Raw genomic sequence first — 230,196 nt, 5'->3', positions numbered from 1 at the left:
CGTCGCGACGGTGGCATGACCGCAGAAGGGCACTTCCGCCTTGGGACTGAAGTAGCGGATGGTGTACGCGCGCCCGGCGTCCGACGCGCCGGAGCCCGCTCCCTCGGACGGCACCGTCAGGAACGCGCTCTCGCTGTAGCCGACTTCGGCGGCGATCGCCAGCATCTCCTCGCCGCTGAGGCCCGTGGCGTCGAGAACGATTCCGGCGGGATTGCCTCCCTCGGGATCGTCGGAGAAGGCGGTGTAACGCAGGACGTCGGGAGTTTCCCGTGTTGAGTTCATGCCGGGGCAACGGCGGGGATCCCCGGGTTGGTTCCCCAGACGGTGACCGCCTCGGAGCTCCGCTCCGCGGTCACGACCTCGGCAAATCTCGGCTTCTGCGCTCATGGCAGACGACCCCTCGTGTCGATCTGCTCCCGCCCTCGACGATGCTCACATCGCGCGAGCGGACAAGGCACATGGCCCTCCCCGGGATCCGCCGCGCGCATGAAGAGGGAGATGGACAGGTCCTAGCGGTGCGGTGTGCGTCTCGACGAACGGTGAGGTTCGGCATGGTGAAACCAGACCAGTAGACCTCTACCGCGCGCGAACCCCGCGCGGAGACGCGCCGAGTTCGCGTCGGCACGCCTTGTTGAAGGCCTGCAGATCGTCGATCCCGACGGCCGCCGCGACGGCGGGGATCGACAGGGTCGACTCGCGCAGCAGGTGCCGTGCGCGCTCCATGCGCCGGCGTCGGATGTACGCCACGACGGTGGTACCGGTCTCCGCGCGGAAGAGCCGCAGCAGGTGGTTGTGCGACACCCCCGCGGCACGCGCCACCTCGGGGACGAGGAGCCGCTCCGCGAGGTGCGACTCGATGTACGCGACGGCGACGGCGAGCGAGGCGTGCGGGCCCTTCTCGCGCCCCTCCGGCTCGGTGAGTTCGGCCAGCTCCCACAGGACGGACCAGACCGCGGCGTCCGCCCGGCGCGGACTGCGCGGGGCGACCGCGATGGCCCGCAGAAGCAGTTCCGAGAGGCCGGGGGTCCGCGCGCCGGCGTCCTGGACGACGGGCAGGTCGACCGTCTCTCCCGTACCAGGCAGGCGTAGATGCGCGTACAGGTGCTCGGACCGCCCGCGGTAGCGGTACCGCACCTCCGTCCCCGGCGGCACCAGACTCACATGGCCCGGCCGGACGACGTGGAGAACGCCGTCGACGACGAGTTCGGCGGTGTACCGGTAGAGGTGCAGCTGCCACAGGTCCGGAAGGCGGAACACGTCGACCGGACTCGTCGTGCCGTGGACCCCGACACCGAGGCTCAGTACCCGGGGCGGTTCGTCCAGCGGTACCGCGACCGTCCGCCCTGGCCGGACCCAGAATCTCTCAGGCACGCGGAAAATCTACCAGCGACAGCCAGATATACCGCCTGGCCCGAACAGACCGCTCAGCCGAGCGTCACCTCGACCCGGTGCGTCGCGCCGTCCTTCGCGCCGGTGTCGACGGCGAAGGTCATGCCCTCCCCCGTGGCCAGGACGGTCACCGTCGCGTCGTGGGAGCGGACGCGCAGCACAGCTCGGCGCCAGGTGACGACCAGTCGGCCCGCCGTCCTGGTCGGGTCCGAGACGTGGACGGTGGCGGTGCCCGTACCGTCCTCCCGTACCAGGACCGAGGCCGGCGCGTCGGAGCCGACGGGGCCGGCGGTCCCCTCGGTCCAGAGGTTCACGGCCGTGAGCCCGAGCGAGGGGACGCTCACCCCTTGCGCGCCCGGCCCGTTGACGAGGATCCTCAGCCAGTCGCGGTCCCGGGCCCGTGCCTCGGTGGCCCGCGCGTCGGCGCCCGGCAGCAGGACGTACGCGTACGAAGCGGCACGGGGGTCGGTGCCGTGGTCGAGCCAGAGGGTGAGGTAGCGTCGGCGGATCTCCTCGCCCGAGCCGACGAGGCGGTTGATGTCGCTCCAGCGTCCGGTCCGCTCCTCGCGCAGCGCGCGCAGGGTCGCCCCGCGCGGGAACACGTACCCGCCGTGGCCGTCGAGCGCGGCCCAGCGGACGGCGGGGAACGTCTCGTGCCACGGCGGGGTGACCGGCTGCGGCGCGCCGTCGACCGTCAGCGTCGAGACCTCGCCGGACCTGAGCCGGCGGTTGTCGACCACGGTCTCCACCGGGACACCGTCCCCGGCCTCGATCCCGGCGCCCAGGCAGATCACCGCGTCGTCGGTGAAGAACCATGACTTCTTGGCCCGCAGGCTGCTCGACAGACCACGCGTGTCCTGTCCGACCGCCGCGAACCGGCCGTCGGTGGCGCCGCCGGCCCATACCGCGTCCGGTAGCCGGGCTCCCCACTCACCGCCCTCGTTGTCGGAGAGGGCGCGGGTGGACACGGTCGTGCCTGGCAGCCGGTAGGGGTCGACGGTGGGCCAGTAGGCGTCGGCGTACTGGCCGCTGTCCCCGGCGTACCAGGTGAGCATGGACGAACCGGTGTGCCAGCCCCGGGTGTTCTCCTGGTTCCCGCACTCGTAGAAGGTGATGGTCGACGAGGACATGCTGAGGAACGCGGCCCAGCCCGGCCCCCGGTGCGCGGCGCGGGCCATCATCGGGAAGAGCCGGTGGCCGGCGGGTTCGGGCAGCGGGTCGACGGCCGGGTCGTCGAGGAGGGACGCGAAGCGCGTGTGATCGGCGACCCCCAACCGGGGGTTGTCGGCCACGGGGAGGAAGGTGTCACGCCGAAGCCAGCCCTTGACGATGCCGCGCCACCGCGCCCGCTCGGCCGGGCTCGCGCACTCCCCCAGCACCAGCACGGCCGCCATCAGCGACTGGGCCGGGGCGTGGTCCCTTACGGGCATCAAGTGGACGTCCCGACCGGTGAGGCCCCGGCTGATGCCCCGGCCGCAGACGCTCGCGTCGACCACGCCGTCGTGGACGAACGGGGCGAAGGCGTGCTCGACGCTGTCCAGGGCGAGCTGCCGCCCTGGGCCGGTCACCTCCCAGGGGGTGCCGTCGAGCAGGGTGAAGAGCGTGGCCAGGCCTTCGAGGAGCACGGCGCCGTACGCGCCCGTGTAGGCGACGGTCCGATGCTGGACGAAGGAGCCGTCGGCGTAGAACCCGTCCCCTTCCGTGACGTACGGGAAGACCGGGTCGAGGCCGTCACGGGCGAGCGTGAGTGCGGCCGGGCTGTCGCCGAGCACGCCCCGCTGGGCCAGCGTGCGGCAGAAGTCGACCCGGTTCGCGCCGGTGCTCTGGTCCTCGTAGTGGTCCAGGCGGGCGGGCGGCAGAGCCCGGTCGACCGCCGCGCAGAGGCGGGCGATCCGCTCGTCCCCGAGCCGGTCGTACAGCAGGACAGAGGTGTCGAGCATGGCCTGCGGGGCGCCGACCTGGGCCCACCACCACCAGCTCGCGGGCTTCTCGTGGACGCTGCCGTAGACGTGGTCGTGGGCGTGGTCGAGGCCGCGGAGGATGCCGGCCGCCAGCTCCTCGTCCCCCGTGACCCCGGTGCCTGGATGGGCATGGGCGAGGGCCATGGTCCGCAGGCGAAGGTAGCCGACGCCGAGGTGGATGCCGTGGCCCTCGTGGTACGGCAGCCCTGGCCAGAGGTGGCCCTCGGCCGGGTCCATCGTCGCGAGGTGCCCGGCCGCGGCCGAGCCGAGTTCGGCCAGTCGGCGGGCGAAGCGGGGCTCCGTCGCGTCGAGGCCGGGTCCGAGCAGCAGGTCCCGCCAGCGGGCACGCTGCGCGGCGAAGGGCGGGACCGGCCTGGGGGAGGTCAAGGATGCTCCGTCGGTACAGGGAACAGAGAACGGGGAACGGGGAACAACGTGGGGCGTCGTACGGAAGTGCTCCGCCCGAGCACCGTCCCGGCCGTGGCCACGGTGGTGCTCGGGCGGAGCCCCGGCCGGGGTCAGCTGCCGGCGGCCGCGTACTCCTTGGCGAGGGACTCCGCGGCCTTCGCGCCGCCCTTCGCCTTGAACTCCTTCACCACGGCGTCCCACTCGGAGAGGCTGCGCTTTCCGGTGACGACGGCGTTGATCGCGTCCTCGCGCTGCTTGACCAGGCCGCGCTCGCTGTTGGCCCAGGCGTTGGAGCGCAGCCCGTAGTGGGCGCTGGGCACGCCGAGCGGGATCATCTCCTGCTGGTAGGTGTGGTAACGCTTGGTCGCCTCGGGCTGGCCGGGCAGGTAGAGCACCAGCGGCGGCCCCGCGATGAAGGTCAGCGGGAGGTTGGACGGGCCGTCGCCGCCGTCCGCGGCCAGCTGGGTGACCACCGGACCGCCGTCCTTGCCCCGGGTGAAGTGGGTGCCCTCCACTCCGTGGTTGATGAGTTCGTACTCCTTCGTGCCGAACGGGGCGGCCAGGTAGTTCATCACCCGCAGCAGCAGCTCGATGCGCTCCTTGGGCGCCTTCTTGAGCACGGTGTAACCGTAGATGCCGGGGCCAAGCCAGTGCTTGGGGGACGCCCCGTTCGCCGGCTTGAAGGGGCGGGCCATGTCGACGGTGAATCCGTCCTTGACGGCGAGCACGGCCCCCTTGTAGCCGCCGAAGGCGTTGGACTGCGAGTAGGTGGTGCCGTTGTAGAACTCCAGGCTGTAGGCGCCGCCGTCCACGCTCAGGGCGTCACGCCGGAAGACGCCCTCCTTCTGCCACTTGACCATCTGCTCGAGACCGGCCTTGAACTCGTCGGTCTCCATGTAGTTGACGAAGGCGCCGTCCTTGACCGACCAGATGTTGGGCGAACCGTGGTTGGCGATGTAGGAGTTGAAGCCGAAGGCGCCGATCTGGGAGGCGCCCAGACCGTACTTGCCCTTGACGCTGAGCTGCTTCAGGCCCTTGGTGAAGGCGTCGACGTCGAGGCCGCCGACCTCGGGCACCCAGATGCCCGCCGACTTGAACTTCTCCTGGTTGGCGATCAGTCCCTGCCCGATCAGGGGGCGCTCCACCGGGACGCCGTAGAGCCTGCCGCCGAACCGGCCGGCGGCCTTCCAGGCGTACGGCGGGATGTTGGCGAGGTTCGGGTACTCCTTGACGGCGTCGCCCGAGAGGTGCTCGGTGAGGTCGGCGCACTTGTTGAGGACGAACTGGGCCTCGTTGGGCGCGGCGACGACCTGCAGGATGTCCGGCATCTCGCCGCTGGCCATCAGGGTGGCGAGCTTGGTCTCGTACTCCATGGCGGGGACGACCGTGAGGTCCAGCTCGACGCCGAGCGCCGCCTCGGCCGCCAGCCAGAACCTGTTCTTCTCCCGGGGCACGGGGGTCGAGCTCCAGGACAGGAACCATGCGGTGATCTTCTTGCCGTCGCCGGGCCTCTCCTCGACCGATTGCGTCAGCTCCGACGGGTAGGTGAGGTAGGCGGCCTGGACGCCCTGCTCGGTGCCGGGGAGGTCGGGCTTCGGGCCGGCGAACGGTACGTACGTCGGGAAGGGCGCCAGGTCCTTGCCGCTGTTGCCGGCGTCGTTGCCACCGCCACCGGACGTGGAACAGGCCGACAGGGACACGCCGGTGGCGGCGAGCGCGGTGCCGATGCCGATGGTCTGCAGAACTCTTCTGCGGGATACGCCAGTGCTCATGGGAACGTCCCTTGCTGAAGGCCCCGGGAGACGGGGAGAGAGGTTTCTGATGGTGCGGAGCCGGAGCCGCGGGATGGTCAGCTCTTGATGGCGCCGGTGAGGACGCCCTTCGCGAAGTAGCGCTGGATGAAGGGGTAGACGCAGAGGATCGGCACGGTGGCCACCATCACGATGGCCATCTTGATCGTCTGGGGCGCCTGGACGAGCGTCTCGTCCACCGCCTGGGAGTCGGCCAGTCCGTGTCCCTGGGTGACGTATCCGCGCATCACCGTCTGCAGCGGCCACATCGAGCTGTCGTCGAGATAGATCACGCCTCGGAAGAAGTCGTTCCAGTACCCGACGGCGTAGAAGAGACCGACGACGGCGATGACCGCTTTGGAGAGCGGCAGAACGATCTGGAAGAGCGTGCGGATCTCGCCGGCTCCGTCGAGCCGGGCGGCCTCGTACAGCTCCTCGGGGATGCCCTGGAAGAAACCGCGGACGACCACGAGGTTGAAGGCGTTGATGAGGACGGGCAGGAAGAGCGCCCAGTAGGTGTTGCGCAGCCCAAGTGTGTGGACGACCAGGAAGCTCGGAATGATGCCGGGCGGGAAGAGGAACGTGAAGAGGACGAACAGCATGATCGGCTTGCCGCCGACGACACCGGGCCGGGCGAGCGCGTAGGCGAGGAACACGGTGCAGGCCAGGCTGAGCGCCGTGCCGACGACCGCGACGCCCGCCGAGACGAGCATGGCGTGGGTGGTGTTCTCGTTGGCGAAGACCTTGCCGTACGCCTTCAGGGTCCACTCGTCGGGCCAGAACGCCCAGCCGCCGTTCGCGACGATCTGCCGGTCCGGGGCGAAGCTGGTGGCCAGGACCGTCCAGAAGGGGAGCAGGACCATGGCCACGGTCAGCACCAGGGCCAGGGCCTTGGCGACTTGGGTGACGGGCCGGGGCTTCTCCATCCAGGCCGGCCGGTGGGAAGACCGGCTCGGGCGGACGGACCGGCGGTCGGACCGCGGATCGGACTGTGGATCGGACGGCCGATCGGACTGTGGATCGGACGGCCGGTCTTCGAGGTCCGGGTTCATCGGTACACCCCCTGCTCGCCCATGCGGTGGGCGACCTTGTTCGCGGCGAAGACCAGGGCGGCGGCGATCACGCCCTTGAAGAGGGCCGCCGCCGCGGCGACGCCCCACATGCCGTCGGTGACCGCGTGGTAGTAGACGAACGTGTCGATGACCTCGGCCGTCTCGGGGCCGAAGACGTCGCGCTGCAGCAGGAACTGCTCGAAGCCGACGTTCAGGATCTCGCCGAGGCGCAGGATCAGCAGCAGGATGACGATCGGTCGGATGGCCGGCAGCGTCACGTGCCAGAAGCGGCGCCAGGGTCCGGCCCCGTCGATGGCCGCGGCCTCGTAGAGCGACTCGTCCACGTTGTGCAGCGCGGCGAGGAAGATGATCGTGCCCCAGCCGCAGTCCTTCCAGATCAACTCGACGACCATGAGCGGCTGGAAGGCCGTGGGGTTGCCGAAGACGTCGATCAGGTGGTCGCCGTCGTCGTCGCCGAGCAGCCCGTTGAGGAGCCCGTCCCCGCCGAGGACCTGGGTGAACAGCGCGACCACGATGACCCAGGAGATGAAGTGGGGCAGGTAGACGACGCTCTGGACGAACTTGCGGACGCCGCCGCGGCTGACGCTGTGCAGCAGCATGGCGAGGGCGAGCGGCAGCGGGAAGAAGAAGACGATCTGGAGGAAGGACAGCGACAGGGTGTTGAAGGCGGCGGCCCAGAAGGCCCCGTCGCTGAACAGGGTCTCGAAGTTCGCGAAACCGACCCAGGGGCTGCCGTCGATGCCGAGGAACGGGACGTAGTCCTTGAACGCGATGACGTTGCCGAACATCGCCCCGTAGTGGAAGACCAGGAAGTACAGCACGCCCGGAACCATGAGCATCAGGAGGGCGCGGTCCCGGCGCAACCGGTCCCGTAGACCCCGGTGCCGGGGCGCCGCTCCCTTGGGAGGGCCGGGAGCGCGCGCCTGCCGGCGTGCCTCCCGGTCCTTGAGTGTCACGGACATGCAGCTCCCCTCTCCATGCCTCCGGCCGCCGTGCGCCGGGCCGATGCGCACACCTCTCCCCTACGGGAGGAGTGGCCAGGGGTACGGACGCGGTCGAGCGGCGCGCGGCGCGCTCGTGTTCGGCTCCGGTGGGACGCGTAACCCGCCTGTCCCGGGCGGCTTGTGACGACGGCGCCCGGGGACCTCATCCATGGCCCGGTGCGGTGAATCGAATTTTGGCCATCGATGCGATCGCAGTCAAGAGGTATCGATCTATCGATCACTTTGATCGATCTTGACGATCGTAGAATCGCTCAATATGGTCGCGCCATGACCGCCATGCTCCCGCACAGCCGTCCGGCGCACGAGCGGGCGGCGACTCCTCGCCGTCCCCGGCTCCTCATCGCGATGGCCCCCGAACTGGCTCCCTCCTTGCTCGACGCCCCCACCTTGAGCCGGCTCGCCGAGGTCGTCGAGGTCGACACCGGGCTGGTCACCGACGACTTCAGCCGTGCCGACGTACTCAGCGCGCTGCGCGACACCGAGGTGCTCCTCACCTCCTGGGGCTGCCCCGAGCTCGACACGTGGGTCCTCGCCTCCGCCCCGCGGCTCAAGGCCGTGGTCCACGCGGCCGGTTCGGTCCGCCGGCACGTGAGCGACGCCTGCTGGGACCGCGGCATCGAGGTGTCCTCGGCCGCATCGGCCAACGCCCTGCCGGTGGCCGAGTACACGGTGGCCGCGATCCTCTTCTCCAACAAGCGCGTTCTGGAGGTCAGGGACGAGTACCGCCGCGTCCGCAGGGAGCAGGACTGGCGCGCCCTCTTCCCCGACGTGGGCAACTACCGGCGCACGGTCGGGATCGTCGGGGCCTCTCGGATCGGGCGCCGGGTCGCCGAGCTGCTCGCCCCGTACTCCTTCGACCTCCTCGTCCACGACCCGTACCTGACCGCCGAGGATGCGGAGGGGCTCGGAGTGCGCCCGGTCCCGCTCGACGAACTGTGCGCCCTCTCCGACGTCGTCACGCTCCACGCGCCGGAGAGCCCCGAGACGCGGCACATGATCGACCGGCGCCGGCTCGCCCTGATGCGCGACGGCGCCACGTTCGTCAACACCTCGCGCGGCTCGCTCGTCGACCAGGAGGCGCTCACCGAGGAGCTGGCCGCCGGCCGCATCAGGGCCGTGCTCGACACCACCGAGCCCGAGCACCTGCCCGCCGACTCCCCTCTCTACGACCTGTCGAACGTCCTGCTCACCCCGCACTTCGCGGGCTCGTTCGGGACGGAGCTGCGCAGGATGGCAGATCTGGCCCTGGAGGAGGTGGCTCGGTACGCGGCCGGGCTGCCGTTCGCCCATCCCGTACGCCGCGAGGACCTGGAGCGTTCGGCGTGACCATGCAGCCCTGGTTCGCCGAGGCCAAGCTCGGCATCTTCGTCCACTGGGGGATCTACGCCGTCGACGGCGTCCCCGAGTCCTGGTCCTTCTTCGGCGGGGACCTCTCCCGCGAGACGTACATGAAGCAGCTCAAGGGCTTCACCGCCTCCCGGTACCGCCCCGAGGACTGGGCGCGCCTCTTCGTGCGCGCCGGGGCGAAGTACGCGGTGCTCACCACCAAGCACCACGACGGCGTCGCGCTCTGGGACACCGCGCGGACGGACCTGTCCGTCGCCGGCCACAGCCCCGCGGCGCGCGATCTCGTCGGCCCGTTCACCGAGGCGCTGCGACGTCACGGGCTGCGGGTCGGCCTGTACTTCTCCCACTCCGACTGGAGCCACCCGGACTACCCGACGATCCGGCCTTCCGTCCTTCAGCGCCCCTGGGTGGACAACCGCTTCGCCATGCCCGCGCCCGGGCAGGAGGAGCCCGAGCGCTGGGAGCGCTTCCTCGAACAGGTGCACAGGGGGCAGATCCGGGAGCTCCTCTCGCGCTACCGGCCCGATCTGCTGTGGTTCGACGGCGCCTGGGAGCGCGACGAGCGCCAGTGGCGGATGAAGGAGCTGCGCGCGGAGATCCTCAAGCTCCGGCCGCGTACCGTGCTCAACGGCCGGATGCTCGGGTACGGCGACTACGCGACCCCGGAGCTCGGCGTGCCGATCCTCCCGCCGGAAGGGCCGTGGGAGCTCTGCTACACGATCGGCGACGCCTGGGGCCACCAGCCCGGGGACACGGCGCACAAGTCCGTACCCGAACTGGTCCGGGTGTTCGCCGAGACCATCGGCCACGGCGGCAATCTGCTCCTCAACACCGGGCCCCGGGAGGACGGCACGATCCAGCCCGATCACGCCGAGCGGCTCGAGGGCCTGGGGCAGTGGATCCGCCGCAATCACGAGGCGGTGTACGCGACGGACCGCGGGATGCCGTACGGGCACCATTACGGCCCCTCGATGCTCGCCCGCGACCGCCGCACCCTCTTCCTCGTCTGCTTCGACCCGCCGCGCGGCTTCGTCGAGGTGCGCGGCCTGCGGAACAACGTCCGGAAGATCTCCGTGCTCGGTACGGGGGAAGAGTTGAGCCACCGTGTCGTGGGCGGCTTCCCCTCCCACCGCATCCCGGGCGTCGTACGGATCGAGGCCCCGACGCTCTGCGACCCGCAGGCCACGGTCCTCGCGCTCGAACTGGACGGCGAGATCGAGCTCTACCGCGGCCAGGGCGCCGGCTGACCCTGCTGACCTCCAGCTCGCACGGCGGCCGCGGTCAGCCGAGGGTGACCGTGATCCGCTGGGTGGCGCCCGCCTTCGCCGTGGTGTCCACGCGCAGCCTCAGTGAGGGGCCGGTGGAGAGGACGGTGACGGAGGGGTCCTGGGAGACCACCCCGGACACCGCGCGGTTCCAGGTGATGTCGAGGCTGCTGAGCGTCTGCGTCGGATTGGCGACGCAGACCGTGGCGGTCGTACCGCTCGCGCGGACCATGACGGAGGCGGCGCCGGTGGAGGTGAGGGTGCCGACAGTGCCGCTGCCGTAGAAGTTGACGCCCGTGAAGCCGAGCGAGGGGACGTGGATTCCCTGCTGGTTGCCGGTGTTGGCGAGCACGCTCATCCAGCCGGAGTCGGCGGCCCGGGCGGCCGTGGCGGCGCTGTCGGCGCCGGGCATCAGGAGGTAGGAGTAACCGGCGCCCGTCGGATTGGTGCCGTGGTCGAACCAGAGCGTCAGATAGCGGCGGGTGAACGGCGTCGTCGACCCGGAGAGCCCGTTGATGTCGCTCCACGCTCCGGTGCGTTCCTGGCGGAGCGCCTTGACCGTGGCGCCGCCGGGGAAGACGTACCCGCCCATGCCCGCGAGGGAGGCCCAGCGGGCGCCCGTGAGGGTGGCCGACCAGCCCTGCGTGGCCGGCGTGGCGACTCCGTCGACGGTGAGGGCGTGCGTGCCGGTCGCGCCGAGATTCCGGTTCTCCACGATCGATTCGACGCCCGTGCCGTCGGTACAGCCGATGCCGGCGCCCAGGCAGACGACGGCGTCGTCGAGGAAGAACCAGGACTTGCGGCCGCCCAGGGTGGACTGCAGGCCGCGGATGTCCATGCCGAGCGCGGCGTACGTTCCGTCGCTCGCGCCGCCCGCCCAGGTGGAGGTCGGCCGCGGTGCGCCGAAGTCCCCGCCGGCGCCGTCGGCCAGGGCCTTCTTGGAGACGGTGGTGCCGGGCAGCCGGTAGGAGTCGACCGTGGGCCAGAAGGTGTCGGTGAACTGGCCGAGGGTGGTGTCCTTCCACCAGGAGAGCATGCCGGAGCCGGTGTGCCAGCCACGCTTGTTCTCCAGGTTCCCGAAGGCGTAGAAGGCGACGCGGCTGGAGGACATGGACAGGGCGGCGGCCCAGTTCGGGCGGCGGTGGGTGGCGCGGTCCATGGAGCCGAAGACGCGGTGCCCGACCGGTTCGGCGACGGCGGCCAGCGCCGCGTCGTCCCTGGCCGCCTTCAGGCGGGAGAGCGAGGCGACGTCGAGCGACGGGTTGGTCTCCAAGGTCAGGAAGTAGTCGCGCTGGAGCCAGCCCTTGACGATGCCCCGCCAGCGGGTCCGTTCGGTGGCGGTCGCCCCCATGGCGAGCATCAGGACGGCGGCCATGACGCCCTGCGCGCGGCCGTGGTCCCCGCCGACGAAGCCGTTGGTGCTGCCGGCCGAGAGCCCCCGGCTGACGGCCCGTCCACAGACGGCGTCCATGAGGAGGCCGTTGTAGACGAACGGGGCGAAGGAGCGCTCGACGGAGTCGAGCATCAGCTGCTTGCCGGGGTCGGTGATGTCCCAGGCGGAACCGCCGAGCAGGGCGAAGAGCCACGCGAGGCCGCTGAGGAGGACGGCACCGTACGAACCGGTGTAGGGGGTGTAGCTGTGCTGGATGAACGATCCGTCACGGTAGAAGCCGTCGCCCGAGGTGACGTACGGGAAGACCGGGGAGAGCCCGTCGCGGGCGCGGGTGATCTTCGCGGAGCTCTTGCCGACGACTCCGCGCAGGGCGACGACCTTGCAGAAGTCGACCCGGTTGGCGCTCTCGCCGTGCGGGGCGCCCACGTCGAGCTGGCTGTCGGGCACGAAGTGGTCGACCGCCGCGCAGTAGGCCGCCGTCTGCGCGGCGGAGAGGTGGTCGTACATCAGGACGCAGGTGTCGAGGAGCGCGGTCGGGGCGCCTATCTGGGCGTTCCACCACCAGTTGGCGCTGGGCAGGGTGAACGAGGCGTTGTAGACGCCGTCGTGGACGTGCTGCAGACCGGCGACTATGTCGGCGGCGAGCGAAGCGTCGCCTGTGAGTCCGGTGCCGGGCTGGGCGTGGGCGAGCGCCATGGTCTTCAGCCGGTTGTAGGTGGAGCTGACCGGGTCGCCGGAGAAGGAGGCGTAGGGCAGGTCCGGCCAGAGGGAGGAGCCCGAGGGCGCCATCGAGGAACGGTACGAGGCGGCCTTGGCGCCCAGCTCGCTCAGCCGGCCGGCGTAGAGCGGGTCGCTCGCGGTGAAGCCGGTGCCGAGCAGGAGTTCACGCCACTTCAGACGGAGCGCGTCGTAGGAGTCCGCCGCGAGGGCGGCGGGTGCGTCGACGACGCCGACGGCGAAGGCAGCGGCCATCGCGGCGGACAGGAAGGAACGGCGGGACCACGACGGCGTTGTCATGGGGGCCTCCAGGGGTGTGCGAGGGACAGGAGGGGGTTTCGGCGCCTCGAGCTCAGACCGCACGGAGCCAGATGGTGGTGTCCGGAGGCAGCAGGCCGTCGGCGAGGGGGCCGCTGGCGAGGAGCTGCTCCGTGTGCGCGGGCAGCTCGACGGGTTCGGAGGTGAGGTTGACCAGGCAGGTGAGGCCGGGCCCTCGGGTGAAGGCGAGGACTCCGTCGGCGGACGGGAGCCAGGCGAACGGGCCGTCGCCGAGGGCGGGTTCGGCGCGGCGGACGCGCAAGGCGGCGCGGTGGAGTTCCAGCGTGGATCCGGGGTCGCCGGTCTCCGCGGCGACGGTGTGGTCCTTCCAGGCCGGCGGCTGCGGCAGCCAGGGCTCCGTATCGGTATCGGACGGGCTGAAGCCGAAGGGGGCCTCGTCGCCCTCCCAGGGCAGGGGTACGCGGCAGCCGTCGCGGCCGGGATCCGTACCGCCGGACTGCTGGACGGCCGGGTCCTGGCGCAGAGCGAGGGGGATGTCCTCGACCTCCCACAGTCCGAGCTCGTCGCCCTGGTAGACGTAGACGCTGCCGGGCAGGGCGAAGCTGAGGAGGGCGGCGGCGCGGGCCCGTCGCGTTCCGAGGTCCAGGTCGACGGGGACGGGCTGGTGGCGCTCGGTGAAGGAGGTGTCCGCGCGGCCGTAGCGGGTGACGACGCGGGTCGCGTCGTGGCTGCCCAAGACCCAGGTGGCCGGGGCGCCGACGGGAGCGTGCAGCGTGAGTGTCTCGTCGATGACGGACCGCAGCGCTCCGTGCTCCCAAGGAGCCTGCAGGAACGGGAAGTTGAACGCGGTGTGCAGTTCGTCCTCGCGCAGGTAGCGCGGCAGGGCCTCGGGTGACACCCACAGTTCGCCGACGAAGACGCGCTCGCCCGGGTAGGAGTCGGCGAGCCGCCGCCACGAGCGGTAGATGTCGTGCACCTCGGGCCGGTCGCGGTGGGGTGCGGGCGTCCCGGGCGGAAGGGTTCCCTCGTCGGGGAGGCCGTCCTGCTTGACCAGGAGCGAGGCGACGTCGATACGGAAGCCGTCGACGCCCCGGTCGAGCCAGAACCGGAGGATGGACTCGAACTCCGCCCGCACCTGCGGCTGGTCCCAGTTCCAGTCGGGCTGCTGAGGAGCGAACATGTGCAGATACCACTCGCCCGGCGTGCCGTCGCCTTCGCTCGTACGGGTCCAGGCGGGGCCGCCGAAGGCCGACTGCCAGTCGTTGGGCGGCAGTTCGCCGTTCTCCCCCGCGCCGGGGCGGAAGTGGAAGAGCTGACGGGCCCGTGACCCGGGACCGTCGGCCAGCGCCGTGCGGAACCAGGGGTGCTGGTCGGAGCAGTGGTTGGGGACCAGGTCGACGATGATCCGCAGCCCGAGTTCATGGGCCTCGGTGATCAGCGCCTCGGCGTCCGCCAGGGTGCCGAAGAGCGGGTCGATGTCGCGGTAGTCGGCCACGTCGTAGCCCGCGTCGGCCATCGGGGAGACGTACCAGGGTGAGATCCACACCGCGTCGACGCCGAGGTCGCGCAGGTGCGGGAGCCGGGCCCGGATGCCGGTGATGTCACCGATGCCGTCGCCGTTCCCGTCGGCGTAGCTGCGCGGATAGATCTGGTAGATGGCGGCGCTGCGCCACCAGGGGGCGGACTGCTGGTCGTCGGACATGCGGGTCCTCCTACGGGGGCGGTACGGGGTCGAACGGGGGGCGGTACGGGGTGGTGCTGCTGCCAGACGCGGATGCCGCCCCGGAACGTAAATCGATTGCACGGGTCGGTCAAGAGATTGGTCGGGCCTCTTGAGGGAGAACGCCGGACGAACTCGCGCTGAATCAGGGAGAAGTGAACTCATCGATCGCAAATCATCAGACCTCTTACCGTCGGCCATCTTGACCTGGTTCAAGCCACACCCCTAGCCTCGCCGCCACGTAATCGATTGCACGCGATTCGGAGCAGCGATGTCCAGAGCCCTACCGTCCCGTCTCGGCCGAGCCACCGTCGCGGGGGCGGCCGTCGCAGGGGCCCTCGCGGTGTCGGTCCCCGTGCCTGCCCACGCCGAGGCCACCACCAACCTGGTCGTCAACGGCGACTTCGAGCAGGCCGCCGCCGACGGGACGATCGTCGGCTGGCCGCAGAACGAGACCCGGGCCAGTGGCCGCGCGCAGATCCTCGACGGCGCCGGCCCGGACGGCAGCCGGGCGCTCGCCCTGGACCTCGGGAACGCGGACGACAAGGCGGCGATCGGGCAGGACGTCCCCATCCCGGACACCGGCACGTTCCGCGCGTACCGCATCACCTTCGACGAGCGCGCGGTGGGCCTCTCCGGCTACGGCGGCGACCTGTGGGCCCGCAACTTCGGCCACGACGCCCTCATCGGACGGATCACCGGCGACACGCCCTGGCGCAAAGCCAGTGCCGTGGTACTCGCCCGTCCGAGCGCCCCGACCGTCAATCTGCTGCTCGCCCTGGAGCGAAGCACCGGCCGCCTACTCGTCGACAACGTGCGCGTGGAGCGCGTCGAGGGCGATGTGGTGGGCGCCAACGTCCAGCCGACCGGCGCCGTCCAGCTCACCTGGAACTTCGGCACCCTCGCGCAGCCCCCGGCCTCGTACGAGGTGCACCGCTCGGCCGACCGGAACTTCACGCCGCGGCGGAAGACGCTGATCCGCGCGGTGCCGGCCGCGTGGACCGCCGAGGACGGCTCGGCCCGTCCCGGCAAGCGCTACACGTACAAGGTCGTCGCCCTGGCCGCCGACGGCACGCACCTTGCGACGACCGGCGCGGAGACCGTGACCACGCCCTCCCGCTTCCTCGACGAGCAGCAGACGGACGTGTTGACGGCGACGTCGACGGCTGCTGCGCATGCGAACGCGACGGCGACCGGGACCGGGCAAGGGGCGCGCCTGGCGTGGCGGTTGAAGGCAGGCAGCAGGACTCCGGTGACCCTTCACGCGGGCGGCCCTGAGGTCGCTCAGGGCAAGCTCGGCAAGGCCCGCAAGGTCCGCACGTGCGGCGCCGACGACACGACCGGCGCGGTCACCCTGTCGGCCAAGGAGCTCAAGGGCGCGACCGGGTTCGCGCTCACCGGGCGGCACGGCGAGGTCCTCGCGACCGCGTCCCTCGGCGGCCTCGCCCACCCGAGGATGGGCGTCACGGACGAGCGGCTGAGCGCGATCCGCGCCGCGATCCAGCAGAGCGGTACGCCCAAGTCGACGTTCGACAGCCTGGTGAACCGGGTCGCCAAGGGACTCCCGGCCTACAACTACCGTCCGGGCGAGGCGCAGGCGGCCCTGGCCCATGACGCGGCACTCCTCTACCAGGTCACACAGGACCCGGCGTACGCGACGATCGCCTACGAGGCCGTCGTCGAGTCCGGCCGGACCATGCCGTTCGTCAACGGCACCGCGCACGCCGGACCCACTCCCCTGGAGACCGCCAACGCCGCCACTCCCCTGGCCACCGCCTACGACTGGGCGTACCAGGCGTGGACGGAGGAGCAGCGGGCCGAGGCGCAGAAGGTGCTCCAGCGCGTCGCCGCCCACCTGGAGGTCGCGTACCAGCCGAACTTCGCCCTGCCCACCAAGCAGAGCAACTGGACCGCGGTCGTACGGGGCGCCGAGCTGACGCTCCGTCTGGCCGTGCGTGGCGACGGACCGTTCAACCTGCAGGAGGGGCGGATACCCCAGCTGATCGACGACCTCGGCCGGCACCTGGACACCGCGTACTCGGAGGACGGCTGGGACCAGGAGGGACTCGACTACTTCGGCTACGGGCTCGGGGTCGGGGCGCCGGGAATCACCGGCTCCCTCGACGCCGGCATTGGCGCGCTGAAGGAGAAGTGGGAGCGCCCGCGGTTCGCGAACCTCCTGCTGCACGGGGTGTCCGCGCAGGCGGACAAGGCGCGTCTCCAGTGGGGTGTCGGTACGGCCACCGGCGGGGTGCCGATCCCCGGCCTGATCTTCACCCAGGTGCCGGCCGATCAGCGGGCGGCCTGGCTCTGGCAGTACGAGAGAACGGTCGGCGGCGGGGGCGGCACCTACGGGCTGCTCCACTACCCGTACGGGGTCGCCCCGCAGGACCCTGACGAGGCGCCCGAGAGCGTGCGCGCGGCGCTGCTCGACGACCACGTCGGCTCGTACCTCTTCCGGAGCCGGTACCAGGACAAGGACGACGTCCTGGTCGGCGTGCAGAACCGCAACGAGCACCACATCGGCTGGGGTGGTTCGGACACCTTCGCGCTGTCGCTGCTCGGCCAGGACGTGACCTGGGCGCAGCAGCCCGCGAAGAACACCTCGAAGCCGGAGCTGTTCTCCAAGCCGCTCGTCGACGGGAAGCCCGAGCAGCTCGCGGGCCGGGGCCGCACGCTGGAATCGAGGGCGTACGCGGGTCAGGGCGGCGGCTTCGTCGCCCTGGACGGCAGCGGGAACTACCGACTCGGCACGGCCCGGCGGGACATCGCGGTGGATCTGCGCCCGACGGGTGGGGCGGACTCCGTCGTCGCCGTCCACGACACCTTCGCCGACGCGGCCGCGCACACCTACGCCTGGCAGCTGTCCCCGGAGGCGGGTACGGCGATCAGCTTCGGTGAGAGCGAGTCCGGGGCCACGACCTTCCTCTTCAGGAAGGGCGACGGCTGGCTCAAGGGGTGGGTTCTCAACGCCGAGGGCGCGGAACTCTCCGTCGAGAAGGGCGCGTTCAGGGTGGTCAGGAGCGGGACGGAGGCGGACTTCCGTATCGTCCTGGCGGTCGGCAAGGGCGCCACGGTGCCGACGGCGGTCACCGAGGGCAGCACGCTGGTGCTCGGCGACACGTCCTTCGACCTGGACGACCTGAAGGGGCACCTCTCGGCCGCGGGCTGAGGGGTTGAGGGGCCGGTCGGTCAAGCAGGGCTGACTCGGCGCCGATGAGTCAGGCGCGGCGGATCCGAGGGCGATGGGTCAAGCGCGGCGTACCCGGGGTCGTACCGAATCACGGACCACGACATGCGTGCCGAGCACGACCTGCTGGTCGTGGCGGTGCTCCGGGTCGTCGCGCAGCACGGCCAGCCTCACGGCGGTGCGGCCGAGTTCCAGGAACGGGATCTGCACGGTGGTGAGGGCGGGGAACAGGTGCTCGGCGTGGGGCAGGGAGTTGTTGAACCCCACGACCGAGATCTCTTCCGGCACGGAGATCCCGCCCGCCCGCAGTTGGGCCATCGCGCAGCCGGCCACGTCGTCGTCCCAGGCGAACACGGCGGTGACATCGGCCGGCATCCCGCGCAGGATCTCGCGGATGCCGGCCGGTCCCATGTCGTTGTGGTTGCCGTGGTTGGCGATCAGCGCGGGGTCGGGGCGCAGACCGTGGCTCTCCAGGGCGCGGACATGGCCGGCGACGCGCCCCGCGGTGGTGGAGTTGTCGGGGCCGCCGAGGAAGAGGATCCGTTCGTGGCCCGCGGAGAGCAGATGGCTCGTGATCGCGAAGGCCCCGCCCTCGTTGTCGTAGTCGACCACGGTGAGGGGCAGTTCCGCTCCCGGGGAGGGTCGTCCGACGAGGACGAGGCGGGAGCCGGCCGCGTCGAGCTCGCGCGCGAGCGCGGCCACGCGGGTCCGATAGCGAGGGGTGTCCCGGACGCCCCCGATCAGGATCACGATGTCGGCGTTCTGCTCGGCCATCGTGGCCGCGAGGGAGAGCTCGCGGTCGTGGTCGGCCTGGGAGGAGGCGACCGTGCAGCGCATGCCCTCGACGGCCGCCTGCAGCTCGATCCCCCGGGCGATCTCGTTGTAGGGTCCGCCGCTGAGGGTGACGAGGACGATGCCGACCGTGTTGCTGCGCCCGCTCTTCAGCGCCCTGGCATGGGTGTTGACGACGTAGTGCAGCTCCTTCGCCGCGAGAAGTACCTTGGCGCGGGTGGAGTCCGTGAGCGGTTTGCCGGCCAGTACGCGCGAGACGGTGGCCGTCGACACCCCGGCTCGCCGTGCCACGTCGCGCATCGTGGCCTGTCGCCGCGAGGGCTGCGGCGCGGCATGCGCTTCGGTGGCCACCCAAACCTCCCCAGGACTCCTGTAATCGTTTGCATCCTGGCAGGAGGGCTGGTGAGGGTCAACGCGGCTGCGGCACACCTTGTCCCTTGTCCCAGGAGTCCAAGGATCACTACCGTGGACCGAAGAAAGCGCTTTCTGTTGTTCTATTGAGCGTCGAGTGCGTGTCGAGTAGCGAGCTATCGCGTAGGGAGAGACCCCGATGCCCCCTGTCACCCTTGCCGTCGTCGGTGCCGGAGACCGTGGGACCGGCCATGCGGCCTGGGCCCTGGCACACCCCGAGCGGGCGAAGGTCGTCGCGGTGGCCGAGCCGCGCCGCACGCGGCGGGAGCGGTTCGCGGCCGCCCACGGCCTGGAGCCCGCGGCGGCGGTGGACGACTGGAAGGCCCTGGCCGCGCGCGGGCGGGTCGCGGACGCGGTGCTGATCTGCACCCTCGACCGCGACCATCTGGAGCCGGTCCTCGCCTTCGCCGCGCTCGGCCACCACATCATGCTGGAGAAGCCGATGGCGCTGACGGAGGACGAGTGCCGCAGGATCGTCGACGCGGTGGAGAGCGCCGGAGTCACCCTGTCGGTGGGCCATGTGCTGCGGTACACGCCGTACACCCAGGCCCTGAAAGGCCTTGTCGACTCCGGCAGGATCGGCGACATCGTCAGCGTCCAGCACCTGGAGCCCGTCGGCTTCTGGCACCAGGCGCACTCGTTCGTCCGGGGCAACTGGCGTCGCGAGGACGAGGCGACGTCCATGCTGATGGCCAAGTCCTGCCACGATCTGGACTGGCTCCAGTACGTGCTCGGCGAACCGCCGGCGCGCGTCTCCAGCTTCGGCCGACTCTCCCACTTCCGCGCCGAGAACAGGCCCGCGGGCGCAGCCGACCGCTGTACGGACTGCGCGGTGGAGGTGGAGGCCGCCTGCCCGTACTCGGCCAAGCGCGACTACGGCGACCGCCTCGCCCGGGGAGGCCAGGGCGGCCACGGCTGGCCGTTGAGCGTGGTGGTCGACGATTTCACTCCCGAAGCCCTGGACTCGGCCCTGCGGGAGGGACCGTACGGGCGGTGCGTCTACGCCTGCGACAACGACGTGGTCGACCACCAGGTCGTGGCCATGGAGTTCGCCTCCGGTGCGACGGCCACGTTCACCATGACGGCCTTCACCGAGCAGGCCGACCGGCAGACCCGGATCTTCGGCACACGGGGTGAACTCCATGGCGACGGAAGGACGTTGCGGGTGTACGACTTCCTGACCCGCACCGAGGAGACCATCGACGTGTTCGGTGAGGGGTCGATGGACGCCGGAGGCGGTCACGGTGGCGGTGACGCGGGCCTGATGGACGCCTTCGTCGCGGCTGTGGCCACCGGTGACCCCGGTCTGGTGAAGTCCGGCCCGCGGGAGTCCCTCACCAGCCATCTCACCGTCCTTGCCGCCGAGCGGGCGCGCCTCGGCAGCACGGTCGAGACCGTGCACCGCCCCGCACCCGCCGCTGCCGCAGGTCCAGCGGCACGATGAGGGGGCCGGGGCCCGTCGCGGTTGTCGCGACGGGCCCCGGCTGCGACGCTCTCCGGCCGCGACGCTCCCTGTCGGCGTCGCGCGCCGTCGCGGATCAGGGTTGGGTGCAGTTGACGCGGGCGAACACGGTCAGCGGCTGGGTGCCCCTGTTCGTGGCCCGCACGGTCCACCCGGTGGGCGTCGGGTAGGACTCGTTGAAGAACACGGACGGGTTGCCGAGTCCGCCGCCCCCGGTCGGCACCTCACCTGCGGGGCATTCGGCGTGGGAGGTTCCGGTGACGCCCACGCCAAGCTGCGTGCCGTTGCTGGAGCGCGAGCTGTGGGGCGTGTTCGAGCAGACGACCTGGGTGGCGATCCGCTGCTGGAACGGGGAGGCGTTGAAGGCCCGTACGGTCCATTCGTCGCCGATGTCGGACGACTGGCTCACATACATCCTGTCGTTGCCCTGGGCCCCGCCGATGTTGCCGCCGCCCGTGACCTCCGTGCCTGCGGGGCAGGCCGCGCGGGCGATGCCCGACTCCCCCATCGGCACTTGCGTGGTGGGGATGCTCGATCGGCGGGTGTGCCCCTGCGGGGTGCAGATGCTCACGGCCCAGACGGTCTGCGGGGTGTCGGTCTCGTTGTAGACCTCTGCTTCCCAGCCCGCCGAGGACCACGAGGCGGTGATGAAGACTCCGTTACCAGTGGTCCGCACACCTCCCCCCGAGCTCTGCTCGGGCGACTGGCAGGGGACGTTGACGTTGACCCCCGAATGGGGGGCCACGGTCGAGGTGCGTCCCTCCGTGATGGTGTGCGGGGCCAGCTTCGGAGCGCCGCGCGGATCGGGGACGGCGGTGGCGGCCCCGGTGCACAGGGCGGCCGCGCAGAGCGTTCCGGCCATACCGAGGGCGGCCAGACTGAGCCGTTTCATGGTTACTCCAGGTGATCGAGCGAGGGAGAACTTCCACGTCAGGATCCCCGGAATGCAGCAAATGAATACACAGAGTCACCAGAACAGGTGATCGTGGCGGATGGCCCGCCCCTTCGGCACTGAGGCGGCACTCAGGCGGTACTCAAAGGCGGACGGCCGGGCCGCCGGAATTCGGCTGGCCTGGCTGTCGCGGTGGCCCGTAGCATCCGCGCATGGTCGAGGACGTGGCAGAAGCCGTACCGGTGCGCGTGGCCGGGGAGAATCCCGAGCAAGGGGACGCAGGGTCGCCCCGTCAGGTGTCCTGGCGCGGTCAGGGCGTCGCCTTCGCGCCGCTCGACATCGACGACGCGGAGTTGATCCACGCCTGGCGTGCCGACCCCGTGGCCGCCCACGAGATCGGCATGTGGCCGCGCACCCTCTCCGCCGTGCGCGAGCGCATCGAGCGCGACCGCGACGAGAACGACCGCGACGACTTCCTCGTCCTCCTCCCCGACGGCACGCCGATCGGCCACATCGCCCTGTTCGACCAGGACTTGGTCGACGGCACCGCCGAGATCCTGCTGATGCTGGACCCCGACCACCGGGGCAGGGGCCACGGCGTGGACGCAGTGGACGCGCTGGTCGACCTCGCCTTCGGCGAACTGCCCATGCACCGCGTTCAGGCCATCACCCACTCCACCAACACCGCGGCCCTCGACGTCCTGGCGAAGGCCGGGTTCGTACAGGAGGGGGTACGCCGCTCCGCCTGTCTGCACCGGGGCCGACGCTACGACGTGGCGGTCCTGGCCCTGCTGCGGGACGAGTGGCAGGCGCTCACGCGCCCCCGCTCATGGGACGTACCGGCAGCAGGCCACTGACCTCGCGGTCCGGCGCCCCTGACGGCCGTACCGCCGACCGATGTGCCGGTGCCCGCAGGCGACAGACCAGGGCGCCGCACTTCCGCGCGACCGATCAGGCCTCATCGATCAGGCCTCGGTGCGCAGTCCCGCCAGCAGCCGGTCGAGCGCCTGCTCCCCGGCCTGCGCGTCCCCGCCGCGCGCGATCCAGAGCGCGGCCTCGTTCATCGCCCCGGAGAGGAGCCGGGCCAGGGGCTCCACCGGCTGATCGGCGATGATCCCGGCTGCGGCGAGCGCCTCCAGGGCCTCGGTGAGGTGGCGGGCGGAGGACTCTTCGTCGAGGGCCCTCCACTCGTCCCAGCCCAGTACGGTCGGCGCGTCGACCAGCAGGATCTGGCGTACGGCCGGGTCGGTCCCCGCAGCCAGGAAGGCCCGGCAGCCGGCCCGGAGTTGCTCCCAGAGGCCCTCGTGCCGCTCGGCGGCGGTCGCCACCCGCTCGCCCAGTTCGTGCTGGACCTCGGCGACGACGGCCCGGAAGAGCCCCGCCTTGCTGTCGAAGTGGTGGTAGGCGGCCCCCTTGGTGACCCCGGCGGCCTGCGCCACCTCGGCCAGCACCACGTGGTGGTACCCGTCGGCCGCGAACCGCCGCCGACCTTCGGCCAGTAGCGCCTGCCGCGTTGCCGCCCGTTGCTCCGCCCGGTTGACCGCCATGGTGCGCACCGCCCTTTCCATTTCGCATACCGGGGGTATGCTAACCCCATGGTTCGCATACCCTGGGTATGCGAAATGGATCTGAAGGGGCCCTGCCATGACGAACGAGCACACGACCACCCCTACCCCCACCCCCACGGCAAAGCTCGGCGGGTTCTACCCGGTGCTCGCCACCCGGGACGTGGAAACTTCCCGCGACTTCTACACCCGTCACCTCGGGTTCGAGGTGACCTTCGAAGCGGACTGGTACGTCAGCCTGCGCCGCCCGGACGCGCCGCAGTACGAACTGGCGCTGCTGGACCACGCCCACCCGACCGTCCCCGAGGGCCACCGGGGCGCGCTCCAGGGCGGCTTGATCCTGAACTTCGAGGTGGACGACGTGGACTCCGAGCACCAGCGGCTCGTGGCGGAGGCCGGCCTTCCCGAGGTCCTGTCGCTGCGTACGGAGGAGTTCGGCCAGCGCCACTTCATCGTCGCGGCCCCTGATGGTGTGCTGATCGACGTCATCACTGTCGTACCGCCCAGCGAGGAGTACGCCGCCCTCTACACCGACGCCGACACCGACGCCTGACTTCTCGTGGGTCAGCTGCCGGCCGTTGCGACGAGGCGTCGCAGGGTGGCGTGTGCGGGTGGGCCCCAGGTGGGCTTGCCGCCGGGGCGGCCGTGGGCGCCGGCGTCACCGATGAGGATGCAGGCGAGGGCGCGCAGCACCGCCCAGCCGCGGGCGCGCCGCAGGGTCGCGGCGTCCGGGGTCGGCCGGTAGGCCTCATGGAAGCGGTCGGTGGCGCCGTCCGGCAGGAGCACCCAACAGGCGGCGAGGTCGCAGGCCGGATCGCCCGCGAAGAGGTCGCCGAAGTCGATCACGCCACAGAAGGTGCCGGCCGCGGTGAGGACGTTGGCCGGATGCAGGTCGCCGTGGAGCCAAAGCGCCGGACCGTCCCAGTCGGGCGCGGTGGCTGCGTCCTCCCAGACCGCGCGGACTGCGTCCGGGTCGGGGATCAGGCCCAGCTCGGTGACCGCGGCGAGCTGCCGGGCGAACCCTGCTGCATACTGCGCCAGCGGTCCCCCGCGGTCACGGCCGATGGGAGCCCCGGTGGGAGCGGGTCGGTGAAGTGCCGTCAGGAAGCCGGCCAGGGTGTCGGCCGCCTCCGCGCCGCGCGTGGCGGGGGCGCGGTCGGCGGGCTCGCCCGGCACCCAGGTGGTGACGATCCAGGGCCGGGGGAACCGCTCGGAGGGCTCGCCGAGGCGCTGTGGGACGGGGATCGGCAGCGGAAGGTGCGGGGCGAGGGCGGGTAGCCAGGCGTACTCCTTGCGGAGCAGCGCGTCCGCGGACCGGGTCGCCCAGGGCAACCGTACGGCGAGGTCGTCGCCGAGCCGCCACAACTGGTTGTCCCAACCACGCGCGCCGAGCTTCACGGGGAGATCCGCCAGGTCGGGGTGCTGGTCGCGGAGCAAATCCCGGACCAACTCCGCCGTGATGTCGATGTCGATCTCGATCTCGGTGTGGGTCATGCGGAGCAACGGTAATCGGGGCGGTCCTGGTCCACCTGGCGGGAGTGGAGGTGCGGGTGGTGATCGAGGAAGCTGCTCCAGTGGCCACAGGCCTCGTCCAAGTGCCCGACTCTCAGCAGAGATTCGGGCAGCCTGGCATGGGTGAGGGCGACCCCGCGTTCAGGAGCACCTCCACGTCCACTTACCGCGCGTGGTGAAGACGGCCGCCTCATGACCGATCGCTGATGGCCGACCGGCGGCGTCAGGTGTTCACCGTCGCAGGGCATGCCGGCCGGGGTGGGCAGGTCGTTGAACGTGTTGAACGCTCGGTGCCGCCGCTTTCGCGTGGTGGCCGCCGAGGACAGAATGCCGCCATGCCGATGATCTCGATCGCCGCCGAACAGGTTGCCGTCGCCGTCGACGCCCGAAGCCGCGGCGGAGTCGTTCTTGTCGCGGTCGACGGGATGGGTGGATCAGGTAAGTCGACTTTGGCGACAGCCCTGGTGGACTTGTGCGGTGCCGTGGTGGTCCATGGTGACGACTTCTACCGGCCCATGGACGCGGAGGAGCGTGCCGGACTGGACCCGGTGGAGGGGTACCACCGGTACTTCGACTGGCAGCGGCTCCGCGCGGAAGTGCTCGCCCCGCTCGCGGCCGGCCGCGATGCCGCGTACCGGCGCTACGACTGGGCGACCGGAGCGCTGGCCCCCGACGAGATCCATGGCGTTTCCGCCTCCGGCGTCGTCATCGTGGAGGGCGTGTACACCGCCCGGCCCGAACTCGCGGACTACTACGACCTGTTGGTGTACGTCGACACTCCCCGTGAGGTGTCACTGCGGCGCCTGCGTGAGCGCGGTGACGATCACGGAGCGATCGACTGGGAGTCACGCTGGCGGCTGGCCGAGGAGCACTATCTGGCCACGGCCCGTCCCCGGGAGCGAGCCCATCTGGTGGTTCCCGGCTTCAGTCCGAGCCGTGGTCATGGTGGAGCGTGATCCCGCCGTCAGGTTCGGTGCGGGTCGGCCGTCGGTCGTGCCGCTCGCATGTCGTGGGTGAGGGGGAAGGAGCCGGCGTGGGTGAGTGCGATCTCCTGCCACGCGCCCGGGAAGGTGACGTCCGTGATGGCGAGGAGTCGGCCGCGATGGTCGTACAGGTGGCGGCGGATGGCCAGTTCGGGTGGGGCAGGGGTGTCGCGTCGTGGATCCTCCCGGGTGACGGTGACCGTTTCCTTGACGGTCGGTCGGATCCCGGAGCGGGTGAGCCAGTGGTGCAGCAGCCGCAGATCGGGGTCGATCACCGGTAACCGCGTGACGTACCGGGAGAGTTCGGGGATCTCCAGGGTGGCTGTGGGGGCGAAGTGGGTGAGGGCTTCGTGTGTCGGCTCTCCCGAGGCGTTGACGAAGCGTTGGTGGTGCGTCAGCGCCGGGCGGGTGCGCAGGATGCCCAGGGCGTCGGCCATGGCCGGTGAGACCGGTGCGCTGAAGAGGCGGCCCTCGTGCGCGCTGCCGGCGGCGCCCACCGGGAACAGGTGCCCGGTTCCCTCCGGGTTGGTGGTCGCGGGGCGGTCGACGGGTGGTGCGGACTGCCGGGCGGCGCCGTTCACGTAGGTGCCCCGGCGGTCGGTCACCACGAGTCCCCGCTGTCGAAGCCACTGGAGTGCGGCCCTGACGGTCTGCCTGTTGACGGCGAACGTCTCGGCGAGAGCACGTTCGGCGGGGAGTTTGGTGTGTTCGGGCATGTGGCCCTGCGCTATCTCCCGCTCCAGGTGCGTGGCGATGCGCAGATAGGCGGGGGCTGGGGTGGGCCGGTGGTGCAGGGGGCGAGACACGTCAACGTCACCTCACGGAATGTGATGGTCCGGGCGCGGTGCGGCATCAAGCTAGCATTGGTCTACACCTTTCCGTCAAACGGCGCGGGCCCGCTTCCGTCGCACCAAGTGACGTGCACCGACAGGGCGTTCCATCGCCCGGCAGCGAACCCCGCGCCATAACTTGTCCGGACTACTTTAGCGGCCCCCCCTGTCGGAGCTTGCGCGAACCTGATAGAAACTGCGCGTTCCTGAGTGTTCGTGAGTTCAACTGGTTCCGTACGCGTCCCATCGCCCGGAGGCACGGATGAAGCCCAACCGCCGCGACCTCAACCTCACCCGCCCAGTACCGGAGGGACGCATGAACCACGAACCTCGACCGCTCGTTCTCGCCGCGGGAGGCATCGGCCTGGTCCTGGACCTCGCCGGGCCCTCGCTTCCGCGGGTGCTGCACTGGGGCGCCGCCCTGGACCCGTCCGTCGACGGGGACGCGGCCTTCGCCGCGAGCGGCGCGGGTACGGCGGACGACGCCCGGACGGCGGGCAGCGGGGTGACATACGGGGTTCCGCTCGTCCCGCTGCAGTCCGAGGGGTGGCCGGGGCGGCCCGGCATCCGCGGTGACCGGGCCGGGCGGTGGCCGCACCTGCGGCCGCTGCTGACCGAGCCCGTCACGCACACGGCCGACGACAGCGGCGGCTCCGTCGTGACCGCGCGCCGCTGACGCCGAGGCCGGTGTCGCCCTCACCTGCGAACTGCGGCTCACCGCCGAGGGCGTGGTCGGCATCAGGCACACCGTGGCCAACACCGCAGTCAACACCGGCGACGACCACTGGACCGTGGCCGCGGCCCGGCCGTCCCTCCCGGTCCCCGAGGACGCCGCCGAACTGCTCGACTTCTCCGGCCGCTGGGGCTTCGAACGCGCTCCTCAGCGCTCCCCGTTCGTCCACGGCCTGCATCTGCGCGAGACGCGGCAGGGCCGGCCCGGGCACGACTCCGCCACCCTGCTCGTCGCGGGAACTCCCGGGTTCGGCTTCCGCCACGGCCAGGTGTGGGCCGTGCACGTGGCCTGGAGCGGCGAGAGCGAGTACGGCGCCGAGCGATCCGCCGACCATAGCGGTGCTCTCTCCGGCGGCGAACTGCTCGCCTCCGGAGAGGTGCGGCTGGCGCCCGGTGAGTCCTACGCCTCCCCATGGGTGTACTTCGTCCACTCCGGCCACGGTCTGGACGGAATCGGCGACCGGCTGCACCGCATGCTGCGCGCCCGCCCCCACCACCCGCGAACGCCGCGGCCGGTCGTCCTCAACACCTGGGAGGCGGTCTATTTCGACCACGACCTCGACCGGCTCAAGGCACTCGCCGACCGGGCCCATCAGGTCGGTGTCGAGCGGTTCGTGCTCGACGACGGCTGGTTCCGGGGCCGCCGCGGCGACAGCGCCGGGCTCGGCGACTGGTATGTCGACGAGAAGATCTGGCCGAACGGACTGCGTCCGCTGACCGACCACGTCCGCTCGCTCGGCATGGACTTCGGGCTGTGGTTCGAGCCCGAGATGGTCAACCCCGACTCCGACCTGGCCCGTGAGCATCCCGACTGGCTCCTCGCCGCGCCCGGCCGGCTACCCGAGGCCCATCGCAACCAGCACGTCCTGGACCTCGCCCGCCCCGAGGTGTTCGCCCACCTCGCCGAGCGGATCGACGCGCTGCTCACCGAGTACCCCATCGCGTACGTCAAGTGGGACCACAACCGTCCCCTCGTCGAGGCCGTCCACGACGGCGCGGCCGGCGTGCACCGCCACACCCGGGCCGTGTACGCGCTCATCGACCGCATCCGGGGGCTCCACCCCGGGGTGGAGATCGAGTCCTGCGCCTCCGGCGGCGGGCGCGTCGACCTCGGCATCATCGAGCGCACCGACCGTGTCTGGGCCTCGGACACCAACGACCCCGTCGATCGCCAGCACATCCAGCGCTGGACCGGGCTCCTGCTCCCGCCCGAGCTCGTCGGCAGCCACGTCGGCCCGGCCACCGCGCACGTCACCGGCCGCACCACCCGGCTCGGTTTCCGCTGCGCCACGGCCCTGTTCGGCCATGCCGGGATCGAATGGGACCTCACCGGGTGCACGGAGGAGGAGCTGGGCGAACTCGCGTCCTGGGTCGCCCTCTACAAGCGCCGGCGCGAACTGATCCACACCGGTACCACCGTACGGGCTGACCACCCCGACCCCGCCGCCCTGCTCCACGGCGTCGTCGCCGCCGACCGTGGCCGCGCCCTGTACTGCTACGCCCAGACCGGCGCATCCGTCGCGGACGCTCCCGTACGACTGCGCCTGCCGGGCCTCGCGGACGACGCCTCGTACCGGGTCACGCTCACCCCGGAGGTGGCCCCGCATGCCCAGGTACCCGGCCCCCTCGCGACGACCGGCGTCACGACCACCGGACGAGTCCTGGCCGTACTCGGCCTCTCCGTACCGCGGCTCGCCCCCGGCGACGCGCTGCTGCTGGAAGTGGAGCGACTGGAAGCGTGAGTGCCATGAGCGACATGAGTGAAACGTCGGGTGAGCTCCTGGGGTATCCGCGCGATGCCCGGCTGCTGATCGTCAACTGCGACGACTTCGGGATGTATCCGGCGATCAACGCGGCGGTGATCGAGTCGATCGAAGAGGGCATCGCGGCGTCGTGCAGCCTGATGGTCCCGTGTCCGGCGGCGGCGCCGACGCCGGGCTCGCGCCGACCCATCTGGACTTCCACTGTCTGGCCGACGGCGGCCGCGACGACGTCCTGGACCTGACCGTGGCCCTGGCCGCCGAGTACGGACTCGCGGTCCGGGTGTGGCTCGACCCCGCGCGCCGGGTGCTGCGGGGTCGCGGGCTGCCGGTCACCGACAACGACTTCCTGGACAGCTACTCGCTCGCCATCGAGGGCAAGGCGGCCCGCTACGTCCAGCTGCTGCGCGACCTGCCCGCAGGCCTGAACGAGTGGGCGGTCCACCCCGGTCTCGGTACGCCGGATTCGCGGACCCCGGGTTCTCCCGGCGCGCACCCACCCTTCACATTTCCCGCACTCCGCATTCTGATCGATTCGATCACAATCGATCGATACGCTGGGAGGCAGAGGCGTACGGTAGCGCCTCCCGAGGGATTCAAGGGATTCAGGGGGAGCCATGCGGCATCACGTCGATCATCGTCACGACCGGGTACTCGAACTCGTGCGGGCGCGCGGAAGTATCCGGGTCACCGAGCTCGCGTCCGAGCTGGGGGTCTCCCCCGTGACCCTGCGGCGGGACGTGGAGGCGTTGGCCGCGCTGGGCAAGGTGCAGCGGATGCACGGTGCGGTCGTCTGGCCGGGTGAGGCGGCCGGGCGGGCGGAGGAGCCGGAGGCCGGGGGCGTGGTGATCGGGATGATCGTGCCGACCACGACGTACATCTTCGGGGACGTCGTCCTCGGGGCCCGCAAGGCCGTCGAGGCGCAGGGCGGCCGGCTGGTGCTCGGTGTGTCCGGGTATGTCGACAGCGAGGACCCCGTGCAGGCGGAGCATCTGCTGGCCAGCGGGGCCGAGGGGCTGCTCGTGGCGCCCAGCTGGTTCGGCGGGGTGCCCGCCGACGGTCAGGAGGAGTGGCTCCTCGCCTGCGGGGCGCCGACGGTGCTCGTGGAGCGTACGGCGCCTGCCGTCAATCCGGCGGCCACGCTCGACCGGGTGCGTACCGACCGTGCGCACGGCGCCGCGCTCGCGGTGAACCATCTCGCGTCCCTCGGTCACCGTTCGGTCGCCGCCGTGCTGCAGGAGGGCCCGCACGCGACGGGCATCACCGCCGGGTACCTCAACTCGGTGCGGTCGCTGGGCCTCGAGACCGTGCCGGGCTCACCGTTCACCCGCGGGTCGGGCGCGGAGTACGACGACGTGGCGGAGTACCTCGTCGAGGCCGTCGAGCGGCACGGGGTCACGGCGGCCCTGGTGCACAGCGACGAGGACGCCATCGTGCTGGTCCCCCGGCTTCAGGCCCGCGGCATCAGCGTTCCGGAGGACCTCGCGCTGGTCGCGTACGAGGACGAGGTGGCCGCGCTGGCCGACGTACCGCTGACGGCGATCGCCCCGCCCAAGCAGGCGGTCGGCGAGCTGGCGGCGAAGCTGCTGCTCGAGCGGCTGGCCGAGCGGAGCTCGGGGAGCGAGCCGGGGCCGCGTCAACACCTGGATCTGCTGCCGAAGTTGAGGATCCGTGCCTCGTGCGGGGCCCTCCAGGGGGCACCGGACGCGGGATGAACTTCTTGATCGTAACTCGATCGTTTTGATTGTCTTGTGCGTTTACTCTTGACGGTGATCGAGTTGGCGAAAAAGATGTGCCTCGTTCGCCTCTTTCTCCCCGTCGAGGTTTCTGTAGGAGCCGTGCCATGTCGCGCAGTTCACGCTCGTTCCGTATAGCCGCCACCGCCACCGTCGCCGCCCTCGGCCTGCTCGCCACCGCCTGCGGTGGCGGCGAGGACGGCTCGTCCGACGCCTCCGCCGACGGCAAGCCGGTCATCCTCACCTACTGGACCTGGACGGGTGGCGCGAAGGCCACCGTCGACGAGTTCAACCGGACCCACAAGGACATCCAGGTCAAGTTCACCGAGATCACCGGTGGCGCGGAGGGCTACGGCAAGCTCTCCAACGGTGTGAAGGCGGGCAACGCGCCCGACGTGGCGACCATCGAGTACCAGATGGTCCCCGAGTTCGCGAGCCAGGGGCACCTCGTCGACCTCACCGAACACGCCGGTGACACCGTCAAGGAGAAGTTCCCCAAGGCCATCCAGGACCTGGTGACCTTCGGCGGCAAGACCTGGACCGTGCCGTTCGACGCCGCGCCGCAGGTCTTCTACTACCGCACGGACCTGTTCAAGAAGTACGGCATCGAGGTCCCCAAGACCTGGGACGAGTTCCGGGTCGCCGCCGAGAAGGTCAAGAAGGCCGACAAGAACGTCCGACTGGCCAACATGACCAAGTCCGACCCCGCCCTGCTCGCCGCGCTCTCCTGGCAGGCCGGCGGCAAGTGGTTCGGCACCCAGGGCGACGCGTGGAAGGCCGGCGTCGACGACGCCGCGTCCAAGAAGGTCGCCGCCTACTGGGACGACCTGGTCAAGAACGACCTCGTGCAGAGCTACACCGGCTGGAGCCCGGAGGAGACCAAGGCCCGGGTCGAGGGCAAGACCCTCGCCATCCTCGGCGCCTCCTGGTCCGCGGCCGGCATGAAGACCAACCTGCCGGACCAGTCGGGCAAGTGGGCCGCCGCGCCCATGCCGAACTGGGGCACCCCGGCCAGCGGCAACTACGGTGGCAGCTCCTACGGCGTGCTGAAGGGCAGCAAGAACGCCGCGGCCGCCGCCGAGTTCATCAAGTGGATCACCACCAACGGCGACGCGGTCAAGGCCCGGCTCAGCGACCCGAAGAAGCCCAGCAGCGCCCTGCCGGCCAACCCCGAGATGCGGGCGGTGGCCGCCGCGCAGTTCGACACCGCGTACTTCAACGGCCAGGACCTCTACAAGCTGGCCTCCGAGCAGGTCGACACGATCGTTCCCGGCTGGACCTGGGGCCCGAACCAGATGGACGTCTACACCGCCATCCAGGACGAGACGGCCAAGACCGGCTTCGCCGGCGGTGTCACCGCCGGCCAGGCGAAGGCCAAGTCGGGCATCCAGGAGCGCGGGCTGAAGCTCGCCGAGTGACCCGGTGGGGCCCGGCCGGTCCCTGACCCCGGCCGGGCCCCGCCGTCCCACACCCCCGGACCCGCAGCGCCCACCCGCCAAGGAGCACCCGTGGCAGCACCACTCGCGAAGGCCGCGCCGCCGCCCGCGGCCGGCGGCACCCGTGCCGGCAGCCCGCGCACCAGCCGTACCCGTAACGGCAGTTCACAGCTCAAGCGCAACCAGCGCGCCGTGGCCGCCCTGTTCATCGTCCCGTTCTTCGTCCTTTTCGCGGCCATGACCGCGGCGCCCATCATCTACGCCGTGTGGATGAGCCTGTTCAGCGAGAAGTCCTCGGGACTCGGCTTCGGCGGCACCGAGCGCACGTTCTCCGGCATCGAGAACTTCGTCTCGGCGTTCTCGGACGCGGGCTTCCGCGAGTCGTTCCTGCACATCGCCACGTACTGCACGCTGTACATCCCGGTCATGATCGGCGGGGCGCTCGCCCTCGCGCTGCTGATCGACTCGGCCGTGGCCCGCGCCCGGCGCTTCTTCCAGCTCGCGCTCTTCCTGCCGCACGCCATCCCCGGGCTCATCGCGTCGATCCTCTGGATCTACCTCTACACCCCGGGACTCAGCCCGGTGCTCGACTGGATCGAGGCCGCGGGCGGCTCGTGGGACTTCTTCAGCTCCGACCACGTGTTCTCGTCCATCGTGAACCTCACCGCCTGGCAGTGGATGGGGTACAACATGATCATCTTCTATGCCGCCCTGCAGGCCATCCCCCGCGAACTCATCGAGGCCGCGGACATCGACGGGGCCGGGCCGATCCGGACCGCGCTGCAGATCAAGGTGCCCATGATCGCCTCGGCGGTCGTGATGGCCGTCCTGTTCACCTGTGTCGGCGCCATCCAGCTGTTCACCGAGCCCAAGCTCCTCGGCCAGCGCGGTACCGCCGCCGTCGACACCGAGTGGTCGCCCACCATGTACATCTGGAAGGCGGCCTTCCTCCAGCACGACTACGGGCTCGCCGCCGCCGCGTCCCTGATGCTCGCCGCGCTCGGCGTCGTGCTCTCGTACATCGTCACCAAGATCGGAAACCGGTGGAAGGCGGCATGAGTACTCACACGGTCACCCAGGAACCCGCGGCCGCCGAAGCACGCGCCGGCGGTGCCGCCGCCGCGCGGAAGCTCCGCTCCCCCCGCCGCGACCCGCGCCGCAAGCGCCCGGGCAGTCTGCTCTCCAAGGGCGTCGTCAACGGCGTGCTGCTCCTCGTCTCGTTCTACATGCTGATGCCCGTCAGCTGGCTGCTCTTCGCCGCCACCAAGAACCACGGCGACCTCTTCTCCAGCAGCGGTTTCTCCTTCGCGGACTTCAACCTCTTCTCCAACCTCGCCGACGTCTTCACCTTCAACGACGGCATCTACCTGCGCTGGCTCGGCAACAGCGTGCTCTACTCCGTGGTCGGTTCGGCCGCCTCGACGCTGCTGTGCGTCGCCACCGGCTACGCCTTCGACAAGTACGAGTTCCGCGGCAAGGAGAAGCTGTTCGGGATCGTCCTCGGCGGGCTCCTCGTCCCCGCCACGGTGATCCAGCTGCCGCTGTACCTGCTGGCCTCCGAGGTCGGCCTGGTCAACACGTACTGGGCGCTGCTGCTGCCCGCGATGGTCAACCCGTTCGGCGTCTACCTGGCCCGGGTCTTCTCCGAGGGGTACGTGCCCAACGAGGTCCTGGAGGCCGCCCGCGTGGACGGCGCCGGTGAGGTGAGCATGTTCGCGCGGATCGCGCTGCCGATGCTCTCGCCCGGCTTCATGACCATCTTCCTCTTCTCGTTCACCGGAAGCTGGAACAACTTCTTCGGCGCGCTGGTCATGCTCAACGACGACGAGCTGTACCCGGTCAACCTCGGCCTGTTCATGTGGAACAGCACCACTCAGCTGCAGCCCGAGTTCTACACGCTGGTGATCACCGGTTCGCTCGTCGCCGTCGTCCCGCTCATCATCGCCTTCATCTGCCTGCAGCGCTTCTGGCGCTCGGGCCTCACCGCAGGCGCGGTGAAGTGACCGTGCCCGTACCGGAAGGCTCCGTTCTGAACGACGACCACACCGCCGGGGCGGAAGCCGCGCAGCGGCCCCGCACCCTGCTGGCCATGGACGCCGGCATTCACGCCCAGCTCCTCGCCGAGGGCGCCCTCGACCGGCTGGCGCGCGTCGCGGCGGTGGACACCGACCGGTTCGTCAGGGACTTCGCCGACGTCGAACCGGCCGCGCTCGCCGAGACCGAGGTGCTCTTCACGCACTGGGGTGCCCCGCTGCTCACCGCGGACGCGCTGCGCGCGATGCCCCGGCTGCGGGCCGTCATCCATGCCGCCGGGTCCGTCAAGCACCACGTCACCGACGCGGTGTGGGAGCGCGGCATCGCCGTCTCCACCGCCGCAGAAGCCAACGCGCTGCCGGTGGCCGAGTTCACGCTCGCCACGATCCTCTTCACCGGCAAGCGGATGCTCGACAGCGCCCGGGCCTACCGGGAGGCCCGCGACCAGGTGCCCCTCCTCGAGTACTTCGCCGGCCACGGCAACCACCGCCGTACCGTCGGCATCGTCGGCGCGTCGCGGATCGGCCGCCGCGTCCTCGAGCTGCTGCGCCCGTTCGACTTCGAGGTCCTGCTCTACGACCCGTACGTGGAGGCGGCGGAGGCCGAGAGGCTCGGCGCGCGGTCGGTGGACCTCGACGAACTCGTCCGGCGCAGCAGCGTGGTCTCCATCCACGCTCCCCAACTCCCGGAGACGCGGAACATGTTCGACCGGCGGCGGCTGGCGCTGCTGCGGGACGGGGCCACGCTCGTCAACACCGCACGCGGCTCCCTCGTCGACACCGAGGCGCTCACCGAGGAGCTGTCGACCGGCCGGATCCAGGCCGTGCTCGACGTCACCGAGCCCGAGGTGCTGCCTCCCGGTTCGCCGCTCTACACGCTGCCCAACGTGCTGCTCACCCCGCACATCGCCGGTTCCCTCGGCAACGAGCTCGTCCGCATGACCCATTGGGCGACCGACGAGGTGGAGCGCCTCGCCCGGGGCCTGCCCCTCGCCCATGGCGTCGGCCCGGACGAGCTCGCCCACTCCGCCTGACCACCGCCTCCCGCTGTCCCGCCCGCTGTCCCTCCCGCCGTCCGGCCCGAAGACCACTCAGGACACAGCCATGCACCAGTCACCGGAGACCCGTTACGTCGAGGACCGCAGCCCGGGCAGCGGCCGGCTGACCCCTCGGGCCGCCTTCCGCTCGGACGCGCCGAGCATCGATCTGGACGGCGAGTGGCGCTTCCGGGCCGCCGCCGGGCTCGGGGACCTCACCGCCGGCTTCGAGGACCCCGCGTTCGACGACGGCGCCTGGGACCGGCTGCCGGTACCGTCCTGCTGGCAGCTCCAGGGCGTCGGCTCCCCCGCGTACACCAACGTCACCTACCCCTTCCCCGTCGACCCGCCGCGGGTGCCCGACGAGAACCCGACGGGCGAGTACCGCCGGGAGTTCACGCTCCCCGACGACTGGCCGACGGGGCGTGGCGTGCTGCGCTTCGACGGCGTCGACTCCTGCTTCGCGGTCTGGCTCAACGGCGTCCGGCTCGGCGACGGCAAGGGCAGCCGGGTCCCCACCGAGTTCGACGCGACGGACGCCCTGCGGCCGGGCCGGAACGTCGTCGCCGTACGGGTCCACCAGTGGTCGGCCGGCAGCTATCTGGAGGACCAGGACATGTGGTGGCTGTCCGGGATCTTCCGTCCCGTACGGCTGCTGTCCCGGCCCGAGGGCTGCGTCGAGGACTTCTTCGTCCACGCCGACTACGACCACACCACCGGGACCGGCACCCTGTCCGTCGACACCTCGGGTCCTGCCCGGCTCACCGTCCCCGAGCTCGGTCTCGTTGACGCCGACCCCGCGGGCCCGCATGCCTTCGCGGACGTCGAGCCGTGGAACGCCGAGCAGCCGCGCCTGTACGAGGGCGAGCTGACCGCGGCCGGCGAGCGGATCCCGCTGCGCATCGGCTTCCGGCGGGTCGCCGTCGAGGACGGCCTCCTGAAGGCCAACGGCCGTGCCCTGCTGCTGCGCGGCGTCAACCGGCACGAGTGGGACCCGGAGACCGGCCGGACACTGTCGTACGAGACGATGCTGCGCGACGTGCTGCTCATGAAGCGGCACAACATCAACGCGGTGCGCACCAGCCACTACCCGCCGAGCAGCGAGTTCCTCGACCTGTGCGACGAGTTCGGGCTGTGGGTGGTCGACGAGTGCGACCTGGAGACCCACGGTTTCGAGCAGGTCGGCTGGCGCGGCAACCCGAGCGACGACGAGCGGTGGCGGGGCGCCCTGCTCGACCGGATGCGCCGGGTCGTCGAGCGCGACAAGAACCACCCGAGCATCCTCATGTGGTCGCTCGGCAACGAGAGCGGCACCGGCGAGAACCTGGCCGCGATGGCGGAGTGGGCCCGTACCCGCGACCCGTCGCGCCCGGTCCACTACGAGGGCGACTGGGACAGCGGGTACGTCGACGTCTACAGCCGGATGTACGCCGACCACGCCGAGACCGAGCTGATCGGCCGGGGCGAGGAACCGCCGACGAACGACCCGGCGCTCGACGCGCACCGGCGCGGGCTGCCGTTCATCCTGTGCGAGTACGCGCACGCCATGGGCAACGGACCGGGCGGACTGAGCGAGTACCAGCGCCTGTTCGAGACGTATCCGCGGCTCCAGGGCGGCTTCGTCTGGGAGTGGATCGACCACGGCATCGCGCGGCGCGCGGCGGACGGGCGGGTGTTCCACGCGTACGGAGGCGACTTCGGCGAACCCGTGCACGACGGGAACTTCGTCGCCGACGGCCTGGTCTTCCCCGACCGCACGCCCTCTCCGGGGCTCCTGGAGTACAAGAAGGTGATCGAGCCGGTCACGATCGGCTTCGGCGCCGGCGGGCGGAGCATCACCGTCCGCAACGGCCACGACTTCCGGGACACGGCTCATCTGCGCTTCCGCTGGCGGGCCGAGGACGACGGCGAACCCGTCGCCGACGGCGTGCTCGACGTCCCCGTTCTCGCGCCCGGCGACCGCGTCAGCCTTCCCGCGCCGGTCCTGCCGCCGGGCAAGGGCGCCGAACGCGTCCTGACGGTCGTCGCCGAACTCGCCGCCCCCGAGCCCTGGGCGCCGGCGGGCCATGAGATCGCCTGGGGTCAGACCGTCCTCGCGCGCGGGGCACCGGCCCAGGCCCCGGACCGCGTCCTTCCGGTGGCCGCGGGGCGGGGAGGCAGGCTCACCCTCGGGCCCGCCGCCTTCGACGCGTTCAGCGGGCGGCTGCTCGCCGTCGGAGCACTCGATGTCGGTGCGCTCCGACTCGACCTGTGGCGGGCGCCGACCGACAACGACCTGCTCGGTGACCGGATCGCCGACCGCTGGCGCGCCGCCGGCCTGCACCGGCTCACGACGAAGACGCTCGGTGTCGAGCCGACGGCCGAAGGGCTCACGGTCCGCACGCGGACGGCGCCCGCCGGGGGCGACCACGCGGTGCACGCCACGTACCACTGGCGTACGGACGGCCGGTCGCTGTGGCTGGACGTCGACGCCGTGCCCGAGGGCGAGTGGCCGTGCCCGCTGCCCCGGATCGGTCTCGGGTTCTCCCTGCCCGGCTGGATCGACACGGTCGACTGGTACGGCCTCGGCCCCGGCGAGGCGTACCGGGACACCACCGCGGCGGCCCGGCTCGGCCGGTACCGGCACACGGTCGACGCGCTCCAGACCCCGTACGTCCGCCCGCAGGAGAACGGCAACCGGCGGGCCGTCCGCACGGCCCAGCTCACCGGCGCGCGCGGCGGACTGCTGATCGGCGGCCTGCCGTCGTACGACCTCACGGTCCGCCGCTGGACCAGCGGGGACCTGGACGCCGCACGGCACACCACCGACCTCGTGCCCGGCGACCGGGTGCACGTCAACCTCGACGTGGCGCACCACGGCATCGGCACCGCGTCCTGCGGTCCCGGCACGCTGCCGCAACACGCGCTCGACGCGGGACCGGCCACGCTGCGGCTGGTCCTGCGCGCGCTCTGAACCACGAACGCCGGGTGGTCCCGCAGGTCACCGGGCCGCCGGGCCCCCATCTCGCATCACGCTGTCCGAACCGGAGGAACCCATGCCCGTCGCCATCCGCCGCCGCGCCCTCGTGGTCGGCATCGACGGGGTGCGCCTCGACACGCTGAGGCGCCTCGACACCCCCCACCTCGACGCCCTGGCGGCCTCCGGGTTCCTCGCCCCGGTCGTCGTCGAGCCCGGTACGCCGACCATGTCGGGGCCGTGCTGGGCGACGATCGTGACCGGTGTGACCGTGGACAAGCACGCCGTCTGGAGCAACGACTTCAGCGGCCACCGCCTCGCGGTCTTCCCGGACTTCACCACCCGGCTGTGGGACGCCGGCCGGCGCACCTACGTGGCGGCCGGCTGGGAGCCGCTGGTGACGGTGGCGAGCGGCGGCCCGCTGTTCCGCGGCCCCGGCCGGGTGAGCCACGTCGCCCCGGCCTCCGACGACTGCGAGGGCTGGGAGGAGGCCGACGAGCTGGTCACCGCAGAGGCGGCGCGGGTGCTCACGGAGCACGACCCGGAGGCGTCCTTCGTCTATCTGGGCGCGGTCGACGAGACGGCCCACATCCTCGGCTGCGGCCCGGAGTACGAGCACGCGATCGTCCGCGCCGACGAGCGGCTCGGCCGCCTCCTCGCGGCCGTGCGCGGTCGGGCTACCTTCGCCGAGGAGGCCTGGACGTTCCTCGTCGTCACGGACCACGGCCACCGCGACGAGGGGGGCCACGGCGGCCGTTCGGAGTTCGAGCGCACCGCCTGGATCGCATGCGCGGGACCCGACGTCCCGGCGGGCGCGCGGGTCGGGGAGCTCCGCCAGCAGGACGTCGCCGCCCAGGTGTTCGCGTCGCTGGACTGTCCTCCGGACTCGCACTGGACCCTGGACGGGCGGCCGTTCGCCGTCGAACCGCGCGCGGTCCTGCTGGACATGGACGGCACGCTCGTCGACACCGAGGCCCTGTGGTGGCGCACGGCGCGGGAGGTGGCGGACGAGCTCGGACACCCGTTGACCGACGCGGACACCGCCGAGGTCGTGGGCCGCTGTGTGGAGGACACCGCGGTCCATCTGTGGCGGTCCTCGGGCACCGAGCGTCCGCTGGGCGCCGTCGTGGCCGAGCTCGACGCCCGGTTCCTCGCGGCGGTCCAGACGGAGGCGGACGCGCTCCCAGGCGCCCTTGAACTCCTCGGCACGCTACGGGACATGGGCATCCCGACGGCGCTCGTCACCGCCTCGCCCCGGCCCGTCGTCGAGTCCGTGCTCAAGCTGCTCGGCGCCGAGTCGTTCCAGGTGACGGTGACCGCGGACGACACGGACCGTACGAAGCCGCACCCCGAGCCGTATCTGGCCGCGGCCCGGGCCCTGGGCGTCGATCCGGCGGGCTGCCTCGCGGTGGAGGACAGCCCGGTGGGCATCGAGGCGGCGGAGGCCGCGGGCTGCAGGGTCGTCGCCGTCCCCTCACTCGTACCGGTCGAAGCGGTCCCCGGCCGACGGGTCCTGACCGGCCTGCAGGAGCTCGTGGAGCTGCTGCAGGCCGGGCGGGAGCGCCGCGGATAACAGTCGGTCGGACTGCTATCCGCCGGTGGTCATCGTCACCTGGCCACCGCTGATGGAGTAGCTCGCGTCGGCCTTGCAGGGGCCGTAGGTGTACGCGCTGGTGTTGCTGCCCGTACCCGGCTCCGGGGTGACGAACGGGTTGCCCCAGACCGCCTGGCCGTAGGGGATCGAGGCGCAGTCGGCGACGGACTTGTAGTACTCGACGAAGCCGACGCCGCTCGGCTTCAGATAGCCCGCCGAGGCCGAGACGTTCCAGCTGCCGATCGTGGTCCACACGCCGGTGGCGGTGTCGACGACGTACCCGGTCCAGTTGTTCGTGCCGGTCCTGATGATCTCCAGCTGGTACCAGCGCCCCTTGACGTACGGGTAGGTGACGCTGCAGCTGGTGCCGGAGCCGCCGTCGCCCCCCAGGACACCGATCCGCCGGCCCCGCGGGCTCCTGTGGGGGGGGACGTGCGGGTGGGGGTCATGTGGGGATGTCCCTTCCGTTCTCAGCCGAGCCTGACAGTGACTTTCTGGGTGGCGCCGAAGGTGCCGCTGAGGTCGCCGAACGTGAGGCTCAGCGAGGAGCCGGTGGCCGTTCCGGTGACGGTGGGGGGCTTGGAGATCACGGAGGCCACGGCCCGGTTCCAGGTGAGGGTGAGGGCGGTCTGCATGCGCATCGGGTCGCTGACGCAGATCACCGCCGTACCGTCGCTCTTCTCGGTGATCATCACGGAGCAGGGCGCGCTCGCGGTGAGCGTCCCGACAGTGCCGCCGAACCAGAAGTTGACCCCGGTGAAGCCCAGCGAAGGCACCCGGATGCCCTGCTGGTTGTCGGTGTTGGCGAGGATCTGCACCCAGCCGGTGTCGGCGGAGCGGGCGGCGGTCTGCGTGGTGGTCGCACCGGGCATGAGGACGTAGGCGTACGTGCCGTTGGTCGGGTTGGTGCCGTGGTCGGCCCAGAGGGTGAGGTAGCGGCGGGTGATCGGGGTGGTGGCCATGGACCGGTTGATGTCGCTCCAGCGACCGGTGCGCTCCTCGCGCAGGGCCTTGACCGTCGCGCCGCCGGGGAAGACGTAGCCCGCGAAGCCGCCGATGTGCGCCCAGCCGGCGCCGGTCAGCGTCTCCGACCAGGGGTGGCCGACCGGCTTCACCGTGCCGTCGACGGTGAGGGCGTGAGTGCCGCCAGGACCGAGGTTGCGGTTCTCGACGACGGACTCGACGGGGGTGCCGTCGGTGCATTTGATGCCCGCGCCGAGGCAGACGACGGAGTCGTCCAGGCAGAACCAGGACTTCTTCGCCAGCAGGGTGCTCTGGAGGCCCTTGAGGTACTGGCCGATCGCGGCTCGCGTGCCGTCGGTGGCGCCGCCCACCCAGTTCACGTCCGGCTTGGAGGCGCCCCAGTCACCGCCTGCGGCGTCCGCGAGGACCTTGCGCGAGGTGGTGGTCCCGGGCAGGCGGTACGGGTCGACTGTGGGCCAGAAGGCGTCGCTGTACTGCCCGTTGCCGTAGGTGTCGCCCCACCAGGAGAGCATTCCGGAGCCGGTGTGCCAGCCGCGCAGGTTCTCGCCGTTGCCGGTCTCGTAGTACGTGATGCGTTTGTCGGCCATGCTGATCGACGCGGCCCAGCCGGGGCGGCGGTGGGTGGCCCGGGCCATGGAGGGGAAGAGCCGGTGTCCGGTGGGTTCGGCGAGGGCGGTGACGGAGGTGTCGTCGGCCACGGACTTCAGTCGCGCGAGGCTCACCAGGCCGAGTGAGGGGTTGCTCATCGGCGGGCTGTAGTAGTCGCGCTGGACCCAGCCCTTGACCAGTCCGCGCCACCGGGCGTTCTCGGCGGCGCCGGCGCCCTGCCCGAGCAGCACGATGGAGGCGAGGATGCCGTGGCCGCGCAGATGGTCGTCGGCCTGGATCTGCTTCGGGTCGGTGGTGGAGATGCCGCGGCTCATGCCGCGCCCGGAGACGTTGTCCATGACGAGCCCGTTGTAGAGGAACGGCGCCCAGGCGTTCTCGACCGCGTCGAGGACGATCTGCCGGTTGGGGTCGGTGACCGCCCAGGTGGAGCCCGCGAGGAGGGCGAAGAGCATGCCGAGTCCGCCGAGCATCACGGCGCCGTACGTGCCGGTGTAGGGCACGGAGCTGTGCTGGACGAAGGAGCCGTCGGCGTAGAGGCCGTCGCCCGAGGTGACGTACGGGAAGACCGGCGAGAGCGCGTTCCGGGCGAGGGTGATCTTGGCGGAGTTGTCGCCGACGACTCCGCGCAGCGCGACGACCCGGCAGAGGTCGACCCGGTTGGCGCCGGTGCTGGTGCCGGTGTAACTGCCGATCGCCGAGTCGGGGACGAAGTGGTCGACGGCGCGGCAGTAGGCGGCCAGCTGGGTGGTCGTCAGCCGGTCGTGCATGAGTACGCAGGTGTCGAGGAGCGCCTGTGGGGCGCCTATCTGCCAGTTCCACCAGTTGCCGTAGCGGGTCTGGCCCTCGTTGTAGATCCGGGCGTACATGTGGTCGAGGCCGGTGACGATGGCGGCCGCCAGGGCGGCGTCGCCGGTCAGGCCGGTGCCCGGCTGGCTGTAGGCCTGGGCCATGGTGAGGAGCCGGGAGTAGTTCTCGTTCATCTTCGCCGAGTAGCCGAAGGACTCCTGGTCGGTGTCGGGCTCCGGGTCGGTCCACACCGCGTCCGGCCACAGGGATCCGGTCGCCGGAGCCATCGTCGCCCGGAGTTCGGCGGCGCGGCTGCCGAGCTCGGCGAGCTTGGTCCTGAAGGGTTCGGCGGTGGGGCTGAAGCCCTCACCGAGGAGCAGCGTGCGCCATTTGGCGCGCAGGGCGGTGAACTCGTCGGCGGCCAGGGCCACTCCCGTGAGCGGCGGGCTCGCGGTGAGGCCGAGGGCGAGGGCGGCACCGGTGGCGGCGAGGAAGCCGCGGCGGGACCAGACATGCGTCATGGGGAGCTCCAGGGGGCGCTGGAAACGAGTCATGGCTGGCCGGTTTTAGCATGCACGCGCTCAATCGATCCATAGTGACGACGAAGTTGAGCGTTTCGATCGCTCTCTTTTCGTCATGTCACGCCTCTTGAAGATCCACCCACTCCCCTGTTTTCTCTAGTTGTACAGCCAAGTTTCAGGCAAGGATCTCCGTGCGGTCCCCGGGGGCCGCTGTCCTTGGGGCGCTCTTCGCTTCGCCCCCGCACCCGCTTCCCCTCGCACCCCCGCCTCACCCACTTCACCCACCTCACCCGCAGAGGTCATCACTCCATGACTGAACTCAACCGCCGCAGGTTCCTGCAGATCGCCGGCGGCACCGCCGCGGCGACCATGCTGAACGAGAGCATCGCGCGAGCCGCCGCCATCCAGGCACAGGTCACCACGGGCACGATCCAGGACATCGAGCACGTCGTCGTCCTCATGCAGGAGAACCGGTCCTTCGACCAGTACTTCGGCGCGATGAAGGGCGTACGCGGCTTCGGTGACCCTCGGCCGGTCCTCCAGGACAACGGCAAGTCGGTCTTCTTCCAGTCCAACGGGTCGAAGGACATCCTGCCCTTCAACCCGCAGGTCGCCGACCTGGGCATGCGGTTCGTCGCGGGCCTCAACCACGACTGGGCCGGCGGCCAGGCGGCGTACAACAAGGGCAAGTACGACAAGTGGGTGCCGGCGAAGTCCGCCACCACCATGGCGTACATGACCCGGAACAACATCCCGTTCCACTACGCCCTCGCCGACGCGTTCACCGTGTGCGACGCGTACCACTGCTCGTTCATCGGCGCGACGGACCCGAACCGGTACTACCTGTGGTCCGGCCACACCGGCAACGACGGCACGGGCGGCGGACCGGTCCTGGACAACGCGGAGGCCGGGTACGGGTGGAAGACGTACCCCGAGCGCCTGGAGGCCGCCGGGGTGTCGTGGAAGGTCTACCAGGACATCGGCGACGGCCTGAACGCCGCGGGCCACTGGGGCTGGATCAACGACGCCTTCCGCGGCAACTACGGTGACAACTCGCTGCTGTACTTCAACAACTACCGCAACGCGCAGCCCGGCAGCCCCCTGTACGAGAAGGCGCGTACCGGCACCGACGTGAAGGCGGGCGGCGGCTACTTCGACCGCCTGCGGGCCGACGTGGCGAACGGCACGCTGCCGCAGGTGTCGTGGATCGCGGCGCCCGAGGCCTTCAGCGAGCACCCGAACTGGCCGGTGAACTTCGGTGCCTGGTACATCTCCCAGGTCCTCGACGCCCTGACGTCCAACCCGGCGGTGTGGGCGAAGACCGCGCTGTTCATCACGTACGACGAGAACGACGGCTTCTTCGACCACGTGGTCCCGCCGTACCCGCCCGCCTCCTCCGCGTGGGGCCTGTCCACGGCGGACGTCTCGAAGGACCTGTTCCCCGGCAGCGGCGGCTTCACCGCAGGCCCGTACGGCCTCGGCCCGCGGGTCCCGATGATCGTGGTCTCGCCCTGGAGCAAGGGTGGCTACGTCTGCTCCGAGACCTTCGACCACACCTCGGTGATCCGCTTCATGGAGAAGCGTTTCGGCGTGCTGGAGCCCAACATCTCGGCGTGGCGCCGGGCGGTCTGCGGCGACCTCACCTCGGCCTTCGACTTCAGCCGGACGGACGCGTCTCCCGCCTCGCTCCCGTCGACGGCCGGCTACGTACCGCCGGACAAGAACCGCCACCCGGACTACCTGCCGGCGGTTCCGGCCACGGGCGCTCTGCCGAAGCAGGAGGCCGGCTCCAAGCCGACCCGCCCGCTCGGCTACAGCCCGTACGTGGACGGTCTGCGCACCCTCGCCACGGGGAAGTTCACACTGACGTTCTCCAGCGGCCCGACGCTCGGGGCCCACTTCCACAGCACCTCGGGCAACCGCACGGACGGCCCCTGGCCCTACACGGTCGAGGCGGGCAAGACCCTCGCCGACACGTGGAGCACCAGCGCCTCGACGGGCAACCAGATCAACCTCACGGTGTGGGGCCCGAACGGCTTCCTGCGCACCTGGAAGGGACCCACGAAGCAGGCGGGCCCCGAGGTCACGGCCCGCCACGTCCCCTCCACGGGCAACCTGGCCCTCACCCTGACCAACTCCGGCACGGCGGCGGTCAACCTCAGCGTCACCAACGCCTACGGCAACACCACCCAGACCGTCACGGTCAACGCCGGGGCCACCGTCTCCCGCACCATCGCCCTGGGTACGACGGGCCGCTGGTACGACGTCACGGTCACCTCCTCCGCGGACGCGACCTTCCTGCGCCGCTTCGCCGGCCACGTCGAAACGGGAGCGGCGGGCGTCTCCGACCCGGCGATCAAGACCGTCTGACGGGTCCTCCTCAGCGACCCCGTGATGCGGGGGAGGCCCCTCGGACGGGCCTCCCCCGCGTCACGGCAACGCACTCCGCCCCATGGGAACCAACGGTCGCCGGTCGGCAGTCTGCTCGGGCATGACGTTCGAAACGATCGCCCACGGTTGCGCGCAGTTCTGGCGCTTCGGGCTCAGCCAGGTGCGGGCCGTCGCCTTCGCCGTCGCCCTGGTCGGCGGCATCGGCGCCTCGCGGCTGCTGCCCGGCGACCTGCCAGTCGCTCGCTACGACCTGCTCCTGGTGTTCGGCGTGGCCCTGACGGTCCTGGCCCGCAAGGTCGGCTGGGACGGGCCGCGGGACACCGCCGTGATCCTGGGGTGCCACCTCGTGGGCCTGCTCTTCGAGCTGGTCAAGGTGCGCATGGGCTCGTGGAGCTACCCGGAGGACGCCGTCTTCAAGGTCGCGGGAGTCCCGCTCTACGGCGGATTCCTCTACAGCGCGGTGGGCAGTTACTGCTGTCGGTCGTGGAAGATCATGGAGCTGTCGCTGTCCGGATATCGACCCCGGTTGATGGCCGTCCTCGCTGCCGCCGTGTACCTGAACTTCTTCACCCATCACTGGCTGCCGGACGCCCGGCTCCCGCTGGCCCTGCTGCTCCTCGGCGCGATGTTCGGCACCTGGGTCCACTTCACGGTGGGCCCCTCCCGCTACCGGATGCCCTTGGCCCTGGCCTTCGCACTGATCGGGTTCTTCCTCTGGGTCGCGGAGAACGCGGCCACGTACGTCGGCGCCTGGGCCTATCCCCATCAGCTCGACGGCTGGCAGCCCGTACCCCTCACCAAGTTCGGCGCCTGGGCCCTTCTGATCAGTGTCACCTTCGTCCTGGTCGCGCGTACCCGAGGTACGAAGGAGCGGAGTGACCGTCGGAGTGACCGGCCGGCGTATCGAGGGAGTAAATCCGGCCACCCTTCCTGTATGGACGGCATATGGGATACCGGAAGGGCTCATCCGGAAGCCTAGATTCCCGTGCGGTGAACACCACTGTCCCCAAGAACCTTCTTCTCGGCCGCCCGCTGCGCACCGCCCAGATGGCGGAGACCGAGCTCCCCAAGCGGCTCGCCCTCCCGGTCTTCTGCAGCGACCCCCTCTCCTCCGTCGCCTACGCGACGCAGGAGATCCTGCTGGTCCTGGCTCTCGGCGGCGTCGCCCTGCTCCACACCACCTGGTACATCGGTCTCGCGATCGTCGTGCTGCTCGTGGTGGTCGTCGCCTCCTACCGCCAGACCTGCCACGCCTACCCCAACGGCGGCGGCGCGTACGTCGTCAGCGCCCACAACCTGGGCCGGGGCGCCGCGCTCACCGCGGCCGCCGCGCTCCTGGTCGACTACGTGCTGACCGTGGCCGTGTCCGTCGTGGCGGGCGTGGCCGCCATCACCTCCGCGGTGCCGTCCCTCTCGGCGTACGCCGTCGAGCTCTGCCTCGGTTTCGTCGCCCTGCTGACCCTGGTCAACCTGCGCGGCGTCAAGGAGTCCGGGCGGGCGTTCGCCATCCCCACGTACGCCTTCATCATCTCCATCTACGTGATGTTCGCGGTCGCCGCGGTGCGGATGGCGACCGGCGAGACGATCCGTGCCGAGTCCGCCGAGCTGTCCTTCCAGTCCCCCGAGACCTTCACGGGTCTCGCCCTCGTGCTGCTGGCGCTGCGCGCGTTCGCGTCCGGCTGCACGGCGCTCACGGGCGTGGAGGCGATCAGCAACGGCGTACCGTCCTTCCGCTCCCCCAAGCCCAAGAACGCCGCCGCCTCGCTCGCGGTGATGGCCTTCTTCTCGATCACCATGTTCGCCGGCATCACGGTGCTCGCGCTGGTCTACCGGGTCCATGTCGCCCACAGCCCGACCGACCTCGGTCTGCCGGCCGACGCCTCGCAGGCCACCGCGCTCGCCCAGATAGCGAAGGCCACTTTCGGCGACTGGGACTTCCTGTTCTACTTCGTCCAGGCGGCGACCGCGGGCATCCTCATCCTGGCCGCGAACACCGCGTACAACGGCTTCCCGACGCTCTCCTCGATCCTGTCGAAGGACCGCTTCCTGCCGCGCCAGCTCCACAACCGCGGCGGCCGGCTGGTCTTCTCCAACGGTATCGCCGTGCTCGCCGCCGCCTCGGCCGCGCTCATCGTCGTCTTCGACGCCGACCTCTCCGCCATCATCCAGCTGTACATCATCGGTGTCTTCGCCTCCTTCACCCTCTCCCAGGCGGGCATGGTCCGGCACTGGAACCGTGAGCTCGCGGGCGCGACCACGGCGGCGGAGCGCGGCCGGATGCGCCGCTCCCAACTGCTCAACGGCACCGGCGCGCTGGTCACCGGCCTGGTCCTGGTGATCGTCCTGGTCACCAAGTTCACGCACGGCGCGTGGATCGTCTGCGTCGCCATGCCGCTGCTCATCCTCGGCATGCGGGCGGTCCGCCGGCACTACGACCGGGCCTCCGAGCAGCTCGCGGTGGCCGCCGACGCCCGCCCGGTGGTACCGGCCAAGCACCACGCGATGGTGCTGGTCTCGCGCCTGCACGCGCCCACCCTCCAAGCGGTCGGCTACGCGCAGGCGATCAAGGCGGACGGCATCGAGGCGGTCAGCGTCGCGATCGACGAGGAGGAGACCGAGGCGCTGCGCACCGCATGGGCCAACCACGCGATGGGCGTCGAACTGACCGTGCTCGACTCGCCGTACCGGGAGCTGACCCGACCGGTGCTCGACCATGTCCGCGCGCACCGGCAGGCCAACCCCGATGACGTACTGACCGTCTTCATCCCGGAGTTCCTGCCCGGCCGCTGGTGGCAGCAGATGCTGCACAACCAGCGGGCGCTCCGGCTCAAGGCACGCCTGCTCTTCACCCCGGGGGTGATGGTCACCAACGTGCCGTACGTGCTCCCGCGCGACCGGGACTGACCCTCACCCGCATCGCCGACCGGCGCCGCCTCCTCCTCCTGCACACGGAGGGGGCGGTGTCAGTCCGCGATGCGAGACTCGGTCCATGAAGCCCAATGATCCAAAAGACGACCTGCACCGCTACCTCAAGGCGGCCCGTGAAGCCGTCGTCTGGAAGCTGGACGGACTGTCCGAGTACGACATCCGCCGCCCCCTGACGCGGACCGGGACCAACCTCCTCGGCCTCGTCAAGCACCTCGCCAGTGTCGAGTTCGGGTACTTCGGCCCGACGTTCGACCGCCCGCACGACGAATCCCTGCCCTGGCACGCGGAGGGCGCCGAGCCCAACGCGGACATGTGGGCACCGGCCGACGAGTCACGCGAGGACATCCTCGGCCTCTACCACCGTGCCTGGGCGCACGCGGACGCGACGATCGAGGCGCTGCCGCTCGACGCGATGGGTCAGGTCGCCTGGTGGGGCGACAACGGGCAGGTGACGCTGCAGCGGATCATGCTGCACATGACGGCCGAGACGAACCGGCACGCCGGCCACGCCGACATCGTCCGCGAGCTGATCGACGGCAGGACCGGCATGCGGGAGACCAGCAGCAACATGGACGGCGGCGACGAGGCCTGGTACCGGGAGTACTGGAACAGGCTTGAGGCCTCCGCCAAGGAGGCCCAAGGGCCTGCCGCTTAGACGGCCGTGGATGGGTTACCTCAGGCCCGGGCGCTGGTGGGCGCCGATGTCGGTCGTGCCGTACAGGCGGTTGCCGAAGTAGTCGCGAGCGCCTGGGTTCTCGATCGGCTTGCCCGCGCCGAGTGCCGGGGAGCCGGAGCGCAGGCGCAGGTCGCCCGGGCTGTCCGGGGTGGCGTCGAGGAACTTCGGGTCCGCCGTGACCGCGTTGGCGTCGCCCGCCGGAACGGTGCCCACGCCTACGTAGAGGTTGTGGTCGTACGTGTTCAGCGCGTCGACGATCGGAGAGCCGCCCTCGGCCGTGCTGACGAAGATGTTGTTGCGGAAGGTGACCCCGCCCTTTCCGTTGTCGCTCACCATGGCCGTGCCCGTCTGGTCGGTCACGACGGTGTTGTTGTAGACCTGGGTGTTCGTGGTGGGGGCCGGGCAGACCACGGAGATCACACCGTAAGGCGGGCTCCAGGTGTTGCGGTCGTTGATGCTCACGTTGTAGCGGAAGACGTTGTCGGACGTCTTCATGCCGGTCGCGTTGCAGACCAGCAGGAAGCCGCCCTCGTTGTCGTGGCTGTAGTTGTACTGGTAGACGTTGCGGTTGTTCCCGCCGTCGAAGTCGAAGGCCTGCGAGTCGAGCGTCCCGTGACCGCCGGTGACCTCGTTGTACTGGTACACGGCGTCGTCGAAGTTCCACGCCCAGATGCCGACGTTGTAGCCCGCCGAACGCATGTTGAACCCGTCGACGTAGTTGCGCTCGACGAGCGCGTGGTGCCCGTGCTGGAGCACGATGCCGTCGCCGCCGACGTCGATCACCTTGTTGCCGCGGATCGTGAGATCGGTGTTGGGCGCCCAGCCGAGTGCGCCGCTGAGGGGGTGCTCCGGCCGCTTGCCCCAGCTGGAGGCCGTGGCGATGCCCGTGCGGTCCACGTGACTGACGGTCGAGTCCGTGACCGTGATGCCGTCGAAGCGGGTCGGGGTCGCCGTGCCACGGACGACGAAGAGGATGCCGCCCGACGGGTCAGGGTCCTTGTGGTCGGAGCCGTTGACGTCGTGCACGTCCACGTCGTCGACGACGTAGTGCTCACCCGTGCCGAAGTCCGTGAGCCGGAACAGGATTCCCGCGCGGCGCTCCTCCGGGCCCGGCGCGGCGCCCTTGTTGGAGACGTCGAGATTGCGCAGCTCCCACTGCTCGACGTTCTCCAGCAGGACGGCCGCACGGGCGCCGCCGCCCTCGATGCGCGGCTTCTCGCCCTGCCCGTACGCGTCGACCCGGACGGGAGCGCCCTTCGCGCCCGAACCACTGGGCTGGAACACGCCGGCACAGCTGGAGCCGCGCTTGAACAGGATCCGGTCACCGGGTCCGTACGAGACGGAACTCGCCTTCTCCAACGAGTCCCAGGCGGCGCCCGGGGACCTGCCGGAGGCGGTGTCGGTACCTGAGCCGCAGTCGATGAAGTACGTCGTCCCCGCGTGCCGCCCGCCGTCGCCCACCTGCGTGCCCGCACGGGCGGGCACCGCGCCCGCCGTGGCCGCCACCGCCACGGCGAGCAGCGCCCTCGTCCCCCAACCAGTCATCCGCATAAGGCTGTTCTCCCGAGTCCGGTACAGAGGCCGTCGACGAGCTGTCGACAGAGCCATCGACTGAGCCATCGGTGGCAGGAGGGAGACTTCCACGCCCTCCTTGGTCCGGCCCATGCACTGAACGAGCGGGTGCTTGTGTTTCTGTCGCGTTCGAGGAGGTGGGACCGGCAGGGGGCGATGGGGCTAGGCTCCGGGGATGCAGCGAGCTGAGGTCCTGAAGCGTGTGATCGGCATCCTGACGGAGGCCGAGGAGATCCGTCGTGCCGCGGAGGCCGGCGAGGACGAGGACAACTCCGAGCTCGGATCCAGCGTGGTGACGCAGATGTTGAACGAAATGCTGCCCTCCATCAGCGTGCCGGCCGATGCCACGCCCCAGGAGGTGGCGCGGGTCGTCGCCCGTGCTCTCGGTCCGGCTCTGCAGACCATGATCGCCGGCTTCACGCTGGCCTATTCGAGCCTCGCCATGGCGCACGACAGCGGGCAGACCGACATCTCCTCCGCCGAGGTGTTGCAGACGCTGGCCTTCCAGGTGGAGGCCGGGCTGTTCGACGAGGGCCACTGACCTTCCCGCCGGCGCGGCGGTTCAGTGGTCTCCACGACCTCCGCCACCTCCTCCGCCTCCGCCGAAGTGCCAGGAGTCGACGTCGCGGTAGTGGATCGGGCCCGGGCCCCGGGCCGTGTTGCTGGCGACCAGGTGGAGGCGTGGGGTCGACCAGGGGTGGCCGGTGAAGGAGTCGAGTCCGGAGGCCGCGTCCACCACGGACGTGGGATCGTTGCGGCGGGCACGGGCCAGCGTGAGGTGCGGGTTCAGCGGGCGGTCCGCGAGCGGAATCCCGCATCCCTTGACCACGGCGCGTACCTCCGAGGCCAGCAGGTGCAGGCCTTCGAGGTCGCCGTCGGTACCGGTCCACAGCACCCGTCCGTCGAAGTGTCCGCCGCCGCGCAGCGCCAGTTCCAGGGGGCCGCGTGTCGCCGCCAACTCCGCGAGCGGCTGCTGGAGGAGCCGTACGGTCGCGACCGGGAGTTCGCCGAGGAACGCCAGGGTGATGTGCCAGTCCTCGATGCGGTTCCACCGCATGTCCGGGTACGCCTCGTAGGCGGGCCCCAGCGCCCGGGCCAGCTCGGCCTTGACTTCGTCGGGCGGTGCGAGCGCTATGAAGGCCCGGACGGTCGAGGTCTGGTTCTGATCGTTCACGGGAGCCTTCGTATCGCACCGCGCCGGTCGGGTCACGCAGGGGGTCCGAACTCCTGCTCCGCCCAGATCGTCTTGCCGCTCCGGCTGTAGCGGCTGCCCCAGCGGGCGGTGAGCTGAGCCACCAGGTAGAGGCCGCGGCCGCCCTCGTCGGTCAGCCGGGCCCGGCGCATCCGTGGGTGGGTGGCGCTGGGGTCGGACACCTCGCAGATCAGCCGGCCCGCGCGGATCAGCCGTACCCTGACCGGCCCGCCGGCGTACCGGATGGCGTTGGTGACCAGTTCGCTCAGCACGAGTTCGGTGGTGAAGGCCAGCTCCTCCAGTCCCCACGCGCGCAGTTGTGTCTCCGCCGCCGCCCGAATCGTGCCCACCGACGCCGGGTCGGCCTCGACCTCCCAGGCGACCACGTCCTCCGCCGGTACGGCTCGGGTACGGGCGAGCAGCACGGTGACGTCGTCCCCGAGTCCGGCGGCGGGACGGCCCGCGACGATCTCCTTGCCGAGGTCGCGCAGCGGCCCGCTGAGGGAGTCCGGGCGGGCCAGGTGACCTGCCAGCTCGGCCATCCCCTTCTCCAGGTCGCCGTCCCGGTTCTCGATCAGGCCGTTGGTGTAGAGGGCGATGACGCTGCCGGGGGCCACCTCGGCCTCCGTCGTCTCGAACGGCAGACCGCCGACGCCGAGCGGCGGGCCCGGGTCGACCGGCAGGTACGTGACGTTGCCCTGCGGATCCGCCACCGCCGGCGGTGGATGTCCGGCAGATGCCACCACGCAGGTCCGGGACACCGGGTCGTAGATCGCGTACGCGCAGGTCGCGCCCGTGGAGGAGGAAGGGTGACGGTCGTGCCATCCGTCGCCGTCGTCGGCGCCGGCGTCCCTGCCGTCGTGCTCCGAGCCCTCGAAGTCCTGGAAGTCCTCGGAGTCCTCTTCCTCCGGGTCCTCGGGTTCGGCGACCAGTTGGGCGACCAGGTCGTCCAGGTGGGTGAGCAGTTCGTCGGGTTCGAGGTCGAGGTCGGCGAGAGTGCGGACGGCCGTGCGGAGTCGGCCCATCGTGGCGGTGGCCGCGAGTCCGTGTCCGACGACGTCCCCCACGACCAGCGCGACCCGCGCGGAGGACAACGGGATGACGTCGAACCAGTCTCCTCCGACGCCGGTCGCGGTGTTGGCGGGGAGGTACGTCCCCGAAGTGGTCGCCGCCACGGTCTCGCTCTGCGTGGGCGGCAGCATGCTGCGCTGCAGGCCGACGGCTGCCCGGTGCTCGCGCGCGAAACGGCGGGCGTTGTCCAGGGCGAGGGCCGCGCGGTCGGCGATCTCGCGCAGGAGGTCGTGGTCGGCCTTCCCGTACGGGCCGCGGGCGGTCCGCCGGCCCAATGACACCCTGCCGAGGATCATGCCTCGCGCCCGCAGGAGAGCGGTCATGGTCATCCGGTAGCCCCCGACGGCGACCCCGGTGACGGTGAGGCTGGGGGTACCGGTGTCCGCGATCGGGGCGGCGACGCGCACCACGGTCGAGGTCGGCGGGTCGCCGCCCGCCGACGGCCGCCCCGCGACGGCCGTACGGCGCAGCAGCAGCCGGCCTTCCTCGTCGGGTACCGGTTCCTCACCCAGCGACACGGTGTCCGCGATCTCCACGACGGCCAGGTCGCCGAGACCGGGTACGAGCGCCGCGGCCAGTTCCGTACAGGTGTCCTTGACCGAGAGCGAACTGCCGACCGAGGCCGTGGCCTGGTGCAGCAGTGCCAGGCGCTCGCCCGAGCGGCGCAGCTCGGTGACGTCGGTGAAGAGGGCGGTGAGCCCCAGGACCCGGCCGTCGGGAGCCTGCAACCGGAACGCCGAGATCGTGATGAACACCCCGCCGGCGGGATCCTCGACCGTCCGCAGGATCTGTTCGACCCCCACCAGCGGTCGGCCCGTGCGCAGGACCCCGCGCAGCTGCTCCTCGACCGCCTCCGCGTCCCCGGGCCACAGGAAGTCCGACAGGCGGCGTCCTCGCAGGTCGGGCGGTACGCCGGTGTAGGGCAGGAGGTGGGTGTTGGTCCGGAGGAGCCGGAGCCCCGGGTCGAAGACGGCGAGCCCGACCCGGTCCTGGAGGAAGAGCTCGTTGACGAACGCCCGGTCCTGGTTCCAGCGGGTGGCCAGTGCCGCCGGGGCGGCGAGGACGAGGCACCAGGTCTCGTCTCCGGCCTGGTGCTCCGCAGCCCGGTGCTCCCTCGCCCGCTGCTCCGTCGCAAGCTGCTCCCTCGTGGCGCCGTGTCGTTCGCCGTCGGTGAGGCCGAACGTCTTGAAGACGACGGGCAGGTCCTCACCCCCGCCGGTCCGCAGCACGGCCTCGCCGCGCCGTTCCCCGCGGGCGTACGCCTCCACGAGCGCCGACCAGGAGAAGGGGTCCGCGAGGAGGCCGCGCGCGGGCCGGCCGACGACGTCCGCGGCGGACCTGCCGAGCAGCGCCCGGGCCTCCGGTGTCCAGCCGCTCACACGTCCCCGGCTGTCGAGCAGGGCGGCGGCGGTCTCCTCGGAGAGGGGCGGGAGGCCGTCATCGGGGAGACGGGGGAGGCCGGGGACGCCGGGGACCGAGGTGCCGTTCACGGTGCCGCCTCCTTCCCGCCGTGCTCGTGGTCCCGGGCTCGGGCGATCAGCAGAGCGACGTCGTCGTGGTCGTCAGGGCGTCTCAGCGCGCCGAGGAGCAGGTCACAGGTTTCTTCCAGGGGAAGGGAGGACGACTGCGCGAGCAGGTCGGTGAGGACCGCGAGCCGGACGTCGATGTCCTGGTCCCGGGTCTCGACCAGGCCGTCCGTGTACAGGACCAGGAGGTCACCGGCGGTGAACGGGATCTCCACGGTCTCGAAGGGGACACCGCCCACCCCGAGGGGCGCGCCCGTGGGCAGGTCGAGCAGGCGCGGGGCCAGTCCGGCCGGCACGTGCACGGGTGGTGGATGCCCGGCGCAGGCGAGGCGGCAGCTCCCCCTGTGGGGGTCGTACACGGCGTACACGCAGGTGGCCATCGCGTCGTCCAGGTCGGCGGCGGTACGGTCCAGCTGGTTCAGGATCACGGCCGGGGAGAGACCGAGTCCGGCGAGCGTGTGCGCGGCGGTGCGCAGCTGCCCCATCGTCGCGGCGGCGTTGATGCCGCTGCCCATCACGTCGCCCACGACCAGGGCCGTCTTGTCATCGGGCAGCGGGATGGCGTCGAACCAGTCCCCTCCGACCTCCACGGCCGCCGAGGCGGGCTGGTAGCGGGCCGCGACATCGAGCCGCTTCAGGCGCGGGGGGCCGTGCGGCAGCAGATGGCGCTGGAGGACGAGTGCGGCCTGGCTCTGGTGCCGGTACCAGCGGGCGTTGTCGATCGCGACCGCCGCGCGGGCCGCCAGCTCCCCCGCCAGCAGGACGTCGTCCTGGTCGAACGCCGCCGAGTTGCGGGCGCGCTTCAGGTCGAGCACGCCGAGGACGACACCCCGGGCACGCAGGGGGACGGCGAGGTAGGAGTGGATGCCCGCCTGCCGCAGGAGTTCCGCGGCGGGGCCGTCCCGGGCGATCCGGGTGAGGTCGTCCTCCGTGACGTGTTCGACGAGGACAGGCCTGCCGGTCCGGGCACACTGGGTGACGAGACGCTCCGTATCGTAGCGGGCCGGTTCGCCGACCGGGTCGGCGGCGGCCTCGGCCGGGCTGAGGTACGCGGCCTTCACGGCGAGCGCGCGGAAAACCGCCGTCCCCGGGGTCGCTCTGGTGCCCGGGAGGTGCGGCCCGGCCAGGATGGACTCCAGGACGTCGACGGCCGCGATGTCGGCGAATTCCGGCACGACCAGGTCGGCGAGTTCGTGAGCGGTGAGGTCCAGGTCGAGTGTGGTGCCGACGCGCTCGGAGGCGTCCGCGACGACCGCGAGACGGCGTCGTGCCTGTGCGGCGGCCTTGGCCGCGTGGTGCTGGTCGGTGATGTCCACGACCGACGCGGCCACGCCGATGACGAGTCGCCCCGGGGTCTGCAGGCGGTAGAGGGACATCGACCACACCCGCTCCTTTCCGTCGGGGCCGGCGGGTCCCTGGATGGTCCGTGCGAGGACGGGAGTCCCGGTTCGCAGCACCTCTCGGAGCGTCGATTCCAGCGCGGCGACGTCGGGCGACGCCACCGTCTCACGGAACGAACGGCCCAGGTGGCTGGCGGCCGGCCGGCCGTCGATGCGCTCCAGCGCCGGGTTGACCAGCACGAACCGGAGGTCGGGGTCCAGGACGGCCAGACCGATCGGCGAGTGGGCGACCAGCCGGGAGGAGAGGGAGCGGTCCTGCTCCACGCGCCGCACGGTGCTCCCGTCGGAGGCCAGACCGAGGGCGTGGAACCGTCCCTGATCGTCTTGGAGCCGGGTGCAGCGGATCTCGACCGGGATCGTGCGGCCGTCCTTGTGCCGTGCCGGGAAGACGCCGACCGAAGGCCCGCCGCCCGCGATCACGCTCTCGAACAGGGACAGCGCCACGTCCCGGTGCCGGTCCTCGACCAGGAGCCGGGCGGCGGACCGGCCCAGGGCTTCGTCCGCCGGGTATCCGAAGACCGTCTCCGCCTGCGGGCTCCAGAGCTCGATGTGCCCGCTCGCGGTCAGTACGACCGCGGCCACTCCGAGTACGTCGAGGAGACCGCCCGCTTCCCAGGCAAGGTCGGTGCCCGCCGCGTCCGGGCCGGCAGGAAAGGCCGCCGCGCTCATCCAGACCGCATCCTCCTCAACGCCCCGCGTCCACGGAGGAGCGGACGCACGGGGTCCCCTCCATCATCCCGCCGCGGGGAAGGACCGCCAGTCGTCGTGCCGGGACCCGGGCCCCGGGGGCACCTGGCTCCAGGGCCCCGGGGGCACGTGGCTCCAGGGCCCGGGGGCCACGTGGTCGAGCGCCCTGGGTGCTTCGGCCCGACGAAAGGTCCCGCGGCCCAGGCTCCCGCGGGAGCCCCTGGGAATCCCCACAGCCTTGATCTCGATCGATCGAACGGTTGGGTCCGTGCCGTCGTAGACCCCCATGGGGCAGGCACACACATCCATCCCAACGCCCGCCCTGTCACGGCTTGTCGGCTGCGCGGGACGACCTGGTGAGGGGTGAGTGAGTGATGCCGTCACCACCCGCCTGCCCGCGGCCACGACACACCACCGGAATCCAACACACGGGAGAACGATGTGAACGCACGCAGGCACAGGGGAACGTGGGCTGCCGGTCTGCTCGGCACGGTGTCGCTGGCGCTCCTGGGGACGGGGCCCGCGACCGCGGCCGAGCCCGCCGACGGACCACGCCCGTCCAAGATGACCTGGTACGACCTCGTCGGCAACGGCGCGTGCGGTACGCCGGTCGACGCGACCGCCGAGGACCTCGTGGCCGTCTCGTACGCCTGGTGGACGGCGGCCAACCCGAACAACGACGACCTGTGCAAGGGCGTCTCCGTCGAGGTCTCGTACAACGGCCGGACGATCACGCTTCCGGTCCGGGACAAGTGCCCGGAATGCCCTCCCGGGCACATCGACCTGAGCAAGACCGCGTTCGAGAAGCTCGCGCCGCTCGACATGGGCGTCACCGAGAGCATCTCGTGGAAGTTCGTCTACGGCGAGAGCGGCGCGGGGACGTCCACCGCGGTCGAAGCCGCGACCGTCGACGCCGGCGCTGACACCCCCGCCCCTGAGGCCCTTGAAGCCCTTGAAGTCCTTGAAGCCCCTGACACGCTTGAGGCTGTCGAGACGTTCGAGGCTCCCGTGGCGCCCGAGCCGGCCCCCGCCGCCGAGCCCGTGCAGGCGTCTTCGGCGTGGATCGTCGAGCCGGACAACACCGGCTGCGCCGTCAGGCCCGGCTGGGACGCGGGGCGGTCGTACGAACCCGGCGAGACGGTCTCGCACGCCGGCAACCAGTACACCGCCCTCTTCTACTCCACCGGCGCCACCCCCGGCGACCCCATCTCCTGGGCCGTCTGGCAGCTCGACGGCCCCTGCTGAACGTCAGGTCGCGTGACCTGACCTGACCCGTTCCGAGCCCATCCGCTCCACCCGCGGCCCGATGCCCGTTCGCATCCGGCCGCGGGTGGCCGCGCCTCGTCCCTGCCGCAAGGAGTCACAGCGTGCTCTCCCGTAGAAAGTTGCTCGGCGCGTCTGCCCTGACGCTCGCCGCCGCCGCGTTCACCGCCCGCCCGGCCTACGTCGCCGCGGCGGCCACCGGCCTGACGCTCGACATCGACCTGGTCAACAACACCGGCTCCGACACCGTCTTCGCGTACGTCAGCGGCCTGGCCCTGGACCGCGGCAACGCCTGGATGCTGCTGGGTTCGGACGGCCGTACGCCGTACTACCCCGAATCCCCAGGGTCGCCCGGCGCACAGCTCGGCGCGGACTGCGCCATCCCGCTCGGCCCTTCGGGCTCCGGGCCCCGGCGGATCACCGTGCCCCGGCTGGCGGGCGCCCGGATCTGGTTCTCCGTCGACGCCCCGCTCGACTTCCGGCTGAATCCCGGGCCCACGCTCGTCGAGCCCGCGGTGAGCAACCCCTCGGATCCGAACATCGCCACGCAGTGGTCGTTCGCCGAGTTCACGTTCAACGACGCGGTGGTGTACGCGAACGTCTCGGCCGTGGACTTCGTGTCCCTCCCCGTGGAGCTCCACCTGACCACCACCTCCGGGGCCCTCCAGCGCGTGCCCGGCCTTCGCCCCGGCTCCGTGGACTCCATCGCACAGGGCCTGCGCGCCCAGAGCGCCGCCGACGGCCTGCCCTGGGACCGGCTCGTGGTGTCCTCCGGCGGCCGGAACCTGCGCGTCCTGCACCCGAGCCAGCGCATCGCGGCCGACCCGGGCTTCCTGACCGGCTACTACGACAGCTATGTGGACCAGGTCTGGTCGAAGTACGGGCAGACCGATCTGATCGTCAACACCCAGGCCCAGTGGGGCGAGTTGCGCGGCCGGGTGACGGGCGAACGGCTCGACTTCCCGGGCCACGGCTCCTTCGGGCGCCCGTCGACGGCCGACATCTTCAGCTGTTCCACGGGCCCCTTCGCCGTGACCACGCCCGCCATGGGCGCGCTGGCCGCCAGGATCAGCGCCGCGTTCAACCGCAGCACCCTGCTCGCCATCGACCGCCTGCCGGAGGGCGAGAACCCGGCCGGCTACTACACCACGTCCCCCACCAACCACTACGCGCGCCTGGTGCACGCGCACACCGGAGAGGGCCGCGGCTACGCCTTCCCGTACGACGACGTCACCCCAACCGACGGCGCCGACCAGTCCGGCTTCGTCACCGCGGGCGACCCGACGCTGCTCACCGTCTCCCTGGGCCCCCTGGGCGGAGGCGAGGGCGCCTCGGCCGGCCTGCCGACCGGCCAATGGCTGTCCCTGCGGGTGACGAACCGCGGACTCACCGACCGTTACGTGTGCCACTCGGGCGGCCTGGGCTTCGCCGAGGTCGTCGACGCCGGCAGCGAGGCTCCCCTCCGGGAGGACGCGACGTGGCGGATCGTGCCCGGGCTCGCGGGCACGGGCGGCTACTCCTTCGAGTCCCGCAACCACCCCGGCGAGTTCCTGCGGCACTGGAACTCCCGGGTCCACCGCGACCCGAACGACGGCAGCGGGCTCTTCCAGCTCGACGCGACCTGGTTCGCCACCGAGGCCCCCGGCGGCTTCCGCCTGACCTCCGCGAACTACCCCGACCGCTACCTCCGCCACCGCTCCGCCGAACTCTGGCTCGCGGACCCCGGCGGCCCGAACGAGTGGGACGGCGGCGACACCTTCGAAGCCGACACCACGTGGGCAGTCGCCCGGCCCTGGGCCGACTGAGGAACGTCCACGAGCGGCGGGGTACGTGAACCCTGCTGCGCTCGCTCTCGTAGACAGGAACGGGAGGGCGAGACCGTGTTCGTGGGGGACGCGTCTCGCCACTGCGGCACCGTTCCGGCCGTGGCCCCGGTCCGCAGCACGGGTTCCCCGCCGTCCTGCGGACCGCCCTCACGGGCGACAGAGTTCCGGGCCCGGGCCCTGTCAGCGAGCCTGTTCACTCTTCGGCCCGATGCCTTTGATCCTGATCGGAGTTCCGTCCGGGGCGAATGAGTGGCGGAAGGTGAAGGCGTGCGGCCCGGAGCCGTGGTCGGGGAGGCGTTCCAGCCTGGAAACCCCGTCCTGCCAGGTGGGTATCACGCCGTCGGAGACCCACCAGCACACGTAATTCGGGTGTCCTGTCCTCTCGAACCAGTCGTAACGCCTGTTCAGCGCCTCACGGTGCAGACCGGTGTAGATGGCGTCGAAGGCGGGGCGCAGGTCGGTCCAGAGTGAGAGCGTCGCGGCCAGCGCAGTGGTTTCCACCGTACGGCCCTTGCCGTACCAGCTCGGTACGGCGAACTCTCCCCATGCACCCCAGTCCGCCTCGAAGAGCATGCCCCGGTCACCGTCTGCCGTTTCAGCACGCGCGAGGTATCCGGGGTGCTGACAGATGTTCCGGTAGACGGCCTCGCCACTGTCGTAGAACTCGCGCGTGAGAGGTCCGGGATCGGCGAGAGGTGACTTCAGGACGCCGAATGTGTACAGAGCAAGATGGGGCATGCGTCTCTCCCTGGTGGGGGTTGCCTGGTGTGGACCCGGTTCCGTGGCTTCGGCATGGGGGTGAGGGTTCGTGGGGGCATGACCAGCTCATCCCGTCGCGGGTGGGTGGCTCGCCTGATGGAACTCCCGTGCGACCTTGGGTGATCGCCGAAGACCAGGTGAAGGTAGCTGCCTCAGCGGGCCATGTCGAAGTTGCGTTTTCCCTGTTCAAGTGGCCTCTTGCACCGGTCATTGCGGGGGCTGGGCAGCACCGAACGCGTGCGGGGCGCATCGAGCGTGGTCACTTGATTCCCCTCACCTCGCCGCTGTGAGGCCGAGCGAGCACCTGAGGGGAAAAGGCCGCGGGTCAGGCTGCGGAGGTGCCGGGGGTGGTGATCTCGCGGTACAGAAGGCTGATCTCTACGGCCTTGAGGAGGTGGTTTTCCTCGTTCTCCTCGTCCGGGAGCAGCACCTCAAGCTGTCGTCCCGCTACCTCGCACACCATCATCGACCGCTCCGCCACGATCTCGACGCTGGTGGCAGGTACGCCGAGCTGCAGGTCTGAGACAGTGCCGTCAAGGGTGGTCAGGAAGGCGCCTTCAGCCTTCACTGTCAGGGTCGCGCGGTGCCGACGTCCGCCTGTGTTGCGGAATCGTGCGGCACACCTGATGTGGACGGTTTCCCCACGGTTCAGAGCCGCGACCGTCTGGGAACGGCGCATCCGGCGCCACAGCCGACGTATCCGGTGGAGGAGTGAATCGGCCACGATCGCGCAGATCATGATGAGGAGGAAGCTGTCCCACATGCGCATCTCCTGCGGCTCAGCAGTCCGTGATCACGGTTGCCCTCAGACTGAGAGGCCACAGGACCCTCACCCAGGGATCATCTCACGGCGCCTCTGGCCCCTCCGCTCGGCTGTGAGTGGTGATGCGGTGGTGGAGTGTGCGGCGGCGGGAGTCCGCGTTCGCTGCGCGTTCCGCTACTGCTGCTACCGCCCTCCTCAGGACCGGGTCCGTGATGGTGGGGAACTCGGTATTGATGGCCGCGTTCAGGGATTCTTGGGATTCCAGGGCTGCGGACAGAAGGGTGTCGGCGGTTTGGTGGGGTGTCGCGCGTAGGGCTTGGGAGGCCGTGCTGTCCCGGGTTTGGAGGAGGTACCAGAACGCCGGCGGGAGGGCCACTCCGCCGGAGACCGTGACGTGTCGGGTGGGGGGTACTCGGGGGTGGCGGGGTGAGTGGTGGCCGTCCTGTTCCCACAGGAGGGTGCCGTCGGGGGTGTAGGCGCGTACCCCCGTTGGGGTTTGAGCCTCCGCCAGGACTACCGTCTCGTCCGCCAGGGCTTCCGGGGGTGTCCACAGGGCCCACGGTTGCTGGCCCTTGCGGTCGATCGTGAAGCGGGCCGTGCGGCCGTCCACGCTCTCGAGGAGGTAGTGGTCGGGGGCGTGGTCGCGGTGGTCCGTGCGGAAGGAGATCCTCGTTCCCGTCAAGCCGTCGCGGGTGCCCATGGGGGAAGCCGGTAGGGCCTTGGGGAGTGGGGCCAGTTGGAGGGCTTCCGTGGCCAGGGTCATCGTTGAGTCGGTTGGGGCGCTCAGGAAGTCCGGGAGCGGGGTCACGGCCTCGCGTTCGCCCGTGAGTGGGTGGACCGGCTGCCACGGGTGTTTGGCGAAGACCGCGTTGGTCCAGATCGTCGAACCGTCGCTGAGTTGGAGTTCGTCGCTGTCGATGCCCTGCTTGCCGCCGGGGCGCAGGATTCCCGTGCCGCTGTGCCGGCCGCCGTCGTCGGCGGTTTCGAACTGGAAGCCGTACGCGCCGTTCAGGCTGCCACCGTACGGGACCAGGCCGCCGACCTCGTCGGGGGTGAAGGGGTCGTCGGGGTGGTCGGACCAGATCGCGGTGTCGCAGCGGTACGGGTTCGGCTTCGCCGTCCAGCTCACCAGGAACGAACCGCCCACGTAGTGCACGGCGAACATCGTCGCGTCGTCCGGGATCGTGTAGCGGCAGGAGGCCCGTACGCGGTCCGGGGCCACGGCCACGGCGCGGTGGCGGCCGAAGACCGTCAGGACCGGCCATGTCGACGTTACGCCCGACACGCCTGGCAAGGGGCCATCGCCTGCCTCGGCCTCTGTCGCTTCCTTCGCGAAGTCCTCGTAGATCTTCTCCAGTGCCGGCCACGCCAGTTCCTCCGGCAGGCCGGCCGTGAGGGAGCGGCGCAGTGTGCCGGCCGTGTCCGTTCCGGCGAGGGCGTCGGCGATGCCGTCCAGGGCCTCCACCGTCGGGCCGTCAAGGAGGAGTTCCAGTTCCGTCAGGGCTTCCTCCGCGCCCGCCATCCCGCCGGCCGCGACGGTGGCGACGAGCTTGTCCACTCTGGCGGCTACCTGGCGGGCGATGCCCTTGTTGCCCGGCAGCAGCGTCACCGCCGTACCCGGCCGTCGCCGGCGGTCCATGAACCCCTCGGGGAGCAGAGTCGCGTGGACCGTCTCCTCCAGTCTCGGGCCGAACACCGGGTCGGCCGCCAGCGCTTGGAGGTCGCGTCGGGAACGGTCGCCCCAGAAGCGCATCCTGACCTGCGGTCCGGGGTCGACCACCTCGACCCCGGCGGCCAGGCACGCGTCCAGCACGTCCGCGTCGAAGCCCTGGTAGTGGTGGCGGGTGGTGTGGACGGTCAGTGGGTCCCCGCCCTCCGCCCGCAGACGGGGGCCCAGTCGCTCCACCAGGTCGCAGAGTTCGGCCGGCAGCGGCTGCCGGGCCACGCCACCGCCGCTCTGGGCCGCGTACTGGTACATGCGCACGAAGTTCCCGACCCAGTGGCGCAGGCCGCCCTGCGGCACCACCCGCCCTGACTCCATCGCCTCCGTCGCTCCCGAGGCGATCAGCATCCGCAGCCACGCCCCGCCGTCCGTTGCACCGTCGGGGAAGATGGCGAGCAGGCCGGTCGCCACCGTGTCCGTCGGCCGGTTGGTACGGAGGAGGGACGCCGCGGCGTTCAGTAGCGCGTCCGGGACCGACTTGTTCCGGGTGGTGGCGAGGAGTTCGCCCACCAGCCTCGCGGCCTCGACGTCCCCTTGTCCGGCCGCCTTGGCCGAGGCCTTGACTCGGCGCACCAGGTCGGCGGGAAGGTCGGCCGGTGAAGCCGTCCAGGCGGTCAGGAAGGTGTCCAGGGCCGCGTGTGCGGCAGCGGGCTCGGACGTCTCGGCGAGGAAGCGCTGGTGCGCCGCGAATTCCTTCGCGGGCATGGCGCCGCCCCGGGCGAACAGCAGGGCGTTGGCCCGGCGGTAGCCGGGGTCCACCGCCAGCTCGTGCTCGGCTTCAGCCGCCCGCGCGGCCGCGTAGGCCCGTCCGCCCGGCCGGCCGCCGTGGCCGATGAGACGGTGGCCGACGGTGTCCCAGAACCACGGCAGGTGCGCCGACGGCAGGCGGCGGGCACGAACCGCCATCGTGTCCACGAACCGGCCCGGCTTGCTCCGGAACCGGCTGAGTTCCGTGCCCATCTCCGCGACCAGGTCCCGCGCCGCACCGGCCATGTCGGGGTCATGGGCGTCGGCCCAGTCGGCGTACGTGGTCGACACGTGCGCCCCTGTGGCGGTGGGCAGCAGGGCATCCAGCGAGGCGGTCATGATCCCGATCGTCCCACGGCCCACTGACATCGAGCCTTCCCCCTCGCTGGCTGCAGCCCCTGCTGCCGCGAACACGCCGAGCCCCCAGCGCGCGGGGCCGACCGTGTGGGGCGATGGCAGAGTGGGTGGTGCCAAAAGTGGCGCCAACAGGGCTCCGTCTGTGCTCGGTCGGCCCGTTTTCCACCGGTTCTGAGGAGGACCCTTCCGTCATGCGGCTCCACCGTCCCCGGCTCCCGCTCCTCGCCGCCCTGGGTGCGCTTCTGCTCCTGCCGCTCGCCGGATGCGCCGACAAGGACCCCGCCTCGCCCCCGCCCACAGCCCCGGTCAGTGCCCCAACCGCGGCGCCGCCCGACGTACGGGAACAGCTACGGTCGTTGGAGGGCTCCTACGACGCGCGGTTGGGGGTGTACGCCGTCGACACCGGCAGCGGGCGGGAGATCGCGTACAACGACACGACGCGCTTTCCCTACGCCTCCACCTTCAAGGCGCTGGCCGCCGGGGCGGTCCTGCGCGGCCGTAGCGACGCGGACATGAACCGGGTCGTGACGTACTCCCGGAGTGATCTGGTCGCCCCCTCCCCCGTCACCGAACGCCACATCGACACCGGGATGACCCTGAAGGCGCTGTGTGACGCCGCCGTACGGTACGGGGACAACACCGCCGCCAATCTCCTCCTCGACGCACTCGGCGGGCCCGCCGCACTCGACGCCGTACTGGAGGAACTCGGCGACACCGTCACGCGCGTGGAGCGGCGCGAGCCGGAGCTCAACCAGTGGGCTCCCGGGGACACGCAGGACACCAGCACCCCACGGGCCCTCGCCGCCGACCTGCGGGCCTTCGTGCTCGGCGACGCGCTCCCGCCGCCGCAGCGTGAGCAGTTGGCGGTGTGGCTGCGCACCAGCACCACCGGCGCGGAACTCGTCCGCGCCGGGGCGCCCTCCAGGTGGGTCGTGGGCAACAAGTCGGGAGCGGGCAGTACGTACGGTGCCCGTAACGACATCGCCGTCCTGTGGCCGCCGGGAAGGGCGCCGATCGTGCTGGCCGTGCTGTCGCACCGGCATCGTGCCGACGCCGACTACGACAACAAGCTGATCGCCGACGCCGCCAGGGCCGTCACGCAGGCCCTGTCCTGATCAGAGTGGACGGGCGTCCTGATCAGATCGCTGCGGCGCGGTGGGTGATTCGGCCCTCGAGGACCGTCAGCAGGACGGGCAGGTCCGCCAGGGCCGTGGCCTCGGTCGTGAGCGGGTTGTCGGCCAGGACCGTCAGATCGGCCCGGTAGCCGACGGCGAGGCGGCCCTCCTCGTGTTCCTGGCCCGCCGCGAACGCCGGGCCCGTCGTCATGCCCTGGAGCGCGTCCAGTGCGTCGAGGGCCTGCTCCGGGCCGTGCGGGGGCTGGGTCAGGTCGCGGGTCGGGCGGCGGTGACGGGCGCCCGCCATCACGCCCAGGGGCGGGAAGGAGGCGATCGGCCAGTCCGAGCCGAGGACGACCGTGGCACCCGACTCGCGCAAGTCCCGGCAGCGCCACGCGCGCGAGGCGCGTTCCTCGCCCAGACGACGGGACCAGTTGTCGGTGTGGTCGGCGCGGGTGAAGTCACAGCAGTGGGTGGGCTGCATCGAGGCCACCACGCCCAGTCCGGCGAAGCGGCGCAGCGTGTCGTCCGGAACGCTCTCGATGTGCTCGACGCGGTGCCGTACCGCGTGTCGTACCCCCTGGCGTACGGCTTCCCGTGCCGCGTGCCCGCCCACGTCCCGTGCCGTGTTCCCGCCCGCCGCCCGTGCCGTGTTCCCGCCCTCCGCCTGAGCCTTCTCCACCGCGTCCAGGACGTGGCGTACCGCCGCGTCCCCGATCGCGTGCGTCGCCGTCGGCACCCCCGCAGCGTGCAACTGGGCCACCACGCGCGTGTAGGCGTCGGGTTCGGGCCAGAACGCCTGGACGGACTCGCCCAGCCGGTCCGGGTGTTCCAGCCAGGCCGTGCCGTTGTCGATCGTGCCGTCCATGAACAGTTTCACGCCCCGCACACGCCACAGGTCCCCGCCCGTGCCCTGCTGCTCGATGAGGGCGGCCACCCCGGCCTCGTCCGTGCCGGGCTGGCACCACGGCGCCACGCGCAGCCGCAGGGGCAGGTCGCCGGCCGCTTCGAGCTCCGCGTACAGCGCGAGGCTGTCGCCGTTGGCGTCCATGGCGTGGCCGCCCGTCAGGCCCGCGGCCGCCATGTCCCGCAGCACCGCGGCCAGCCGGTCACGGCGCTCCGCGCGCGAGGGCTGCGGCGCCACGCGTTCGACCAACTCGCAGGCCGCGTCCTCCAGGAGCAGACCCGTCGGCCTGCCCCTCTCGTCGCACACGATCTCGGCGGACTGCTCGAAGACCCGCGGGCCGTCGATCCCGGCGAGTTCCAGCGCACGGGCGCTGACCAGTGACGAATGCGCGTCGAAGAGCTGGAGCAGGGCCGGTACGCCGTCCAGGACCGGGGCGAGCGCCGCCGCCTCGACGGGTCGGTCACCGAACACGTTCGGGTCCAGGCCCCAGCCGAAGAGCCATTCGCCCCGGTCCAGGTTCCCGACCGCCCGCGCCAGCACCTCGCGCAGGGACTCCAGGTCCGTACAGGTCGAGAGGTCCAGGCCCTGCGTCAGCTCGGCACCCGACACGGGGTGGAGGTGGCCGTCGACCAGGCCCGGGATCACCACCCCGCCCCTGACGTCCACGACCGTGGTGGAACGGTCGGCCAGCGCACGGATCTCGCGGTCACCGCCCAGCGCGACGATCCGGCCGGCGGACACCGCCACGGCGGTCTCCGGCAGGACCGCGCCCGTACCCGGGTCCAGCAGCCGCGCCGACACGATGATCAGGGAACAACCCACAACAACTCCAGGAAGATAAGGATGAGGTACGGCAAGGGACCAGGGAGCCCTTGCGTCTGCCCGGTTACGTCAGTCAGTCCGCTTACGTCAGTCAGCCCGCTCGTGCTAGCCAGTCCGCTTGCGTCGAAGTCAAGGCGCTTGTGTCACAGTCAAAGCGCCGTCAGCCAGGCCCAGTTCGCGTTCCGCCGTCGTCAGCGCCATGCGCGTCACCGCCTCCGGGCGGTTGCTCCGGTCGGTGTTCGCGTGGGCGCCGAGGCCGTCGAGGACCACCAGGATCTGGATGGCCGCCGTCCGCGGGGCGTCCGTACGGAACTCCCCCGCCGCCACGCCGTCACGGATCAGGCCCTCCAGACGGTCGTCGGAGGCCCGTTCCATCTCCGCCACCCGCTCCCGCAGCAGTGGGCGGTAGCGGCTCAGGTGGCGCGCGTTGATCCACAGGCGGCTGATGTCGTCGTACGCCTCGCCCGTCGACAGGGCGAAGTAGCGCGCGAGGTGCTCCGTGGGCGTGCCGTCGGGGCGGTCGGCGGGCAGCAGCGCGTCCAGTTCGCCCGTGGCGGCGGTCGCGAAGGCCTCGGCGACGAGTTCCTCGGCCGAGGGGAAGTAGTGGCTGATCAGGCCGGGGCGGACGTCGAGTTCCTCGGCGATCCGCCGGAGGGTGACGCATTCGAGACCCTCGCGCAGGGCAACCCGGGCCGCGGCCTCGACGATCTCCGCGCGGCGGGCCTCGGGAGTCTTGCGGATTCGTTTGCGCTGGACGCTTGACGGCATACGAGCGATGCTATTGAGTGTGCGACCAATAAGCAAGCAGGTCGGCACGACACGCATCCGGAGGGCCTCATGGCGTCCACCATCCCCGACCCCCGCCCAGGCGCCCACGGCGCGCACGCCGCGCCGCCGGACACCGAGCGGGCGGGCCGGGTCGAGGTCCACGGCATCGACCACATCCCCGACGCGGAACGGCACGGGCGGCCCCGCGAGCTGTTCTCCGTCTGGGCCGCGGCCAACGTCAACTACCTGAGCCTGGTCATCGGCGGCGCCCTCGTCCTCATGGGCCTCAGCCTCTGGCAGGCCCTCGCCGTGATCGTCGTGGGCAACCTGTTCTGGCTGCTCACGGGCGTGCTCGCGATGTCGGGACCGGCGGCGGGCGCGCCGAGCGAAGTGATCACCCGGGCCATGTACGGGGTCCGGGGCAACCGCGTGAACAACGCGGTCACCGGCTGGACCATCTCGGTCTGCTACTTCGCCCTCAACCTGGCCGCCGCCGCGTCCGCCGCCTTCGCCCTCGTCGCCAAGACCGGCCTGCCGACGAACACCGTCGTCAAGACCGCCGTCGTCCTGGTCATCGCGGCCGTCACCCTCACCATCAGCGTCTACGGGCACGCCCTGATCGTGAAGCTGTACCTGCCGATCACCCTCGCCCTCGCCGCCGCCTTCGGCGTGGTCGCCTACGCGGTGCTCCTGCACGCCGACTTCGGCTACGCGCCGGAGGGCCGGCTCGCCGGGACGGACCTCTGGGCGACGCTCCTGGCCGGCGTCACGCTCATCGCCGCGGGCCCCCTGTCGTACACGACCAGCGCCGACTTCTCCCGCTATCTGCCGCGTACGACGTCGTCCCGGGCGGTCATGGGCTGGACCGCGCTGGGCGGGTTCCTGCCGAGCGTCCTCGTCTGTTCGCTGGGAGCGCTTGCGGCCACCGCCGTCGACATGACCGATCCGCAGAGCGCGCTGGAGGAGATCCTGCCCGGCTGGTTCACCCCGGTGTTCCTGCTCGCCCTCGTCCTCGGCACGATCGCGATCAACGCCCTGACCGCGTACAGCGCCGGTCTCGCCCTCCAGGCCGTCGGCATCCGCATCCGCCGGTCCCTCAGCGTCATCGTCGACGGCGCCGTCGCCTCGGGCCTGACCCTGTACGCGCTGCTCGTGTCCAACTTCCTCGACACCGTCAGCAACGTCCTCCAGCTGACCGTCGTACTCCTCGGGCCGGCCACCGCCCTCTACGCCACCGACATGGCGCTCCGCCGCAACCGCTACGACGGGCCCGCGCTGATGGACGAGAGCCCGACCAGCCCCTTCTGGTACTCCGCCGGGGTCGGGCTGCCGGGCGCGCTCGCGCTCGGGGCTGGGGTCGCGTCGGCGGCGCTGTGCGTCAACACGCTGTACACCGGGCCCATCGCCGCGGCCCTCGGCGGAATCGACCTCGCGCTGCCCGTCGGCATCGTCGTCACCTCCGCCTGCTACGCGCTCCTGCGACTGGGCAGCGGTCGCCCGTCCGGGCAGTAGGCGCGGGGCACTTGCCCTTCTCGGTAACATGCACGAAGCTTCTGGGGTCCTTACAGCCGCTGCCTCGGAGGCGGAGCCCTTTCATGCGCCTGCTCGTCCCGGACACGCGCCCTCAGCGCGTCATCGCCGCGTCGAACTTCGTCAACACCGTGGGAAGCGGGCTGTACTTGACCGCCGGGGTGCTGTACTTCACCCAGGCGGAAGGCCTTTCGGCGGGCCAGGTGGGGCTGGGGCTCGGCATCGCCGGGGCCGTCTCGCTCGCCGCGGGGATCGCCGTCGGACGGCTCGCCGACACCCACGGTGCGCGCGGGGTGTACGCGGTCACCCTCGCCGTCCGGGCGGCTGCCACGGCCGGCTTCCTGCTGGCCGACACGTTCTGGCTGTTCGTCCTCGCGGTCAGCACCGCGACGGCGGCACAGGCGGCGGGACTTGCCGCGCGGAGCCCGATCATCCGGTGCCACGGAGGGGACCGGCCGCAGGAGTTCCGCGCGTACCTGCGGTCCGTGACCAACATCGGTATCTCCCTGGGCGCCCTGGCTGCGGGCTGGGTCGTCCAGGTCGGTACCCACACGGCGTACGAGCTGCTCGTCGTCGGCAACACGGTCGCCTTCGCCGCGTCGGCCGCTCTCCTGGTCCTGCTGCCGCCCGTCGCGCCGCTGCCGGCCGCCGCCGCCGGGGGATCGCGGTGGGGTGCGCTGCGGGACCGGCCCTATCTGGTGCTCACGGCGCTGGACGGCATCATGGCGATCCAGTTCAGGGTCCTCACTGTGGCCATCCCCTTGTGGCTGGTCGAGGTCGTCGACGGGCCGCGCTGGCTGATCTCCGCCACCATGCTCGTCAACACCGTCATCGTCATCGCGTGCCAGGTGCCGGCCAGCCGCAGCATCGACTCCCCCAGGGCCGGCGGGGCCGCGTACCGGCGCTCGGGCGCGGCGTTCCTCATCTCCTGCGCGCTGATCTCGCTCTGCGCCGGGGCACCGGGATGGGCCGTCGCCGTCCTGCTCCTGACCGCCGTGGTGGTCCACACGATCGGTGAACTGTGGCATTCCGCAGCCGGGTTCGAGGTGTCCTTCGCCCTCGCGCCGCCGCACGCCACCGGCCAGTACCTCGGCGTCTTCGGACTCGGTGCCGGTCTCGCCGAGGCCGTCGGGCCGAGTCTGCTCATCGCGCTCTGCATCACGTGGGGGCAGCCCGGCTGGTACGTCGTGGGAGCACTGTTCGCGCTCACGGGTCTGGCCGCGCCCCTGGCCGTCCGGTGGGCAGGGCAGCGGGCGGCGGACCGCAGTTCGACAGAACCCCCTCGGGGCGCGAACAGCAACACGGCGAAGGTTCCGGTCGGCGGGTCCTGACCTCGCGGTGTGCCAGGTCGGCGGCGAGGTCCATGGCCGTCCAGGCCATGGCGAGTCCGCCGTCCAGGACCGCGCGGTCGGCCTGTCGGGTCGTGCCGTAGCGGGTGAACTCCGGGTTGTGCATGATCGTGTCGCCGTAGTCGTAACCGATCATCGGGTGGATGGTCGGTACGACATGGGAGACGTTGCCCATGTCCGTCGAGCCGGCCCGAAGGTTCGGGTCGACGTCGGGGACGGTGCGGCCGAGGGCGCGGGCGGCGGCCAGGTAGCTGCGGCCCATCGCGAGGTCCTCGCGGAGGTCGGCGTAGTCGTTCCCGACGGCCTCCAGGGCGAGTTCGGCTCCGGTGGCGAGGGCGCCTGCCTCGAAGCACGCGCGGATCCGCGCCTGGAGTTCGGGCGCTGACCGCCCCGCCGCCCACCGGATCAGCTTCTGCGGCTCGGCGGGTGGGGCTGGACGCCGGTCATCAGGACGTCGAGGCCCCGGCGGGTCGTGGCGAGGACGACGCGGTCGCCCGCCCGGAGGATCCGGCCGTGCGGCGGGCGCCAGTCGAGGCCCTGGACGGTCGGGGTGAAGCCCGCGAGGGTGTCCGTGGAGCGGCCGGTGGGGCGGGCGCCCGCCTCCCCGACGGCGAGGACGCGCCATTCGTTCTCCCGGAACGCCTGGTGGACGGAGCGGCCCTCCAGTTCGGGGTGGCCGGCGACCTCGACGACGGTGAAGAGGAGCGAGCCGCGTTCGACGGGCATCACGCCGAGTACGTGGCGGCCCATCATCGCGGCCGCGAAGGCGGGGGCGGCGAGCGCGGAGACGCTGCGGCTGCGGGTGAGGGCGTCGGGGTACGAGGCGCGCATGGTGGCCGAGACGGTGGCGGCGAAGTCGTCGTCGTAGAGCCGCATGACGACCCGGATGCCGGGGTTGATCTCCCGGGCGGCCATCACGATGTCGAGGTTCTCGCTGTCGTCGCGGGTGAGGACGAGCAGGGACTTGCTCTGCCGTATGCGGGCCAGTTCGAGGACGCCGGGGGCGGTGGCGTCCTCCAGCAGGAGGGGAATGCCGAGCTCGCGGGCGAGCGCGACGCCGCGGGCGTGCGGGTCGCGTTCGACCACGACGACCTGGTGGTCGGTGGTGCGCAGCTGGGCGAGGACCCGGGTGCCGATCTTGCCCAGGCCGGTCAGCACGATGTGGTCGCCGAGGTCATCGGCCGGCGGGTGGTTGGCGGAGGCCGTTCGGAAGGCCTCGCTGGCGTTCATCGTGGCGGCGACGACGAGCGGCAGGACGGCGAGCCCGACGAAGCCGGCGACGAGCTGGAGGACGCGGCGGGCGGCGGACTCCTCCTCGCCGATGGCCGGGTCGCCCATGGTGAAGATGTCCAGGAGCGGCAGGTACACGGCGCGCCAGAGCGGGCCGTCCTCCACGAGGGCGGTCGCGACGGAGAGCAGGAGCACGATCGCGGCCAGTACGCCGAAGACGGCGGTGACCTCGCGGGAGAGGAAGACCCGCCAGGGCAGGTGGCGGAGGTGGCCCCGGAGCCGTTCGCCGTAGCCGCGGGAGGTCTTGGGCGCCTCGGGGGCGTGGTGGTGGGTGACCTCTTCCAGCATGAGGCGGCCGTGGGTGAACTGGCGGTGGTACGCGGTGTGGGTGTCGGGCAGCAGTTGCGTACCGCCCTCCCCCGGAGTCTCGGCGCTGTCCTCCCCGGCCGGGTCGTCCTGGTGCGTCCCGGAGAGGACGGCGAGCGTCGCCAGGTCGGTCGACTGAGTGGGGGCGCCCGCGCGCCGTACGACGCCCCGGAAGACCTTGCCGTCGATCTGCAGGGTGTGGCCGTGGCCGAGGGCGGCCGCGGAGACGAGCTCCGGGACGGCCGTGTCGGTGTCCGAGAGGACGGTCGTGGAGGTGTCGGCGGTGGCGTCGGCGTTCGCGTCGCCGGTCGCGTCGTCGCCGGGTGTACGGACCTCGGCGGCCCGGTCCAGGAGGCGCTCCAGGTGCCGGCCGCGTTCGCGGTGGTACATGCGGATGACCAGGCGTATGGAGGGGTTGAGGCCGCGCGCGATGAGCGCGGCCGTCATGTTGGTCTGGTCGTCGCGGTAGGTGAGCGCGAGGGCCGCCGCGCGTTCGATTCCGGCGGCCCTGAGGGTCTGCTCGTCGGGGCGGGCGGCGACGAGGAGTTCGACCGGAGAGCGCGGGTCGCGATGGAGAGCGGCGATCTCGGAGCCGTGTTCGTCGCGCCGTGAGGGCAGGACGACGGTGATCGCTTCGCCGCACACCGCGTCGAGTTCGACGGCGAGGCGGCGGGCGAGACCGTCGTCGCCGCAGATCACCATGTGCTGCGAGCGCTGCCCGACGGGCATACGGAGGTGGATGGTTGACGTCACGTCATTCAAGATTGCCGATCGGGGCGTCCCGGGTTGCCTTTCGTACGGGAGTTCGGCGTCAGGGTTTCGTCAGGGAGTGTCCGCGCAGGGCAGTGACACCACCATGGTCAGGCCTCCCCCGGGTGTGTCCTCCGAGGTGAGGGTGCCGTCCATGGCCTCGGTGAGGCCTCGGGAGAGGGCGAGGCCGAGGCCGACGCCGGTGGTGTTGTCGGTGTCGCCGAGCCGCTGGAACGGCTCGAAGATCCGTTCCCGGTCGGCCGGCGGCAGGCCCGGGCCCCGGTCGACGACGCGTACCTCGATCCGTCCGCCGAGGGCGCTCGCGGTGACGAGCACCGGTTTGCCGGGCGGGGCGTGGCGTACCGCGTTGGCGAGCAGGTTGGCGAGGACGCGTTCGAACAGCGGCGGGTCGGCCAGGACGGGCGGGAGGTCCTCCGAGGTGTGGATGACGGGCGTCGGGCCGTCCGGGGGCAGGGAGTCCAGGGCGGCGGGCAGCACCTCCTCCAGGGTGGTGGCGCGCAGATGGAGCGTGAGCGCGCCGGCCTGGAGCCGGCTCATGTCGAGCAGGTTGTCGACCAGGCGGCTGAGGCGGGCCATGGACTCGTCGGCGGTGGCGAGGAGTTCGTCCTGTTCCTCGGGGGTGAACTCCACGTCCGGGCTGCGCAGGGAGCCCACGGCGGCCCAGCCGGCGGCGAGCGGGGTGCGCAGGTCGTGGCTGACGGCGGCGAGCAGGGCGGTACGCATCCGGTCGGCGGCCTTGACCGGCTCTATCTCGGCGGCGGCCTCGGCGAGGCGGGAGCGCTCGACGGCGACGGCCACGTGGGCGGCGAAGGCGGACAGGACCCGGCGTTCGGAGGACGGCAGGGTACGGCCCCGAAGCAGCAGGAAGAGGTCGGGCCCCACGGGCACGTGAACGGCGTCGGGGTCGTCCACCGGCTGCTCGACGAGTTCGGCCGAGTCCATCGCGAAGGTCTCGCGGGTGCGGGCGAGCAGGGCCGGTATCGCCTGGTCGCCGCGGACGATGTCGCCGGCGAGCGAGGACAGGGTCTCGGCCTCGGCCGTGGCCCGGGCGGCGCGTCTGGACAGCCTCAGGGACCGGTCGGCGGCGGCGGCCACCGTACCGGCGACGACGGCGAAGACGGCGAGGGCGAGCACGTTGTCGCCGCCGAGACTGAACGCGCCGATGGGTGGCACGAACCAATAGTTCAGCAGCAGGGACGCGGTCAGCGCGGCGATCAGCGCGGAGGCGACCCCGCCGATGCAGGCCACGCCGACGACGGTCAGCAGGAAGAGGAGAGCCTCGCTGGTCAGGTCGAGGTGGCCGCGCACACTGTCCAGAAGGAAGGTGAGCAGGACGGGCAGGAGCAGTCCGGCCACCGGTCCCGCGACACGGCGCGAGGTGGGCAGCGTACGGCGCCGGTAGGGCAGCAGGCGGCCGTGTCCTGCGCGCTCGTGCGTGACCATGTGGACGTCGATGTCGGAGGAGAGCGCGACGGTCGTCTCGCCGATGCCCCGGCCGGTCAGGAAACGTTCGAGGCGGCGGCGCCGGCTGGTGCCGAGGACGAGCTGGGTGGCGTTCTCCGCGCTGGCGAACTCCACCAGGGCGGTGGGCACGTCGTCGCCGACGACCGAGTGGTAGCTGCCGCCGACGCTCTCGACGAGGCGCCGCTGCCGGGCGAGCGCGGCGTGCGAGGCGCCCGCCGCGAGGCCGTCGCTGCGGACGACGTGCACGGCGAGCAGGGCTCCGCCGCGGACGGAGCGGGCGGCGATGCGGGCGGCGCGCCGGATCAGGGTCTCCCCCTCCGGGCCACCGGTGAGCGCGACGACGATCCGCTCGCGGGTCTCCCACACGCCGTCTATGCCCTGTTCGGAGCGGTACTTCCGGAGGGCTTCGTCGACCCGGTCGGCGGTCCAGAAGAGGGCGAGCTCGCGGAGCGCGGTGAGGTTGCCGGGGCGGAAGTAGTTGGCGAGGGCCGCGTCGATCTTCTCGGGCGGGTAGATGTTGCCGTGGGCCATGCGCCGGCGCAGCGACTCCGGCGGTACGTCCACGAGCTCGATCTGCCCGGCGCGGCGGACGACGTCGTCGGGCACCGTGTCGTGCTGCGGCACGCCGGTGATCTTCACGACGACGTCGGTGAGGGACTCCAGGTGCTGGATGTTCAGGGTGGCGACGACGTCGATGCCCGCGGCCAGCAGCTCCTGGACGTCCTGCCAGCGCTGGGCGTGGCGGGAGCCGGGCGGGTTGGCGTGGGCGAGCTCGTCGACGAGGACGACCTCGGGGCGGCGGCGGAGAACGGCGTCGAGGTCGAGTCCGGCGTCCAGGGCGTGGCCGGGACGGACCCCGGCGGCCGAAGCGGGACCGAATCCGGCGGCGGCAGCGGGTCCGTATCCGGCGTCGGAGCCGGGACGGAGACCGGAGTCGGCCACGGGGCGGAAGCCGGAGTCGGCCACGGGGGCGGAGCCGGGACCGAATCCGGCGTCGGCAGCGGGCCCCGGGCGGAAGCCCGTGTCGGGGCGGGTGCGGTCCGGGGTTCTCAGGGTCTCCAGGCCGTCCAGCATCGCCTCGGTGTGCGTGCGGCCGTGGCACTCCACGGCGCCGACGACGACATCGGTGCCGCGCGCGGCCCGGCGCCGGCCTTCGTCGAGCATCCGGTACGTCTTGCCGACACCGGGGGCAGCGCCCAGGAAGACCTTGAGGGTTCCGGGGCGGGGGCCCGTCGGGGCCGGGGCCGGGCTCTGGCTCGGGGCCCGACCCGGAGCGGAGTCGGGGTTGGACCCCTGGCGCGGTTCCGGGTCGGGACGCGGGGCCGGATCCGGGCCAGGGGGCGTAGCGACGGCGGCGGGGCCGTGGCGGGGGGCGACGGCGGCCGGGCCGGAGGCCTTGGCCGCGAGCGGGGTGTCGTGCTTCAGAACTTCTCCGGCTTGATCAGGGCGGCCACCAGGTAACCGACCAGGCTGACGGCCACCAGCAGGCCGACGATGTTCTCCACACCCATGCGTGACCGACTCCCTTGGTCCGGAAGATCTTTGACGTTTCGCACATCCAGACATACGGAACCGCGTCGACGTCGGAGCGCACAGACCGCTTGACGCCTCCCTGCCGCGTGCGCCTTGGATCCTGACGCGATCCTGACGCGACGGTGTCCGCTAACGTACCGGCCGGTAGGGAACTCGGAACGACGACAGGGAGGGCCGATGGGGCGCCAGTGGAGTCTTGAGGAGTCCGTCGTGGTGGACGCCGCGCCGGAGGCGGTCTACCGCCTGGTGGCGAACCTGCCCGACATGGGCCGATGGAGCCCCGAGTGCCGCCGGGTCTGGGTGCGGCGGCCTCCCGTGCGGACCGGGAGCCGCTTCGTCGGCCTCAACCGGCGCGGGCCGTTCGTCTGGTTCACGACGGGGCGCGTGACGGCGGCGCGCGAGGGCGAGGAGTTCACGTTCGACGTCGGTGTGTTCGGGCTGCCGATCGCCCGCTGGGGGTACCGCTTCGCCGCCGAGGGCACGGGCACGCGCGTGACGGAGAGCTGGCAGGACCTGCGCACCGGCCGGGGCGCGCGCCTCGCCGAACTCCTCGGCACCGTCTTCGCGGGGACGAGCCCGGAGCGCCGCATCGCCGTGAACCGCAGCGGCATGCGCACGACCCTCACCCGGATCGCGACGGCGGCGGCAAGCTCGTCGCTGTGAGCGCCGCGTGAGGTGACAGCAAGGGGCCCCGCGCCGTCGCCCGGGGCCCCTCCGAACCAACAGTTACGTCAGGCCTTCAGGCCCGCCGCCCCGAAGGAGACGTCGAAGCGGTCGCACCAGATGGTGACGCTCGTGAAGTCGGACGGGTCGGTCCCGGCCGGCAGCGGGTAGTTCTGGTCGCCCTTGTTGCCCTTCAGCTTCCCCAGGCTGAGGTACTTGCCGTCGTCGAAGACGCGCCAGCCGGCGATGCCCTCCTTGACGGGCGCGTCGGTCAGCCAGACGCGCAGGTCGGGGCCGTTGCTGGTGTCGAGGTCCTCCAGGCGCAGCGTGAGACTGCCGTCCGCGAGCTTGATGAGCTTCACCGTGCCGGTGGTGGCGTGCTCGTGGCTGATGAGGGAGCCCTGCGCGACGGTCTGCGGCCCGGCGGCCGGGTCCGCTGCCGGGTCCCCGTTGCCGGCGGAGGACGAGGCTCCGGGCACCGCCGTCGGGAGCGCCTCGTCGATCGTCTCGTTCTGCCACAGCTTCCAGGGCTGGAACCAGTAGAGCCCCACGGCCCCCAGCGCCACCGCGACCACCATCGCGCCCCACAGCAGCGACTTCCTGCCCCCACGTGCCACGATCTTGCCTTCCTAGGTGCCTTCGATCTTCCTTCCCCCGCATTCCACCCCAGGTGGGGCGGGGTACGCCACATCCGGACCGATGACGAAAGTCTTACGCCGCATGACGGCGCCCGCCAGGACGGCAACGGCGGCGATCGCGTACGCGACCGTGCCCACCGCGTTCGCGTCGGAGAACGCCAGGCCGGTCACGTACTTCGCCGCCCCCGCCACGGCGACGAGCAGCCACTCCCAGCGCCCGTCCAGGGCGACGAGGGCCACCAGGAGCAGGGCGTACCAGGAGTACCCCGGCGTCAGCAGCAGGAAGGCCGTCCCGGTGACCAACAGCGCGCCGCTCCACGGGCGTTCGGGATCGCCGCGCCGGACGACGTGGGCGCAGACGACGAGCAGGACCACCGCCAGGGCGGGCAGGGCCCAGGAGGGCGGCAGGACGAGTCGCAGCAGGGCGTAGCGGTTGCGGGAGTCGGCGTCGTCGTAGCCCTCCTCCTCGACGTACCCGCCCAGGTAGCCGAGGACCGAGCCGTCGGAGAGGAGCACGTACGGGACGTAGGACAGGGCGGTCACGGCCGCCGCCGGTACCAGGACCGCCGCCGCGTCCCTCGCTCGCCGTACGCCGGCCAGCGCTCCGGGCAGCACGATCGCCGGCATCAGCTTCACGGCGACGGCGGCGCCCAGGAGTGTCCCTCCCGCCCCGTGCCTGCCGCGCGCCACGAGGCCGAGTCCGGCGACGGCCAACAGGACGCCGAGGGCGTCGACATGGGCGTTGTTCACGGCTTCGACGGGGACGGCGGGGCACCAGGCCCAGTAGGCGGCGGTACGGGGGTCGCCGCGTCGGCGGCGCAGGATCAGCAGCAGGGCCGCGGTGACCGCGACGGAGAGCAGCGCGCCGCCGGTCTGGAGCGGCTTCAGGCGGCTGCCGTCGGGGGCTAGGAGGTGGACGCCGAGGAAGTACGACTCGGCGATCGGGGGGTAAATCGTGTGCACGGTGGGGCGGTTGAGGCGTGTACAGCCTGCGCCGTCAGGGGCCGGTGGCGGCGGGAGCGGGGACACGGCCGGGTCCTGGCAGGCGGCCCCCGCCGGGAAGAGCCAGTCGTCGCGGAGCGGTGCGAGTGCGGGGTCGGCGGGGGCGTGGTCGTACGGCGCGATGCCCGCCGCCTGGACCCGGCCGTCCCACGCGTAGCGGTACGCGTCCGTGCTCGTGCGCGCCGGGGCGGCCAGGCCGGTGGCGGCGACCAGCGCCGAGCCCACCAGGACGAGGACGACGGCCCGACGGGGCGGCACCTTCCGCAGCGCGAGGACGGCGGCGGCGAACAGCGCCCAGGAGGCGGCGTACCACCAGGAGAGCCCGCCGGGGTCGGAGTAGTAGCCGTCGTACCGGACGGTGGCCACCAGGACCGTGGTGAGCGCGGTCAGGAGCCCGCCGGCCAGGGCGGTACGGAAGTCGATCACACCCGGCAGCGTGGCAGCCGGTGGAGCGGCGAGGGCGCCGCCGCCCCGGCCGTCCGTCTTTCGTAAGGAGTCGATCCCCCCTCTCGCCGCCCGGTGGACGGTGAGATGGAACGCATGACACCGCGCATCGCGCCTCCCCCACTGCCCACGTTCCGCGCCCGTCTCCATGACGCGAGGACGGCCACCCTGCTCGGCCGCCGGCTCGGGCTCGCCCTCACGGTCTGCTTCTTCACGGGCGTCACGAGCCACTATCTGCAGCGGCCGCCGGACTGGCTCGCCGACGTCCTGCCGAGCCGGCCGACGTGGGGGTACCGCTTCAGCCAGGGGCTGCACGTGGCGAGCGGGATCGCCGCGATCCCGCTGCTGATGGCGAAGTTGTGGGCCGTGTATCCGAGGCTGTTCGTCCGGCCGCCGGTCCGGTCCGTGCGGCACGCGCTGGAGCGACTCTCGGTGGCCGTCCTGGTCGCGGCGGGGGTGTTCGAGCTGTTCACCGGCTTGCTGAACATCGTCGAGTGGTACCCGTGGCCCTTCTCCTTCGTTCCCGTGCACTTCGCCGTGGCCTGGCTCCTCGCGGGCGCCCTGCTGCTGCACGTCGCCGTCAAGTGGCCGGACATCCGGGCTCATTGGGGGCGCCGTTCGGAGGGGACCCTCAAGCTCCCCGCCGAGGACGAGGTCGACCGGCGGTCGCTCCTGACGGGCGTCGCGGCGGGTGTCGCGGCGGTGACGCTGACGACGGTGGGCCAGTCGTTCACCCCGCTGAAGCGCCTCGACCTGCTGGCGCCTCGTCACCCGGACCACGGGACGCAGGGGCTGCCGGTGAACCGTACGGCCGTCGCGGCCGGGGTGAGCGCGGCGACGGCGCGCGACTGGCGGCTGACGGTGGCCGGCCCCCGGCCCTACGCGCTGAGCCTGGCCGAGTTGCGGGCCCTGCCCCAGACCGAGGTGCGGCTGCCGATCGCCTGCGTGGAGGGGTGGAGTGTGGAGGCCGAATGGACCGGCGTACGGATCCGGGACCTGCTGGAGCGGGCGGGTGCGCCGCCGCGTTCCCGGGTACGGGTGGTGTCCCTGGAACTCCGGGGCGCGTACCGGGTGATGGAGATGGGCGCGTCGTACGCGGAGGATCCGCTGACCCTGCTGGCGCTGCGGCTGAACGGGCAGGTGCTCTCGCTCGACCACGGCTTCCCGGCCCGGATCATCGCGCCGAACCGGCCGGGTGTGCTGCAGACCAAGTGGGTCGCCGGACTGGAGGTGCTGTGATGGGAGTCCGGTACGCGCTGGGCGCCCTGGGCGTCGCGATGATGGGGCTCGGCGGGGTCCTGACGCTACGCACGGGGACGGCCGGTGAGGTGGTTCTCTGGCTGGCGGGGGCGATCGTGCTGCACGACGGGCTGATCGCGCCGCTCGTCCTCGGTGCCGGGCCGCTGCTCGCCGCCCTGCCCGCGCGCGGCACCGTGCGCGGTGGTCTGATCGTCGCGGGGGCGCTGACACTGGTCGCGCTGCCCTTGATGCTACGGCCGGGCAGCGCGCCCAACCCGACGGTCCTTCCCCTGGACTACGTCCGCAACTGGCTGGTCCTGATAGGGGTGGTGGCCGTCGGAACGGGCGCGCTGCTCGGCGTACGGCGACTGGCTCGGCGCCGGCCGTCTCAGCGACGGCTGTCTCAGCGACGGCGGAGCTGAAGGAAGCTGCGTCCCTCGGCCCGCCAGCGGCGTTCGACCCGCCACCCGGAGGCGTCGGCGTACGCGGGCAGGGCCCGGGCGCCGACGCGCGCCCAGGGGAAGTCGGCGCCGCGCGCGCCGCGTCCGTCGACGACCCGGACCTCGACCCGCTCGTCGACCTCGGGCCCCGCGGCCTCCACGAGGGCCTGTCCGCCGGGCGCCACGAGGGCGGCGGCGCGGGCGAGGAGGCCGCCGGGGTCGCCGCCGATGCCGATGTTGCCGTCCATCAACAGGACGGTGCCCCAGCGGCCCTCGCCCGGCAGCGGGTCGAAGACGGACCGGCACAGGGCGGTGCCGCCGCCGGAGACCGTGCGGTCCACGGCCGCCTGGCACACGTCGATGCCGAGCACGGGCCGGCCGGCGGCGGCCAGCGCGTGCACCAGGCGCCCCGGTCCGCAGCCGACGTCGAGGACGGCGCCCTCGCAGCGGGCGAGCACGGTGGCGTCGGCCGGGTCGGCCTCCGCGCACCACCGTTCGACCTCCAGGGGCAGGAGCCAGCCGTCCGCCCGCCGGAGGAACAGCGGCCCCCGGCCGGATCGGAGGGCGTCGCCCCAGGGATCGGCGCGCCAGGCGCGGCGGGGGGCCGGCGGGCGTGCGGCTGTCGTCTCCGACTCCATCGCGCTCATGCGGTCCCGGTCCAGGCGCCGTCCCGAACGTTGGTGGCGGTCGCGGTCAACTCCTCGTGGCAGGCGGCGAACCGGCTGCGCGGGGCCTGCGCGGCGACCGTGCGCGCGTCGGCGGCCGTGTCGACGTCCCGGAGCCGCGGCAGGTCTCGTACCCGCAGGCCTGCGGCGGTGAGGCGGCCGCGCTGGACCGCTCCGGTCTCCGGTACGGACATGGGCACCCCACGCAACAGGGCGGGGTCGGGGACGGCGAGGCCCAGCGCCCAGAAGCCGCCGTCCTCGGCCGGTCCGAGCCACGCGTCGCAGGCGCCGAAGTCGAGCCCGGAGCCCAGGAGTTCGGGGGTGACCTGAGGGGTGTCCATGCCGATCAGCAGGGTGGGACCCGTACAGCGGGCGAAGGCGGCGGCGAGGCGTTCGTCCAGGTCGCCCGGGCTCTGGGCGACGACCTCGAAGCCGTGCGGGAGCCAGTCGCCGGGTGCCCCGTCGAGGGCGAGGACGCGGCGGTCGGCGGGCGTGTCGCGCACGGTCGCCAGGGTGTCGGCGAGAGCGGCCTCGGCGAGGCGGGCTGCCTGGTGGGGCGTGAAGGGCGGGGTGAGCCGGGTCTTGACCCGGCCCGGTACGGGTTCCTTGGCGATGACGAGGAGCGTGCTCACCGGTGCGCCTCCGACGCGACCGCCCGCGCGGGCCGTGGTGCCTCACGGAGCACCTCGCGCATGTCCTGAACGGCCTGCCAGGTGCCCCGCCAGGTTCCGGTGACCTTGGACTTTCCCGTACGGGACAGGTACGGGACGTCCCGCTCGCTCACCCGCCACCCGGCGTCGGCGGCTCGGACGACCATCTGGAGGGGGTAGCCGCTGCGTCGGTCGGTGAGGTCGAGGGCGAGCAGCGCCTCGCGGCGTGCGGCGCGCATCGGGCCGAGGTCGTGGAGGCGGAGTCCGGTGCGGCGGTGCAGCATCCGGGCGAGGGCGAGGTTACCGGCCCGGGCGTGGAGCGGCCAGGCGTCGCGCGACCGGGGCCGTCGGCGACCCAGGACCAGGTCGGCCTCCCCCGCCGCGACCTCGGCGGCGAACGGCACGAGGAGCGCGGGGTCGAGGGAGCCGTCGCAGTCGCAGAAGCAGACGATGTCCGCGTCGGCGGCCAGCAGGCCCGCGTGGCAGGCCGCTCCGAAACCGCGGCGGGGTTCCGTGACGACGGTCGCGCCGAGGGCGCGGGCGAGGGCCGGGGAACCGTCGGTCGACCCGTTGTCGACGACGATCGCGCGCCAGCCGGGCGGCACCCTCTCCAGGACCCAGGGCAGTGCCCCGGCCTCGTCGAGGCAGGGCAGGACAACGTTCACCGCGTACGTGGTCGCGGAAGGCGAGTCGTTCACGGGCTTCACCGTACGAATCCCGCACGGACAAAAGGGCTGTGCGAACCTTACGAAACACGGACATCGCTCCCCTTGCTCCGACCCGGGCGCGACCCGCGCCGCACTCCGGTGCGAGGCTGACTCCCATGCAGCAGCGTGAACAGCCCTCGCGGACAGCACCGCGCGTCCTGGTCGTGGACGACGATCCGACCGTCGCCGAAGTGGTCACCGGCTATCTGGAGCGGGGCGGCTTCGTCGTCGACCGGGCGGCCGACGGGCCGTCCGCGCTGGCTGCCGCCGGGGCACGGTGGCCGGACCTGGTGGTCCTCGACCTGATGCTGCCGGGCATGGACGGCCTGGAGGTCTGCCGGGAGTTGCGCAGGCGCGGGCCATTGCCGGTGATCATGCTGACGGCGCGCACCGAGGAGGAGGACCGGATCCTCGGCCTGGAGATCGGGGCGGACGACTACGTCACCAAGCCCTTCAGCCCGCGTGAGCTGGTGCTGCGGGTGGAGGCGGTGCTGCGCCGTCACACCGAGGTCCGGCGGCCGGGCGCGTTGCTGCGCGCGGGTGACCTGGAGGTAGACCCGGCGGCGCGCCGTGCGGTGAAGGGCGGGCACCAACTGGCTCTGACTCTGCGGGAGTTCGACCTGCTGACCTACTTCATGCGGCATCCGGGCGAGGTGTGCGACCGCGAGCGGCTGATGCGGGAGGTGTGGGGCTGGGACTTCGGTGATCTGTCGACGGTCACGGTCCACATCCGGCGGCTGCGCGGGAAGGTAGAGGAGGACGCGGCCAACCCGCTGCTGATCCGGACGGTGTGGGGTGTCGGGTACCGCTTCGACGCGACGGGACGACCCGACGTGGTGCCCGGCCAGGCGCCCGGTCTCGCTTCCGACTCCCCCACGACGACGGAGGGCTGAGCCGTGGGCGACATCATCCTCATCGCCGTCTACGCCTTCGTGGGCGCGGCGGCGGCCGGTCTGATCGGGGCCGGTCTGCTGCGGTTGTGCCGGCGCCGTTCGGTGGCGGTGTCACTGGCCGTCGTGGCGTCCGTCGCCGTGACGGCGATGCTCTCCGGGACGCTCGCGGTGGCCTGGGCGATGTTCCTTTCGCCGCACGACCTGTGGGTGGTGACCACGGTCGTCGCGATGGCGGCCGTCGTCTCGCTCGGTACGTCGCTGCTCCTCGGCCGTCGCGTGGTCGTGAGCGCCAGGGAACTCGCCGTGGCCGCGCGGGACTTCGGCGAGGGCGGGGTGTTCACCGCGCCCGGTGTGCCCGCTCCGGCCGAATTCGCCACGCTCAGCCGCGAGTTGTCGGCGACCAGTGAGCGGCTCACCGCGTCCCGGGAGCGCGAGCGCAACCTGGAGGCGTCCCGCCGGGAGCTGGTGGCCTGGATCTCGCACGACCTGCGGACCCCGCTGGCCGGACTGCGGGCCATGTCCGAGGCGCTGGAGGACGGTGTGGTCGCCGATCCGGTGCGCTACCACCGGCAGATCCGGACCGAGGTGGACCGGCTCAACAGCATGGTGGGCGATCTGTTCGAGCTCTCCCGCATCCACGCGGGCGCGTTGACGCTGAGCCCGGCGCGGATGTCGGTGCACGACCTGGTGGGCGACGCGCTGGCGGGCGCGGTGCCGCTCGCGCGGGAACAGGGGGTACGGCTCGTGGGCGACCGGGTCGCCGAGGTGCCGGTGGAGGTCGACGGCCGGGAGATGACGCGGGTGCTCGCGAACCTGCTGGTGAACGCCATCCGTCACACGCCGGCCGACGGCACGGTCGCCGTCGCGGCCGAGCGCCGCGCCGAGTCCGTGGTCCTGTCGGTCACGGACGGCTGCGGCGGCATCCCCGAGGACGCGCTGCCCCGCGTCTTCGACACGGGGTGGCGCGGTACGGAGGCCCGTACGCCTCCGGGCGGCGCCGGGCTCGGTCTGGCAATCGTCCAGGGCATCGTGGAGGCGCACATGGGCCGTGCCGACGTGCGGAACGTGGACGGCGGTTGCCGGTTCGAGGTCACGCTCCCCGCAGCCCGCTCGTAGCGAACTCGGTCATGCCGTCGGCGAAGCCGACCTCGGGTCGCCACCCCAGGTCGGCGCGGAGGCGGGCGGAGTCGGCGGTGATGTGGCGTACGTCGCCGAGCCGGTACTCCCCCGTGACCACCGGCGCCGGCCCGCCGTGCGCGGCGGCTAGCGCGGCCGCCATCCCGCCGACCGTACGGGGGTCGCCGCTGCCGGTGTTGTACGAGGTCAGGCCCGCGGGCGCCCGGTCGTCGAGGGCTTCCAGGGCGAGGACGTTCGCGGCGGCCACGTCGCGCACGTGGACGAAGTCCCGGCGCTGGCCGCCGTCCTCGAAGACGCGGGGTGCCTCGCCGCGGGCGAGGGCGGAGCGGAAGAGGGAGGCGACGCCGGCGTACGGGGTGTCGCGGGGCATGCGGGGCCCGTAGACGTTGTGGTAGCGCAGAGAGACGGCGCGGCCGCCGGTGGCGCGGGCCCAGGAGGCGGCGAGGTGTTCCTGGGTGAGCTTGGTGGTGGCGTACACGTTGCGCGGGTCGGCGGGGGCGTCCTCGGCGACCAGGCCGGGCGCGAGGTCGGCGCCGCAGGTGGGGCAGCGGGGCTCGAAGCGGCCCGCCGCGAGGTCGCGTTCGGCGCGGGGTCCTGGGCGGACGGGGCCGTGGGCGGGGCAGTCGTAGCGGCCCTCGCCGTAGACGACCATGGAGCCCGCGAGCACGAGTCGGTCGACGGCGGCCTCGGCCATGGCGGCGAGGAGGACGGCGGTGCCGAGGTCGTTGCAGGAGACGTAGTCGGGGGCGTCGGCGAAGTCCTTGCCGAGGCCGACCATGGCGGCCTGATGGCACACCGCCCGCACACCCATGAGGGCGCGCGCGACGGCCTCCCGGTCCCGCACGTCGCCGTGCACCCACTCACCGACGGCGGGCGGGGACGGGGCGGGCCCATGGTGGGCGGTCGGGAGGAGGCCATCGAGCACGACGGGCTGATGGCCGCGGGCGGCGAGGGCCTCGACGACATGGGAGCCGATGAAGCCCGCGCCGCCGGTCACGAGTACACGCATGCGGATCACGGTACGGAGGAGGCGGGGGTCTTCCGGGGGCGTGCGCGCCGATGTCCCGGTTCCGTAAGGAGAGGTGTCCGCCCGCCGGCGGCTCAGCGGGGCGACAGGACGCGGAACTCCTGGCCGTCGGGGTCGGCGAGGACGACCCACCCGTTGTCGCCGGGAGTCTCCACGCGGGTGGCGCCCAGGGCGAGCAGGCGGTCGACCTCCGCCTGCTGGTCTCCGCCGGCGGGGAGGGCGAGATCGAAGCGCAGCCGGTCCCTGGCCGCCCGCTCCATCAGGGGCGGGCCGCCCCAGGTGACCTTCGGGCCGCCGTGGGGCGAGCGGACGGCGGTCTCCTGGTCCTGGTCCCAGACCAGCGGCCAGCCGAGCGCCCGGCTCCAGAAGTACCCGACCGCCTGTGAGCCGTCGCACGCGAGCGCCCCGATGAAGCCGCATTCGGCGAGGAAGGCGTTGCCCGGCTCGATCACACAGAACTCGTTGCCCTCGGGGTCGGCGAGCACGAAGTGGCCGTCGTCGGGCGTCTGGCCGATGTCGATGTGGCGGGCGCCGAGGTCCAGCGCCTTGGCGACGACGGCCTGCTGGTCGTCGAGCGAGGTGCTCGTCAGGTCGAAGTGCATCGGGTTCTGGACCGACTTGGGCTCGTCGGTCGGGAGGAACCGGAGCCGGAAGCCGGTGTCGTCGCCCGGCAGGAGGACGATGCCGTCGTCGGGGTCGTCGACCTGCTCCCAGCCGAGGAAGCCCTCCCAGAAACCGGAGAGACCGACCGGGTCGTGCGCGTCGATGCAGAGGGCGTGGAGGTGGGACGTCATCCCTCGGTGTCCGTTCCGCCGGTGCGTCGCCCCGGCAAGCAGCTGGTCGTACGGTTCCTGGTGCGTGCGTGCCGAGCCTCGCCGTTCGGCGCCCGAACGGTCAACCGATATACGGCCGCCGGGAAGGGCCCCCAGGGCCCTCACAGGCTCCCGAACAGCTCGTCCAGCGGGGCCGGTACCCGCTCGGGGGCGAGGGCTTCGACGAGGAGGCGGCCGTAGCGGATCTTGCGGCCCTTCTTCGTGCCGAGGAAGCGCCGCAACTGCCGGTGCCGGGGGCTGCCGTGGTGGGCGGGCTGGTGCAGGAAGGTCTGCCAGGGGCGGAGGTCGCCCTCGGCGGCGACGATCTCCTCGACGGTCGCCGTGCCGAGTGCGCGGATGAGTTCGTCCTCCAGGTCGGCCGCGCACACGAAGACGTCCCGGCGTGGCGTCCCGGCGCGATCGAGGGCGCGGTCGAAGAAGGGCCGTTCGCGCTCGTCGCACAGGCCGGTCAGGCGCAGGCCGAGGCCGCAGGGCCCGAGGAGGTCGGCGTAGCGGCCCACGCTCATCGCCCCGCCCATCGCCACCACGCACACGCCCTCGGCGGCCAGGTCCCGGCCCCGGCGTTCGGCCAGGGCCTCGACGGCCGCGAGGTCGCTCAGCCCTTCGAGCAGCACCGCCGTACGCACGGCAAGCCGGCCCGCCAGTTCCTCCGCCGCACCGCCGGGACCGCCGCTCGCCCACACGCCGACCGCGTCCTGGAACGCCCGCATCTCCACCATGGGGCCGAGTCTGCCCGCCGACAGCCGGCACGGCACCGGAATATTCGTACCGGCTAGGCCGTCGCGTGCAGGTGGACCGGGAGGCTCTGGTGGCCGTTGCTGATCAGGGACGGCAGGGTCTTGAGGTCCTCCGGGTCGACCGCCAGGGCGAGGCCGGGGAAGCGGGTGAAGAGGTGCTCCAGGGCGGTCGCCACCTCCAGGCGGGCGAGCGGGGCGCCCAGACAGAAGTGGATGCCGTGGCCGAAGGCCAGGTGGTCCTTGGTGGCGCGGGTGACGTCGAAGGTGTCGGCCGTCGGGCCGTGCCAGTCGGGGTGGCGGTTGGCGGCCGCGTAGGAGGCGAGGATCGCGTCGCCGCGGGCGATGGTCCGGCCGTCGGGGAGCGGGATGTCGGTGACCGCGTAGCGGAGCGGGAGGTGCTTGACGGCCGGTTCGAGGCGGAGGGTCTCCTCCACGACGTCGCCCCAGCCGGAGCGGCCGGCGCGCAGGTGGGCGAGCTGGTCGGGGTGGGTGAGGAGGGAGGTGACCGCCTGATCGATGACGTTCACGGTCGTCTCGTACCCGGCGCTGATGACCAGCAGGAGGGTGTCGCGCAGTTCGGCCTCGGTCAGGGTGGAGCCGTCCTCGTCGCGGGCGGTGATGAGGAGCGAGGTCATGTCGTCGCCGGGATCGGCGCGTTTGGCGGCGATGAGGTCGTCGAGGAGGCCGTAGAGGCGCCCGGCGTTGGCCGTGGCCTCCTCGGTGGTGAGGGTGGTGTCGAAGACGCCGTCCACGAGCGCGCGGAAGCCCTCGCGGCGCGCCTCCGGGACGCCCATCATGTGGCCGATGAGGGCGATAGGCAGCGGGTACGCGAGGCGTTCGCGCAGGTCGACGACCGCGCCGCGAGGTTCGGCCGCCAGGTCGTCGAGGAGCCCGGTGACCAGGGCTTCGACGACGGGGCGCAGCGTGGCGACGCGGCGGGCGGTGAACGCGGGGGCGACCAGGCGGCGGAGCCGGGCGTGGTCGGAGCCGTAGGCGGTGAACATGTTGGAGACCGCGACCCACAGCGCGAGCGGCCACTCGGGGACGGCCTTGTCGAACTCGGGCCAGTGGCGACGCCCGTCCTTGGACACGTCCGGGCCTGTCAGGAGCTTCCTGAGCAGCAGCGGGTCGGAGACCGACCACGCCCGCACGCCGAGGACGTCCACGAGGGCGGCGGCGCCGTGGGCGCGCAGCAGCCGGTGCTCGGCGTGGTGGTCGGCGCCGGTGGGGTCGAGCACGATCGGGGGGTTCGGCCTGATCACAGTGGTTCCTCTCGCGGGCGTACGGGGGCGGGAGCCCTCGTCAAGACTGGCGGGCCGCACGTTCTGACGGAAGATCAGAATGCGGCCGGGGTGGCCTGTTCGCGTACGCGCCCCGGCCTTCAGGTCATTTGTCCCGGACTCTTGACTCCGCTCGCGGCAGTCGGGATCCTCGACCCACCTTTCGCACGGAACATGACAATCTCGCGCTCCGCCGCACGCACACCGCCCCCTCGACCGAAGACGTGAGTGATGCCCATGAGACCCCCCACGCGCAGCCGTACGTCCGGCAGGCGCGGGCCGCTGGCCGTGCTGGCGCTGCTGCTCGCCACCGTGACCATGCTGCTCGCCCCCGCCTCCGGTTCCGCCGCCGATCCCTCCTGGTGGAACCCCTCCGCCCGTCCCGCGCCCGACTCCCAGATCAACGTCACCGGTGAGCCGTTCAAGGGCACGAACGACAAGGGCGAGGTGCGCGGGTTCGTCGACGCGCACAACCACCTGATGTCCAACGAGGCCTTCGGCGGGCGCCTCATCTGCGGTCAGACCTTCTCCGTGAAGGGCGTGGCCGACGCGCTCAAGGACTGCCCCGAGCACTACCCCGACGGTTCGCTCGCGATCTTCGACTTCATCACCAAGGGCGGCGACGGCAAGCACGACCCTGACGGCTGGCCGACGTTCAAGGACTGGCCGGCCCACGACTCGCTCACCCACCAGCAGAACTACTACGCCTGGGTGGAGCGGGCCTGGCGCGGCGGCCAGCGGGTCCTCGTCAACGACCTCGTCACCAACGGGGTCATCTGCTCGGTCTACTTCTTCAAGGACCGCAGCTGCGACGAGATGACCTCGATCCGCCTGCAGGCCCGCAAGACGTACGAGATGCAGGAGTACATCGACACGATGTTCGGCGGCCCGGGCAAGGGCTGGTTCCGGATCGTCACCGACTCCGAGCAGGCCCGTCAGGTCATCGAGCAGGGCAAGCTGGCGGTCGTCCTCGGCGTCGAGACCTCCGAACCCTTCGGCTGCAAGCAGATCCTGGACATCTCGCAGTGCAGCAAGGCGGACATCGACCGCGGCCTGGACGAGCTGCACGGGCTCGGCGTGCGCAGCATGTTCCTGTGCCACAAGTTCGACAACGCGCTCTGCGGGGTCCGCTTCGACTCCGGGGCGCTCGGCACGGCGATCAACGTGGGCCAGTTCCTGTCCACCGGGACCTTCTGGAAGACCGAGCAGTGCGCGGGCCCGCAGCAGGACAACCCGATCGGGCTCGCCGCGGCGCCGAACGCGCAGAAGGAGCTGCCGGCCGGCGTGAGCGTGCCCGCGTACAGCCAGGACGCCCGGTGCAACACCCGCGGGCTCACCGATCTCGGCGAGTACGCGGTGCGCGGGATGATGAAACGCAAGATGATGCTGGAACTGGACCACATGAGCGTGAAGGCCGCCGGCCGGGCCTTCGACATCATGGAGTCGGTGTCCTACCCCGGCGCGATCTCCTCGCACAGCTGGATGGACAGCAGCTGGACCGAACGGCTGTACAAGCTCGGCGGGTTCGCCGCCCAGTACATGAACGGGTCCGAGGCGTTCAGCGCGGAGGCCAAGGCCAAGGACGCCCTGCGCGACAAGTACGACGTTGGCTACGGCTACGGCACCGACATGAACGGCGTCGGCGGCTGGCCCGGCCCGCGCGGCGCCGACGCGCCGAACAAGGTCACGTACCCCTTCCGCAGCACCGACGGCGGCTCCGTCATCGACCGGCAGACCACCGGGCAGCGGACCTGGGACCTCAACACCGACGGAGCCTCGCACAACGGCCTGGTGCCGGACTGGATCGAGGACATCCGGCAGGTCGGCGGCCAGGACGTGGTGAACGACCTGTTCCGGGGCGCCGAGTCCTACCTCGACACCTGGGGCGCCTCCGAGCGGCACCGGGCCGGCGTGAACCTGGCCGCGCGCGCACCCGCCTCGGCGTCCACCACGGAGTGGTGGAACCCGTTCACCACCTTCTCGGCGGACCGGACCGTCGACGGTGACCCGGGGACGCGGTGGGCGAGCGAGTGGAAGGACGACCAGTGGCTCCGCATCGACCTCGGAGAGCCGCAGCTGGTCAAGCGCGTCACGCTCGACTGGGAGCGGGCGTACGGGAAGGCGTACCGCGTCGAGCTCTCCGACGACGGCACGAACTGGCGCACGGCCTGGTCCACCACTACCGGTGACGGCGGCCTGGACACCGTCCAGTTCGCGGGCACGACCGCCAGGTACCTCCGGGTGTACGGGGTGTCCCGCGGCACCCAGTGGGGGTACTCGCTCCGGGAGGTCGGCGTCTACAGCGGCTGACGGAGAGCCGCGATCCTTGGGTGGGACGGGGTGGGGTGACCGGACGGTCGCCCCACCCCGTCCCGTACGAGCACAAGCACAAGCACGAGCACGAGCACGAGCACGAGAAGGGAACCAGCGCATGTCGCGTATGCCGCTCGCCGAACGGCGCCGCCAGTTGACGGAGGCCGCGATCCGGGCGATGACGCGGGACGGCGTGCCGAGGACGACGACCCGGTCCATCGCCGCCGAGGCGGGCGTGTCGCTGAGCGTCTTCCACTACTGCTTCGACTCCAAGCAGGCCCTGCTCGAGTCCGTGATCACGGCGATCACGGACCACTACGTGGGGACGGTGAAGAAGGCGCTGCGGCCGCGCGACACGTTCCGGGAGACGCTCCGGGCCGGGTTCGAGGCGTACTGGGAGCACGTACGGGCCCGTCCGGGCGAGCACATGCTGACGTACGAACTCACCCAGTACGCGCTGCGCACCCCCGGGTTCGAGCCACTGGCCCGCCGTCAGCACGAGCGGTACGCCGAGATCTACCGCGAGCTCATCGAGGAGCTCGACGCGAGCATGATGCTCGAGCTGCGGGTGCCCGTGCCGGTGCTCGCCCGCTATCTGGCGGCGGTCACGGACGGCCTGACCCTGAACCTCCTCGTCGTGGGCCACGACGACGAGTCCACGGCCGCGCTCCTCGACCTGGTCACCGATCAGGTCGCCGTGCTCGTCGTGGACGCGCGCGCGGCCGAATGACCGGTTTCGGCATCAGGTGTCGGTATAAACAGGCGCATGCACCGTGCCGAACGTTATGAGCTGACCTTTCCGGTGTCGGGTGACTCCATCGTGGTCACCCGGACGGACCGCAAGGGGGCCGGTGGGCATCCCGTGTACTCCGACGAGACGGGCATCGTGCAGGCCGAGATCGACGAGCACGGGAACGTACGCATGCTCGCGAGCGGCGGACACCAGAGCCACGACGTGCCCGCACGCGCCGAGCCGGTGGACTGACCCGGCGGTCCGGGCGCCCCGGCTCACGGCGCGGCGGGCGACGTGCGCCGGGGCGCCCGGCGAGGCTCAGGCGTACGGGTCGAAGGGGATGCCGGCCGGCTTCGCCTTCGCGAGGTGGGGGGCGAAGCTGCCGTCCTTCAGCCCGAAGTGGGCGCTGCCGAAGTTCGCCTGGCTGAGCTTGTCGCGCAGCCCGGCGGGGTAGCCGTTCCAGCCGACCAGGGCCGGGAACTGCCACTGGCCCTTGTGGTTCTCCGGCGGCTCGTCGTTGGAGTTGGCGGGACGGAAGCAGTGAGTGCTCACGCCGTCCTTGTGATAGACGACCTTGGGGTGCGTGCCGTCCCAGCGGATCTGGTCGCGGCCGTAGGTGTTGAAGTTGCCGTGCGCCGAGGTGGAGACGTACTTCGCCTCGTTGTTCTGGATCCAGACCACGACGTGCTCCCAGTCGTGGCGGTGGCCGCCGAGGCTGATCCCGGGTATCGCCTGGTCCTTCTCGAAGTACAGGCCGTAGAGCACGGCACACCAGCCGTTGTTGCACTTGGCACGGGAGTACCCGTTGGTGTTGTCGAGGTCCCAGGCGTCCCGGCACGAGCCGTTGAGGGCGCCGGAGGGGTTGAGGCCCGGGTTGATGGTGCCGTCGGGGCCGATGGCCGACGTGGAGTAACAGCCGTCCGTGTCGTAGTCGTAGGCGGGCTGGAACGTCTGCTCGAGCCCGTCGGCGTTGGCGGGCAGCGGCGGGGGCGGCGCCGCGAACGCGCTGCCCGAGACGGCGACGACCAGCACGATGCTGCTGCCGAGGGTGACGGAGACCCGGCGGATCCACGAACTCGTCTTCAACTGCGTCCTCCTGACGGACCGCGACGCGGGGTGCGAGGCGGGTGTGATGCGGGATGCCGTGCGCGCGTGATGCCGTGCGCGCGTGCGCGATTGGCATGCCCAGATCAGTTGTCTCGAACCCCGCTGTCGCGTGGAGAACCGGCCGATGACGGCGCGATGAAGGGAGGCGGTCGCCGGTCCCGTCAGACCTTCGCCCCGGAGGGCACGTTCGGCGCCGCGGCACCCTCACCGGTCCGGCCGGTCTCGGCCTCCGGTCCGACCGGGATGAGGAAGGCGACGGCGGCCGCCGCGAGCCCCACCCCGCTGCCGATGAGCAGGGCGACCCTGAAAGCGCCCTCGGAGGGCAGGAGATGACCGGCGAAGTCCGTGGTCATCTGGGCGAGGACCACGCCCATCACCGCGGCGGAGACGGAGCTGCCGATCGAACGCATCAGGGTGTTGAAGCTGTTGGCCGACGCGGTCTCGGAGCGGGGCACGGCGCCCATGATGAGGGCGGGCATCGCGCCGTACGCGAGGCCCACGCCGGTGTTGCAGACGAGGGTCACGACGAGCAGGCCGACGGTCGAGCCCATGAGCGGCAGGGCGCACGCGTAGCCGACGGCGATGATCAGGCTGCCGACGCCGAGGGTGATCTTGGGGCCGCGCGCGGCCGTGAGCTTGGCGCCGAGCGGGGCGAGGATCATCATCATGAGCCCGGCCGGGGCCATCCAGAGCCCCATCGCGAGCATCGACTGGCCCAGGCCGTAGCCGGTGGCCTCGGGAAGCTGGAGGAGCTGGGGCACGACGAGCGACTGGGCGTACATCGCGAAACCGACCAGGACCGACGCCAGGTTGGTCATCAGCACCAGCGGGCGGGCGGTGAGGCGGAGGTCCACCAGCGGCTCGGCGGTACGCAGTTCCCACCAGCCCCAGACGAGGAGAGCGACGACCGACGTGGCGAGCAGACCGAGCGTCGTCCCGCTGGTCCAGCCCCAGTCGGAGCCCTTGGAGACACCGAGCAGCAGGCAGATCAGCGCGCCGCCGAGACCGATCGCGCCGGGCACGTCGAAGCGGCCGGCGTCGGACGCAGTACGGCCCGCGGGCACGAGCAGCCGTACGAGCACGCCGACCACCGTGGCCAGGGCGGCGACGACCCAGAACAGCACGCGCCAGCTGGCGTTCTCGGCGACGGCGGCGGAGAAGGGGAGGCCGAGCGCGCCGCCCACGCCCATGGAGGCGCTGATCAGGGCGATGGACGCGCCAAGGCGCTCCGGCGGCAGGACGTCGCGCAACAGGCTGATGCCGAGCGGGACCACGCCCATGCCCAGGCCCTGGAGGCCTCGGCCGACGATCATCGGGACGACGGTCGAGGAGAGCGCGCAGACGACCGAGCCCACGACGAGGGGCGCAACGGAGACGAGCAGCATGCGCCGCTTGCCGTACATGTCACCCAGTCGCCCGGCGACGGGCGTGGCCACCGCCGCCGACAGGAGGGTGGCGGTGACCACCCAGGACGCGTTGGAGGCGGTGGTGCCGAAGAGTCTGGGCAGGTCGCCGAGGAGGGGCACCACCAGGGTCTGGGTGAGCGCGGCCACGATGCCCGCGAAGGCGAGGACGCCGACGACGCCGCGGGGGCGGGCGTCGGTCTTGGAGCTGGTCACGGGGTTCTCCCTAGGGGCAACGCGCCTACGACACGACAGGGGGGCGGGTAGGGCGGCAAGAGGGCGGGGCAGAGTGACATGCATGATGCACATCGAGTGCAGGATACACATCATCTGTACCATGCATAGGACCGGTGAAGCCGCACGGGCGGGGAGGATGGGGCCATGGAAAAGCCCACGCACCTGATCGAGTTCGAGAGCATGCTCGTCGGGCGGCACTCGCATCTGTTTGACCCCCGTGCGCGCGGCGCGCGCGGGCGGCTCGACCGGAGCGCCTATGTGCTGCTCAGCCGCATCGAGATCGACGGGCCGCTCTCCATCGGGCAACTGAGCGACGCCTTCGGCCTGGACGCGTCCACGCTCAACCGGCAGACCGCGGCGATGCTGAAGGCCGGGGTGGTCGAACGGATCCCGGACCCCGACGGCGGGATCGCCCGGAAGTTCAGCATCACGGCGGAGGGGCGGCAGCGGCTGGACGCGGACCGGGCCGCCAACGTCCACGGTCTGGAGCGGGTCCTGGAGAAGTGGACGCCCGAGGAGGTGGCCGACTTCGCCTCGTACCTGCGGCGCTTCAACAGCGACATCGAGCGCCTGGAGGGCCGCCCCTGGCCCCGCCCCAAGGCCCGTGAGGACACGCCCTAGACTCCGGCGCATGACGACCGCCACCGCCGACCTCGCCCGGGATCTCGCGCCGACCGGCGTCCTGCGGGCATCGATCAACCTGGGCAACCCGGTCCTCGCGCAGGGCACGCCCGACTCCCCCGGTGGGGTCACGGTCGACCTCGCCCGGGAGATCGGCGCGCGCCTCGGCCTGCCGGTCGAGTTCGTCTGCTTCGACGCGGCGCGCAAGTCCTACGAGGCGATGGCCACGGGCCGCGCGGACCTCTGTTTCCTCGCCGTGGAGCCGGCGCGCGAGGCCGAGGTCGCCTTCACGGCGCCGTACGTCGTGATCGAGGGGGTCTACGCGGTGCCCACCGCCTCGGAGTTCACCGCCCCCGCCGAGGTGGACCGGGACGGTCTACGGATCGGCGTCAAGCGCGGTTCCGCGTACGACCTCTACCTCACGCGCACGCTGCGGCACGCCACCCTGGTACGAGGCGAGGAGGGCGCGGACGTCTTCCTCGCCGAGGGCCTGGAGGTCGCGGCGGGCATCAGGCAGCCGATGACCGCGTTCGTCGCGGCGCACCCGGAACTCCGGCTGATCGAGGACCGGTTCATGGAGATCCGGCAGGCCGTCGGCACGACGAAGGAACGGCGGCCGGAGACCGTACGGTTCCTGACCGACCTCGTGGAGGAGTTGAAGGCCGGCGGATTCGTGGCCGAGTCGCTGCGGCGCTCGCACCAGTCCCCCGGCCTGGTGGCGCCGCCCCGGCCCGACGCGACCCGATCGTGTTGATCACTGGCCCTCACCGCGCTTTCGGGCACCCGACCCGGCCGGGACAGTGGAGTGAACCCCGAATCACGGTGAGGAAGAACGATGGCTCTGGAGATGCGTGAGACCTGCGAGCGCTGCGAGACGGCGACGCTGCCGCAGGACGCGCCCGCACTCATCTGTACGTACGAGTGCACCTTCTGCGTGCCCTGCGGCGACGCCATGGCCGGCGTCTGCCCCAACTGCGGCGGCGAGCTGGTCCCCCGCCCGCGGCGAGCCCTCACCGCCTGACGTGTCAGTGCGGGACCGGGTCGGTGTAGCCGCTGCGGCGGGCCGCTCCCGGGCGGCAGCGCAGGAGCCGCGCCGCCGTCAGCAGGGTGCCGCGCAGCGCGCCGTGGCGGTGCAGGGCCTTGACGGCGTACGTCGAACAGGTGGGGGTGTACGGGCAGCACGGCGGCCGGGTCGGGCTGATCGTGTCCCGGTAGAACCCCACGGCCCCGTGCAGCGCCCCGGCCACCCGCCCCGACGGCCGACCGGCGGACGGGCGCGCGCCGGACGAGGGGCGCGGCCTCCCCAGGAGGAGGGCGGTGAGCGCCACCAACGCCATTTGAGGGCAGTACATACCGCAGGCCGAGCACTGGTCGGCCGCCCCCGCGCAGCAGCCTTCCTCGCCGTCCTCGCGCCGCTTCCGCCGCCGCGCACGCGCGGACTCCCTCGATGACGTCACTTCGCCCCCCCTCAACGATCCGCCCGATCATACGTTTGGGACGGGCCCGCCCTCGTGTCGGGCGGGCCCGTCCCCTGCCGTCACCGGGCCGTCGTGCCGACCGCGGCAGCGGCCGGCGCCGGGGCGTAGCCCGTCGGCCGGGCGGTGAACGTGCCCCGGCCCTGGGTGCGGCCGCGCAGCCGGGACGCGTAGCCGAACAGCTCGGCCAGCGGAACGGTCGCGGTCAGGACCGCCGTTCCGGCGCGAGCCGTCGAGCCGGTGACCCGGCCGCGTCGGGCCGCCAGGTCACCGAGCACACCGCCCACGGCGCTGTCCGGCACCGTGACGGTGACCTCGACGACGGGCTCCAGGAGCGTCATCGCGCACGCTCGCAGCGCCTCGCGGAGCGCGAAGCGGCCCGCCGTGCGGAACGCCATCTCCGAGGAGTCCTTGGAGTGGGTCGCCCCGTCGGTGAGCGTCACCCGCACGCCCGTGACCGGGTGGCCGCCGAGCGGGCCCTCCGCGAGCGCGTCGCGGCAGCCGGCCTCGACCGCGCGGACGTACTCCTGCGGTACGCGGCCGCCCGTGACGGTGGAGGAGAAGACGAACTCCCCTTCTTCCGCCGCGCCGACCGGCTCGACGTCCAGGACGACGTGCGCGAACTGGCCCGCGCCACCGTCCTGTTTGACGTGCCGGTACACCAGGCCCGACACCCCGCGCGCCACCGTCTCCCGGTAGGCGACCTGCGGCCTGCCGACCGCGATCTCCAGGCCCTGGGCCCGGCGGATCTTCTCCACGGCCACCTCAAGGTGCAGTTCGCCCAGGCCCGAGAGCACGGTCTGACCGGTCTCGGGGTCGGTCCGGACCGTCAACGAGGGGTCCTCCTCGACGAGTCGGGCCAGCGCGGACGCCAGCCGGTCGGTGTCCAGGCTCCGGCGCGCCTCGACCGCCACGGAGACGACCGGGTCGGCCGGCGTGGGTGGTTCGAGGAGCAGCGGGGCGGAGGGCGTGCAGAGCGTCGCACCGGCGCGGGCCTCCTTCACGCCGACGACCGCGACGATGTCGCCGGCCCGAGCGAAGTCCACCTCGGTGTTCCGGTCGGCCTGCACGCGCAGGATCCGGCCGACGCGCTCGGTGCGCCGGGCGGCGACGTCGAGCACCGTGTCCCCCTTTCCGATGGTCCCCGCGTACACGCGGAGGTAGGTGAGCCGCCCGGTGGCGGTCGAGTTGACCTTGAAGACGAGCGCGGCGAAAGGTTCCGCCGGGTCGGCCGCCCGTTCCCGTTCCGCGCCGTCCAGGGTGCCGCGCACGGGCGGCACGTCCAGGGGCGAGGGCAGGTAGGAGACGACGGCGTCGAGCAGCGGTTCCGTACCCCGGTTGCGGTAGGCGGAGCCGCAGAGCACGACGACGCCCTCGCCGGTCCGGGTCAGGTCGCGCAGCGCCGCGGTGAGGGTGTCCGCGCCGAGCGCGGACGTGGCGCAGAACTCCTCCAGGGCGTCCGGATGGAGCTCGGCGACCGCCTCTTCCAGGGCGCGGCGCCTGAGCCGTGCCTCCGCCACGAGCTCCTCGGGGACGGGCCCTTCGGTGTACGTGTCGGCGCCCGTCTCCCAGACCAGGGCGCGCAGGCGCACCAGGTCCACGACGCCGGTGAAGGCGTCCTCGCGGCCGATGGGCAGCTGGACGACGAGCGGAACGGTGTGCAGGCGGTCCCGGATCGACGCGACGGCCGTGTCCAGATCGGCGCCCGCGCGGTCCAGCTTGTTGACGAACGCGATCCGGGGGACGCCGTGCCGGTCGGCCTGGCGCCACACGGTCTCGCTCTGCGGCTCGACCCCGGCGACGGCGTCGAACACGGCGATCGCGCCGTCGAGGACGCGCAGCGAGCGCTCCACCTCGTCGGAGAAGTCGACGTGTCCTGGCGTGTCGATGAGGTTGATCCGGTGGTCGTCCCAGACGCAGCTGACGGCCGCGGCGAAGATGGTGATGCCGCGGTCGCGTTCCTGGGTGTCGAAGTCGGTGACGGTGGTGCCCTCGTGGACCTCGCCGCGTTTGTGGACGGCGCCGGTGAGGTAGAGCATCCGCTCGGTCACGGTGGTCTTGCCGGCGTCGACGTGGGCGAGGATGCCCAGGTTGCGGACGCGGTTCAGGGGGCTGGTGGGGAGCTGACGGGAAAGCGGGGTACGCACGGCCCGGACCTTTCGGTGGGTACGAGAAAGGGTCGGCGCGATTCCCGGACGAAGCGGCCCGGAGGCGGGCGGAGGAGAAGACCTCGCGGCGGACGGCGCGCGCTTCTCGCGGCGCACACGGGCATGCGGGGTCGTCAGGTGTTCGTCACGGGGTCCGGTGGCGGCCGCGCAGCCGGCACCGGAGGGACCGGGACGTCAGGATCACGTCGTACCGGGACCGGGGAACGACGACGGTGGTGTGGCAACACACGGTCGGGCTCCCCTCGTTCGGTCGTCGGCGCGCGCGCCGTGATCTCGGCGGTGCGTGCTGCGAGTGTAGGGAGGGGAGCCCGGCCGGGTCACCGGGTTTTCGGGAGGTCCCGTTCGGCGAAGTACGCCGCCACGTCGGCGTCCGTGACCTCGGCGAGCGTGGCCGGGGTCCAGCGCGGGGCGCGGTCCTTGTCGATCACCTGGGCACGGATGCCCTCGACGAGGTCGGCGGAGGTGAGGGCGGCGTGGGAGAGCCGGAACTCCATGGCCAGGACAGCCTCCAGGGAGTCCAGGCTCCGGGCCCGGCGGAGCGCCGCGAGCGTGACCTTGAGGGCCGTGGGCGACCTGCTCAGAAGGGTGGTGGCGGTCTCCTTGGCCTCGGTGATCCCGGAGTCGAGGAGCCGGTCGATGATCTCCTCGACGGTGGGTGCGGCGTACGCCGTGTCGATCCAGTCGCGTGCGGCGGCGAGGCGCCCGGGCGGGGCGGTCGCGGCGAACCGCGGCAGCACCTCGTGCGCGGGGGCGCGCGTGAGCTCCTCGGCAAGGCGGGGAAGGTCCTCGGACGGTACGAAGTGGTCGGCGAGGCCGGTCAGGAGGGCGTCGGCGGCGTCCGCCTGAGCGCCGGTCAGGGCGAGATGGGTGCCCAGTTCGCCGGGCGCCCGGCTCAGCAGATACGTACCGCCGACGTCGGGGACGAAGCCGATGCCCGTCTCCGGCATCGCCACGCGCGAGCGTTCCGTGACGACGCGGACCGAGCCGTGGGCCGAGACGCCGACTCCGCCGCCCATCACGATGCCGTCCATGAGGGCGACGTAGGGCTTGGGGTAGCGGGCGATGCGGGCGTTGAGCCGGTACTCGTCCCGCCAGAAGCCGAGGGTCGCCGTGCCGCCCGCGCGGGCGTCCTCGTAGATGGCCCGGATGTCGCCTCCGGCGCACAGTCCGCGTTCGCCCGCGCCCTGGATGACGACGGTCTCGACCGCCTGGTCGTCCTCCCAGGCGGTCAGCGCCTCGTCGACGCCGAGCACCATGGCGTGGGTGAGCGCGTTGAGGGCGCGGGGCCGGTTCAGGGTGAGGAGACCGGCCCGTCCTTCGGTCCGGGCGAGGACGTGCGGGCCGTCCGCGTCCGGCGGGGTGTCCTGGTTGAGTCGCATGGTCGCGTCGCCTTCCTCCGAACGATCTTCCGGCCACCGTATCGGCACGGTCCGCGGCCCTCCGGCACCGGGATTCCCCCAGGACCGGGGGCTTTCCCCCAGGCCGGATGAGTACGGGCACTCAGGCGGCGGCCCCCGCGGCGTTCGTAGCCTCGGTCGTATGAACAGTCATCAGGCCGTCGCCGACGGCCCCCTCCGTGTCGGGATCACCGGGGTCGGCGCCTGCCTGCCCGAGCAGGTCGTGGATTCGGAGGAGCTGCGCCGGCGGGTCGTCGCCGGCAGCGGGATGGCGCTGCCCGCCGGGGTGTTCGAGCGGGCGACCGGGATCGTGACGCGCAGGGCCGTGCGGCCGGGCGAGTACGCCTCCACCCTGGCGGTCGGGGCCGCCCGGCAGGCGCTCGGGCGGGCCGGGGTCGAGCCGGCGGACGTCGACCTGCTGGTGTTCGCCTCCGCCACGCGCGACATGGTGGAACCGGCCACCGCGCACATCGTGCAGGCCGAACTGGGCTCCCGGGCCCATGCGTTGGACGTCACCAACGCCTGCAACAGCTTCGTCAACGGCATCGACCTGGCCCGTACGATGATCCTGGCCGGGCGCGCCCGGCGGGCCCTCGTCGTCACCGGGGAGACCCCGAGCAGGGCCGTCCGGCACGACCCCGCCGACCTGGCCCAGTTCCGCGACGGGTTCGCCGGCTACACCTTCGGCGACGCGGGCGCCGCGGTGGTCCTGGAGACGGTGGAGCGGGGTGGGATCCTCGACGTGGACAGCGAGACGCACTCCGAACACTGGCCGGTCGGCGGGATATTCGGCGGCGGTTCACGCCATCCGCGCGGCGACGAGCACACGTACTTCCAGGGTGACGGCAGCGAGCTGCGCGAGGTGTTCGAGAAGGTGGGCACGTCGGTGATCGACCGGATGCGCCACCGTACGGGCCTCGACTGGCGCCACTTCCGGCACGTCCTGGTCCATCAGGTGACCGTGCCGTATCTGCGGCGGTTCGTGGAGATCACCGGCGTCCCCGAGGACCGTCTCGTCGTCACCGTCCCCGAGCTCGGCAACATCGCGAGCGCGACGCTCGGCGTTCAACTGGACCGGGTTCAAGGGGACTTGAAGCCTGGGGACCGGGTGCTGTTCGTGGGGCTCGGCGGTGGCGTGAGCATCATGACGATGGTGTGGGAGAAGGCATGAGCGACGCGCTGTGGGTGGTGGTGCCCGCGCATCAGGAGGCCGCGCGCATCGGCGCCACGCTGGAGGCGCTGGCCGCCCAGGCGGACCGGGACTTCGAGCTGGTCGTCGTCGACAACGCCTCCGAGGACGACACCGCCGCGATCGCCCGGGACTTCGCCCGGCGGGCGCCGTTCCCCGTCCATGTGCTCGACGAGCGTGACAAGGGCGTGGGGTGCGCCGTGGACACCGGCTTCCGGTACGCGATCGGGCGCGGGGCCGGGCTCCTGGCCCGGACGGACGCCGACTGCCTGCCGCGCCCCGGCTGGACGGCCGCCGCGCGGACCGCGCTGGGCGAGGGCGCGGGCCTGGTGTGCGGCCGGATCGACGCCCGCCGCGACGAGCACGGGCCGGTCGGGCGGGCCCTGTTCCGTACGCTCGTCCGCGTCGCCGCGTTCTTCGGGCGGGTGCGCCCGGCGCATCGGCGGCGGCACGGCTATCTCGCGCCGTACCGGATGCACGCGGGCAACAACATGGCCATCACGGCGCACTTGTACGAGGCCGTCGGCGGGATGCCCCGCCGTCCCTCCCCCACCGACCGGCTCTTCCTGAACCGGGTGCGCCGCTCCACCACGGCGATCGTGCACGCCCGCGACATGGTCGTGGAGAACTCCACGCGGCGGCTGCGCGCGTACGGGGTCGTCGGCACCGCCCGCTGGTACCTGGACCGGGGACCGGGGCGGCACGGAGAGGACCCGCGCTGATGCTGGACGCTCTCGCCCACACCCTGCGGTCGCGTCCCGACCGTCCGGCCGTGCTCGGCACGACCCGCTCCGGTTCCGTCCGGACGAAGGCCACGTGCGGGGAGCTGGCCGACCTCGCCGACGGGTACGCCGGCGCGCTGCACGCGCGCGGGCTGCGGCGCGGCGACACCGTCGGGGTCGCGGTGCGGCCCGGTCCGCGCGCGCTCGCCGTGCTGCTCGCCGTGCACCGGCTCGGCCTGCGGGCGGCCGTGCTCGACCCCGGTGCAGGACCGGACGTGCTGCGGGCCCGCCTGGCCCTTGCCCGCCCCGACCTCGTGCTCGCCGACGCGACCGCCCAGGCGGTGGCCGGCTGGGCGCGGCCGCTCGTCCGGCGGGCCCGGCTCGCGCTGCCGGACCTCGCGGACCTTGGCGGCCCCGTCGTCACTGTCGGCCGGCGGCTGCCGGGGTGTGCCCCCGCGTTGTCGTCCCGGCCGGCGGGTACGCGTGCGTCGGTGCTGCCGCGCGCGGTGGACGAGGACGGGGACGCGGTGATCGTCTTCACCTCGGGCACGACCTCGCGGCCGCGCGCTGTCGTCCACACCCGTTCCTCACTGGCCGCGGGCATGGCCACGGTGACCGAACTCGTGTGCCCGGAGCCGGAGTTGCCCGTGCTCGGCGGCACGTTCTTCGTCCTCGTTCCGTCACTCGCGAACGGCGCGCCGGTCGCACTCCCGGCCCGCTCGCCGCGAGCACTGGCGCGGCAGTTGCACCGACTGGCCCCGCAGGCCACCTATCTGACGCCACCTCAACTGCGGGCCGCGCTTGCGGTGGACGCGCGGTTCGGCGGGCGGGTGTGGACCGGTTCGGCGCCGGCGAGCGCGGAACTGCTCACGCGGGTGCGGCGAGCGGGGGCGGAGGAGGCGTGGGGGGTGTACGCGCTGACCGAGCTGTTCCCGGCCGCAGCGGTCGAACAGGCGGAGAAGGCGGCGTTCACGGGCGACGGCGACCTCGTGGGCGCGCCGCTGCCGGGGGTTGCGGCCCGGCCGGGACCGGGCGGCGAGCTGCTGCTCTCCGGCCACGCCGCCCGGCACCGCTACCTCGGGGAGGAGCCCGAGCCGTGGGTACGCACCGGTGACCAGGGGCGGCTCGACGCGGCCGGCCGGATCGTGCTCGCGGGCCGCAGCAAGGACATGGTCCTGCGGCGGGCGGAGAACATCTACCCCGGTCTCTACGAACCCGCGCTGCACGTGCCGGGTGTCGAACTGGCCCTCCTGGTGGGCGTCCCGGCAGGGGACGGCGACGAACGCCTCGTCGCCGTCGTCCAGCCCCACCACGAGGCCGACCCCGCCCGGGTCCGGGCCGCCCTGGCCGCCCCCCTGCGCCGCATGGGCACGGCCCGCCCGGACACCCTCCTCCTCGCCGACATCCCGCTGTCCGGCCGCTCCCGGAAGCCGGACCGCGCGGCGACGGCGAGACTCGCGGCGGCGCGGACGACGGGGGCGGGGCGATGAGGGTGAACCAGGTAGGGGTGAGCAGAGTGGCCGCGCTGCGGGGCGCCCGACGGCGGGACCGGCGGGTGTACACGCGGTCGCATCCGCTGCTGTTCGCGCTGCTCGCGGCCGTCCGGCGGCGCCCGGTCGCGCGGCTCGGGCGTGCGGTCCTCGTGAACGGCACCGAGCCGTACCGCGAGGCCCTCACCCGCATCCCGCTGGACCGTGCGGCGGCCGGTACCACGGGCGGCGCGGCACGTGAACTCTCCGGCGGGGGAACGCTGTTCGACCAAGAGGGCGCCGACCACCGCGGCACCCGGCGGGCCGTAGCGGACGAGCTGGGCGCCGCCGGGGTGGAGCGGCTGCGGCCGGTCTGGCGGGCCGTGCTCGACCGCGAGCTCGCGCCGCTCGCGGCCGGACACACCGTCGACCTCGTCCCGCTGGCCCGCGAACTCGCCGGTGCGACCGTCCGCGCCCTGCTGGACTGCCCGGCCGACGCCTCGGCCCTCGCGGTGGCGGCGGCGGACGCCGCGTCGGCGGCCGTACGCGACCACCTCCCGGGCCCGCGACCGCCGGGCACCGCCCGCGCGGCGGCCAGGGCGACCGCGCGCCTGGAGGCGCTGCTCGGGCCTGCGGCGCCCTCGTGCCCGCACCGCGCCGCGCGGCCACCCGCGACGGCCGCGTCAGCCGGCTCCGGCCCACGTAAGGGCGCCGCAGGCGAACCCGCGCGTTGTCCGCACGACGACGCGGACGCGCATGCGGACTCGACCGCGGCTGCACCCGCAATCGCGTCCGCCGGTGCCCCTAACCCTGACATCGCGCTGCGCGCCATGATCGCCGTCGCCGCCGTCAACACCACCGTCGCCGCCCTCCCGCGTGCCGTCGCCTGGTGCGCCGACGGCGGGTTGTGGGAAGAGGCGGCCGACGACCGGCTGCGGGGTGCGCTCGTCGGGGAGCTGTTGCGGGTCACCGCGCCGTCCCCGTTGCTGCCGCGCGTGGCGGCGGCCGACGCCGTGCTCGGCGGGTGTCCGGTGAAGGCCGGGGACCGGCTTGTGCTCGTGGCGCGGCACGCCGTGGGCGCGGACATCGACCCGCCGGACGCGCACCGCCCCGCCCCGCCCGCCGTCGCCCGGCTCGTCTTCGGGGCCGGTCCACACGCCTGCCCGGGTGCGCGGCTCGCCCTCGCGCAGCTGGACGACGTCCTGGCCGCACTCGCCCCGTACCGCCCGGCCGTCGCCACCGCGCGCGTGGACCGGCGGGCCGCGCTGCCCGGCTGGCGCCGCCTCACCGTCCGCGCGACCACCGCCGTCCACGCGACCACCACCGCCCTCGCAACCACCGCCCCACGCCCCCGTCCGGAGAACCCCTCATGAGCACGATCGCCGTCACCGGAGCGAGCGGCTTCTGCGGCTCGCACGTCGCCGCCCTCGCCGCCGCGCGCGGCGCCGACGTCCTGTGCGTGGGGCGGCGGCCCGGGCCGGTCGGCCGGCACATCCCCTGGGACGCCGAGAGCGGTCCGCCCGACCTCGCCGGGGCGGACCTCGTCGTGCACTGCGCGGCGGCCGTCGGCGACCCCGTGCCCGGGTCGCCGGCCGAGGCGACGATGCGCGCCGTGAACGTCGACGGCACCGCCCGCCTCCTGGCGGCCGCAGGGGACCGCCCGGTCGTCTGGGTGAGCAGCTCCAGCGTGTACGCCCCCGGCCCCGGACGGGACCTGATCGCCGAGGACCATCCCGTCGACGGGCAGCTCAACGCGTACGGGCGTACGAAGGCGGCCGGCGAGGCCCTCGCCCTCGCGGCCGGAGCGGTGGTCCTGCGCCCGCGCGCGGTGTACGGCCCCGGCGACCCGCACCTGGTGCACCGGCTCCTCGCCCGGATCAGGGCGGGCAGGCTGCTACTGCCGGGCCCCGATGTCGTGCTGAGCCTGACGGCCGTCGAGAACCTCGCGGACGCGTGCCTCGGAGCGGCCGACTGGGGCCCGGGCGCGTACAACATCGCCGACCCCGTCCCGTACCGCCGTGACGAAGCGGTACGGACCGTCCTGCGGGCCCACGGCGTGCGCGCCCGGATCCATCACCTCCCCCTCCCCCTGGCGTGGGGAGCGGCCGCGGCGGCCGAGGTCCTGGGGCGCCTGCGGCCGGGCGCCGAGCCGCCGCTGACGCGGTACGCCGTCGATCAGCTGGCCCACCGGGTCGTCCTGGACGTGTCCAAGGCCCAGGCCAGGGGCTGGCGCGCCGACCGCACGCTCGCCGACTACGTCCCCGGTCCGAGCGCCGCACACGGAGCGTCGCCCGCTGAGACGCGCCGCGCCGGGGAGCGCGGCAACAGGACACGCCCCATGAGCTGATGTATGCCTTTCACATGGATGCCCGTCGGCGCGACCCCGCATCCCGCCTCTCGCGGCGCGGCGGGCGGCTGCTGCTCGGCGCGTCGTTCGCGCTGATCGCGGCGGTCACCGTGGTGGACATCCTGGCCCCGCCCGAGGTCCACCTGGGGCCGTTCCTGATCGCCGCGCCCGCCGTGACGGCCTCCTTCGCGGGGCCGCGCATGACGGCGTTCGTGGGCGCGGTCGCGGTCCTCGCGCAGTCGGTGGTGGCGATCGCGCGGACGAGCCTGACGGATCTCAACCACACGTACCAGATCATCGCGCTGATCCTGATCTCGGTCATCGTCACCTTCTTCGCCTATCTGCGCGAGCAGCACGAGAACAAGGTGACTCAGCTCCGTTCGATCGCCCAGGCCGCCCAGAGCGTCGTCCTGCGCCCGCTCCCCCACCGGGCGGGCCCGCTGCACATCGCGTCGGTCTATCTGGCGGCCGAGGAGGAGGCACAGATGGGCGGCGACCTCTACGCCGCGGCGCGTACGGCATCGGGGACCCGGCTTCTGATCGGGGACGCCCGGGGCAAGGGGCTCGACGCGATCAGCGAGGCGTCGCTCGTCCTCGGCGCCTTCCGGGTCACGGCCCGCCGGGAGTCCGAGCTGCCCGCGCTCGTCGGGCACCTGGAGGCGGGCGTCGGCTCCGCGGAGGAGCCGGAGGACCTCTCGGCGCCCGGTCCCGGCACGGGCGAGGCGGCCGACGACGCCGCCGAGGCCTTCGTCACCGCGCTGGTCCTCGACATCCCCGACCGTGAGCCGGTCGTACGGCTCGTGAACTGCGGGCACCCGCCGCCGCTGCTGCTCCGCCGGGGCCAGATCGTGCCCCTGGACACGGCCGAGGCGAGCCCTCCGCTGGGCCTCGCCGACGTGCTCTCCCCCGCCGTGACCGTGGAGACCTTCCCCTTCGAAGTCGGCGACGTCCTGCTGCTGTACACGGACGGGGTCGTCGAGGCCCGCGACCGCTCGCGGGCCTTCTATCCGCTGACGGAGCGGCTCGCCGCGTGGATCGGGGAGGACCCGCCGACCTTGCTCGGCCACCTCAGGGACGACCTGCGGGCGTACGCGGGCGGCCATCTCGGCGACGACGCGGCGCTCGTCGCCGTAGAACGCCTCGCCCCGCAGCCATAGAGGTCCGCCTCTGGACAGCGCAGGACGACGTCGCGCATCTCCACGGCCTGATCTACGTTCGAAAGGAGGGACTCACCCGGCAGCCCCGGACCGAAGGAGCGCGCCATGGCGGCGGACGCGGGTTTCGGCACGTCGTACTGGTTGCGTGACACCCCCTCCCCCGAGCGGCCCGCGCTCGCCGAGGACCTCAAGGCGGACGTCGTCGTCATCGGCGGCGGCATCGCGGGCCTGTGCACCGCGTACGAGCTGGTCCGCGCGGGGCGCGAGGTGGTGGTCCTGGAGGCCGACCGGATCGGGCTCGGGGTCAGCGGGCACACCACCGGGAAGCTGACCGCGCTGCACGGCCTCACCTACGCGCGGCTCCGCGACACCCACGGCGCACTCGCCGCCTCGCGGTACGCCCTCGCCCAGCGGGACGCGATGGACCACGTGGTCCGGCTGTGCGAGGAGACCGGCATCGACGCCGAACTGGAGCGGGCCCCCGCCTACACGTACGTCACGGACCCGGACCGGGCCGACGAGATCCGCTCCGAGGCCGCGGCCGCCCTGGAGGCGGGTCTGGACGTCGCGTACGTGGCCGAGACCGACCTGCCCTTCCCGGTCGCGGCGGCCGTACGCCTCGACGACCAGCTGCTCTTCCACCCCCGCAGGTTCCTCCTCGGCCTGGCGGAGGACCTCGTCGCACGCGGCGGCACGATCCACGAGCACACCCGGGTCACGGAGCTGCGGGAGCACGCGGACTGCCGGCTGACCACGGAGACGGGTCACACGGTCCACGCGCGGGACGTGGTCGTCGCCACGCACTTCCCGCTGACCGTGCACAGCTCGCTGCTCGCCCGGCTCTCCGTCCGGCGCGAGCTGGTGGTGGCGGCCCCCGTGCCGGCCGACCGGGCGCCACAGGGCATGTACGTCACCCCGGAGGACCGTACGCGCTCGGTGCGTTCGGCCCCGTACGACGAGGGTCGCCGGTTGCTCCTGGTCACCGGCGAGGCCTGCGAGCCGGGCACCGATCACGCCGGGGAACGCCTTGAGCGGCTCACCGGGTGGGCGCGGCGGGTCTTCCCGGAGTTCGGGGAGGCCGCGACGGCGTACCGGTGGGCGGCGCAGGACGTGATGTCGGCGGACCACCTCCCGTACGTGGGCCATGAGCACCCGGACACACAGCACGTCTTCGTGACCACCGGCTTCGGAGGCTGGGGCATGAGCAACGGGGTGATGGCGGGGCGGCTCCTCGCGGCGCATGTGACGGGGGCGCCGCGCCCGGACTGGACCGAGCTGTTCGACCCGCGCCGCACCCTGCCCCTGCGGGAGTACCCCGACGTGGCCAGGGCGCAGGCGTCGGTGGCCCGCCACTACCTCGTCGCCCGTCCGCCGCGCTGCACCCACATGGGGTGCGAGCTGGGTTTCAACGAGCTGGAGGACACCTGGGAGTGCCCCTGCCACGGCTCGCGGTTCGCGGCGGCGGACGGACGGGTGCTGCAGGGGCCGGCGTCCCGGCCCCTGCGGCCTCCGGAGTGAGCGGGATCAGCGGCGCAGCGGGCCCTCGCAGGTGAAGTCGGAGGTGCCGGCCCGGCGGTCGGACCAGATGTCGACCGGCCCGAAGGAGCAGTTCATGTCGTTGAAGTTGTTGCCTCCGGTGAGGCTGCGGTCGAGGACGAAGTAGTCGACCGTCTCCGACATGTCCTTGAAGACCTGGTCCGGGTCGGAGGCCGCGCCGAGGTTGGCGGTGATCCGGCCGGTGCAGACGAAGCGCGGCAGCATCGGGTCGCCGCTGGCCGTGCAGGTCGGGGTGTTGCTCGTGGCGGCCGCGAACGCGGTCCGGATCTCGGCCGGGGTGGCGTGCCGTAGGCCGGCGGTCGGCTCGTGGCGGGTGTCGGGCACGAACAGGTCGTCGACGTCCGCTATCTGGCGGTCGAGGAAGGCGTCGTAGTCCCGCTGGGTGCCCGCGTCCTTGCCGACGAGGTTCCGCCAGGTGTCGTAGCCCTGGACGTCGCCCGCCCGGAGGTAGCCGTACATGGCGCGCAGCTGGGCGGGCCGTTCGGTCCACAGGTACTCGAAGAAGGTGCCGGCGTAGTTGTAGAACCGGAAGCCGTCGCCGTCGTAGGTGGCGTGCAGGATCTGGTCGACGGTCATGCGCGGGCCGCCGCCGGCGGTGTCCCGGATGATGCCCTGCACGAGGGACTTGCGGACGGCGATGCCGTCGTCGCGGGTCGCGCCGTCGAAGAACTCGGCCGTGCCCTCGTCCATGGCGGTGGTGCGGTCGTTCTCGTACCAGGGGCCCTCGCCGAAGAAGCCGGGGACGGCGTACCGGCCGTTGAGGTAGTGGACGTACTCGTGGCGGAACAGCTCTTCGAGGGTGAGGCTGGAGTCCTGCGGCACGCGGCGCTGGTAAGTGTAGAAGGTCGCGCCGCGCTCGATGTAGATGCCGCCGTTCTCGGTGCCCATGCCGGTGAGGATCGGGTGGTACGTCTCGTAGTCCTGCCGGGAGGCGTAGAGCACCACGGTGAGAACGGTGTTGGGGTCGCCCGCGAGCGGCTGCTCGGTGCCGAGGACGCGGTGGAACTGGGACTTGACCTGCTTGCTCGCGTAGTAGAGCTGGTCGACGGTGGCCCGGTCGAGCCCGGTGCGGACCTTGATGGCGCCGTTGTCGTAGCTGTACGTGTACGGGAAGATCTTCGCCTCGATGTCGGCCTTGCAGACCTTGTACGGGGCGCAGGCCTCGTAGAAGTTGAGCCAGCCGACCAAGGAGGCCCACGGGGCGCTGCCGTAGCCGAAGTTGGTCTCCACGGGGCCGAGGAGTCCGCCGAGGTCGGCGACGATCCTGCTCTTGAGGCTGTCGATCTGGCCGAACCGTCCGTACTCGCCCAGGGCGTCACGGACGACCCAGGCGTTGGCGGTGTTCTTGAGGTGCGTGTAGGTGGAGAAGTCCTTGAACGCGACGCGGTAGCCGGCGTTCTGCGCGGCGGCGGTACGGAAGGCGGTGTCCTGGTTGCCGGGGTAGACGCCGAGGTAGTTGACGGAGAGCGCGGCGAGGGCGGCGCCGCCCCAGGTCGGGTCGCTCGCGGTCTGCGGGTGTGCGGCGCCCATGCGGGCGAGGACCTGGGCGATCAGGCCGAGTTGGTGCTGTCGCAGGCCGGGTGCGCTTCCGGTGTAGAGGGCCTCGCGGAGCGTCTGGGCGTTCTCCGGGGTGACGTCGAAGGTGCGTGCGGCATAGGCGTAGGCGGCGGTGGCCGCGCGCATGGTCTCGACGGTGGGGGCGTCGGTGATGTCGATCTCGGACCGGCTGAAGTCGTGGTACGCGACGGCGTGGAGATAGGTGAACATCTCCAGGAGGTGGCTGGAGTTGGTGCCGTCGTGGTCGGCGGCGAGGCCCTTGACGCGCTGGGCGACGGCCTGGACGTGGGCGTCCGACATCACCGGGGCGAGGCGTGCGTCCCAGGTCCAGATGAGGTCGCGCAGACAGCCGTCGGCCTGGACGGCGGGGTCGGCGAGGAAGTCGGCGAACTGGGTGGGGGTCAGCCCCGTGATGCCGTCGAGGGTGCAGGGGACGCCTGCGGCGGTGGTGGCGGCCTGGGAGGCGGCCGCCGTCCGTGCGGTGGTGCGCGGGGCGGTCTGGGGGCCGGGGACGCGGCCCTCGGTGACGCCACGGGGTGCGGCGGCGGGTCCGGTCTTCATGGCGGGGGCCGTCGCGAGGCGCTCCACCTCGTCGTGCGGGTTCGGGGCGTACGTCACCGGTGCGGTCGGGCCGGTGGCGCGGGGCCCGAAGGTGCCGGGCTGCGCGGCGGGGGTCGTGGTGGGGGCCACGGCCTGGGCGGAGGCGGCGAGCGGTGCGGTGAGTCCGGCGGTGAGCACCACGGCGAGCAGGGTCGTGCGCACGGTTCTGTGCTGGGACACGAGGTCTCCTGTGAGGGGTGAACGTCGTTGGGGAGCAGGGCGGTTGACATGAATCGACATCGCTTGACATGGCCCTGCCCTTGGCATGCCGGGTAACATAGCAATGTGAAATTGCACTGAGAAGCCTTGCGTCGCGGCAGATTTCCACGCCCTCACCCGCTGACGCCTCGATATCGCGGCCGTCGAAGGCAGCGAATCCCCGTTCAACCAGGGCCTGTTGGGTGTCTTGGCAAGCCGAGTGGCATGTGAAATATTACTGACGTGCCCACGAGACACCCTTCCACGGCGGCCGACGTCATCGTCGTCGGCGCCGGAATGATCGGCGCGGCCTGCGCGTACTACGCCGCACGCGCGGGCCTCTCCGTCACCGTCGTCGACCGCGGCCCCGTCGCGGGCGGCACGACGGGAGCGGGCGAGGGCAACCTGCTGGTCTCCGACAAGGAGCCCGGTCCCGAGCTGGACCTCGCCCTGCTCTCCCTCCGGCTGTGGCGCGAACTCACCCACGCCCTGCGGCAGGAAGCCGAGTTCGAGGCCAAGGGCGGCCTCGTGGTCGCCTCCGACCCGGCCGGTCTCGACGCGCTGCGCCGGTTCGCCAAGGACCAGGGCACCGCCGGCGTCGAAACGTACGAGATCCCCGGCGACCGGCTCCACGACCTGGAGCCACACCTCGCCGACGGCCTCGCCGGGGCGTTCCACTACCCGCAGGACGCCCAGGTGCAACCGGCGCTCGCAGCAGCGGGGTTGCTACGCGCGTCGGGCGCCACGCTGCGCCTCGGCGAGGAGGTCACCACCCTGCTCACCGGGGCTGACGGCACCGTCCGCGGGGTCCGCACATCGACCGGGGCGGACGTACGCGCGCCGTACGTCGTGAACGCCGCCGGGAGTTGGGGCGGCGAGCTGGCCCGGCTCGCGGGCGCCGACCTGCCCATGCTGCCGCGGCGCGGCTTCGTCCTGGTCACCGAGCCGTTGCCGCGCCTCGTGCGCCACAAGGTGTACGCGGCCGACTACGTCGCCGACGTCGCGAGCGACTCGGCCGCGCTCCAGACGTCCCCAGTCGTCGAGGGAACGCCAGCCGGGCCGGTCCTGATCGGCGCGAGCCGGGAGCGGGTCGGCTTCGACCGCACGCTGTCACCGCGGGCCGTGAGCCGGCTCGCGGCGGGCGCCGCACGACTGTTCCCGGTCCTCGCCGGCGTACGGGTGATGCGGGCGTACGCGGGCTTCCGCCCGTACCTGCCCGACCACCTGCCGGCGATCGGCCCCGACCCGCGCGCCCCGGGCCTGCTGCACGCCTGCGGCCACGAGGGCGCGGGCATCGGACTCGCCCCGGCCACGGGGTTGTTGATCGCCCGCTTCCTGACGGGCACGGCGCCCGACCTGGACGCGCGGCCCTTCCGCCCGGAGCGGTTCGCCGACGAGACTCCGGGGGAAGGCGCGTGACCCGGATCAACCGGACCGACCCGGCTGACTCGACTGACCGGGCTGACCTGACCGAGGCCATCGAAGCGATCCGCCCGGCAGGCACGAGTGACGCGATCGGCCCTACTACCGACCCGACCTCCGTCCCCCTTCGGCTGGGAGTGAGCATGCTCCGTCGTTTCAGGCGCCGCGCCGATCGTATGCGCGGCCCGCGCGAACTCGTCGACGCGAGGCCGTCCGGTCCGCCCGTCCCGTTCACGTTCGACGGGCGGCCGATGACCGCACTGCCGGGGCAGTCGCTGGCCGCAGCACTGTGGGCGGCGGGGATCCTCAGCTGGCGCACGACCCGGGTCGGGGGCAGCCCGCGTGGGGTGTTCTGCGGGATCGGCCAGTGCTTCGACTGCCTGGCCACCGTCAACGGCCGTCCCGGCCGCCGCGCCTGTCTCGTCCCCGCCGCGCCCGGGGACGTCGTCACCACCCAGGAGGGACACGGCCGTGCCGACCTCGACACCCCGTAGCGACCCGCACGCCCCCTACGACCTGGTGGTCGTCGGCGCGGGACCCGCCGGGCTCGCGGGCGCCGTCACCGCCGCCGAGCGCGGGCTCTCGGTGGCGCTGCTCGACGGCGACGCCCGGCTCGGCGGCCAGTTCTACCGGCATCCCGCACCCGGTCTCGGGGCCGCGCGGCCGGAGGCGCTGCACCACGACTGGGCGGCGTTCGACGGGCTGCGCAGGCGCTGGGAGGCGAGCGAGGGCGTCCACCTCCCCGAGCACCACGTGTGGACGGTGACGCCCGAGGGGGCCCCGGGCGTCCGGGGCACGGGGGCGGACGGCGCCTGCTGGGCGGTGCACGCCGTGACCGGGCCCGACGGGGACGGGACGCGTCCCGCGCTCGTCCGGGGCCGGGCCGTCCTCCTGGCCACGGGGGCGGCCGAGCGCCAACTCCCCTTCCCCGGCTGGACCCTGCCCGGGGTGGTCGGCGCGGGCGGCGCGCAGGCGATGCTCAAGTCGGGGCTCGTACTGCCCGGCGGGCGGCCCGGCGGCCGACCCGATCCGCGGGTCGTCGTCGCGGGCAGCGGGCCGCTGCTGCTGGCCGTGGCCTCCTCGCTGGTCGCGGCCGGGGCGCGGGTTCCGGCGGTGGTGGAGGCCGCCGGGTTCCTCGGGTACGCGCGGCGGCCCGGCGTCCTCGCGAAGGTCCCCGGAAAGTGGGCGGAGGCCCTGACGCACGGGGTGCCGCTGGCGGCGCACGGGGTGCGGCCGTACACGCGGCACGCCGTGGTCCGGGCGCACGGCACGGAGCGGGTCGAGGCGGTGACCGTGGCCCGGCTCGACCGCGAGTGGCGGCCCGTCCCGGGCGCGGAGCGGCGGATCGCCTGCGACGCGCTGGCCGTGGGGCACGGCCTCGTGCCCCGGATCGACCTGGGCACTTCGCTGGGCTGCTCCACGCGCACGACGGAGGACGGCGCGGTGGCCCTGGTCGTGGACGCGAGTCAGCGCACGTCGGTGCCCGGACTGTGGTCTGCGGGCGAGACGGCCGGCGTGGGCGGAGCCCGACTGGCCATGATCGAGGGCGAGTTGGCGGGCGCTGCGGTCGCGGTACGGCTCCGTGGGTGCGCGGCGGAGGGCTCGCCCGCGCGGACCCGGTCCCTGCTGCGCACCCGGTCGCGGCTGCGCGCCTTCGCCTCTCTCATGGCCGCCACGCACGCGCCGGGGGACGGCTGGGCCGACTGGCTGGACGACGGTACGGAGGTGTGCCGGTGCGAGGAGGTCGACGCGGGGCACGTCCGGGAGGCCGTCGAGAGCCTGGGCGCCCGCGACGCCCGGACGGTGAAGCTGCTGACGCGGGCGGGCATGGGCTGGTGCCAGGGCCGGATCTGCGGCCCGGCGGTCGCCTGCCTGGCACGCGGCGGCGCGGCCCGGACGAGCGGCGGCCCAGGCCCGCTGCCCGGCTCCCCCGAACGGCGGCCGCTGGCCGTGCCCGTCACCCTGGGCGCGCTGGCGGCGCTGGAGGAGACCCTCGACCCCGCGGCGGACGGGGACCGACCCCGTACGACCGACCGGGCATGACGATCCAGCATGAGGAATCCGGCCCGAGGCTCCACGGCCATCCACCGGCACCGGCACCGGCAGCAAGGCAGCGCCCGGCTCCCACCCCCTGACTATCCATCAGTGCAATGTCACATCACATCACACAACCGAAGGGGTCCCCGTGACCGTCACTCCCGCCCCCGCCGACTGGACGACCGCCCGCCCCTGGCGCGGCATCATGGTCGCCACCGCGCTCCCCTTCCGCCCCGACGGCCGCTCCGTCGACCACGACGCCTACGCAGCTCATGTCCGGTGGCTGCTGGACAACGGCTGCGACGGGGTGGTGCCCAACGGTTCGCTGGGCGAGTACCAGACGCTGAGCGACGAGGAACGCGCCCGTGTCGTCCGTACCGCCGTCGAGGCGGCGGGCGACGGCGCCCGTGTCATGCCCGGGGTCGCGGCCTACGGGAGCGCGGAGTCGCGCCGCTGGACCGAGCAGGCCGCCGAGGCCGGCTGCGGATCGGTCCTGCTGCTCCCGCCGAACACCTACCGCGCCGACGCTTCCGCCGTCCGCGCGCACTACGCGGAGGTGTCCTCGGCCGGCGTGCCGGTCGTCGCGTACAACAACCCGCACGACACCAGAGTGGACCTCACCCCCGCCACGCTCGCGGGGCTGCACGCGGACGGGCACATCGTGGCCGTTAAGGAGTTCAGCGGCGATGTCCGCCGGGCGTACGAGATCGCCGAACTCGCCCCCGAACTCGACCTGTTGATCGGCGCCGACGACGTCCTGCTCGAACTGGCCCTCGCGGGCGCGGTGGGCTGGGTGGCCGGCTACCCGAACGCCTTCCCGGCGTCCTGCGCCGAGCTGTACCGGGCGGCCGTCGCCGGTGATCTGGGCACCGCGCTGCCGCTGTACAAGGCGCTGCACCCGCTCCTGCGCTGGGACTCCAAGACGGAGTTCGTCCAGGCGATCAAGCTGTCCATGGACATCGTCGGCCGCCCCGGCGGTTCCTGCCGCCCGCCGCGCTCGCCCCTGACGGGTGTGGTGGAGGCCGAGGTCAGGGCCGCCACCGAGAAGGCCGTCGCCGACGGCCGGAACTGAGAGGAGCCCGTCGTGCGCACCCGTCACGTCTTCCACGCCGTCGACTCGCACACCGAGGGCATGCCCACCCGCGTCGTCACGGGCGGGGTCGGGGTGATCCCGGGCTCCACTATGGCCGAACGCAGGCTGCACTTCATCGAGCACATGGACCACGTCCGGACGCTGCTGATGTACGAGCCCCGGGGTCACGCCGCGATGTCCGGGGCGATCCTGCAGCCGCCGACGCGCCCGGACGCAGACTTCGGCGTCCTGTTCATCGAGGTCTCAGGTCTCCTGCCGATGTGCGGTCACGGGACGATCGGGGTGGCGACCGTGCTCGTGGAGACCGGCATGGTGCCGGTCTCCGAGCCGGTGACCACCGTCCGGCTCGACACCCCCGCCGGTCTGGTGCGGGCGGAGGTCCGGGTCGAGGACGGGGTCGCGAAGGCGGTGAGCCTCACCAACGTCCCGGCCTACTGCGCCGCCCTGGACCGGGAGGTGAAGGTGCCGGGGTTCGGTGTCGTCCCGTACGACCTGGCCTTCGGCGGCAACTTCTACGCCTTCGTCGAACTGGACGCGCTGGGCCTGCCGTTCGACCGGGAGCGCAAGGACGACCTGCTCAAGGCAGGCCTGGCGATCATGGAGGCGATCAACTCCACCGACCGCCCCACGCACCCCCTGCACCCCGAGATAGCCGGCGTGAAGCACGTCCATCTCACCGCCCCCGGCTCGGACGCCCGGCACTCCCGGCACGCGATGGCGATCCACCCCGGCTGGTTCGACCGCTCCCCCTGTGGCACGGGAACCTCGGCGCGCATGGCGCAATTGCACGCGCGGGGGCAGCTGCCGCTGCACCAGGACTTCGTCAACGAGTCCTTCATCGGCACCCGGTTCACCGGCCGGCTGATCGAGGAGACCGAGGTCGGCGGCGTACCGGCCGTGGTTCCGGTGATCACCGGGCGGGCCTGGATCACGGGTACCGCGCAGTACTTCCTGGACCCCGACGACCCGTTCCCGGGAGGGTTCCTGATGTGAAATTGTACGCTGGTGCGGCGCCGCGCCCCGGCAGCCGGGCGGCGCGACAAGCGGAAGTCGGAGAGCGGCACATGGGCCATCTGAAGCAGAGCCAACTGATCACCACCCGGGAACGCCTGCGGGACCAGGTGGCCCACGCTCTGCGCGCCGCGCTGATCTCCGGCGAACTCAAGCCCGGCGAGGTGTACTCGGCGCCGGGCCTGGCCGAGGACTTCGGCATCTCCGCGACGCCGGTACGCGAGGCCATGCTCGACCTCGCCCGCGAGGGCCTGGTCGAGCCGGTCCGCAACAAGGGCTTCCGGGTGACGGAGGTCAACGAGCGGGACCTCGACCAGTACACGGACATCCGGCTGCTGATCGAGGTGCCGACGGTCGGCCGGGTGACGCTCACGGCGGACCGCGAGGACCTGCGGGCGCTCCGCCCGATCGCCGAGGAGATCGTGGCGGCGGCCCGCGCCCACGACCTGATCGGCTACCTGGAGTCGGACCGCCGCTTCCATCTCACCCTGCTCGGCCTGTCCGGCAACGAACGCCTGGTCGAGACGGTCGGCGACCTGCGCAAGCGCTCACGCCTGTACGGCCTGACCGCCCTGGACGAGCGCGGCGAACTCCTCCCGTCCGCCGAGGAGCACCTGGAACTCCTCGACTTCATGCTGGCCGGGGACGCCATGGGCGCCGAGGCCTGCATGGTCCGCCACCTGAGCCACGTACGGTCCCTGTGGGCCCGTGACGGCGCGGGCGCACGACCGTCGGCCGCGTCGACCCCGGCCGTCGGCAGGCCGCGCGCCGGAAGCTGACCGCCGGGCGGCCCGGCGGCGGGCGCGCCCGGCTTCCGGTGGCCGGCGGGCTCACTCGCTGTACGAGATCTCCGTCCAGACCGTCTTGCCCTCGCCCAGCCAGCGCACGCCCCAACGGTCCGACAGTTCACCCGAGATGAAGAGGCCGCGTCCGCCCTCGTCGGCGGCTCGGGCGCGGCGCAGTTGCGGGGCGGCGGCTCCGTTGTCGGAGATCTCGCAGGTCACGGTCGAGTCCGCGGGGTTGCGGATGAGTCGGAGGCGGATCGGTGGGGTCCCGTGGCGGATCGCGTTGGTCACCAGTTCGCTGACGATGAGTTCCACGGAGAAGGCCGTCTCCTCCGTCAGTCCCCAGTCGTCCAGTTGGCGCATCGTCCGGCGGCGGGCCTCGGCCACCGAGGACAGTTCGGGGGTGATGTCCCAGTCGGCGACGTCGGCCGGGTCGAGGGGCAGGGTGCGGGCGACGAGGACGGCGGCCTGGTCGGCCGGGAGGGCGTCCAGGACGGTGGCGGCCAGAGGGCCGGGCGCTCCGGTGAGGTGCCTTCGGAGGTCGGCCAGGGGCGGGGCGGCGGGTGTCGCGTGGCCGGAGAGGAGGACGAGGGTGCTGCCGGCCGGCAGCGGGATCTCCTCGGCGGCGAACGGCGGACCCTCCTCACCCAGCGCCGTGGTCTCCTCCAGGGGGTGGGTCCGCCAGCTTCCGTCCGGGTGGCCGACGAGGACGGTCTGGCGGCCGGCGCGGGCGATCGCGCAGGTCTCGGTGACGGGGTCGTGGACGGCGTACACGCACTGGGCGGTGAGGGGTTCCTCCGTACCGGCGGCGGAGCGTTCCTCGTCGAGTCGGCGGGTGACGTCGTCCAGCCGGGCGAGCAGGTCGTGCGGGTCGAGGTCGAGCGCGGCCAACGCCTGGACGGCCGACCGGAGTTGGACCATCGCGGCGGTGGCGTCCGGGCCGAAGCCCGCGATGTGACCGACCGTCAGGGCGACGCGGCTGCCGGACAGCGGGATGACGTCGAACCAGGCGCCGGTGCCGAGTCCGGTGGGGAGGTAGCGGTGCGCGGTCTCCAGCGTGCTGCTGCCGGTACGGCCACCTCGCAGCAGGTTGCCCTGGAGCGCGAGGGCCACGGCGTGGGAGTGCTCGTAGCGGCGGGCGTTGTCCACACAGACGGCGGTGTGGGCGACGAGGTCCGCCGCGAGCCGCAGGTCGTCGTCCTCGAAGGGGTCGGGCCGGTTCGGCCGCGAGAAGCGGGCGATGCCGTGAAGGACGCCGCGCAGGACGATCGGCGCCACGAGGGTGGGCCCGCCGGTGGCCTCCTGGTCGATGTACGGCACGCCCCGGCCCGGGTCCTCCGGGCAGACCTCGGCGCCCACCTCCGGTGCCTCGTCGGCGTCCGGCGGCCACACGGCCACGCAGCGCAGGGGTTCGTCGGGCGGAGGGGGCAGGCCGGCGTCCGGACCGTAAAGCGGAGGGGCGGTGAGGGCGACCGTGGCGGTGTCGGCCAGGAGCGGCACCACCGCTCGGGCTAGCTCCCGGGCGCACCGCACGGGGTCGAGGAGGAGGCCCATCCGCTCGTGCACGAGGTGCAGGACCGCGAGCCGGTCGCGGGCGCGTTCACGGGCGGTGACGTCGACGGCGGAGGCGACGAGGCCGAGGGGGCGGCCCGCGTCGTCCTCCAGCCGGAAGATGGAGACGGCGAAGATGTGTTCACGGAGGGGATCCGCGCGCGGATAGCCCGCGACCCGCCGGTCGAAGACCGGGACGCCCGTGGCCAGGACCTGGCGCAGGGTGCTTTCGATCGGCTGGGGGGTCCAGCGTTCGTAGACCTCGATGAAGGGCCGGCCGACGATCTCCCGCTCGGGGATCCCGCGCATGCCGACGGCCGCCGAGTTGACCCGGAGCACCCGCAGGTCGGCGTCGACCACGTGCAGGCCGACCGGGGACTGGGTGAAGACGGCCTCCAGGACGCCGGAGCGGATGCCTCCGGGGAGCGGTCCGGCGGGCCACAGGCCCCAGCGCCCGGGCTTGACCTTGCCCCCGTCGTACACCGGGCCGACCGTCACACCCTCGGACAGCGCCTCGGCATCGACCAGGGTGAGCAGGTCGGTCACGGGGCGGCCCAGGATCCGCGAGCGGTCTACCCCGAGGAGCCGCTCGGCGGCCCGGCTCCAGTCCACGACGACACCGCGCTCGTCGAGAACGGCGACGGCTCCACGCCCCTCGCGGGCGTCGGGGCCTTCCGTGCCGTCCGAGCCGTTCGGGCCTTCCGGGCCGTCGCGGCCCTCCCGGTCGTCCCGACCGTCCTGGTCCGGGGGACCCTCACGCTCTGCCATCGTGCCTCGCACTCGGCGTCGGCGGACATCTGCCGTCGTCCCCGGAGCCTAGTTCCTGGCGGGCGGCGGGGCATCCGGGAGGAGCGCCCCGCTCGGCGATCAGCACACTCGCCATAAACGTCTGATAATGGACACTATGGCCCGTAAGCAATCTGCCCCGCACTCTCCCCCGACCGTCACCGTCAAGGGTCGGGACATGCGGCTGCGCACGATCGGTTTCCTGGTCCTCGCCGCGCTGGCGATCTGGTTCATCGCCGCGAACACGGGGTCCGTGACGATCAGGCTGTGGATCCCCACGGTCACCCTGCCGCTCTGGAGCGTCCTCACGGTCACCCTGCTCGTCGGGATGGCCCTAGGCATGTACCTCGCCCGTCGGCGCGCCCGGCGCTGACCGGCACCCGGATGGGCGACAGGGAGCCCCGGCTGGAGCCGGGCGAGGCACTCGCGGCGACCCGGGTGGGCTGTTTCGCCTGGGATCCGTCCAGTGGGCGGCTGACCCTGGACCCCGTCGCCAGGACGGTCTTCGGGCTGCTCCCGGCCGAGTTCACCGGCCTCTCGAGCGATCTGCGCCCCAAGATCCGGGCGGAGGACTGGGACCTGCTGTCGGGGCTCTCGGCGGATCTCCTGGCCGGCCGCCGGAACGCGTACAGCGCCTATTTCCGCGTGCACCTCCACGACGGCCGCAGCCGCTGGACGCACGCCCGGGGCACCCTGGTGCGCGAGCGCCCGGGCGGTGAGACGCGGGTGGTGGGGGTGGTCCGGGACGCCACGCTGGACCTGGCGCACACCGCGCTGCGGCTGCCTGTCGAGGAGGAGCAGGATCCGCTGCGCGCCCTGGGCGAGGGGGCGCTCGCGCTGGCCCGGGCGATGAGTGTCGACGAGGTCGCCGAGGTGCTCGGGAGCGAGACGAGTCTGCGGCCGCTCGGGGCGAAGGCGATCTCCCTGGGCGTGCTGGAACAGGGGCGGCTGCAGATGGTCCGTACCGTGGTCTCCCCGGGCTCCAGCGACTTCCCCTCGAAGTCCCGGCTCGCGGACTCCCTGCCCTTGAACGACGTCGTCCGCACGAACAGCCCGCTCTTCTTCACCTCCGTCCACTCCTTCCTGGACCGCTACCCGGGCCTCGCGCGCTACCGGGTCGGTTTCGGAGCCACGGCCGCCGCGTTCCTGCCCCTGATGGACGAAGGACAGCCGATCGGCGCGCTGGGCGTGTTCTACGACGACCGGTCGGTCTTCTCCTTCGCGGACCACACCCTGATGACCGGCTGGGCGAAGGCCGTCGCCCGGGCGGTGCACCGGGTGGTGCCGCTCGACCGGTCGCGGGAGATCGCCGCCGCCCTGCAGAACGCGATGCTGCCGCGCCGGATCCCCCGGACGCCCGGGGGCCTGATCGCGGTGCGGTACCGGACGGCCCGGAAGGGGGTACGGGTCGGTGGTGACTGGTACGACGCGGTGGTGCTGCCCGACGGCGGGCTCGGGCTCGCGATCGGTGACGTACAGGGGCACGACACCGAGGCGGCGGCGCTCATGGGGCAGTTGCGGGTGGCGATGGCGGCGTACGCGGCGGAGGGCCACGGCTGCGACACCGTCCTGGGGAAGGCGTCGGCGTTCCTGGCCCAGCTGGACTCCGACCGGTTCGCGACCTGCCAGTACCTGCGGGTGGCGCTCGGCACGGGTGAGCTCCAGGTGGCGAACGCGGGCCATCCGCCGCCGCTGCTGCGCCACGCCGACGGTACGGTCGACGTCGTCCGGCTCGCGGGCGGGCCACCGCTGGGCCTGCCCGCCGAGTGGGGCAGGACCGCGTACCCGTACACGACGGCCCGCCTCGCGCCGGGCGAGACGCTGCTGCTCTACTCCGACGGGCTCGTCGAGAAGCCGGGCGAGGACTTCGACATCGGTCTGTCACGGCTGGCCGCCGCCTTCTCGGGCGGACCGCCCGATCTGGAGGAGCTGGCCGACCACCTCTTGGACACCCTCACGGGCGGCCCGCACGCGGAGGACGACGCGGCGCTGCTGATGGTGCGCCGGGACCGCACGGGGACGGCCGCCTTCTAGCCAAACAGCGCGAGAGCGCGTATTGGTTCATGTCCGAACCAATCATCTCCCAACTACCTCCCGCCCTTCGGAAGTTCATCCAAGACTTACCGCACGGATGTATACCTTTAAGGTCGGCTCCCTCATCCTGTCCACCGTGTGCCAGTGGGGCATGCGGTGACACGAGAGGCGGGGCATTGACTCCCATCAGCCGCAGGGGATTCGTCGGCATCGGGGCAGGGCTCGCGGCGGGCGCGGCGCTGCCCACGGGCACGGCGTCGGCCGCCGCAGCGGGCGCGACCGGGACCATCACGGACGTCAAGCACGTCGTGGTGCTCATGCAGGAGAACCGCAGCTTCGACCACTACTTCGGCCGGCTGCGCGGCGTGCGCGGCTTCGGCGACCGGGCCGCGGGCAACATCCCGGGCGGCTGGGGCACGTTCAACCAGCCCAACTGGGGCGGCCGCCAGCACCCGTGGAAGCTGAGCTCCACCCCGCCGGCGGGCGGCGTGGACGGGGAGACCCTCGCCCAGTGCAACGGCGACCTTCCGCACAGCTGGACCTCGCAGCACGCTGCGTGGAACAAGGGCCGGATGGACAACTGGGTCACGGGCGTCGGCAACACCCGCACCCTCGGCTACCTCGACCGCGGCGACATACCGTTCCACTACGCGCTCGCCGACAACTACACGATCTGCGACGCCTACTTCTGCTCGGCGCTCAGCGCCACGGGCCCCAACCGCACGTTCCTGTGGAGCGGGAAGATCGACGCATCCAGCAAGGACGGCGGCGACGAGTCCGGGCTGACCTGGGAGTCGTACGCCGAGGCGCTCCAGCGCGCCGGGGTGAGCTGGAAGGTCTACCAGAACGCCCAGGACAACTACGGCGACAACGGCCTCGCCTACTTCAAGAAGTTCACCGACGCCCGTCCCGGCGACCCGCTGTACGACCGCGGCATGGGGTCGGTCCCGAAGGTCACCGGCTCCACCCCGGACGACATCGCCGCCGCGATCCGCGCCGACGTGGTCGCCGGGACGCTTCCGCAGGTCTCCTGGGTGGTGGCGAACGAGGCGTTCTCCGAGCACCCGTACGCCCCGCCCGGCGACGGCGCGCACTTCGTCGACCTGGTCTACCGCGCGCTGGCCGCGAACCCCGAGGTCTTCGACTCGACCGTGCTGTTCCTCAACTACGACGAGAACGACGGCTTCTTCGACCACGTGCCGCCGCCGGTCGCCCCGCCCGGCACCCCCGGCGAGTACATCGACGGCGTGCCGATCGGTCTGGGCTTCCGGGTCCCGATGCTCGTCATGTCGCCCTGGACGCGCGGCGGCTGGGTCAGCTCCGAGGTCTTCGACCACACCTCCGTCCTGCGCTTCATGGAGACCTGGACGGCCGCCCTCGGCAGCCCCGCCGCCTGCCCGAACATCAGCGCCTGGCGGCGGAAGGTCACCGGCGACCTGACGGGCGTCTTCGACTTCGCGCGCCCGGTGTACGGCGTCCCCTCGGGCCTGCCCTCCACGGCAAAGGTCATCGGCCAGGACACCTGCGGTCCGCTGCCCAACCCGGTGCCGCAGGACAACGCCCTGCCGGCGCAGGAGTCCGGTACGCGCCCGGCGCGCGCGCTGCCGTACCAGGTCAACGGGAACCTCGACCGGTTCGAGTTCGGGGCGGCGGGCAAGATCCTCGCCTGGTTCTCGATGACGAACCAGGGCGCGCAGGCGAAGCGGCCCGCGCACTTCACGATCCACCCGCACCAGCACCGGGACACGGCGGCCTGGCAGTACACGGTCGACCCGGGCGCGACGTCCACGGACTACTTCAACATCGGGCTCGGGTCCGGTTCGGGCAAGTACGACATCTCAATGATGGGGCCCAACCGCTTCCTGCGGCGGTTCATCGGTGACGCCTCCAAGGCGGGGAAGGCGATCGAGGTGGCGGCGCGGTTCGCGACCGAGCCGGGCACCGGGAAGACGGCGATCTACTTCAAGCTGACGAACACCTCGGCCGGTCCGGTGACCTTCACCATCCGCTCGAACGCCTACCGCACGGACGGCCCGTGGACGTACACGGTGGCGGCGAACTCCTCGCGCGAGGACTACTTCAACGCCGTGGCGTACAGCAACGGCTGGTACGACTTCACGGTCCTGGCCGACGTCGACGGCACCTGGTCGCGCCGCTACACCGGCCACATCGAGACGGGCGCCCCGAGCATCAGCGGCTGACCCACCGGCATCCACGTACATCCACGTACACCCCCGTACAGCCACAGTTCCGACCAAATGGGGCACAAGGGATTTCACATCCCCTTGTGCCCCATTTCTCAACTCAGCCGAATTTCCCTGCATGTCCGTTATGGCATGGCGCGTGAGGCGAATCACCCCAAGCATTTCGACGATCTTTGGAACCGCCCCGTCCCCTTGTCCGGCAAGGAAGTTCGGAGCGCCGGGCGCGGCGCGGAAGTCCCCGAAGAAATACCCGCGCATTCGGCGTCTTGTTTCTGTCGACATTTCTCGCCTACGGTCACCTCGACCCGGACGGATCGCCGAATCCTGCCACCGTCCGTAAAAGACCGCTCATTCACCCGATGGCAGGAGCGGGGGACCCACTTTCCGCCGGTCCGGATTTTCCGGCACGGCTCGGGGTTAAGTCGCGCACGCGCGGCCGGGCATCTCCAGCCCGAACCCGACAGCTCACCCCGCAGGCGCCGGAGAGGACTGCATCATGCCCGCACACGGTAAGCACCGGCGCCCCAAGAGAAGGCCCCTGACCCGCGGCCTCGCCCTCGCGAGCACGGGCGGCGCCGCCCTGGCCCTGCCCCTGGTCGGCACGGCCACCGCGCACGCCGCGCCCCAGTCGGCCCCCGAGATCGCCCCCACGGGGAAGACCGTTCTCAGCGCCCCGGCGAAGATCGCGGAATCCATTCCGGCCGCGCAGAATTCCGCCGCCAAGACCTATACCGTCACCCGCGGTGATTCCCTTTCGGTGATCGCCCACGAGCAGAGCGTGCAGGGCGGCTGGAAGGCCCTGTACCGCGCCAATCAGGCAGCCGTGGGTGACAATCCGTCACTCATCCACCCCGGTCTGGAACTGAAGCTGCACGGAAAGGCCGCCGCCTCCCCGAAGAAGCCGAAGTCGCAGGCCCGTACGACGAGTACGGACCGGGCCGACCGCTCCCAGCAGCGCAGCGCCGCCCCGGCCGCCGCCCCGGCGAAGGCAGCTCCCGCGAAGTCGACCCAGACGACGCAGGCGGCCGCGAAGTCCTACACCAACGACCTCGACGGCTGGATCCGCGAGTCGCTGGACGTCATGCAGAAGTACGGCATCCCCGGTTCGTACGAGGGGATCCAGCGCAACATCATGCGTGAGTCCTCCGGCAACCCGCTGGCGATCAACAACTGGGACTCCAACGCCGCCAAGGGCACCCCGTCCAAGGGCCTGCTCCAGGTGATCGAGCCGACGTTCCTCGCCTACCACGTGCCCGGCACCTCGATGGACCTCTACGACCCGGTCGCCAACATCACCGCCGCCTGCAACTACGCGGCGGACCGGTACGGCTCCATCGACAACGTCAACGGGCCGTACTAGCAAGCAGGTTGAGCACGGGCTGCCTTGAGCACGGGCGGCGACCGCGCTAGAAGTGGTCGCCGAACCAGCTCGCGGCGAGTTCGCCGACCTGTTCCAGGGTGCCGGGCTCCTCGAAGAGGTGTCCGGCACCGGGGACGACGACGAGGTGGTTCTCGCACGTCAGGCGGGATCGGGCCTCCTCGTTGAGGTCCTGGACCAGCGGGTCGTGGCCGCCCACGATCAGCAGGGTGGGGGCGCGCACCTGGGCGAGCCGTGGGCCGGCGAGGTCCGGGCGGCCGCCCCGGGAGACGACGGCGGCGACCTCGGACAGCGGGTCGGCGGCGGCCCAGAGGGCGGCCGCCGCGCCGGTGCTCGCGCCGAAGTAGCCGGTCCGCAACCCGTCGAGGCCGGGGCGGCCGGCCAGCCAGTGGGTCGCGCGGGCCAGCCGTCCGGCGAGGAGTTCGGTGTCGAAGACGTTGGCGCGGTCGGCTGCCTCGTCCTCGGTGAGCAGGTCGAACAGGAGCGTCCCGAGCCCCGCCCGGTTCAGGGACTCGGCGACGGCCCGGTTGCGTGGGCTGTGCCGACTGCTGCCGCTCCCGTGGGCGAACACCACGATCCCCGGAGCGCCGTCCGGCACCACGAGGTGACCCCCGACCTCGGCGTCCCCGGCCGGGATGAGCACCTCCGGGTCCCCGTCGTCCTGGTCCCGCCCGGCGTGGTGGCGCTCCAGACAGGCGACGACCTCCTCGTCCGGGGTCTGCGAGAAGTCCTGGTAGAACTGGCCGATCGCGTAGAAGAAGGCCGGCTCGTGGACGCAGACGGTCTCGTCCGCCTCCCGGCCGATCCGCTCCCGCCAGTCGGCCGGCGCGACCGGCACCGCGAGGACGATCCGCGCGGCCCCCTGGGCCCGTACGACCCGGCAGGCGGCGACCGCCGTGGCGCCCGTCGCCAGGCCGTCGTCGACGACCACGACGGTCCGGCCGTCGAGCCGGGCCGCCGGCCGGGCGCCCCGGTAGCGGCGGGAGCGCTGCCCGAGCACGACCCGCTCGCGCGCCTCCACGGTGGCGAGGTCCCCGGCGGAGACGCGGCTGTCGGCGAGGACGTGGTCGTTGAGGACCCGTACGGCTCCCTCGCCGATGGCGCCCATGGCCAGCTCCGGCTGGAAGGGCACTCCGAGCTTGCGGACGAGGCAGACGTCCAGCGGGGCCCCGAGGGCGTCGGCGACCTGTTCGGCGACCGGTACCCCGCCGCGCGGAAGCCCCAGGACCACGACGTCGCGGCCCTTGAGGTGCTCCAGGCTTGCGGCGAGCTGCCGTCCGGCGTCGGTGCGATCGGTGAAGTACATGACCCGCTCGTCTCCCTGGTCCTGAGCGTGCGCGCGGGCGGGCGGGTGCGGGCCGCCGCCCGTCAGGCGGGGCGTGCGACGAGGGTTCCGTCCTCGTCGAGGTCGACCCGCGCGCCGAGGGGCCGGCTGGTCCGGCCCAGTACGTCGTGGAGCCAGCGCGCGTCGCGGCCTGGGGCGTGCTCCAGCCGCATGCGCCGGGCCCGAAGGGGGATGATCCGTACCTCCTGGAGTCGGCCGTCGTCGGGCCGCACCGAGACGAGGTACAGCAGCCGCAGGTCGTCGCGGTACTGCTCGTAGCCGGTGATGCCCTCGTAGTCGTTGATCAGGTCGCCGCAGCCGTGCAGCACGAGCTTGCCCCGGTGGACCTCCAGCGGCCGGGGGTGGTGCGAGGAGTGGCCGTGCACCACGTCGGCACCGGCGTCGATCAGCGCGCGCCCGTACGCGACGTCGCCGCCGGAGAGCGCGTACCCCCAGTTGGAGCCCCAGTGGAGGGACACCAGGACGAGGTCGCCGGGGCGCTTGGCCTCCCGGATCCGGGCGAGGAGGCGGCCGGCGGCGGTCGCGGTGGGCCCGGCGGCGTAGTGGACCCCGCTGTGGCCCGCGGTGGCGGCCCAGTCGCGCGGGATGCCGCTGGAGGCCATGCCCAGGGCGTACGCGACGAGCCGGCCGCCGCCGGGCAGGTCGACGATCGCGGGGCGGGCGGCGGTCTCGGCGTCCTCGCCCGCGCCCACCGTGCGTACTCCGTGCTTCGCCAGGGTGTCGAGGGTGTCGGCGAGGCCGCCGCGGCCGTGGTCCAGGACGTGGTTGTTGGCCAGGACGCAGACGTCGGGGCGCACGGCGGTGAGGCACGGCACGTTGTCCGGGTGCATCCGGTAGTGGACCGCCTTGCCGGGGGCGTTCTCGTCGCTCGTGGTGACGGCCGTCTCCAGATTCGTGACGCGGACGTCGGGCGCGGCCACGTCGAGGGCGTCGAGCGCGACGCCCCAGGGGTAGGTGAAGTCCGCGCGGTGCGGAATCGGGCCGTTCACCGCCTCGGCGAGCGCCACATAGGACCGTGCATCGTGCACGTACCGCTCGCGCAGGGCCGGGTCGCCGGGGTGGGGGAGGATCTGGTCGACCCCGCGGCCGAGCATCACGTCGCCGCAGAGGAACAGTCCGACCCGGTCACCGTCCATGGACCCAGGGTAGACGCGGCGCGCCCGGCGGGCCTGAGCGGATCATGTCTTGGGGGTCGGGGACACCGGCAGGTTGTACACGTGGTCGGGGCTCACGATCTGGGTGATCGCCTTGCCGAAGAGCGTGCTGGGCTCCACCCCGTCGTGCAGGATGTCCGTGTTCAGCATGACGATCATGGTGGCCCGCGCCTCGGGCATGTACACCACCAGTGACTCGTAGCCGGGCAGCGAGCCGTTGTGGCCGATCCAGCCCTGGACGTTGAAGATGCCGAGCCCGTATCCGGCGCCGGGAATGGTCGTCGGCGGGGTGATGAGACGTTGGGCCTGGGTCTCGGGGGTGAGCAGGGTTCCGGTGGCGAGGATCCGCGCCCATCTGTGCAGGTCGTCGAGCTGCGAGATCATGGCGCCCGCCGCCCAGCCCCAGGAGGGGTTCCAGTCGGTGGAGTCCTCGACCTTCCCGGACGCCGTCTGGTTGGTGTAGCCGTGGGCGTGCGGGCTGGGGAACTCGGCGCCGACCGGGAAGAGCGTGTGCCGCAGTCCGGCCGGCTCGATGACGTTCTGCTGGATGTACTCGTTCAGCGGCAGTCCACCCTCCTGCTCCACCACGAGCCCGAGCAGGATCAGGTTGGTGTTGCAGTACTCGAACTCCGCCCCCGGCTGGAAGTTCACCGGGTGCTTGAAGGAGTAGTCGAGCAACTCCTGTGGCGTGAAGGGCCGGTCCGGGTCGGACGTGAAGGCCTTGTAGAAGCCCTCGTCCGCCGAGTAGTTGAACAATCCGCTGCGCATACCGGCGAGTTGACGGAGGGTGATCTCGTCGCCGTTGGGGACTCCGTCGACGTACTTGTCGATCGTGTCGTCCAGGCCGACCTTGCCCTGGTCGACCAGTTCGAGCAGGGCGGTCACGGTGAACGTCTTGGTGACGCTGCCGATCCTCATGTAGAGGTCCGGGTTCATGGGCGCGCCGGTGGCCTTGTCGGCGACCCCGAAGGAACGGACGTAGGTGCCCTTGCCGGGGGCGGACAGCGAGACCATCACCCCGGGCACGTCGGCCTCGCGCATGACCTGCTGGATCGCGGTGTCCAGGCGGGCCGCCACCTCGGGGGTGAGCTCAACGAAGGCGCCGTTCGAGGCGGACGGAGGGAGCGCGGAAGGGGCGAGAACGGACGGAGCGAGTGCGGTCGGGGCGAGTTCCGCGGCGCTGTACGCGGCCACGGGGGATTCGACGGAGAAGGCCGCGCCCGCCGAGACGGGAACGGCCAGCATGCCGGTCGCGGCCAGCACCACACAGACCCGGCGCCACCTCGCCTGCGACGGCGAGCGCTGTTGCGAAGGCGAACGCTGTTGCGAGTACCTCACGGCAGGCCTCCTGCCAGACGAGGACGACTCCCCTCCCTCAGGCTAGGCCGGTGCGACGGACCGTGCACGGCGAGCCTTTCGGCCCACCGCGCACACCCCCGCCACGGCTCAGAAGTTGCCGTAGTTGACCTGCCAGGTCGGCAGGCCCATGTGGCGCCAGAGCGCGACGACCCGGTCGCGGTCGTCCAGCGAGACCCGTACCGCGTACCGGTGCCGGATGTGCGCGTCGAACAGCTCGGCCTTGACGATGTCGTCGCCCCGGCCGTCGTCCGACGCCCGCATCCACAGCTCGTCGTACGGCACTTCGTGGCGCGCGAGCCACGCCTCGGTGAGCGCGCGGTGGTCCTCGCTGCGCCCGGACAGCAGCACGATCGTGTCGTTGTCGGCGCTGCGGAAGGCGCGCAGCGCGCGGGCCACGGAGTCGTTCAGCAGGTCGAGGGCGCAGCGCGTGAAGTCGTACGGGCCCCGGTCGCCGCGCAGCGCGAGCGTGCCGTCGATGTCGCACAGGACCGCCGACGGCAGCGCGGGGTCGGGGACGTACGGCGCGGCGACGGGCCGCGCGTCGAGCCACTCGGCCGTCAGCCGCCAGCCGCCGCGGGTCGCCTTGGCGTGCTTGTCGGCGAGGATGCGGATGATCTCCTCGCCGACGGACCGCTCGCGCGCGGCGTCGCGCCGTACGCACTCCTCGACCGGTACGTCGGTGAAGTCGTGCACCACGAAACGGGCGTCGAGGCCGACGACGGCCGCCTTCAGCCGCTTGGGGATGTGCGGTGTGAGGTGCGTGTTGTCGACGACGACGTCGAACCCGCCCTCGACGGCCGAGCGGACGGCCGCGTCCTGGATGTCGAGGACGGTCCGCTCGTGCGCGTGCGAACGGCCGCGCTCGGGGGCCGGGACGTCCAGCATGGTGCGCAGGTCGTCGAGGTTGACACGGCGCATCCGGCCCTCGGCCTCCGCCTGCAGCCGTCGGGCGGCCGTGGTCTTCCCCGAGGCGGGGAGCCCCGTCATGACGTGTACTTCGGGCACGGCTCAGTTCTCCAGGTCGGTGGTGTACGGGTCGGTCGCCTCGGGCCTGACGGCCCGCCAGACGAAGAGGTCGGTCGGCCGCCCGTCGAGGCGCAGGAACATGGCCGACCGTACCTGCGGGTCGACCGGCAGGGTCTTGACGGCCCGGGCGAACTCGCCCCGGTCCCCGGCGAGATGGGCGATGCCCGCGTACCCCTCGTCGATGGTGCGTTCCTGCGCCGCGGCCTCGTCCTCAAGGCGGGCGACGACCCGGCGCACCCAGGCGTCGAACTCGTCGGGCACCTGCTCCAGGAGGGCGTCCAGCGGCCGGCCGCCTGCGGAGGTGACGCCGCCGAGTTCGGCGACCGAGAGCCCCAGGCCCTGCGCGAGGCGCTTCACGGCGGTCCCTGCGAAGCGCTGGATGCCGTGGCTGCGCCAGATGTCCCGCTCGGTGACGCCGGTGAGCACCTTGTGGAGGCGTACGTACTCGCTCAGCTTGGCCTTGGCGCGCACACCTGAGGCGTACCGCAGCACGAAGCCCTCGGCGTCGGTGCCTGTGGCGGGACGGCCGCCGGGCAGGGTGTTCGACTCGGTGAGGGCGAGCAGTTCGTCGAGCGGCATCGCGGGCCAGGTCCGTACGACGGAGCCGACCTCCGCCCAGTCGGCGGCGGCCTCGACGAGCGGGATCTCGGTGCCGTCCGGCCCGAAGGCGGCGAGCAGGACGAGGTCCCGGCGGTCGCCGTAGTCGACGACGATACGGTTCTGCGGGTACAGGATCTCGGCGAGGTACGTAACGCCCGGCGTCAGGGCCCCGGTGTCCCGGCCGTCGAGGCGGCGCTGCGCCCAGGTCGCCTGCGCGCTGATGAAGGACCCCTTGGACGCGACCTGCCAGTGGTCCGCGTAGTGGAAGATCACGGCGAGGCTGCCGTCGACCTTGTCGTAGACCTCGAACGGCTCGTCGGGCAGCGCGGGCGCGTAGGGCTGACCGGCCTCGTGCTCACCGATGTTGAAGAACTTGGGCAGCGGCAGCGCGACGATCTCGCCCGTCGCGTCGTCGGCGACGAGCCCACGGCAGCGCGTGGTCACCTGGTTCCAGATCCGCTCGTACTGGCACGCCCGCGTGTACGTGTAGATGGACAGCGGCAGTTCGGGGTGTGCCTTGCGCGTGACGTGCCCCGCGTCGATGGCCTCGGCCAGCTCGCGCGCGGGCAGCAGCTCCTGGAGAGTCAGGTGTGCCTGGCTCATCATTCCTCCTGGTCAGTGGTGCCTCATTGTCACCTGCGCGGGCGGCGCGCCGACAGTTCTTTTCCCTTACGACGTGTGCGGCCGGCGTGCGGGCGTGGTGCCGTGGGCGGGGTTGGCGCCGTGGGCGGGGTTGGCGCCGTGGGCGGGGTTGGCGCCGTGGGCGGGGGTCGTCCGATCGGTTGACCCCGGCGTCCACCGGTCGGTCCTTCACGGCGAACCACAGAGCCGACGGGGAGCGGATCGCGTGCGCCCGACGATGGTGGGGAGAGCGGACCGACTGCCTCCGCCGCCCACCGTGAAGGCGCCCACCGTGAAGGGACGACGTCCGTGCCGCTGACCGTCGCCAGAAGGAGAACCGCCATGGATGCGAACGACCGGCTGCTGCTCGCGGCCGCCCACCGGGGCGACACCGCGGGCGTCCGGGCGGCGCTCGACGCCGGCGCGCACGTCGACCGCCGGGACACCGAGCTGCGCACGCCGTTGCTGCTCGCCGCCCGGGCGGACCGGGTGGAGGCCGCGGCGCTCCTGGTCGCGGCGGGTGCCGACCCGGACGCGCGGGACAGCCGGGCGGACACCCCGTGGCTGGTCACCGGGGTGACGGGCAGTGTGCCGATGATGCGGGTGCTGCTCCCGGCGGGCCCGGACCTGACGCTGACCAACCGCTTCGGCGGCACCTCGCTCATCCCGGCGGCCGAGCGCGGCCATGTCGCGTACGTACGGGCGGTGCTGCGCGAGACGGACATGGACGTCGACCACGTCAACCGGCTCGGCTGGACCGCCCTGTTGGAGGCGGTCATCCTCGGCGACGGCGGTCTGCCGCACGAGGAGATCGTCGAGCTGCTGATCACGGCCGGGGCGGATCCGCTGCTCGCGGACCACGACGGGACCACCCCCCTCGACCACGCGCGACGGCGCGGTTTCGCCGGCATCGCGGGCCTCCTCGCCGCCGCGACGGCCCGTACCGGACGGGAGACCTCCCGATGAGGCGCGCATCGCACACGACCGCACGGGCGAGGGGACGCGGGCGGGCGCTCGCGTCGGTGGCCGCGCTCGGGATCGTCCTCGTCGGGTGCGCGGCGGACGCGGACGCCACGGCGGGTGGGACCCCGGCGCCGACCTCCTCCGACGCCGCTCGACCCACCGGTTCGGCCCCGACGCCGACGCCGGACGGCACGCTCCTCGTCGCCGACTTCGGCTCCGACACCGTCACCTTCGTGGACCCGCGGCGCGGCGCGGTCGGCTCCGTCGAGGTGGGCACGGCTCCGTACGGCCTGGCGGTCGGCGCGGACGGGCGCGCCTGGGTGGCGACCGCCGAGGGCGTCGCGGTGGTCGACACCCGGACCCGCACGCGGCTCGCCCTCGTCCCGTACGAGACGGAGACCGGTCCCGTCGAGACCGGCGAGTACCGGGGCGGCGGCATGGGCATCGCGCTCTCCCCCGACGGCCGCCGGGTGTACGTCGGGGTCAACGTGCCGGGCGGGAACGGCACCCTGGAGGTGATCGACACGGCGAGCCGTGAGGTCACCGCGACCGTGCCGGTCGGACGGCGTCCGTTCGACGTCGACGTGGCGCGAGACGGCTCCGAGGTGTACGCGACGGACCACGACTCCTTCGACGTGACCGTCGTGCGCGCGGACACCCTCGCCCCTCGTCGTATCGAGGTCGCCCCGTACGGCACGGAGGGCGGGCTCGGCTCCTGGCTGAAGCCGCACTACGCGGTGGTACGGCCCTCGGACGGCCGGCTGCTGCTCCCCTTCGAGGGCGAGCGGCTCGTGGTGGTCGACCCGAGGACGGGACGTTCGGAGATCGAGCCGATGACCGCCGACACCCATCAGCACGGAGCCACGATCACGCCCGACGGCAGGCTCTTCGTCGTCGGTACGGGACCGATCGACCCGGACGAGGACGAGGGCCCGTCGCTCACGGTCCGGGCGCCCGACGGGACCGAGCGGGTGTACCCGCTGGAGGGTCCGCACGAGGACGTCGCCGTGTCCGAGGACGGCCGCACCGCGTACGTCACCGGCGGCTTCACTCGCGACGGCTACTGGGACGGCATCACGGTCATCGACCTGCCGAGCGGCGAGACCGAGCGCCTCGCGGCGGGCGAACGCCCGCTGGGCATCGCGGTCCTGTAGCCGGATCGGGCCTTCGGCGCGGTCCTGCGGGTCGGGGCTTCGGCGCGGCTGTAGCAGGGCCGGGCCTTCGGTCCCGTGTCCTGCGTCCCGTGGTACATCACCTTGCACCAGCCCTCATCCCCCTCGACGAGGAGAGCCACCGTGGTCCCGAACCCTTCGTCCGTCACCACCGTCTTCCGCGACGTCCGCCCCTGGGGCGGTCCGCCGACCGATCTGATCGCGGTGGACGGGGAACTGGTCGGGGACGGCGCGATCCCGGCGGAGGCGGTCGTGGAGTACGTGGACGGGGCCGGCCGTGTCGCGCTGCCGACCCTGGTGGACGCGCACCTGCACCCCGACAAGACGACCTGGGGCGAGCCCTGGCACAGCCGCCGGCCGGCCCACGGCATCGCCGCGTACGTCGAGGGGGACGTGGAGCTGTACCGCGCCCAGCGCACCCCGCTCGCGGAGCGGGCGCTCCGGCTGATGGCGCACGCGGCCGCCCAGGGCACCCGGGCGATGCGCGCCCACGTGGACGTGGCCCCCGCGTACGGCCTGGAAGGCGTCGAGGGCGTCGCCGCCGCGCGGGAGCGGCTGCGCGGTGTGGTGGACGTCGAGCTGGTCGCCTTCCCGCAGCACGGTGTGGGGCGCACGCCGGGCGTGGCCGAGCTGCTGGAGGAGGCCGCGGCGGGCGGGCTCGTCTCGCACATCGGCGGCATCGACCCGGCGGGCTTCGACCTGGAGGGCGCGGGGCGCGACGGCGGCCAGCTCGACACGGTCTTCGGCATCGCGGAACGGCACGGCCTGGGGCTCGACATCCATCTCCACGACCGGGGTGAGGGCGGGCTCGCGCCGCTGCGCGACATCGCGGCCCGCACCAAGGCGCTCGGGCTGCGGGGCAAGGTCAATGTGGGGCACGCGTTCGCGGTGGCCGAGCTGTCCGGGAACGAGCTGGACGAGATCGCGGACGTGCTGGCCGACGCCGGGGTCTCGCTGACCACGGTCGCGCTGTCGGTGAACACCGTGCTCCCCTTCCGCCGGCTCGCCGAGCGCGGGGTCCGGGTGGGCCTGGGTTCGGACGGTGTACGGGACAGCTGGAGCCCGTTCGGGAACGCGGACATGCTGCACCGGGCGTGGCTGGCGGGCTGGGCCCTTGACGTCCGGCTCGACGAGGAGCTGGAGGCCTGCTTCCGGCTGGCCTCGGACGGCGGCGCGGACCTGCTCGGCCTGGAGCGCGCCGACCTCCGCCCGGGCTCCCCCGCCGACTTCATGCTGGTGGAGGGCGAGTGCGTGGCCCAGGTTGTGGTCGATCAGCCGCGCCGCGACCTGGTGGTCCGGGCGGGCCGGGTGGTGGCGAGGGACGGCCGGCTGGTCTGAGGTCTGGCGGCCGGCGGAACTGGATCAAGCCCGAGGGCGTCCCCTCCCCCGAAGGGGGAACAGGTGGAGGAGACACGGAAGAGGCGCGGGCTGCTCACGGCGGTCCTCGTGGGCATCGCCGGCGGGCTGCTGCTGGCCCATCAGTGGCTGCCCGGGCTGCCGGGCCATCCGATGAGCCTGGTCGAAACGTTCCTGCCATGGCTCGGGCTCGCCGTGCCCGTCGGGCTCGTCGTCGCCGCCGTGCGCCGCTCGCTCGTGCCCGCCCTCGTCTGCCTGCTCGTCGGTGCGGTCTGGGTGGGCGTGTTCCGGGGTCCCCTGGGAGCGCCCGAGGCCTCCGAGGCGTACGACCTGACGGTCGTGCAGCACAACGTGAGCGACGAGAACACCAGCCCGTCCCGCGTCGCGCGGATCCTCCTCGGGCCGGACCCCGACGTGATCGCGCTCCAGGAGCTGACACCGGAGAGCCTGCCCGCCTACCGGCTCGTCCTCGACCCCACCCATCCCCACCGGGCGACCGTGGGGACCGTCGGGCTGTGGTCGAAGTACCCGCTGACGGACATCGCGCGCGTGGACCTCAAACCGGCGGCCGTGGGGGCCGGCTGGGACCGGGGCCTGCGCGCCGTCGTCCGCTCCCCCCACGGCGACGTGACGACCTATGTGGCCCATCTGCCCTCGGTCCGGCTAAGGGCGAGCCAGGGGTACGCGACGGGGTGGCGCGACGAGAGCGCGGCCCGGCTCGGCCGGGCGCTCGCCGCCGACCGGTCCGCGGCCGTCCTGGCCCTCGGCGACCTCAACGGCACCGTCGACGACCGGGGCCTCGCGCCCGTGCTGTCCGAGGTACGGGGAACCCGCGACGACTTCGCCTTCTCCTGGCCCGCGGGCCTGCCCCTCGCCCGGATCGACCACGTCCTGGCGGGCGGAGCCGCCGAGGTCGGCCCGACCTGGACGCTCCCCGACACGGGCAGCGACCACCTGCCGGTGGCGGCCCGCGTACGGCGGTGACGGCGCCGGCGGCCGACGAAAGGCCATAGGGGCCGTCATCCGGTCGGTCGCCCAGCGTTGGCCGCCGGGCCCCGGGGTGACGAGGCTGGTCGGGTGGGGTCGCATCCACCCCGCTCCGCCAGACCCCACCCGCGAGGAGACGGCCGATGCCCGACGCCCCGTACCGCTACGACGATCTGAGCGCCCTCTACGTCAACTGCACCCTCAAGCCCTCCCCCGAGGTCAGCAACACCGAGGGGCTGATCGACCGCAGCCGGTCCGTGATGGAGGGGCAGGGCGTGACGACCTCGCTGGTGCGGGCCGTCGACCACGACATCGCGACCGGGGTGTGGCCGGACATGACCGAGCACGGCTGGGCGTCGGACGCCTGGCCCGGGCTGTACGAGCAGGTCATGGGGGCCGACATCCTCGTGCTGTGCGGCCCGATCTGGCTCGGCGGAACACTCTGTCAGCCGGAATTGCGTGCCACTATGGCCCGCCCCGAACGGAAGCCGAGTGATGCCCGACCTGCCGTACATCGACCTCTACCTGCGCAAGTCGCGCGTGGTGCGCCATGAAGATCCCCGAGACCTGACCTCCATCCAGGCCCAGGAAGACAGCGGCCGGACCTGGGCTACCCGTGAGGGATACCGCGTCCGCCACGTCTGGGTGGACAATCTGTCTGCCTGGAGCGACATCGAACGACCCGAGTTCGACAAAGCGCTCGCCGCAGTCCTGGCCGGCGAGGTTCCGGCCCTCTGGTGCGCCTACCTGGACCGCTTCTCCCGCAAGGGCATCGACGACATCGGCCCCATCCTGGGCAAGGCCCGGGTCATTTTCGACTACGACGGCCTGGACAGCTCGGTCGAGCGGGACCGCCGCTGGATCATCGACCGCGCAGAGCAGGCGCGCGAGTACTCCATGCGACTCTCGTACAACGTCAAGACGACGAAGGCGGCGAAGCGCGCGCGAGGCCAGTGGACCCAGGCCGCGCCGTACGGTCTTCGTGCCGACGCATCAAGGAAACTCCACCACATACCCGGCGAGTGGCGGATCGTGCGTCACATCGTCGAGAGTGTCGCCCTCGGATTCGCCGAACGCATGGTCGCGAAGGCCCTCAACTCCGGCCCTGCGCCCATCACCGGGCCAGGGGGCGGTACCTGGCAGGCCAACGCCATCTCCCGGATCCTCCACAACCCCGTCTACGAGGGCTGGCAGGTGGCCCCACGACGTGGGAATCCGAAGGGCCGCTTCCAGCCCTACCGCGACAACGAGGGCAACCTCGTCAGTGTCTTCGCCGCAGGGGTCGAACCGATCCCGCCAGACCTCATGGCCCGAGCTCGTCAGGTCGCAGCAGGCCAGGCCTTCGCGACGCCTGAGCAGGCCGGTCGAATCGGCACGGTGAAGCAGCTCCTCACGGACAGCGTCAAGTGCAGGGGCTGCCATGGAGGAGCCTCACCCGACTCGAAGAACTACCGTTGTTGGCGCGCAATCCAGGGCGTCCCGTGCGACGCCCCTGTGTCAGTCACCCGCTCGATCCTGGAGACGTACGTCACCGAAGCCTGGTTCACGAAGCTGAACACCGCGCAGCCCGACGACCCCATCCTGCAGATCGCCGCCGAGCGTTGGGCCGGACTCCAGCAGGAACCGGCGGACGCCGAGCGGATGGCGAAAGCCGTGTCAGCCCTGAAGGCTGCGGAGGCCGGTGTCGAGCGCCTCGCCAAGCAGCAGGCCGACGGCTTTTTCGACCCTCCCTTCGACACCCACCTCCCTCGCCTGCAGGTCGAGGCCCGCGCTGCACTGGCGAAGGCGAAGAAGGAAGTGGCGGAGGCGACTCCGAAGAAGCTCGACGTGTCCTTCCTCATGGAGGACGCGACGATCCGAGCGGCCTGGGAGGAGGCGGCCCTCCCGCATCGACGCGACCTCTTGCGGCTGGCGTTGCGTCGCGTGGTGGTGACCAAGGGACGGCGCGGATACAACATCTTCGACAGCGATGAGCGCGTCGAGATCCACTGGCTCGACTCGCCCGATCCGTGGGCGTCAGCGCTGACTCCCGAGGATCTGGAGCAGGCGGCCTGACGGCTGAGTGGGGTGCGGGCCGTCGACCAGCGGCGGCTCGCTCCCAGTCGGCGTGACCGGGGATCTCCAGCGCATAGCCTTCTTTGACGGCCGAGCCAAACTTGGACCTGTCCGCACCATGGAGGCCCTGCCCACGAGCCTCGGAGTCGTAGATGTCCGGATGCCCGCTTCCTCCCTCGCATTTGCCGTATCACCGAGCCGGCCCCGCGTCCGGGACCGACCTTGCCGGGGTGCTCAGCCCGACGTGTGCCGGTGGCGCTCCCGCAGCTGCTACGGGGACCTGGCACATCGAGGCTTGCGACGGTGAAATGACCGCACGCCTCACGGCTCTGTTCGGAAAGCCGTCGGACCGTCCGACAGCGGGTTGTTCGCGCTCGCTGTGTGTCGACTCCAGGCTGGCGGTGCTGCCGATCGTGATCGAGGAAAGGGAGTCGATCACCGTCCAGATGGTCCGGCGCGGTGGTCGCGCGGCCGCGCACGTTTGTGATGGCGAACCCTGGGTGCTTCCAGCCGCCAGGGCAGGCAAGCCGTGCGGTTGTCCGCGAACGATGGCAGAACGAAGGGCCGCGGCGCGGTCGGGGCTCGGCCCGAAGCCCGACATCACCATGATCTTCCGGCTTGCCGATGCTCCCGCGGTCGGACGCTTCGCACTCCGGACGTCGTCGTGGGATCTCGCCGGCGAGCTGGAACGAGTCCTGCCGGCATCCGGCCCGACGAGCCCGCCCGATCGCTTCCGTCTGCTCCTGGCCACGGGGGAATTCGCAGGTCGGGGCGGAACCCGGGTGCGCTACGCCCGACCTGGAAGCGAGTGCGCGCAGACAGCCCTGGCCGGCGCCCCGGAGGGCGGACTGTCAGGCAACCGGCCCAGCTCCGCGAGCGCCCGGGGCGAAGGCCGGGTGAGCTGTACTGGGAGATCTCCGGTGCCTTCACATCCGGACTCCCGGAGCGTATGGAGGAGGATTCTGTGCCGGACTCAACGACGTCGTACGCCGACCTGCGCGCCCTGGTGATCAACTGCACTCTCAAGCGGTCGCCGGAGCGCAGCCATACACAGGGGCTGATCGACATCAGCACCGGGATCATGGAGCGCCAGGGCGTGCAGGTCGAGGTGCTCAGGGCGGTGGATCTCGATATCGCGACCGGTGTCTGGCCGGACATGACGGAGCACGGCTGGGAGACGGACGAATGGCCCGTCATCTACTCGCAGGTGATGGCCGCCGACATCCTGACCCTAGCGGGGCCTGTGTGGCTGGGAGACAACTCCTCGGTCATGAAGAAGGTGATCGAGCGTCTGTACGCCTGCTCGTCGATCCTCAACGAGCGCGGCCAGTACGCCTACTACGGTCGTGTGGGCGGCTGCCTGATCACCGGCAACGAGGACGGCGCCAAGCACTGCGCGATGAACGTCCTCTACAGCCTCCAGCACCTCGGCTACGTCATCCCACCGCAGGCCGACGCGGGATGGGTCGGCCCGGCCGGACCCGGCCCTTCCTACCTCGACGAGGGCTCGGGTGGGCCGGAGAACGACTTCACCAACCGCAACACCACATTCATGACCTGGAACCTGCTCCACCTGGCCCGCATGCTCAAGGACGCTGGCGGCATCCCGGTGTACGGCAACCAGCGCTCCGAGTGGGACGCCGGGTGCCGCTTCGACTTCGAGAACCCCGAACACCGTTGAGTGCGGGCCGGAACGGTCGGAGGTCCGGTGGAAGTCAGCTCCGGATCGAGCAGGTCCGTCGCGCGGCAGCGCCCGCGACGACAGCGGCCTCAGCCTGACGTCCTGCCTCGAGGCCGCGCCGAACAGCTTCCGCGCCGTGCACCATCAGGGAGTGCACGGCACGGAAGATCCGCGCACCCGCCCATACCACGGTGGCCGGCACGGAGGACAGGCGAAGGTCGCTCCCGGCATCCGCGAACAACTGCTGCTCGACGCACCTCCGCCGGTGCCGCACAGGTAGACCTCGGCACCGTCGGCGTGGCACAGGTCCACCAGGCGCCGGGGCGCCCCGTCCCGGCGGTGAGTGCGCTGCTGTGCACCAGACGATCCGGCCAGCCGAGCAGGTCGAGCAACAGCCGCGTGGACGCCTCCGCGATCTCCGCCGTCCGGTCGGTGCTCTCGAACAGCTACAGGACCGGCCCCAGCCGCTCGGCGAGCTGAGGCCAGGCCGGGCTGGTCTGGTACTGCCCGCCAGGGCCCCCAGCCACGCTTCCGCGTGGGCCAGCAGCTTCGGTTCTCACTGGCGGAGGTGCGGAAATGGCTGGAGCAACAGAAGATCCATTAGCTCGATCTTCAGCATCCCCGTCGAACCGGGCTGCATACTAGACCACTTGGTTCGGGGACCGCCCAATGCTCGCCGCACCAAAGGAAATTCAGGAAAACCCGACAGATGCTCGCAAGCAGCCGGCCCCTACAGGGATTGTCAGTGGCATGGGGGACGATGACCTCAGTACTGATTGGCCTGTGGGGGGACATAGTGCACCTGAGTCGTATTGCTGTCAGTGGCTTCCGGGCAAGCGCAGAGGGGGAGATGACCTGCGACCTCCCCGGTCGTTTCAGTGTGCTGATCGGAGCCAACGGCTCCGGGAAGACGACGCTCACGGACACCCTCTACCTGGCGCATCCCACCAGCCGTTTCCCGATACTGCCGAGGTACGGATCCGCCACGCTCGCGCCCGAAAGGTCCACCCGCAGCATCGAAGTCTCCTACAAGCTGGGCGACAGCCTCACCGGGGAAGGGCGCCTCGGACGCCAGTTACACGAGGCCGACCATCGGCCCCTCGGTCACGTTGCCCAGAGCTGGGGTGTCACGCTGAGCCGTCGACTCGGAAGCGTCGCCACGAAGATCGAGCGCGCGCACGGCAGGTCCTCGGATCTGGACCCGTACAAGCTGATCTACCTGCCAGCCTGGCGCTATCCGCTCGATGAGCTGGCACGCCGCGAGGCGCGGATCCTGGTCGAGCTGCTCCGTGCCGAGCATCAGCGCCTGAACGGCACCCGGAACCTGGTGGGACTCCGGGCGCGCGCCTCCCAGCTGCTCGAGGAGCTGGCCAAGGAGAGCATCATCGACGCCGTCGAGAAGCGGATCGGCGGATATCTCATGGATCTGTCGGCCGGAGTGGACCGCCAGTGGCCGTACATACGCGGCCAGGTCATCGACGACACCTACCTGGCCCGCGTGCTGGAAGTCATGCTCGCCGTCATGGAGGGACGGAAATTCGCCCGGCCACTCGAAGTATCCGGGCTGGGATACGTCAACCTGCTGCACATCGCCGTGACCCTGGCGGCGATACCGGACTCCACCGAATCTCCGCAGGCAGCGGTCTGGCCCCCCTCGTACACCTCAGATCAGCCGCCCCTCACCGAGGAGGAGCAAATCCGGGGGGCGACCCTGAACCTCGAACAGGCACAGGCGGACGCCGACGCGGAGGAGGACTCCTTCTTCGGTACGAAGCCATTCCACGCGACGGTCGTCATCGAGGAGCCCGAGGCCCACCTCCATCCGCAGTTGCAGCAGGCTCTGGTCCGCTACCTGCGCAGGACCGTCAAGAAGCGACCGGAGCTGCAGGTCGTCCTCTCCACCCACGCAACAGACGTCATCACGTCCTGTGCCCCGGAGGAACTCGTCGTCGTCCGCCGGACGGCGCGGGGAAGGGTTTGCCGCACCGTCGCCGACGTCGTACCGGACAAACACCGTGCCGTCACGCTGCGGAAGACACGGCTCCACCTGGACGCGAGCCGGTCCGCCGCGCTCTTCGCCGAGCGCCTCGTGCTGGTCGAGGGCGTCACTGACGCCGCTATCGTGCGGGAGTTCGGCAGGACGTGGGCCGGCGCGGATGCACGCAAACACTCGTTCGTCGACGCGCTCAGCATCGTGCACATGGGCTGGAAGGTCGGACAGTGGCCGGTGCATCTGCTGGCGACCCGGGGCAGCGAGCTGTGCACCAGGCTGGCGGTCCTCGTCGACAGCGATCTCCCCTTCGAGAGCGAAGAGCGCACGAAGCCGAAATGGCTCTTCGATCACGACCCCTCGGTCGTAGACGCCTTCGTTAGCCACCCGACCTTGGAACCGTCCATCACCGAGGGCAACGAGCACCTGATCGAGGCCGCCCTGAAAGAGGTCGGGCTGGAGGTGACGGAGGTGACGGCCCAGACCGTGCACCAGCTGTTCCGCAGTGCTCGGAAGGCCAAGGACGAGCAGCCCGGCATCCCGGCGGGGCTGGGTTCCAGCAAGAAGGGCGACTTCGCGCTTGCCTTCGCCGGTCTCCTCGCGGAGGCCAACGAGGCGGGCCCCGAGCAGCCGTCGAACCTCCCGACCGTGCCCGAGCAGATGCGACAGCTGTTCGAGTTCCTCTACGCGCCCGACGCGATTACTGAGGACGACTCCGGGTCGGAGAACGAGCCCTTCGCGCTCCTCGAGGAGCCGGACTGGCTCGCGGTGGTGAAGGAGGAACGGGATATGGATGACCAACCCGTCGAGGAAATGGAGGACTTCCACTGGCCGGACGACGAGGAGGAGAGGGACTGGGCGTCCGGATACGAACCGTTCTCGGACGCATCGGAACCGGACGCACCGCCCTGGGATGAGCTACTTCTCAAGCGCCCCTCCCCCAGGGGGGCCTGGCCTATGGCCGCACTTCGAACGACGGGATCCGATGAGTAGCCGCCGGCCTGGCAGACCGGTCCTCACGCCGGAGCAACTCCTTGTCGCCGCGAGCCCCCACCGCCTCCTATACATAGAGGCGTTCCCGGGTTCGGGGAAGACGACCGTCTCGCACCAGCGCTTCGGCCTGCACCGCTTCGCGCGCACGACCGACCATCGGGCGGTCGTGGCGGTCAGCTTCACCCGTTCGGCCACCGAGGAGATACGCAGCCGGGTGTCCCGACAGTGGGGCCCTTCAGCCCTGACTTGGCCCCATCGCATCGTCACGCTAGACACCGTCCTCAACGACCTTCTCACCCACCTCCTGCGGTCCCGGGTCCTCCAGTGGCCGGGAAACCACGAAGAACTGGAGGTGCTGGACACATGGCCAAGCCACCTGCCCACCATCCGAACGAAGGCAAAACCGGTCCTCCAGCTCGCGGGCACCCGCGTTGTCACCACCTATCAGGTGGAAGACGAACCGAATTACCACATCAAGCCGGTGGACTTCTCCTCCACGGTCGGGGACGGGCGGTGCACCCACGAGAACGTGCGTGAGGTGCTGCGCGACGCCCTCGGCACCGAGGACATCCGCGCCCGGGTCACGGCCTACTTCGCCACGGCGATCAGGTCCCTGCTCGTCGATGAGGTCTACGACGCGAACGACCTTGACGTGGAGATCATCCGCGTGGCTGCGGACGCGGGATTGGCTGTCACCCTGGTGGGAGACCCCTGGCAGGCCCTCTACGCCTTTCGCGGCGCCCGTCCAGAGAGCGTGCGCCGGCTCCTCGGACTGCTGGAGTTCGAACGCGGCGAACTCCGGACCACGTTCCGATGGCGCGACAGCGTGACCCAGACATCACTGACACAGGGACTGCGCCGCAGGAAGAGCACGACCCTCCCCGCGGGAGCGGCGAAAGACGTCGATGTCGTCCTCGCGCGGAAGTGGCAGTCGCTGTGGGACTGCGCCCCTCATGTCCTCCCCCTGGCCACCGCCAGGTGGAGGATGGGGCCGCTCCAGAAAGCCTTGTGCACCTTGCTTCTAAACGAACTCACGCAGACGGCCCTCGGCCTGCCGGCCTTGTTCCTCCCGGAGGCCTGGACCACCCTGGGCATCAAGGAGGTCGAAACGTTCGAGAAGCTGCGTCCGGACCTGCAAAGCGCGCTCCAACGCCTGGCGAATCAGGAAGATCTCTCCGAGGTCTGGACCGCCTTGGCGCGTACCGTGGCCACTACGGCCCACCTCGAGCCGTCGGATGGGCACAAACGGACACCGCGCAAGGCTCTCGGCCACCTGCGCACGCGCCTGAACGTCCAGCACGAGCGCCTGGTAGTCGGTCTGACCTGTCACCAGGCGAAGGGCAGGGAATGGGACAGGGTCGGAGTGCGGCTGGAGGAGTCCGACGTGGCCGCGCTCCGCAAGGGCCTCGACCCCGGTGACGAGGCCCACCGCGCGCTCTACGTCGCCCTCACCAGAGCACGACACCTCAGCGTCATGGTGTGAGGGCTCTTGAGCCCCTTCGCCTCCTCCGATCTAGCTGTGTTCGCCTCTCCGCGCCGCACGGAGGTGTGACCGATGGCAGGGCCCGCCAGGTGCATCCACCGCCCAAGACGTAGACGATCACAACGATCAGCGTCTCATCAGACGTGCTCTGCGCCCACCGCTCTGCGGCCGCACTCTTCTTCTGGGCAATGCGGCAGAACGGCGCGGCTGAACGACCCGCCGTCTCGGTGCCTAGATGTGGAATACCGCGAGCTCTCCGACGATTGGTCTTCGTGCCAAGAGCACGGGAGGGAGCCCTGGTGGCTGAGCTGATGCTGTTCCGGCAGGACGCGAACGGGCAGGATGTCGAGCTGCACGTTTCGACAGTGGCACTGGAGGTCGAACTGCAGCGGCGGGTCGAGGCCGGGCTGAAACAGATGCTCGGCATCCGCTTCGTGGCATCGGAGTACGCGACCGGGCCGTGGCACCGGGGGCGGATCGACACGCTGGGGCTGGACGAGAACGGCAGCCCGGTGGTGATCGAGTACAAGAAGGGCTCCGACAGCGGGGTTCTGTCGCAGGCCGTCTCGTATCTGACCTGGTTGCGTTCGGCGCAGCACGAGTTCGAGGCGCTCGTCCGAAGGGTGCTGCTGCACGAAGGCTGCCGAGTCGATCGACTGGCGGCGTCCGCGGATGGTCTGCATCGCGGCCGGCTTCTCCCACCACGACCGGGTGCCTCTATGGGGTTCGTCAAGGAAATCGGGCTGCATTAGGGTGGTGTGGCCGGGCAGCATGGCGGGATGCCGGATCTGCTGCGGGACGACGTCAGGGAGTTCTTCGACCCTGACCTGATGGGGTCGCTGCCGGATGTGCGTGTCGCAGACACCTCAGTCGAGGACTGGCAGGCGGTGCTTGATCTGGTGCGGTCGCAGGGGTGGTCGTGCGAGTACTCCGAGGACGGTGTCGCGGTTCGGCTGCCACGAGCTGCGGACATGCTCGCCCGCGGTGAGAGCGTCGACGCACTGTTGAGGGTCTGGCCCGCCTCTGGATTCCTGGTGATCTTTCGAGCGTATGAGGCCAGCTCGATCGACTTCGATGTTGATCTGCGGGAGCTGCGGGGCCAGGACGGCGTCAATCTGCTGTGCCGTCTGTTGCGGGCGATCGGGCGCCGGCTCGGCAAGCCGGTCACGTTGACTCCGGAGTCTGACCCGTTCCACCCGCTTCTGGGGTTCGATCCTGCGGCCAACTGCGTGGTGCTGCTGGCGGATCCGAATGTCAGCTGACTGCCGTGGCTGGCCGGCACTCGTAGAAGGTCCCGTCGCGGAGCATGGCGAACAAGACGTCGACCCGGCGCCTGGCCAGGCATAGGAGTGTCTGGGTGTGCCGTTTGCCCTGGCCGATCTTCTTGTCGTAGTAGGCGCGGGAGGCCGGGTCGCTGAGCGAGGCGAACGCGGCCAGGAAGAACGCCCGTTTCAGCTGCTTGTTGCCCCGTTGGGAGGGTTGCTTGCCGCGTATGGAGGAGCCGGAACTGCGGGTCGCCGGGGCAAGCCCGGCGTAGGAGGCCAGGTGGGCAGCGGTCGGGAACGCGCTCGCATCACCGACGTCGATCAGGACCCGAGCGCCGGTCCTGGTCCCGATGCCGGGCATGGACGTCAGAATCTTGGACAGCGGGTGCTCGTCCACCAGTGCCTGGATCTGCTTCTCCAGGAGCCTGCGCTGGTCGAGGACGGCCTGCAACGAACCGGCCAGACTCGGCACGATCAGCGCGGCCGCCTCGGTGCCCGGGATGACCACGGTCTGCTCGTCGAGAGCGGTGAGGCCGCCACCGCGGAGATGCGCGCCCGCGGGTACCAGCCGCTCGTGCCCTACCCGGGCCGCACGAACGCGACCTGGCCCTCCCGGTGCACCATCCCGGACAAGGCCGACCAGGCCCACAACCGCCTGAAGCTCGGCTCCCGCGGCGGCCGGCCGCTGCGCTTCGACCCGGTCGACTACCGCGAACGTCACGCGGTCGAGTGCGGGATCAACCGTCTCAAGAGGAACCGCGCCGTCGCCACGCGATACGACAAACTCGCGGTCCGCTACGAGGCGACCGTCCTCGTCGCAGCCATCAACGAGTGGCTGTGACCCTTGGCCATCACACGGTGGGATCCACGTTCCACGTCTCCGGCAGATCGCTGCCGCAGAAGACGCAGACGAAGTCGTCCTCGCGCACGATGTTGTGCTCCTGGCAGTTGGGGCACCGCCGGAACACCACCTCGTGGGTGAAGCCTGAGGGCCGCCCAAGTTCTACATCGTCCAGAGCATGAGCGACTGCCGGCCAGGAGGTCACGTCCGGGCAGTATCCGGTGGACTGGTTGCTGACCTCGCCCACGGTCCACCGGTCTGCCTCACGCATGAAGCTGATCTCGCCGGCACTCAGAACCATGTCCCCACCAGCGCAGGCCACGTGCTCGCTTCGCCGCGGCGCCAGCCGAAGCACACCATCCGTGCCAACCACGAAGGTGAACGGTTCGGTCAGCTCCGCTGGCGATCGCTCAGCGATCCAACCGTCGAAGTCAGCCGCCGAGCTTGTCGGGCACCCGCCGGTGCCAGGCCGGACCGCAGCCTTCAACTCAACCGGTCCGACATATCGGTAACTCCGCCCCCGCGCACTCACATCAGCCAACCTAAAGCACTTCCGACACACGCCCTAGCTTCCCCGGGCACGTACTGAACTTGTTCAGGTGATGTCCGGTGATCAACTGACAGTTGAGGGGCGAGTCCGATAGATCTTGGCGCGTGAATGACTCCGCGCCGGCACCCGAGGACGACGAGCCCACCTCCATCACCGAGAAGGCCAAGAACCTACGCAAGAAGCACAAGGAGAAGATGATCTTCGCCATCAGCGCTGGCCTGCTCGTCGCTGGCGTGCTCATCAAGCAGGCCATGGACCAGAGCGCCACCGAGGGCGCCGAGGACACTGAGTCCGCGGAGGACGTCGAGGGCAGCGAGGACACCGAGGACGCTGGAGCGGCCTCTGGTCCTTCGACCGCCAAGGACCCACGGAAGTCCCCCGTCGAGCACGAGGTGAGCGGGTATACGCGGACCTTTCCTGATGGACGCGTCATCGACATCGCCCCTTAGACACGCGGCGGCAAATCCGACGGCGCGGACGAGGATGCGGCCGAGGAGCCCGGCGAAGCCGCAGCCTGAGCGCCCGGGACAGGGTTGCCGGCCTCCCAGAGGAGGTGTTCCGCAAGGGAAGATCAGGGCGTGACTGATTTCCTCAAGGAGCACCAGACGCTCATACTTGTGCTCCTCCCTATCGTGGTCGGCTTCGTCGGAGCCTGCCTCGGCGCCTGGCTCCAGGCCCGCGGAGGCGTGGCACAGGCCAAGGCCGCAGAACAGGCAGCGAAAACGGCTGCGACAGCAACCCTCCAGGCAGTCCGGGAACAGGCCGACCACGCCGCAGCCGCGGCCCACACCGCTGCTCTGCGCGAGCAGCGGATCAGCGCAGCGACGAACATGATCGGCAGTGACAGGGCGTTCGGCCGAGTTCTGCACACGATGTTCCGGGAGCCCGACACGGACTCCACGTCCGCCTACGACGAACTTCTCCACGCCTGGGGAGGGGTCCAGCTTGTCGCTCCCACCTCCCTCACCACCGCGTCCTCCCGCGTTCTGAAGGCGGCACAGGACGTCCAGCGCCTTGCTCGCCAACGCGGTGAGGCGTACCGGCTCTACATGCAGTTGACGCGCGTACATATCGGGATGCCCGCGTACGAGGACACCCGACAGGCTGTGGAGGCCCTGCATGCCTGGCGTGTTGCGTATGCCGCCGACGCCGCGAACATGATGGAGGTGCACGATGCGGCATCTGCGGCTCTCGGCCGGCTCCCGGCCCTGGAGCCAGAGCAGGCGTCGACTCTGCTCAACGACTCTATGAACCCTGAAATGGGTCCTCTACTCGAACAGTCCTGGCGGGAGCACAACGAGGCCATGGACGAGTTTGTCAGCTGCGCGCGCGCCGTCCTGGGCGTCAGCGACTAGGGTCCGTCTTCAAAAGGATCTTGCCCAGAGCAGGAATGACGCCAGGCTGACCGCCGCTTCGTAGGAGGCAGTGGTCTTGTCGTATCTGGTGGCGATGCCGCGGAAGCCTTTGGGGCGGTTAAAGCAGCGTTCGACCATGTTGCGGTGGCGATAATTCTCTCGGTTGAAGCGAGGTGGCCGGCCGCCGTGACTGCCGCGGTTTCGGCGGTGCCTTTGCTGGTCGTCTTTCTCGGGAATCGTGGTGGCGATGCTGCATCGTCGCAGGTAGGCGCGGAATCCGCGGGAGCTGTAGGCCTTGTCTGCCACGATGTGGTCGGGTGTGGAGCGTGGTCGGCCAGGGCCATTGCGGGGCACGCGTATGCATTCGAGCAGGGCTTACGCCATGACGCTGGCGTATCGTTGGCCGACGGTGAGCATGAGTACGAGGGGCCTGCCTCGGCCGTCGCAGGCGAGGTGGAGTTTGGTGGTCAGGCCTCCTCGGGAGCGGCCGAGGGCGCGATCGTCCGGTTCGTCCTGCTGATGCCTCCCCCTTTTCGTCCGGTGGCGGCAGCGTGCTGGTGGGCCCGGACGATCGTGGAGTCGATCTGGACCAGCCAATCGATGTCGCCGGCGGCATCCGCGTGGGCCTGGATCTGCTGCAGGGCCCGGGTGAACACGCCGTCGATCGCGTAGCGGCGGAACCGCGTGTAGACCGTCTGCCAGGGACCGTAGCGTTCTGGCAGGTCACGCCAGGAGATCCCGGTCCGGATCTTGTAGACCATCCCATTGATGGTCCGACGATCCTCCGCTCGGGGCCGGCCTCGGACAGCCCGCGGTATCAGCGGGCCGAGTAACTCCCGCTCTTGATCGGTGAGTTCATGACGACGCATCACGCCATCATGATCCATCATGATGGATCATCGAACGATCTTTTGAAGACGGACCCTAGCTAGCCGCGCGTCAGTCGGTGAGAGGTTCTGTCCCCGTTACGTCGTGATCGATTCCGGCACGCAGGGTGCGGCCGCCCGATGGGATCACCTCGACGAGGCGTTCCTCCTCTTCACGGGACAGATCCGCGAAGAGCCGGATGGACGTGTTCACAAGTTCCAGGAGCGGGACACTACCACGAGGTGGTCTCACGGAGGCGATCCGGGTGGAGAAGTTGTACCTCACCGGGACGCTACTGGGCGGCAGGGCCTCAAGGTTTCTGACCAGGGTTCCCGGCCCGAGGGATTCACTGAGGTGGCGGAGCCGGTCCCCATGCAGAGCGCCTACCTCCCCTTCGTACGCCACCTTCCCGCCACCGTTGACCAGTGTCACGGCCTTGAGACTTAGCCCTAGGAGTGGCAGAAGCTCCCCTACCTCGTCGAGGGTTGGCAGTTCGTAAGGGGCCCGTGCCGCTGACGATGTCAGGTGATCGACCTTTCGGGCGAGCCTGAGAACGAAGCTGGGAGCGTCGAAGCTGAGCATGCCCTCGCTCTTTGTCCAGCGATGGAGGGCGGAGCTACGGCGAGCGGCGACCGAGGAGGAGGGGGCTACGGCGCAAACTCGAGCGTTCCAAGTGCTCAGCGCCGAGCGCATAAGGTGCTGGAGGTTGTCGGTGGCGACGGCTCTGGGGTGCCCCAGCAGATCGGTCAGAGTGATCTCACGAGCGATGCGGCTCCAGAAGTCATCATCATGAACCTCCTGGCCTTCGAGGAGATACTCGAGCGACAACTCGTCCAATGGCTGGGGATACCTGGGAACGCGTTCCATTGCGGCCATCGGCGCTCCGCTGGTACGCCACATAGTCCCCAAGAAGGCCGTCAGACGGCGCGCGATCGGAGTGGACAGCGTGTCCCTGGCGAAGGTGAGTGCATCCTCGGTCGCCTCAGGCTCGCCGCGGCGGGCCGCTTGCACTCCGCTCATCATGGCACGGGCCAACCGGGACACAGAGCGCTCGTCAAGAAGCCCCTGACCGCCTTCGATGACGGTATTCGCGATCAGGCGCCTTAGCGCGACATCGGGCAGCTCGCCGGAGGTCAGTTCCGCGAAAGCTGCCAGATCCAACACCAGGGTGTTGTGCTCGATAGCGAGCGAGTCCAGAGCTCGGGCGTCAGAGGCAGAGCGCAGGACCCCGAGTGCCAGAACAATGGGCCGGTCCTGGGGCGCCAGAAGCCGGACGTCGAATCCGATCTCATCCGCGTCCGTCGTGCTACGCAGGTAGACGTATCGGTCGCTGAGGTCGTCGTCGTGCGGCCACCGGACGACCAGGTCCGGCATATGGGCGTGGTTGTAGAACTCGGTGCTCCTGGTCCGGATCTGCGGATTGATCTGCCAAAGCTGCTGTTCGAGGAGTCGTTTGATCTTGGCGAACGAGCTGTACGGGTCGTCCGCCTCAAGTGCCTCTGCGATCGACGATGCGACGGCGTTCACCACTCTCCCTTCAGCGTCAACTGATGCGCCAGAATGGCCCGCCATTCAGTGAGCGGCAGCAGGCCCTCCTGCTTCTCCGACAGGACGATGCGCCACATGCGCTCGGACACACTCTGCACCGCGGTCGCGTCGACCTTGTCCCTGGCCTCGTCCTCGGAGACGTCACCGAAGATGCGTTGCCGATGCTGCACGACAGCGGACTCGATCCTTTCTGGCTCGTGCAGGCGCGACCAATTCTGCACGTTGAACGGGGCCCAGGTGATCCACATATAGTGATCGCCGAAGAGATACTTCCCCTGGTGCGCGACGTAGCACTTGGCGAGGAATTCGATGAAGTGAGTGCCCTGGTCCGCCGGGCTCTGATAATTCTTGACCTCCGCGCAGAACTGGTCCCCATGGTACGCAGCGCCCCGCATTGACCCGCCCAGGTCAAAGGAGAAGGTCTGGCCGCCCTCCGGCCAGGCGAGCGTCAGTTTCCTCGCCCAGGCGTCCGAGTCCGTGTTCGCGAAGGCCCCCGAGATCCGCATCGTGCCCTCAAGATAGAGCTTGGCTCTCTTGGCTCCCGAGATCCCCTTGAAGTGGGCGTCCTCTCCTACCACGGGGAGAGTCTAAACCCTGCAGAAGGTCCGGCGGGCAGTACATGGGTACCTCAAGACCGGCCAGTCGTCAGGAAGCCAGCGCAAGCGCAGCTCGCTCGTGAACGCCTTCGCCCCAGTCCGGCGCGGACGGGGGTGAAGGATGTTTAAGGAGCCACGAGAGCGGGGCTTCCATCCGCTCCCCTGCTCCGAAGACGGCCTTGTGCGCGTCAGCCTGGAGATGAGCGTAGCGCTGGGTGGTCTGGAAGCTTTCGTGGCCGAGGAGGTGCTGGACCTCGTAGAGCGAGACTCCCCTCTGGACAAGCCACGAGGCGCAGGTGTGGCGCATGGAGTGCGGCGGGTAGTGCGGGACGAGCTGCAACTCTCCGTCGTCGCCGAAGTGATAGGCGGCCTCGACCGCAGGCCACCAGGTCTGCCGGCGCCAGTTGCTATCGGCGAGGAGGCGCCCGGAGCGGCCCTTGGTGATGGTCGTGAAGACCACTGCGTCGCGGTCGAGCCGATGGACGTGGCGTTCGAGGGCCTCCAGGACGTGGGGCGGGAGCGGGACCTCCCGACGGCTCTTGGAACTCTTCGGGTACTGCTTGATGCCGCTCTTGGTGTTGACTTCCACCACGAACAGGCGCGAGCGGCGCATGTCGATGCGGTGGCGGTGAAGGCCGGAGAGCTCTCCCCAGCGCAGTCCGGTGTAGAAGCCGAGCAGGCACATCGTCCGCCACACGGGGCGAGTCCGTCGAGGATGCTCTGCGCCTGGTCGGGCGTGAACCACTGAGGCGGTTTGACCGCGATGGGCGGCAAATCGATGCTGCGACACGGACTCACCGCGATCACATCATCGTCGACCGCAGCCCGCATGATGGACGACGTCAGGTTGTAGGCCCGCTTGATCGCGGCAGGGCCTGCGGCTGCGCCAACTCGAGGCACGGGTGTCCCGAACTCGGCATCAGCAGTGGCCTTCCCGGCGGCCTGCGCCAAGCGGCCGTCTGGATGCTCCGCAGGAACCGCACCAGTAGGAACCGGTGGGCCACCGATGTACCGATGGTGGTCCTGGTGACTCCTGAGGGCACGGGCCTGGCCCGGATCCAGGGGTGGGACCCGGATACCGACGACGGCGCAGGGGCCTGGGTCCCGTACTCGACCATGCTGATCAGGCTGACCCGGCTCGCCGAAGTGCGCCCTCTGCTGCCCGGGCCCCGCGACGAGGAAGCTGCCCCCCAGGCGCCGGAGGTGGCACGCCGACCGCGCCGAACAGCGCCGTTGTGCCGAGGAGTGGCTGCAGCGAATCCGTGCCACTCTCAGGCGCGAACCCACTCTGCTCCTGGCCGAGGCCCAGAACGCCCGCTCCCACTGGACCTGGCTCCAGGACGGCCGCACCGAACCCGACCGTATGCGGGACGGTGAGGCGGACTCCCGGCGCCTCGACTCCGATCTCCGTCTCGTCCGCGTCCGCACGGGGCGTGGCAGGGAGACCCCACAGTGGTGGGGCGTCCATCCCAGCGGCGGAGCGAACGGCATCGCGGCCGGCCTGTGGATTCCCGCAGGTCACGGCCCCGACGGGCGGGTCTTTGACTCGGCCAACTCCAAGCCGGCGCAGTTCAAGTCGCCGCCGTCGAGGCGGACAAGCTCGCACCACGCCCGATCCGGCCAGCCTCGCTCAGCGCCCCTGTACTCGCGCAGCGCGCTCTTTCCTTTCCGCCGTTCGCAGCAGCTCCGTCTGCTGAGCACGACCCGCTTCAGCGACGGCAGCGAGAGCCGGAACGCGGATGGAAAGGTCGGTGAAGTAGTCGATGAGATGTTGGTGTCTGGTCGACTCCTCTCCCCGCCATGAGTCGACCCATGCGACGTCGGCCGCGATGTGCGCGGCGGGTACGCCGTGGTCGAGGAGAAGTGGTCCGAGGCCTTCCAGTGTTTCGTTCCGCTGGCCCACAAGGGCTTCGAGGAGCTTGTCGGGGGTGACCACATTGTCCATGATCAGCTGCTCTGCCAGGCTACGGTCGGCACCTACAAGCTGGACAAGTGGGCTGTGGCCGATGCGTGGAAGGTCCGCACAGCGGACGGTAAGACGGTAGCGGTGGCTCTGCGGGAGGCGGTCCAAGCGCAGGTCGCACCCATAGGGCTCGGGTGCGACAAAGTAGCCCTGCTCGACCATTTCGTCGAGGCGCTCCGTGTACCACGCTTCCAGCAGATCGGGGGCGTGCTCGGCAAGGTGAGCTAGGAGCTGGCCGGCACGCCACTGGTCGTGCTGGGGCAGATCCTCGGGGCGGAGGTGGCGCACGGCGTCACACCAGGTAGCTCGCCATGTATCCGGTAGTGACGGGCCGTGGGGTTGTCCAATGGCGAAGATCACCGCCGAGCTGCCGGCGACGACAGCGTCCGGGTGACGCAGCAAACGGTGTAGTACCTCGTGCGGCTCGTCACGGAGGAAGATCGAGTCCAGCAGCCAGGCATCTTCAGCGCGCAGCTTCGCGACCACGAGCTGGGCAGCCGTGTCGTCTGCACCTCGTCCGAGGACAGTGGAGATCACACCGGTTCTGAAGCGGGGATCATCCAGCGCAGAGGTGAGGACCTCAGCAGACAACGTGTCGGGGGAAGTCGTGAGCCATCGGATCAGTGCTGCTCGATGAATCGGCAGGCTGCCAGCTGCCGTTGCTGCTGCGTGCCAGGCGGCGGGATCGGTGAGGTGCGGCACCATTTGGTCGGCGACCCAGGTGCCGCCTCCGTGGTCTCCCGCGAGCTCGGATTGCTCGGCCAAGGCGACGAATCGCGCGACTCCGGCAGTCGGGCCGAGCGCAGCAATCCCTTGGGCGAGAGACTCCACTGTGCGGACGCCGCCTGGGACGGTTTCGTCCCGGTGGCCCATGGCATCCCGACGACTCCAGCCGGTGAAGAACTCCACATCAGGATCAACGTCCAGTGCCGGAAGGTTGCGTCCTGCGTCGCCGGCCCGCGCGTATGCGGCGTTGAGCATGCGCCGAGCACGTAGAGCAAGACCAGGAAAGGTCTGGAGCAGATCATGCAGGGTAGCCAGCATGCGAGCCCCTCCCTTCGCTCCCTGGTTCTTCTGTTCCTTGCTCGGTTCGCTGTTGTGCGGAACGAACCCTTCACCGAGCCTTACCCATGAGCCAGCCAGGTCCAGCAGAGGAACAACCGCGGCGGGGGCGTTGTTCAGGCCGTCCGGTCGATCGGTCTCCTCGATCACAGGCGCAACCTGATCCCACAAGGAGATGAGCCGAGCCAGGTTCTCAGCACTTTCGACGCCCCGGGCAAGTGTGACCGTGTTGGGGCTACCCGGGTCAGTCCAGGTCCCAGATGTTTCGGCAGAGAAGACGCTCGCGAGCACCTCAGTGCCTACACCCCATTCGGCCGGAGAGCGGTGAGTACTCAGCCACTCCAGGACGGGCTTCAACAGCAGCCCTCGAATCTCGAACACGGTTCCGAAGTCCGGATCGATCGATTTGGCCACGTCGTCGAGAACACGCAGCGGGTGCTGCGGGGTGGAGTGGCGTGGACGCTCGTCACCCACGGCAAGGTCGAGCAGAGCGGCTATCGCTTCAGGCAGTAGGTACTGGGTCGCCGACTGTGCAAGTTGGCGAGCAGCTGCGTCACCTTGCCGGTCCGCGGTGGTGCCGCCCATTTGCTTGGAATCACGCGGGACGGCGAGGACTGTACGAGCCTGGGCGACCGCGAACTGTGCAGCCTCTCGGTCCAGACGGGCGTATTCGGACACCAACGAGAAGGTGCCGGTGTCCCACTCGGTCGGTGCGGGCAAGGCTCCAACCCAGCTCTCGACTGCCGTCCGAGCGTCCGAGGAGACGGAGACCCGGGCTGCGGATATGGCGGCGGAGACGAGGTCACGGCTCCTGGTCGGGAAGGCGTCAAAGAGAGTGGACCACGGCCTGCCTGCCGGGCGCGTGAAGAACCACCGGGCAATCAGTGGTGCGCGCAGCGCTGGTTGCAGCCGCCAGATGTCGTGAACCGTCTCTACGAGGCCGTGGCGCGCAAGGCGCTCCATCAGGCCGGACATCCTGGCCGGCGGCTCGCCGACGAGAGGCGCGAGCGCGTAAAGCGTCTCGCTTGAAGCCCCTCCGAGTGCCGCTACACAAGCCAGAGCATCGACGGCTGTCTCGGTCTCCGTGATACGGCGGAGATGACGCTCTACGTTGGCCAGGTGTGCTGCGCCGTTGGCTACCCGTCCTCCCTCTCCCGTCGTGAACAGCTGGCACAAGGTGACGGCCCAGCCCGGTCGTCCAGCCGCCTGGTCGAGAACTGCCGCCCGGGCCCGGTGCCCAGTGACGCCCAGAGAGGTGACCAGTGCGTTCATGTCGGATCGCTCCAACAGGTCGATGTCGTAGCGGACAGCGCCGGGCAGGGCCGCCGCCACCTCGTCTGCCCTGTCGGGCCAGGTGGTCGCGACGATGGCGAAAGCATGTTCCGCACCGTGACGCGCCCGCCGCAACACACGCATCTCGTCGATACGAATGTGGGCATCGTCCACGACAACGGCGGCAGGGCGAGACGTCAGCAGTTCGTCCAGGATGCGGTCTGCTTGCGCCTGCTCCAGGTAGGCGACCTTGCCTATCAGTTCGACGGTGAGCCGGGTTTTCCCCACACCGGGCACGCCGGCCAACACGACATCCCGGCCGAAGGCGACGGCCTCGTTGAGCTCGGCCAGATCAGCCTCTCGTCCGAGGAGATCGGTGTGCTCAACGTCTTCTTCCGCCAGGTCCAGCGGCCGGTCAAGCAGAGCCTCCAGCTCTCCTCTGATGCCGAGGAGGTTGAACCTCCACATCGGTTCCTTGGCAAGACGGGAAGCGAACCAGTCCCGGGCATAGATGTGCGGCGCTGGGAGACCACGATCTCTACACAGTCGATCCATGGAAGCGCGCCTGGTAGCGTCGACAGGCTGCGAGCAAGCCATCACAATCAGATCGGCTTGCACACCCTCTTCATGCATTCGACGAAGGCCCGTCCGCAGGTTCGCCACAGGATCACCCGTAGTGACGAGCAGACGCCCCCGAGCATCCGCGTCCTGAGGACCCCACGGGAAGTAGATGTCGGCGTCGCGACCGAAGTCATGCCCACCCTCAACCGCGGACAGGCCCGGATACTGTGATTGCAGGAGCGCACAGGAGCAACGTTCGAACTCCGTTGGATGGATAGCCTGTTCATCCATCGCCCGGCGCACACGTGCAATGAGATCCATGGAAATTCATGCTACGCGTACTAGCATCAATATGCTTCCTCCGACGGTGGCCCCACACCTAGAGGAAGACCGCTCCAGGCAGGCACGGGAACGGCCAGGCGAGAGTAAAGCTCGGCAATGGGAGCGCTGCCCCTCGGACGTAGTAGTCGACCGTGACGGTGTCCACCGTACGCCGAGACGAGACCTTCCCACGCGGTTCGGCGGTTGTCATACCGATTGCGAGCGGGCGCCAGTGCTGGTCGACGGACGCTCATAGGACACCTCACGCTTACCCGCCACCGCCGGCTTCGAGACGTGTTTCAAGTGCCGTTCCCACCGCCGATACTGCTTCGGCCAGGCTCCTGAAGACCTGAGTGCTTCGCCCAAGCCGTTTCGCCCCCCGCGCCAGAGGCTCACGCATCTGACGCTCGCAGACGACGAAGTCCGCGTAGCCAGCCGCACAGGAAAGGTAGACCATGTCGATCACATCATTCGGCTTCCACGTGGTGCCACGGTTGAGGTGACGCTCATGGAGCATCTCCCGGTAGAGGCCCAGGGCCGGAAGGGGGCTCATCTACTGAACCGGCTGAGATGCCGTACCCCAGTCCTTCAGTTGCTCCGGCGTCATCCCTGCGGCAAAGGATTCCTCGGCGACCTTGGTCCGCAGGTCACTGAGAAGCCATGCATCGATCGCCTTGCGCTTCTGCTGAGCATCGCCGCCGTGGGTGTCCAGCCAGTCACTGAATTTCTGGTTCGCCTCCGTCCAGCCGATCTCAGGACCGCGCTCCCCGCCTTCCGAGTCCAGCATGGTGTCGATCAGGCTCACGGCAGAAACAAGCACCTCGTGCTGGAACGCCGCCCTCGATGGAAAGTCTGCCGGCGCCGGAGAGGGAACGAAGCCTCTCGCGGCGGAATGAATCGAGTTCGGCTCCAGTGTCACGACCGGTGGTCTCTCCTCAGATCGCCCGATCTCCGCACGGAACATCAGACGGAGTTCATCCCTCCACACTTGCAGCGGATCCCGCAGCTGCCATCCCCTGCTGGACTGAAGAATGGACAGGCCAAGACGGTACCGCCCCTCCGCGTCTGACCATTTGGTCGTCTCGTAATAGTGCCCCGACGAAACGGGAAGAATGATCTTGCGCTCCGTCGACCACTGGGCAAGTCGAAGAGCCGCGACTCGGTCATCCGCTGTCCCGCTCCGCTGCCCCCGCATCGCGTCGCTCACAATGCGCCACTTGTTCTGATCCAGATAGACGACGAGCCGTCCGGCCAACTGGTCGGCTCGATCGAGCCGGGGGAGCTCGAACACGATGCTGTCGCCGTTGAGCGTCTCCACGACCAAGCCTTCAAAGGTCGGTGGGTAGGAGACCCGCGACAGCAGACTGGTAGGTTCGAACAAGGGGCTAGGTAGCGGCAGGCGCGCCTCTTTGCCGTCAGACCTGACCAGTACGAGGGTGTCCGAACCCCGGTCTACTGTGATCAACACGACGGGCAACTCGTCTGGGCTATCCATCCGCTCATGATGCACAAGCACCGAACCCTGACGACATGGTGGTCTGACGATCGACTCCGTCCGGAGCCACAGGCCGGGCACGCCGGCCTCCTGTACCACCATCAGACGAAGAAGCCACTGACCCCACGCAGCACACCTGCCTACTGGTCAGCAAAGTCAGTAAGAGGTCGGTATTCAGCTGACCAGACCTGCTCACACACGAGCAAACCCTAGAAGCACACCGCACCGGCTGCGGCGCTGGGAGGGAGGGGCGGCGAACCCATCCCTCCCAGCGCCGGACAGAAGGTCGGAGACATGGCCGAACAACCATCCTTCAGGCACCAGCCAAGAGCAGGAATGCCTAGGTCAGCCCCCGGGCTTTCAGCCGGGTCGGTGGGACCTCCGGCGCGTCGAGGCGATCGCCGTCATGGCCGACCACCTCGCCGAACCGGTCGGACGTCATCCACGTCCCTCGCCGCGCGGATCTCCTCGTCGGTGCGGCCCACGAAGGTCCACCACACAACGCGGAAGTCGCGTTGGCCATCTCGTGGATGAACTGCATGCCAGAGCTGCTGGTCAGATAGGCTGCCAGAGTGTTCCGCCGATCTGATTCGGCGATACATTTCATCTGTTCGGGCCACGCGGGTGATCGGGGGGCGACTTCGCTCCCGTTGGCACGGCGTTCGGTCATTCCGCTCAACGAGGCGAGACAGTAGACGGGATTTTCGGCCGGACCAACCCGGGGCCCTATCGATGTCGGCAGCCGGGCGTGTTTCGCCGCCCGACGCCCACTCGTCCGCAGGGGAACGCATCGATGGCCGAAACCGGCACGTCTTACCGTGATCTCCGCGCCCTGGTGATCAACTGCACTCTCAAGCGGTCGCCGGAGCGCAGCCATACACAGGGGCTGATCGACATCAGCACCGGGATCATGGAGCGCCAGGGCGTGCAGGTCGAGGTGCTCAGGGCGGTGGATCTCGATATCGCGACCGGTGTCTGGCCGGACATGACGGAGCACGGCTGGGAGACGGACGAATGGCCCGTCATCTACTCGCAGGTGATGGCCGCCGACATCCTGACCCTAGCGGGGCCTGTGTGGCTGGGAGACAACTCCTCGGTCATGAAGAAGGTGATCGAGCGTCTGTACGCCTGCTCGTCGATCCTCAACGAGCGCGGCCAGTACGCCTACTACGGTCGTGTGGGCGGCTGCCTGATCACCGGCAACGAGGACGGCGCCAAGCACTGCGCGATGAACGTCCTCTACAGCCTCCAGCACCTCGGCTACGTCATTCCGCCACAGGGGGACGCAGGCTGGGTCGGCGAGGCCCAGCCCGGGCCCGTCGTACCTCGACCCTGGCTCCGGCGGGCCGGACAACGACTTCACGAACCGCAACACGACCTTCATGACCTGGAACCAGCTCCACCTGGCAAGGATGCTCAAGAACACCGGTGGCATCCCCGCCCACGGAAACCAGCGCTCCGAGTGGGACGCCGGCTGCCGCTTCGACTTCGAGAACCCCGAGCACCGCTGAGTGCAGCGCGGCCTGGGTGATCGAGGATGGCCCGGCTGCCGCGCACGACAAGAATCTCGGAGTGGACCGAGTCGCCGTAGGGAGCGGGGCGGTGTCCAGAGCTCGTACCAGAGCTGGTTGCTTCGCCACGCAGGCCACGACAACCGCTCCGCGCACTGGTCCCCGCAATAGCCGTATGTCCAGTCGGCGCTCACGCATGTCTCACCATGGGCGACGGTGAACGTGTAGGCGGGGCCCACACGTTGGCCTTGGCGAGGCCGGTGCGCAGGCCTCAGGTTGCACCGTAGGCGAGGTCACGCACGACATGAACTGCCGGGTCTGACCGAGCCACATCGCGCCTGTCCGACGGCAGGTACTGCCACCGCTCGGGCGATCGTCGTTCTCCACCCCCAGCCATTGGGCTGAGCCCGCCTGGCCTATGGCTCCATGAGGAGGACGACTCGATCGGTCTCGACATCGAAGCCGAGGATCGGGTGGCCGTAGCCACCCTCCCCATCCATCAGCACCGGCTTGCCCAAACGCCACCCGATCTCCTGGAGAAAGCCGCACAGCACATCGAGTCGTTCCTGCCCCTGCAGTTCCTCGCAGGTCGACGTCGAAGTCGACCACCTCGTCGTCGAGGAAGCGGAAGATCGCCAGCACATCAGCAGACAGCCAGACCCGCAGGGTCGGGCACTCGGCATCGACCGGGCGGGACAGCGCGACCTCCGCCCGGGGCAACGGAAGCGCCGTCTCCCCCTCCGAGTACTGGTACTTCCAGACAGCTCACGTCGTCCCACAGCAGGTTAGCCACCCCGCCATGCTGCCCGAGCTTCTTGACGCGATGCACGGGGCTTTCGCTCGTGTGTGGGGAAGCGCTCGTGGTCTCTGCCCAGCGGAGGGCGGAAGCGGCACGGTCGACGGGCGAGAGTGGGCTTCGAAGTCGTCCGTCGACGAGAGGGGTTCGCTGTGGGGACACGGTGGAGTCGGGGTGCCGCGCGCAAGGGTGAGGCCTCACTGGAAGTGCTGCGTGCGCGGAGTGCCGAGCTGTTCGTGGAGGTGCAGCGGGCGGATACGAAGGCGACGGCTCTGTGCGGGGTGGCCGGGGGTTTGCTGGCGCTGGTCGCGGGGGTGTGGGTGTCGTCGCCGGTGCGCGGTCCGGTCGGGCCGGTCCTGGTAGTCGTGGCCGTACTGCTGGTGGCTGCCGTGGGGGCGGCGCTCATGGCTCTGCGACCCGTACTTCCCCGGGGAGTCAGTTCCGCATGGGAGGCCGATGGCGACCTTGAGGGCCTGACACGTCAGGAGGCCGGGCGGATGGCGGTGTTCGAGGGACTCGCACGGCGGAAGTTCGGTGCGGTCCGCTGGTCCGTCGATCTCGTCGTCGCCGCGCTGGCGGTGGCTGGATTGGGCCTGTTGATCGCCCTTTATGCCCCCTGAAACCATTCCTCCCCACGAGTGGGTTCCTACGTCTGGGGGGTTATGTACCAACCACACAGAGCCGTTCTGGGCGAGCCGCTGTGGGCCCAGTTGCGTGACCTGGCCCCGGTGCGGGTGCGTCCGGCGCGCAGCGTACTGCTGCGGCAGGGTGATCCCGGTACCCACGTGATCGTGCTGGCGGAGGGGTCGGCTTTGGTGACGCTGACCGGTTCCGACGGGGAGCGCGCGCTGTTGTCGGTACGGGGATCGGGCGAGTTGCTGGGTGAGTTGGCGGTCCTGGACGCGAAACCGCGTTCGGCGTCGGTGATCGCGGCGGAGGTCTGCCGCGTCCACCTCGTGCCCGCGGCCGACTTCCTTCGGTTCGTCGAGGGAAGCGGTCTGGTCAACTTGCTGCTCAGACACGCGATCGCGCGGATCCGGGAGGGGGAGGCCGTCCGGCTCGAACTCGCCACCGCCTGCGTTCCCGTACGTCTGGCGAATTCTCTGGGTCGGCTTGCCAGGGCGGCCCCGGCGGCCCGGCCGGGAGTGGTCGTGCGCCTGACGCAGGCCGAGTTGTCCCAGATGATCGGGGCCTCTCGCAATGCCGTCGGTGCGGCGATCAAGCCGTGGCGAGAGCAGGGGTGGCTGGAGACCGACGCCGGCGGTGGGCTGTTGATCCATGACATCGCGGCCATCGAGGCTCAGGCCCGCGGCGTGAAGTGACCGGGCACACCCGCACGGTGCCAAGTAGTGGGCACCACGGCGCGGACGGGCCGCTGAACATGGGGCAACCGATTTCCCACTCCTGACCGAAAGGTCGGTGCCACCATGCTCCCTCTCCCGTCCGCGTCGCTCGACGTCCCGCCCGAGCACGCGCTCCTGGCCGTCGACATGCAGGGCTATAGCAAGATCCCGGAAGCCAGGATGGCGCCGGTGCGGTCGGACCTGGACGACGTCCTCTTGACCGTCCTGGCCCAGAGTGGTTTCGAGGACCCCCGGGCCGTGCCCGGCGCGTACAAGGACACGGGCGACGGCGCGATCTTCGTGCTGCCCGCCAAGGAGACCGCCCGGCTGATCGATCCGCTGCTCGGCCACCTGCACGCGGCGCTCGTACGGTACGAGCAGGGGCGGCTGACCGACGCCCCGCCGATCCGGCTGCGCGCCGCCGTGCACCTCGGACCGCTGACCCTGCCCGACCACCGCGGCGACGCCATCAACGAGGTGTGCCGGCTCCTCGACAGCGATGCCGTCCGCCAAGCCCTGGCCGCGGCAAGCGAACACGAGAACGGGTTCCTGGCGGCCGTCCTCTCGGAGCCGGCCTACCGCCGCACCGTGCGTGCGGGACGGACGACGGAGCTGGCCGAGGAGCACTTCCTGCCGACGGTGGCACGGGTCGAGGGGAAGCCACACTTCGAGGAGGGGTGCCGGCTCTACGTGCCAGGACTGACCCCGTACTTCCTCGGCCTGGCGATGTCCGCGAAGGCCGCTGAGGCAACGCCCCGCACCAGCCGGGCCCTCGGGACAGCCGTGCCGCCCGCACCGGCAGGAGCCACGTCGCCCGCTTTCCAGATCAACGGTGCCATGAACGACCCGACGCTCATCAACCAGGTCGAGGGAGACGTGCGCATCGAGCGGCGCCGGCCCTGATCCCGTCCGCGTCCCCTTCTTCATCCCCGGCCCGTTCGGAAAGGAACCCCGCGCATGACCTCGGCTGATCCCCTAGTACCTCCCGACTCCGTCCCTCCCAGCCCCGAGAGCGGCTTCCCCGCCGGTGACTTCGGTGATGGCGGCGAATTCGCCGACCAGGCGGCCCCGCGCAGCGCTCCTGTCTGGCCCCCGATTGCCCCGCCCGCCCCCTCGTGGCCCGCTGACACTCCGGTCGGTGAACCCGCCGATCCGCGCGTGATCGTCATGCCTCCCTTCGATCCCGGCCCGTGGCAGGTGCCGGTCACGGTGAACAACCCCGAAGTGGTCGTGGGCAGTGTCGCTGGCAACCTCAACTTCGAGACCAGGAAGGGGAACATCCTCGAAGGCTCCGTCCTGGCCCGTGACGCCATCAAGCAGACCCCGATGGTCCGCTCGGGGCAGTGGACCGAGGTGTGGACGCGTGCGCTGGATCCCGGGACGACACCGGCCCGTCTGCGCAAGCCGGTGCTGATCATCGTGGCTCCCCGTTCGTACGGGTCGACCACGTTCGCCCTGCACCTGCTCGCCGAGACCACCGACGACCCCACCACCATCATCAAATTGGACGCCGACTGGAAGACCCCCAAGGTGGGACGGCTTCCGCAGGAGCACCGCCACGCGTACCAGCTCGATCTCAAGGACCCCGATACGGACAGCATCTCGACGGACTTCCTCGACCATCTCGAAGACCATGCCGCGAAACTGGGACGCCTCGGGTCGACGCTGGTACTGACCGTGGCCAAGGACCTCTGGAGCAACCTCCCCGCACCGGCCCGTACGGGAATCCACGTCGTCCATCTGACCGCGCCGCCCCCGGCACGCGACGTCGTCGAGGCCCATCTACGGGCACGGAAGCTGCCCGGTCTCGTCTCCTACGTGCGTTCCGGCAGTGCGGCTGAGGACTCGCTGAACGGCCGAGACGCCGTGGAAGCGGTCCGCGCGGCCGACGCGATCAAGGACGCGTGGCAGGAGCACAAACGCCTGACGGGCACCGCGCTGCCGATGGACGAGGCGTCCTGGCGGCCCACGGTCGACGACGGGCTCTCGGCACGCATCACCGCCGCCCTGTCCGACTGGCGGGACAAGCTCGACCACCTGTTCGGGGAGACCATCACGACACACAGCAACAAGGAAGACTCCCTACCCCTCGAGGACCGCTGCCTGCTGCTCGCGCTCGCCGTACGCCAGTCCGCCCCCATGCCCCAGGTAGCCAAGGCCGCCCGCACCCTGCAGAACATCATCAGCACGAACGACGCGGCCAAGGGCGGCTTCGCCTCCACGCCCGAGGCCGTGTTCGCGGGACGCGGGCTGCGCCGCCGCGTCGTCGACGTCGGCGCCGGGGTCGACACCCACGACAACGTCGTGTTCGACCAGCCCGGCTACGGCAGGGCCGTCCTGACCTACGTCTGGGACAACTACGAGATCATGCGCGAACCCATGCTGAAGTGGCTGGTGAACGGCGGGGAGGGTGCCGGGGACGGCGAGCGCGTCGTCGAGGCACTCACCGTCCTGACTCTGCGGCACGGGAGCACCCCTCAGTTCCAGCAGCTCGGCACCCTCGCCCGAGCCGGCAAGAAGGCCCTGCTCAGTGCAGTGATGGTGCGGGCCGTGCGGGACGAGCACGCGGGCCGCCACGCCTGGGGCACACTGTACGGGTGGGCGTCGGCCGCCGAGTACGCCTCGACGGTCATCGCCACCTGCCGCGGCGTTCTTGACGCCACGGACGTGACCCCGTCCCAGGCCAGGATGGCCATGGTCCGGCTGCGCCGCGTCGCCAAGCACGCCCGGGACGAATCGGTCCTGGCCGAAGTCCTCGACGTCTTCGAGGAGCTGGTGACCCGGCCCGGGAGCGTTCAACTGCTGGTCTCCGAAGTCCAGGCCTGGCAGCAGTCGGGGAAGCCCGGCAAGGGCGGTCCTTTGGCCTTCCTCGCCCTGACGTCGGTACGGGACGACACCGGGCCGTGGCTCCTCTCGCAGGGCGCGCTGCCGAGCGTGGACGTGGAACGTGCCTTGCAGACCCTGCTCGGCGACATCACCACGGCACCGGGCACCATCGAACGGATCACGGGATGGGTCGGCGCATCGGCCACCGACCCAGCCTCCTATGCCCGGATCCGGGACCGACTGCTCCCGGCGCTGCGCGAACAGAAGTTGTTCAAGGCCGTCAAGGAGCTGATGGAGGCTCTCGACGAGGTTCACCTCGACGATGGGGCGAACGCGGCGGAGGATTTCTGGGGCCGGCTCGTCGACCCGCGCGTAGGCGCGATGTTCCCTCTCAACGGGACCTCGGCGTGAGGTGGCCCTGGCAACGCCCGGCGCGCGTCGCCCACTGCACCCAGCCCCGGATGCTGCCCTGTGCCACACCAGACATCTATTTCGAGGCGACATTCACCGTCGAATGGCGTCCTGCCCTGCGTACCCGCCCCAGCCTCGACGAGCTCGTCCTCAGCCGGACCGTGGCACGGGCCGGCGAGATCGCACGGCACTTCACGGCCATTGAGGTCCGCACCGCGCAGGACACCATCAACGCCGAGCTCGGCTCCGGACAGCACACGCGCGGCACCTCCTACCGCTGCCTGGCCGCCCGCGCGGAGCTCGGACTGTCGGCGGAGGCACACGCGACCATGGCCCAGCGGCAGGCCGACGAGGAGCGCGTTCGACGCCTGCGCTTCCTGCGTGCCCACCTGTACGACCATCCCGATCTGTTCGTACTCGACCGGATCGAACAGCAAGCGGGCTGTCCCGGTCCTGAGCAGGTGGCGGACTGGCACCGTCTGGCCCGGTCACTCGCCGCGTCCGGCCGCTGGTGGGAACCCTTGCTCGAACAGTGGCAGAGCGTCGGCCGGGGCTTCACCGACGTCGAACTGCAGAATCGGGCCTTGATCGCCCTCCACGACGCTCTCGGGGCTCTGCACGGTGAGGAGACGTCCTACCAATCCACCAGGATCGCGTCCGTACCCGCCAAGGTCTCCGTGGAGGGGCCGACGGCATGAGGCTGACGCTGATACGGCTCCTGCTCGACCCCCGCACCAGCTGGCGCGCGCTCCGCATGCGGCGCGAACCGGCCGCCGACGGACTGCCCTTCGACGCGATCTGGCGCCAGGCCCGCATGTTCAGCGCGCCGGACGAGATGGTGTACCGGATGCACGGCCACCGATTTCCCGTAGGACAGGAGGAAGAACAAGGGAAGGAAGACGGTCTCGCCGGGCCGCAGGCAGGCGCACCTGGCCCCCGTTAGATACCTCGCGGGCCGCCCTGCTCGAGGCCGTACGCACGATCGGCGAACATCTTCTCAATCATGCTGCGTCAGGGTGGTGGCGGCAGAAGTTCAGACGGCGGCGTGCAACCTTCCCCGTCCCAAACAGGCTCGCGGCCATCCCTGCGCGGACGGGGAGCAGGTGTACGCGTCCTGTCGGCGCGCTCGATCGCGGGGCCATCCCCGCAGGTGCGGGGAGCAGGCTTAAAGCTCACCTTGGTGATCCCGTCACCGAGGCCGAGAACCTCGCGGATTTCCTCGTCCGTGCGGCGCACGAGTTCCACCAATACGCGGAAGCCGCGTTGGCGATCTCATGGGTGAACTGCCTGCCAGAACTGCTGGTCAGATAGGATGCCAGAGTGTTCCGCCGATCTGGCTCGGCGACAACAGCTCCGTGATGAAGCGGGTGATCGAGCGGCTCTACGGCTGCTCCGGCCTGCTCAACAGCGAGGGCCAGTACGCGTACTACGGCCGGGTGGGCGGCTGTCTGATCACCGGCAACGAGGACGGCGTCAAGCACTGCGCGATGAACGTGCTCTACAGCCTGCAGCACCTGGGGTACGTGATCCCGCCGCAGGCGGACGCGGGCTGGATCGGCGAGGCCGGGCCCGGGCCGTCGTATCTGGAGCCGGGTTCGGGCGGACCGGAGAACGACTTCACCAACCGGAACACCTCGTTCATGGCCTGGAACCTGATGCATCTCGCCGCCATGCTCAAGCGGGCCGGCGGGATCCCGGCCCACGGCAACCAGCGCGCGGCCTGGGACGCGGGCTGCCGCGAGGACTTCCCGAACCCCGAGCACCGCTAGCGGAGGCACCCGCGGACGGCCCCTCAGGAGTCCGCGCACGGGGCCGTTTTGGATTGTCGGACGATCATCCCTACGATCCGGCCCATGATCACGAGAAAACGGCTGTCGACCGGGGCCTGCGCGCTGCTCGCCGTCCTGGCCGTCGGGCTGTTCCCGAGCGGTGCCTCCGCCGACGAACCGGCGGCGAAGGAATCCCCCAAGGTCGAGCTGGTGCTCGACGTCAGCGGCTCGATGCGGGCCACCGACATCGACGGCAAGTCCCGGATGGCCGCCGCCAAGCAGGCCTTCAACGAGGTGCTCGACGCGGTGCCCGAGGAGGTGGAGCTCGGCATACGCACCCTCGGCGCCGACTACCCCGGCGACGACCGCAAGAAGGGCTGCAAGGACACCCGGCAGCTCTACCCGGTCGGCCCGCTCGACCGCACCGAGGCCAAGACCGCCGTCGCAACCCTCGCCCCCACCGGCTGGACCCCCATCGGGCCCGCCCTGCTCGGCGCGGCGGAGGACCTCAAGGGCGACACCAACGCCACCCGGCGGATCGTGCTCATCACGGACGGCGAGGACACCTGCGCCCCGCTGGACCCCTGCGAGGTGGCGCGTGACATCGCCGCCCGGGGCATCCACCTCACCATCGACACGCTGGGCCTGGTGCCGAACGCCAAGATCCGCCAGCAGCTCACCTGCATCGCGGAGGCGACCGGCGGCACGTACACCTCCGTCCGGCACACCGAGGAACTTTCCAAGCGGGTCCGACAGTTGGTCGACCGGGCGGCCGACCCGGTCGTCACCCCGGTGGCCACCCAGGGCACCGAGCGCTGCACCGACGCCCCGGTGCTCAAGCCGGGTCTGTACACCGACCGCGAGACCTTCGGTCAGCACCGCTGGTACCGGGTGGACGTGCTGCCCGGTCAGGAGCTGCGCGCCGCGGTGAGCGTGTCCGCCGACCGCGCCGTCAACAACGACTACGGCGTGCTGCTGCGGGCCGTGACCCTGCGCGGCCGGGAGATCGTCCGCGGCTCGGAGGCGGGCGACGGACGCACCGACGTCATCTCGACCGGTCTGCGCTACCCGAAGCAGCCCGTGGACGGCGTCGACGCGGACAAGCCCGCGGCGGAGACCGTCTGCCTGCAGATCAGCAACTCCTTCTCCGCGCCCCCGTCGGTGAAGACGACCCCCGGCATGCCGATCGAGCTGGCCCTCGACATCGTCGACGCGCCCGACGAGGCGTCCGACGTGGCCGCGTTCGGCCTCGGCCGCGGCTGGTGGCTGCTCGGGGCGCTCGTCCTGGCCGGTTTCGTGGGCGGTCTGCTGTGGGGCTGGGTGTCCCGCTGGCGCGTCGCCGTCTGGAGGACCAACTGATGCGTACCGTACGCGCGCTGACCACCGCCCTGCTCGCGGGAGCCGCGCTCCTCGGCCCGATCGCCGTGCCCGCCGTCGCGGACTCGGCGACCCCGACCCCGAGCGGCGGCGCGAGCGCCGACGCTCAGGCCGGTCCGACCGAGGCCGGCACCACCTTCCGTACCGCCGCCTTCTTCCGGCAGGGCCAGCAGGCCACCGCGGAGGCGTCCACGGGTGACTACCTGTACTGGGTGTTCCCCGCCGACACCGGGCAGCGGCCGACGGTGACGGCCTCGGTCACCCTGCCCGAGTCCACCGCCCGGCACGGCGCCTCCACCTGGCGGATCGACGTCTACGACGGGCTGCGCCGCCGCCAGCCGTGCATGTACGGGATGCAGTCCCGCCCCGCGGCGAAGGAGGCTCCCACGGTGGAGCTGTCCTGCACCCTGCGCCCGGTCCGCCCGTGGGCGGACACCTGGGACGACGACCCGCTGCCCGGCAGCTACTACGTCCGCCTCACCGTGACGGGGCTGCCCGAGGAGGACCTCGGCCAGTCGTTCACGGCCCGCGTCGGCGCCGTCTCGGCCGAGAAGGGCGGGGCGTACGTGGGCGGCGGCTCGCTCGCCGCGCCGCTGGTGCCGAGTGCCACGACGGAGGACGCGGCCGTGGCCGGCGCGCCGTCGGCGGTCGAGGCCCGGGCGCCCGAGGACGGCTGGTCCTCGGGCTGGTGGTCGGACCGCTGGATCTGGACGGCGGTCGGCGGCGTACTCGCCGCCCTGGCCGGCGTCGCGGGGTACACCTTGACGCGCGGCTCCGGCCGCCCGTCCCGGGTGCCGCCCGCGGTCTGACGCCCGCCGTCGCACAACACCGAGCGGTCACGGGTCCCCAGCGGGGGGCCGTGCCCGCTCGTGCTGTGACCGGAGCGGTTCGCCGTGTTGCTCCCCTTGTGGGAAGTGACTCCTCCGACCGGCAGGGGGCGTTCAGTCCAGAGCGAGCAGGGACAACGGGGAGACCGGGGTGTCGGTCAGCGCGGCGTGCAGGGCCAGCAGGACACCGGCGGAGCCAGTGGCCAGGTCGGCGGAGAACCGCAGCATCTGGGCGCCGGGGATCAGGAGCCTGCCCGAGTCGTGGACACCGTGCCAGGCCAGCCGGGCGGCCTGAGCGGTGACCGCGGTGCGTGGTGCGCCGAGCGCGGCGAGTCCGGCGGCCAGACCGGCCCGCCCCTGCAGCAGACCGGGCTCCCGGACGAACAGGTTCGTGCAGGCCAGCCGGGTTCCAGCGACAAAGGCGGTGATTTCGGGGTCGTCCTCCCCGGCCGCCGCGAGGTAGGCGTGGGCAACCATGGCGATACCGGCGCTGCCCATGCCCAGGTAGACGAGGTAGCGCTCGCCCGACCGCTGCACCTGGACGGTTCCGTCCGGTCGGGTCACGCATCGTGACATGTCTTGTGCAAGGGCGGCGCGGGAAGCGCGGAGCCACTGTGTGTCGCCTGTTGCCTGGTGGAGCGCGAGGTGCAGGAGTGCCGGGCCGCTCGCGCCGAGGAGCAGACCGGCCTCGTCCGGCGGGTCCACCGGCTCGTCGGCCAGGCGCTCACCGATGCGCAGCGCCGCGGTGAGGTTGCCCAGCTTGAGCTGGACGATCCCGACCCCGGCCGCTCCGGTGGCCAGTCCTCTCGCCGATGGGGGCGGTTCGGCGGCGCGGTCGGCCAGTTCGAGGGCTTCCTCTCGGCGACCGAGGTCCGCGAGCACGGAGGCCGTGCCGTGCAGTCCGTGGAACAGCCCTCCGCCGGCGTTCGCGTCGGCGCGCCGTGCCGCGGTGAGCAACCACTCGGTGTACGTCTCCGGGACTGGTTCGCCGATTCGGTGGAGGGCGCCGAGCACACCGGCCGCGCCGTGCGCCAGCGTGTGCCCGCCGTATGTGAACACCTCGGGGGCGCCCGGGAACAGCCGGTCGGTGCGTTCGGGGGTCGCGGCGGAGTGCACGCCGGCCGTCAGGGCCCGACGCAGTGCCGGCCAGTCCGGGCGGGCGGCACTGCCGTCCAGCCAGCCCGCGTCATGGTCGGGAATGCCGAACAAGGCTCGTACGGCGTTCTCGTCGGCGTCGGGACCGGGCACTGGCTCCTCGGCGGGGAACGGGAACCGGTCGATGGCCAGTCGCACCATGGTGGTGGCTTTGCCCGGATGGCGGTCCCGCAGCTCGGTCATCGGCAGCAGCATCCAGAGCCGCAGCATGTCCAGCGCGTGCAGGTCGGCCTCGGCGCCGGTGAGGTGGGCGGGCGGGGTGAGCCCGGCTGCGCCGGGGCGTGGGGCGTCCGGTTCGTCGAGGGGCGCGGCATACTCGAAGTCGATCAGGGCGGCCGTGCCGTCCGGGCGGATGATGACGTTGCCCGGGTGCAGGTCCCCGAATGCCATGCCGTTGGTGTGTACGGCAGCGAGGGCCTCGCGGATGCTCCCCACCACGCCGTCCACCCATGCGACGTAGTAGGCCAGATCTTGTCGGGTGTGCCCGACATGGACCAGAGGGGTTCGGGCGATGACCGCGTGCAGCAGCGTTTCACCCTCGACGTACTCTTCCGCCAGATACAGATGTCCCCAGATTTCGTGCAGTCCGAATACCTGGGGGACGCACGGCAGTTCAGCGAGGCGGCGTAGTGTGGCGTACTCCCGGCGAAGCCGCTCCTGGGCATCCGCACCGTACGGGTCCAGCCCGCTGTGCGGCCGGGCCTCGCGCAGGACAAGGCGGTCGCCGGTGCGAATGTCGTCAGCCAGGTAGACGCCGCCGGCATTGGTGAAGTGCAGAGCGTCGCGTACCACATAGGGCGGGCCGGACTCCATGTCGTTCTCCCTGGCGGCCATGTGCGGCACGAGCACGTCAGGAACGGTCGCCCAGGTCGGGGTGCGAAACACCGGCCGTCGCTCGTCGGGTTCGAATGCTCCGGACGGCCCCCTCAGCACGGGAGTCGGCACGCCGTCCGGCCCTGGACGGTACCGAGGACGGAAGGCACCGTAGCGTACGTGCACCGGGCTGTTGCCGATACGCAGGTCGCTGAGGATATAAGGACCGCGCCTGCCCTTCAGCGCGGCGGACAGCTCCTCGACCAGTTTGCCGAACTGGGCCTCGTCCGCAGGGTAGACGGTGAGGAATTTGCCACTGCTGGGCCGCGGAGTGTGCGTCGCGGACATAATTCGCAGCATGTCTGCGCTCCGCAGGAATTTGAACGGCACCCCGGCGGCGAAGCAGATACCGGAGACGGCGGCCAACGTGCTGGGAGCCTCTGCCGGGAGGGCGGCGAGGTGAATCTTCCACCCCTGCTCGGGTGGTTGATGATCGATGGGGGTGAGCACGGTCCAGATGCCCTGAGCCAAGCAGCGCCATCCGCCGGGAGCTTCGGGGAGAGTGAAGTGCGCGTCCGCATCGGCCAACTGGTCGAGGGCCTCGTAATAGCGTCGGTCTGCAAGACAGTAGAGCTGACTGGTCTGTAGGTCGGGCACGCGCTGCTCTTTCCCTGATCCGAGGTCCGGGCGGACGAGCCCCGCAGGCAACCGACCCGCCCGGGTGCCTCCCGCGGGCTCAAGCACCTGACCGTCAGTAGGCCCGGGGCCGTTCGGTGAATCGCCCCGCCTTCGATTCGAAAGGAAGGCGGGGCGATTCAAGACTTCCTGCAGGCCCCCGGCATGCGCGCCGCGGGCCTAGAGTCTGTGATCTGTCACTGCTCGGCGGCTGTGATGACGACGCTGAGCAGGCTGAAGCAGCTGCCGGCCTCGAGGTCCGCCCCGGGTCGACCCTGCCGCTCCAGAATCCGATCCAGGGACTGGCTGATGGATTCCTCCGCCAGCTTCCTCACCTTTTCGTACTCGGGGCCTTCGAGGATCTTCGAGACGGTCGATGCGTTACCCATGGCGTTTTCTCCTGTGTGGGGGGAGAGACCTGCTGGATCTGGCCGCGATTCTTCCGCCTGCCATCATTCAGGCCCACAGGGGACGCTATGCCCTGAAACGCCGGTGCGGCCTGAGATGGGCCGCCATTCGAGGGTGGACCGTAGCTGTTCGGTCTAATGGCCGCAGAAGCATTTCCGCAGGCTGAGGGGCATCCGATGGGCCCCGTCCTGTGCCCATAGCCTTGGCCCCATGCCCGAATCGACCACCGCCACCACGACCGCCACCACCCTGCCGAACGACGCCTCGCTGAGGGTCTATGCCGTCACCGACCCCGAGCGGCTCTACGACTTGGCCGTCGAACCGGCGCGCGGGGCACCCACCTGGTACGCCCCGGAGGTCCTGAAGCTCGTCGAGTTCCTGACCGCTGGGCACTCCCAGGCCGCCACGGACTGCGCGGTACGGCTCGGGGAGCACGCGGCCCGGCTCGGCGAGGCGCCGGGGGCCGCCGCCCTCATGGCCCATGTGGCGCACGAGTTGGTGCGGCGGCCGAGCTCGGCGGCGCTCCGCCCGCACTTCGAGGGGCCACCGGTGGCGGACGATCCCACCACGGAGTTCCGCGCCTCTCTGCTCCATGAGATGGCCCTGCGCTGGGGCCTGCGCGACGAACCGTACGTGACGTTCCAGGCGGGGCTGCGCGAGCTCGGTCATCCGCTCTCCTGGCTGCCCCTCGCCTCCTTCTACTTCGAGAACGCCATGCGGGAACGGTCCTGGATGAGGGGCGCCATGCTCAGCTCCCTGCGTCCGGAGGAGCTGTACGCCGCCTACCCGGCGATACCGCCGACGACCGCCGGGGCCGAGGCCGGGCGGGCGGCCCGGCGGGTGTCGGACGGGCGGCGCACCGAGGCGGCCGTCGCCCCCCTGGCCGAACTGGGCCGCTACGCGGCGGAGTTCTTCACGCTGCCCGTGGCGCTGGATCCCGTCGACTTCAACTCCGGGCTGCTGACAGCCCTCGGCTCGACCTGCCTGGCAGGGTTCACGCCGGAGACCCTGGCGACGGCCCACACCACGGCGGACGACGTGGCCGGCGATCTGTTCGTCCCGGCGTTCGACGGCGGCATGTGGGGCGACGGCAGGCCGAGGGCGTACTCCAGGCTGGTGACCTGGCGTGCGATGTACGCGCTGATGGACCTGGACCTGTCGGTGGAGCTGGGTGACGCTGTTCGGGCCGCCGCCGAGCACCGCTGGCTGCGCCTCGCGCCGGGCCGGAGCGACTTCTTCTTCGGCGATCTGTCGGACGTCGCCTTCGCCGTCCTCGACCCGACGCGCACGCGGGTCGCGGTCGTCGCGGCCACCGACACGGACTGACGGACGACAGCCGGTGGTTCAGCGGCCGGCCGGACGCACCAGGCCGGTGTCGTAGGCGTAGACGGCGGCCTGGGTGCGGTCGCGCAGGCCCAGCTTGACCAGGATGCGGCTCACGTGGGTCTTGACGGTCTGCTCGGCCACGACGAGCCGGGCGGCTATCTCGGCGTTGGACAGTCCGTTCGCGATCAGGGCGAGCACCTCGGTCTCGCGCTCGGTCAGATCGCCGACCCGGTCCTTGAGCGGGACCCTGGGTGCGGCGGTGACCCGGGAGAACTCGGCGATGAGGCGCTTGGTGATGTGGGGCGCGAGCAGGGCGTCGCCGCTCGCCACCACCCGTACCGCGTGGGCGAGTTCCTCGGCGGAGGCGTCCTTGAGGAGGAAGCCGGAGGCTCCGGCGCGCAGCGCGTCGTAGACGTACTCGTCGAGGTCGAAGGTGGTCAGGACGAGCACCTTGACGGTGGAGTCGGCGGGTTCGGTGAGGAGGCGGGTGGCTTCGATGCCGCTCGTGCCCGGCATGCGGATGTCCATCAGGACGACGTCGGGGGCTAGTCGGGCGGTCTGGACGACCGCGTCGGCGCCGTCGACGGCCTGGCCGACGACCTCGATGCCGGGCTCGGCGTTCAGCAGCACTGTGAAGCCCTGACGGACCATCATCTGGTCGTCGGCGATGAGGACCCGGATCGTTCCGCTGGTCATGTGCCGTCCTTCTGTGGGGTGTTACGGGAGGTCGAGGAGGTGGGGAGCACGGCGGTCGGGCTCGGGACCGGGAGGGTGGCGGTCACCTCGTAGCCGCCCTCGGGGGTGGGGCCCGTGGCCAGTTCGCCGCCGAGCATGGCGGTTCGTTCGCGCATGCCGAGAAGGCCGTGGCCAGGTCCCTGAGACAGCGGGGCGGCGGCCTGGTCGACGGGGCGGGTCGGCGGGGTGTTGGCGACGCGGAGGGTGAGCCCGCCGGCCTGGTGGCGGATCTCCACGCGCACGTGGGCTCCGGGGGCGTGCCGCATCGCGTTGCTGAGCGCCTCCTGGACGATGCGGTACGCGGAGAGTTCGATGCCGGGCGCCATGGGCCGGGGCTCTCCGGTGGTCGTGGCGTCGACGGTGACGCCTGCGGCGCGGACGTTGTCGAGGAGTTCGCCGAGGCGGTCCAGGGTGGGCTGGGGCGCGTCGGCGCCGCGTTCGGCGGCGGGGTCCTCGGCGCGCAGGACGCCGAGGACGCGGCGGAGTTCGGTGAGCGCCTCGACCGCGTTCTGGCGGATGCCGGCGAGGTGCTCGCGCAGCTCGTCGGAGGGGTTCTCGACGAGGTGGGGGGCGACCTGGGCCTGGATGGAGATGACGGACATGTGGTGGGCGACGACGTCGTGCAGTTCGCGGGCGATCCGTCCGCGCTCCTCCAGGAGGGTGCGCCGGGAGCGCTCCTCCGCGGTGAGGACCTGCTGGGCGCTGAGTCGGGTCCGGGCGACGCGGCTGCTGCGCAGCGCGACGCCGACGACCACGGCGGTCGTGAAGGCGATCGTCCCGCCCGTCAGGGAGCCCCCGGCCGAGGCGAGGAGGAGGTTGAGCGCGCCGGACAGGACGGTGACGGCAAGGGCGAAACCGGCGGCCGGCGCCGAGACCCGCAGGGCCAGCAGGAACAGGAGCAGGGTGTGCAGGGCGATCCCGAACCCGCTCCAGGGCCAGAGAGGCGCGTCGGCGGCGTGCTGGGTGCTCAGCCCGATCAGGAAGAGCGCGGTCGTGGAGATCCACCAGGCTCCGGCGGGCCGGGACAGCGCGAGGACGAGCGCGAGCACCTGGACGGTGACGAGCGCGCGGGCCTGCCCCGAGCCGGAACCCTCCACCCTGGAGTAGACGTTGATGTCGCCGATGCCCACGAGCACCGCGAACAGCACGACGTGGGCGTGGGGCAGCCGACCCAGCCAGGTGTTGCGGGGCAGCGGGTCGCGCGCCCAGGTCCCCAGTTCGTCGCGGAACGTGCGCGGCGTCTCCCGCAGCCCGTGCCACATCCGCATGCCGTAGCTCTCCCCCACCCGCTCCCCCATGTACTCCGGCTTCCGCGCGTCAACCCTAGGCACGTCGTGCCTCCTTCCTCTCGGCGGGGCGCCGGTCGCGCGGTGCCTGGGCGGGCCTGCCGCCCTTTTCGTACGTACGGAACGCGGCGCAGCAGACCAGCAGCGCGGCGGCGAAGAGTGGGAGCCAGGCGACGCGGGCGAGCACCCAGCCGTACCCGTCGGGGACGGAGTGCAGGCCCAAGAACGCACCGTGGCCGAGGAGTTCGCCCGCGAGCAGTCCGGTGGCGGTGACGGCGATCATCGCGGTCTGGTGCCAGAGGAAGACGGTCATCGCGCCGAGATTGAGCACCGCCACGGCCGCCCAGGCGGCGGGCCGGCGCAGGACTCTGCGGAGCGGGTCGAGCAGCAGCAGGGCGGCGCCGCACTGGGCCAGGCCGAAGGTGACGGCGGCGAGCGTGGGCGGGTTGAGGTTGGAGACCGGGGCGCCGGGGACGCCGACCATGGCGGCGGGGTAGCCGGCGAAGAGGACGAGGAGGGCGGTGGTGGCGACCCCGCCGATCAGCAGGACCCAGCCGGTACGGCGGTCCTTCAGCCCGTTCCGGGACCAGGCCGCGCCGAGGCAGTACGGGACGAGCCAGCCGGCGGCCACGTTGATCCAGCCGAGCCGGTCGACCCAGCCGGGCCCGTCGAGGCCGAAGCGGATCAGGTCGACGTGGAGGACGACGGCGAGAGGCCAGAGCGGGTGGACGCGGGCGACGAGCGGGGTCGCGGCGGTGAGCGCGGCGAAGACGAGCAGGAACCAGAGCGGGGAGAGCACGAGCTTGCCGAGGGTGTGCACGGTCTGCCAGGGCACTCCACCGGCGAGCATCGCGAGCGCGACCACGGTCCACACCACGAGCACGGCGGCGACGGGCCGGAAGAGCCTGCCGAGGCGGGCCCCGAGCCAGTGGCGGTAGCTCTCGTGCCGGGCGCGGGAGGCGGCGTGGCCCCGGGCGGCCACGAGCCCGCCGACCAGGAAGAAGACGGCCAGGGTCTGGAACACCCAGGAGACCGGGGTGAATTCGGGCAGGTGGGTGAGGGGGCTGGCGCCACGCACCGTACCGCTGTCGGCTATCAGGGCGGTCACGAGCCAGTGGCCGAGGACGACGCCGAGGATGGCGAGGGCGCGCAGCGCGTCGAGGGCACGGTCCCGGCCGGGTGGGGTGGCGGACTCGATAAGGCGGACGAGGTCACGCACGGGTGGGCTCCCTTCCCTCCACGATCCGGGCGAAGTTGGCGAGCGGTACGGAGCCGGGCACGAGGTAGTCGCTGTGTCCGCCGGACCCGGCGTCGAAGACGCGGGCGCCGAACGCCGGGTCCAAGGGGTCGGTGCCGAAGCCGAGTTCGCCGAAGGGCAGCGGCAGCCGCAGGTGCGGTACGTGCGCGATCCAGTCGGCGGCGCCCCGGCCCGCCCACACGGTGGCCCCGGTGCGCAGGTCGGCGGCGCTGTCGGCGCCGGTGCCCGGGCTGCCGTAGAGGACGAGCGCGTCGGCGGGGAGCCCGTGGGCGGCCTCGGCGCAGACGACGGAGCCGTACGAGTGGCAGAGGAGGGTGATCCGGGCGCCGGGCTTGGCAGCCCGCAACTCGGCGGCGAACGCGCGCAGTTCGGGGGCGGACTCCTCGGCGCGCCCGGGGGTGACGGCGGCGGCGCTCGCGGTGGCGGGGGTGCTGTACCCGAGCCAGGCGAGGACGGCGGACCGCTCCCCCAGCTCCCGCTGGAGGGCGACGGCGCCGGCCCGGAACCGCTCGCTGCCGAGCGCGGTGTCGGAGCCGGGGACGAGGACGGCGACGCGGTCGGCGCGGGCGAGGTCGCCGACGGCCTCGACACTACGGCCGCCGTCGCGGCCGTCGAAGGAGAGGAGGTGCCGGTCCCGGCCCGCCATGGCGCGCAGGGCGGCGGCCCGCTTCCGGTCGTCGTAGTCGGCGGCGGTCCGCGCGGCGGCGAGGACCGCGTCCCGGTTGATGGCGTACCGGGCGTCGAGGGTTGCCGCCGTGGCCGGGGCGAGTGGGCCCAGCGCGGGCGGCGCGGGCGCGGGGACGGCGGCGGGGCGGGCGGCGCCCGCGGTCGGCACCGCCACGGAGGCGATGACGAGCGCGGTGAGCAGCGTGCGGTGCAGCCGGCGGCTGCGCGGGCGGGACGCCATGGCGTGTCCTTCCGTACCGGAGTGGTTCGTCGTTCCGGTGCCGAAGGTATGGATCACGCGTTGTGGTCGGCGTCCCGCCGGAGGGGACAGTTGGTAAGTAGCTCCGAAGTATGACGAGTAGGGGCGTCACCCGTCGGCGCGGCCTCGCCGGGCGGGGAATCCGTGGGTGCGGGCCGCCGTGACGGCGGCGAGGACCAGGATCAGGAGCGCCAGGACGCTCCAGGGCAGGGCGCCCGCGCCGAGGCGGTCGAGCAGCAGGCCGCCGACGATGCCGCCGCCCGCCATGGCCGCGTTCCAGAGGCTGACGAGCATGGTCTGCGCGGTGTCGGCGGCCTCGCCGCCGGCGTCGCCGACGGCCGTCTGCAGCAGGGTCGGCGCGCCACCCCAGCCGAGCCCCCACAGCGCCGCGGCCGCGTAGACAAGGGCCGGGCTGTCCGCCGCCACAGCGAGCGCGCCCGCCGCAACCGCGAACAGGGCGGCGCCCGCGAGGGTCAGGGACCGTACGCCCCGGTCGATGCGCAGGCCGGTGAACCAGATGCTCAGGAGCGAGGCCGCGCCGAAGACGAGGAGGACCGCGCCGGTGGAGCCGCCCATGCCCAGGTGGTCGAGGAAGGCGGCGACGTAGGTGTACAGGATGGTGTGGGCGAGGACGAGGACGAGGGTGACCAGGAGGACCGGTGCGACGCCGGGTACGGCCAGGGTCCGCCGGATCGGTGCCCGGCCGCCCCGGGGCTGCCCGGGGAAGTCCGGGACGCTCAGGGCGATCCAGCCGGTCAGGACGGCGGCAAGGGCGGTCATGAGGAGGAACGTCACCTGCCAGCCGAGGGCGGCGCCGAGGAAGGTCCCCGCGGGCACGCCCAGGGAGAGCGCGACCGGGATGCCGGTCATGACGACGGCGATCGCCCGCCCCTGGAGGTGGACGGCCACCATCCGCCGGGCGTAGCCGGCGAGCAGGGCCCAGGCGAGACCGGCGGCGACGCCCGCGAGGAACCGGGCGGCCATGGTGAGCGGGTAGTGGGTGGAGAGCGCGGTGACCGTGTTGGCGACGGCGAAGCCGGCGACCGCCGCGAGCAGCAGCCGCTTGCGGCGCCAGGAGGCGGTGGCGGCGGTCAGCGGGAGGGCGGTGAGCGCCGTGCCGATGGCGTAGATGGTGACCGACTGGCCCATGGCGGGTTCGCCGACGCCGAGGTCGGCGCTCATCGCGGGGAGGACGCCGGCGGGCAAGGTCTCGGTGAGGCTGGTGATGAAGACGGCCGTGGCCAGGGCGAGGAGCGCGGGCCAGGGCAACCGGGCGGACGGGAGCCGGTCCTCGCGCAGGTTCTCACGCGTGGGTGAACCGGCCTTCTGTGCGGTGTGGTTGCTCATGCCACGTATGCTGAAACCCTCACATTGATGTGAAGGTCAAAGCGAGTTGCTGTGAGGTGGACCACATGCGCATCGGAGAACTGGCGGACCGCACCGGCACCCCGCGCCGGATGCTGCGCTACTACGAGGAGCAGGGCCTCATCGTCGCCGATCGCCTGCCGAACGGCTACCGCGTGTACGACGAGTCGAACGTGGACCGGGTCCTGCAGATCCGCGGCCTGTTGGACGCGGGGCTGCCGACCCGGATCATCAAGCAGATCCTGCCCTGCCTCGACAAGCCCCGCGTCATCCACTTCCCCGACGCCACACCGGAGATGCTCGCCACGCTGGAGGGCGAGCGGGACCGGATGACCGAGCGCATCCGGTTCCTGACCCGCAACCGTGACGCGGTGGCCGAGTATCTCGATGCCGTACGGGAGAAGTTGGCGACGGGGTCGGTCGCCACGACCTGAGCCCGCCGCTCTCCGAGACGGGCGGAACGCGTGGGCCCGGATCAGCCGTTGGGGTAGGCGCGGGCGATCAGCTTCTGGCGCAGGACCGTCCACTGGGCCGTCATGTCGTGCACCAGGTAGAGGTCGCGGCGGCGCGTCCAGGCCTGGCCCGACTCGGCGTCGTACGTCCCCGGAAGCTCGACCCCGCGCGGCGCGAACGCCCGCATGCCCCGGTCGCGGGTGGTCTGCACGCACCGCTTCACGTGGTCGCGGAAGCCGACGACGCCCGCCGTGCCGATGCCGCCGGGGAGCGCCTTCCGGGCCTCGGCGACCTGGGCGGCGACACCGTCGGTGGAGAGGTAGGTGATGGTCCCGTCCGGGGCAACGACCGGCTCGATCGAGGTCACGTCCGTCATGTGGTGCTTCGACTCCAGGAAGCGGGCGATCTCCCACTGCGCGTAGACGGGCACGTTCCGGCGCTTGCGGAGCGCGGCGACGGTGTCGGCCAGCGCCTCGTTGACCGGGCCGGGCTCGTAGCGCACCTTCGACGGGTCGCCGCCGCCGGCCGGGGGACGGTTGCCGAAGCCGTACGCGACGACGAAGTCGATCTCGCCGAGGGCGACCGTCTCCGGGCGCCAGTCGAAGCCGACGTCGTACAGGTGCGGGACGAGGGCGCGGGCGGCGACCTTGTCGTCCAGTTCGGCGGCGAGCACCGCGAGCATGTGGTGCGGCAGCCCCTCGCCGCCCCGGCCCTCGCTCCCTCGGCCCTCGCTCCCGCGGCGCTCGTCCGGACGGCGGTCGTCCGCGCGGTCCGAGGCCTGCGCCGGAGGCGCGGCCAGGACGGCCGGGGCGGCTATGGCGGCGGTGACGGCTGCTGCGAACTCACGTCGTTGCACGGGAGGGGCCTCTCTCTGTGTCGTACCCAGGAGGATCCTGGGCACGACACGGGAAGCCATGACGAACACAACCGGAAGGGGCGGCGCCGCTCTCGTGACAACTTGGGCGGACAGACGGCCGGGCGGCCAGACGGACGGCCCTCAGGCGCCCGCGCTCGCGCCCGCCGCCTCCTCGATGAGGTCGGTCACCGGACCGGGCTGGGAGGCCAGGGAGGCGTGGCCGGCGTCCAGTTCGACGGTCTTGCGGGGGTTCATGCGCTGGGCCATGCGGCGCTCGTTGTCCGGGTGGATCATGCGGTCGCCGGTGGAGACCTGGTACCAGCTCGGCTTCGCGCGCCAGGCCGGGGCGGTGACGTTGTCGCCGAAGGTCGATCCGAGCGGCGCCTTCTGCGTCACGGCCATGACCAGCGCCTCGTCCGGCGACACGTCCTGGGCGAAGCTCTCGTGGAACTTGTCCTGCTTGATCCAGAGGTAGCCGTCGGAGTCCGGAGCGATGTTCGCGAACGCCGCGGGAGGCATTTCCTGAGTGATCCCGCCCGGGCTCTCCCCAGCGTCCGGCACGAACGCGGCGATGTAGACCAGACCGGTGACGTTGGGCAGATCGCCCGCCTCGGTGATCACCGCACCGCCGTACGAGTGGCCCACCAGCACCACGGGGCCGTCGATCTGCCGCACCATCTTGCGGGTGCGTTCGGCGTCGTCGGCCAGCGAGGTCAGCGGGTTCTCCACCGCGTGCAGGGACCCGAAGCCGCGGCGGCGGAGCTCGACGATGACCTTGGCCCAGTGCGCGGCACCGCCCCAGAAGCCGTGGACCAGGACGATTGCGGGCTTGTCAGCCATGGGATCTGCCTTTCGGGGGATGCCGAGGAGTGCCGGGGACCGGCGGGGTGGCCGAGGGCCGTCCCGTCCAGCAGAGCGCATCCGCGCCGCCCCCGCACACCGAGCTCACCGCCCTCACCGCCCTGGTCAGGGCATCCGGCGGGCTCCCGCCACGATCGCCTCACGGATCCGGTTGTAGGTGCCGCAGCGGCAGATGTTGCGGATCTCGTCGAGGTCGGCCTCGCCGATCTCGCGCCCGGCCTCGCGCGCCGCGCGGACCTTGGCGACGGCCGTCATGATCTGCCCGGGCTGGCAGTAGCCGCACTGGACCACGTCGAGATCCAGCCACGCCTCCTGCATGGGGTGCAGCTCCTTGCCGACGGTCCCCGGGAGGCCCTCGATCGTGGTGATCTCGTCGGTCGGGGCGATCTCCTTGACCGGCACGGAGCAGGGGTTGAACGCCTTGCCGTTGATGTGGCTGGTGCACGCCTGACAGACGCCGAGCCCGCAGCCGTACTTGGGCCCGGTGACGCCGAGGACGTCACGGAGCACCCACAGCAGCCGGACGTCGTCCTCGACCTCGGCCGTGACGGCCTTGCCGTTGAGGATGAAGGTGTGGTGCGGCACGGTGGCTCCTGGGTCCTAGAAGGCGCGGTCGAGGCCGTCGACCGGCGAGGCGGGGATCGGCGGGGTGGTCGGCAGCGGCTCGAAGGCGAGCGGCTCGGCGTGGTTGACGGGGAAGGTCGTCGGCATGGTGCCGGTGGCCCGGCCGTACGCGCAGGCCACCGCGGCCATCGCGGCGCCGACGGCCAGCTCGCCCGCGCCGCCCGGCCGGTCCGAGGTCGGCGGCATGACGACGATCTCCAGCTCGGGCGGGGTGTTCCACTGCCGGGTGTAGAAGTAGTTGTCCCAGCTCCCCTCCTGGAAGTGGCCGTCCCTGAGGTGGAGGCCCGAGGTGAGGGCGACGGCGATGCCGTCGATGATGCCGCCCATCATCTGGGCCTCCAGGCCGCGCGGGTTGACGGCGAGGCCGACGTCGACGGCGCACACGACCTTGGTCACGCGGGGGCCGGTGTAGGCGTCGTGGATCTTCCGGCCGGTGGTCTCCGGCCGGCAGTCGATCTCGGCGAGCACGGCGACGAAGGCGTGGTACTCGGGGTGCAGCGCGATGCCCTGGGCCGTGCCCGCGGGCATCGACCGGCCCCAGTCGCCCACCTCGGCGACCTTGTCCAGGACCGCGCGGGCCCGCTCCTCCTTCAGGTGCTTGCGCCGGAACTCGTACGCGTCCTTGCCCATGCGCTTCGCGAGCTCGTCCACGACCAGCTCCTGCGCGCACCGGACGTTGGGCGAGTAGATGCCGCGCATGGAGCCGGTGTTGAAGCGCTTCTCGGTCTCGCTGAGCAGCTGGGTCGTGACCCCGAAGTGGTACGGGCTCTGCTGGGTGAGCGCGAAGATCGTCTCGGAGAACGCGAGGTCACCCACGGGCAGTTGGGCGGCCGTGGAGGTGATGATCTCGCCGAGGCCGTGACCGAAGTCGGTGGCTACGGAGGTGTGGCGCTGCTCGTACGACAGCACCTCGCCGAGCGTGTACGTGGCCCGGACCCGGGACGTCGACATGGGGTGCGTACGGCCCTGGCGGAAGTCGTCGGTCCGGTGCCACATCAGCTTCACCGGCTTGCCCATGGCTCGCGAGATCTCGGCGGCCTCGCCGGCCGCGTCGTGGAAGAGCTTGCGGCCGAACGAGCCGCCGCCCTCGGTGACATGGACCTTCACGGCGGTGACCGGGAGACCGAGCTGGAGGGCGATCTGCTCCTGGGCGACGATCGGCGTCTTCAGGCTCGCCCAGATCTCGGCCGAGTCCGAACGGACGTCCGCGACCGCGCAGTTGGTCTCCAGGGCGCTGTTGCTGGAGAAGTGGAAGGTGAAGCGCGCGTCGACGGCCTTCGTCAGCAGGGGCAACGTCGGTACGACGAGAGGGAGTTCCGCCGCCCGCAGCTTCCGCTGGACGGTCGCGTCGGAGGCGGCTTCGGCGGTTCCGGGTCCCCAGGTGACCTTGAGGGCGCGGACGGCGTCGACGCACTGGCCGAACGTACGGCCGCGGACGGCGACGCCGCTGGAGATCCGTACGACGTCGGTGATGCCCGGCATGGCGCGTACCGCGGCCAGGTTGTCGACCGAGCGCACGGTGCCGTTGATCGTCGGCGGCCGGCAGACCATCGTCGGCAGGGCGTCGGGCACCTGCACGTCCATGGCGAACCTCTTGCGGCCCGTCACGGCCTCCAGGGCGTCGATCCGCCGCTGGGCGGTGCCGATCACCTTGAACTCGGACGGCTTCTTCAGGGCGACCGAGACCGCCGTGTCGCTCACCGCGGCCGCCTTCGCGGCGAGTTCGCCGTAGCCGATGCTGCGGCCGGTCGCGGAGGAGACGATCGCGCCGGCCTTTGCGGTGAGCGAACCCAGCAGCTCGCCGAGCTCGAGCGCGGCGGCGCGCAGCAGCCGGCCCCTGGCGACGGCGGCGGCGACGCGGATGGGGGTGAAGGTGGCGATGGTGGTGTTGGAGCCGCCGGTCATCTGGTTGAAGAGCAGCTCCGGACGGGCGTCCGCGAGGGTGACGCGCACCTTCTCGAGCGGCAGGTCGAGCTCCTCTGCGATCAGCATGGCGGAGGAGGTGGTGATGCCCTGGCCGACCTCGGCACGCGGCAGGGCGAAGGACGCGGAGCCGTCGGCCTCGATGCGGAGGGTGATCAGGTTCGCGGTGGGCAGGGCGGCATGCGTGAGCATGTCGTTGAGATCGTAGATCTCGGAAGGCCCGGGCAGGGACGGCACCAGCGCGGGCGCGGCGGCGACCGCAGGGGCGGGGGCGAGGACCGCCTCGCCGAGCTGCGCGGCGACGGTGAGGGTCGGTGCCGCGAGGACGTACCCGATGAAGCGGCGCCGGTCGGGTCCCGACTCCCGCTGTTCTCGGTCCTCCTCCCGGTCCTGCTGTCGGCCCTGCTGGTGCGCGTCGTCCCGCACGGTCATCGACTGCCCTCTCCACGGACCACCACGTCGTCGGATGGATCTCGAACGGATCATCGCTCATCAGCGGGCTTCCGTATCCCGGAACGTCGCAGGATTCACAGCGGCCACCTCAACCCCTCACGACACGGTGGGACGAACCGGGAATACCTGGCCCGGGGAAGGAGGTTCAGAACGTGCGTGACACCCCGTCGCACCCGCTCCACGCTCGGAAGGAACGAACGTCCATGAAGATCGGCATCATCGGCGCAGGCAACATCGGCGGCAACCTCACCCGTCGTCTCGCGGCACTCGGGCACGACGTGTCCGTCGCGAACTCCCGTGGTCCGCAGACCCTCACGGCGCTCGCGGAGGAGACCGGCGCGACGCCCGTCACGGTCGGCGAGGCGGCGCGCGGCGCGGAGATCGTGGTCGTCACCGTACCGCTGAAGGCGGTTCCCGACCTGCCCTCGAACCTCTTCGCGGACGCGGCGGAGGGCTTCGCTCTCATCGACACGAACAACTACTACCCGCAGCAGCGCGACGGCCGGATCGCCGCCATCGAGGACGACGGCCTGACCGAGAGCCGCTGGACCGAGCGGCACCTCGGCCACCCGGTGATCAAGGCCTTCAACGGCACCTACGCCGAGGACATCCTGGACCGGCCGCTTCCGGCCGGCGACCCCGAGCGGCTGGCCTTGCCGGTGGCGGGTGACGACGAGGTCGCGAAGAAGACCGTCCGCGCCCTCATCGACCAGCTGGGCTTCGACACGGTCGACGCGGGCAGGATCGACGACTCCTGGCGCCAGCAGCCCGACACCCCGGTCTACGGTCTGCGGGCCGGCGTCGAGGCCGTCACCAAGGCCCTCGCGGAGGCGTCTCCCGAGCGGCCTGCCACGTTCCGGGGCTGAAGGCGACGTCGCCCGGAGTCAATCCGCGTACGCGGCCGCCGGCGGGCCCTGCGGGTGTGCGCCCAGTGTCGGGGCGAGCCACTTGTTGTACGAGACCATCCATGGGCTGGCGGCGCCGCCAGCGCGGTAGTCCTCCAGGACGGCGTTGACCCGCCGGACCAGGTCCGTGTCGTCCTTGTTCATGGCGACTCCGTACAGCGAGGTGTCGAGGAGCGGCCCGACCATCCGGAGGGTCGGGTCCTGGGCGGCCAGTCCGGCGGCGAGCGTGGCGTGGGTGAGGACGGCGTCCACGTTCCGCTGCTGGAGTTCGACGAGACAGTCCAGATGGCTCGCGGTCTCCACAGCGACGGCGCCGGTTCCCGAGTTCTTCAGGAGGTCGGAGGCCGAGCTGCCCTTGCTCAGGCAGACGCGCCGGCCGCGCAGCTTCGAGTCGAAGCCGGTGAGTTCGGAGTCCCGGGGCACGAGGAGCCGGTGCCCGGTCTCGAAGTAGACGCTGGAGAACGCGACGTCGGCCAGCCGCTCGCAGGTGATGCTCATCGTGCGCACGATGACGTCGACCTGGCGGTTCTGCAGCCGCGGGATCCGCTGGGCGGGCGGCATGCTGACGAAGCGCACCGTGGCCTTCGGGCCGAGGATGTCGCGGGCGATCGCCCGGACGACGTCGATGTCGAAGCCGGACGGCTCCTGGGCGTCCTGGTCGAGCGAGGCCCAGAGATAGCTGTTGAGGTCGACGCCCGCGACGAGATGCCCGCGCTCCCGGATGCGCCGCACCGCCTCGCCGTCCACCCGGTCGGGGCGCGGGCCGGCGCGCCTGGGGTCGCAGGCCGGCGCCCGGGCGACCGGGGCGGCCGGGGGCCGAGCGGCGCGTACACGGGTTTCGGTGGGCTGACCCGCCGTGACGGCGGCGGCCGGGGCCGCGGCGAACACGGCCGCCATGAGCATCAGCCAGAGCACTAGGCGGCCGCCCAGCGGCCCTCTCCCCCGCCGTTCCGACCCGGATCCAGCAGTCACAAGCCCCACCCCCGCGCAGCCGACTCCCCGCCCCCAAGGCTACGCACAAGAACCTCAACACCGTTCCCAATACCGAGAGTTGGGCGGAAGTTGGAGGAAGCTTCACCGCCCCCGGAAAGCTGAGAGGGCGGGCAGTGCGGGGAAGGCCGGCAGTGAGGGCAGGGCCCTGAGGGTGGGGAGCGTCGGCCGTCGTACGGCGCGCAGTTGGCCGCGGGAGAGCCGGGCGCGCTGGCCGCCACTGGTGATCAGGGCGTTCACCGAGGTCATCGGGTCGGCGCCCACGCTCCGCGCGAGCATCATGCCGACGACGAGCGGGAGGAGCGCGACCGCCACGGCCGAGCCGGTGGCCGTGACGTGCTGGATACGGCTGGTGCGCCGGGCGTCCGTGGTCATGACCCCATTCCATCGCCGGCGGCCGGGGCCTGGTATCCGGCGACGTACTCACCCGGGCCGCCCGGGATACTCAGACCGGCCCACCGCCGTCGCGGCGCGTCCCCTTGGCGGCCCGGGGCCGGGTGGGGTTGCGTGAGCGATCGACGCACCCTGCGTACACACCCGCACCACTCGCAACACCCGTACACGCACGCGCACACGCACACGCACACGCACCGAGGAGCAGACGCCGCCATGGCCGACTACCGCATCGAGACCGTCCGTACCGCCTACCGGCAGTGGACCGCCCGCAACGACCGGGGCGCGGAGGTACGCATGGGGGCGGCGGACGACCCGGACGCCCAGCCCTCGTTCACGCCGGTCGAGTTGCTGCTCGCCGCCATGGGCGGCTGCGGCGGCATGGTGGTGGACCGGACGGCGCGCGCCGTGGACCACGACGACCTGCGGATCGTCGTGGAGTCGGTCTCCACGCCGGAGGACGACGGTCGGGTGGGCCGGATCAGGGTCAGTTACGAGTTCGACCTGCCCGACAACAACCCGAAGGCCGCCGAGGTCTTCGCGCGCGGGGTGCGGCTCACGCACGAGAAGTTCTGCACGGTGAGCCGCACCGTGGAGCACGGCGCGACGGTGGAGGCCGTGCTGCCCGACGGGACCATCGGATTCCGAGCAGGCTGACCCGTCCCGTTTGACGGCGCTGTGCGTGGTGAGTCGCGTGGGTGGAGGCGGACGGATCGACAGGAGGTAAGCGTCGTGTCGAGCAACCCGACCTATCCGACCAACTCGATCACCTCGATCAGCGGAAAGCACGTACTCGTCCTCACGACGAACTACGGAACCGAGCAGGACGAGCTGAAGAAGCCGGTGGCCGCCCTGCGGGAGGCGGGCGCCCAGGTGACCGTGGCCGCGCGCGAGGACGCACCCGTCGTGACCCTGGTGTCCGACCGGCGGCCCGGTGACACGGTCCGGCCCGACACGACGTACGGCGAGGTGTCGGCGGACGCGTACGACGCGGTGGTCGTACCGGGCGGGACCGTCAACGCCGACCGGCTGCGGACGGACCAGGCGGCCCAGCGACTCCTCATGGCGTTCGCGACGCGCGGCAAGATCGTCGCGGCGATCTGTCACGGACCGTGGCTGCTCATCGAGAGCGGGCTCGTCGCGGGCAAGGAGCTCACCTCCTACCCGTCGATCAGCACCGACCTCGTCAACGCGGGCGGGACCTGGCGGGACCGCGAGGTCGTGGTCGACACCTCCGGCGGCTTCACGCTCATCACCTCGCGCAGGCCCGCCGATGTCCGGCCGTTCTCGGCGGCGATCATCGAGGCCCTCGCCCGGACTGGGCACCCCGCGCCGGCGTGACCGCCCCGGCGCGGGGCTCCCCATCGGCTGGTCCGCTCGTGCGCTCGTGCGCTCAGTCGTGCCAGATCTCTCGGACCTGGGCGAGCGGGTCGTTCTCCACGCGCGGCTCGGCGTCCCAGAGCATCGTGGCGCGGTCACCGGTCGTGTAGCGCGACCAGGAAGAGCCCGGGTCCTGGTCCCGTACGAAGGCGACCCAGGCGCCGTGCATCGCGTCGGCCAGGGCGCGGGGCGGCGCCTCGCCGGCGACGGCGGTGACGCCTTCGGCGGCCAGGAGGTCGAAGGCGTAGGGCAGGTCCAGGCAGTGGAAGGCGCTGCCGTTGACGGGCGACTCCCACCGGAACTCGTAGAGCCAGGTGGGTCGTTCGCTCGCCGCGCGGGCCTCGGCGACGGCAAGGGAAGGCGCGCGGAAGGTGACGTCGGTGAGCGCCTGGCCGAACAGCGTGTCCTGGCCGTCCGCCGCGTACGCCTTCGTGAAGGCGGCCACCTTCTCCTCGGCGAGGCCGAGCGCGCCGAGCAGGACCGGCACGGGCGGGCCGTCGGGGCCGGGGGCGGGGAACGCGTTGAACTCGTGGGCGGTGAAGCCCAGCATGAGCGGGACGTCGGCGCCCGCGTCCCCGGTCGTCAGCGCGTCGAGGACGGGCTCCGGGATCAGTTCGCCGTCGGCGAAGGGGGCGAGGGACAGCAGGGGCGGCAGGCCCTCACGGTCCGGGCCGGGTGCGCCGAGCCTGTCCTGGAGGTCGAGGAGTTCGTCGTCGCTCAGGTCGCGGAGCGCGGCGGCCGTGGCGGGCACGCCGGTACGGGCCGTGAACAGGCGGGACGCGGCGCGGGCGACCTCGGGGCCGTCGGGGCGCATGACGGCCCCGGAGACGGAGAGCGCGCCCCGGAACAGGCCCCGGGCGGCGGGGACGGCGAGCAGGGTCTGGACGGCGCCGCCGCCCGCCGACTGGCCGGCGACGGTGACCTTCGCGGGGTCGCCGCCGAAGCGGGCGATGTTGTCGCGGACCCATTCGAGGGCCGCGATCCAGTCGCGGACGCCACGGTTGTCGGGGGCGTCGTCGAGGTGCAGGAAGCCCTCGATGCCGAGCCGGTAGCCGAGGGAGACCAGGACGACACCGTCCCGGTTGAAGGCCGTTCCGTCGTACCAGGGGCTGGCCGCAGAGCCCGCCACGTAACCGCCGCCGTGGATCCAGACGAGGACCGGGAGCCCGGCCTCGGGGTCCGTGTCCGGCGTGAAGACGTTGAGGTTGAGGACCCCGGCGCCCGGGATGGAGGGCTCGGGGATGGTCGTGACGTCGGCGAAGGGGCGTCGCTGGGCGGTCGGCCCGTACGCCGTGGCGTCCAGGGGCTCGGTCCACGGCTCCGGCGGCACGGGCGCCGCGAAGCGGAGGTCGCCGACGGGCGGCTGCGCGTACGGGATGCCGAGGAAGCGCAGGCTCCCGTCGGCCCGGCGCTCGCCGCGCACGGGGCCGCGGGTGGTGGTGACGGAGGCAACGGTCATGGGAGCAGCGTCCGGCCGTTGATCAGCCGAGTCAACGCCTGGAACGCAAAGGTGACACGTGTCACTTACGCGTGTCAGCGAGGTGGTCGCGTCGAGCCGACTGGAGTCCGGTCGACCGGGGTACCACTGAATCGACGGCAGGGAGGTCGCGCATGGCGGGGCTGCAGGCGGGGACGGCGGTCGGGATCCTGGTGGTCGCCGCCGGGATCGGTCTCATGGCGCTCGGCGCCGCCCGCCAGGGCCGCTCGGCACGGCCCCTCGCCCCCGCGCGGGCATGGGCCGCCATGGAGCGGGAGCACTGGCGCGTACTGCGACGGGCGGCCGGCATGGCGATCGCCTCCGCCCGCGGGGCGGCGGGCGCCGGAGAGCCGGCGATCATCACGGTCTCGGACGTCCTCCGCCTGGCCGACGAACACTTCGACCGCCCGAACGCCGACCCCCACCTCGCCGCAGCCGCCCTCCGCCACGAGTACGAACGGGGCGCGTGCGCGCGGGACTGCATGACGGACGCGTACGGCTGAAAGGCGCGGGGCGGGAGCCGCGGCGCGGGCAGCGCGGCCTGCCGGTCGGCCGCGCGACGAATCGCGCCCACGTCCGCCACGGCAGCGTGCCGACGGATGCGATCCGGCCGCGGGGCGCAGCCGACGTCCCAGCGGCCGGATGGGCATGCCACGGCTCCGGCTGTGGCTCGGCTCAGTAGACGATCGACACGATCTGGCAGACCGCTTCCGCGAGTTGGCGGTCGCCGTCGATGCGGGCGCGAACAAGCGCCGCGCCCGGCTGGATGCCGCGCGTGCACAGCCGCCAGGCGGTCTCCGTGTCCAAGCCCACCACCGCGTCGACGTGTCCAGCATCCGGCTGCGCGGCGAGCGACCAGCCGTCCCCGGTGGCCGTCACGGTCCAGGCGCCGCCGGCCGGGCCGTCGATCCGCACCTGGACCTGCGTGCCCGCAGAAGCCGAACGATCTCCCCGCCGATCAGGTCGAGCGTGTCGGCCGCGCGTCCTGGGCCTCGGGCCGATCCGGCGGCGGGACCGGGGTCGCCTGGTGGTAGTACATGCGCCAGGTGCCGTCGGTGTGGCGGCGCCAGAGGGAGCTGCGGAGGGCGTGCCGGCCGTCGATGTGCGTCGCGTACGTCAGGTGGACCAGGCCGGGGGCGAGGCGCGTGCCGGCCATCCCGGAGGGTTCGTGGCGCGGTCCGTCCTCCACGGCGCCCTGCATCTCGGGCAGCGCGGCGACCATCTCCTCGTACGTCCATCGGCGCCCGGACGCTCCGACCTCCACGAAGTCGGGGTCGAGAAGGCCCCCGGCGAGCGAGCGCGAGGAGCGTACGGAGGGTTCCAACAGCCGTAGCTCCGCGGCGATCGCCTCGTCGACCTCGGGCTCGGCGGTGGAGTCGGTGTCCCACTCCCCTGCGTTCCCGCGCCGCCCGCTCCCGGCGTTCACAGGGCGATCCAGTACCGACGCTTGCGGCCGATCTCCGTGATGCGGATGTCCTCCAGGACGCCGCCGTTGCGCTCGATCGCGCGGGCCGAGGCGATGTTGTCCTGGTCGCAGGTCACCAGGACGCGGTCGAGGCCGAGGGCGCGGGCCTCGGGGAGGATCGCGCCCAGGGCCCAGGTGGCGAGGCCCCGGCGGCGGGCGGACGGGCGGATGCTGTAGCCGACGTGTCCGGCCGCGCGCAGCAGGAAGTCGTTGAGCCGGTGGCGCAGGTCGATCGCGCCGACGTACACCCCGTCCTCGACGATCCACCAGTGGGTGGCGTGCACCCGTCCCTCGCCCAACGTGCGGGTCCGGTCGGACTGTTCGCGCAGTCGGCCGACCCATGAGGCGAAGACCTCGGGGATCGCGAGGGCCTGCTCCTCCGCCAGCCCTATCCCGGCGCCCGCCTGGCGGGTGCCGGGGTTCCACTCGGCATGCGCTTCGAGCCAGGAGCGCTGCAGTCGGGCGGTGGGGGTGACCAGTTCAGGCATGCGGGCGACGATAACAGGCCAACGCACCCCTTGATCAGGCATTTTCGCGATCGACAGGATCGCCACACCCGCCTCCGGCGACTCCCGGCCCTACTCGCCCGTGACGCCGTCGAGGCGTTCGCGCAGCAGGTCCGCGTGGCCGTTGTGCCGGGCGTACTCCTCGATCATGTGGGCGAGGACATAGCGCAGGGAGTACGCCTCGTCGCCCAGATGCCCGCACACGTCCAGGGAACCCGCCGCGTCCACGACCGCGCGCGCCCGGGCGCACTCCTGCCGCCAGACCGTGAACGCCTCGGCGACTCCGGCCTCGTCGAGGTCGTCGACGTCGAAGTCGGCCCAGTCCGTGGAACCGGCGGGGGTCCACGGACTACGACTGTTCTCACCGTTGATCACGTTGCGGAACCAACCGCGCTCCACCTCCGCCGCGTGCCGTACGAGCCCCACGAGGGAGAGCCCCGACGGGGGCGCGGCCCGTTCCTTGAGCTGCTCGGGGGTGAGCCCCGCGCACTTCAACTCCAGGGTTTCGCGCTGGAACTGGAGCATGGCGGTGAGCGTGGCTCGCTCGTCGGCGGTACGGGGCGGCTGGACGCGGTGATCTTCGTTCATCCGGACATCGTGCCGACGCACGCGCCAGGCGACCACCGGATTTCACCGCCGTCAGGGCGTCAGGCAGCCAGCGCATCCGTGCGTCAGGGCATCCAGGTCGATCCGGGCGTCAGCGTCACGTACCCGGGCGGACGGCGTAGTCGCCGAAGCCGACCCAGTCCAGGGCCACGCACGGTTCGTCGCCGATGACCCAGGCGTCGTGGCCCGGCTTGACGGTGAACAGGTCGCCGGGGCCCACTTCGAGGGATTCGCCGTCATCCATGACGATCTTCATCCGGCCGCCTACGACGTAGCCGAGGTGAGCGGCCTGGCAGCTGTCCGTACCGGCGATGGGCTTGATGTGTTTGCTCCACTGCCAGCCGGGTTCGAAGACCGCGCGGCCGACCGGGCCGCGGTCCGTGGTGATCAGGTCGAGCCGGCCCTTGGCGCCCTCGAACGGACGGGTCTCATCCGCCGAGTCGAAGCTTCTGGAGACGATTCCGGTCATGGTGCTCCGCCTCCCGGCGGTGTGACGTGAACTCCCCGAGTCCACTTCCAGGCTACGCCGGACACCCCTCCCCGGCCGCTCCGTTGCCCCGCGCCTACCCCGCGCCGACCCGGTCACCGGGCGGCAGCCGCGCACGTCACGCGCCCCTCCCGCCACCCCCGGTGACGGGCTAGCGTCGAAGGAGGTAGACCGTCGTTCACCTCACCCACCGGGAGGGCCAGTGACCGCCGAGCTCAACCACACCATCGTGCACGCGACCGACAAGAAGCGTTCCGCCGAGTTCCTCGCCGCGATCCTGGGTCTGGAGGTCGGCGCGCCCTTCGGGCCCTTCCTTCCCGTGGCCGCCGACAACCGCGTGACCCTCGACTTCTACGAGAACGCCCACGCGCCGGTCGTCTCGCAGCACTACGCCTTCCTGGTGCCCGACGGGGAGTTCGACCTGATGATCGCGCGCCTGGACGAAGCCGGCGTGACGTACTACTCCGACCCGAGCCATACGGATCCGGGGAGCGTGAACGACCTCTTCGGCGGCCGGGGAGCGTACTTCGACGATCCCGACGGCCACAACATGGAGATCATCACGCACCCGTACACCACATGACAGCTTATTGAACATTCACAGAAGGCTTTCTCCCGCCGGAACCTGCCACTTGGCGGATCCGCGCTAATCCACCCCTTGTTTTCTGTCCGGATACGATATCGGACAGACCTACACATAAAGGCCAGATAAGAGCACAATGAAACCGCGGTACGACGCCGCAAGCGCGATCAGACGTGCAGGACGCCAGAAGGAGGCGAGTCGTATGTCTGACGTCTCTCACCGCCCCGGTGATATCTCGGCACACCCCGACGCTCCGGAAATGCGAGAACGGTACTCGCAAATACTCCAGACAAGAGGTGTCGCCGCGGTCGAGGAGCTCGTGATCCTCGCCGGCATCTACGCCGCGGTCTCCGGGTGGGTGGTCCACTTCTCGGCCGCCAGGCCTGAACTCGCCCTCAGCAATCTGGTCACGGGCATCGCCATCGCGATCCTCGGCCTCTGCATGTCGATGGCGCCCGAGCGGTCCCAGGACCTGAACTTCGTCGTCCTGGCGCTCGGTGTATGGCTGATCCTCTCCCCCTGGGTGGTCGCCACCACCGACGCCGGAACCGGCGCGATCATGAGCAACGTCATCACGGGCGCATGCGTCTGCCTCTTCGCGCTCACGGCGGGCGGACTGCTCATGAGCAAGACCAGAAAGACGTGACGAAGCCCTGATCCTCTCCGAGAACGGCGCTCCATCCCCACCCGGGGATGGGGCGCCGTCGCCGTGCGTGAGCAACCGCTACCGCCGTGCCACATACGCAAATCCAGACACACCGACCCCCAACACCCCATCCCAGGTAACGAATTGACCGTCGGCGTTTCGGCCACATAAGTTCTGCGTAAGCTTGCTCCACAGGGACAGGCTCCCGCCCGCATTTCCCAGTCCTTGGGGGGACTAAGTGAACTGGTACCTCGACGTTCTCAAGAAGTACGCGGTATTCACCGGCCGTGCGCGCCGCCAGGAATTCTGGATGTTCGCGCTGTTCAACTTCCTCGCGGTCATCGTGCTGGCCATCGTCGATGCCGTGATCGGCACGACCGGGATCCTCGTCGCCATCTACGTGCTCGGCGTGTTCCTGCCGAACCTGGGCGTGACCGTCCGCCGTCTGCACGACACGGGCCGCTCCGGCTGGTGGATCCTGATCGGCGCGATCCCGCTGGTCGGCCCGATCATCCTCATCGTGTTCTACGCGACCGAGGGCAACCAGACGGACAACGCCTACGGCCCGAACCCGAAGCTCACGCCCACGTACTGAGCTGCACAGTGACGTAGCCCCCGGAAGACTCCTTCCGGGGGCTACGCGCATTTCGGGAGCCGTACGCCCAGTGACGGTTCGTAGTAATCGCCGCTCGCGCCTTGTGCACGATGGCGCACGACCCGCCTCCACCCCCACCCCTAGCCTCGCCGCAACGGCGCGACACCAGCGATCGCACGGACGAACGCGACGAACGCACGGACGCGCGATCGCACGAACGAGGGGCGGCATCGGTGAACTGGCTCATCCATGACTACCGCGAGAGCGATCTCGCCGCAGTGGTCCACCTGATCGACACCACGGCCGAACTCGGCCAGGAGTCCGTCTTCTCCCTGGCGGAGTGCATCAGCGCCCTGACCTCCCGCCAGCCGGCCGTCGTCGCCGTCCACCAGGGCGTTCCCATCGGGGCCGCGCTCGCGTCGGTCTCCGGGGAGCGGGCCTGGGTGATGCGGATCGCGATCTCCTCCGCCTGGCGTGGCCGGGGCCTCGCCAGCGCGCTCCTGGTGGAGCTGGAGCGGCGGCTGGTCGCGGCGCGGGTCGGCCGGATCGCGTACGTCCTGCCCGAGGAGGAGCTGCTCGGCGAGGGCCTCCTCAACGCCGGCTACACCCGGCAGCCGGCCGTCGCCTACTTCGAGAAGGTGGAGCCGCTGCACGGCCCCGCCGCCAATCTCCTCGACGACCTCGGCGGCCGGCTGCTGCCGGGCGACCTGTGGGCCAAGGTCGCCGGCATGGAGCGGGAGAAGGACCTGATCGAACGGCGTGTCGTCCTCCCGCTCGCCGAACCGGAGCGTGCGGCGCGGCACGGTGTGCGGCCACCGCGCGCGGTGGGCCTGTTCGGTCCGCCGGGGACCGGCAAGACGACGTTCGCGCGGGGCATCGCCTCCCGGCTCGGCTGGCCGTTCGTGGAGATCCTGCCGTCCCGGCTCGCCGACGAGGGCAATCTGGCGGCCGCGCTGCGCTCCGCGTTCGCCCGGATCGCGGAGCTGGAGCGGGTCCTGGTCTTCATCGACGAGGTCGAGGAGATCGCCCCGGTCCGCCAGGAGCCCGCGCAGCCCGGCGGGATGCACGGCGTGACGAACGAACTCCTCAAGCTCATCCCGGGCTTCCGCGAGCGCGACGAACGACTGCTCGTCTGCGCGACGAACTCGATCCGCTCCCTCGACCCGGCCTTCCTGCGCCCGGGGCGCTTCGACTACCTCATCCCGATCGGTACGCCGGACAAGGCGGCCCGCGCCGCGATCTGGGGGCGCTACACCGAGGGCCGCCCCGATGTCGACATCGACGAACTGGTCACGGCGAGCGACCTGTTCACGCCCGCCGACATCGAACACGCCGCCCGGATCGCCGCCCAGAACTCCTTCGAGCGCGACCTGGTCGCCGTCGGCCCCCGCTCCACAGCCGACGAGCGCCTGCCCGGCGCGACCACGGCGGACTACCTGGAGGCCATCGGCCAGTGCCGGCCGACCGTGACACCGGAGATGATCACCCAGTTCGAATCCGACATCACCACCCACGCCCGCTTCTGACGAGGCACCACTGTCAGTGCCTCTCCCTATCGTGGTCATGAGCGTTCCCGGCGACTCCGGGAACGACGTCGACCACGACAGGGGAGCCGGGCGGTGGAGCGGTACGAGGGGCTCGACATCATGACCGTCACGGAGGTGGCGGAGTTGGAGACGTGGCTTGAGGTCCATCACGCCGACAGCCCCGGGATCTGGCTGAGGATCGCCAAGAAGGGGAAGGGCGGCTCGTCGCTCACCAATCCGGAGATCCTCGACTGCATGCTCTGCTTCGGCTGGATCGACGGTCAGCGCAGAGGCGGGGACGAGACGTACTACCACCAGAAGTACACCCCGCGCAGGTCCCGCAGCCTCTGGTCCCAGGTGAACGTCCGCAAGGTCGAGGCGCTCACGGCAGCGGGGCGGATGCGCGAGCCCGGCCTCGCCGAGGTGCGGGCCGCGCAGGCGGACGGCCGGTGGGAATCCGCGTACCCGTCGCAGGCGGAGGCGACCGTACCGGACGACCTTGCGGCGGCCCTGGCCGCCGACGAGCGGGCCGGGGAGTTCTACGCGGGGCTCGGGAAGACCGACCAGTATCTGGTGATCATGCGGCTGTGGCAGGCCCGCACGCCCAAGGGACGGGCGCAGCGCCTGGAGCGGATGGTGGCGAAGCTGGCGGCGGGCGAGAAGGTCACCTGACGGGCGGAACCGGGGGATCCCCGCCGCCGCGTCGGTAGAGGACCTGGTGGGCGTCGTGTTCGACGAAGGAGGACACGTGAGTCATGCCGACGGCCTCAAGGAGCCGTCGGGAGCGGTGGTTCGCCTCCTGGGTGAGCGCGACCACGCTCGGCGTGTCCCGGAGCGTGACGTCGAGGACGGCGGCGACGGCCTCCCGCGCGTAGCCGTGCCCCCAGTGCTCGGGCAGGAACTGGTACGAGACCTCCGTCTCCCCGTCGCGCGCGCCCGGCTCCACCGTCACGAGCCCGAGCAGGACCCCGTCGGCCGCCCGCACCACCGCGTGCACCCCGGGCGCTCCGACGACCCGCCGCTGCCGGATGCGTACGACCTGCTCGCTGACCGGCCCGCCCAGGTGGTGCCGGACTTCGGGGTCGGTCCACAGCCGGGTGACGGCCGGTACGTCGGCCGTCCGCACGGGCCGAAGCAGGAGCCGCTCGGTGGTGAGGTCGCCGCGCGACGCGGCGGAGGGTGAGGCGTGCATACATACGATCATCGCAGCCCTGCCGCTCCCCCGGCGGAGGCCGCTCCAGTACTGCGATTCGGCGGGGAGTCATCGTGCAGGTTCCTTCTGTTCGGGTCCCAGGGCCCGGCGGACCTGGCGTTCGATCAGGCTGAACAGCAGCGGGGCCAGGCAGATCACCGTGATCAGTGCGGCGACGCCCTTGTTGTCCTGAACGAAGATGGGGGTGACGGCCAGCGGGCCCTTGAAGTCGCCGTATCTGCGCTCGACCGCGCCCTGGCCTTTGTGGCGGCGTAGTACTTCGCCGGGATCGGCCTGTTCGGGGGTGAGGGTGGTCAGCAGCGCGTACCAGCCGTCGACGGCGGCTTCGGCCTGGAGTACGTCCTGGTCGAAGTGCCAGGACAGGGCGGGCCGCCCAGTCTCGTCCGGGGTGATCTCGGTGTGCAGGCAGCCGGAGACCCGGCGGGGGTCCTGGTGATCGTCACGCCGATGCGGGCGGCGATCTTCTCGGTGGTGTTGTAGTAGCGGCCGCCGGCCGAGTGCTGGAGCTTGTCGAGATCCTCGCGGGCCTTGGCGAGGCGTTTGTCACGGGCTCGCTGCTGGCCTTCGGCGTTGCCGGTGGAGTGGACCAGGATCCGGCGCACCTCAAGCGGGGGATCAGTCCTGCGGGGCCCGGCCAGCAGGTGGGTGTCTTCCAGGGCCGTCGATGCTGGAGGCGGGGGCCAGGGCGATGAAATCGGTCCCGGCCTTGATCAGGGCGCTGACGTTGCTGTATGAGATCAGTTTGGAGTCGGCGATCAGCAAGAACTCCTTCGGCCCCGCCATGGCGCGCAGACTGTTCATGGTGCCGGTGATCTGGGCGATCTCGGCAGCTCCACCGTCGATGACGCGAGACAGCAGCGGGACGCCGCCGTCGCCGGTCACCGCCAGGCCGGTCTGGATCTGCTTGAGGTCATAGCGGCGGTCCTTGGGATGCCCGTGCCTGATGCGGGGATACTCCTCATCCTGGTCATCGGCCGGGTATGCGCCATACAGCGACATGGTTGTCATGTCCCAGTGGAACGTGGACACATCGACGCCGAACTCGCCGATCGCCCGGGCCCCGATGCTGTCGGTGAGCTCCCTCAGGTGTGGGGCGATGGCATCCAGGGCCCGCCCCAGACGGTCGTCATTGAGCAGCTCCGCTCAATCCCGAAGACTTCCTCCACCGCCCATCCCCGGGCCCAGCGACCCAACCGCCATAAGGGCGCGGGCGCGGTCAGCCGGTTGGCCACCAGCACCTCGATGACCTGCCCGTGCGTCACATGGGCGATGCCACGGCCCGGGCACAGCCGGTCGACGGTCCCGGCCACATCCAGCCGGCGCAAAGACTCGGCAGCGACAGGCAGAGCACCGTTGTCAGTTCGCAGCCGGGGAAGCTGTGTCGTCGGCCTTGATGTCGAAGTTGATCTCGTCTCCAACGACAGAGGAAACGGTGACTGACACGCCCAAAGTGCTGCCGTCGCCCGCTGTGAGCGTGCAACGGGTGGTGTTGCCGACCTTCCCGACGAGGTCCTCGGGACAGGCGACGTCTGGCTTCGGCTGGCCCGTTGTGGCGGCGAGCTTTTCGGCGACTGTGGTGGCCAGCTTGGCCTTGGACAGTTTTTGCTCGGAGTTTCCAACGCTGACGGAGCCCGAGCAGCCGACGAGCAGCACGCCGGCGGCTACGACCGAGAGGCTCCAAGTTACTGCGGACAAGCGGGCTATGGTCATGGTGGGGCTCCATTCCGGATGATCAAAATGATAAGTGGCCGGAAGCATACTGGCCGTGCGTCCGGCGGGCACTCGCACCGCCCGGACACACCTCATCGACGATCGCGGCTACATCCAGCCGGCGCAGAAACTCGGCAGCGACAGGCAGAGCGCCCAGACGCTTCTCCATCACGGACGTCACCACCATTTCGAGGCGCTGACGCTCAGACCGTGGCCGCAGGGACCGGGAAAGTCAATGACACACCCCGACCAACGCCACACCACCGGCCCGGGACACCCCCGGACCGGTCACACCATACGAATCGACGACCCGCGAAGTCCGGGTCTAGCCGTACCAGTGGAGCCCCGTGGCCGTGAGCAGGGCGACGACACCGACGTTGGCCAGGGCCAGCGCGGCGAAGTACCCGACCGGTGCCTGGGCTTTGACGCCGGAGGGCGCGGCGAGTGCGCCGGCCGTCCCGGTCTGCCACCACACGAAGGCCACGAGCAGGATGACTGCGGCCGGAAGCAGGATGACCGCTTGGCCCGTGAAGTGCGGAACGGCCCCACTGACGCCGGCGATCCCGACGGCGCCGAGCAGCACGCCGAGCCCGTCGAAGCGAGCGCCGATGCGGCCCGGGCGGTCGTGCACGAGGGTCGCCGCTCCGATCACGGCGCCCACGGCGAAGGGGATGGCGGCGAACAGGCACAAGCGCCAGGTCAGGCTCATGTAGATCAACCAGCCTGCCAGCAAGCCGAGCGCCGGGCCGCTGCCGGCGATCGCGACGTAGATCCCGAAAGCCTTGCGGCGTTCCTGCGGGTCGGTGAAGGAGGTGTACACCAGGACCGGTGCGGACGACGAGACCAGCGCGGCGAAGGCGCCCTGCAGGGCGCGGGCCACGCCCAACACGCCGGGAGAGGGCGCCATGCCGCCGATCGCGGCGGCCACCGCGAACCCCACCAGGCCGATCATCAGCATCCGCTTGCGGCCCACGAGGTCCGTGAGGCGGGATCCGAACAGCAGCAGCCCGACGAAGGCCAGCACGTAGACGGTGGGCATCACGTCCAGGTAGACGGTGGACGACACCCGCAGGCCGTCGGCAGGGAGCCCCAGGTCCCGGGAAGCCTCCCGCACCACCACCTTGGAGAACGCCGCATCCATCAGCACGACCAGCTGAGCCAGAGCGAGCACCACCAGGCCCCACCAGCGCCTGGGAAGGGCGACCGCCGGGTCGGCCGGGCGGGCCGGGTACGCGGGGGCCGTCGGGGCGTACGCGGGAGGCGCGGGCGGCGGCTGGGCGGCCTGGACGGCCTGGACGGCCTGGACACGAGGGTCGGGCCGCTCGGCGGGTGCGCCCGCGGGTGTGGCGGGGGCGTAGTCGAGCAGGTGAGCGGCACGGCGGCCGAGCTGGGCCAGTACCGCCCCCGGCAGCCACTCACCGGTCTGGTCCGTCTCCGTGCGGGTGGCCACCTCGCGCGGGGTGGGCCGCTTGGCCGGGTCCTTGTGCAGACATGCGCGTACGAGAGCGACGAGCGAATCCGGTACGCCGGTCAGGTCCGCCTCCTCCTCGGCGATACGGAAGAGGTGGGCGTTCAGGCCGGTGTCCGTGGCGCCGAAGAGCAGGCGTCCGGTGGCGGCGTACACGAGGAGCGCCCCGAGGCAGAACACGTCGGACGCCGGGGTGAGTTCGAGGCCGCGCACCTGCTCCGGTGACATGAAGCCGGGTGAGCCGATGAGCATGCCGGTGCGGGTGTGCAGGCTGTCGCCGGCCAGGCTGTCCATCGCCCGCGCGATGCCGAAGTCGATGACGCGGGGGCCGTCCACGGTGACGAGGACGTTGGACGGCTTGAGGTCACGGTGGATCAGACCCGCCTCATGTACGGCCTGCAGGGCGAGGGCGAGGCGGTTGGCCAGGGTGCGGACCGACCGCTCGGGCAGCGGCCCGAAGTCCTGGGCCACGACGGTGGTCAGATCGGGGCCGGGGATGTACTGGGTCGCCACCCACGGCACGGCGGCCTCAGTGTCGGCGTCCAGGACGTCGGCCGTCCAGGCTCCACCCACCCGCCGGGCCGCGGCGACCTCACGGGCGAACCGCCTGCGGAACTCGGCGTGTTGGGCGTGCTCGGCCTGGACGACCTTGACGGCGACCGTACGTCCCAGGTCGGAGCGGCCCAGGTAGACCAGGCCCATCCCGCCCGCACCGAGGCGGGCGATCAGGCGGTACGGGCCTATGTGCGCGGGGTCCTCCCCCGTCAGTTGTTCCACGGCGCGGTGATCCCCCTGGGATGGGTGCGGAGAGATCCCAAGATAGACCAACTATCCAAGGCTGCGGCATGGATTGCCGAGTGCAGGTCCCCGGTGTCGCCGACGGCACGGTGGACGGTCAGGCTCAGGCCATCCTGCGCTGGAGGGCAGCGAGGGCGCCCGCCCTGCGGCCGGGGACGCGGCGTCGGAGCGCGACGAGGGCGTTGCCCAACTCGCGCGCACGGGACGGGTCCTCGATCCGCTCCCACTGATGGTGGGCGCGGTCCACGGCGCCCTCGACCTCGGGGTCCTGCGGACCCTGGCTCAGGCCGAGCCGGGCCCGGGCCACGCCGATCCACAACTCGCAGCTGCGGGCGGGCTCTTCGGCGAGCCGGGCGAGGTCGGCGCGTACCTCCATCCAGTGCACGGCCTCCGGCGACCGCGCCCCGTACCGCCGCAGGGCCACCTGCTCCCAGGCCACGGCGACGGCCACGGCCTCCCCGTGCCGCCCGGCGCGCGCCGCGGCGAGGATGGCGGGGTGCGGATCGGGCTCGGAAGCCGTGGGCTCCTGAGCCACGGGCGCGGGCGGGCGGACGGCCGCCGGAGCCGCGACAGCGGCCGCCCGCCCGTGCTCAGGCTGCGGCTCGGGCACGGTGGCGGGCGCGACGGCCGCCACCGGGACCGCCACCGCTCCGAGCACCTGTACGGGCTGCGAACTCGTCTGCGGGGGCGGATAGTTCACCTCCTGCGTCAGATACACCGCCTCCCCCGCACCCGCCTGAGCCGCCGCCTCCGCGTGGAGCTGCGCGAGCGGCGGCCGGGCGCCCGTGCGCCAGACCGTCGCGAAGTGGCGCAGGTACTCCGGTGTCGCGGGAACGCCGCTCCGGCGCGGGGCCGGGGCGACGCGGCCGTAGAGCCGGATGCCGGGGCCGAGGGAGAGCAGGCCCGGTGCCGGGCCGAGGCGCTCCCAGAGCTCCGCGTCGGCGGCCAGGTCCGCCACCACCGTCGTCGTGCCCGCGCGCCGCACCGCCAGCTCCGCCGCGAGCCAGTGCCACGGCAAGCCGGTGTACCGCAGGGTCGTCGGGGTGCTGCGCGCGAGCGCCAGGTGCGGCAGGTGCTGGCGGCGGTCCACCTGGAGCTGGCCCGCGAGGAAGAGCGCCAGCGGTCCCGGCGCGGCGGCCGCGGCGCGCAGGCGCGTCAGGACGGTCTGCGGGTCGAGCGGGTCGGCCAGTTCGACCACCGTCGCCACCGGCGTGCCGGTCAGCGCCCCCGGAGGCACCGCCGCGAACGCGGGCAGAACGGCCGCCGCGTCCACCGCTCGCCCGCGTCCCGCCGGCGCCGCCGCGAGCAGCACCGCCGTCCCCACCGTGTCCAGGTCGTCGTTCACCACACGAGCACCGTAACCTTCTCCACACCCCATCCCGTTACCACCTCGATGGCCGATAATCGGCGGGCCGTTGGCATATGTCAGAAGCACCACCGTATCGAGTGTTGCCAAATCCCTTACGGGCTGTCTTCGCCTGTGCAACAGTCATATCCGGGCCTTGTTCCACCGCTCGCCCGCGCCGCGCCTGTATCGGAGTACGACATGCCGTCCCCTCTCTACGCGGACCGTCCAGCTCAGCCGCCGGAGCCCGGCACCGTGGACGCGCTGATCTCGCAGACCCGCCGTCTGCGCGTTGACGTGGACGCCGTGCGCCGGGACGCGGTCCTGGACGAGGACGACCCGAAGAACCGCTGGCAGCGTGCCCTCTGCGATCTCGCCGTGCACCAACTCGACGACCTCGGAGCCCACTTGGGCCAGCTGAAGGCCGGCGCCCCCGACGAGTCCTCGCTCGCGGCGGGCGTCGACCTCATCGAGGCCGAGGACACCGTCGAAGCCGCCTCCGACCCCGGCGCCGCGTACGGCGGCCCCGCGCCCGCACGCACCGGCTCGCTCCTCAGCCGCGTCGGCAGCGCGGAGTGGAACCTCCTGAACGACGAGGTGAGTTGGTCCGAGGAGCTGTACCAGATCTTCGGCCGGAACCCCGAGAGCGGCCCGATGTCGCTGGACGAACTGCCGTCCATGGTCTTCGCCGAGGACCAGTCCGTGCTGCAGGCGATGGTGACGGACTGCCTGATCGACGGGAAGCCGATCGACGGCGAGTTCCGGGTCGTCCGCACCGACGGCCGGGTCCGCACGCTCCACATGATGGGCGAGCCGGTCCTCGACGCCGACGGCTGCACGGCCTCCATGTGGGCGGTCCTGCGCGACGTCAGCGAGCTGCGGCGCAGCGAGCGCGCGGTCCGCGAGTCCCGTGACAGCCTCCAGCGCACCCGCCACATCGAGCGCACCGAGCGCCGCGTCGCCGTAGAGCTCCAGGAGGCCGTACTGCCTCCGTGGCGCGGTTCCCTGAGCTTCGCCCACGGCAGCGCCGGCGCCCCCCTCGACGTGGCCGGCCACTATCTGCCGGCCGCCACCACCGGCCTCATCGGCGGCGACTGGTACGACGCGCTGGCCCTGCCCGACGGCGACGCGCTGCTGACCGTCGGTGACCTCACCGGCCACGGCGTCTCCGCGACCTCCTCGATGGCCATGCTCCTGGGCGCGCTGCGCGGCATGGCCGTGGCCGGAATCCGCCCAGGGGCCCTGATGGGCCATCTCAATCAGCTGCTGGAGACCTCGGTGCAGCCGGCCCTCGGCAGCGCGATGTGCTGCCGTTACGAACCGGTCAGCCAGACCCTCACCTGGGCGCAGGCGGGACACCCCGCCCCGCTGCTCTTCCGCGACGGAACGGGGCGCGCCCTGAAGCGGCCGGACGGTGTGCTGCTGGGAGCGACGACCGGGGCCGCGTACGAGGAGGCGGCCATCCGGCTGCTCCCCGGCGATCTGCTTGTGCTGCACACGGACGGACTGACCCGCCGCAGCGGCCTGGACGACACGGGTACGCAGCGGCTGCTCGACCTGGCCCCCCGGTTGACCGGGGCGCGGGACGCGCAGGACTGCGTACGGTCGGTGGTGGAGGAGTTCGGTGAGGCACCCCGCGAGGACGACGCCTGCGTGATGGTGGTGCGGGTCGGCGACTAGGAGGGCATACCGGCAACGGCCGGTGTGCCCTTTCTCGTGCGTACGAGGCATGCGCGCAGTACGGGGCATGCGTGCGGCGCGTGCCTCCGGGCGTACGTACCGAGGCCGATTCCCGCCCTCGAACTCTCCTTCGGACCCCGCTCAGATCCCGCTGCTCCGCGGCCGCTTGGCCACGGGATTGGGCAGTGCGAGCGCGATCTCCTCGCGGAGGTCCTCGATCTTGGCGTAGCCGGCGTACTGCCCGGTCAGCCGGTACATCTCGCGCAGCCGGTCCCAGGTGCGGTGCGAGGAGGTCTCGCCCATGGACACCAGGGCGAGCCGGGCGTACCGGTCGGCCTGCTCGGGGTCGTCGGCGATGAAGCAGGCCGAGGCGAGCGAGATGTAGTCGAAGAGCTTCGAGCGGTTGTGGCCGTTGCGGCGCAGGTCGAGGGCCAGCCTGGCGTGGCGCTGGGCCGGGACCGCGGCGGCCGGATCGTGCTCGGCGAGCGTGCGGAACGCGAGGGCCTGCATACCGTGCATGTCGGCGTCGTCGAAGTTCTGCATCCAGCTCGGCGGCGGGACGTCGGAACGGTCGGAGACGAACAGGTCCTCGGCCTCGCCGAGCGTACGGCGCATGGCCTGGCCCTTGCCCATGGATGCCTGCGCCCAGGCCTCGATGGTGTGCAGCATCGCCTGGGTTCGGGGCAACACCTCTTCGCCCGAGCCCGCCTTGGCGAGCTTCACCAGGTCGAGGGCGTCGTCGGGCCGGCCCAGGTGGACCATCTGGCGGGCCGCGCGGGACAGAGCTTCCCCGGCGCGCGGCCGGTCGCCGCCCTCGCGCGCCGCGTGCGCGGCGATGACGAAGTACTTCTGGGCGGTGGGTTCCAGGCCCACGTCGTGGGACATCCACCCTGCCAGGACGGCCAGGTTGGCGGCGACGCCCCACAGGCGCCGCTGGAGGTGGTCGGGGTGGCGGTAGGCGAGCATGCCGCCCACCTCGTTGAGCTGGCCCACGACCGCCTTGCGCTGGAGGCCGCCGCCGCGGGAGGCGTCCCAGGCGCGGAACACCTCCACGGAGCGCTCCAGCGCCTCGATCTCCTCCGACCCGATGGGGGCGGCCTCGTAGCGGTCGAACCCAGCGGGGTCGGCGTGGAGGGGATCGTTGGCGCGTGGCGCGGTGGCGGGGCGCGCGGGGTCGGTCTGGAGCCAGTCGTGCATGGCGCTGGTGAGGGCGGAGCCGGCCGCGAGCACGGCGCCCGCGCCCATCAGGCCGCGTCGGTTGAGCATGAGGTCCATTCCCGTGAATTCGGTGAGGACCGCTGCCGTACGCTCGGGCGCCCAGGGCAGCCCGTCAGGGTTGTCGTTGTTCCTGACGTTCTGCCGTCTCCCGGCGCGCCCGTGTCGTACGAACCCGAGGTCCTCGATGGTCACGACACGGCCGAGTCGCTCGGTGAACAGGGCAGCCAGCACCCGGGGTACGGGGTCGCGCGGGGTCTCCCCCATGTCGATCCATCGCCTCACCCGTGAGGTGTCGGTCGACAGTTGCGGGTGGCCCATGGCCGCCGCCTGCCTGTTGACGAGCCTCGCGAGCTCTCCCTTGGACCAGCCGGCGAGACCGAAGAGGTCTGCCAGGCGGGTGTTGGTCTGTCCAGTCACGTCTAAGCCCCCAGGTTCTCGGCTGAGTTGAATGTAACCCCGTGTCATAGGGCTGGCGACTATTCGCCAGGGTTCGCCAGGGTGCGCCCGATGTTCCGCCACCCGCGCCGCGGTGTCAGGTAGGAACGCGCCACCCCGCCCCGGCAACCGGCCCTCATTCCCCAGGGTGCGGCCCGGAGGTCGGGCGGGGCGACGCACGCAACTCGTCGGCACACGAAGGGATCTGTCTCCCCATGTACACAGCATCGTCCTCCGTGTCCGCCCCGCCCCGGCCCCTGCACCGTTCCGTGCCGGCCGGGAGCGGACCGTATCTCGCCCCCGTCGTTCCGGCGGTCAGGTCGAGGCGATGGGCGGGCAGTGCCGCTCAGCCCCTCAGCGGAAGAATCGACCTGTCGGGCCCCCAGGGGGCCCAGGTGCGGATGGCGATCGCGTCCGTCCACCGGATCTGCCCGGAGTTCAACCCGGTGCAGGTCCTGCGGCGCAGCGGCCGTTCCGTCCTGATCGTCGGAACGACCGGGCGGGCCACGGCGGTCGCGAAGTGTTTACTGGACCACTCCCCCGCGTGGGTCGAGCGGTTCCAGCACGAAATAGCTGCCTACCGCTCCTTCGTCCGGCACCGTCCTCCGGTACGCGCGCCGCGGCTCATCGCCGCGGACCCGGAGAACTGCACGCTGGTGATCGAGCGGATGCCGGGGCGGGCGGCGGCGCTGACGCGCCACCCCGTGGAGGCCCCGCCCCGCGCGGATCTGCGCGCGGCGCTCGGCGCGATCGCCCGGCTCAACGCCTGGCGTCCGCCCGCCGGGACCTTCGACGCCCCGCTGGACTACCCGGCGCGGATCGCGCGCTATCACGAGCTGGGTCTCTTCACCGACCGTGACCGGGACGACCTGCAGAAGCTGCTGCACGGCCTGGCGCACGCCGGTGGCCGTCAGGGCATGGGCCAGTTCTGCCACGGCGACGCCCTGCTCTCCAATATCCTCCTCTCCCCCACAGGACCGGTCCTCGTCGACTGGGAGCACGCGGGCTGGTACCTGCCCGGGTACGACCTGGCGACGATGTGGTCGGTGCTCGGTGACGCGCCCATGGCCCGGCGCCAGATCAGCCAGCTCGCCCAGCAGGCGGGGCCGGCGTCCCGGGACGCCTTCCTGGTGAACCTGATGATCGTGCTGACCCGGGAGATCCGTACGTACGAGACGGCGGTGCAGCGCACCATCAAGGAGGCTCCGCCCGCGGGTTCGGTTCCCGTCCCGTCCGGTGCGGTCTCGCCCGGTGAGGAGCAGCGCCGGCTCCTGCGGCGGCTGCACGACGACTGCGCCATGGCACGGCGGGCCGTGCGCGCGGCGGTCGGTACGCGCTGAGGCAGCGCCGACCGTCCCGACGGGGGTGACACGCCGTGTGCCCGGTGCCGACACACCGGGCGCACGGCGTTTCGGCGTTTTCCCCGCGCCGCCCCGCCCCCACCCCCGCGCACCAGTCCATTGGTCCACTCCACTGACGCGCCGCAGGCCCGCGCGCCGCCGTCACGAAACTCCGTGACGCCTCCACGACACCGCCCCTGACGTGGGAATTCCCATGTCGGCGCGGGTGATTGACGGATCGTCGGGAAGCCGCTACCCCTGTACGGGTCCGGCCCCGCACGCCCCCACATCACCCCTGGTACCTGGAGGCCGCCTTGCACCGTTCCGCGTCCCGCACACGGGTCCCCCGAGCGGTGGGCGCCGTGGCGTCCGCAGCTCTGCTCCTCCCCCTCCTCTCGGCCGCTCCGCCCGCCGCGGCCGGACCGCCGGCGCCCGGCTCGCTCCAGCGCCAGTTCGCCGCGGCCGCCGAACAGCAGGGCGTACCGCCGAGCGTGCTGCTCGCGGTGTCGTACCTGCAGTCGCGGTGGGACGGGCACGGCGGGGCGCCGAGCGTCACCGGGGGCTACGGCCCGATGCACCTCACGGACGCCGTGACCGCGCTGGCCGACGCCCCGCACCACTCGCACGGCGCGGAGGACGCCCGGGGCGACGACGCGCGCGGCCCGCGCCACGGCTCGGAGAGCGCCACGCCGCTGCCGACGCGGGACCGGTTGCCGGACCGGCTCAAGACGCTGGACCGGGCGGCGGCGCTGACCGGGATCCCGGCGGAGGAGCTGCGCACCGGCACGGCGGCGAACATCGAGGGCGGGGCGGCGCTGCTCGCCGCCGCCCAGCGCGCGTCGGGGCGGCCGCCCAGCGCCGACCCGGCCGACTGGTTCGGCGCGGTGGCGCGGTATTCCGGCGCCGACGACACGGCGACCGCGACGGCGTACGCGAACGACGTCTTCGACGTGATCCGCACCGGTGAGTCCCGTACGACCGACAGCGGACAGGTCGTGACGCTCGCGGCCGACCCGGACGTCGGGCCCGCGCGGGGGCAGGTCGCGGCGCTGGGGCTGCGGAAGCCGAGCACCGGTCCGACGGAGTGCCCGCGCACGGTGGCGTGCGAGTGGATCCCGGCGCCGTACGAGGAGTTCGGGGACGGGGACTACGGCAACCACGACAAGGCGAACCGGCCCGCGTCCCAGTCGATCGAGTACATCGTCGTGCACGACACGGAGGCGACCTGGGACGTCACGCTCAAGCTGGTGCAGGACCCGACGTACGTGTCGTGGCAGTACTCGCTGCGCTCGTCCGACGGCCACGTCGCGCAGCACGTGCCGCTCAAGGACGTCGGCTGGCACGCGGGCAACTGGTTCGTGAACGCCAAGTCGGTGGGCCTGGAGCACGAGGGCTTCCTGACGGCGCCGGACTCCTGGTACACGGAGGCGATGTACCGGTCCTCGGCGCGGCTCGTGCGCCACCTCGCCCAGCGCTACGACATCCCGCTGGACCGGCAGCACGTCCTCGGCCACGACAACGTGCCCGGCACGGTCACCTCGACCATCCGCGGGATGCACACCGACCCGGGTCCGTACTGGGACTGGGCGCACTACTTCCGTCTCCTCGACCGCCCGTTCACGGCGAGCGCAGGTTCCCACGCGCGCGTGGTGACGATCCGGCCCGAGTACGCCACCCACCAGCCGACGTACACGGGGTGCGTGAAGGCGGGAGAGGCGTGCGCCCCGCACGGCAGTGGCGCGGTCAGGCTGCACACGGCGCCCGCGGCCGACGCGCCGCTGGTGAAGGACATCGGGCTGCGGCCGGGCGGCGAGGACTCGACGACCGGGGTCAACGACACCGGTGCGCGTGCCACGACCGGCCAGCAGCACGCGGTGGCCGAGCGGCGGGGCGACTGGACGGCGATCTGGTACCTGGGCCAGAAGGCCTGGTTCCACAACCCGAAGGGCGCGCGGACGGCGGTGAACGCGCGGGGGCTGCTGCTCACCCCGAGGGAGGGTCTGGCGGAGGTGCCGGTGTACGGGCGCGCCTATCCGGAGGCCTCGGCGTACCCGGCCGGTGTCCCGGTCCAGGCGGTCTCGCCACTGCCGTACAAGCTGCTCGCGGGTCAGTCGTACGTCGTGGGCGGGCGCACCCCGGGCGAGTACTACTTCGCTCCCACGTTCGACCCTGCCGGGCATCGGGTCGTGCGGGGCCAGGAGGAGTACTACCAGATCCAATTCGGCCATCGCGTCGCCTTCGTGAAGGCGGCTGACGTGCGAGTTTCTCGGCGCTGAGGCGAATCCGGCCAGGACGTGCGGGGGTGTCGGCGGGCGAAGGCCCCGGCGACACCCCGCATCCGTTCATATGACTATTCCAGGTGTCGCGTGGGCCTTATGGGCGAGGGGTAATGCTCGGCCGATCACTGCCCACGCTCATCGAAAGGCTTCACACGCATGGCTCAGCCCTTCGTCCTGCCGGATTTCTATGTCCCGTATCCGGCGCGGCTCAACCCCCATGTGGAGACCGCCCGTTCGCACACGCGCGAGTGGGCACGGTCCATGGGGATGCTGGAGGGCTCCGGCGTCTGGGAGGAGCACGACCTCGAGTCCCACGACTACGCGCTGCTCTGCTCGTACACCCACCCCGACTGCGACGCCGAGGCGCTGTCGCTGGTGACCGACTGGTACACCTGGGTCTTCTTCTTCGACGACCACTTCCTGGAGGTCTTCAAGCGCACCCAGGACCGGCCGGGCAGCAAGTCGTACCTCGACCGGCTGCCGCTCTTCATGCCGATGGACCTGTCGACCGCGATGCCCGCGCCGACCAACCCCGTCGAGGCGGGGCTCGCGGACCTCTGGACGCGCACGGTGCCGTCCATGTCCACCGCCTGGCGGGAACGGTTCTCCGCGGCGACCGAGGCGCTCCTGAACGAGTCGCTGTGGGAGCTCGACAACATCAACGAGGGCCGGATCGCCAACCCCGTCGAGTACATCGAGATGCGCCGCAAGGTGGGCGGCGCGCCCTGGTCGGCGGGGCTCGTCGAGTACGCGGCGGGTGCGGAGGTCCCGGAGCAGGTGGCGCACTCCCGGCCGCTGCTCGTGCTGCGCGACACGTTCTCCGACGCGGTGCACCTGCGCAACGACCTGTTCTCGTACCAGCGGGAGGTCGAGGACGAGGGGGAGAACAGCAACGGGGTGCTCGTCCTGGAGAAGTTCCTCGGGTGCACGACGCAGGAGGCGGCCGAGGCCGTCAACGACCTGCTGACCTCCCGGCTCCACCAGTTCGAGAACACGGCCCTCACCGAAGTCCCGGGCCTCTGCCTGGAGAAGGGGCTGAAGGTGGAGGAGTGCGCGGCGATCGCCGCGTACGCGAAGGGGCTGCAGGACTGGCAGTCCGGCGGCCACGAGTGGCACATGCGCTCCAGCCGGTACATGAACGAGGGCCTGGACACCGGGCCTTCGCGGCGCGACGGGGTGTTCGGCACCTCCGCGGTCGACATCAGGATGCTCTTCGGCCGGCCGGCCGCCTCCCGGCTGCGGTCGCTGACGCACACGCCGCACCAGAAGGTCGGCCCGTCGCTGCTGCCCGAGTTCGACCTGCCCTACGCGCTGTCGCTCAGCCCGCACCACCAGGAGGCGCTGCGGCTCTCCCTGGACTGGGCGGAGGACATGGGTCTCCTGGACGACATCTGGGACCGGCCGATGGCGGAGGGCTTCGACTTCGCGGTCTGCTCGGCGGGGATCGATCCGGACGCCACCCTTGAGGAGCTGGAGCTCAGCGCGGAGTGGCTGACCTGGGGCACGTACGCGGACGACTACTACCCGTACGTCTTCGGCCGGCCGCGGAACCTGATCGGCGCGAAGGAGTGCACGGAGCGGCTGAAGTCCGTCATGTCGCTGGAGGAACCCCAGTCCGGACGCGCGTCGGCCGTGAGCCCGATGGAGCGCTCGCTCGCCGACCTGTGGGCCCGTACGGCCGCGCCGATGGCGCCGGAGGCCCGGGCCCAGCTGCGGACGGCGATCGACGCGATGCTCGACAGCTGGATGTGGGAGCTGCACAACCAGGCCCAGCACCGCGTGCCCGACCCGGTGGACTACATCGAGATGCGGCGGACGACCTTCGGCTCCGAGCTGACGATGCTGCTGTGCAAGCTGCGGCGCACGGAGGTGCTGCCGCCGGCGATCTTCCGCAGCGGCACGGTCCGGGCCCTGGAGAACTCGGCGTCCGACTACGCGACCCTCCTCAACGACCTCTTCTCCCACCAGAAGGAGATCGAGGTGGAGGGCGAGGTGCACAACGGCGTCCTGGTGCTCCAGACGTTCTTCGACTGCGACTACCCGACGGCGGTGGCGATGGTCGACGACCTGATGCGCGGACGGCTGCGCCAGTTCGAGCATGTGAAGAAGAACGAACTGCCGCTGCTGTACACGGACTTCGGCCTGGACAGGGCGGGTCGGGCCGCCTTCGAGGCGTACGTACGGGAGTTGGAGGACTGGCTCGCCGGAATCCTCAACTGGCACCGGGTCGTGCGCCGTTACGGTGCCGAGGACGTGCACACGGGCAGCGGTACGACGCTGGCCCGGGTGGGTCCGACCGGGATCGGCACGTCGGCGGCGCGGCTTGCCGCGCTCTTCGTGCCGTAGCGGAAGGGGGCGCGGCCGCTCTCAGACGGAGCGGCCGCGCAGCTCGTCGAGTTCGCGGCGCTCGCGCTTGGTGGGACGGCCGGCGCCGCGGTCGCGGACGGCGGGCATGGCCACGTGCTCGCGCGGGGGCGGCGGCGGGCTGTTGTCGACGTACGCCTCGGCGGCGACGGGCGGGCCGACGCGCTTGGTGAGGAGCTGCTTGACCTCGACGATCCGCTCCCGGCCGCCGTGGAAGAGGCGCACCTCGTCGCCGGGCTTCACGGGCTGGGCGGGCTTGGCGCGGTCGCCGTTGACCTTGACGTGTCCGGCCCGGCAGGCGGCGGCCGCCTGCGAGCGGGTCTTGGTGAGGCGGACCGCCCAGATCCAGCTGTCGACGCGTGCGCTCATCGGCCCCCGTCCCTCGTCTCCCGGTCAGCCCTGCTGGAACAGCTCGGCCGGCAGCGGCTTGAGCAGAGCGTACAGGTCGTCGGTGATGGGACGGTCCCAACTGGCGATCGTCACCAGGACGTTGTCGCTGCGGTCGAACTGCACGCAGGCGATACGGCTCTCGGAGAGCTTGAGCCGACGCACGATCAGCAGGTTGTCGCCCTGCATCACCGGCATGTCCTCGGTGTCGAGCACCTCGACCGGCTCGTCGTTCTCCAGGGCCGCGAGGAGCTGGGCGACCTCGAAGGGGATCTGGCCGTCGGCGAGCTCACGGGCCGGGGAGCCCTCCGGCAGATTGCCGATGATCATCGCCGGGCCGCGGCCGCCGAACAGGTCGTAGCGGAGGAAGACGCCCTGACAGCTGCCGTCGGGCGCGGGCAGCAGACCCGCGCCGAGATTGCCGGGCCAGTCCCCCGGGTCCATGGCCAGGACATCGAAGTCCGGGCCCGCGGGTGTGGCGGCGCTGCGGCGGCGGAGGAAGGACATACGGCCATGGTACGTGTCCCGGCCCCCACCGCGACGCGCCGGGGCGGCTACGGCGCGGGCGCCTCGCGGCGACCCGCGACACGCCGTCCGAGCCGCCGGCGGGCGGGTCCGGGGTCAGGCCGTCCTGGGGTCGGCGTCGGCGCGGCGGAGGGCCTGGGCGAGGCCCGATCGGTCGGTGCCGAGCTTGCGGTAGACGGAGGACAGCAGCAGGGTCACGGCGGCCCGGTCGGCGTTCATTCCGACGGCCGGGTCCTCGCCGCGGACCGTGAGGTCGGCGGCGAGCCGCTCCCGTGCGGTGAGCGCGTCCGTGCCGGCCGGGTGGAGGGCGCGCGGCCGCAGGCCGGAGGCGGCCAGCTCGGCCCTGGCCTCCTCGCCGAGGCCGTCGGCTCCGCAGGTCTGGGCGGCCTCCAGGCCCCGGTAGAGCCGCTCGGCGGCCTCCCCGGTCCTGCCGACACGCCGCAGCGCGGACCCCAGGGCCACCAGGGAGCGCGCGAGCTCGTACGCGGCGGGCGAGCGCTCCAGCCAGTCCACGGACTCCTCCAGCAGCTTGACCCGCTCGTCGCCGCCCGAGATCTCGGCGGTCACGCGCAGCGCCTGGCCGATCGCGGACGGCGCACCGTACTGGCGGGCCCTGGCGACCGCCTCCCGGGCGGTCTCGCGGGCCCGCTCGGGGGTCTCCCGGGCCTCGGCGAGCGCGAGGTGGAGCTGCCAGGGGCACCACGCGGGGTTGCGCATCCCGCGCGGGTCGAGGCGGCGGCCGACGGCGGCCAGCTCGGCGGCGGCCTCGTCGACGTGGCCCTTGGCCAGGAGCAGTTCCGCGTGGACGGTCTGGGAGTCGGGGAAGGTGACGGCCGCGGGGAACGGCTCGCCGAAGTCGTGGGTACGGGCGATCCGGTCGGCCTCCTCGACCCGGCCGCGGGCGAGCAGCACCTCGATGGCGACGCCGACGGCGTACCAGAGGGCCGGGGTGCGGGCGCCGACGCGCTCGGCGAGGCGAAGCCCCGCGCGGACGAAGTCCTCCGCCTCGACCAGCCGGCCGCGGCGCAGCCGGATGTAGCCGAGGAGGGTGTACGCGAAGGAGAGGTGGGCGCCGTGCCAGCCCTGGCGCTCGAACTCGGCGGTGCCGGCCGCGAAGAGCTCCTCGGCGCGGCCGGGGCGGTCGGCGTAGAGGAAGGTGAGGGCGACCAGGACCGGGACCTCGAAGCCCCGGCTCTCGTCGGCCCAGCTCAGACCGCCCTCCAGGGCGCGTTCGGCGTGGTCGACGGCGACGGTCGAGGGTTCGGCCCGCAGGGTGGCGTCCCAGGCGCGCAGGCCGATGACGTACCGCTCGGTGAGGTCGCGGCCGGTGAGCCGGTCGGCGAGCCGGGCGAGGCGGCGGGAGCGGGCGGGCGAGTCGGGTTCGTCGGCGCGGAAGGCGTCCCACATGAACTTCTCGGCCTGCATACGGAGCCGGCTGCGGGCGTCGGTGGTGAGCCGGGACTCGCGGCCGAGGAGTTCGGAGGCCTCGACGAGCCGGTCGCTGTGGGCGAGGACCTGGGAGAGGCGGTAGACGATGCCGTGGCGCAGGGCCGGGTCGGCGACGGGCTCCTCCAGGGCGGCGCGCAGGTGGTTGACGGTGGTGGCGGGCTCGGTGAGCAGGGAGGCGCTGCCGAGTTCGAAGAGGACGGCGGCGCGCTCGTCGTCGGCGGGAGGTTCGCGCAGGGCGCGGGCGAGGAAGCGGCGGGCGGCGTCGGGGGCGCCGGCCCGCAGGGTCTCGCGGGCGGCCTCGCGCAGCTGGCTGACGACCCAGGGGTCCTGCTCGGGGTGGGTCTCCAGGAGGTGGCGCGCGGCGGCGGTGGCGCCGAGTCCCGCGTCGGTCACGCACCAGGCGGCCTGGCCGTGCAGGGCGACCCGGGTGGCGGGCGGGATGGCCTGGTAGACGGCGGTGGCGATGAGCGGGTGGACGAACTCCAGGGTCCCGGTGCCGGCGAGGACGCGGGCGTCGCGCAGCCGTCCGGCGCACTCGGCGACGGCTTCGGTGCCGAGGCCCGCGACGGCGCCGGCGAGCTGGGGCGAGATCTCGGTGCCGAGGACGGCGCAGGCCCAGGCGAGACGGACGGTGGAGGTGCCGAGCCGTTCGAGGGTGGCGGCGAGGCCGTGGCCCTTGACGGCGGCGGCGAGGTCGCGGAGCTCGTGGGCGGCCTCGGCCCTGGGCTCGAGGCCCCGGTCGCGGACCTTGGCGGCCAGCTCGACGGCTTCGAAGGGGTTGCCGGAGGTGACGGCCCAGCACTCGCGGCAGAAGGTGTCGTCGGCGTGGGCGCCGACGCGGTCGCGGACGAGGCGGGCGATGGCGGAGGAGGTGAGCGGCTCCAGACCGAGGGGCCGCCGACCGGACCGCCGACCGGTGAACTCGTCGCCTGTGTCGGGCAGTTCGTCCGGCCGATAGGCGACGACAAGCAGCATCGGCAGCTCCTCGGCGCGGGGCGCGAAGGCGGAGAGCCAGCCGAGGGACTCGGGGTCGGCCCAGTGCGCGTCGTCCAGCACCACGACGAGCGGGGCGCGCCGGACGGCGAGATGGGTCAGGACCCAGTCGAGCCCGTCGCGCAGCCCCTGCGGGTCGGGCGGCCCACCGTCGGCGGGCGCGCAGAGGCCGAGGGCGGGGCCGACGATGTCGTACCAACTGCCGAGCCGGGCACGGAGTTCGGTGTCGGAGGCGACGGCGAGTTGCGGCTGGAGGAGCTGCCGGGCAACGTGAAAGGCGACCCGCTGCTCCTGGTCACCACCGCGCGCCGCGAGCACGGTGCACCCCTTGGCGCCTGCGCGCCGCCGGATCTCGGCGAGCAACGTGGTCTTCCCGAGCCCGGCGGGCGCGGCGAAGGCAAGCACGCCACCGCGCGGGGCGCGGCTTGCGGCGGACGCGGACCTCCCACCCTGGTCGACGACGCGCGCGGACCTGCGGGCACCGGCGGGCTGGGGCGGGGCGGCGTCAGGCGCGGAGCCCGCAGACTCGCTCCCCGACTTGCTCCCCGACCCGTCGGCACCGGCCCGCTGGAACGGGAAGCCGTCGGTGGGCCCCGCGCCTGGGGCGTTCTCGCTGCCCCCGATGGTCGGTGCGTCGGCATCGGAACGCTGATGCGGGACGCCATCACGCGCCCCCGCCCCGGAGCCGTGTCCACCGTCCGCGCGCCACTCGTCGCCGAGGGACGAGCTGTCGGCACCTGAAGGTTGGAGCGGGGCGCTGTCTTGGACCCCCGCGTCCGGTACGCCCGCGCTGCCCACGCGCAATTTGTCGTCGCCGAGGGGCGGACCGTCGCCACCGAAAGGCTGGCTCGCGGCGCCGTCTTGGGCCCCCGCCTTCGGTACGCCCGCGGCGCCCGCGCGCCATTCGTCGTCCCCGAGGGGCGGACCGTCGGCATGGGCCGCCCCCGCCCCCGTTACGCCCTCGCGCCACTCTTCGTCGCCGATGCCCGGCCACCGGGCACCGTCGTCGGAAGGCGCGCCGGGGGTTCCCCGCCACCTGTCGTCGCCGGTCCCCGGCCACCGGCCGTCCTCGCCGAGTCCGGCCAGCTGATTCAAGGCCTCTTCCGCCGCCGCGAGTTCCGCCTCGCGCTCGAACAGGCCGAAGCCCCGGCGGTCCCGGCCGCCGCTGCGTACCACCACGTTCCACCCCCACGCCGGGGGCGCACACCCGGCGCGCGGTTGAGTGCGGCCGGGCCGGAGAGCCCCGCGAAGACCTCAGCGTACGCCCGGACGCGCCCCTCGCGAGGTCAGTCCGCGGAGCCGGACGCGCGGTCCGCGATTCCGCGCAACACGGCCAACGCCTCGTCCGCCCGGGCGTGTTCGACGAAGAGGTGGTCGTGGTGGAAGCCGGCCACGACGTTGCAGCTCAGTCCGGCCTCGGCGAGCCCCTGCGCGACCACCGCCGTCAGCCCGACGGCGTCGAGCGCGGAGTGGACCCGCAGGGTGATCCAGCCGGCCACGTAGTCGTACGCGAGGCCGGCCCCGTCGGCCTCCTCCTGGCGTACGACCACCGTCAGCCCCTCGGGCTCGGCGACGGTGACGACCGGGGCGACGCCCGCCGGAGCGGGTCCGTCCACGGTTGTGAAGACATAGCGGCCGGGGTTGAGCTCCGGCCGCATCCCGGCGACGAGCCGGTCCAGGTTCCGTTCCGCGGTCATGATCGGCAGCCTAGGGCGTGCGTGCCGACGGCGTCCGACGCGCTCGTGATCGCAAGACGGCGGGGGGAGAGCCCACGCGGCGCGGGCGGCCTCCCGTGCCCGAAGGGCTACGGGGGCGTGCGCGCCAGGCGCCGCGTGGGCAGACAGGCGTACCGGCCGCCGCGCGGACGCGACACCAGGCCGACGGGCGCTCCGGCCGACGCGCCACCACCGGGCAGCCCCGGCCCGAGGGCAGTCCTGCCGACGCACCACCCGACCGAATGGCAGACCAGCAGACCCGCCACCGGGCCGAGGTGCCAACGCGACGACGCGCCACTGGGGCCGACCGGCCGGCGGGCAAGTCGGCCGACTCGCCGCCAGGCCGCACGGCCACCGGGTCGACGGACCACCCGGCCGATCGGCCGACGGGCAAACCGCCGACGCGCCACCGAGCCACGAGACCGACCGGCCAACGGACCACCGGGCCGACCGGCCGACGGGGCCACCGGGCTGACGGTCCGTCCGGCCGTCCGGTCGCCCACCAACGGGGCCCCCGACCCCACAACCCCCGTCGCCCGCCCCCCCTCACGTCAGGTCGAACTCGCCCTCCCGCGCGTTGACCACGAACGCGCGCCACTCCGCCGGGGTGAAGATCAGTGACGGCGCCTCCGGGCTGCCCCCGTTTCGCATCGCGATGAAGCCTTCGACGAAGGCGATCTGGACGTCTCCCGCGCCCTGGCTGCTCGACCGCCAGTCGGCTCCGCTGAGGTCGAGTTCCGGCTTGTCCCAGCCCATGAAGGCGTGCTGAGTGGTGGTGCTCTCCGCCACGTCCGTGCTCCTCCCGCATAGCGCAACGTCGTCGTCCGGGGCTCAGGGTAGCGAGCGGCACCGGGTGCCGACAGACCTCCGGCGGGCGGCTCGGGCGGGTCAGCCGGCCGGTGGGCGGTCGCCGACGAGCCACATCGAGAAGAACTGCGCGCCCCCTCCGTACGCGTGTCCGAGCGCCCTGCGCGCCCCCTCCACCTGGTGCTCGCCCGCCTGCCCCCGTACCTGCATCGCCGCCTCGGCGAAGCGGATCATCCCGGACGCGCCGATGGGGTTGGTGGACAGGACTCCGCCGGACGGGTTCACGGGCAGGTCGCCGTCGAGTTCGGTGACCCCGGCCTCGGTGAGCTTCCAGCCCTCGCCCTCCTCGGCGAAGCCCAGGTTCTCCAGCCACATCGGCTCGTACCAGGAGAACGGCACGTACATCTCGACCGCGTCGATCTCCCGGCGCGGGTCGGTGATGCCGGCCTGCCGGTAGACGTCGGCCGCGCAGTCCTTCCCGGCCTGCGGCGACACGAAGTCCTTGCCCGCGAAGAGCGTGGGCTCGCTGCGCATCGCACCGCCGTGCACCCAGGCCGGCGGCCGCGGCGAACGCGCCGCGCCCGCGCGGTCGGTGAGGACCATCGCGCACGCGCCGTCGGAGGACGGGCAGGTCTCGGAGTAGCGGATCGGGTCCCAGAGCATCGGCGAGGCCTGGACCTTCTCCAGGGTGATGTCGTGCTCGTGGAGGTGGGCGTACGGGTTCTTCAGCGCGTTGCGCCGGTCCTTGTACGCGACGAGGGAGCCGACGGCGTCCGGGGCGCCGGTGCGCCGCATGTAGGCGCGGACGTGCGGGGCGAAGAAGCCTCCGGCCCCGGCGAGCAGCGGCTGCTGGAACGGTACGGGCAGCGAGAGGCCCCACATGGCGTTGGACTCGGACTGCTTCTCGAAGGCGAGGGTGAGGACTGTGCCGTGGACGCGGGCGGCCACCAGGTTCGCGGCGACGAGCGCCGTGGAGCCGCCGACCGAGCCCGCCGTGTGCACCCGCAGCATCGGTTTGCCGACCGCGCCGAGGGCGTCGGCGAGGTACAGCTCCGGCATCATCACGCCCTCGAAGAAGTCGGGGGCCTTGCCGATGACGACGGCGTCGATGTCCGCCCAGGTCAGCTCGGCGTCCGCCAGGGCGCGCAGGGCGGCCTCGCGGACGAGTCCGGCGATCGACACGTCCCCGCGGGCGGCGACGTGCTTGGTCTGGCCGATTCCGACGACGGCGACGGGCTCCTTAGGCACGGGCTTCCCCTTCCAGGACGGCGACCAGGTTCTGTTGCAGGCAGGGGCCGGAGGTGGCGTGGGCGAGGGCGCGGTCGGAGGCGCCCCGGTGGATGCGGGCGGCGGCCTCGCCGAGGCGGATGAGGCCGGCGGCCATCATCGGGTTGGCGGCGAGCGCTCCTCCGGACGGGTTGACCCTCACCCTGTCGTCGAGGTCGAGGGCTCGGCGGAGCACGACCTCCTGTGAGGTGAAGGGCGCGTGCAGTTCGGCGGTGTCGACGGGCCGCTCGAAGGCCCCGGCGCGCTCGGCCGCGAGCCGGGTGGAGGGCGAGTCGGTGAGGTCGCGCACGCCGAGCGAGTGCGCCTCGATCCGGTGGTCGATGCCGCGGATCCAGGCCGGGCGGTCGCACAGCTCGCGGGCCCGGTCGCCGACGGCGAGGATCACGGCGGCGGCGCCGTCGCCGATGGGCGGGCAGTCTCCGGTGCGCAGCGGTCCGACGAGGTACTCGCCCTGGTCGCGGGCGCCGGGCAGTTGGGCGTGCGGGTTGGCCGTGGCGTCCTGGCGGCTTCGGGTGGCGATGGCGGCGAGGGCGGGCTCGTCGGTGTGTCCGGCGTCGATGAGCGCCTGCGCCTGGAGGGCGGCGAGGGCGACGGTGTCGGGCCAGAGCGGGGCGAGGTAGTAGGGGTCGAGCTGCCGGGTGAGGACGTCGCGTACGGAACCGGGTGAGGACTTCCCGTACGAGTAGACCAGCGCGGTGTCGGCCTCGCCGGTCAGCAGCTTCACCCACGCCTCGTAGAGCGCCCAGGCGCCGTCCATCTCGACGTGCGACTCGGATATCGGCGGCCAGGCGCCGACGCCGTCGAGGGCCATGGTGAAGGAGAAGGCGCGGCCGGCGAGGTAGTCGGAGGAGCCGGAGCAGGTGAAGCCGATGTCGGCGGTCTTCAGTCCGGTCTGCCGCAGCACGTCGTGGAGGACGGGCATGACCATCTCGACCTCGGACAGCTCGTCCGTGCGGCGCCGGTGGTCGGTCTGGGCGAAGGCGACGATGGCCACCTCGCGGTCCTGTGGGTCCTGTCGGTGCTGTCGATCCCCACGGTTTTGTCGGTCCGGCGTCACAGCAGCTCCTTGTACGCGTCGTAGTCGGCGTCGGGTTCGCCGGTCGGCCGGTAGTGGTCGGGGTAGCGGCCGTCCTCGCTCCACACGGGTTCGACCCGGAGCCCCATCCGCACCTGGTCGTAGGGGATGCCGCCGATCCGGCCGTGGAGCGCGAGCCCGGCGCCGTCGAGGGCGATGTGGGCGTAGACGTACGGGACCTCGATGTCGAGGTTCTTGGCCTTGATGTTGACGATGCAGTAGGTGGTGACCGTGCCGCGCGGGCCGACCTCGACGTGTTCGGTGGTGGCGACTCCGCAGGTGGGGCAGGCGCCCCGGGGCGGAACGTACACCTTGGTGCAGTTCGGGCAGCGTTCGCCGACGGTCCTGCGCTCGGAGAGCGCGTGCAGGTAGCCGGTCTGGGCGCGGCCGGGGCTGTACGTGTAGTCGAGCCGGGCGGGGGCGACGATGCCGGTGACGGGGGTGTCGAAGGTGCCGTCGTGGGCGCGTGTTTCGTGGTTCTCGGCGCTCTCGTACGGCTCGAAGCAGGCGATGTCCGTGATCGCGCCGGTCCGCTCGTCGGCCCAGCGGATCCGGACCCGCATGCCGGTGCGGACGGCCTCGGGGCCAGGCGCGTTAAGGGCGTGGAGGAGGGCGGTGTCGGCGCCGTCGAGGCGGACCAGGACCCAGGCGAAGGGGGTGGCCAGGGGCTGTCCTGTGCGGGGCTCGGGGTTCCAGGCCCAGGTGGTGACGGTGCCGGTGGTGCCGAGTTCGACCAGTTCGCGGAGTTCGGCGGCGGTCTCGGGGTCGTACTCGACGGGCGGTACGAGCACGCGGCCGCCGTCGGCCCGTACCCCGAGGACGGTCCGCTCGCGGAGCCCGGTCAGGAAGGCGGACTGGACGGGGCCGAGGGAGCGGGTGAAGGGGAACTCGACGACGAGGGGGGCGCGGAGGGTTTCCGGGGCGGGGGGCATGAGGCTCCTTGGTCGGGGTGGTGACGTGGGTGCGGGCCGGGGCGACCGCTGCGCGGGGCGTTCTCCCCACCCCGCCCTCCCCCAGACTTCGTCCGGGGGGACCCCCTTCCCGAACTGGGGCTCCGCCCCAGACCCCGCGCCTCAAACGCCGGCGGGGCTGGATTCTCCGCGGAAGGGGCGGGGTGGGGAAAGCTCACTGCCGGCGGTACACCGGCGCCCGCTTCTCCGCGAACGCTCGCGCCCCCTCCTTCGCGTCCGCCGTGTCGAAGATCGGCCAGCCTCGGGCCAGTTCCGCCGCGAGGCCGTCCGTCTCCGTCTGTTCGGCCGTCTCGTACACCGAGGCCTTGACGGCCTCGACCGCGAGCGGCCCGCAGGCGTTGATCTGTTCCGCGACGGACAGCGCGGCCTCAAGCGCCGTACCCGCGGGGACGACGCGGCCGACGAGTCCGATCCGGGCCGCCTCCTCCGCTCCGTACGGCCGCCCGGTCAGCAGCATTTCGAGCGCGTGCGTGCGGGCGATCTGCCGCGGCAGGCGGACGGTCGAACCGCCGATCGGGAACAGGCCGCGCTTCACCTCGAAGAGGCCGAACGTGGCGGAGGAGCCCGCGATGCGGATGTCGGTGCCCTGCAGGATCTCCGTACCGCCGGCGACGCAGTAGCCCTCGACGGCCGCGATGACGGGCTTGCGCGGGCGGTGGTGGCGCAGCATCGCCTTCCAGTGCAGGTCGGGGTCGGCCTTGAGCCGGTCCCTGTACTGCTCGCCCTCCATCCCCTTGCCCGCCAGCGCCTTGAGGTCCATCCCGGCGCAGAAGGAGCCGCCGGCGCCGGTGAGGACGACGGAGCGGATCGTGTCGTCGGCGTCGGCCTCCAGCCAGCCGTCGTACAGCCCGACCAGCATGGGCAGTGAGAGGGCGTTCTTGGCCTCCGGCCTGTTGAGTGTGAGCACGAGCGTGGCGCCTTCGCGCTGCACGGTGAGGTGTTCGGTCCCACCCATGGGTGTTCTCCCGTCTCCAGACCTAGAACAGGTTGCAGGAGGGGCGGTTCCAGTTCAATAGTTTTCTGACACTCAGTCAGATTGTTCTGCGCGACCCCTTCCCACCTCCGCCGCTCGGCGCTGTAATGACCGCCGAGTCAGTCAGGGCCTGGACGACCAGCGGGGTCAGGAGGAACGGTGGAGTACAACCTTGCCGACCTGTTCGAGTCGGTCGTCGACGTGGTCCCGGAGCGCGAGGCGCTCGTCTACGTCGACCACCCGGGCACCGGCGCCGAGCGCCGGCTCACGTACGCGCAGTTGGACGCCGCCGCCAACCGGCTCGCCCACCATCTGGTCGACTCCGGCATCCGGCCGGGCGAACACCTGGGCATCCACATGTACAACGGGATCGAGTACCTCCAGACCGTCCTGGCCTGCCTGAAGGCGCGGATCGTCCCGGTCAACGTGAACTACCGGTACGTGGAGGAGGAGCTGGTCTACCTCTACCGGGACGCCGATCTCGCCGCGCTCGTCTTCGACGCCGAGTTCACGGAGCGGGTCGCGGCGGCGCGGCCGCAGACGGAGAAGCTGCGGCACCTCGTGCGGGTGGGGACCCCGCCCGAGGACGCACCCTCGCTGGAATGCGTGCCCTTCACCGCCGCCGAGGCGGCCGGTTCGCCGGAGCGGGGCTTCGCACCGCGCTCCGCCGACGACCTCTTCATCATCTACACCGGCGGTACGACGGGGATGCCGAAGGGCGTCATGTGGCGCCAGGAGGACCTCTTCTTCGCCGGCCTCTTCGGCGGCGATCCGGCCGGCGAGCCGGTCAAGCGGCCCGAGGAGCTGGCCGAGCGGGTCGCGGCGGGTGGCGCGGGGATCACCTTCTTCCCCGCTCCCCCGCTGATGCACGGCACCTCGACCCTGACGTCGTTCATCGCCTTCAACTACGGCCAGCGGGTGGTCATCCACCGCAAGTACGCGCCGGAGGAGGTGCTCCGGACGATCGAGAAGGAGAAGGTCTCCAGCGTGTCGCTGGTGGGCGACGCGATGCTCAGGCCGCTGATCGACGCGCTCCACGGCCCGCTCAAGGGGACGGACCTGTCCTCGCTCTTCAGCGTCTCCTCGTCCGGGGCGATCATGTCGGAGACGGTACGGGCCCAGTTCCAGGCGCTCGTGCCGAACGTACTGCTGCTGAACAACTTCGGCTCCTCGGAGTCCGGTTCCAACGGCAAGGCGACGGACGACTCGGGCCCGGAGAAGGGCTTCCGGCTCGAGGTCAACGAGCGGACGCGGGTCGTGGACCCGGCGACGTACGAGGAGGTCGCGGTCGGCGAGGTGGGACGCCTCGCCCAGCGCGGCCACGTCCCGCTCGGCTACTACAACGACGCGGCGAAGACGGCCGAGACCTTCTTCCAGAAGGGCGACGAGCGGTGGGTCCTGCTCGGCGACATGGCGACCGTCGACGAGGCAGGCATCGTGACGGTCCTCGGCCGGGGCTCGCAGTGCATCAACACCGGCGGGGAGAAGGTCTATCCGGAGGAGGTCGAGCAGGCGCTGAAGTCCCACCCGGACGTGTACGACGCGCTGGTCGCCGGTGTGCCGGACGCGAAGTGGGGCAACCATGTGGCGGCGGTCGTCCAGCTGCGCGCCGGGGCTCCCGCGCTCGACCTGGAGACCGTACAGACCCACTGCCGCACCCGGCTCGCCGGGTACAAGATCCCCCGCCAGCTGGTGATCGCCAACGCCATCCAGCGCTCGCCCAGCGGCAAGGCCGACTACCGCTGGGCCCGCTCCCTCGCCGTCTCCGACGACGACGGCACGGGAGCACAAGGCGCGCGCTAGATACCGAACTCCCTGACCGCGGCGAGGAAGGCGTCCGGCCGGCACCGGTGGATCTCGTGGCCGGCGGCGATCGTGACGAGGCGGGCGGCGGGCAGTTCGTCCGCCATCCATGCCAGCGGCTCCTGCGCGAAGTGGCTGGTCTCGCCGCCGGCCAGGATCAGGGTCGGGACGGTGATCGCCGCCAGGCCCTCGCGCCAGGCGGGATCCGGCGCGTTCAGCTGGGCGTCGGTCGCGTGCACGACGGCCCAGTCGAGCGGGAGGGGGCCCTCGGGGCGCTCCGCGTGGCCGCGCGGCGGGTCGAGCGGGACGAAGACGGGCGCCTCCTCCAGGACGAGCCGGCCGATCAAGCCGGGCTCCTCCATGGCGAGGAGGCAGGCCGCCGCGCCGCCCATCGAGTGGGCGATCACATCGGCGCCGGTGAGGTCCAGCTCCTTCAGGAAGCCGCGCAACTCGTCGCGGAACACGTCGAATCCGTACGGCCCTGTCCAGTCGCTCAGGCCGTGACCGCGTAGATCGACGGCGTACACCCGGCGGTCCGCGGCCAGTTCCCCGGCGATCCGCGCCCACTCGGCGCTGTTCCCGCCGCGCCCGTGGACCAGGACGACGGGCGGGGCGGCCTCCTCGCCCCACACCCGGTACGCGAGGCGGACGCCGTCGACGGTGACCGTGTGGACCTCCGGGTCGAGGAAGGCGGCGATCGGGCGGGCGAAGGCGCCCGCGTCGTCGACCCAGGGGAAGTGGCCCGCGCCGCGCTGGACGACCAGCTCGGCGCGCGGGAAGCACTCCGCCAGCTCGGCGGCCCGTACCGGGCTCGGCCCTCCGTCGTACTCCCCCGCCAGGATCAGTACGGGTGCGATGAGGCCGGTCAAGGCGGCCCGGGTGGCCTCCGGGTCGAACGCGCCGGGTGCGTGGAAGGCGGCCGCCGCGTCCCAGTGCGCCTCGTCGGTGATCCCGGCCGCGTGCGCCCGCGCCGCCTCGTCCCACCGGCCGTACGCGAAGGGGGCGACGATCTCCTTCACCCGCGCCGGGGGCGTGTCGGGCCCGATGGTCGCCAGGCCGGCCCGGGCCTCGGCGTACCAGGCCTGGTCCGCGAAGACCTCCCCTGCCTTGTCCCACTCCTCGTCGGTGATCTCGATGCCCACGGCCCACGTGCCCGGGGTGACAAGGACGAGGGAGCGCACCCGCTCGGGGTGGGCCGCCGCGTACAGCGTGGCGAGGTTCCCGGAGGCCGAGTGGCCGAGCAGGTCGATCCGCTCCAGGCCGAGGTGGCGGCGGAGCGCCTCGACGTCGGCCACCTGACGGTCGCAGCGGTACGAGGCGGGGTCCGCGGGCTCGGCGGAGGCGCCCGTGCCCCGGAGGTCGAGCACGATCAGGCGGCGGTACGCGGCCAGGCCGCCGAACTCGCCGAGGTACGCGGCGTCGCGCATCGGGCCGCCCGGCAGACAGACCAGCGGCTCGCCCTCCCCTCGCACGTCATAGGCCAGTTCGGTCCCGTCGTACGTCGTGAAGGTCGGCATGGCACCGATCGTGCGCGCCTGCGGATGATCTTCGCAAGCGATTTCGCCCACGGCGCGATCCGGCGCGACGGCGCGATACGGTGGGATCACTCCCACCCGCGAAGGAACGACTTTCCCATGCCCGAGACCCTCCGAGGCGACTGCGCGAACTGCTTCGGGCTGTGCTGCGTCGCTCTCCCCTTCGCCAAGTCCGCGGACTTCGCCGTGAACAAGTCGTCCGGGGAGCCGTGCCGGAACCTGCGGGAGGACTTCCGCTGCGGCATCCACACCCGGCTGCGACCGAGCGGGTACTCCGGCTGCACGGTGTACGACTGTTTCGGCGCGGGCCAGAAGGTCTCCCAGGTCACCTTCGGCGGGGTCTCCTGGCGCGAGGCGCCGGAGAGCGCGCGGCAGATGTACGAGGTGTTCCCGGTGATGCGCCAGCTCCACGAGCTGCTGCGCTACCTCACCGAGGCCCTCGCCCGGCCCGCCGCGCGCCCGGTCCACGCGGAGCTGCGGAAGGCCCTCGCGCGCGTGGAGGGACTGACCGAGGGTTCGGCGGACGCGCTGGAGAAGCTGGACGTCGCCGCCGTGCGGGGCGAGGTCAACCCGCTGCTCCTGAAGACCAGCACCCTGGTGCGGGCGGCGGCGGGCGCCAAGACCAAGAGCCGGCGCGGGGCAGACCTGATCGGGGCCCGGCTGCGCGGGGCCAAGCTTCGGGGCACGGACCTGCGCGGCGCCCTGCTGATCGCCGCCGACCTGAAGGGCGCGGACCTGTCCCTGACCGATCTGATCGGCGCCGACCTGCGCGACGCCGACCTGTCCGGCGCGGACCTCACGGACGCCCTGTTCCTCACCCAGCCGCAGCTGAACGCGGCGCGCGGGGACGCGGCGACCCGCCTCCCGGCGACCTTCGAGCGCCCCTCCCACTGGGCTTAGAGGCTGTCCGGCTTCCTGGCGCACAGGTAGGGGCGGGCGAGGTACAGGCCCGTGGCGGTCGCGAGGATGCCGATGTACACGGGCGCGAGGTGGAGGAAGTCCGTGTAGTGGATCGCGCCGTGCACGACGACCGCGGGCAGGAAGCCGAAGGCCGCCGCCGTGGCCAGGGACCAGAACACCCAGGCCTCACCCCGCCCCCAGCCCCACGCGCTGAGCAGCGTGATGGCGACGGCCGCGGCCATCAGGGCCCCGCCGAAGCCCGCGCGGTCGTGGGCGACGAACGAAACGAGCTTGGGGTTGACGGCTTCCAGGGCCTGCGTGTCGGCGCCCAGGAAGACCAGGTCGCTCGGCACGAAGACGCCGGTCAGGCCGACCACCGAGATGACGGTGCCGCCGGCGAACAGGCCCGCTCCCGTGACGATGAGCAGGAGTTGGCCCACCAGTGCCCGTCGCCGCTCACGCTCAGGGCCCTCGGGCATCCGGCGCCAGCGCGGGGTGTGCGGGGCCCGGCGGACCGCGGCCACGAACATCGGGAAGAGCACGAGCGTGGTGGCCGTGTGGAGGGGCTCCACGAAGCCGGTCGCCAGGAAGTAGAAGAGGGTGGGGAAGCCGATGGCGCCGGAGAGCAGGTACGCCTCGCGGGCCCAGGCCCTGCCGCGTCTGATCCCGCCGACGGCGAGGCCGGTGTAGAGGGCGCCGATCGACACCATCGTGCCGGCCATGGTGATCCGGTCGTGCTGGAGGAAGTGCACGAGGTGGTGGTTGGCGGCGTGCAGCTCGTCCAGCGTCATGCCGAGGTAGTCGCGGTCGTACCAGAGCAGTACGGGCCCGAGGGTGATCGCCGCCGCGCCGAGTCCGGCGCCGATCATGCCGAGTCCGACGAGCAGCGCCCACACCCAGCCGGGCCAGCGGCGGGGGTCGCGGCCCACGTCCCGTAGCCCCGGAGCGGGTGCGGTGGGCGTGGCGGCTTCGGTGACCCGTGCGAACCAGCCGGGTCCGGCCTCGACGAGGACACCCGGCCGGGCGAGCACGACCGCCTTCGGGTCGTCGAGCGCGGCGGCGGCAGTGGTGACCGACGGGTCCGACACCCGGACGACGTGGGGTTCGTCGTCGCGCGTGAAGCCGTCGACGTGCGGGGCGAGGGCGGCCTCGGCGTCCGGGTCGGCGGTACGGACGACCAGCGGGATCGAGCGGCCCGCGGCGGCCGCGCGGACGGTCTCGACATCGGCCGCCGCGACCGGCGCCACCTCCACGACACCGGCCCCGAGCGGCGCCATGGCGCGGACGGTCTCGTGGACGAGCGCGGGCGGGACGGATATGCCGAGGCGCACGGCCACGGGCACACCGGCCAGCTCGCCGGCGAGCCGTTCCGGTGGGTGGCGGTGTCCGAAGCCCCGGGAGATCAGCCGCGCGCCGACGGGCCGGGAGCCGACCGCGGCGAGCAGCCGCAGCGCGGTGCGCTGCGAGCGGCGCGTGCCGACGACGGCGGCGGCAGCGCCGCGCAGGGGGTGGTAGGTCCAGTCCGGCATCGTTACGTCTCGTTCTCCGTCGCGGGCACAGTCGCTGTGGAACCGGGTGGGGTCCAGCCGAGCACCGGTGTCATGGAACGCAGGGTCGCCCGCTCCGGCGTGAGCCGGGCGGCGACGTCGCGCAGGAACACGGCCGGCGGCCACGCCAGCTGGCCGATCGCGCCGAGGCGCGCGGAGCGGCGCGCGACGGCCTGGGTACGGGGGCGGCGCAGCCGGTCGTACGAGCGGAGTGCGGCGGTCACGTCCGGGGTGCCGTCGAGGCAGTCGGCGAGGGTCACCGCGTCCTCCAGGGCCTGGCAGGCGCCCTGGCCCAGGTTGGGGGTCATGGCGTGGGCGGCGTCGCCGAGGAGGGCGACCCGGCCGCGTACGAAGGAGGGCAGCGGCGGCAGTTCGTACAGGTCGTGGCGGAGCACGGCGTCGGCGGGGACGGCGGCGAGGAGGGCGGGGATCGGGTCGGGCCAGGATCCGAAGCGGCGCAGCAGTTCGGCGTGCTCGGTGGAGCTGTAGGCCGTTCCCGGCGGGAGCGACGCGGTCGCGAAGCAGTACATCCGGCCGCCGGGCAGGGCCGTGTAGCCGAACCGTTCGCCGCGTCCCCAGGTCGCGGCGCCCTCGGCGGGCGGTTCGGCGAGGGGCTCGGTGACCATGCGCCAGGCGGTGTAGCCGGCGTACCGGGGGGCGGGCGCGTCGGGCCACAGCGCGTCGCGGACCGCGCTGCGCAGCCCGTCGGCGCCGATGACGAGGTCGGCCCGGGACGTACCCCCGCCGTGCTGGACGACGAGGCCGTGGCCGTCCTCACGGACGGCGGTCACCTCGCTGCCGGGCCGCAGGCACTCCGGGGGCAGCGCCTCGGTGAGCGCCCGCAGCAGCTCGGCGCGGTGGAGGACCACGAGGGGATGGCCGAAGCGGCGCACGAGTTCGGCCGTGTCCGTACGGGAGAGCCAGCGCCCCCGGCGGTCGCGTACGCCGCCCGAGGCCTCGACGGCGCCGAGGGCGCGCACGGTGTCGGCCAGACCGAGCACGTCGAGCGCGCGCAGCGCGTTGGGCCAGAGGGAGATGCCGGCGCCGATCTCGGTGAACCGCGGGGCCCGTTCGAGGACTTCGACGCGCCAGCCGCTCCGGTGCAGGGCGATGGCGGCCGCGAGGCCGCCGATCCCGCCGCCGACGACGGTCGCGGCGCGCTGCGGCATGGGTTCCTCGCTCGGGTTCTCGGGCTCCGCCGCAGGGGCACGGGCGGCGGGTGGGGACGGGACGCGGCGCAGGTGGGAGGGCTGAGCGGCGCCCCATAGCAACATGTCGCCCCGTGCCTGTCAACGTGGGTCGGGCCCTACGCCACCGAGGGCGCCCGGGGGACGTACACGTACGGCGTGGTCGTCGTCAGGGCCGTGAAGCCGAGGCGCTGGAGGATCGGGCGGCTGGTGTCGGCCGCGTCGACCTGAACGTAGCGGTGGCCGCGCTCGACGGCGATCCTGGTGCGGAAGGCGACCAGGGCGCGGTAGAGGCCCTTGCCCCGCCAGGCCTCGACGGTGCCGCCGCCCCACAGACCCGCGAAGTCGGTGCCGGGGTACAGCTCCAGGCGCGCCGCGCTGACGGGTTCGCCGTCGGCCAGGGCGAGTACGGCGGTGACGGTGTCGGGCGCGGCCGCGAGCCGGTCGAGGAGTTGGCGGCCGATGTGGGAGCTGTCGCCGCCGAAGGCCAGGTCGTGGACCCGGGTGACCAGCTGCACCCCGGCGGCGTCGGTGACGGGGACCAGCTCGACGCCCTCGGGGAGGGCCACGGAGGTGGGCAGCGTGGCCGCCTCCGCGACCATCAGGGTCTCCTCGTCCTCGGCGGTGAACCCGGCGGCGAGGAGCCGGTCCGCGAGGTCGGCCGGGCCGTCGTGTCCGTACACCTTCCACTCGAAGGGCAGCCCGAGCGCGGTGAAGTGACGAATCTGCTCGGCGACGGCCTCGTCGGCGTCCCGCTCCTGGAGCCCGGACCAGAGGACGCCGTTCCAGGCGTGGGCCGGGCCCGACTGCCGTACGACCGGCCCGGACCGCTCCACGCGGGCACCGGGCCCGTCGGGGCGGGCGCCCAGGCGCAGCTGACGGTCGTAGAGGGCGAGCAGGGCGCGGATCGCTTCGTCGTTCATGGGCAGACTCCAGCACCGGCCGCCGGGCCAGGGCAATCCGATTTCGCAACCCACGCCGGAGCTCACGGTCGCGCAAGACCCTCCGCGGCGGGCGGCTCCCAGAATCTGGCCAGCGCGCCTTCCTTGTAGGGCGCGGGGCTGACGCTCAGCTCGCCCGCGAAGGGCCGGTCGAGGACGACGACGAGCAGGAGGCTGAAGCCGATGAGCGCCGCGACCGCGCCGACGAAGAGGAGTTGCATGCGCCGGCTGCGCATCCCGTAGAGGAAGGTCAGCGGGATGATGACGAGGGCGCCGCCGACGGCGAGCAGCTGGAGGAGCAGGGGCAGTTGCTGGCCGGCCATGGTGATCCGGGATCGGCGTTCGCCTGCCACGTCGTCGAGGGTCGCGGCGGCCTGGGCGTAGAAGGCCTTCTGCGACTCGGTGGTGGGCTCGTACGCCTGGAGCGAGTCGTACAGCGCGTCGAGCCGGGCGTTCGTGACGCTGTAGTCCGCGGCGCCCTCGCGCATGAGCGGCCACTGCACCTCGACGACGCCGTGGACGTAGCCGGAGGCGGCGGCGTCCACGCGGGCGCGTGCCTCGGGCGGGAAGGCGCGGGCGTCGCGCACGATCAGGGCGACGCCGGTGGCCTCGGCGGCGACCACGTTCTGGGTGTTCTCCATCTGCGTCCACAGGGTGACGATGACGAAGGCGAGGATGATCCCGTAGATCGCGCCGAACATCCCGAGGACGACACCCACCATGTCGTTGTGTTCTCCGTCGGCGAGGCCGGGGTGGCGGTGGCGCAGGAGGACGCTCCCGGCGAGGGAGACGAGGACGGTGCCGCCGACGATCATGACGCCGAGAGCGAGGGTGCTGAGGTGGTTGAGCAGCCAGAGAGTCACGGCGACCGAGCGTAATCAGCTGCTCACGGATCCAGAAATTCGGCGCCACCCTCTTGCCACGCACGGGGTCTGGGCCGATTTACTGACCCCGAAAGGATCTACCGAATGATCGGTAGTCCGGTTCATGACGATTCCTTGTGAAGGAACGGGAGTGGGTGGGCGCGGCATGACGGATCTGCTGGACAGCGGCGAACGACTCGGACGCGAGGAGCTGGCGGCGCTCCAGCTGGAGCGACTGCGGTCCACCTTGCGGCACGCGTACGAGAACGTGGGCTTCTACCGGCAGTCCTTCGACAAGGCCGGCCTGCACCCCGACGACTGCCGCTCACTGGCCGACCTCGCCCGCTTCCCCTTCACGGTCAAGACCGACCTGCGCGACCAGTACCCCTTCGGGATGTTCGCCGTCGACCAGTCCGAGGTCCGGCGCATCCACGCCTCCAGCGGGACGACCGGCCGGCCGACGGTGGTCGGCTACACCGAGCGCGACCTGGACACCTGGGCCGACGTGGTGGCCCGCTCGATCCGCGCGGCGGGCGGCAGGCCGGGCCACAAGGTCCATGTGGCGTACGGATACGGCCTGTTCACCGGCGGGCTCGGGGCGCACTACGGCGCGGAGCGGCTCGGCTGTACGGTCATCCCGGCCTCGGGCGGCATGACGGCCCGCCAGGTCCAGCTGATCCAGGACTTCCGGCCCGAGATCATCATGGTCACGCCCTCGTACATGCTCACGCTGCTCGACGAGTTCGAGCGGCAGGGCGTCGATCCGCGCACGACCTCGCTGAAGGTGGGCATCTTCGGCGCCGAGCCGTGGACGGAGGCGATGCGACAGGAGATCGAGGAGCGGTTCACCATCGACGCGGTCGACATCTACGGGCTGTCGGAGGTGATGGGCCCGGGCGTCGCGCAGGAGTGCGTGGAGACCAAGGACGGCCTGCACATCTGGGAGGACCACTTCTACCCGGAGATCGTGGACCCGATCACGGGCGAGGTGCTGCCGGACGGCGAGGAGGGTGAGCTGGTGTTCACCTCCCTCACCAAGGAGGCCATGCCCGTGATCCGGTACCGCACGCGGGACCTGACGCGGCTGCTGCCGGGCACGGCACGGGTGTTCCGGCGGATGGAGAAGGTCACGGGCCGCAGCGACGACATGGTGATCCTGCGCGGCGTGAACCTCTTCCCCACCCAGGTCGAGGAGATCGTCCTCCGCACCCCGGGCGTGGCCCCGCACTTCCAGCTGAAGCTCACCCGCGAGGGCCGCCTCGACGCCCTGACGATCCGCGCCGAAGCCCGCCCGGACGCCACCCCCGACGAACGCGCGGAGGCCGTCCGCACGATCGCGACGGCCTGCAAGGACGGCATCGGCGTCTCGGTCAGCGTCGAGGTCGTCGACCCCGAGACGCTGGAGCGGTCGGTGGGCAAGATCAAGCGGATCGTGGATCTGAGGCAGGGATAGTCGTGTACGGCCGTGGGGGGGGGGGGCGCCCGGGCAGGGAGCCGGGCCCCCGCACCGGGGGTGTATAAAACAAAAAAAAAAGTGGTTAACACACCAAAACGAGAGAAAGG

The 230,196-nt window shown here is 71.6% G+C and carries 189 protein-coding genes, 10 pseudogenes and 1 riboswitch (1 of these 200 only partly in view); of the genes and pseudogenes, 101 read left to right on the top strand and 98 right to left on the bottom strand.

Annotated features, from left to right (window positions below):
- From ACFWRO_RS11430 to ACFWRO_RS11405, 6 genes are all read right to left on the bottom strand, one after another.
- Window positions 1-282: the start of a PhzF family phenazine biosynthesis protein gene (locus tag ACFWRO_RS11430; RefSeq protein ID WP_384507696.1), read on the bottom strand. The gene continues 606 nt to the left of window position 1, outside the view; the window shows 282 of its 888 coding nt (coding positions 1-282); the start codon lies at window positions 280-282; its stop codon lies off the left edge, out of view.
- A 294-nt stretch (window positions 283-576) separates the two neighbouring features.
- Window positions 577-1,371 carry a helix-turn-helix domain-containing protein gene (locus ACFWRO_RS11425; protein WP_384507693.1) on the bottom strand — a complete coding sequence of 265 codons (795 nt, stop codon included), beginning with the start codon at window positions 1,369-1,371 and terminating at the stop codon, window positions 577-579.
- 53 nt (window positions 1,372-1,424) lie between these two features.
- Window positions 1,425-3,737, bottom strand: coding sequence for a polysaccharide lyase 8 family protein (locus ACFWRO_RS11420; RefSeq protein ID WP_384507690.1), 2,313 nt, complete (start codon window positions 3,735-3,737; stop codon window positions 1,425-1,427).
- Between the two features lie 131 nt (window positions 3,738-3,868).
- Window positions 3,869-5,530, bottom strand: coding sequence for an extracellular solute-binding protein (locus tag ACFWRO_RS11415; protein ID WP_384507687.1), 1,662 nt, complete (start codon window positions 5,528-5,530; stop codon window positions 3,869-3,871).
- Window positions 5,531-5,607: 77 nt separating this feature from the next.
- Window positions 5,608-6,474 (bottom strand): carbohydrate ABC transporter permease, encoded by an 867-nt coding sequence (locus ACFWRO_RS11410; protein ID WP_384507684.1) that lies wholly within the window; start codon window positions 6,472-6,474, stop codon window positions 5,608-5,610.
- Window positions 6,475-6,596: 122 nt separating this feature from the next.
- Window positions 6,597-7,454, bottom strand: a complete 858-nt coding sequence (locus ACFWRO_RS11405; protein ID WP_384507909.1) for an ABC transporter permease subunit — start codon at window positions 7,452-7,454, stop codon at window positions 6,597-6,599.
- A 447-nt stretch (window positions 7,455-7,901) separates the two neighbouring features.
- Between ACFWRO_RS11405 and ACFWRO_RS11400 the strand changes: the two genes are divergently transcribed.
- Together ACFWRO_RS11400 and ACFWRO_RS11395 are read left to right on the top strand one after the other, a co-directional pair.
- The gene (locus ACFWRO_RS11400; RefSeq protein WP_384507906.1) at window positions 7,902-8,951 is read left to right on the top strand and encodes a hydroxyacid dehydrogenase; all 1,050 of its coding nucleotides are present in this window, start codon (window positions 7,902-7,904) and stop codon (window positions 8,949-8,951) included.
- Complete coding sequence (locus ACFWRO_RS11395) at window positions 8,948-10,219, top strand: alpha-L-fucosidase (RefSeq protein ID WP_384507681.1); 1,272 nt, start codon at window positions 8,948-8,950, stop codon at window positions 10,217-10,219. The genes ACFWRO_RS11400 and ACFWRO_RS11395 overlap by 4 nt, the downstream gene beginning before the upstream one ends.
- A gap of 34 nt (window positions 10,220-10,253) precedes the next feature.
- Here the strand turns inward: ACFWRO_RS11395 and ACFWRO_RS11390 are convergent, their stop codons facing one another.
- The gene (locus tag ACFWRO_RS11390) at window positions 10,254-12,647 is read right to left on the bottom strand and encodes a polysaccharide lyase 8 family protein (RefSeq protein WP_384507679.1); all 2,394 of its coding nucleotides are present in this window, start codon (window positions 12,645-12,647) and stop codon (window positions 10,254-10,256) included.
- Window positions 12,648-12,699: 52 nt separating this feature from the next.
- Window positions 12,700-14,328, bottom strand: a complete 1,629-nt coding sequence (locus ACFWRO_RS11385) for a glycoside hydrolase family 13 protein (RefSeq protein ID WP_384507676.1) — start codon at window positions 14,326-14,328, stop codon at window positions 12,700-12,702.
- 289 nt (window positions 14,329-14,617) lie between these two features.
- On the opposite strand from ACFWRO_RS11385, the gene ACFWRO_RS11380 reads away from it, so the two are divergent.
- Window positions 14,618-17,518, top strand: coding sequence for a hypothetical protein (locus ACFWRO_RS11380; RefSeq protein WP_384507673.1), 2,901 nt, complete (start codon window positions 14,618-14,620; stop codon window positions 17,516-17,518).
- 78 nt (window positions 17,519-17,596) lie between these two features.
- Here the strand turns inward: ACFWRO_RS11380 and ACFWRO_RS11375 are convergent, their stop codons facing one another.
- On the bottom strand, window positions 17,597-18,679 hold the full coding sequence (locus tag ACFWRO_RS11375; RefSeq protein WP_384507670.1) for a LacI family DNA-binding transcriptional regulator: 1,083 nt from the start codon (window positions 18,677-18,679) through the stop codon (window positions 17,597-17,599).
- A gap of 199 nt (window positions 18,680-18,878) precedes the next feature.
- Here ACFWRO_RS11375 and ACFWRO_RS11370 point away from each other — a divergent pair, with 199 nt between their 5' ends.
- Window positions 18,879-20,183 (top strand): Gfo/Idh/MocA family protein, encoded by a 1,305-nt coding sequence (locus tag ACFWRO_RS11370; protein ID WP_384507667.1) that lies wholly within the window; start codon window positions 18,879-18,881, stop codon window positions 20,181-20,183.
- A 94-nt stretch (window positions 20,184-20,277) separates the two neighbouring features.
- Here the strand turns inward: ACFWRO_RS11370 and ACFWRO_RS11365 are convergent, their stop codons facing one another.
- On the bottom strand, window positions 20,278-21,093 hold the full coding sequence (locus ACFWRO_RS11365; protein ID WP_384507663.1) for a hypothetical protein: 816 nt from the start codon (window positions 21,091-21,093) through the stop codon (window positions 20,278-20,280).
- Between the two features lie 212 nt (window positions 21,094-21,305).
- Here ACFWRO_RS11365 and ACFWRO_RS11360 point away from each other — a divergent pair, with 212 nt between their 5' ends.
- On the top strand, window positions 21,306-21,950 hold the full coding sequence (locus ACFWRO_RS11360) for a GNAT family N-acetyltransferase (RefSeq protein ID WP_384507660.1): 645 nt from the start codon (window positions 21,306-21,308) through the stop codon (window positions 21,948-21,950).
- Between the two features lie 108 nt (window positions 21,951-22,058).
- On the opposite strand, the gene ACFWRO_RS11355 is transcribed toward ACFWRO_RS11360, so the two are convergent.
- Window positions 22,059-22,640: a TetR/AcrR family transcriptional regulator gene (locus tag ACFWRO_RS11355; RefSeq protein ID WP_384507903.1), complete on the bottom strand. Its 582-nt coding sequence runs from the start codon at window positions 22,638-22,640 to the stop codon at window positions 22,059-22,061.
- Window positions 22,641-22,737: 97 nt separating this feature from the next.
- Between ACFWRO_RS11355 and ACFWRO_RS11350 the strand changes: the two genes are divergently transcribed.
- The gene (locus tag ACFWRO_RS11350) at window positions 22,738-23,211 is read left to right on the top strand and encodes a VOC family protein (RefSeq protein WP_384507657.1); all 474 of its coding nucleotides are present in this window, start codon (window positions 22,738-22,740) and stop codon (window positions 23,209-23,211) included.
- Window positions 23,212-23,222: 11 nt separating this feature from the next.
- Here the strand turns inward: ACFWRO_RS11350 and ACFWRO_RS11345 are convergent, their stop codons facing one another.
- The gene (locus ACFWRO_RS11345; RefSeq protein WP_384507654.1) at window positions 23,223-24,152 is read right to left on the bottom strand and encodes an aminoglycoside phosphotransferase family protein; all 930 of its coding nucleotides are present in this window, start codon (window positions 24,150-24,152) and stop codon (window positions 23,223-23,225) included.
- Window positions 24,153-24,505: 353 nt separating this feature from the next.
- On the opposite strand from ACFWRO_RS11345, the gene ACFWRO_RS11340 reads away from it, so the two are divergent.
- The gene (locus tag ACFWRO_RS11340; RefSeq protein WP_384507651.1) at window positions 24,506-25,126 is read left to right on the top strand and encodes a uridine kinase; all 621 of its coding nucleotides are present in this window, start codon (window positions 24,506-24,508) and stop codon (window positions 25,124-25,126) included.
- Between the two features lie 8 nt (window positions 25,127-25,134).
- On the opposite strand, the gene ACFWRO_RS11335 is transcribed toward ACFWRO_RS11340, so the two are convergent.
- Entirely contained in the window at window positions 25,135-25,959 is an 825-nt protein-coding gene (locus ACFWRO_RS11335; RefSeq protein ID WP_384507648.1) for a GntR family transcriptional regulator, read from the bottom strand.
- Window positions 25,960-26,299: 340 nt separating this feature from the next.
- Between ACFWRO_RS11335 and ACFWRO_RS11330 the strand changes: the two genes are divergently transcribed.
- The 11 genes and pseudogenes from ACFWRO_RS11330 to ACFWRO_RS11280 all read left to right on the top strand — a co-directional run bounded on the left by ACFWRO_RS11330 (window position 26,300) and on the right by ACFWRO_RS11280 (window position 39,246).
- Window positions 26,300-26,659, top strand: a complete 360-nt coding sequence (locus tag ACFWRO_RS11330; protein WP_384507645.1) for a hypothetical protein — start codon at window positions 26,300-26,302, stop codon at window positions 26,657-26,659.
- A 52-nt stretch (window positions 26,660-26,711) separates the two neighbouring features.
- On the top strand, window positions 26,712-28,457 hold the full coding sequence (locus ACFWRO_RS11325; protein ID WP_384507642.1) for an alpha-galactosidase: 1,746 nt from the start codon (window positions 26,712-26,714) through the stop codon (window positions 28,455-28,457).
- Window positions 28,458-28,462: 5 nt separating this feature from the next.
- Window positions 28,463-28,720: a ChbG/HpnK family deacetylase gene (locus ACFWRO_RS11320; protein WP_384507639.1), complete on the top strand. Its 258-nt coding sequence runs from the start codon at window positions 28,463-28,465 to the stop codon at window positions 28,718-28,720.
- Window positions 28,609-28,881 (top strand): annotated as a pseudogene (locus ACFWRO_RS11315) (hypothetical protein); the annotation flags it as partial. The gene ACFWRO_RS11320 and the pseudogene ACFWRO_RS11315, both read left to right, overlap by 112 nt.
- Before the next feature lie 211 nt (window positions 28,882-29,092).
- A complete protein-coding gene (locus ACFWRO_RS11310; protein ID WP_384507636.1) occupies window positions 29,093-30,190 on the top strand; it encodes a substrate-binding domain-containing protein in 1,098 nt (365 codons plus the stop codon).
- Window positions 30,191-30,318: 128 nt separating this feature from the next.
- Window positions 30,319-31,629, top strand: coding sequence for an ABC transporter substrate-binding protein (locus ACFWRO_RS11305; RefSeq protein ID WP_384507633.1), 1,311 nt, complete (start codon window positions 30,319-30,321; stop codon window positions 31,627-31,629).
- Between the two features lie 90 nt (window positions 31,630-31,719).
- Window positions 31,720-32,706 (top strand): carbohydrate ABC transporter permease, encoded by a 987-nt coding sequence (locus tag ACFWRO_RS11300; RefSeq protein ID WP_384507630.1) that lies wholly within the window; start codon window positions 31,720-31,722, stop codon window positions 32,704-32,706.
- The gene (locus ACFWRO_RS11295; protein ID WP_384507627.1) at window positions 32,703-33,650 is read left to right on the top strand and encodes a carbohydrate ABC transporter permease; all 948 of its coding nucleotides are present in this window, start codon (window positions 32,703-32,705) and stop codon (window positions 33,648-33,650) included. The genes ACFWRO_RS11300 and ACFWRO_RS11295 overlap by 4 nt, the downstream gene beginning before the upstream one ends.
- Window positions 33,651-33,736: 86 nt before the next feature.
- Window positions 33,737-34,714, top strand: a complete 978-nt coding sequence (locus ACFWRO_RS11290) for a hydroxyacid dehydrogenase (protein WP_384507900.1) — start codon at window positions 33,737-33,739, stop codon at window positions 34,712-34,714.
- Between the two features lie 70 nt (window positions 34,715-34,784).
- On the top strand, window positions 34,785-37,670 hold the full coding sequence (locus ACFWRO_RS11285; RefSeq protein ID WP_384507624.1) for a glycoside hydrolase family 2 TIM barrel-domain containing protein: 2,886 nt from the start codon (window positions 34,785-34,787) through the stop codon (window positions 37,668-37,670).
- A gap of 82 nt (window positions 37,671-37,752) precedes the next feature.
- Entirely contained in the window at window positions 37,753-39,246 is a 1,494-nt protein-coding gene (locus ACFWRO_RS11280; protein WP_384507621.1) for an HAD-IA family hydrolase, read from the top strand.
- 15 nt (window positions 39,247-39,261) lie between these two features.
- On the opposite strand, the gene ACFWRO_RS11275 is transcribed toward ACFWRO_RS11280, so the two are convergent.
- Both ACFWRO_RS11275 and ACFWRO_RS11270 read right to left on the bottom strand, forming a co-directional pair.
- Window positions 39,262-39,657: a DUF3472 domain-containing protein gene (locus tag ACFWRO_RS11275; RefSeq protein WP_384507897.1), complete on the bottom strand. Its 396-nt coding sequence runs from the start codon at window positions 39,655-39,657 to the stop codon at window positions 39,262-39,264.
- A gap of 80 nt (window positions 39,658-39,737) precedes the next feature.
- Window positions 39,738-42,167, bottom strand: coding sequence for a polysaccharide lyase 8 family protein (locus ACFWRO_RS11270; protein WP_384507618.1), 2,430 nt, complete (start codon window positions 42,165-42,167; stop codon window positions 39,738-39,740).
- A gap of 309 nt (window positions 42,168-42,476) precedes the next feature.
- Here ACFWRO_RS11270 and ACFWRO_RS11265 point away from each other — a divergent pair, with 309 nt between their 5' ends.
- The 4 genes from ACFWRO_RS11265 (at window position 42,477) to ACFWRO_RS11250 (ending at window position 48,141) form a co-directional block, all read left to right on the top strand.
- A complete protein-coding gene (locus tag ACFWRO_RS11265) occupies window positions 42,477-44,537 on the top strand; it encodes a phosphocholine-specific phospholipase C (protein WP_384507614.1) in 2,061 nt (686 codons plus the stop codon).
- Window positions 44,538-44,658: 121 nt separating this feature from the next.
- On the top strand, window positions 44,659-45,537 hold the full coding sequence (locus ACFWRO_RS11260; RefSeq protein WP_384507611.1) for a DUF817 domain-containing protein: 879 nt from the start codon (window positions 44,659-44,661) through the stop codon (window positions 45,535-45,537).
- An 11-nt stretch (window positions 45,538-45,548) separates the two neighbouring features.
- Complete coding sequence (locus ACFWRO_RS11255) at window positions 45,549-47,462, top strand: APC family permease (RefSeq protein ID WP_384507608.1); 1,914 nt, start codon at window positions 45,549-45,551, stop codon at window positions 47,460-47,462.
- Between the two features lie 85 nt (window positions 47,463-47,547).
- On the top strand, window positions 47,548-48,141 hold the full coding sequence (locus tag ACFWRO_RS11250; RefSeq protein ID WP_384507605.1) for a DinB family protein: 594 nt from the start codon (window positions 47,548-47,550) through the stop codon (window positions 48,139-48,141).
- Between the two features lie 15 nt (window positions 48,142-48,156).
- On the opposite strand, the gene ACFWRO_RS11245 is transcribed toward ACFWRO_RS11250, so the two are convergent.
- Window positions 48,157-49,707, bottom strand: coding sequence for a right-handed parallel beta-helix repeat-containing protein (locus ACFWRO_RS11245; protein ID WP_384507603.1), 1,551 nt, complete (start codon window positions 49,705-49,707; stop codon window positions 48,157-48,159).
- A 229-nt stretch (window positions 49,708-49,936) separates the two neighbouring features.
- On the opposite strand from ACFWRO_RS11245, the gene ACFWRO_RS11240 reads away from it, so the two are divergent.
- Window positions 49,937-50,275: a hypothetical protein gene (locus ACFWRO_RS11240; RefSeq protein ID WP_384507600.1), complete on the top strand. Its 339-nt coding sequence runs from the start codon at window positions 49,937-49,939 to the stop codon at window positions 50,273-50,275.
- Between the two features lie 21 nt (window positions 50,276-50,296).
- On the opposite strand, the gene thpR is transcribed toward ACFWRO_RS11240, so the two are convergent.
- From thpR to ACFWRO_RS11225, 3 genes are read right to left on the bottom strand one after another with little or no spacing between them, the layout of a single operon-like run.
- Window positions 50,297-50,908 (bottom strand): RNA 2',3'-cyclic phosphodiesterase, encoded by a 612-nt coding sequence (gene thpR, locus ACFWRO_RS11235; protein WP_384507597.1) that lies wholly within the window; start codon window positions 50,906-50,908, stop codon window positions 50,297-50,299.
- A 32-nt stretch (window positions 50,909-50,940) separates the two neighbouring features.
- A complete protein-coding gene (locus ACFWRO_RS11230) occupies window positions 50,941-53,487 on the bottom strand; it encodes a SpoIIE family protein phosphatase (RefSeq protein WP_384507594.1) in 2,547 nt (848 codons plus the stop codon).
- Window positions 53,484-55,592: a SpoIIE family protein phosphatase gene (locus tag ACFWRO_RS11225; protein WP_384507591.1), complete on the bottom strand. Its 2,109-nt coding sequence runs from the start codon at window positions 55,590-55,592 to the stop codon at window positions 53,484-53,486. Before ACFWRO_RS11225 ends, ACFWRO_RS11230 begins: the two co-directional genes overlap by 4 nt.
- 459 nt (window positions 55,593-56,051) lie before the next feature.
- On the opposite strand from ACFWRO_RS11225, the gene ACFWRO_RS11220 reads away from it, so the two are divergent.
- Both ACFWRO_RS11220 and ACFWRO_RS11215 read left to right on the top strand, forming a co-directional pair.
- Window positions 56,052-56,855, top strand: a complete 804-nt coding sequence (locus tag ACFWRO_RS11220; protein WP_384507589.1) for a cysteine/serine endopeptidase inhibitor — start codon at window positions 56,052-56,054, stop codon at window positions 56,853-56,855.
- 122 nt (window positions 56,856-56,977) lie between these two features.
- On the top strand, window positions 56,978-58,678 hold the full coding sequence (locus tag ACFWRO_RS11215; RefSeq protein ID WP_384507586.1) for a beta-1,3-glucanase family protein: 1,701 nt from the start codon (window positions 56,978-56,980) through the stop codon (window positions 58,676-58,678).
- 201 nt (window positions 58,679-58,879) lie between these two features.
- Here ACFWRO_RS11215 and ACFWRO_RS11210 read toward each other — a convergent pair whose 3' ends face one another.
- The 3 genes from ACFWRO_RS11210 to ACFWRO_RS11200 form a co-directional block, all read right to left on the bottom strand.
- Window positions 58,880-59,437, bottom strand: coding sequence for a DUF3291 domain-containing protein (locus tag ACFWRO_RS11210; protein WP_384507584.1), 558 nt, complete (start codon window positions 59,435-59,437; stop codon window positions 58,880-58,882).
- Window positions 59,438-59,783: 346 nt separating this feature from the next.
- The gene (locus ACFWRO_RS11205) at window positions 59,784-60,221 is read right to left on the bottom strand and encodes a hypothetical protein (RefSeq protein ID WP_384507582.1); all 438 of its coding nucleotides are present in this window, start codon (window positions 60,219-60,221) and stop codon (window positions 59,784-59,786) included.
- Between the two features lie 82 nt (window positions 60,222-60,303).
- Window positions 60,304-63,030 carry a hypothetical protein gene (locus ACFWRO_RS11200; protein WP_384507579.1) on the bottom strand — a complete coding sequence of 909 codons (2,727 nt, stop codon included), beginning with the start codon at window positions 63,028-63,030 and terminating at the stop codon, window positions 60,304-60,306.
- A gap of 209 nt (window positions 63,031-63,239) precedes the next feature.
- Between ACFWRO_RS11200 and bla the strand changes: the two genes are divergently transcribed.
- Window positions 63,240-64,163, top strand: a complete 924-nt coding sequence (gene bla / locus ACFWRO_RS11195; protein WP_384507576.1) for a class A beta-lactamase — start codon at window positions 63,240-63,242, stop codon at window positions 64,161-64,163.
- Window positions 64,164-64,185: 22 nt separating this feature from the next.
- Here bla and ACFWRO_RS11190 read toward each other — a convergent pair whose 3' ends face one another.
- Window positions 64,186-65,892 (bottom strand): amidohydrolase, encoded by a 1,707-nt coding sequence (locus ACFWRO_RS11190; protein WP_384507573.1) that lies wholly within the window; start codon window positions 65,890-65,892, stop codon window positions 64,186-64,188.
- Window positions 65,893-66,021: 129 nt separating this feature from the next.
- Complete coding sequence (locus ACFWRO_RS11185; RefSeq protein ID WP_384507570.1) at window positions 66,022-66,660, bottom strand: TetR/AcrR family transcriptional regulator; 639 nt, start codon at window positions 66,658-66,660, stop codon at window positions 66,022-66,024.
- A 69-nt stretch (window positions 66,661-66,729) separates the two neighbouring features.
- On the opposite strand from ACFWRO_RS11185, the gene ACFWRO_RS11180 reads away from it, so the two are divergent.
- From ACFWRO_RS11180 to ACFWRO_RS11170, 3 genes are all read left to right on the top strand, one after another.
- Window positions 66,730-68,172, top strand: a complete 1,443-nt coding sequence (locus tag ACFWRO_RS11180) for a purine-cytosine permease family protein (protein ID WP_384507567.1) — start codon at window positions 66,730-66,732, stop codon at window positions 68,170-68,172.
- Window positions 68,173-68,255: 83 nt separating this feature from the next.
- The gene (locus ACFWRO_RS11175; protein ID WP_384507564.1) at window positions 68,256-69,521 is read left to right on the top strand and encodes an MFS transporter; all 1,266 of its coding nucleotides are present in this window, start codon (window positions 68,256-68,258) and stop codon (window positions 69,519-69,521) included.
- A 175-nt stretch (window positions 69,522-69,696) separates the two neighbouring features.
- Window positions 69,697-69,924, top strand: coding sequence for a hypothetical protein (locus ACFWRO_RS11170; protein ID WP_384507561.1), 228 nt, complete (start codon window positions 69,697-69,699; stop codon window positions 69,922-69,924).
- Between the two features lie 20 nt (window positions 69,925-69,944).
- Here ACFWRO_RS11170 and ACFWRO_RS11165 read toward each other — a convergent pair whose 3' ends face one another.
- From ACFWRO_RS11165 to kdpF, 3 genes and pseudogenes are all read right to left on the bottom strand, one after another.
- Complete coding sequence (locus ACFWRO_RS11165) at window positions 69,945-71,888, bottom strand: NAD-binding protein (RefSeq protein ID WP_384507558.1); 1,944 nt, start codon at window positions 71,886-71,888, stop codon at window positions 69,945-69,947.
- A 69-nt stretch (window positions 71,889-71,957) separates the two neighbouring features.
- Window positions 71,958-74,594 (bottom strand): annotated as a pseudogene (locus ACFWRO_RS11160) (ATP-binding protein); the annotation flags it as partial.
- 197 nt (window positions 74,595-74,791) lie between these two features.
- On the bottom strand, window positions 74,792-74,881 hold the full coding sequence (gene kdpF / locus ACFWRO_RS11155) for a K(+)-transporting ATPase subunit F (protein ID WP_362014401.1): 90 nt from the start codon (window positions 74,879-74,881) through the stop codon (window positions 74,792-74,794).
- A gap of 199 nt (window positions 74,882-75,080) precedes the next feature.
- On the opposite strand from kdpF, the gene ACFWRO_RS11150 reads away from it, so the two are divergent.
- Entirely contained in the window at window positions 75,081-75,566 is a 486-nt protein-coding gene (locus ACFWRO_RS11150; RefSeq protein WP_384507556.1) for an SRPBCC family protein, read from the top strand.
- A gap of 68 nt (window positions 75,567-75,634) precedes the next feature.
- On the opposite strand, the gene ACFWRO_RS11145 is transcribed toward ACFWRO_RS11150, so the two are convergent.
- The gene (locus tag ACFWRO_RS11145) at window positions 75,635-76,144 is read right to left on the bottom strand and encodes a DM13 domain-containing protein (protein ID WP_384507894.1); all 510 of its coding nucleotides are present in this window, start codon (window positions 76,142-76,144) and stop codon (window positions 75,635-75,637) included.
- Window positions 76,145-76,195: 51 nt separating this feature from the next.
- Complete coding sequence (locus ACFWRO_RS11140) at window positions 76,196-77,632, bottom strand: glycosyltransferase 87 family protein (protein ID WP_384507554.1); 1,437 nt, start codon at window positions 77,630-77,632, stop codon at window positions 76,196-76,198.
- A gap of 114 nt (window positions 77,633-77,746) precedes the next feature.
- On the opposite strand from ACFWRO_RS11140, the gene ACFWRO_RS11135 reads away from it, so the two are divergent.
- Window positions 77,747-78,889 (top strand): molybdopterin-dependent oxidoreductase, encoded by a 1,143-nt coding sequence (locus ACFWRO_RS11135; protein ID WP_384507551.1) that lies wholly within the window; start codon window positions 77,747-77,749, stop codon window positions 78,887-78,889.
- Complete coding sequence (locus ACFWRO_RS11130) at window positions 78,889-79,311, top strand: hypothetical protein (protein WP_384507548.1); 423 nt, start codon at window positions 78,889-78,891, stop codon at window positions 79,309-79,311. Before ACFWRO_RS11135 ends, ACFWRO_RS11130 begins: the two co-directional genes overlap by 1 nt.
- Here ACFWRO_RS11130 and ACFWRO_RS11125 read toward each other — a convergent pair.
- The 3 genes from ACFWRO_RS11125 to ACFWRO_RS11115 are packed head-to-tail and all read right to left on the bottom strand — an operon-like array spanning window position 79,293 to window position 81,351.
- Window positions 79,293-79,976 (bottom strand): methyltransferase domain-containing protein, encoded by a 684-nt coding sequence (locus tag ACFWRO_RS11125; protein WP_384507545.1) that lies wholly within the window; start codon window positions 79,974-79,976, stop codon window positions 79,293-79,295. The genes ACFWRO_RS11130 and ACFWRO_RS11125 overlap by 19 nt on opposite strands.
- The gene (locus tag ACFWRO_RS11120; protein ID WP_384507542.1) at window positions 79,973-80,626 is read right to left on the bottom strand and encodes a DUF2064 domain-containing protein; all 654 of its coding nucleotides are present in this window, start codon (window positions 80,624-80,626) and stop codon (window positions 79,973-79,975) included. Before ACFWRO_RS11120 ends, ACFWRO_RS11125 begins: the two co-directional genes overlap by 4 nt.
- A complete protein-coding gene (locus ACFWRO_RS11115) occupies window positions 80,623-81,351 on the bottom strand; it encodes a glycosyltransferase family 2 protein (RefSeq protein WP_384507539.1) in 729 nt (242 codons plus the stop codon). Before ACFWRO_RS11115 ends, ACFWRO_RS11120 begins: the two co-directional genes overlap by 4 nt.
- A gap of 116 nt (window positions 81,352-81,467) precedes the next feature.
- Between ACFWRO_RS11115 and ACFWRO_RS11110 the strand changes: the two genes are divergently transcribed.
- The gene (locus tag ACFWRO_RS11110) at window positions 81,468-82,244 is read left to right on the top strand and encodes a response regulator transcription factor (RefSeq protein ID WP_384507536.1); all 777 of its coding nucleotides are present in this window, start codon (window positions 81,468-81,470) and stop codon (window positions 82,242-82,244) included.
- Between the two features lie 3 nt (window positions 82,245-82,247).
- On the top strand, window positions 82,248-83,360 hold the full coding sequence (locus ACFWRO_RS11105) for a sensor histidine kinase (protein WP_384507533.1): 1,113 nt from the start codon (window positions 82,248-82,250) through the stop codon (window positions 83,358-83,360).
- On the opposite strand, the gene ACFWRO_RS11100 is transcribed toward ACFWRO_RS11105, so the two are convergent.
- The 4 genes from ACFWRO_RS11100 to ACFWRO_RS11085 all read right to left on the bottom strand — a co-directional run bounded on the left by ACFWRO_RS11100 (window position 83,335) and on the right by ACFWRO_RS11085 (window position 87,240).
- Window positions 83,335-84,390 (bottom strand): NAD-dependent epimerase/dehydratase family protein, encoded by a 1,056-nt coding sequence (locus tag ACFWRO_RS11100; RefSeq protein WP_384507530.1) that lies wholly within the window; start codon window positions 84,388-84,390, stop codon window positions 83,335-83,337. The two genes, ACFWRO_RS11105 and ACFWRO_RS11100, sit on opposite strands and share 26 nt — an antisense overlap.
- Window positions 84,391-84,482: 92 nt before the next feature.
- A complete protein-coding gene (locus ACFWRO_RS11095) occupies window positions 84,483-85,202 on the bottom strand; it encodes a VOC family protein (RefSeq protein ID WP_384507527.1) in 720 nt (239 codons plus the stop codon).
- Between the two features lie 140 nt (window positions 85,203-85,342).
- Window positions 85,343-85,960, bottom strand: coding sequence for a TOPRIM nucleotidyl transferase/hydrolase domain-containing protein (locus ACFWRO_RS11090; protein ID WP_384507525.1), 618 nt, complete (start codon window positions 85,958-85,960; stop codon window positions 85,343-85,345).
- Between the two features lie 53 nt (window positions 85,961-86,013).
- Window positions 86,014-87,240, bottom strand: a complete 1,227-nt coding sequence (locus tag ACFWRO_RS11085) for a cytochrome P450 (RefSeq protein WP_384507522.1) — start codon at window positions 87,238-87,240, stop codon at window positions 86,014-86,016.
- Between the two features lie 336 nt (window positions 87,241-87,576).
- Here ACFWRO_RS11085 and ACFWRO_RS11080 point away from each other — a divergent pair, with 336 nt between their 5' ends.
- The 3 genes from ACFWRO_RS11080 to ACFWRO_RS11070 all read left to right on the top strand — a co-directional run bounded on the left by ACFWRO_RS11080 (window position 87,577) and on the right by ACFWRO_RS11070 (window position 90,556).
- A complete protein-coding gene (locus ACFWRO_RS11080) occupies window positions 87,577-89,568 on the top strand; it encodes a discoidin domain-containing protein (RefSeq protein WP_384507891.1) in 1,992 nt (663 codons plus the stop codon).
- Between the two features lie 121 nt (window positions 89,569-89,689).
- Entirely contained in the window at window positions 89,690-90,301 is a 612-nt protein-coding gene (locus tag ACFWRO_RS11075; RefSeq protein ID WP_384507520.1) for a TetR/AcrR family transcriptional regulator, read from the top strand.
- A 36-nt stretch (window positions 90,302-90,337) separates the two neighbouring features.
- The gene (locus ACFWRO_RS11070) at window positions 90,338-90,556 is read left to right on the top strand and encodes a DUF6296 family protein (protein WP_384507518.1); all 219 of its coding nucleotides are present in this window, start codon (window positions 90,338-90,340) and stop codon (window positions 90,554-90,556) included.
- A gap of 66 nt (window positions 90,557-90,622) precedes the next feature.
- Here ACFWRO_RS11070 and ACFWRO_RS11065 read toward each other — a convergent pair whose 3' ends face one another.
- Complete coding sequence (locus tag ACFWRO_RS11065) at window positions 90,623-91,390, bottom strand: NPP1 family protein (RefSeq protein WP_384507515.1); 768 nt, start codon at window positions 91,388-91,390, stop codon at window positions 90,623-90,625.
- 182 nt (window positions 91,391-91,572) lie between these two features.
- Window positions 91,573-93,030 carry an MFS transporter gene (locus tag ACFWRO_RS11060; protein ID WP_384507512.1) on the bottom strand — a complete coding sequence of 486 codons (1,458 nt, stop codon included), beginning with the start codon at window positions 93,028-93,030 and terminating at the stop codon, window positions 91,573-91,575.
- 165 nt (window positions 93,031-93,195) lie between these two features.
- On the opposite strand from ACFWRO_RS11060, the gene ACFWRO_RS11055 reads away from it, so the two are divergent.
- The 3 genes from ACFWRO_RS11055 (at window position 93,196) to ACFWRO_RS11045 (ending at window position 94,693) form a co-directional block, all read left to right on the top strand.
- Window positions 93,196-93,672, top strand: coding sequence for a MarR family winged helix-turn-helix transcriptional regulator (locus ACFWRO_RS11055; protein ID WP_384507509.1), 477 nt, complete (start codon window positions 93,196-93,198; stop codon window positions 93,670-93,672).
- A 10-nt stretch (window positions 93,673-93,682) separates the two neighbouring features.
- Complete coding sequence (locus ACFWRO_RS11050; RefSeq protein ID WP_384507506.1) at window positions 93,683-94,426, top strand: transporter substrate-binding domain-containing protein; 744 nt, start codon at window positions 93,683-93,685, stop codon at window positions 94,424-94,426.
- An 81-nt stretch (window positions 94,427-94,507) separates the two neighbouring features.
- Entirely contained in the window at window positions 94,508-94,693 is a 186-nt protein-coding gene (locus ACFWRO_RS11045) for a DUF1272 domain-containing protein (protein ID WP_384507503.1), read from the top strand.
- A 4-nt stretch (window positions 94,694-94,697) separates the two neighbouring features.
- Here the strand turns inward: ACFWRO_RS11045 and yidD are convergent, their stop codons facing one another.
- From yidD to ACFWRO_RS11030, 3 genes are all read right to left on the bottom strand, one after another.
- A complete protein-coding gene (yidD, locus tag ACFWRO_RS11040) occupies window positions 94,698-95,129 on the bottom strand; it encodes a membrane protein insertion efficiency factor YidD (protein ID WP_384507500.1) in 432 nt (143 codons plus the stop codon).
- An 80-nt stretch (window positions 95,130-95,209) separates the two neighbouring features.
- Window positions 95,210-97,294, bottom strand: a complete 2,085-nt coding sequence (fusA, locus tag ACFWRO_RS11035; protein ID WP_384507493.1) for an elongation factor G — start codon at window positions 97,292-97,294, stop codon at window positions 95,210-95,212.
- Between the two features lie 338 nt (window positions 97,295-97,632).
- A complete protein-coding gene (locus ACFWRO_RS11030) occupies window positions 97,633-98,694 on the bottom strand; it encodes an enoyl-CoA hydratase/isomerase family protein (protein WP_384507490.1) in 1,062 nt (353 codons plus the stop codon).
- A 160-nt stretch (window positions 98,695-98,854) separates the two neighbouring features.
- Between ACFWRO_RS11030 and ACFWRO_RS11025 the strand changes: the two genes are divergently transcribed.
- The 7 genes from ACFWRO_RS11025 to ACFWRO_RS10995 all read left to right on the top strand — a co-directional run bounded on the left by ACFWRO_RS11025 (window position 98,855) and on the right by ACFWRO_RS10995 (window position 107,114).
- Window positions 98,855-99,883, top strand: coding sequence for a 3-oxoacyl-ACP synthase III family protein (locus ACFWRO_RS11025; protein WP_384507487.1), 1,029 nt, complete (start codon window positions 98,855-98,857; stop codon window positions 99,881-99,883).
- A complete protein-coding gene (locus ACFWRO_RS11020; protein ID WP_384507484.1) occupies window positions 99,880-100,623 on the top strand; it encodes a glycosyltransferase family A protein in 744 nt (247 codons plus the stop codon). Before ACFWRO_RS11025 ends, ACFWRO_RS11020 begins: the two co-directional genes overlap by 4 nt.
- Complete coding sequence (locus ACFWRO_RS11015; RefSeq protein WP_384507481.1) at window positions 100,623-102,113, top strand: class I adenylate-forming enzyme family protein; 1,491 nt, start codon at window positions 100,623-100,625, stop codon at window positions 102,111-102,113. Before ACFWRO_RS11020 ends, ACFWRO_RS11015 begins: the two co-directional genes overlap by 1 nt.
- A gap of 17 nt (window positions 102,114-102,130) precedes the next feature.
- Window positions 102,131-103,465, top strand: a complete 1,335-nt coding sequence (locus ACFWRO_RS11010; protein ID WP_384507478.1) for a cytochrome P450 — start codon at window positions 102,131-102,133, stop codon at window positions 103,463-103,465.
- Window positions 103,462-104,439 (top strand): NAD-dependent epimerase/dehydratase family protein, encoded by a 978-nt coding sequence (locus ACFWRO_RS11005; protein ID WP_384507475.1) that lies wholly within the window; start codon window positions 103,462-103,464, stop codon window positions 104,437-104,439. Before ACFWRO_RS11010 ends, ACFWRO_RS11005 begins: the two co-directional genes overlap by 4 nt.
- 14 nt (window positions 104,440-104,453) lie before the next feature.
- Complete coding sequence (locus ACFWRO_RS11000; RefSeq protein ID WP_384507472.1) at window positions 104,454-105,596, top strand: PP2C family protein-serine/threonine phosphatase; 1,143 nt, start codon at window positions 104,454-104,456, stop codon at window positions 105,594-105,596.
- A 105-nt stretch (window positions 105,597-105,701) separates the two neighbouring features.
- Window positions 105,702-107,114, top strand: coding sequence for an FAD-dependent oxidoreductase (locus ACFWRO_RS10995; RefSeq protein WP_384507469.1), 1,413 nt, complete (start codon window positions 105,702-105,704; stop codon window positions 107,112-107,114).
- A 6-nt stretch (window positions 107,115-107,120) separates the two neighbouring features.
- Here the strand turns inward: ACFWRO_RS10995 and ACFWRO_RS10990 are convergent, their stop codons facing one another.
- The gene (locus ACFWRO_RS10990) at window positions 107,121-109,490 is read right to left on the bottom strand and encodes a collagenase (RefSeq protein WP_384507466.1); all 2,370 of its coding nucleotides are present in this window, start codon (window positions 109,488-109,490) and stop codon (window positions 107,121-107,123) included.
- A gap of 261 nt (window positions 109,491-109,751) precedes the next feature.
- On the opposite strand from ACFWRO_RS10990, the gene ACFWRO_RS10985 reads away from it, so the two are divergent.
- From ACFWRO_RS10985 to ACFWRO_RS10960, 6 genes are all read left to right on the top strand, one after another.
- Window positions 109,752-110,927, top strand: coding sequence for an NAD(P)/FAD-dependent oxidoreductase (locus ACFWRO_RS10985; RefSeq protein ID WP_384507462.1), 1,176 nt, complete (start codon window positions 109,752-109,754; stop codon window positions 110,925-110,927).
- Window positions 110,928-111,073: 146 nt separating this feature from the next.
- Entirely contained in the window at window positions 111,074-111,424 is a 351-nt protein-coding gene (locus ACFWRO_RS10980) for a (2Fe-2S)-binding protein (RefSeq protein ID WP_384507459.1), read from the top strand.
- Window positions 111,402-112,973 (top strand): FAD-dependent oxidoreductase, encoded by a 1,572-nt coding sequence (locus tag ACFWRO_RS10975; protein WP_384507455.1) that lies wholly within the window; start codon window positions 111,402-111,404, stop codon window positions 112,971-112,973. The genes ACFWRO_RS10980 and ACFWRO_RS10975 overlap by 23 nt, the downstream gene beginning before the upstream one ends.
- A 199-nt stretch (window positions 112,974-113,172) precedes the next feature.
- Window positions 113,173-114,039, top strand: a complete 867-nt coding sequence (locus ACFWRO_RS10970) for a dihydrodipicolinate synthase family protein (protein WP_384507888.1) — start codon at window positions 113,173-113,175, stop codon at window positions 114,037-114,039.
- 12 nt (window positions 114,040-114,051) lie between these two features.
- Window positions 114,052-115,053, top strand: a complete 1,002-nt coding sequence (locus ACFWRO_RS10965) for a proline racemase family protein (protein WP_384507452.1) — start codon at window positions 114,052-114,054, stop codon at window positions 115,051-115,053.
- A gap of 71 nt (window positions 115,054-115,124) precedes the next feature.
- Window positions 115,125-115,850, top strand: a complete 726-nt coding sequence (locus ACFWRO_RS10960) for a GntR family transcriptional regulator (protein ID WP_384507449.1) — start codon at window positions 115,125-115,127, stop codon at window positions 115,848-115,850.
- A gap of 51 nt (window positions 115,851-115,901) precedes the next feature.
- Here ACFWRO_RS10960 and ACFWRO_RS10955 read toward each other — a convergent pair whose 3' ends face one another.
- Window positions 115,902-118,175: a PAS domain-containing protein gene (locus ACFWRO_RS10955; protein WP_384507446.1), complete on the bottom strand. Its 2,274-nt coding sequence runs from the start codon at window positions 118,173-118,175 to the stop codon at window positions 115,902-115,904.
- Between the two features lie 136 nt (window positions 118,176-118,311).
- On the opposite strand from ACFWRO_RS10955, the gene ACFWRO_RS10950 reads away from it, so the two are divergent.
- The 4 genes from ACFWRO_RS10950 to ACFWRO_RS10935 all read left to right on the top strand — a co-directional run bounded on the left by ACFWRO_RS10950 (window position 118,312) and on the right by ACFWRO_RS10935 (window position 123,791).
- Window positions 118,312-118,566 carry a DUF1049 domain-containing protein gene (locus ACFWRO_RS10950; protein ID WP_384507443.1) on the top strand — a complete coding sequence of 85 codons (255 nt, stop codon included), beginning with the start codon at window positions 118,312-118,314 and terminating at the stop codon, window positions 118,564-118,566.
- 11 nt (window positions 118,567-118,577) lie between these two features.
- A complete protein-coding gene (locus tag ACFWRO_RS10945; protein WP_384507440.1) occupies window positions 118,578-120,227 on the top strand; it encodes a SpoIIE family protein phosphatase in 1,650 nt (549 codons plus the stop codon).
- A gap of 176 nt (window positions 120,228-120,403) precedes the next feature.
- Window positions 120,404-122,428 carry a phosphocholine-specific phospholipase C gene (locus tag ACFWRO_RS10940; RefSeq protein WP_384507437.1) on the top strand — a complete coding sequence of 675 codons (2,025 nt, stop codon included), beginning with the start codon at window positions 120,404-120,406 and terminating at the stop codon, window positions 122,426-122,428.
- Between the two features lie 338 nt (window positions 122,429-122,766).
- Window positions 122,767-122,923, top strand: a riboswitch (cyclic di-AMP (ydaO/yuaA leader).
- Between the two features lie 4 nt (window positions 122,924-122,927).
- Window positions 122,928-123,791 (top strand): transglycosylase SLT domain-containing protein, encoded by an 864-nt coding sequence (locus ACFWRO_RS10935; RefSeq protein ID WP_384507434.1) that lies wholly within the window; start codon window positions 122,928-122,930, stop codon window positions 123,789-123,791.
- A gap of 46 nt (window positions 123,792-123,837) precedes the next feature.
- On the opposite strand, the gene ACFWRO_RS10930 is transcribed toward ACFWRO_RS10935, so the two are convergent.
- The 5 genes from ACFWRO_RS10930 to ACFWRO_RS10910 all read right to left on the bottom strand — a co-directional run bounded on the left by ACFWRO_RS10930 (window position 123,838) and on the right by ACFWRO_RS10910 (window position 129,896).
- The gene (locus ACFWRO_RS10930; RefSeq protein ID WP_384507431.1) at window positions 123,838-125,115 is read right to left on the bottom strand and encodes a phosphoribosyltransferase family protein; all 1,278 of its coding nucleotides are present in this window, start codon (window positions 125,113-125,115) and stop codon (window positions 123,838-123,840) included.
- A gap of 62 nt (window positions 125,116-125,177) precedes the next feature.
- A complete protein-coding gene (locus tag ACFWRO_RS10925; protein WP_384507428.1) occupies window positions 125,178-126,290 on the bottom strand; it encodes a CapA family protein in 1,113 nt (370 codons plus the stop codon).
- Between the two features lie 42 nt (window positions 126,291-126,332).
- Entirely contained in the window at window positions 126,333-127,553 is a 1,221-nt protein-coding gene (locus ACFWRO_RS10920; protein ID WP_384507885.1) for a serine hydrolase domain-containing protein, read from the bottom strand.
- Window positions 127,554-127,754: 201 nt separating this feature from the next.
- Entirely contained in the window at window positions 127,755-128,672 is a 918-nt protein-coding gene (locus tag ACFWRO_RS10915) for an AAA family ATPase (protein ID WP_384507425.1), read from the bottom strand.
- A 3-nt stretch (window positions 128,673-128,675) separates the two neighbouring features.
- Complete coding sequence (locus ACFWRO_RS10910) at window positions 128,676-129,896, bottom strand: RNA ligase (RefSeq protein ID WP_384507422.1); 1,221 nt, start codon at window positions 129,894-129,896, stop codon at window positions 128,676-128,678.
- Between the two features lie 360 nt (window positions 129,897-130,256).
- Here ACFWRO_RS10910 and ACFWRO_RS10905 point away from each other — a divergent pair, with 360 nt between their 5' ends.
- The 11 genes and pseudogenes from ACFWRO_RS10905 to ACFWRO_RS10855 all read left to right on the top strand — a co-directional run bounded on the left by ACFWRO_RS10905 (window position 130,257) and on the right by ACFWRO_RS10855 (window position 143,856).
- Window positions 130,257-130,880 carry an ankyrin repeat domain-containing protein gene (locus tag ACFWRO_RS10905; RefSeq protein ID WP_384507419.1) on the top strand — a complete coding sequence of 208 codons (624 nt, stop codon included), beginning with the start codon at window positions 130,257-130,259 and terminating at the stop codon, window positions 130,878-130,880.
- Complete coding sequence (locus tag ACFWRO_RS10900; RefSeq protein WP_384507416.1) at window positions 130,877-132,031, top strand: hypothetical protein; 1,155 nt, start codon at window positions 130,877-130,879, stop codon at window positions 132,029-132,031. Before ACFWRO_RS10905 ends, ACFWRO_RS10900 begins: the two co-directional genes overlap by 4 nt.
- 141 nt (window positions 132,032-132,172) lie before the next feature.
- Window positions 132,173-133,387 (top strand): amidohydrolase, encoded by a 1,215-nt coding sequence (locus ACFWRO_RS10895; RefSeq protein WP_384507413.1) that lies wholly within the window; start codon window positions 132,173-132,175, stop codon window positions 133,385-133,387.
- 63 nt (window positions 133,388-133,450) lie between these two features.
- The gene (locus ACFWRO_RS10890; protein WP_384507410.1) at window positions 133,451-134,389 is read left to right on the top strand and encodes an endonuclease/exonuclease/phosphatase family protein; all 939 of its coding nucleotides are present in this window, start codon (window positions 133,451-133,453) and stop codon (window positions 134,387-134,389) included.
- A 146-nt stretch (window positions 134,390-134,535) separates the two neighbouring features.
- Window positions 134,536-134,826 (top strand): annotated as a pseudogene (locus tag ACFWRO_RS10885) (flavodoxin family protein); the annotation flags it as partial.
- Between the two features lie 61 nt (window positions 134,827-134,887).
- The gene (locus ACFWRO_RS10880) at window positions 134,888-136,447 is read left to right on the top strand and encodes a recombinase family protein (RefSeq protein WP_384507407.1); all 1,560 of its coding nucleotides are present in this window, start codon (window positions 134,888-134,890) and stop codon (window positions 136,445-136,447) included.
- Between the two features lie 964 nt (window positions 136,448-137,411).
- Entirely contained in the window at window positions 137,412-138,128 is a 717-nt protein-coding gene (locus ACFWRO_RS10875) for a flavodoxin family protein (RefSeq protein WP_384507404.1), read from the top strand.
- Between the two features lie 760 nt (window positions 138,129-138,888).
- Window positions 138,889-141,111, top strand: a complete 2,223-nt coding sequence (locus tag ACFWRO_RS10870) for an ATP-dependent endonuclease (RefSeq protein WP_384507402.1) — start codon at window positions 138,889-138,891, stop codon at window positions 141,109-141,111.
- On the top strand, window positions 141,032-142,594 hold the full coding sequence (locus ACFWRO_RS10865) for a UvrD-helicase domain-containing protein (RefSeq protein ID WP_384507399.1): 1,563 nt from the start codon (window positions 141,032-141,034) through the stop codon (window positions 142,592-142,594). The genes ACFWRO_RS10870 and ACFWRO_RS10865 overlap by 80 nt, the downstream gene beginning before the upstream one ends.
- A gap of 299 nt (window positions 142,595-142,893) precedes the next feature.
- Window positions 142,894-143,308: pseudogene (locus tag ACFWRO_RS10860) on the top strand (hypothetical protein); the annotation flags it as partial.
- A 65-nt stretch (window positions 143,309-143,373) separates the two neighbouring features.
- Window positions 143,374-143,856 (top strand): hypothetical protein, encoded by a 483-nt coding sequence (locus ACFWRO_RS10855; protein ID WP_384507396.1) that lies wholly within the window; start codon window positions 143,374-143,376, stop codon window positions 143,854-143,856.
- On the opposite strand, the pseudogene ACFWRO_RS10850 reads toward ACFWRO_RS10855, so the two are convergent.
- Window positions 143,849-144,415, bottom strand: a pseudogene (locus ACFWRO_RS10850) (transposase); the annotation flags it as partial. The gene ACFWRO_RS10855 and the pseudogene ACFWRO_RS10850 sit on opposite strands and share 8 nt — an antisense overlap.
- On the opposite strand from ACFWRO_RS10850, the gene ACFWRO_RS10845 reads away from it, so the two are divergent.
- Window positions 144,407-144,700, top strand: a complete 294-nt coding sequence (locus ACFWRO_RS10845) for a hypothetical protein (protein ID WP_384507921.1) — start codon at window positions 144,407-144,409, stop codon at window positions 144,698-144,700. The pseudogene ACFWRO_RS10850 and the gene ACFWRO_RS10845 overlap by 9 nt on opposite strands.
- Before the next feature lie 10 nt (window positions 144,701-144,710).
- On the opposite strand, the gene ACFWRO_RS10840 is transcribed toward ACFWRO_RS10845, so the two are convergent.
- Window positions 144,711-145,232: a hypothetical protein gene (locus tag ACFWRO_RS10840; RefSeq protein ID WP_384507393.1), complete on the bottom strand. Its 522-nt coding sequence runs from the start codon at window positions 145,230-145,232 to the stop codon at window positions 144,711-144,713.
- Window positions 145,233-145,354: 122 nt separating this feature from the next.
- On the opposite strand from ACFWRO_RS10840, the gene ACFWRO_RS10835 reads away from it, so the two are divergent.
- Window positions 145,355-145,699, top strand: coding sequence for a hypothetical protein (locus ACFWRO_RS10835; protein ID WP_384507390.1), 345 nt, complete (start codon window positions 145,355-145,357; stop codon window positions 145,697-145,699).
- 129 nt (window positions 145,700-145,828) lie between these two features.
- On the top strand, window positions 145,829-146,605 hold the full coding sequence (locus ACFWRO_RS10830; protein WP_384507387.1) for a hypothetical protein: 777 nt from the start codon (window positions 145,829-145,831) through the stop codon (window positions 146,603-146,605).
- A 9-nt stretch (window positions 146,606-146,614) separates the two neighbouring features.
- Here the strand turns inward: ACFWRO_RS10830 and ACFWRO_RS10825 are convergent.
- From ACFWRO_RS10825 to ACFWRO_RS10810, 4 genes and pseudogenes are all read right to left on the bottom strand, one after another.
- Window positions 146,615-147,474 (bottom strand): annotated as a pseudogene (locus tag ACFWRO_RS10825) (IS5 family transposase).
- Between the two features lie 70 nt (window positions 147,475-147,544).
- Entirely contained in the window at window positions 147,545-148,999 is a 1,455-nt protein-coding gene (locus ACFWRO_RS10820; RefSeq protein ID WP_384507384.1) for a hypothetical protein, read from the bottom strand.
- Window positions 148,996-149,598, bottom strand: coding sequence for a hypothetical protein (locus tag ACFWRO_RS10815; protein ID WP_384507381.1), 603 nt, complete (start codon window positions 149,596-149,598; stop codon window positions 148,996-148,998). The genes ACFWRO_RS10820 and ACFWRO_RS10815 overlap by 4 nt, the downstream gene beginning before the upstream one ends.
- Before the next feature lie 67 nt (window positions 149,599-149,665).
- Window positions 149,666-150,313, bottom strand: a complete 648-nt coding sequence (locus ACFWRO_RS10810) for a tyrosine-type recombinase/integrase (protein ID WP_384507379.1) — start codon at window positions 150,311-150,313, stop codon at window positions 149,666-149,668.
- A gap of 266 nt (window positions 150,314-150,579) precedes the next feature.
- Between ACFWRO_RS10810 and ACFWRO_RS10805 the strand changes: the two genes are divergently transcribed.
- Both ACFWRO_RS10805 and ACFWRO_RS10800 read left to right on the top strand, forming a co-directional pair.
- Window positions 150,580-150,993: an RNaseH domain-containing protein gene (locus ACFWRO_RS10805; protein ID WP_384507376.1), complete on the top strand. Its 414-nt coding sequence runs from the start codon at window positions 150,580-150,582 to the stop codon at window positions 150,991-150,993.
- Window positions 150,875-151,198: pseudogene (locus ACFWRO_RS10800) on the top strand (RNaseH domain-containing protein); the annotation flags it as partial. The gene ACFWRO_RS10805 and the pseudogene ACFWRO_RS10800, both read left to right, overlap by 119 nt.
- Window positions 151,199-151,246: 48 nt before the next feature.
- Here the strand turns inward: ACFWRO_RS10800 and ACFWRO_RS10795 are convergent.
- Window positions 151,247-154,795: a hypothetical protein gene (locus ACFWRO_RS10795; protein ID WP_384507373.1), complete on the bottom strand. Its 3,549-nt coding sequence runs from the start codon at window positions 154,793-154,795 to the stop codon at window positions 151,247-151,249.
- Between the two features lie 553 nt (window positions 154,796-155,348).
- Entirely contained in the window at window positions 155,349-156,290 is a 942-nt protein-coding gene (locus tag ACFWRO_RS10790) for a hypothetical protein (protein WP_384507370.1), read from the bottom strand.
- 793 nt (window positions 156,291-157,083) lie between these two features.
- On the opposite strand from ACFWRO_RS10790, the pseudogene ACFWRO_RS10785 reads away from it, so the two are divergent.
- Window positions 157,084-157,801, top strand: a pseudogene (locus ACFWRO_RS10785) (flavodoxin family protein).
- A 416-nt stretch (window positions 157,802-158,217) separates the two neighbouring features.
- On the opposite strand, the pseudogene ACFWRO_RS10780 reads toward ACFWRO_RS10785, so the two are convergent.
- Window positions 158,218-158,560 (bottom strand): annotated as a pseudogene (locus ACFWRO_RS10780) (hypothetical protein); the annotation flags it as partial.
- A 243-nt stretch (window positions 158,561-158,803) separates the two neighbouring features.
- Between ACFWRO_RS10780 and ACFWRO_RS10775 the strand changes: the two are divergent.
- From ACFWRO_RS10775 to ACFWRO_RS10735, 9 genes and pseudogenes are all read left to right on the top strand, one after another.
- Window positions 158,804-159,217: a hypothetical protein gene (locus ACFWRO_RS10775; RefSeq protein ID WP_384507367.1), complete on the top strand. Its 414-nt coding sequence runs from the start codon at window positions 158,804-158,806 to the stop codon at window positions 159,215-159,217.
- A 42-nt stretch (window positions 159,218-159,259) separates the two neighbouring features.
- Window positions 159,260-159,919: a Crp/Fnr family transcriptional regulator gene (locus ACFWRO_RS10770; RefSeq protein WP_384507364.1), complete on the top strand. Its 660-nt coding sequence runs from the start codon at window positions 159,260-159,262 to the stop codon at window positions 159,917-159,919.
- A gap of 105 nt (window positions 159,920-160,024) precedes the next feature.
- A complete protein-coding gene (locus ACFWRO_RS10765) occupies window positions 160,025-160,843 on the top strand; it encodes a hypothetical protein (protein WP_384507361.1) in 819 nt (272 codons plus the stop codon).
- A 255-nt stretch (window positions 160,844-161,098) separates the two neighbouring features.
- Entirely contained in the window at window positions 161,099-163,177 is a 2,079-nt protein-coding gene (locus tag ACFWRO_RS10760; RefSeq protein ID WP_384507358.1) for a hypothetical protein, read from the top strand.
- The gene (locus tag ACFWRO_RS10755; RefSeq protein ID WP_384507355.1) at window positions 163,174-163,875 is read left to right on the top strand and encodes a hypothetical protein; all 702 of its coding nucleotides are present in this window, start codon (window positions 163,174-163,176) and stop codon (window positions 163,873-163,875) included. The genes ACFWRO_RS10760 and ACFWRO_RS10755 overlap by 4 nt, the downstream gene beginning before the upstream one ends.
- Window positions 163,872-164,120 carry a hypothetical protein gene (locus ACFWRO_RS10750; protein WP_384507352.1) on the top strand — a complete coding sequence of 83 codons (249 nt, stop codon included), beginning with the start codon at window positions 163,872-163,874 and terminating at the stop codon, window positions 164,118-164,120. The genes ACFWRO_RS10755 and ACFWRO_RS10750 overlap by 4 nt, the downstream gene beginning before the upstream one ends.
- 385 nt (window positions 164,121-164,505) lie before the next feature.
- A pseudogene (locus ACFWRO_RS10745) lies at window positions 164,506-164,946 on the top strand (flavodoxin family protein); the annotation flags it as partial.
- An 84-nt stretch (window positions 164,947-165,030) separates the two neighbouring features.
- The gene (locus ACFWRO_RS10740; protein ID WP_384507350.1) at window positions 165,031-166,305 is read left to right on the top strand and encodes a VWA domain-containing protein; all 1,275 of its coding nucleotides are present in this window, start codon (window positions 165,031-165,033) and stop codon (window positions 166,303-166,305) included.
- Entirely contained in the window at window positions 166,305-167,132 is an 828-nt protein-coding gene (locus ACFWRO_RS10735; RefSeq protein WP_384507348.1) for a hypothetical protein, read from the top strand. The genes ACFWRO_RS10740 and ACFWRO_RS10735 overlap by 1 nt, the downstream gene beginning before the upstream one ends.
- 132 nt (window positions 167,133-167,264) lie before the next feature.
- Here the strand turns inward: ACFWRO_RS10735 and lanKC are convergent, their stop codons facing one another.
- Entirely contained in the window at window positions 167,265-169,775 is a 2,511-nt protein-coding gene (gene lanKC / locus ACFWRO_RS10730; protein ID WP_384507345.1) for a class III lanthionine synthetase LanKC, read from the bottom strand.
- A 215-nt stretch (window positions 169,776-169,990) separates the two neighbouring features.
- Window positions 169,991-170,182 carry a hypothetical protein gene (locus ACFWRO_RS10725; RefSeq protein WP_384507342.1) on the bottom strand — a complete coding sequence of 64 codons (192 nt, stop codon included), beginning with the start codon at window positions 170,180-170,182 and terminating at the stop codon, window positions 169,991-169,993.
- A 229-nt stretch (window positions 170,183-170,411) separates the two neighbouring features.
- Between ACFWRO_RS10725 and ACFWRO_RS10720 the strand changes: the two genes are divergently transcribed.
- The gene (locus tag ACFWRO_RS10720; RefSeq protein ID WP_384507339.1) at window positions 170,412-171,527 is read left to right on the top strand and encodes a DUF6183 family protein; all 1,116 of its coding nucleotides are present in this window, start codon (window positions 170,412-170,414) and stop codon (window positions 171,525-171,527) included.
- Window positions 171,528-171,545: 18 nt separating this feature from the next.
- Here the strand turns inward: ACFWRO_RS10720 and ACFWRO_RS10715 are convergent, their stop codons facing one another.
- From ACFWRO_RS10715 to ACFWRO_RS10695, 5 genes are all read right to left on the bottom strand, one after another.
- Entirely contained in the window at window positions 171,546-172,223 is a 678-nt protein-coding gene (locus ACFWRO_RS10715; protein WP_384507336.1) for a response regulator, read from the bottom strand.
- The gene (locus tag ACFWRO_RS10710) at window positions 172,220-173,593 is read right to left on the bottom strand and encodes a sensor histidine kinase (RefSeq protein WP_384507333.1); all 1,374 of its coding nucleotides are present in this window, start codon (window positions 173,591-173,593) and stop codon (window positions 172,220-172,222) included. The genes ACFWRO_RS10715 and ACFWRO_RS10710 overlap by 4 nt, the downstream gene beginning before the upstream one ends.
- Window positions 173,586-174,767 (bottom strand): acyltransferase, encoded by a 1,182-nt coding sequence (locus ACFWRO_RS10705; RefSeq protein WP_384507330.1) that lies wholly within the window; start codon window positions 174,765-174,767, stop codon window positions 173,586-173,588. The genes ACFWRO_RS10710 and ACFWRO_RS10705 overlap by 8 nt, the downstream gene beginning before the upstream one ends.
- Window positions 174,760-175,713, bottom strand: a complete 954-nt coding sequence (locus ACFWRO_RS10700; RefSeq protein ID WP_384507327.1) for an alpha/beta hydrolase — start codon at window positions 175,711-175,713, stop codon at window positions 174,760-174,762. The genes ACFWRO_RS10705 and ACFWRO_RS10700 overlap by 8 nt, the downstream gene beginning before the upstream one ends.
- Window positions 175,714-175,839: 126 nt before the next feature.
- On the bottom strand, window positions 175,840-177,078 hold the full coding sequence (locus ACFWRO_RS10695; protein WP_384507324.1) for an MFS transporter: 1,239 nt from the start codon (window positions 177,076-177,078) through the stop codon (window positions 175,840-175,842).
- Between the two features lie 65 nt (window positions 177,079-177,143).
- Between ACFWRO_RS10695 and ACFWRO_RS10690 the strand changes: the two genes are divergently transcribed.
- Entirely contained in the window at window positions 177,144-177,530 is a 387-nt protein-coding gene (locus ACFWRO_RS10690; protein ID WP_384507322.1) for a MerR family transcriptional regulator, read from the top strand.
- 41 nt (window positions 177,531-177,571) lie between these two features.
- Here the strand turns inward: ACFWRO_RS10690 and ACFWRO_RS10685 are convergent, their stop codons facing one another.
- The 4 genes from ACFWRO_RS10685 to ACFWRO_RS10670 form a co-directional block, all read right to left on the bottom strand.
- Window positions 177,572-178,405 carry a hypothetical protein gene (locus tag ACFWRO_RS10685; RefSeq protein WP_384507319.1) on the bottom strand — a complete coding sequence of 278 codons (834 nt, stop codon included), beginning with the start codon at window positions 178,403-178,405 and terminating at the stop codon, window positions 177,572-177,574.
- A gap of 141 nt (window positions 178,406-178,546) precedes the next feature.
- Window positions 178,547-179,245: an alpha/beta hydrolase gene (locus ACFWRO_RS10680; protein ID WP_384507316.1), complete on the bottom strand. Its 699-nt coding sequence runs from the start codon at window positions 179,243-179,245 to the stop codon at window positions 178,547-178,549.
- 126 nt (window positions 179,246-179,371) lie between these two features.
- Entirely contained in the window at window positions 179,372-179,851 is a 480-nt protein-coding gene (locus ACFWRO_RS10675; protein ID WP_384507314.1) for a (2Fe-2S)-binding protein, read from the bottom strand.
- A gap of 15 nt (window positions 179,852-179,866) precedes the next feature.
- Window positions 179,867-182,245, bottom strand: coding sequence for a molybdopterin cofactor-binding domain-containing protein (locus ACFWRO_RS10670; protein ID WP_384507311.1), 2,379 nt, complete (start codon window positions 182,243-182,245; stop codon window positions 179,867-179,869).
- 173 nt (window positions 182,246-182,418) lie between these two features.
- Here ACFWRO_RS10670 and ACFWRO_RS10665 point away from each other — a divergent pair, with 173 nt between their 5' ends.
- The gene (locus ACFWRO_RS10665) at window positions 182,419-183,132 is read left to right on the top strand and encodes an NADPH-dependent F420 reductase (RefSeq protein WP_384507307.1); all 714 of its coding nucleotides are present in this window, start codon (window positions 182,419-182,421) and stop codon (window positions 183,130-183,132) included.
- 18 nt (window positions 183,133-183,150) lie between these two features.
- On the opposite strand, the gene ACFWRO_RS10660 is transcribed toward ACFWRO_RS10665, so the two are convergent.
- Window positions 183,151-184,068, bottom strand: a complete 918-nt coding sequence (locus ACFWRO_RS10660) for a glutamate ABC transporter substrate-binding protein (RefSeq protein WP_384507304.1) — start codon at window positions 184,066-184,068, stop codon at window positions 183,151-183,153.
- Window positions 184,069-184,245: 177 nt separating this feature from the next.
- Window positions 184,246-184,536, bottom strand: a complete 291-nt coding sequence (locus ACFWRO_RS10655) for a hypothetical protein (protein WP_384507302.1) — start codon at window positions 184,534-184,536, stop codon at window positions 184,246-184,248.
- 234 nt (window positions 184,537-184,770) lie between these two features.
- Here ACFWRO_RS10655 and ACFWRO_RS10650 point away from each other — a divergent pair, with 234 nt between their 5' ends.
- Window positions 184,771-185,211, top strand: a complete 441-nt coding sequence (locus ACFWRO_RS10650) for an OsmC family protein (protein WP_362014268.1) — start codon at window positions 184,771-184,773, stop codon at window positions 185,209-185,211.
- 75 nt (window positions 185,212-185,286) lie between these two features.
- On the top strand, window positions 185,287-185,895 hold the full coding sequence (locus ACFWRO_RS10645; protein ID WP_384507299.1) for a type 1 glutamine amidotransferase domain-containing protein: 609 nt from the start codon (window positions 185,287-185,289) through the stop codon (window positions 185,893-185,895).
- 52 nt (window positions 185,896-185,947) lie between these two features.
- On the opposite strand, the gene ACFWRO_RS10640 is transcribed toward ACFWRO_RS10645, so the two are convergent.
- A complete protein-coding gene (locus ACFWRO_RS10640; protein ID WP_384507296.1) occupies window positions 185,948-187,393 on the bottom strand; it encodes a carboxylesterase/lipase family protein in 1,446 nt (481 codons plus the stop codon).
- Window positions 187,394-187,545: 152 nt separating this feature from the next.
- On the opposite strand from ACFWRO_RS10640, the gene ACFWRO_RS10635 reads away from it, so the two are divergent.
- Window positions 187,546-187,914, top strand: a complete 369-nt coding sequence (locus ACFWRO_RS10635) for a hypothetical protein (protein WP_384507293.1) — start codon at window positions 187,546-187,548, stop codon at window positions 187,912-187,914.
- Between the two features lie 172 nt (window positions 187,915-188,086).
- Here ACFWRO_RS10635 and ACFWRO_RS10630 read toward each other — a convergent pair whose 3' ends face one another.
- The 5 genes from ACFWRO_RS10630 to ACFWRO_RS10610 form a co-directional block, all read right to left on the bottom strand.
- Window positions 188,087-188,326, bottom strand: a complete 240-nt coding sequence (locus ACFWRO_RS10630; protein WP_384507290.1) for a hypothetical protein — start codon at window positions 188,324-188,326, stop codon at window positions 188,087-188,089.
- A 43-nt stretch (window positions 188,327-188,369) separates the two neighbouring features.
- Window positions 188,370-188,756 (bottom strand): DUF4440 domain-containing protein, encoded by a 387-nt coding sequence (locus tag ACFWRO_RS10625; RefSeq protein WP_384507882.1) that lies wholly within the window; start codon window positions 188,754-188,756, stop codon window positions 188,370-188,372.
- A 77-nt stretch (window positions 188,757-188,833) separates the two neighbouring features.
- Window positions 188,834-189,364, bottom strand: a complete 531-nt coding sequence (locus tag ACFWRO_RS10620) for a GNAT family N-acetyltransferase (protein WP_384507288.1) — start codon at window positions 189,362-189,364, stop codon at window positions 188,834-188,836.
- A gap of 90 nt (window positions 189,365-189,454) precedes the next feature.
- Window positions 189,455-189,970, bottom strand: coding sequence for a DinB family protein (locus ACFWRO_RS10615; protein ID WP_384507285.1), 516 nt, complete (start codon window positions 189,968-189,970; stop codon window positions 189,455-189,457).
- A gap of 115 nt (window positions 189,971-190,085) precedes the next feature.
- Window positions 190,086-190,457, bottom strand: a complete 372-nt coding sequence (locus ACFWRO_RS10610; RefSeq protein WP_384507282.1) for a cupin domain-containing protein — start codon at window positions 190,455-190,457, stop codon at window positions 190,086-190,088.
- 220 nt (window positions 190,458-190,677) lie between these two features.
- Between ACFWRO_RS10610 and ACFWRO_RS10605 the strand changes: the two genes are divergently transcribed.
- The 5 genes from ACFWRO_RS10605 to ACFWRO_RS10585 all read left to right on the top strand — a co-directional run bounded on the left by ACFWRO_RS10605 (window position 190,678) and on the right by ACFWRO_RS10585 (window position 194,497).
- Window positions 190,678-191,058: a VOC family protein gene (locus ACFWRO_RS10605; RefSeq protein WP_384507279.1), complete on the top strand. Its 381-nt coding sequence runs from the start codon at window positions 190,678-190,680 to the stop codon at window positions 191,056-191,058.
- 259 nt (window positions 191,059-191,317) lie between these two features.
- On the top strand, window positions 191,318-191,704 hold the full coding sequence (locus ACFWRO_RS10600) for an SPW repeat protein (RefSeq protein ID WP_384507276.1): 387 nt from the start codon (window positions 191,318-191,320) through the stop codon (window positions 191,702-191,704).
- Window positions 191,705-191,942: 238 nt separating this feature from the next.
- On the top strand, window positions 191,943-192,299 hold the full coding sequence (locus tag ACFWRO_RS10595) for a DUF805 domain-containing protein (protein ID WP_384507274.1): 357 nt from the start codon (window positions 191,943-191,945) through the stop codon (window positions 192,297-192,299).
- Window positions 192,300-192,532: 233 nt separating this feature from the next.
- The gene (locus ACFWRO_RS10590; protein ID WP_384507272.1) at window positions 192,533-193,825 is read left to right on the top strand and encodes an ATP-binding protein; all 1,293 of its coding nucleotides are present in this window, start codon (window positions 192,533-192,535) and stop codon (window positions 193,823-193,825) included.
- Window positions 193,826-193,945: 120 nt separating this feature from the next.
- On the top strand, window positions 193,946-194,497 hold the full coding sequence (locus tag ACFWRO_RS10585) for a YdeI family protein (RefSeq protein WP_384507879.1): 552 nt from the start codon (window positions 193,946-193,948) through the stop codon (window positions 194,495-194,497).
- On the opposite strand, the gene ACFWRO_RS10580 is transcribed toward ACFWRO_RS10585, so the two are convergent.
- The 7 genes from ACFWRO_RS10580 to ACFWRO_RS10550 all read right to left on the bottom strand — a co-directional run bounded on the left by ACFWRO_RS10580 (window position 194,490) and on the right by ACFWRO_RS10550 (window position 200,392).
- Window positions 194,490-195,017, bottom strand: coding sequence for a GNAT family N-acetyltransferase (locus ACFWRO_RS10580; protein WP_384507270.1), 528 nt, complete (start codon window positions 195,015-195,017; stop codon window positions 194,490-194,492). The two genes, ACFWRO_RS10585 and ACFWRO_RS10580, sit on opposite strands and share 8 nt — an antisense overlap.
- 314 nt (window positions 195,018-195,331) lie before the next feature.
- Window positions 195,332-195,640: a hypothetical protein gene (locus tag ACFWRO_RS10575; RefSeq protein ID WP_384507268.1), complete on the bottom strand. Its 309-nt coding sequence runs from the start codon at window positions 195,638-195,640 to the stop codon at window positions 195,332-195,334.
- 13 nt (window positions 195,641-195,653) lie between these two features.
- Entirely contained in the window at window positions 195,654-196,124 is a 471-nt protein-coding gene (locus tag ACFWRO_RS10570; protein WP_384507875.1) for a hypothetical protein, read from the bottom strand.
- Window positions 196,121-196,348 (bottom strand): hypothetical protein, encoded by a 228-nt coding sequence (locus ACFWRO_RS10565; protein WP_384507265.1) that lies wholly within the window; start codon window positions 196,346-196,348, stop codon window positions 196,121-196,123. The genes ACFWRO_RS10570 and ACFWRO_RS10565 overlap by 4 nt, the downstream gene beginning before the upstream one ends.
- Before the next feature lie 46 nt (window positions 196,349-196,394).
- Window positions 196,395-196,748, bottom strand: coding sequence for a DUF4333 domain-containing protein (locus ACFWRO_RS10560; protein WP_384507263.1), 354 nt, complete (start codon window positions 196,746-196,748; stop codon window positions 196,395-196,397).
- Between the two features lie 325 nt (window positions 196,749-197,073).
- Window positions 197,074-198,993 carry an MFS transporter gene (locus tag ACFWRO_RS10555; RefSeq protein ID WP_384507261.1) on the bottom strand — a complete coding sequence of 640 codons (1,920 nt, stop codon included), beginning with the start codon at window positions 198,991-198,993 and terminating at the stop codon, window positions 197,074-197,076.
- A 124-nt stretch (window positions 198,994-199,117) separates the two neighbouring features.
- Window positions 199,118-200,392: a hypothetical protein gene (locus ACFWRO_RS10550; RefSeq protein WP_384507258.1), complete on the bottom strand. Its 1,275-nt coding sequence runs from the start codon at window positions 200,390-200,392 to the stop codon at window positions 199,118-199,120.
- Window positions 200,393-200,560: 168 nt separating this feature from the next.
- Between ACFWRO_RS10550 and ACFWRO_RS10545 the strand changes: the two genes are divergently transcribed.
- Window positions 200,561-202,039 carry a PP2C family protein-serine/threonine phosphatase gene (locus ACFWRO_RS10545; protein ID WP_384507255.1) on the top strand — a complete coding sequence of 493 codons (1,479 nt, stop codon included), beginning with the start codon at window positions 200,561-200,563 and terminating at the stop codon, window positions 202,037-202,039.
- 141 nt (window positions 202,040-202,180) lie between these two features.
- On the opposite strand, the gene ACFWRO_RS10540 is transcribed toward ACFWRO_RS10545, so the two are convergent.
- Window positions 202,181-203,674, bottom strand: a complete 1,494-nt coding sequence (locus tag ACFWRO_RS10540) for a hypothetical protein (protein ID WP_384507253.1) — start codon at window positions 203,672-203,674, stop codon at window positions 202,181-202,183.
- Between the two features lie 233 nt (window positions 203,675-203,907).
- On the opposite strand from ACFWRO_RS10540, the gene ACFWRO_RS10535 reads away from it, so the two are divergent.
- The 3 genes from ACFWRO_RS10535 (at window position 203,908) to ACFWRO_RS10525 (ending at window position 209,657) form a co-directional block, all read left to right on the top strand.
- A complete protein-coding gene (locus ACFWRO_RS10535) occupies window positions 203,908-205,032 on the top strand; it encodes an aminoglycoside phosphotransferase family protein (RefSeq protein ID WP_384507250.1) in 1,125 nt (374 codons plus the stop codon).
- A gap of 353 nt (window positions 205,033-205,385) precedes the next feature.
- The gene (locus ACFWRO_RS10530; RefSeq protein ID WP_384507872.1) at window positions 205,386-207,308 is read left to right on the top strand and encodes an N-acetylmuramoyl-L-alanine amidase; all 1,923 of its coding nucleotides are present in this window, start codon (window positions 205,386-205,388) and stop codon (window positions 207,306-207,308) included.
- A gap of 159 nt (window positions 207,309-207,467) precedes the next feature.
- The gene (locus ACFWRO_RS10525; protein WP_384507247.1) at window positions 207,468-209,657 is read left to right on the top strand and encodes a germacradienol/geosmin synthase; all 2,190 of its coding nucleotides are present in this window, start codon (window positions 207,468-207,470) and stop codon (window positions 209,655-209,657) included.
- A gap of 21 nt (window positions 209,658-209,678) precedes the next feature.
- Here ACFWRO_RS10525 and ACFWRO_RS10520 read toward each other — a convergent pair whose 3' ends face one another.
- The 9 genes from ACFWRO_RS10520 to ACFWRO_RS10480 form a co-directional block, all read right to left on the bottom strand.
- On the bottom strand, window positions 209,679-210,044 hold the full coding sequence (locus tag ACFWRO_RS10520; RefSeq protein WP_384507244.1) for an RNA-binding S4 domain-containing protein: 366 nt from the start codon (window positions 210,042-210,044) through the stop codon (window positions 209,679-209,681).
- A 24-nt stretch (window positions 210,045-210,068) separates the two neighbouring features.
- A complete protein-coding gene (locus ACFWRO_RS10515; protein ID WP_362014223.1) occupies window positions 210,069-210,569 on the bottom strand; it encodes a hypothetical protein in 501 nt (166 codons plus the stop codon).
- Between the two features lie 114 nt (window positions 210,570-210,683).
- The gene (locus ACFWRO_RS10510) at window positions 210,684-213,434 is read right to left on the bottom strand and encodes an ATP-binding protein (protein WP_384507869.1); all 2,751 of its coding nucleotides are present in this window, start codon (window positions 213,432-213,434) and stop codon (window positions 210,684-210,686) included.
- A gap of 881 nt (window positions 213,435-214,315) precedes the next feature.
- A complete protein-coding gene (locus tag ACFWRO_RS10505; protein WP_384507242.1) occupies window positions 214,316-214,726 on the bottom strand; it encodes an ACT domain-containing protein in 411 nt (136 codons plus the stop codon).
- A gap of 564 nt (window positions 214,727-215,290) precedes the next feature.
- Window positions 215,291-215,533, bottom strand: coding sequence for a DUF397 domain-containing protein (locus ACFWRO_RS10500; RefSeq protein ID WP_384507239.1), 243 nt, complete (start codon window positions 215,531-215,533; stop codon window positions 215,291-215,293).
- Between the two features lie 99 nt (window positions 215,534-215,632).
- Complete coding sequence (locus ACFWRO_RS10495) at window positions 215,633-216,799, bottom strand: thiolase domain-containing protein (protein ID WP_384507237.1); 1,167 nt, start codon at window positions 216,797-216,799, stop codon at window positions 215,633-215,635.
- Entirely contained in the window at window positions 216,792-217,832 is a 1,041-nt protein-coding gene (locus ACFWRO_RS10490) for a thiolase domain-containing protein (RefSeq protein WP_384507235.1), read from the bottom strand. Before ACFWRO_RS10490 ends, ACFWRO_RS10495 begins: the two co-directional genes overlap by 8 nt.
- Window positions 217,833-217,891: 59 nt before the next feature.
- Window positions 217,892-218,845 (bottom strand): Zn-ribbon domain-containing OB-fold protein, encoded by a 954-nt coding sequence (locus ACFWRO_RS10485; RefSeq protein ID WP_384507233.1) that lies wholly within the window; start codon window positions 218,843-218,845, stop codon window positions 217,892-217,894.
- 193 nt (window positions 218,846-219,038) lie between these two features.
- Window positions 219,039-219,839: a crotonase/enoyl-CoA hydratase family protein gene (locus ACFWRO_RS10480; RefSeq protein WP_384507230.1), complete on the bottom strand. Its 801-nt coding sequence runs from the start codon at window positions 219,837-219,839 to the stop codon at window positions 219,039-219,041.
- A 177-nt stretch (window positions 219,840-220,016) separates the two neighbouring features.
- On the opposite strand from ACFWRO_RS10480, the gene ACFWRO_RS10475 reads away from it, so the two are divergent.
- On the top strand, window positions 220,017-221,660 hold the full coding sequence (locus tag ACFWRO_RS10475) for an acyl-CoA synthetase (protein WP_384507228.1): 1,644 nt from the start codon (window positions 220,017-220,019) through the stop codon (window positions 221,658-221,660).
- On the opposite strand, the gene ACFWRO_RS10470 is transcribed toward ACFWRO_RS10475, so the two are convergent.
- Complete coding sequence (locus ACFWRO_RS10470; protein ID WP_384507226.1) at window positions 221,657-223,177, bottom strand: alpha/beta fold hydrolase; 1,521 nt, start codon at window positions 223,175-223,177, stop codon at window positions 221,657-221,659. The genes ACFWRO_RS10475 and ACFWRO_RS10470 overlap by 4 nt on opposite strands.
- Window positions 223,178-223,294: 117 nt before the next feature.
- Here ACFWRO_RS10470 and ACFWRO_RS10465 point away from each other — a divergent pair, with 117 nt between their 5' ends.
- Window positions 223,295-224,095, top strand: coding sequence for a pentapeptide repeat-containing protein (locus ACFWRO_RS10465; protein WP_384507223.1), 801 nt, complete (start codon window positions 223,295-223,297; stop codon window positions 224,093-224,095).
- Here ACFWRO_RS10465 and ACFWRO_RS10460 read toward each other — a convergent pair.
- From ACFWRO_RS10460 to ACFWRO_RS10445, 4 genes are all read right to left on the bottom strand, one after another.
- Window positions 224,092-225,624 (bottom strand): hypothetical protein, encoded by a 1,533-nt coding sequence (locus ACFWRO_RS10460; RefSeq protein WP_384507221.1) that lies wholly within the window; start codon window positions 225,622-225,624, stop codon window positions 224,092-224,094. The genes ACFWRO_RS10465 and ACFWRO_RS10460 overlap by 4 nt on opposite strands.
- A 2-nt stretch (window positions 225,625-225,626) precedes the next feature.
- Entirely contained in the window at window positions 225,627-226,916 is a 1,290-nt protein-coding gene (locus ACFWRO_RS10455; protein WP_384507219.1) for an FAD-dependent monooxygenase, read from the bottom strand.
- Between the two features lie 32 nt (window positions 226,917-226,948).
- A complete protein-coding gene (locus ACFWRO_RS10450; RefSeq protein ID WP_384507217.1) occupies window positions 226,949-227,752 on the bottom strand; it encodes a GNAT family N-acetyltransferase in 804 nt (267 codons plus the stop codon).
- Window positions 227,753-227,814: 62 nt separating this feature from the next.
- Window positions 227,815-228,633 (bottom strand): DUF4239 domain-containing protein, encoded by an 819-nt coding sequence (locus ACFWRO_RS10445; protein ID WP_384507214.1) that lies wholly within the window; start codon window positions 228,631-228,633, stop codon window positions 227,815-227,817.
- Window positions 228,634-228,799: 166 nt separating this feature from the next.
- Between ACFWRO_RS10445 and paaK the strand changes: the two genes are divergently transcribed.
- Entirely contained in the window at window positions 228,800-230,086 is a 1,287-nt protein-coding gene (gene paaK / locus ACFWRO_RS10440; protein WP_384507212.1) for a phenylacetate--CoA ligase PaaK, read from the top strand.
- Window positions 230,087-230,196 lie beyond the last annotated feature (110 nt).

Origin of the sequence: Streptomyces sp. NPDC058579, assembly GCF_042718575.1 — a bacterium.
In the GTDB taxonomy this organism is placed as follows: domain Bacteria; phylum Actinomycetota; class Actinomycetes; order Streptomycetales; family Streptomycetaceae; genus Streptomyces.
Note: the sequence above shows the minus strand (reverse complement) of the source record. Positions and strands in the feature narration are given on the sequence as shown.

What these genes read in the sequence shown, in the direction of transcription:
- ACFWRO_RS11245 (WP_384507603.1), bottom strand. Translation starts at nt 49,707, where the DNA reads ATGACTGGTTGGGGGACGAGGGCGCTGCTCGCCGTGGCGGTGGCGGCC.
- ACFWRO_RS10655 (WP_384507302.1), bottom strand. Translation starts at nt 184,536, where the DNA reads ATGACCACGGACGCCCGGCGCACCAGCCGTATCCAGCACGTCACGGCC.
- ACFWRO_RS10725 (WP_384507342.1), bottom strand. Translation starts at nt 170,182, where the DNA reads ATGGGTAACGCATCGACCGTCTCGAAGATCCTCGAAGGCCCCGAGTAC.
- ACFWRO_RS10970 (WP_384507888.1), top strand. Translation starts at nt 113,173, where the DNA reads ATGGTCGCCACCGCGCTCCCCTTCCGCCCCGACGGCCGCTCCGTCGAC.
- ACFWRO_RS10585 (WP_384507879.1), top strand. Translation starts at nt 193,946, where the DNA reads ATGACCGTCACGGAGGTGGCGGAGTTGGAGACGTGGCTTGAGGTCCAT.
- ACFWRO_RS11370 (WP_384507667.1), top strand. Translation starts at nt 18,879, where the DNA reads ATGCCCCCTGTCACCCTTGCCGTCGTCGGTGCCGGAGACCGTGGGACC.
- ACFWRO_RS10720 (WP_384507339.1), top strand. Translation starts at nt 170,412, where the DNA reads ATGCCCGAATCGACCACCGCCACCACGACCGCCACCACCCTGCCGAAC.
- ACFWRO_RS10560 (WP_384507263.1), bottom strand. Translation starts at nt 196,748, where the DNA reads ATGACCATAGCCCGCTTGTCCGCAGTAACTTGGAGCCTCTCGGTCGTA.
- ACFWRO_RS11330 (WP_384507645.1), top strand. Translation starts at nt 26,300, where the DNA reads ATGAACCACGAACCTCGACCGCTCGTTCTCGCCGCGGGAGGCATCGGC.
- ACFWRO_RS11090 (WP_384507525.1), bottom strand. Translation starts at nt 85,960, where the DNA reads ATGGTGGAGATGCGGGCGTTCCAGGACGCGGTCGGCGTGTGGGCGAGC.
- ACFWRO_RS10880 (WP_384507407.1), top strand. Translation starts at nt 134,888, where the DNA reads ATGCCCGACCTGCCGTACATCGACCTCTACCTGCGCAAGTCGCGCGTG.
- ACFWRO_RS11310 (WP_384507636.1), top strand. Translation starts at nt 29,093, where the DNA reads ATGCGGCATCACGTCGATCATCGTCACGACCGGGTACTCGAACTCGTG.
- ACFWRO_RS10945 (WP_384507440.1), top strand. Translation starts at nt 118,578, where the DNA reads ATGGGCGACAGGGAGCCCCGGCTGGAGCCGGGCGAGGCACTCGCGGCG.
- ACFWRO_RS10740 (WP_384507350.1), top strand. Translation starts at nt 165,031, where the DNA reads ATGATCACGAGAAAACGGCTGTCGACCGGGGCCTGCGCGCTGCTCGCC.
- ACFWRO_RS10805 (WP_384507376.1), top strand. Translation starts at nt 150,580, where the DNA reads ATGCTCCGCAGGAACCGCACCAGTAGGAACCGGTGGGCCACCGATGTA.
- ACFWRO_RS11380 (WP_384507673.1), top strand. Translation starts at nt 14,618, where the DNA reads ATGTCCAGAGCCCTACCGTCCCGTCTCGGCCGAGCCACCGTCGCGGGG.
- ACFWRO_RS11150 (WP_384507556.1), top strand. Translation starts at nt 75,081, where the DNA reads ATGGGGCGCCAGTGGAGTCTTGAGGAGTCCGTCGTGGTGGACGCCGCG.
- ACFWRO_RS11260 (WP_384507611.1), top strand. Translation starts at nt 44,659, where the DNA reads ATGACGTTCGAAACGATCGCCCACGGTTGCGCGCAGTTCTGGCGCTTC.
- ACFWRO_RS10470 (WP_384507226.1), bottom strand. Translation starts at nt 223,177, where the DNA reads ATGCCGACCTTCACGACGTACGACGGGACCGAACTGGCCTATGACGTG.
- ACFWRO_RS10515 (WP_362014223.1), bottom strand. Translation starts at nt 210,569, where the DNA reads ATGTCCTTCCTCCGCCGCCGCAGCGCCGCCACACCCGCGGGCCCGGAC.
- ACFWRO_RS10455 (WP_384507219.1), bottom strand. Translation starts at nt 226,916, where the DNA reads ATGTTGCTATGGGGCGCCGCTCAGCCCTCCCACCTGCGCCGCGTCCCG.
- ACFWRO_RS10670 (WP_384507311.1), bottom strand. Translation starts at nt 182,245, where the DNA reads ATGACCGTGCGGGACGACGCGCACCAGCAGGGCCGACAGCAGGACCGG.
- ACFWRO_RS10635 (WP_384507293.1), top strand. Translation starts at nt 187,546, where the DNA reads ATGGCGGGGCTGCAGGCGGGGACGGCGGTCGGGATCCTGGTGGTCGCC.
- ACFWRO_RS10660 (WP_384507304.1), bottom strand. Translation starts at nt 184,068, where the DNA reads ATGGCGGCCGTGTTCGCCGCGGCCCCGGCCGCCGCCGTCACGGCGGGT.
- ACFWRO_RS10995 (WP_384507469.1), top strand. Translation starts at nt 105,702, where the DNA reads ATGGCGGCGGACGCGGGTTTCGGCACGTCGTACTGGTTGCGTGACACC.
- ACFWRO_RS11100 (WP_384507530.1), bottom strand. Translation starts at nt 84,390, where the DNA reads ATGCGTGTACTCGTGACCGGCGGCGCGGGCTTCATCGGCTCCCATGTC.
- ACFWRO_RS10910 (WP_384507422.1), bottom strand. Translation starts at nt 129,896, where the DNA reads ATGAGCCAGGCACACCTGACTCTCCAGGAGCTGCTGCCCGCGCGCGAG.
- ACFWRO_RS10535 (WP_384507250.1), top strand. Translation starts at nt 203,908, where the DNA reads ATGTACACAGCATCGTCCTCCGTGTCCGCCCCGCCCCGGCCCCTGCAC.
- ACFWRO_RS10905 (WP_384507419.1), top strand. Translation starts at nt 130,257, where the DNA reads ATGGATGCGAACGACCGGCTGCTGCTCGCGGCCGCCCACCGGGGCGAC.
- ACFWRO_RS10690 (WP_384507322.1), top strand. Translation starts at nt 177,144, where the DNA reads ATGCGCATCGGAGAACTGGCGGACCGCACCGGCACCCCGCGCCGGATG.
- ACFWRO_RS10695 (WP_384507324.1), bottom strand. Translation starts at nt 177,078, where the DNA reads ATGAGCAACCACACCGCACAGAAGGCCGGTTCACCCACGCGTGAGAAC.
- bla (WP_384507576.1), top strand. Translation starts at nt 63,240, where the DNA reads ATGCGGCTCCACCGTCCCCGGCTCCCGCTCCTCGCCGCCCTGGGTGCG.
- ACFWRO_RS10770 (WP_384507364.1), top strand. Translation starts at nt 159,260, where the DNA reads ATGTACCAACCACACAGAGCCGTTCTGGGCGAGCCGCTGTGGGCCCAG.
- ACFWRO_RS10950 (WP_384507443.1), top strand. Translation starts at nt 118,312, where the DNA reads ATGGCCCGTAAGCAATCTGCCCCGCACTCTCCCCCGACCGTCACCGTC.
- ACFWRO_RS11365 (WP_384507663.1), bottom strand. Translation starts at nt 21,093, where the DNA reads ATGAAACGGCTCAGTCTGGCCGCCCTCGGTATGGCCGGAACGCTCTGC.
- ACFWRO_RS10855 (WP_384507396.1), top strand. Translation starts at nt 143,374, where the DNA reads ATGCCGGATCTGCTGCGGGACGACGTCAGGGAGTTCTTCGACCCTGAC.
- ACFWRO_RS10980 (WP_384507459.1), top strand. Translation starts at nt 111,074, where the DNA reads ATGCTCCGTCGTTTCAGGCGCCGCGCCGATCGTATGCGCGGCCCGCGC.
- ACFWRO_RS11345 (WP_384507654.1), bottom strand. Translation starts at nt 24,152, where the DNA reads ATGACCCACACCGAGATCGAGATCGACATCGACATCACGGCGGAGTTG.
- ACFWRO_RS11385 (WP_384507676.1), bottom strand. Translation starts at nt 14,328, where the DNA reads ATGTCCGACGACCAGCAGTCCGCCCCCTGGTGGCGCAGCGCCGCCATC.
- ACFWRO_RS11125 (WP_384507545.1), bottom strand. Translation starts at nt 79,976, where the DNA reads ATGAGCGCGATGGAGTCGGAGACGACAGCCGCACGCCCGCCGGCCCCC.
- ACFWRO_RS11415 (WP_384507687.1), bottom strand. Translation starts at nt 5,530, where the DNA reads ATGAGCACTGGCGTATCCCGCAGAAGAGTTCTGCAGACCATCGGCATC.
- ACFWRO_RS11080 (WP_384507891.1), top strand. Translation starts at nt 87,577, where the DNA reads ATGCTGCTCGCCCCCGCCTCCGGTTCCGCCGCCGATCCCTCCTGGTGG.
- ACFWRO_RS11410 (WP_384507684.1), bottom strand. Translation starts at nt 6,474, where the DNA reads ATGGAGAAGCCCCGGCCCGTCACCCAAGTCGCCAAGGCCCTGGCCCTG.
- ACFWRO_RS11290 (WP_384507900.1), top strand. Translation starts at nt 33,737, where the DNA reads ATGGACGCCGGCATTCACGCCCAGCTCCTCGCCGAGGGCGCCCTCGAC.
- ACFWRO_RS11135 (WP_384507551.1), top strand. Translation starts at nt 77,747, where the DNA reads ATGACACCGCGCATCGCGCCTCCCCCACTGCCCACGTTCCGCGCCCGT.
- ACFWRO_RS11400 (WP_384507906.1), top strand. Translation starts at nt 7,902, where the DNA reads ATGCTCCCGCACAGCCGTCCGGCGCACGAGCGGGCGGCGACTCCTCGC.
- ACFWRO_RS10765 (WP_384507361.1), top strand. Translation starts at nt 160,025, where the DNA reads ATGCTCCCTCTCCCGTCCGCGTCGCTCGACGTCCCGCCCGAGCACGCG.
- ACFWRO_RS10960 (WP_384507449.1), top strand. Translation starts at nt 115,125, where the DNA reads ATGGGCCATCTGAAGCAGAGCCAACTGATCACCACCCGGGAACGCCTG.
- ACFWRO_RS10620 (WP_384507288.1), bottom strand. Translation starts at nt 189,364, where the DNA reads ATGCCTGAACTGGTCACCCCCACCGCCCGACTGCAGCGCTCCTGGCTC.
- ACFWRO_RS10580 (WP_384507270.1), bottom strand. Translation starts at nt 195,017, where the DNA reads ATGCACGCCTCACCCTCCGCCGCGTCGCGCGGCGACCTCACCACCGAG.
- ACFWRO_RS10615 (WP_384507285.1), bottom strand. Translation starts at nt 189,970, where the DNA reads ATGAACGAAGATCACCGCGTCCAGCCGCCCCGTACCGCCGACGAGCGA.
- ACFWRO_RS11145 (WP_384507894.1), bottom strand. Translation starts at nt 76,144, where the DNA reads ATGGTGGTCGCGGTGGCGCTGGGGGCCGTGGGGCTCTACTGGTTCCAG.
- ACFWRO_RS11295 (WP_384507627.1), top strand. Translation starts at nt 32,703, where the DNA reads ATGAGTACTCACACGGTCACCCAGGAACCCGCGGCCGCCGAAGCACGC.
- ACFWRO_RS11390 (WP_384507679.1), bottom strand. Translation starts at nt 12,647, where the DNA reads ATGACAACGCCGTCGTGGTCCCGCCGTTCCTTCCTGTCCGCCGCGATG.
- ACFWRO_RS11225 (WP_384507591.1), bottom strand. Translation starts at nt 55,592, where the DNA reads ATGAGCGCGGCGGCCTTTCCTGCCGGCCCGGACGCGGCGGGCACCGAC.
- ACFWRO_RS11180 (WP_384507567.1), top strand. Translation starts at nt 66,730, where the DNA reads ATGGCGTCCACCATCCCCGACCCCCGCCCAGGCGCCCACGGCGCGCAC.
- ACFWRO_RS11075 (WP_384507520.1), top strand. Translation starts at nt 89,690, where the DNA reads ATGTCGCGTATGCCGCTCGCCGAACGGCGCCGCCAGTTGACGGAGGCC.
- kdpF (WP_362014401.1), bottom strand. Translation starts at nt 74,881, where the DNA reads ATGGGTGTGGAGAACATCGTCGGCCTGCTGGTGGCCGTCAGCCTGGTC.
- ACFWRO_RS10460 (WP_384507221.1), bottom strand. Translation starts at nt 225,624, where the DNA reads ATGCCGGACTGGACCTACCACCCCCTGCGCGGCGCTGCCGCCGCCGTC.
- ACFWRO_RS11360 (WP_384507660.1), top strand. Translation starts at nt 21,306, where the DNA reads ATGGTCGAGGACGTGGCAGAAGCCGTACCGGTGCGCGTGGCCGGGGAG.
- ACFWRO_RS10610 (WP_384507282.1), bottom strand. Translation starts at nt 190,457, where the DNA reads ATGACCGGAATCGTCTCCAGAAGCTTCGACTCGGCGGATGAGACCCGT.
- ACFWRO_RS10640 (WP_384507296.1), bottom strand. Translation starts at nt 187,393, where the DNA reads ATGACCGTTGCCTCCGTCACCACCACCCGCGGCCCCGTGCGCGGCGAG.
- ACFWRO_RS10795 (WP_384507373.1), bottom strand. Translation starts at nt 154,795, where the DNA reads ATGGATCTCATTGCACGTGTGCGCCGGGCGATGGATGAACAGGCTATC.
- ACFWRO_RS10450 (WP_384507217.1), bottom strand. Translation starts at nt 227,752, where the DNA reads ATGAACGACGAAGCGATCCGCGCCCTGCTCGCCCTCTACGACCGTCAG.
- ACFWRO_RS11175 (WP_384507564.1), top strand. Translation starts at nt 68,256, where the DNA reads ATGCGCCTGCTCGTCCCGGACACGCGCCCTCAGCGCGTCATCGCCGCG.
- ACFWRO_RS11340 (WP_384507651.1), top strand. Translation starts at nt 24,506, where the DNA reads ATGCCGATGATCTCGATCGCCGCCGAACAGGTTGCCGTCGCCGTCGAC.
- ACFWRO_RS11200 (WP_384507579.1), bottom strand. Translation starts at nt 63,030, where the DNA reads ATGACCGCCTCGCTGGATGCCCTGCTGCCCACCGCCACAGGGGCGCAC.
- ACFWRO_RS11050 (WP_384507506.1), top strand. Translation starts at nt 93,683, where the DNA reads ATGACGACCGCCACCGCCGACCTCGCCCGGGATCTCGCGCCGACCGGC.
- ACFWRO_RS11320 (WP_384507639.1), top strand. Translation starts at nt 28,463, where the DNA reads ATGAGCGACATGAGTGAAACGTCGGGTGAGCTCCTGGGGTATCCGCGC.
- ACFWRO_RS11250 (WP_384507605.1), top strand. Translation starts at nt 47,548, where the DNA reads ATGAAGCCCAATGATCCAAAAGACGACCTGCACCGCTACCTCAAGGCG.
- ACFWRO_RS11030 (WP_384507490.1), bottom strand. Translation starts at nt 98,694, where the DNA reads ATGCGACTCAACCAGGACACCCCGCCGGACGCGGACGGCCCGCACGTC.
- ACFWRO_RS10600 (WP_384507276.1), top strand. Translation starts at nt 191,318, where the DNA reads ATGCGAGAACGGTACTCGCAAATACTCCAGACAAGAGGTGTCGCCGCG.
- ACFWRO_RS10700 (WP_384507327.1), bottom strand. Translation starts at nt 175,713, where the DNA reads ATGGCGTCCCGCCCGCGCAGCCGCCGGCTGCACCGCACGCTGCTCACC.
- ACFWRO_RS10520 (WP_384507244.1), bottom strand. Translation starts at nt 210,044, where the DNA reads ATGAGCGCACGCGTCGACAGCTGGATCTGGGCGGTCCGCCTCACCAAG.
- ACFWRO_RS10680 (WP_384507316.1), bottom strand. Translation starts at nt 179,245, where the DNA reads ATGGCTGACAAGCCCGCAATCGTCCTGGTCCACGGCTTCTGGGGCGGT.
- ACFWRO_RS10650 (WP_362014268.1), top strand. Translation starts at nt 184,771, where the DNA reads ATGGCCGACTACCGCATCGAGACCGTCCGTACCGCCTACCGGCAGTGG.
- ACFWRO_RS11265 (WP_384507614.1), top strand. Translation starts at nt 42,477, where the DNA reads ATGACTGAACTCAACCGCCGCAGGTTCCTGCAGATCGCCGGCGGCACC.
- ACFWRO_RS11095 (WP_384507527.1), bottom strand. Translation starts at nt 85,202, where the DNA reads ATGACGTCCCACCTCCACGCCCTCTGCATCGACGCGCACGACCCGGTC.
- ACFWRO_RS10900 (WP_384507416.1), top strand. Translation starts at nt 130,877, where the DNA reads ATGAGGCGCGCATCGCACACGACCGCACGGGCGAGGGGACGCGGGCGG.
- ACFWRO_RS11355 (WP_384507903.1), bottom strand. Translation starts at nt 22,640, where the DNA reads ATGGCGGTCAACCGGGCGGAGCAACGGGCGGCAACGCGGCAGGCGCTA.
- ACFWRO_RS10920 (WP_384507885.1), bottom strand. Translation starts at nt 127,553, where the DNA reads ATGCTGGCCGTTCCCGTCTCGGCGGGCGCGGCCTTCTCCGTCGAATCC.
- ACFWRO_RS11130 (WP_384507548.1), top strand. Translation starts at nt 78,889, where the DNA reads ATGGGAGTCCGGTACGCGCTGGGCGCCCTGGGCGTCGCGATGATGGGG.
- ACFWRO_RS11110 (WP_384507536.1), top strand. Translation starts at nt 81,468, where the DNA reads ATGCAGCAGCGTGAACAGCCCTCGCGGACAGCACCGCGCGTCCTGGTC.
- ACFWRO_RS11185 (WP_384507570.1), bottom strand. Translation starts at nt 66,660, where the DNA reads ATGCCGTCAAGCGTCCAGCGCAAACGAATCCGCAAGACTCCCGAGGCC.
- ACFWRO_RS10925 (WP_384507428.1), bottom strand. Translation starts at nt 126,290, where the DNA reads ATGGACGGTGACCGGGTCGGACTGTTCCTCTGCGGCGACGTGATGCTC.
- ACFWRO_RS10505 (WP_384507242.1), bottom strand. Translation starts at nt 214,726, where the DNA reads ATGACCGCGGAACGGAACCTGGACCGGCTCGTCGCCGGGATGCGGCCG.
- ACFWRO_RS10525 (WP_384507247.1), top strand. Translation starts at nt 207,468, where the DNA reads ATGGCTCAGCCCTTCGTCCTGCCGGATTTCTATGTCCCGTATCCGGCG.
- ACFWRO_RS10545 (WP_384507255.1), top strand. Translation starts at nt 200,561, where the DNA reads ATGCCGTCCCCTCTCTACGCGGACCGTCCAGCTCAGCCGCCGGAGCCC.
- ACFWRO_RS10870 (WP_384507402.1), top strand. Translation starts at nt 138,889, where the DNA reads ATGACCTCAGTACTGATTGGCCTGTGGGGGGACATAGTGCACCTGAGT.
- ACFWRO_RS11070 (WP_384507518.1), top strand. Translation starts at nt 90,338, where the DNA reads ATGCACCGTGCCGAACGTTATGAGCTGACCTTTCCGGTGTCGGGTGAC.
- ACFWRO_RS11020 (WP_384507484.1), top strand. Translation starts at nt 99,880, where the DNA reads ATGAGCGACGCGCTGTGGGTGGTGGTGCCCGCGCATCAGGAGGCCGCG.
- ACFWRO_RS11305 (WP_384507633.1), top strand. Translation starts at nt 30,319, where the DNA reads ATGTCGCGCAGTTCACGCTCGTTCCGTATAGCCGCCACCGCCACCGTC.
- ACFWRO_RS11005 (WP_384507475.1), top strand. Translation starts at nt 103,462, where the DNA reads ATGAGCACGATCGCCGTCACCGGAGCGAGCGGCTTCTGCGGCTCGCAC.
- ACFWRO_RS10935 (WP_384507434.1), top strand. Translation starts at nt 122,928, where the DNA reads ATGCCCGCACACGGTAAGCACCGGCGCCCCAAGAGAAGGCCCCTGACC.
- ACFWRO_RS11055 (WP_384507509.1), top strand. Translation starts at nt 93,196, where the DNA reads ATGGAAAAGCCCACGCACCTGATCGAGTTCGAGAGCATGCTCGTCGGG.
- ACFWRO_RS11270 (WP_384507618.1), bottom strand. Translation starts at nt 42,167, where the DNA reads ATGACGCATGTCTGGTCCCGCCGCGGCTTCCTCGCCGCCACCGGTGCC.
- ACFWRO_RS11045 (WP_384507503.1), top strand. Translation starts at nt 94,508, where the DNA reads ATGGCTCTGGAGATGCGTGAGACCTGCGAGCGCTGCGAGACGGCGACG.
- ACFWRO_RS10485 (WP_384507233.1), bottom strand. Translation starts at nt 218,845, where the DNA reads ATGCCCCCCGCCCCGGAAACCCTCCGCGCCCCCCTCGTCGTCGAGTTC.
- ACFWRO_RS10480 (WP_384507230.1), bottom strand. Translation starts at nt 219,839, where the DNA reads ATGGGTGGGACCGAACACCTCACCGTGCAGCGCGAAGGCGCCACGCTC.
- ACFWRO_RS11205 (WP_384507582.1), bottom strand. Translation starts at nt 60,221, where the DNA reads ATGTGGGACAGCTTCCTCCTCATCATGATCTGCGCGATCGTGGCCGAT.
- ACFWRO_RS10865 (WP_384507399.1), top strand. Translation starts at nt 141,032, where the DNA reads ATGAGCTACTTCTCAAGCGCCCCTCCCCCAGGGGGGCCTGGCCTATGG.
- ACFWRO_RS10750 (WP_384507352.1), top strand. Translation starts at nt 163,872, where the DNA reads ATGAGGCTGACGCTGATACGGCTCCTGCTCGACCCCCGCACCAGCTGG.
- ACFWRO_RS11280 (WP_384507621.1), top strand. Translation starts at nt 37,753, where the DNA reads ATGCCCGTCGCCATCCGCCGCCGCGCCCTCGTGGTCGGCATCGACGGG.
- paaK (WP_384507212.1), top strand. Translation starts at nt 228,800, where the DNA reads ATGACGGATCTGCTGGACAGCGGCGAACGACTCGGACGCGAGGAGCTG.
- ACFWRO_RS11210 (WP_384507584.1), bottom strand. Translation starts at nt 59,437, where the DNA reads ATGCCCCATCTTGCTCTGTACACATTCGGCGTCCTGAAGTCACCTCTC.
- ACFWRO_RS10465 (WP_384507223.1), top strand. Translation starts at nt 223,295, where the DNA reads ATGCCCGAGACCCTCCGAGGCGACTGCGCGAACTGCTTCGGGCTGTGC.
- ACFWRO_RS11025 (WP_384507487.1), top strand. Translation starts at nt 98,855, where the DNA reads ATGAACAGTCATCAGGCCGTCGCCGACGGCCCCCTCCGTGTCGGGATC.
- ACFWRO_RS10955 (WP_384507446.1), bottom strand. Translation starts at nt 118,175, where the DNA reads ATGGCAGAGCGTGAGGGTCCCCCGGACCAGGACGGTCGGGACGACCGG.
- ACFWRO_RS11170 (WP_384507561.1), top strand. Translation starts at nt 69,697, where the DNA reads ATGGGAGACGTTGCCCATGTCCGTCGAGCCGGCCCGAAGGTTCGGGTC.
- ACFWRO_RS11405 (WP_384507909.1), bottom strand. Translation starts at nt 7,454, where the DNA reads ATGGTTCCGGGCGTGCTGTACTTCCTGGTCTTCCACTACGGGGCGATG.
- ACFWRO_RS11015 (WP_384507481.1), top strand. Translation starts at nt 100,623, where the DNA reads ATGCTGGACGCTCTCGCCCACACCCTGCGGTCGCGTCCCGACCGTCCG.
- ACFWRO_RS11350 (WP_384507657.1), top strand. Translation starts at nt 22,738, where the DNA reads ATGACGAACGAGCACACGACCACCCCTACCCCCACCCCCACGGCAAAG.
- ACFWRO_RS10790 (WP_384507370.1), bottom strand. Translation starts at nt 156,290, where the DNA reads ATGGATAGCCCAGACGAGTTGCCCGTCGTGTTGATCACAGTAGACCGG.
- ACFWRO_RS10550 (WP_384507258.1), bottom strand. Translation starts at nt 200,392, where the DNA reads ATGGGGTGTGGAGAAGGTTACGGTGCTCGTGTGGTGAACGACGACCTG.
- ACFWRO_RS10930 (WP_384507431.1), bottom strand. Translation starts at nt 125,115, where the DNA reads ATGTACTTCACCGATCGCACCGACGCCGGACGGCAGCTCGCCGCAAGC.
- ACFWRO_RS11000 (WP_384507472.1), top strand. Translation starts at nt 104,454, where the DNA reads ATGGATGCCCGTCGGCGCGACCCCGCATCCCGCCTCTCGCGGCGCGGC.
- ACFWRO_RS10735 (WP_384507348.1), top strand. Translation starts at nt 166,305, where the DNA reads ATGCGTACCGTACGCGCGCTGACCACCGCCCTGCTCGCGGGAGCCGCG.
- ACFWRO_RS10715 (WP_384507336.1), bottom strand. Translation starts at nt 172,223, where the DNA reads ATGACCAGCGGAACGATCCGGGTCCTCATCGCCGACGACCAGATGATG.
- ACFWRO_RS10845 (WP_384507921.1), top strand. Translation starts at nt 144,407, where the DNA reads ATGCGCGCCCGCGGGTACCAGCCGCTCGTGCCCTACCCGGGCCGCACG.
- ACFWRO_RS11285 (WP_384507624.1), top strand. Translation starts at nt 34,785, where the DNA reads ATGCACCAGTCACCGGAGACCCGTTACGTCGAGGACCGCAGCCCGGGC.